The following is a 185947-nucleotide window of genomic DNA, read 5'->3' on the forward strand; positions in this document are numbered from 1 at the left end:
TGCGCGGCTCGGCCGCGACGAGATCGACCTCGCCGCCGCGGTGACGAACGAGGATGCGGCCCGAGCTGGCGGCGTAGTTGCCGTAGAGCATCTTCAGGATCGAGCTCTTGCCGACACCTGAGGGGCCGCCGAGCACGGCGCAGGTACCGGGATGCAGGGCGAAGGCGGCATTGGCTATCACCGGCAGCTCGATGCCGCCGCGCAGGTGCATGGTGAAGGTCTTGGTGAGGCGGGAGACGACGAGGACAGGGGGCATGGCGCGGCCTCAGACCTGCAGGATCGAAGAGACGAGGAGCTGCGTGTACGGCGCCCGCGGATCATCGAGCAGGCGATCGGTCAGGCCGTGCTCGACGACGCGGCCGTCCTTCATCACCATCATGCGGTGCGACAGGAGACGCGCCACGGCAAGGTCGTGGGTGACGATGATGACGGCCAGGCCGAGGTTGTGCACCAACCCGCGCAGCAGATCGAGCAGGCGCGCCTGCACGGAGACGTCGAGGCCGCCGGTCGGCTCGTCCATGAAGACGAGGCGCGGGGCGGTGACCAGGTTGCGCGCGATCTGCAGGCGCTGGCGCATGCCGCCGGAGAATGCGCGGGGCTGGTCGTCGATGCGGTCGGCGCCGATCTCGACGCGACCCAGCCAGTCGGTGGCCGTGTCGCGGATCCTGCCGTAGTGGCGGTCGCCTATCGCCATCAGCCGCTCGCCGACATTGGCGCCGGCCGAGACCGTCATGCGCAGCCCGTCGGCCGGGTTCTGGTGGACGAAACCCCAGTCGGTGCGCAGCAGGAAACGGCGTTCGGCTTCGCCTAGGCGGTAGAGGTCGCGCATCTCGCCATCGCGCATGCGGTAGGAGACGGTGCCCGCCGTCGGCTCCAGCCGCGTCGAGATGCAGTTGAGCAGCGTCGTCTTGCCGGAGCCGGACTCGCCCACGACGGCCAGCACCTCGCCCGGCCAGACGTCGAAGCTGACGTCGGCACAGCCGATGCGCGCGCCATAGGTCTTGGTGACCGAGCGGACAGAGAGAAGCGGGAGTTCGCTCACCGGGATCCCTCCCCCTTGAGGGGAGGGTGGCCGGACGAAGTCCGGCCGGGTGGGGTACCCTCCGCCTGCGCGACGCAGTCGAAAGAGGAGGTCGCGGACGTCTTGGACGACCCCACCCCGGCGACAGGGCGGGACAGGTTCCCCTCCCCCTTGAGGGAAGGGGTTAGGGGTGGGGGTATGTTTGTGCCGTCTTCACCTCCCCTCAAGGGGGAGGTTTGGGCGTCGTGCCATCCCTCCGCCATCTCGCCGAAAAAGCCGTTGGCCCGCCGTGTCTCGCAATGGTCCGTGTCCGAGCAGACGAACATCCGGCCGCCGCGGTCGTCCAGCACCACCTCGTCGAGATAGACCTGCTCGGCGCCGCACAGCGCGCAGGGCTTGTCGAAACGCTGCACCTCGAACGGATGGTCCTCGAAGTCGAGGCTGACGACCTCGGTGTGCGGCGGCAGCGCGTAGATGCGCTTCTCGCGGCCGGCGCCGAAGAGCTGGAGCGCCGCCGACATGTGCATCTTCGGGTTGTCGAATTTCGGCGTCGGCGAGGGATCCATCACATAGCGGCCCTCGACCTTCACCGGGTAGGCATAGGTTGTCGCGATGTGGCCGTTGCGGGCGATGTCCTCGTAGAGCTTGACATGCATCAGCCCGTATTCCTCCAGCGCATGCATCTTGCGCGTCTCGGTCTCGCGCGGCTCGAGGAAGCGCAGCGGCTCGGGGATCGGCACCTGGTAGACCAGCACCTGGCCCTCATGCAGCGGCTGCTCGGGAATGCGGTGGCGGGTCTGGATGATGGTCGCGTTGCTGGTGCTGGTCGTCGTCCCGATGCCCGCGACGCGCTGGAAGAATTTTCGGATCGACACGGCGTTGGTGGTGTCGTCCGCGCCCTGGTCGATGACTTTCAGCACGTCGTCCGGCCCGAGGATCGCGGCCGTGACCTGCACACCGCCGGTGCCCCAGCCATAGGGCATCGGCATCTCTCGGCTGGCGAACGGCACCTGGTAGCCGGGGATGGCGATCGCCTTCAGGATCGCGCGCCGGATCATGCGCTTGGTCTGCTCGTCGAGGTAGGCGAAGTTGTAGGTGGGCGCGTTCACTCTGCCGCCTCCTTCATGTCCGGGAGGCTCTCGTCCCGTGGCTCCGCGTGTTCGGCGCGCATCGAGCGCACGAGGCCGAGCTCGGCCTGGAAGTCGACATAATGCGGCAGCTTCAGGTGCTCGACGAAGCCGGTCGCCTGAACGTTGTCGCAGTGGGAGATGACGAACTCCTGGTCCTGCGGCGGCGCGACGATGTCCTCGCCCAACTCCTCGGCGCGCAGCGCGCGGTCGCACAGGGCCATCGCCATCGCCTTGCGTTCGGACTGGCCGAAGACCAGGCCGTAGCCGCGCGTGAACTGCGGCGGCGCCTTGGCCGATCCCTTGAACTGGTTCACCATCTGGCATTCGGTGAGCTGCACGCGGCCGACCGGCACGGCGAAGCCGAGCTCCGGCGAAAAGACCTCCACCTCCACCTCGCCGATGCGGATTTCGCCGGCAAAGGGGTGGGAACGGGCGTAGCCGCGCTGCGTCGAATAGCCGAGCGCCAGGAGAAAACCTTCGTCGCCGCGCGACAGGCTTTGCAGCCGCATGGCGCGCGACAGCGGAAACTCCATCGGCGTCTGGTTGATGTCGCCCGGCTCTTCGAGCGGCGACGGGTCGAGGTCCTCCTCGATCAGACCCTCGGCGCCCAGGATGTCGGCGATGCGCGATACCGGCTCTTCGGCGCCCATGCGCAGGCGGCCCGGTTCCACTTCGGCATCGCCGTCCAGTTCCTCGTCGAGCAGGCGGTGCGTGTAGTCGAAGGTCGGGCCGAGCAGCTGTCCGCCGGGAAGATCCTTGTAGCAGGCGGAGACCCGCCGCTCGATCAGCATGGCGCCGGTGTCGACCGGCTCGGCGTAGCCGAAGCGGGGAAGGGTCGTGCGATAGGCGCGGACCAGGAAGATCGCCTCGATCAGGTCACCGCGCGCCTGCTTGATCGCCAGCGCCGCCAGCCGGCGATCGTAGAGCGAGCCCTCGCTCATCACGCGATCGACGCCGAGCGCCAGCTGCTCGGCGATCTGGTCCAGCGTCAATGCCGGCACCGAACGGTCGCCGCGGCGGCGGTCGGCCAGCAGGTGATGGGCATTGTCGATGGCGGCTTCCCCGCCCTTGACGGCGACATACATGGCTCAGCCCTCCTGCTCTACGAGGCGCGCCGAGCGCGGCAGACAGGCGAGCGCATCGCCGGCCGTCAGGATCAGGTCGACGCCGCGCGGGAAGCGCCTCGTATTCTCCGCCCATTGCGCGGCGAAATCGGCCGGCAGGCCGCGCGGGGCGATGGTTGCTTCACGCTTGATGCCCGGCCCGCGGAAGGTCAGCGGAGGCCCACTCTCCAGGGATTCGAGCTGAAGGATCAACGTGGTCGAGCGGTCCGGATATTCCTGCGTGCCCTGCGCGAACTGGTCGAGCGGCGGCATGCCGGCCGGATCGCCGAACAGCGCGAAGGTGGCTTCGTCCGGCGCGCTGGCAAAGCGGGTGCCGGTGTGAAAGCCCAGCCAGGCCCGAACCGCTTCGCTTCCGCTTAGCAAAGGGTCCAGCCAGACGGGTGTGTCGGCATCCATCAAGGTGCATGCAATGGCGCCGGCCAGCGGCGTCAGCGGCGCGGGCGGTGTCGCATTCGGCCCGATTCTCACGATGCCGGCCGGTCGCGCCATCGCATCCATGACGGCGCGGAACGTCGCCTGGGCTTCCAGCACCGGTTCGGCGAACCCGCCCTCGAGCATGTGCGCCTCGGCTTGCATCAGTCTTCTCCGCGCACCAGGGTGAAGAAATCGACCCGCGTCGCGGCCGTCTGCTGCCGGCGGGTCTCGTCGGCCCGGTCCAGTTCCTCCTGCATCGGCGCGACCACTTCCGCGTCGATCAGCGCCGCGGTCTCCAGATTCTGGCAGAGCGCGTCGATGATTGCCGAAAGCCGCGCCTTGGTGCCGTCGCGTCCCAGCGCCATGGCATGGCCGACCGATCCGTCCTCCAGCCTGACGCTGGCGCGCGTCACCGTCGCCTCGCCGAGATTGAAGGCTTCGCCGGTGCCGCCGATGCGCCCGCGCAGCATGACCAGGCCGGATTCCGGATCGCGCAGGGTCTTGTGCGCGGGATCGAGGCCCAGCCTGTCCCATAGTTCCTGCAGCCGGCCGGCCTTGCAGCGCGCCAGAACCGACATGCGGTTCTTCCGGGCGGCAATGTGGGCTTCTGCTTCCATCGGCATTCTCAATTTGTATATTGATCTAGACAACACGATAAGTTAACCCATGCCTAGCGCGTCCGCATGACGGGCGGATGACAAACGGGCAGGCGGCCGGAATGGAAAAGAGGTCAGGGCTTCAGCGTGGTGTCGGCGTCGCCTTGTGGCGGCAGATCGCCGACGGCATCCGCCACGGCATCGCGACCGGGCTGGCCGATGCGAACGGCCGGCTGCCGCCCGAATCCCGGCTCGCCGAACGCTTTGGCGTCAATCGGCATACGGTGCGCGCCGCGATCTCGGCGCTGGCGCATGAAGGCGTGCTGCAATCGGAACAGGGACGCGGTACCTATGTCCGCCGCCAGAAGCGGCTGATCTACCCGATCGGCGAGCGCACGCGGTTTTCCGCCGGCCTGCACGACCAGGCGCGCGAGACGCGCAGCGAAATGATGAGCGCGATGATCGAGCCGGCGCGCGAGCCGATCGCCTCGGCGCTCGGCCTCGAGGCCGGGGCTCGATCGATACGCATCGAGAGCCTCGGGACGGCCGACGGCGTGCCGGTGTCGCGCGCCACCTCATGGTTCGACGCGGAACGCTTCCCGGGGATCGCCGACATCTATGCAACGACCGGTTCGATCACCGAGGCGCTGGCGGCCTGCGGCGTCGCCGACTATCGCCGCGCCTCGACCGGAATAGAGGCGCGCCACGCCGACGAGGTCGACAGGCAGGAGCTGCGGCTTGCGCCCGGCGCCATCGTCATCGTCACCCGGGCGCTCAACGCCGACCTGTCCGGCACGCCGATCCAGTATTCGGTGACGCGGTTCCCGGCCGATCGCGTCGAACTGGTCGTCGGAACCGGACGTGCAGCTGTTTGAGCGGCGCCTTGCCTTGCGGCCCCTCCTGCCTTCGCTATCGTATGTTGCCTCGTGCCGCGGGATTTGTGCCATAAGACCGGTCGCCCCACGAAAACGATTCCATGTCGCAGACCCAAAGCCTTTTCGATCCGCTGATTGGCCGTGACGGCGCCGAGCATCCGCTTGCCGTGCTGAAGCGCGTCTACGGCTATGCCGCGTTTCGCGGCAAGCAGGCCGCCGTCGTCGAGCGGGTCGTGGCGGGTGGCGATGCCGTGGTGCTTTTTCCGACCGGCGCCGGCAAGTCGCTCTGCTTCCAGGTTCCGGCGCTTTGCCGCCGCGGCGTGGGCATCGTCGTTTCGCCGCTGATCGCGCTGATGCGCGATCAGGTGGAGGCCCTGAGACAGCTCGGCGTACGCGCCGCCGCGCTGAATTCCTCGCTGACGCGCGAAGAGTTTTCGGAGGTCCGCCGAGCGATCTCCGCCGACGATCTCGACCTTCTCTACGTCACGCCCGAGCGCATCGTAACGCCCGGCTTCCGCGACCTGATCGGCAATGCCAGGATCGCGCTGTTTGCGATCGACGAGGCGCACTGCGTCTCTCAATGGGGGCACGACTTCCGGCCGGAATATCGCGAGCTCGGCCATCTTGCCGCGCATTTTCCGGGCGTGCCCCGCATCGCACTGACGGCGACGGCCGACCCGCATACCCGCATGGACATCATCGAGCGGCTGGGCCTCGAGGACGCCGAGGTGTTCACGACGTCGTTCGACCGCCCCAACATTGCCTATGAGATCGTCGAGCGCGACCAGCCGCGCCAGCAACTCCTGCGCTTCCTGTCGCGCCACAAGGGATCGAGCGGCATCGTCTACTGCCTGTCGCGCGCCAAGGTCGAGGACACGGCCGAATGGCTGAACGGACAGGGCATCCGCGCGCTCGCCTATCATGCCGGCATGGACCGCGGTGTGCGCGACGCCAATCAGGACGCCTTTCTAAGGGAGGAGGGCCTCTGCCTCGTCGCCACGGTCGCCTTCGGCATGGGCATCGACAAGCCGAACGTCCGCTACGTCGCCCATCTCGATCTGCCGGGCTCGGTCGAAGCCTATTACCAGGAAACAGGCCGCGCCGGGCGCGACGGGCTGCCGTCGGATGCCTGGATGGCCTACGGCATGGCCGATGTCATCCAGCGCGGCCGGATGATCGACGGCAGCGACGCGGGCGACGATATCAAGCGCGTCGAGCGCGCCAAGCTCAATGCGCTACTTGCCATCTGCGAAACGCCCGGCTGCCGAAGACAGGCTATCCTTGCCCATTTCGGCGAGGCGCATGCGGGCAATTGCGGCAACTGCGACACCTGCCTCAAGCCGGTGGAAACCTGGGACGGGACGGATGCCGCCATCAAGGCACTGGCGGCGATCTACCGGACCGGCGAGCGCTTCGGCGCCGGTCATCTGATCGACGTGCTCACCGGCGATAGGAACGAGAAGACGCTGCGCTTCGGCCATGCCGACATCCCGGTTTTCGGTGCAGGCAAGGATATCCCGCCGAAAACCTGGCAGTCGGTGTACCGCCAGCTTCTCGCCGCCGGCCTCGTCGCGGTCGATCACGACGCCTTCGGCGCGCTGAAGCTGGAGCCTTCGGCGCGCGCCGTCTTCAGGCGCGAACGCGAGATCCGCTTCCGCAAGGACCGTCCGACGACGGGTAAGGCGGCACGGCGTCAGCCCTCGGGTCCGGCGAACGCCAAATCCGCGCTCGAAGGCTCCGACATGGAGCTCTTCGAGGCACTGCGGGCCGCTCGGCTGGCAATCGCCAGGGAGCTTTCGGTCCCGCCCTATGTGGTTTTCCCCGACACGACGCTGGTTGCATTCGCCACCAGCCGCCCGGCCAGCCGGGATGCGCTCCTTGCAATCTCCGGCGTGGGACAATCCAAGCTGGAGCGCTATGGCGATGCGTTCCTGCGGGTCATCCGAGAATATCAACGATAGACGGTTCGCCCGCTGGCGCTCGGCTTCCGTCTCGGGCGGCGGATACAATCCGGCCTGGGTGGCCGACGCCCTCGTCTTCCGTACGTCGGTCTATGCGCTCACGGCCTAAAGGTTCGCCGTCGCGGCGCCCGCGGCCTGGCTTTCCAGCTCGACGTTCCTGCTCGCCGGCTTCCGCGGTCATTTGATCGCGCCGACAAGTTCCGCCGCGGCCGAGACCGCGGCCTGCTGGTGCGGCTGGATGTCCTGGCCATGACAGGCGCGGAACACTGGCAGGAAGGGATCGTCGATGTGGGTCTTCATGCCGGAGAGTTGCTCCATCACCGCAAGTCCGCAGTAAGGCACGTAGGCTGCTGAATAGCCGCCCTCATGCGACATCATCAGGCGGCCGCCGCAAAGCGCGTCGGCTGCTTCCATCAGCATGCGCGTCATCTCGCGGTAGGTTTCGCTGTGCAGCATCATCCGGCCAAGCGGATCGGCGCCGGAGGCGTCGAAGCCGGACGGCACGACGATCAGGTCCGGCCTGTAGGCCTTGAGCGCCGGCAGCACCACCTGCTCGAAGGCGGCGATGTAGGCGCCGTGCCCGCTTCCGGCCGGCAGCGGCACGTTGATGTTATAGCCGAAGCCGGCATCGGCACCCCGCTCCTCGCGGTCGCCGCTGTCGTGCGGGTAGAGCCGCTCCTGGTGCAGCGAGATGGTCAGCACGCCGGGATCGGCCCAGAAGGCGGCCTGCGTGCCGTTGCCGTGGTGCACGTCCCAGTCGACGGTCGCGACGCGGTCGAACCGGTGCGTCTTGCGGCTCTTCAGGATGGCGACCGGGATGTTGCCGAACAGGCAGAAGCCCATGCCCTTGTCGCTTTCGGCATGGTGTCCCGGCGGCCGCACGAGCGCGTAGCCGTTGTCGATCTCGCCGGACAGGACCTTGTCCATCAGCGCATGGGTGCCGCCGGCCGCAAGGCAGGCGATCTCGTAGCTGCCGCGCCCGAACGGCGTGAGGTAGCTCGCCTCGCCGCCGCGCTCGTCGCTCAACGCCTTGATGCGGCTGATGTAGTCGCGGGTGTGGAACAGGGCGAGGTCGTCCTCGTCCACCGGCGCCGACTTTATGCTGACCAGCCGGTCGGTGAGCCCGGACACTTCCATGAGGTTCCTGAAGCGCCGCTTGGTGGCGGCATTCTCGGCGTGCTCGCCGGGCTCGACCGTCAATCCGGCGGGGAAGAACTGGGCGCCCGTCCCGGTATCGTGCCACAGATAGAGTTCGTGAAAGTTCCAGCCTGTCCTGGCCATCGCCTCCTCCTTCAATGCCGATTCTTCAGTTTGCGAGTATCATCCGGGCAGCGCGCTCTGCGATCATGATCGTCGGCGCGTTGAGATTACCTGAGATCATTTTCGGCATCACCGAGGCGTCGGCGACGCGTATGCCTTCGAGTCCGTGCACCTTGAGCGTTGCCGGGTCGGTGACGGCCATGGCGTCGGTGCCCATCCGGCAGCTCGACGACGGATGGTAGAGCGTCGTCATGTGGCCGCGGATGTAGTTGGCGATCTCCGCGTCGGTCTTGCACTCGGCGCTCGGGCTGACCTCATAGTCGACCAGCTCCCTGACCGGCAACTGCTGCATGATGCGCCGGTTGATCTTGACGCCTTCCACCAGGGTGGCGAGGTCGAGGCCCTCGGGATCGCTGACGAAATATTTTGGATCGATCGAAGGATATTCGATCGGGTTCGCCGAGCGCAGCCTGATCTCGCCGCGGCTGTTCGGCCGCTGCAGGGTGGAGTGCGTGGTGATGCCGGACTGGCCGCCGAGGAAGCGGGCGTAGTCGCGATGCGGGCTGATAGCACCGTAGAGCTGGAGGTCCGGCTCGACACCCGGCCGGCTGCACACATGCCCGCCCGAGGCGACCCATGGCGAGGAGCGGATGCCGGTGCGGTGGTCGCGCCATTCCTCGAAGCTTTGGGCGATGATCTCGTCCGTCCAGGCGCCGATACCCATCGGCTCCCTGGTGTAGAAGGTGATAGGGATGTTGAAGTGGTCCTGCAGGTCCTTGCCGACGCCCGGAAGATCGTGGACCGGCCTGACGCCGACCGCCGCGAGCTCGTCGGCAGGGCCGATGCCGGACAGCATAAGCAGTTGGCAGGAGCCGACGGTCCCCGACGACAGCACCACCTCGCTTTCCGCATAGGCGGTCTCCGGCACGCCGTCGGCCAGGTACTTCACGCCCTTGACCCGCCCGTTCTCGACGATGAGCCCGGTGACGAGCACGCCCGGTTTCAGCGTCAGGTTCGGCCGCTCCAGCGCCGGCCGCAGATAGGCCTTGCCGGTCCCCCAGCGCTCGCCGTTCCTGATGGTGAATTGGAAGAGGCCGACACCCTCCTGCTTCTCGCCATTGTAGTCGGGATTGTATTCGTAGCCGGCCGCTTCCGCCGCCTCGATCCACATGCGCTCGTATCTGTCGACATAGGGCACGTTGCCGATGTGCAGCAGGCCGTCATTGCCGTGGTAGGGGCTGTCCTTGATGTCGGCATTGGCCTCCGACTGGAGGAAGACGGGGAAGACGTCCTTCCAGCCCCAGCCGGGGCAGCCCATCGCCTCCCAACCGTCGTAATCCGACGGCAGGCCGCGGATGTAGATCATGGCGTTGAGCGCGCCCGAGCCGCCGATCATCTTGCCGCGCGGCCAGAAGATGCGGCGGCCGCGACAACCCGCCTGCGGCTCGGTGTGGTAGCCCCAGTCGGCGCCGGTATTGAACATCGTCACCCAGTCGGACGGGATGTCGGAGGCGATCGGCGCCGCCCGTCCCGCCTCGAGCACGAGAACCTTGCGGCCGGGGTCGGCACTCAGCCGGTTGGCGAGAACGCAGCCCGCCGAACCTGCCCCGATGATGATCGTGTCGTACATGGGAGCCTCCTCACTCTCCGGCCGTGGCCGTACTTTCCCGCAGCTTGGACCGGCCTGCTGCGCCCGAGCGGCGACGCAACCAGCGCACGAGATCGCCCAACCGGCCGACCAGTCCCTTCGGCATGAGCACGATGGACAGCGCAATGATGAGGCCGAGGCCGAGCGTGCGGAACTCGCCGGCCTCGCGCATGAGCTCGTCGGCGGCGACCAGCACGATCGTGCCGACGAGCGGTCCCCAGAACGTGCCGACGCCGCCGACCACGGCGATGGCGATGATGAACATGAGCTGCGACATCGACAGGATGCCCGGCCCGATCGCCTGGAAATGCGCTGCGTAGAAGCCGCCGGCCAGGCCGGTGAAGAAGGCCGAGATGCCGAACACCAGAAGCTGTGCCTGGAAGCGGTTGACGCCGCGCGCGACGGCGTAGCCGGGATTGTCCTTGAGCGCCTTGAAGGCAAGGCCGATCGGGCTTTTGACGATGATGTAGGTGGCGATCATCGTCACCGCGAACAGCGTGGCGACGATTGCGTAGTTGCCGACCAGCCATTGCCCCTTCAGGAACTCGCGGGTGCCGAGATCGCCGAAGCGCGCGAAGCCTACCGCGCCGCCGGTGAGCTGCCGGCAGATCGAACCGACCATGACGAAGCATTCGGTATCGGTGACGATCAGCAGGTACATGGTCTGGGCGATCGCCAGCGTCAGCAATGCCACGTAGACGCCGGTCAACCTGAGGCAGGCGAGGCCGACGATCAGCGAGAAGACGACCGCGGCGAGCGCTCCGGGAAAGAGCGCCGCCCAGACGTTCCAGCCGAAATAGAAGCAGATCATCGCGGTCGCGTAGCCGCCGAAGGCGAAGATCGCCATCTGCGCCAGCGAGAAGATGCCGGAGAACCCGAACAGCAGGTTCCACTGCGATGCGATGGTGGCATAGAACAGCGCCAGCACCACCTGGCCGAGCACGTAGCGGCTGTCGACCATGAAGGGCAGCGCCACCGCCGCGGCGACGAGGAGGAGGCTGACGAGCAGATCAAGCCTGGCGGAGCCGGAGACGCTCATCGGTCGGAGAGACGTCGTCATGGCTTCACCTCACATGCGCCGGATCTGGGCGCGGCCGAACAGCCCGGCCGGCCGCCAGATCAGGACCGCGATGACGACGAAGAGAAGCGACGGGAAGCCCCAGCGCGCGCCCGCCGCGTACTGGACGAAGGCCTCCAGCAGCGCCAGCCCGAAGGCGGCGGCCACCGCGCCCGGAAGGTTGCCCAGCCCGGCGACGACGCACATGATGAAGGCTTTCAGCATCGGGTCGTTGCCGAGCGGCGGCGAGAGCTGCGTCATCGAGCTGACCATCACGCCGCAGACGCCGGCGAGCGCTCCGGACAGCACCAGCACCTGGAAATAGACGCGGTTGACGGCAACGCCCATGAGCTGCGCCGCCTCGCGGTTCTGCGCGGTGGCGCGGATCGCCCGCCCGATGCGCGTCCTGGCAAGCAGCAGCGCGACCAGCGCCATCAGGGCGATGACGACGATCACGATCAGCATGTTCTGGTAAGGCAGGTTGACGGGTCCGATGATGAGCGACCCCGTCGCGGAAATGGGCTGCTTCAGCGGCTGGCCGCCAAAGGTGAGCAGGATCGCGTTCTCGAGCGCTATGCCGATGCCGACCGTCGCGATCATGACGTTCGACTCGAACGTCGCCTTGTCGTTGTTCAGCAGGTTGCGGACGATGAAGACGTAGAGCAGTCCGCCGGCGACCGCGCCGGCCAGCACCGCCCCGGCAAAGCCGACGACCGCGGGAAGGCCGAGTGCCGAGGAAAGCGAGAAGGCGGCATAGCCGCCGAGCGTCAGCATGGCGGCGTGCGCCATGTTGAGCATGCCCATCGAACCCCACACCAGCGACAGGCCGACAGTCGCCAGGGCATAGAGAGCGCCTGTCGTGAGGCCGGCTATTATGATCGACGTCAGGATGTCGAGCATGGGTCAGCCTCCGAGATAGGTTGCGAGCAGTTCGTCGCGCGCCAGAAGTTCGGCCGGAGGGCCGGACCAGACGATCTCGCCGTCGTCGAGTAGGTGCAGGTGATCGGCGAGGTCGGCGACGCGCGCCGGGTTCTCCTCGACCAGGAGGATGGTGCGCCCGCTCCTCGATAGTTCGGCGATGACCCCGTAGACCTGCTCGATGACGAGCGGCGCGAGCCCCAGTGAGGGCTCGTCGATCAGCAGGATCTCTCCGCCCATCATCAGGCCGCGCCCGATGCCGGCCATGCGGCGCTCGCCGCCCGAGAGCGACGACGCGATCTGGTGCCGCCGGTCCGCCAGCTTCGGCAGCAGCGTGTAGACCTCGTCCAGCCGGCGGTCGATTTCAATCTTGGAGGGCGCCAGATAGGCGCCCATCAGCAGGTTCTCCACCACGCTCATCTCGGGAAAGAGCATGTCGCCCTGCGGCACATGCGCGACGCCGAGCGCCGCGATGGCGTGCGGCTGGCCGGGCGCCGGGCTGCCATTGATGCCGATCGAGCCCTGCTTCAGCGGCACGAGGCCCGAGATCGTCTTCAGCAGCGTCGACTTGCCGTGGCCGTTTGGCCCGACGACGGTGACGAAGGCTCCGGCGGCGACATCGAAGGAGATGCCCTTGAGCACGGTGAGCTCGCGGTAGCCGGAGACGATGTTGGAAAGGCTGAGGACGGGAGGTTTTTCCGAGAGCGTCATGCGCCCACCTCGCCTTCGGCGAAGAAGCTTTTGAGGCGCTTGCGCGTGGCCTCGCCCAGATAGGTCTCGACGACGACCGGATCTTCCGCCACTTCGGTCGGCAGGCCTTCGAATATCTTCTTGCCGTGATGCATGATCAGCACGCGGCTCGAAAGCGCGAGCAGGAAGCGCATGACGTGCTCGATCAGCACGACGGTAAGCCCGTCGGCCTTGAGCCGCTCGACAAGGCCGATGATGTGGTCGATCTCGGTCGTGTTCAGGCCGCCGACCGGCTCGTCGAGGAAGAGCAGCTTCGGCTTTGTCGCGATCGCCCCGGCGATCATCAGCAGTTTGCGGTCAAGCACCGGCAACTGGCCGACAGCCGCATCGGCCTTGTCCGCAAGGCCGACGAAGGCGAGCGCTTCGTCGGTCTGCTCGCGCACGTCCTTGCCCAGCCGGATGCCGGGTATCGCCCGCCGGCTCCTGCCGAAATAGGCGGCGATGTCGATGTTCTCGCGCACCGTCAAGCTTTCGAAGGCGGCGTTGAGCTGGAAGGTGCGGGCGATGCCCAGCTGGCAGATGCGGTCGGCGCCGAGGCCGGCGATGTCGTGCCCGTCGAAGACGATCCTTCCGTCCGTCGCCGGCGTCACCCCGGTGACGACGTCGAAAAAGGTCGTCTTGCCGGCCCCGTTGGGGCCGCCGATGCCGACCACCTCGCCCTGGCGGACGGTCAGCGACATGCCGTCGACCGCTGCAAGCGAGCCGAAGCGCTTCACGACATTGTCGCATTCGAGCAGCGTTGCGGTGTCGTCCGTCATGATCCCGCTCCTTCCGAGACGACCATCGGCCGGCTGCCCGGCCGACGGTCGGTTCAGCATCGCCCTATTTGATCCACGGCGGCAGCAGGAACGCGTCGGTCGCGTAGAGCGCCGGCGCGATCAGCTTCGGATCGGTGGTGTGGTCCTGGTGCTGCAGGAACTGGTGCGGCATGCCCAGCGACGGATCGGCGACCTGCGTCGGGTAGCAATAGGCCGACTGGCCCGCCGGATCCGCGCGATAGGTGCCGTTGACGCCGCGATAGACGTTGCGGCGCATGACCGCCGCCACCTTGCCGACCTGCTCCTTGTCGAAAGGCTCGCCCGGGCCGCCGGCGATGGCCGCCGCGATCGCCCACATCCACAGGCCGTCATAGGTCTGAGAGCCGGTGATGTAGGCCGAGTTCGGACCGAACTTGGCGCGGTAGGACTCCCGGTAGGCCTTCGAGAACTCGTCCGGCAGGCAGCCGATCACCGTCGAGTAGATGACGCCGTTGATGCTTGCGCCGCCGATCTCGCGGAAGGCCGGCAGCGACGGCCCGTACTGCATGTAGACCAGGCTGTTGATCGGCTGCGTCAGGAACTGCACCATGAACTGCGCGAGGTCCTGCGGGAGGAAGTGGGTGACGATGATGGCGGCCGGCGGGTCCTGCCTGAGCTTGGCGAGCGTCGGTCCCCACTGGTTGGTCGGGAACGGAACCGTCTCGAACAGGCTCACCTCGAAGCCGTACTCCGCCGCCTTGTCGCGGATCGCGTTGGCGATGACGATCGAATACTCGTTGGCCGACGGGATGATCGCGATCTTCTTGTTGGGCGCCGTCCACTTGCCGCCTTCCGCCAGCGTCTTCAGGAAGTTCAGGCAGCCCGGTCCGTACCAGAACTCCGGCGGATCGCCCTGGAACGAGCCGTAGTATCGTTCGGGATCGGTCTTGAACTTCTCGTTGTGCGAGATCAGCGTGTTGTAGTGCATCATGATGATGTCGTTGTCGGCCGCGACATCCATCTCGATCATGTTGGTGCCGAGATTGTAGCCGTTGATGATCGCCGGCGTGTTGTAGCGGTCGACCAGGCGCTGCATGGCCTGCGAGACCAGGTCGGCGCCCTGGTCCTTCGTGTCTTCGATATGAAGCTCGATCGGCCGGCCGAGAATGCCGCCCGCGGCGTTGATCTCCGCGGCGGCCAGCTCGAGCCCGTTCTTGAATTCGATGCCGTCCGCGGCGGCGAAGCCGGACATCGGCAGCGCCGACCCGACATGGACCGGCTCGCCCTCCTGCGCCTTGGCGGTCCTGTTCATGTCGGCGAGCAGGGCGCCGCCGGCGGCGCCCGCTCCCACAAACCCGTGAAGCATTGCACGTCTGTTCAACATATCGGCTTCCCCTTGTGCTTGGTCGTTTTCCTTATGCGGTGTTCGATGCTTATCCGGTGAAGATCGCCTCCAGGCTGGCGGCGGCCGACAGCACGCGGGCGTCCGCCCCCCGCGCTCCGACGATCTGGAATCCGACGGGAAGTCCCGCGGCCGTCAGGCCGCAAGGAATAACGCAGGCCGGCTGCTGGCTGAGATTGATCGGATAGCTGAAGCCCGCCCACTCGGTCCAGCGCTTGAAGCCGCTGTCCTTCGGCAGTTCGAGCCCCGCGTCGAAAGCCGGCAAGGCGGTGGCGGGAGAAACGAGGAAGTCGAATTCCGCGAGCATCCTGTCCATCGCCGCGCCGAACTCGCCACGCCGTATCTGCGCCTGGACGAGCTGGGTGGAGGTGAAGGCCGACCCCGCGCGCGCCGCCTCCAGGAGGCCCGGATCGACCGCCGCCCTTGCCTGCTCGGCAATGCCCGCGACCCTTGCCGCGGCGCCCGTGAACCAGTGATGGTGGAAGAGGTCGAGCAGATTCTCCGCCGGCAGCGTGACCGGCTCGACGATCGCGCCGGCGGCCGCCAGGCGCGCCACCCCGGCATCGACGATCCGTGCGACTTCGGGATCCACGGTGCCCGATGCCGGCTGCGACCAGTAGCCGACGCGCTTGCCCGCGAGGCTGAAGCCAGCTTCGTCGTCAAGCGGCGTCAGGACGCCCGCACCTTGCGCCCAGTCCCGCAGGTCGCGGCCGGACATCGCCTTCAGCATGGCCGCCGCGTCCGCCGTGCTGCGCGTCATCGGGCCGATATGGGCGACCGTGCCGAACGGGCTCGCGGGATATGCGGCCACACGCCCGAAGGTCGGCTTGTGGCCGACGATGCCGGTGAAGGATGCGGGGATGCGGATGGACCCGCCTCCGTCCGTGCCGAGATGGAACACGCCGGCCCCGACCGCGGCCGCGACTGCCGCGCCGCCGGAGGAGCCCCCCGGCGTCTTCTCCGGATTCCAGGGATTGCGGGTCACGCCGAACAGCGCGCTGTCGGTGATCGCCTTCCAGCCGAACTCCGGCGTCGTGGTCTGGCCGATGAACACCGCTCCTGCCTTCCGGAGCAGGGCGACCGAAGGTGCGTCCGCCTGGCAGGGAACGTCGGATGTCGTGGTGCTGCCGTAGCGGACGCTCCAGCCCTCGACCCAGACGATGTCCTTCAGCGTGGTCGGAACGCCCTCGACGTCCGACAGCGGCGCGCCGTCCTTCCAGCGCCTTTCGGAAGCGGCGGCGGCAGCAAGCGCTCCGGCACGATCGATCAGCGTGAACGCATTGAGCTCGGGGTTGATCGCTTCGGCGCGATCGAGCACTGCCTTCGCCACCTCGACGGGTGAAACCGCGCCGCTGCGGAAGGCAGCGGCCAGATCGGCAGCGCCCATGCGGCAAAGTTCCGCCGCCCCGGTGAGCGGGTCGCGTCTTGGCATGCTGATGTTCCCCTTGCGGATTAGGCGGCCCGCATCTGGCGGCGAGCTTGAGGGCAGATTGGACCGGCATCGCCAGTTCACAAAATGTATTCTGTTGCGTAAGTTTTTACATTCCGTGGAGGCGTCAGGGAAAAATGAATCTCAGCATCCGCCAGCTTCGCTACGTCTGCGAGGTCGCGAGCCTCGGCAGCGTTCAGGCCGCGTCGAAGGCGCTCCATATTTCGCAATCCTCCATCCTTGCCGCCATCGCCCTCGCCGAGGGCGAGATGGGCGCACGCATCTTCGAGCGGCGCCCGGCGCGCGGCGTGCAGATAACGCCGTCCGGCGAACGCTTCATCAGCGCCGCGCGGATCATGCTGTCGGCAGCGACCGAGTTCGACCGCGCCATCGGCGACCTCTCGGAACGCGTCCCCAAGGTGCTGCGCATCGGCTGCTTCGAGCCTTTCGGCGCGCTGTTCATGCCGGAGATGTTGCGCCGGTATGTCGACCATGTCGGCGACGTGGAGATCGACCTGCTCGAAGGCGACCAGGTGCAGCTGCAGTCATGGCTGTCCGAGGGCATCATCGATCTCGCCGTCCTTTACGACATCGGCTCGATCACGGCCGGCACGATGACGAAGATCTGCAAGGTGCCGGCGCATGCGCTGCTGCATGCCGACGACCCGTTGGCCGCCAGGGATGCGGTATGGCTCGCCGACATCGCCACGCGCCCGTTCGTCCTGCTCGACATGCCGCAGACCGCGACCTACCTGCTGACGCTCTTCGACATCCTGGCGAAGCGGCCGGAAGTCCGTTTCCACACCCGTTCCTACGAGACGGTCCGCTCGGCGGTCGCCTCCGGCTTCGGCATGTCCATCCTCAACATGCGGCCGATCGGCCGCGCCACGGCCGACGGATCGGCGATCGTACGCCGCCCCATCCTCGACGAACTGCCGCCGCCGTCCGTCATCATCCTCGACCCCTACGGCAATTCGAAGCCGCTCTTCGTCCGGCTGTTCATCGAGATGTTCTCCCGCTTCTTCCGCGAGGTCGGACCGGCGCATTTCTCGGTGACGACGAAGGAGAAGGAGTCGCTGTTGCTGTGGAACTGATCACGTTGTTGCCCGGCGGCTGGCGCAGGCCTGCGCCGAACCTTTGCTCGCCGGGCGCTCCTATAGTGCCAGCGCGATCTTGCGTCCGTCATGGATCGCGAATGCCGCCTGGCGCGCGGCCGTGCAGTCGCCGATCGCGGCGAAGGAGACGCCGCGTTCCTCCAGTCCGCGCGCGAGAGCGTCGTCCGCGACGTTGGTGGCGGCATAGACCAGCGCGTCCGCTTCGCATTGCTGCTCGCGTCCATCAAGCAGCGAAGCAATCGTCGCCAACTCGCCGTTCCAGTTGATCACTGCGCTTTCGGTCAGGAAGCGGACGCCGAGGCGGGCTAGCGCGCGGCGCAGCGGCAGGTCGACGGCCATCCGCTGCAACTCCTTGCCCACCAGGGCATCCGGCGTGACGATCGTGACCCCGTGACCATCCTCGGCAAGCTTCCAGGCCGTGCCGCATCCCTTCCAGTTGCCGCCGTCGTCGAGCACGATGACCCGCTTGCCTGGCCTGGCCTCGCGCGCCATCACCGCTTCCGCGGACAGGGCAGGTCCTCCACCCGGAATGCCGTCGAACTGCGGCAGCGCCCGTTGGAACGCACCGTCGGGCGGCTGGGACCCCGTGGCGATGATGACGTGCTCGGCATTTTCGCGCTCGACGTCCTCGGCTTCCACATAGTGCCCGTAACGCACCTCGACCTGCAACTGGCCGAGCTGCCGTTGATACCAGTCGATGAGGTCGAGGATCTGCGCCCGGCGCGGCTGCAGGCCTGCCAGGCGGAACTGCCCGCCCAGACGATCCGAGGCTTCCGCCAGCACCACATGGTGCCCGCGTTCCGCCGCGACGCGCGCCGCTTCCAGCCCGGCCGGCCCGCCGCCGACGACGAACACGCGCTTGGGCCGTTCGGCCGGCGTGAAGCGGTCGCCACCCCATTCGAATTCGCGTCCGGCCGACGGATTGATGACGCAACTGATCCAGTAGTCGCGCGAGCGGCGGCCCCAGCACATCTGGTTGCAGGACAGGCAGCCGCGGATGTCGTCGGCGCGTCCGGTGGCAGCCTTGTTGGCGAGATGCGGGTCGGCGATCTGCCCGCGTACGATCGAGACCAGGTCGGCGCGGCCCTCGCTCAGCACGCCCTCGGCGTTTTCGGGCGTGCGGATATGGCTTTCGGCCGTGACCAGAGCGTGGCGGACCGTGGACTTCAGCACGGCCGCGAGCTCGGCGCCGAGTTTTTCCGGGTAAACGAAGGTCGGCATGATCTTGTAGAAGTCGAAATAGCTGCCGGAACCGCAGGTGACGTAGTCCATCAGGTGGTCGCGGTCATGCCGCTCGACGATCTCGGACAGCGCCTCCCGCTTCAGCGCCACCTCGACGTCCGGCTCATCATTGACGGCGAGGCCGACGATGAAGTCCTCGCCGCATTCCCGTCGGATACGGCTCATCACCTCGCGGCTCATGCGCGTGCGGTTTTCGAGGCTGCCGCCCCAGCGATCGGCGCGGCGGTTCGACCAGGGCGTCCAGAACTGGTCGAGCATCGAATGATAGGCCGCCCACACTTCGACGCCGTCGAAGCCGGCCGCGCGACAGCGGCGTGCCGCCTGGACGAAGCCGTCGATCGTGTCCTCGATCTCGGTCTCGGTCATGCGGTGCGAGCCGTCGGAGTCGTGGTAGCTCGGCAGGCCGGACGGCGACCAGCCGGCGTGGAAGGAGTTGTCCGCGTCGGCGTGCTGCCCGACATGGTAGAGCTGCTGGATCGCCACCGCGCCGTTGCCGCGGATCGCTTCGGTCACCTTGCGGAAGTGGGGGATGACGCTGTCATCGCCAGGGCGAAAGTTGCCGCGGGTCAGCACGGCGGCCGCGTGCACAGGCATCGGTTCCACCACCACCATGGCCGCCCCGCCGATCGCGCGTTCGGCGTAGTAGCCGACATGCCGTTCCGTAGGCACGCCCTCCACCGCCATGTTCGCCGTGTGAGCGCCGAAGACGATGCGGTTGCGGAGCGTCTTTCCTCGCAATGCGACCGGCTCGAAGAGACGTTTGAAAGCCCGTTGGGACACTGCCCCCTCCCTCGGAGCGCCGCACCTTGGATGCGGACGCGTTTCGGTACCTGCGGCGGATCCATCTCCGCGAGGGAAGACGGCGGTTGCACATCGACCGGCAAACAAGGCTAATAGTCAACATGAACGAAATTCCCCGGCGGTTGAGCCACGGGCAAACGAGGCTGCGGGCGATGTTCTCCAAAATTGAGCCGCGGCACGCGGCCGGGGTGGCATCAGAATGGTTCGCCGATACTATAGCCTTCCGTCGTTGAACGCCCTTGCCGCGTTCGAGGCAGCAGCCAGATACCTCAGCCTCACCAAGGCTGCCGACGAGCTCAACGTGACGCCGGGCGCGATTTCCAAGCAAGTCCGGATGCTGGAGGAGGAGCTCGGCAATCCGCTGTTCGTGCGCCGGCACCGGGCGCTCGAAATGACGCGCGAGGGCGAGACGATAGCCGCGGCGCTGCGCGAAGGCTTCGAGCGGATCTCCTCCACCTTCCTGCAGGTGAAGGCCGCAGGGGGGCAGCCGAACGTCACCATCGGATGCACCATGGCGATGGCTCATCTCTGGCTCATGCCGCGCATGAGCGCATTCTGGAGCAGTCACCAGGACATCGTCGTCGACCACGTCATCTCCGATCAGCCGCGTGGCCTGGATCGTCCCGACATCGATCTCAGGCTTCGCTACGGCAGCGGCGATTGGCCGGACGAGCTGTCGGCAAAGCTTTATGACGACCGCATTTTCCCGGTGGCGAGCCCCGGTTTCGCGCGCACACATCCGGTCGCGACGATCGAGGACCTTTCCAGGCTGCAACTGCTTTCCGTCGAAGGCATAGATTGGGACTGGACGACCTGGGCCGACTTCTTCCGCGAGGTCGGCTGCCCGGACCGGCGCCTCAACGTACGCCGCTTCAACAGCCACGTGATCGCGCTGCAGGCGGCGCGCAGCGGCCATGGCGCCGTGCTGGGCTGGGCCAGCCTGGTCACGCCGCTGCTCGAGTCCGGCGATCTGGTGCAGCTCACCGACGCCGAGATCGCGGCGCCGCGGTCCTACTTCGTCACCTGGAGCGCCCGCCGGCCGCTGAGCCGTCAGGCTACCGTGCTGCGCGACTGGCTGCTCTCCCTTGACGATTGAGCTGAGCTCAAGCGAAGCTGGTCGCTTATTCGCTTGAATCCGAGCTTGCGAGGCGTTCTCCTTACGGGCAAGGGAGTGCGGAACAATGACCGTAGCGGATGCCGTCCGGACCTCGGAACAGCCTGTAGCCCACCGCCGTGGCGGCGGGCGTCTCGGCCGCAAGGCCATGCGCAGCGCGCCGATCCCCTCGTTCCCGACGCTTGTGCGCAAGATACCCGTCTACGACATCGTGCCGGACGAAGCCGTCGAGCTGATCCACGAGGCGTCGCTTGCCATCCTCGAAGAGGTGGGATGCGAGTTCCGTGACGACGAGGCGATCGCCATGTGGAAGCGCGCCGGCGCCGACGTCACCGACACCCGTGTGCGCATCGACCGTGCGTTGCTCATGGAACTGGTCGCCAAGGTGCCGGCCGAATTCACGCTCAACGCCCGTAACCCCGACCGCACGGTCCAGGTCGGCGGCGACAACTCGATTTTCGTGCCGATGTACGGCGCGCCCTATGTGCGCGACCTCGACAACAACCGCCGCTACGGTACGCTCGCGGACCTCAATAACTTCCACAAGCTGGCCTACATGGCGCCGGCGCTGCATTCCTCGAGTTCGATCATCTGCGAGCCCATGGATATTCCGGTGCCGAAGCGGCACCTGCACATCATCCATTCGGCGCTGAAGCACTCCGACAAGCCGTTCATGGGCATCGTCACGTCCCGCGAGCGGGCGGAAGACACGATGGAGATGGCGGGCATCGTGTTCGGCCAGGAGTTCGTGCGCGACAATCCGGTCCTCGTCTCCATCACCAACTGCAACTCGCCCCTGGTGTGGGATGCGACGATGCTGGATGCGATGAAGGTCTATGCGCGCCACAACCAGCCGCTGATCCTGGCGCCCTTCGCCCTTTGCGGCGCCTCGACTTCGGCGTCCGCCGTCGGCGCGGTGGCCCAGGTCAACGCCGAGGCGCTGGCCGGCGTGGCGTTCACGCAACTCCTCCGGCCGGGCTCGCCGCAGATCTACGGGCAGTTCATGGTGACCGTCGACATGAAGACCGGCGCTCCCATGGGAGGCACGCCGGAGGCCGCGCAGATGATGTACCTGATGGGTGCGCTGGCGCGGAAATACCGGCTTCCCTGGCGCACGTCGGGTTTCCATGTCGGGTCGAAGCTGAACGACGCCCAAGCCGGCTACGAGGCCAACATGCTGATGCATGCGGCCATTCTGGCAGGCGCCAACTACATCTGGCATTCGGCGGGATGGCTGGAAGCCGGCCTGACCTGCGGCTATTCGAAATTCGCCACCGACTGCGAGCAGCTGGTCGGATGGTACAAATATGCGGGCGGGCTTTCCTTCGACGACTTCAAGGACGCGCTGGCGGCCATTCGGGAGGTCGGCCCGGCCGGCCATTTCCTCGGCACCCAGCACACGCTCGAGCATTTCGAGTCGGCCTTCTTCATGCCGTCCCTCATGGACTTCAATTCCTTCGAGCAGTGGAACGCCGAAGGAGCCAGGGATCATGACACGCGCGGACGCGAGAAGGCGCGTGCCATGCTTGCCGACTATGAGGAGCCGAAACTGGACGAGGGTATCGCCGAAGGGCTTGCCGACTTCATCGCGCGACGTGAGGAGCGATTGCCGGACACGGTGAACTAGAACGGACGACGAAGGAAGGAATGGATCGGTCCCCTGAAACGCTGGAGCATGGCGCGTGAACGCGGCGGCGAGTGCGTTGGCGGCGAAGGACCCGCTGCTTGAGCCCTTCCAGCTCAGGCACCTGCGGCTCAAGAACCGGGTCATGTCGACCAGTCACGAGCCGGCCTATTCCGAGGACGGCCTGCCGAAGGAGCGCTACCGGCTCTATCATGCCGAGAAGGCAAGGGGCGGCATGGCGCTGACCATGACCGCCGGCTCGGCGATCGTGTCGCGCGACAGCCCGGCCGCCTTCGGCAACCTGCAGGCCTATCGTGACGACATCGTGCCATGGCTCGCGGAGCTGGCCGGCGCCTGCCACGAGCACGACTGCAAGGTGATGATCCAGCTCACCCATCTCGGCCGCCGCACCGGCTGGAACAAGGCCGACTGGCTGCCGGTGCTCTCGGCCTCGCCGGTGCGCGAGCCGGCGCATCGCGCCTTCCCGAAGCAGGCGGAGGACTGGGACATCGAGCGCATCGTCGCGGACTACGCGTCGGCCGCGCAGCGAATGAAGGAGGCCGGCCTCGACGGCATCGAGTTCGAGTCCTACGGCCATCTGATGGACGGTTTCTGGTCGCCCGCCACCAATCGTCGCGACGACGATTTCGGCGGCTCGCTCGACAACCGGCTCCGCTTCACCAACCTCGTGCTCGACGCCGTGCGCAAGGCGGTCGGGCCGGATTTCATCGTCGGCATCCGCATGGTCGCCGACGAGGATTTTTCCGCCGGCCTGTCGAAGGAGGAGGGCGTCGAGATCGCCCGCCGCCTGGCCTCGTCGGGCAAGGTCGATTTCCTCAACATCATCCGCGGCACCATCGAGACCGATGCGGCCCTCACCAAGGTGATCCCGATCACCGGCATGCGCTCGGCGCCGCATCTCGACTTCGCCGGCGAGGTGAGGGCGGCGACGAAGTTCCCGGTCTTCCATGCCGCCCGCATCCAGGACGTGGCGACGGCCCGCCACGCCATCGCCAGCGGAAAGCTCGACATGGTCGGCATGACGCGCGCCCACATCGCCGATCCGCACATCCTGCGCAAGGTGATGGAAGGCCGCGAGCACGAGATAAGGCCCTGCGTCGGCGCCACCTACTGCCTCGACCGCATCTACGAGGGCGGCGAGGCGTTGTGCATCCACAATGCCGCCACCGGCCGCGAGGCGACGATCCCGCATGTGATCGGCAGGGCCGCCGACGCGCCGCGGAAGGTGGTGGTGGTCGGCGCCGGTCCGGCCGGGCTTGAGGCGGCGCGTGTCGCCGCGGCGAGGGGCCACGCCGTCACCGTGCTGGAGGCGGCCGAGAAGGCCGGCGGCCAGGTGCGGCTCGCCGCCCACAATCCGCGCCGCAGGGAGCTGATCGGTATCGTCGACTGGCGGCTTTCCGAGCTGGAACGGCTCGGCGCGGAGGTCCGATACAATGTCTGGGCGGAAGCCGACGACGTGCTGGGCCTGGAGCCCGACGTGGTGGTCGTCGCCACCGGCGGGCTGCCTCAAAATCCGCCGCTGGAGGCGGGCGACGATCTCGTCGTCTCCAGTTGGGACATCGTGTCCGGCGCCGTGAAGCCGGCGGACAACGTGCTGCTCTACGACGACAATGGCGGCCATCAGGGCATGACGGCGGCGGAGATCGTCGCCAATGCCGGTTCGCGGCTCGAGCTCGTCTCGCCGGAACGCTTCTTCGCGCCCGAGATGGGCGGCATGAACCATGTGCCCTATGTCAGGGCCTTCCACGAAAAGGGCGTGCGCGTCACCATCAACACCAGGCTGAGGTCGGTGCGGCGCGACGGCAACCAGCTCGTGGCGGTGTTGTGTTCCGATTTTGCCGACGGCTGGAGCGAGGAGCGGCGTGTCGACCAGGTGGTGGTCGAGCACGGCACGCAGGCCAATGACGATCTCTACCATGCGCTGAAGCCGCTCTCGAAAAACCTCGGCGCCGTCGACTACGAGCGCCTGGTGACGGGCGGCGACATCTTTCCGCCGCGCAACAGGGACGGCGGCTTCGTCCTGTTCCGCATCGGCGACGCGGTCGCCTCGCGCAACATCCACGCCGCTGTCTATGACGGCATCCGTTTCACGCTGAGGGTGTAGGGAACCACTCTCGAAAAAAGAGCAGACAAGAGCAACGTAACGATAACAGGAGGAGTAGATGCTTTTCTTCAAAAGCAACGGCGACCGGGTTTCGCCGGCGATCGAAAGGATGGCCGCGGATGTCCGCGCCGGCGGCATGGACCGGCGCGAATTCCTCGCTTTGGCGAGCGCGATGGGTGCATCGACGGCGCTGGCCTACGGCATGATCGGACTTGCGGCCCCCTCCAGGGCGGTCGCGCAGGAAGGCACGAAAGGCGGCACGCTGCGCGTCGCCATGGCCGTCAAGGGTCAGAAGGACCCGCGAACCTACGACTGGGTCGAACTCGCCAACATATCGCGTACATGGCTGGAGCCGCTCGTCCGCTACACCCGCGAGTTCACCTTCGAGCCGGTCCTGCTCGAAAGCTGGGAAGTCAACGACGACGCGACGGAATACGTCCTGCATGTCCGCAAGGACGTCACCTGGACCAACGGCGATGCCTTCAATGCCGACGACGTGGTCTTCAACCTCGCCCGCTGGTGCGAGAAGGGCGTCTCCGGCAACTCCATGGCCGCGCGCGTCGGCGCGCTGATCGACGAGGCCACCGGCAAGGCGAAGGACGGCGCGATCGCGAAGGTCGACGATCACACGGTCAAGCTGACGCTGAACGCGCCGGATATCTCGCTCATCCCGAACTTCACCGACTATCCGGCCCTGGTGGTGCATCGCAGCTTTGCGGGCGACGACCCTGTCGGCAAGCCGATCGGCACGGGGGCGTTCGAGCTGGTGTCCTACGACACCGGTTCGAAGGCCGTCGTCAAGCGCCGCGAGAACGGCAAGTGGTGGGGCGGCGAGGCGCTGCTCGATTCCGTCGAGTTCATCGACTACGGCACGGACTTTTCGGCGACGGTCAACGCCTTCGAGTCCGGCGAGATCGACATCAACTTCGAAACCCCGGCGGACTTCATCGACATCCTCGACAATATCGGGCTGGCCAAGTCCGAGGTCGCCACGGCAACCACTCTGGTGGCGCGCACGAATGTCACGCACAAGCCCTACGACGACAAGCGGGTCCGCAACGCGCTGCAGATGGCCGTAGACAACGCCGTCGTTCTGCAGTTGGGCTACAACGGTCGCGGCGATGTCGGCGAGAACCATCACGTCAGCCCGATCCACCCCGAATATTATCCTCTGCCCAAGAAGACACGCGACGCGGCGGGCGCCAGGAAGCTCATGGAGGAGGCCGGACAGGCCGATTTCGAGCACGAGCTCATCACCATCGAGGACGACTGGCAGAAGAACACCGGCGACGCCATCGCCGCACAGCTCCGCGACGCCGGCATCAAGGTGAAGCGCACCGTGCTGCCGGGATCGACCTTCTGGAACGACTGGACGAAGTACCCGTACTCGATGACGATCTGGTACATGCGCCCGCTCGGCGTGCAGATATTGGCGCTCGGCTACCGCACCGGCGAGGCATGGAACGAGAGCGCCTATTCCGACGCGACCTTCGATGCCAAGCTGAAGGAGGCGCTGTCCGTCAGCGATCCGGAGAAGCGGCGGGAGGTCATGAAGGATCTGGAGACCATCCTGCAGGACTCGGGGGTGATCATTCAGCCGTTCTGGCAGAAGCTCTTCAGCCACATGAATCCGAAGGTAAAGAACTACGGCGTTCACCAGACCTTCCAGATCGATCTGCCGAAGGTCTGGATCGACCAGGCCTGACCCTTCGTCACGGCTCGTCCAAAGCTGACCGGCGCATCCCGCGGGGTGCCGGTCAGCATGCATATGCGACGACGCCCGGTTCGCCCGGATCGGCTCCGCAACGGTTCCCGTCCCCTTCGCGGATTTCCGCCGCTGCGTCCCTCGCGGCAGGGATAGAGCCTGTCGCGGTGCTGCGTCACCGTGCCAGCTTCGATCGCGTGGACCGCGCTCGTCCGTCGCTGTTTGCTGGAAAGAGAAAGACATGCTGATCACGCTCGGCTTCTACAAACGCAAGCCTGGCCTTTCGCGCGAGGAGTTCTCACGCCACTGGCGCGAGGTGCACGGCCCGCTGATCGCCAACGACCCGATCCTGTCCAAATACATCAAGCGCTACGTCCAGCATCATATGGTGCCGAGCAGCGGCTGGCCGAATGTCGGTCCGCTCGACTATGACGGCTTTTCGGAATCCTGGTTCGAGAGCCTCGAGGCGCGAAAGGAGATGCATGCGCTGCCCTATTTCCAGAACGAGATGATCGAGGATGAGCGCAAGTTCCTCGACATGGAGGCCACCCGCATCCTGATGTTCGACCAGCAGGTCGTGCAGATAGGCAAGGACTATTCGGCCGAGTGGACGGCGGGCAGGGTCTGATGCAGGGTCTGAGCGGCCGCGCGGCCATCGTCACCGGCGCCGGCCAAGGCATCGGCCGCGCCATCGCCGAAAGGCTGCACCGCGAGGGCGCGCTGGTGCTCGCCGTCGACAGGAACGCCGACACGCTGGCGACCTTGTCCGGCGAGCGGATCGCCACGCTGGTCGCCGACGCCACGGCCGACGACGCGCCGGCGGCGATCATCGGCCGTTGCAAGCAGGAGTTCGGCTCGGTCGCCGTGCTTGTCAACAATGTCGGCGTCGGCAATGCGCCGCCGGCGCATGAGACGACGGACGAGATCTACGACTTCCAGCTCAACGTGAATCTGCGCACCACGTTCCGGCTGTCGCGCGACGTCCTGCCCGAACTGCGCCAGACCAGGGGGACCATAGTCAACATCGCTTCCTCGATCGGCCTGTCCGGCTACCGCCGCTGGGCCGCCTATTCGGCAGCCAAGGCCGGCGTGATCGGCCTCACCCGCCACATGGCGGCGGAATACGGACCGCAAGGCATCCGCGTCAACGCCGTGGCGCCGGGCATCATCGCAACGCCGCAGACCGAGGGGCGGCTCGCCACCGCCCGGTTCCAGGCGACGATCGTCGGCACCATGCCGCTCGGTCACGTCGGCCGGCCGGAGGACGTTGCCGCCGCCGTCGCGTTCCTCGCCAGCAACGAGGCGGCCTTCGTCACCGGCCAGGTGCTTGCCGTCGACGGCGGCCAGACCTCGTCCGTCTTCATTGCCGAGCATCTGGTCGAGGCGTGGGAACGGACCGTCGAGCCGCAGGACAGCGCGGCCTGACCGCCTTCGTCCGGGACGGGCGGTGCCGACTGCCGCGAAGATAGAGAGACGGGAATTCAAGGGAGATTTGCATCGATGAGGATCGCACTGGTCACCGGCGGTACGGGCGGACTCGGCCTGGCGACGGCGAATAAATTCGCGGAGGACGGCATGACGGTAATCGTCGCCGACCTCGACGGCGAGGCGTCGCGCAAGGCCGCTACCGGGCTTCCGGGCACCGGACATGCCGGCATTGCACTCGACGTCTCCGACGAACGGGCCGTCATCGCGGCGTTCGACATGGTCGAGGCCGAGTTCGGCCCAATCGCCGTGCTGGCGCATTTCGCCGGCGTGCTCGGGGCCGGTGGCACCGCCACCGGCATCGGCCTGGCCGAATCGACCGTGGACGACTGGGACTGGGTGAACCGGATCAATGCGCGCGGCACCTTCCTGTGCGTGCGTGAGATGGCGCGGCGGCGCCGCGCCCGGCCCGTCGAGCACGGCCGCATCATCACCATCTCGTCATCGGCCGGCCAGATGGGCGGCCTGCAGTCCGGCATCGCCTATTCGGCATCGAAGGCCGCCGTGCTCGGCCTGACTCGTGCCGCCGCGCGCGACCTCGGGCCGATCGGCGTCACCGTCAACGCGATCGCGCCGGGTCCGATCGAGACGCCCATGCTGGCGCAGGCGACCGGCAGGCCGGCCGATGGGCAGAAATACAACAAGCTCGACGCGCTGCCGCTCGGCCGCATCGGTCTGCCGGAGGAGATCGCGGCAGCCGCCTCCTATCTCGCTTCGGCCGGCGCCGCCTTCGTCACCGGGACGACCATCGACGTCAATGGCGGCCTGCATATGCATTGACGGCGGGCTGCCGAACACGGCCAAGCCCGCAATCTTCAATGTGGCCCGCAATTTCGAGGAGCGGACGATGAGTGCAACCATGCAGGCCGGAGTCGCCACGGAGGCGGGGCTGGCCATTCGGGAGGTGCCGCGACCGGCGCCGGGCGACGAGCAGGTGCTGGTCAAGGTCTCGGCCGCCGGAATGAACCGCGCCGACCTCAACGCCGCCAGAGGCGCGGGCGTCGCGACCAAGGAGGCGCTAGGCAAGCCGATCGGCATGGAATGGGCCGGCGAGATCGCGGAACTCGGCAAGGCGGTCAAGAACCTGCGCGTCGGCGACCGCGTGATGTGCTCGGGCGGCGGAGGTTATGCGGAATTCGCAGTCGCCGACATGGGCCGCACCATCAGGCTGGACGGCCTCGACCTCGAGCATGCGGCGGTGCTGCCGCTCGCCTTGATGACGGCGCATGACGCGGTCGTCACGCAAGGGCGCCTTGCCGAGGGCGAAGCGGTTTTCGTCCATGGCGCCAGTTCGGCGGTCGGCCTGATGGCCATGCAGATCGCGCGGCTGCGAGGCGCCTCGGTCATCGCCGCCACATCCGGCGATTCCGCCAAGCGCGAGAAGCTGGAGCCGTTCGGCGCGACGCTTCCGCTCGATCCCGCCGATCCCGCCTGGCCGGACCTCCTGCTCGCCGCGACGGGCGGCAAGGGCGCCAACGTCGTCGTCGACATGGTTTCGGGCCCCGGCATCAATTCGGTGATGAAGGCCGCCGCCGTGCTCGGCCGTATCGTCAATGTCGGCCGGCTGGGCGGCGCGAAGGCCGAGTTCGATTTCGACCTGCATGCGGCGAAGCGGCTCGCCTATGTCGGGGTCACCTTCCGCACGCGCTCGCTGGCCGAGGTTCGCGCTATCGTCGAGCGTATGAAGGCCGATCTGTGGGACGCCGTATCGGCCGGCAAGCTTGGGCTGCCGATCGACCGCAGCTTCCCCCTCGCCGAAGCTGTCGCTGCGCATGAGCACATGCGCGCCAACCGGCATTTCGGCAAGATCGTGCTGCGTCCCTGACGCGGCCCGGCTTTCAATCATTCGAAACGGGACGGAGACTGCGCATGCGTTTGGCCGGCAAGGTTGCGATCGTCACGGGGGCGGCCTCGGGGCTGGGCGCGGCGACCGCGAAGCGGTTCGTCGAGGAGGGCGCGAAGGTATGCGTCGCCGATCTCCTGGAGGAGGAGGGCAAGGCGGTCGGGCGCTCGCTCGGCGACGCCGCCATTTTCCGGACGCTGGACGTCACCGACGAGAGCCAGTGGATGGCCGTCGTCGATGCGGTCGTCGCTGCCTTCGGGCGCCTCGACATCCTCGTCAACAATGCCGGGATCGGTCCCGGAACCACCGAGATATTCGACGACACCGCCTGGGAGCGGCAGGCCGGCATCAACGGCAAGGGACCGTTCCTCGGCATCAAGTCCGTCGTGCCGCCTATGCGCCGGACGGGCGGTGGCGCGATCGTCAACATCTCCTCCATCTCGGCCAAGGTCGGCATGGGGCTGCATCTCGGCTACGGCGCATCGAAGGGCGCGGTGCTTGGCATGTCGAAGACGGCGGCGGTGACGTTCGCCCGCGACAACATCCGCGTGAACGTGGTGATGCCCGGCGTCATGCCGCCGATGCGCAACTCGACGGCCAAGGCCGATCCGGCGACGCGCCAGCGCATGCTCGACGGCATACCGATGGGGCGCACCGGCGAAGTCGAGGACATCGCCAACGCCGTGCTCTTCCTCGCCTCCGATGAGGCAAAATACATCACCGGCGTCGAGATCGCGGTCGACGGCGGTTACCTGGCGAGGTAACGGCGATGCGGGCCTATCATCTCACCGGCAATGCCGGCCGCAAGGAACTGAAACCCGTCGATCTGCCCGAGCCGGCACCGGGGCCGGGCGAGGTGCTGGTGCGCATGCGGGCAGCCTCGCTCAACTATCGCGACCTGCTGGTGTCGGACGGCCTTTACGGATCGGGCGTTCCGGACACGCTCATCCCGCTTTCGGACGGCGCCGGCGAGGTCGCGGCGCTCGGTGAGGGCGTCGGCGGCCTTGCGGTCGGCGACCGCGTGGCTGGCGCCTTCTATCCCGACTGGATCTCCGGGCCGATCACCGCTGCGGCGCGCCGGCGTGCGCTCGGCGGCTCGATCGACGGCGTGCTCGCCGAGCATGTCGTGCTGCCGGCGCATGCGGCGCTTCCTATTCCCGACCATCTGTCCTTCGAGGAAGCGGCGACGCTGCCCTGCGCGGCGCTGACCGCCTGGAACGCGCTTGCCGAAGTCGCCCGCCTGCGGCCTGGCGAGACGGTGGTCCTGCAGGGCAGCGGCGGGGTCTCCGTGATGGCGCTGCAATTCGCCAAAATCATGGGTGCGCGCGTCATCCACACCTCCGGCAGCGCCGAAAAGCGGGAGCGGCTCGCCGCCCTGGGCGCCGACCATGTGCTCGATCACACGGCCGAACCGGGCTGGGACCGTGCCGTGCTCGACCTCACCGACGGTATCGGGGCCGATCTGGTGGTCGAGGTGGGCGGCCCCGGCACGCTGGAGAAATCGTTCCGCGCGGTGCGCGTCGGCGGCGCGATCGTGTCGATCGGCTTCGTCGCCGGCGGTTCCGCGATCGACCCGCGGACCATCATCAGCCGCTGCATCCGCCTGACCGGCATCACCGTCGGCAGTTGCGACATGTTCCGGGCCATGAACCGGGCGATCGGCCAGAACGGCATGCGACCCGTGGTCGACCGGGTCTATGCCTTTGAGGAGGCGGCCGAAGCCTATGAACGCCTGCGCTCCGGCGGGCATTTCGGCAAGCTCGTCGTCGCCATCTGAAGGCCGGTCTGGCCTCGGCGCTATCGCGCCGAAGCCGTCAGCGCGTGGCGGACGCGCCCGCCCGGCAGCCCGCCGGGTATGGCGGCGCCGTCGCAGGCGACCGGCACCAGCGCGTCGAGATCGATGCCGGTCGCGACCCCCATGCGCCGGAACATCCAGGCAAGGTCCTCCGTCGCGACATTGCCGGTCGCTCCCGGCGCGAAGGGGCAGCCGCCGAGCCCGCCGAAGGATGCGTCGAAAACGCGAATACCCTGTTTCCAGGCGGCATAGACATTCGCCAGGCCGAGCCCGTAGGTATCGTGCGCATGCAGCGCCCAGCGCCGCGCCTGCGGGAACCGTGCGTGACACGCCGCGACCAGGCGCTCGACATGGTCGGGCGAGGCGCGCCCCGTCGTGTCGCACAGGCAGATCTCCGCATCGGGCCGGATCGGCACCAGTTTTTCCAGCAGTGCCAGCACGTCGGCTTCTGCGACGCGGCCGTCGAACGGGCAGTCGAAGGAGGTCGCCAGGTTCAGCCGCACGGCGATACCGTCCGGCAGGGCGGCGATCAGGCGGCGGTATTCCTCCACCGATTCCAGCGGATGCCGGCGCACGTTGCTGCGGTTGTGCGCCTCCGAAACCGACAGCACGAAGGCCAGGAAGGTCGACCCCGCGGCGAGCGCGGCCCGGCCGTGTTTCTCGTTAGGCACCAGCACCTGCGGCCGGATGCCGGCGATCCCGGCGCAGGCGCCAAGAACCTCGGCGGTGTCGCTCAGCTGCGGCAAGGCCGTGGCGCTGACGAAGGAGCCGATCTCGATCCGCCAAAGGCCCGTCGCCGCCAAGCGTTCGAGGAAGGCGATCTTGGTCGCGGTCGGAATGAACGGCCCGATCCCCTGATAGCCGTCGCGCGGCCCCACCTCGACGATCTCGACAGATTGCCCGGCCGCTTCAGCCATCAGATCACCCCCTCCTTGCGCAGCATCGCGATCTGCTCGGCCGGCAGGATTTCGCCGAGCACGGCGTCGGTATGCTCGCCGATCGCCGGTCCGGGCCAGCGGATCGCGCCGAGGTCGTCGGGGATGTGCGGCACCACTCCGCCATGCAGGACCTCTCCGAACAGTCTGTCTTCCACCGACCGCACCATGCCGCGGTGAAGGAACTGCGGGTCAGCGGCGCATTCGGCGGCCGTATAGACCTGCGTGCAGGGGATGTCGGCCTCGTTCAGGCGGCGCTCGATGGCGGCGACCGGCAATTGCCGGGTCCAGGTCGCGATGATGGAGTCGAGTTCCTGGACGTTTTGCACCCGCGCGCGGTTGTCGGAGAATTTCGGGTCGCCGGGCAGGTCCGCCCGGCCGATCAGAGCGCAGAGCCGAGAAAACAGCGGCGCCGAATTGGCGGCGATCAGAATCCACCGGCCGTCGGCGCTGGGATAGGCGCTGGAGGGTGCCGCCGTCGGGATGCGCGAGCCGGTCGGCTGCCGTATTTTTCCCAGTGCGCCATATTCGGGCAGCATGCCTTCCATCATGCTCAGCACCGCTTCCGTCAGTGCCACGTCGGCCGTGCGGCCCTTGCGGTCGCCGCCGACCCGGTCGCGCTGCCACACCGCCGAGACGATGCCGAAGGCGGCGTAGAGCCCGGCGAGCGAATCGCCGATGCTGACCCCGACCCGCACCGGCGGCAGGTCGGAGGTGCCCGGCGCATGGTCGCTGAGATGGCGCAGGCCGCCGATCGCCTCGCCGATGACGCCGAAGGCGGCGCGGTCGCGATAAGGTCCGTCCTGGCCGTAGCCGGAGATATGCGCGATCACCAGGTCGGGGCGGGCGCGGCGCAGCACGTCGTCGCCGAGCCCGAGCCGGGCGAGTTGTCCCGGGCGGAAATTCTCCACCACCACGTCCGACTTTTCGACCAGCTTGAGCACGATGTCGGCGGCGCGCGGCTGCTTGAGATTGAGCGTGACGGAACGCTTGTTGCGGCCGTGCATGGACCACCACAGCGAGTTGCCGTCGATCTGCTCGCCCCATTGCCGCACCGGGTCGCCCTCCGGCGGCTCGATCTTGATGACGTCGGCGCCGAGATCGCCCAGGATGCGCGTGCAGAAGGGCGCGGCGACGAAATGGCCGATCTCGACGACGCGCAGGCCGGTCAGCGGTCCGTGCCGGGCGGGTTCGGTCATGGCGGTCCTCGGAAGACGATGCTGCTTCGTCGCGGCGGCTCCCGTCAGGGCCGCAGCCGCTTCGCAGCGAGCCAGGTTTGCACTGCAAAAAACCTATCGGCCCGCGGCTTGGCACTCTGTCCTCCCCGCCGGGGACAGTGCCGGGGGGCAACTACGCGGCGGCGGCATCGGTGAGCGCCGCGCGCCTCTCGGCCCGGCTGAACGACCGGTTGCGCACCGCCAGATAGACCGCCAGCACGCTGAAGCCGATGCTGAGGATGACGATCGCCGGCAGCAGCCCGAGCCGGTCGGCGATCACGCCGGTGACGACGATCGGCACAGCGGCGCCGAAATAGCCGCTGATGTAGAGGCCCGACAGCACCGAGGCGCGGATCTCGGACGGCGTGATGCGGTTTACCAGCTCCGAGCAGCCCATCCAGGAGAGCCCCTGCGCCGCGCCGGCCATGACGGCGCCGGCGATGAGGCCGGCGGCCGACTTCCACATCAGGGTCGCGACGATGAGCAGGAGGCTGGGCGGCACCAGCACCATGCCGATCATGATCGCCCGCCGGTAGGGCATGCCCTTGGTGAAGAGCTGGACGACGCCCGCCGTGGTGAGGAAGGCCACGACGGTGAGGCCGCCGAGCAGCTTGTTGGTGGCGCCGAGCACGTCGAACACCAGTGCCGGGCCGAGCGCCAGCCACAGGCCGGTATTGGCCCAGCTCAGCGCGCCGGTGACCGATGCGAAGACGAAGCCGGACCGGATTTCGGCGGGGACGCGAAGGCCCTGCGGCGCGAAGGAGGTCTGCCGAAAACCGCGGCGGCTGCCGGGCAGGATGGTCTCACGATAGGCGAGGAACAGGCCGAGCGCCGCCGCCAACCCGCATAGCTGCAGCAGGAAGGGCAGCATCACCACCGTGTCGTGGCTGCTGCCGAAATGCACGACCAGCGTCGCCACCAGCAGGCCGACCGCCGGGGAGGCGAGCGTCGCGATGGCGCCGATGCGCGAGGCCTCGGAGCGGTCGCTGCGCGGATGCAGCTCGACGATCGCCGCGACGGCCGGGCCGCTCATCAGGCCGATGGCGATGCCGTTGAGCAGGCGGGCGGCGACCAGATAGGCCATGCCGGTCGCCGCCAGATAGGTCAGGCTCGACAGGGCGGTCACCAGGATGCCGGCCAGGATCAGCGGCTTGCGGCCGAGCTGGTCGCCGAGGCGGCCGCCGAACAGAAGGCCGGCGGTGACGCCGAGCGGGTAGCAGGCGAATATCAGCGTGATCGCCGACGTGCTCAGCCCGAACTCGACCTGCCACAGCGGATAGAGCGGGGTGGCGAGGTGGCTGCCGAGAAGCGTCAGGAAGAGCACCAGCGCCGACGCCGCATATTGCGCCTGCGCCGACAGGCGTGCCGATGCGTCGGCATCCGGACCGTTGGTCAGCATCGCGCGCCTCCCTTTGATGCGGGGCCAGACTAGGCGGTCCCCGTCGAGCATCTGTCCTGCGGGACAGGGACGCCAGGCTGCCGGCGTTTCAGCCGCGGCCCTGGATGCGCTCGCGCGCCGCCGCCAGCGCCTCGGCAAAGCGGGCGATGCGGCGGCCGAGATAGCGGCCCGCTTCCGCCGCTTCGGCCGGGAGCCCGTCCTTCGAGGCGGTGAAGCTCACGCCGTAGGGATTGCCGCCCGCCGGCTTGAGCGAAGGGTCGGTATAGCCCGTCGGCACGATGACCGAACCCCAGTGATAGAACACGGTGGCGAGGGTCAGCAGCGTCGCCTCCTGTCCGCCATGCGGATTGCCGGCGCCGCAGAACATGCTCACCGGCTTGTCCTGCAGCTTGCCCTGCGCCCACAGCCCGCCGGTCTGGTCGAGGAACTGCTTGAGCTGCGCCGAAGGCAGGCCGAAGCGGGTCGGCGTGCCGAAGACGAAGCCGTCGGCCCATTCGAGGTCGGCGAGCGCGGCCTCCGCCACATGGCTGGTCGCCTCCAGGTTCTCGCGCCAGCCGGGGCGGCTGTCTATCGCCGCGTCGGGGGCGAGTTCCCGCACCTTGCGCAGGCGCGTCTCCGCCCCTTCGGCGCGCGCCCCTTCTTCGATGGCTTTGCCCAGCACGTAGTGGTGGCCGGTGCTGCTGTAATAGACGATCGCGATCCTGGCCAAGCGGAAACCCTCCATGTTCGCCGACGAGCCTAACCGCCGTGCCTGCCGCCTATGCACCTTTGGGCAGGGACAGACGTGCCGGCCGGCTGGCGTCGTGATCGGGAACCTCAATAGGGCCGGGATGTCTCGAATGGAACAGCGCCTGCAATCGGAAGTCGAAAAGCTGCTGATCAAGGAGCAACTGCACGAGCTCGAGATGGCCTATTGCCGCGGCATCGACCGCCGCGACTCCGAGCTGATCCGCTCGATCTTCTTTGCGGACGCCATCGAGGACCACGGCGATGCCTGGCAGGGAACCGGCTACGAATGGGTCGACTACATCTTCTCCGGCTATCTCGCGCAGTTCGAGGTGACGGCGCATTACGTGCTCAACGAGTGGTACAAGGTGAAGGGCGACAAGGCGGAGGGCGAGACGCATCGCATCTCCTATCATCGCCGCCCCAATGGCGAGGAGGTCACCGCCGGCTCGCGCACCTTCAACCGCTACGAGTGCCGTGACGGCGTCTGGCGCATCGCCTATCGCGGCGTCACCCGCGATTGGCTGAGGGAGAGCCGCGCCGCGCCGCCGGATCCCTCGCAGCCCAGGCACATGATCCTGCGTCCGAGCCTGTCCGGCCCCGACGATGTCTCCTACCGCGAGCTGCCGATGTTCGGGCGCGGGCCGATCTGGTGAGACCCCATCTGTCACCCGGTGGGGGACAGACAAATTTGTCGCCGCCGCCATTCTCGCCGCCACTGAGGATCGGGAGTCCCATCGGGACTGCGGCCGCCTCGGCGGGCATGCCGGGCTAGCCCACGCCTGTAGGCCGGCAGGGAGGGAGACGCGATGAAAGGGAAACTGATCTCGCTGGCTGGCGCATGCGCCATGCTGCTGTGCGCCGGCTCGGCCTTCGCCGACACGGTGACGATCCGCTACTCCTCCTGGCTGCCGACCAGCCACTGGTACGTCGCCAGCAACATCGTGCCCTATCTCGAGGAGATCGAGACCGTCACCGAGGGCAGGGTGAAGGTCGACATCCTGCCCAAGACGGTCGGCACGCCGCAAAGCCAGTTCGACGTCGTCCATGACGGGCTGGCGGACATGAGCTGGATCGTCGTCGGCTACACGCCCGGCCGTTTCACGCTTGCGGAGATGGGCGAGCTGCCGCTCACCGGCGACACGACCTCGACCGGCCCGGCCTTCCATCGCCTTTATATGCAGCATTTCGCCGGCGCCGGGGAGTTCGACGGCGTGGCGCTGCTGGCTGTCTATACCGGCAGCGCCGGCCATGTCGCGACCCGCGGCAAGAAGGTCCAGGCTGTCGCCGACTTCAAGGGCCTGAAGCTCAGGAGTGCGTCCAACGCCGCCACCGAGGCGCTCAACCTGCTCGGCGCCGTGCCCATCCTCAAATCGGCGGCGGAGACCTTCGAGCTGCTGTCGACGGGTGCCATCGACGGCAGCCTGATGATCCCCGAGACCGTGGTCTCGGCCAATGGGATCGATTTCCTCGACAGCTTCACCGTCGTGCCGGACGGCCTCTTCAACACGGTCCACGCGATCATCGTCAACCAGGGCAAATGGAACGAGATCGCGCCGGAGGACCAGAAGGCGATCCTGGCGATCTCGGGTGAGAGACTCGCCAGGACCGTGGGCGAATCCTATGCGCGCGAGAACGCCGAGGCATTGGAGGCGATGAAGGCTAAGGGCTATGCGATCGACACGCTGAGCCCGGAGGAGGGCGCCAGGCTGAAGACCGTGCTTGCGCCGGTGGAGCAGAAATGGATCGACGCCGCCAGGCAGAAAGGCATCGCCGACCCCGCCGCCGTGCTCGCCGAGCTTCGCGCCGCATCGGCAAAGGCGGGCGACTGACCGACCAGGCCTGCGATGAACCGCTTCCCCAACCACCGGAGTGACAGATGTTCCTGAAGAGACTTGCCGGCTTCGCCATGGCAGCGGCAATCGCATTTTGCGCGGGCGCGGCTGCCGCCCAGGAGGTTACGCTTCGCTATTCCTCCTGGCTTCCGGTCGGCCACTGGCTGGTGCAGGAACAGTTCGTCCCCTGGTTCGCCGAGATCGAGAAGGTCACGGAGGGCCGCGTCAAGGTCGAGGTGCTGCCGAAGACGGTCGGCACCGCGCTCAGCCAATACGACGTGGTGCGCGACGGTCTCGCCGACATGTCCTTCATCATCCCCGCCTATACGCCCGGGCGGTTCCCGCTGATGGAGATGGGCGAGCTGCCGCTGCTCGGCGACGACGCGTCGAAAATGTCGCTCGTCTTCGAACGCATCTACCGCAAGCATTTTCTGGCGCTCAACGAGTTCGACGGCGTCTTCCCGATCACAATGTGGAACATCACCGCGGTGCAGCCCTTCAACAACCGGCGGCCGGTCACGAAGATCGACGACCTCAAGGGCCTCAAGCTGCGCAGCCCCAACGGCATCATCACCGCCATACTCACGACCGTCGGCGGCGTGCCCATCCTGAAGTCGTCGATGGAAGCCTTCGAGATGCTGTCGACCGGCGCCATCGACGGCCAGGTCACCCAGGCCGACACGGTGGTCGTGAACAATGCAACCGGCCTGATGAGATACGCCACCGTGGTGCCCGGCGGCATGGCCAATTCCGCGCACATCATGGCGATCAATCCCGACAAATGGGCCGAGATTTCCGAGCAGGACCAGAAGGCGATCCTCGCCATCACCGTCGAGAAGCTGGGCCATTCCGTCGGCTCGGCGTTCCATCGCCGCGAGGTCGACGGCATGAAGGTGCTAGCCGACAACAACTACGAGATCGTGACCGCCGACAAGGCCTTCGTCGACGGCCTGAAGGAGGTCGTCAGGCCGATCGAGGAGGACTGGATCGAGCGCGCCAAGGCCAAGGGCGTCGCCGATCCGGCGGCCGTGCTCGCCGAGTTCCGCGCCGAGATCGCCAAGGCCGAGCAGGCCGGCAACTAGCGCCGGCAGACCTTTGCCCGGTAGGCCATGCTGCCGGCCGGGCGTCACGACCAGGCAGGAGAGAGCCGATGCAGCCACACAGCGAAGCCCAGGCCACGGTCCCGGCCAGCCCCGTCGCCACGCTGGAGCCTCCCGCATTCGACTGGGACCCGTGGGCGATCGAGAACCTGATCGATCCCTATCCGATGCACGAGGCGCTGCGCGACGCCGCGCCGATCGTCTGGCTGCCGCAATACGACATGTACGCCGTCGGCCGGCATGAGGAGTGCAGGACCGTACTGTCCGATTATTCGCGCTTCATGACCGGCGCCGGCACCAGCATGCAGGACATCCGCAAGCCCGGAAAGTTCCGCATCCCGAGCCGGCTGCAGGAGGTCGACCCGCCGAAGCACACGCAGATCCGCTCGGTGGTGACGCGCGCCATGCCGCCGACGGTGATCCGCCGCATGCGCGACTTCTTCGAGGCGAAAGCCGCCGAGATCGCCGCGCGCGTGCTCGCCATGGGCACGTTCGACGCGGTCGACCAGATCACCGAGCCCTATGTCATATCCGCCTTCCCGGCGGCGGTCGGCGTCCGTCTCGAGCGCAAGGCGGCGCTCACCATCGCCGAGATGCGCTTCAACCAGAGCTGCCCCCACAACGAGCTCTACCACAAGGCAATGAAGGCGGCCGAACCCTATCTCGACTGGTTCGACGAAGCCTGCCAGCGCCCCAATGTCGAGCCGGGATCGATCGCCGACCTTCTGTTCCAGGCCGAGGAGGCAGGCCAGCTCGAGGAAGGGGTCGCCTCCAACATCACGCGCTCCTTCGTCGGCGGCGGCGTCGATTCCACCATCAGCGCCATCGGCCACACGCTCCATCACCTCGCCCGCAATCCCGACCAGTTCGCGCGGGTGAAGGCGGATCCGAAGAAGGTGCGTCCCGCCTTCGAGGAGGGCATCCGCATGGACACGCCCTTCCAGTTCACCTGGCGCACGACGATCCGCGACACCCATCTCGGCGACTACCGGCTGGCCGGCGACACCAAGGTCACCGTGCTGCTCGGCGCCGCCAACCGCGATCCGCGGCGCTGGCAGGACCCGGAGCGTTACGACATCGGCCGCGAGACGGTCGGCAACTATCTCGGCTTCGGCGTCGCCGACCACAATTGCGTGGGCCAGATGATCGCCCGCCTCGAGGCCGACGCGATCCTGACCGCGCTCATCCGCGGCGCCAGGTCGATCGAGCTCGCCGGCGAGCCGGTCTACCGCCCGGTCAACCAGATGCGCATGCTCGGCAAGCTGCCGCTGCGGGTGGTGCCGGAGTGACCATGCGGAAGGCTCATGGCTGTCACCGGTCGAGCTGACATGCCGCACGGCGCTGTCCCCGGTGCGAGTGACAGTGACGGGGCGGCGAGTGGCTAGACTCTGCCACCAGCGACAAGAAACGCCGGGAGGGGAACCGCCGTCCGCGCATGCCGGAACGCATCGCAAGGGAGGATGATCGTGTCCACGATAAAGACCCGGGGCCTCGCGGCCCTGTCCGCACTTTCGTCCGCCGCCGGAAGACCTGCGCCGCAAAGCGGCGGCACGGCAGGCGAACGCGTAGTAGGAGGTCATCGGCCATGCTGAAATGGATGGATCGTCTGACCGGCCTGATCGGCTCGGTCCTGCTCTTCCTGCTGATGATCGTCACCTTCGTCGACGTGTGCGGACGCAATCTGTTCAATCATCCGCTCAGCGGCGCGTCCGAGATCACGGAGATCCTGCTCGCCTGCATCATCTTCCTGATGCTGCCGCAGGTGGCGATGAAGCGGATGCACATCGTCATCGACCTGATCGACATGATTTCCACCCACGCCATGCGCATTGCGCTGGAGATATTCTCCGCCATCGCCAGCTGCGCCATGTTCGGCCTGATCGGCTGGCAGCTCTGGGCGCTGGGCGACAAGGCGGTCGGCTACGGCGACGCGACGCCGTCGCTGCAGCTGCCGCTGGCGCCGGTCTTCTATTTCATCGCGGTGCTCTCCTTCATCAACGCCATCGCCTTCCTGGTCGCGATACCGCGGGCCATCGGCACGCCCGAGGCGGCTCCCGGGAGCGACGGGGTCGAGGAGGTCGAGCCCGCCGAGAAGCTGCACTTCACCGTATAGCGTCCGTGCGCCACCGCCCTGCCACCCATTCGCCCGAGAAGGATTGATCCCATGGTCGCCGCCGGCGCTGGTTTTCTCCTGTCGTTCGTCCTCATCTTCCTGCGCGTGCCGATCGCGGTGGCGCTCGGCATAACCGGCTTCGTCGGCTTCGGCCTGCTGATCGGCTGGAAGCAGTCGTCGATCATGCTGGCGCTGACCACCCGCGACGCGGCGATGTCCTATTCGATGTGCGTCATTCCGCTGTTCATCCTGATGGGCAATTTCATCGCCGGCACCGGCGTGTCGCGCGAGCTCTACAAGGCGGCGCAGGCCTTCCTCGGCGGGCGGCGCGGCGGCCTGGCCAGCGCCACCGTCTGGTCGTGCGGCGGCTTCGCCATGGTGTGCGGGTCGAGCGTCGCCACCGTGGTGACCATGGGCAAGGTGGCGCTGCCGTCGATGCGCTCGTTCCAGTACAAGGACAGCCTGAGCGCGGCGACCATCGCCGCGGGTGCCACGCTCGGCATCATCATTCCGCCGAGCGTGCTGCTGGTCATCTACGGCATCATGACGGAGACCCATATCGGCAAGCTCTACGCCGCGGCGCTCGTCCCCGGCGCCCTCGGCATCCTCGGCTACATCGCTGCGGTCAAGTGGACGGTCTGGCGTGACCCGGCATCGGCGCCGAGCGCCGTGAAATCCTCCCGGCAGGAGCGCTACCAGGCGCTGCTCAGCGTCTGGCCGGTAGTCCTGCTGTTCGCGCTGGTGCTCGGCGGCATCTACAGCGGCATCTTCACGGCGACGGAGGCGGCGGGCATCGGCGCGTTCGGCGCCTTCTGCCTGGCGCTGGCGCGCCGCAGGCTGACCAGGCAGGGGCTCTACGACATCCTGCTCGACAGCGCCCAGTCCACCGCCGTGATCTTCGGCCTGATGATCGGCGCGCTGATCTTCACGGAGTTCCTCAACTACACCGGCGCGCACACCGCGCTTCTGTCCTTCGTGCAGGATTCCGGCTTCTCGCCCTTCATGGTGATCGTCGTCATCTGCGTCATCTATATCATCCTCGGCGCGCTCATGGAGGAGCTGTCGATGATGCTGCTGACGGTGCCGCTGTTCTTCCCGATCGTCACCGGCCTCGGCTACGATCCGGTCTGGTTCGGCGTGCTGGTGATCGTGCTGTGTGAGCTCGGCATGATCGCGCCGCCGGTCGGCGTGAACCTGTTCGTGGTCAGGTCGTTTGCCCCGGATATCCCGATCACCACGGTGGTGCGCGGCATCGGTCCGTTCGTGGCGGCCGACATCGTCCGCGTCTTCGTCATCGCGTCGTTCCCGATCCTGTCGCTCTATCTACCGGCATTGTTCTTCGACTGAGCGGACGGCTGCAGGGAAGGTCGAAAAACGGGCGTTCGCGCCCGTTTTTTGTTTGCCTGCGCCTCGATGCCGACGGTCGCCATGAATTCCGGCTGTTGCTCCTGGTGCCGATGAATTTCGCGGCTTCGCACCCCCACCCCTGACCCCTCCCCACAAGGGGGAGGGGGACTTTGCGGCCGCTTTGCCACACGAAACCGCCACGATTGGTGCTGGGCGGAGACGCCAGCCGGTCCCCCTCCCCCTTGTGGGGAGGGGTTAGGGGTGGGGGTCAATTCATATGCGATAGCCCTGCTGTAAGGACGGGGGAGAAGGTCGCTCTGACGACCGACTTCGCAATCGCCGTGCGGCCACTGCGCGGCGGCACGATTGCCCAAAAAAAGACCCGCATCGAAGCGGGTCAGGAGGTCGAGGGAGGAAGGAGGATTGACGGTTGATTGCGTGGCCGCTTGTCAGTTCAGAGCAGCGGTGGTTTCAGCCTCGCCGCGCGTGGCGCTCCACAGCGCCAGATACCAGATCAGCAGCTCGCGCTGGCTGCCGATGCCGAGCCTGAGATAGGCGCGCTTGCGATAGGTCATCACGCTCTCCTTGCCGATGCCGAGATCGAGCGCGATGCCGTAGGAGGACAGGCCGTAGAGGATGCGCGCGCAGACCTCGCCCTCGCGCCGCGACAGGTCGGTGGCCGACAGCACGCATTCCTCGATCTCCGGCAGCGAGCTGAGGGCGGGCGTGAGGTTAGGCTTGTTGGCGACCAGGTCGTTGTGCTTGGCGATCGCCGAAACGAGTATCCCGGCGGTGCGCCGCAACAGCTCGATTTCCATGTCCTGCGCCGGATCGTGCCGCGCCGGGCGTACGATGCTCAGGCAGTAGGCGGCATCGGCCTTGCGCGTCGCCACGAGGATGCGCTGGCTGCGGCCGGCGGCGAACCCGCAGGCGCGCGCGCTGGCTTCCGGGACGCCTGCGACCTCGATTCGTACCGCGTCGACGGCGACCATGCTGAGCTGGCGCTTGATCTCGTAGGCGGTGAGATCCGGTCTGGTCGAAGCCCCTTCGCCATCGGCCGAGACGAGCAGGGACAACTCGCCGCCACGGAACTGATAGGCCGCGCAGTGGTCCGCTCCCACGACGGCGGCGGCGAAGGACAGGACGCGGTCGGCGAAATCATGGGCACCGATCGACTCCACTACGGCCGAGAGGGCGAAACCATCGTGAAGCAGAGGGCGGTCCATGGGCGCATGCGCGGCATTCAGCGTGGTCGTCATCAATTCCTCCCTGTAACGCAACCAACGGCAGAATAGTTTCATTCTGAAAATATTTCAATACGAAATTAATGTTGCGGCGCACCCTGACTATCCCGTTGAAATTGCTTGATGAACTTGCCTGTCATATATATGATTTTTTTGCTCATGTTTTATATTTTGCTGCGCACCCATTTTTCGGGAACCGAACTATTTCGATCCTCTCGGCAGCCGGAGCCGCGCCCGCGTCTCGGATTCTATTTCTGAATGTTTCTTACCGACGTCGACTGCGCCATCCCGGCAGGGCTCGGACTCCAGGACGTCAAAACCGGTGCAAAGAATCGCCGACTATCGCGCGAGCTGAGCCACGCGCTGTCTGTGAGTTCGATAGACCGGGGGAGGGCAAGGGACTCCGTCAATCGCATGCCGATGGAGCAAGGAGGGCGCCTCTTCCGTTGGCAGGTCGCTTGGCGCCAAGATGCCGGCGGCAGGCATGGGACGCCGGCGATACAGATCGGGGCTGTAGGCATCGTCTCTGATGAGGAATATCCCGAACGAACGGGGTATGGCGGCGGACCGGACTTCGATGCGATCGATGTCCGCCATCGCTCCGGAATGGCCAAGGCTAAAGCTGCGGGTCGGCGATGCGCACGGTCAGCCCGTCCATGTCCTCGGTCACCACGAGCTGGCAGCTCAGCCGACTGCAGGGGGAGCGCCCCATGGCGGTGAAGTCGAGCATCTGGTCCTCGTTCGCCTGGACCGCGGGCATCTTGTCCAGATAGCCGTCCTCCACCAGCACATGGCAGGTGGCGCAGGTGAGCCCGCCGCCGCAGTCGCCGACGATCCCGTCTATGCCATGCGCCGTGGCGGCGCGCATGAGGCTGGTGCCGACGGGGATATCGAGCTCGATCCGCGACTCGTCGGGGTTGATGAAGGTGACTTTCGGCATCGGCAGACCTCGTTTGCTGTCAGGCGGCGCGGACCAGCCGAAGCGGCAGGCGTTCCAGCGTCCGCAATGTGTTGACGAGCCGGTATTCCGGCGCGCCGGCCGGCTCGATCCGCTCGACGCGCCGCACCAGCGCTCCGAGAATGCATTCGGCCTCGAGCCGCGCGATCATCTGGCCGATGCAGATGTGATGTCCGACGCCGAGCGCCAGGTGGATGCCGGCGGTCTCGCGCTCGACGTCGAAACGCTCGGGATCGGCAAACTTGCGCTGGTCGCGGTTGGCGGCGCCGAGGAAGTTGGCGATCTTGGTGTCGTCTTCGAGGCGCAGTCCGGACAGCACCTGCTCCCCCTTCGTCGTCCGGAACATGACCTGCGAGGGCGAATGGAGGCGGATCGCCTCGTCGAAGGCGCCGCGCAGCTTAGCCGGGTCGGCCTTCACCTTCGCCCATTCGCCGGGGTTGCTCGCCAGCAGGTTGAGCGTGTGACCGATGCCGGCGATGGTGGTGTCGACGCCGGCGCGCAGGAACGAGCGCACCTGCACGCCCGCCGTGCCCTTGTCGAAATCGCCGGCATCCTCGGCCTTGTAGATCTTCTCGCCGAAGCCGCCGGGCAGCATGCTCTCGCGCTGAAAACTCTTCTGGTATTGGTCGAGGATCGGCTCGACCCGCTCGAGCGACTTCTGCAAGAGCTCGTTGTTCGGCCCGATCTGGTTGAAGTTCATCTCGCCGATGGCGACGAAGTTCTCGCGCGGCATGTCGACGCCGAGCACGTCGGGGAAGACCTTCAGCACGAAGGCCTCGACCAGTTCGCCCACCGCCTCGATCTCGCCCCTGGCGACGGCGCGTTCCGCCACGGTCTCGGCTTCCGCGGCAAAATGCTCGCGCCATTGCCGGATCACCAGCGGCGACAGCACCTTGGTCATGGCGCCGCGGATCTTGGTATGTCGGGGCGGATCGACCTCGGCGATCGGGCTCGGCGTGCGCCAGGCGCCCGGCTTGCGGATGTCCGACATGCCGATGCCGCCTTCGGAGGTGAAGCGGGCGTAGTCGCTCATCACCGTCCGCACTTCCTCGTAACGGCCGACGGCATAGATGCCGTATTTCGGGATGAAGACGACCGGCGCGGTCTCCCGCAGCCTCTCGTGGAAAGGGTAGGGGTTCTCGATGTTCTCGTCGGAGAAGGGATCGACGTCGAGGACCGGAGGTTCGGGCAATCGGCTGGGTGCTGTGCTTGGGGTCATCCTGGCAAAGATCCTGGTTCGAGATGTCCGGCCCGCAGGTTCGTCCCGCGCTAGCCGAGCCTGGCGCGCAGCGGCAGCTGGTCGAGCGTGCGCATCTGGTTGATCGGCCGGTAGCGCGGCGGGCCTGCCGGCTCCAGCCTGTCGATCCGCGTCACCAGCGCCTTCAGGATCGCCTCGGCCTCGAGCCGCGCGATCATCTGGCCGATGCAGATATGCGCGCCGGTGCCGAAGCCGAGATGGATGCCGGTGGTGTCGCGCGTCACGTCGAACCTGTCAGGCTCCTGCCATTTGCGCGGATCGCGGTTGGCGGCACCCAGGAATACGCCGACCTTGGTGTCAGGCCGAAGCTGCACGCCGGAGAGTTCGGCCTGGCCCGTGGTCGTGCGATAGGTCACCTGGAATGGCGATTCCAGCCGGATCGCCTCCTCGAAGGCGGCCCGCACCTTGTTCGGGTCGGCCTTGACGAGCGCCCACTGGTCGGGATTCTGCGCCAGCTTGTTCAGCGTGTGGCCGATGCCGGTGATGGTGGAATCGGTGCCGCCGCCGACGAAGGAGCGCACCATGTTGGAGGCGATGCCTTCCTCGAACTCGCCGCGGTCCTCGGCGTCGAACAGCATCTCGGCGATCGAGCCCGGCGTCACGCCTTCCCGCCGCACGCTGTTCTCGAACCATTCGAGATAGGGTTTCGCCCGCTCCATGGCGCGGAGGTAGAGCTCGTTGGGCGGGCCGCTCTGGTTGAAGCGCATCTCGCCGATGGCAAGGATCTCCTTGCGCGGCAGCTTCACGCCGACCGCCGCCGGGAACACCTTCAGCACGAACGCTTCCGCCACGTCCTCGACGCCGTCGAACTCGCCCTTGGCGACCAGTTCCTCCACCAGCCCTTTCGCCTCGGTCTCGAAATGCTCGCGCCAGCGCCGGATGACGATCGGCGACAGGTATTTCGTCAGCGTCGCGCGGATCGCCGTGTGCCCGGGCGGATCGTTCTCCAGCAGGCGGTTGGGGATGCGGAAGTCGCCGGGCTTGCGGATGTCCTGGATGCCGATGCCGCCGCATGCGGTGAAGCGGGCATGGTCGTTGAGCACGATCGCCGCCTCGGCGTGGCGGCCGACGGCATAGACGCCGTAGCGGTCGATGAAGGCGGCCGGTCCGGCTTCGCGCAGCCGCTCGTGGAAGGGGTAGGGGTCGCGCAGGACCTCGAGCGAATAGGGATCGACGTCGAGAACCGGCGCATCGATCGTTTTCGTGCTCAGCGCTGCTTCACTCATGCTCGACCATCAGTCTCAAACCACTTGCTCCGGCATCGTCGGTCCCGCCCCGCCAGGCGGGCAGGCCGCCAGCGCAATGCATGGCCGTGGCGGCACGCAAGGTCCGACGATCGGCATCAGAAGACCACCCGGCACGCACCTTAGCTGTCCCCCTTGCTGGGGAAAGCGCCGCGTCCCTTGCCGGAGGGATACGCGTCCTTTCGCCGCAAACCGATCATCGGCGGCATGAGGCGCGCGCCGGACCGACGCCAACGGACGAAGGATGAGATGCTGAACGCGATCGTGATCGTCGGCGCCGGCCAGGCCGGCTTCCAGACCGCGGCCTCGCTGCGCCAGGACGGATTTGCCGGCTCGATCATGCTGGTCGGCGACGAGCCCGGCATGCCCTACCAGCGGCCGCCGCTGTCCAAGGCCTACCTGCTCGGCAAGACCGATGCGCCCGGCCTGTTCTTCCGTCCGGAGAAATTCTTCGCCGACCACCGCATCGATCTCGTCAACAGCGCGGCGGTTGCGCTCGACCGCACCAACCGGCGCGTCAGCCTCGCTGACGGCAGCGCCCTTGCCTATGACCACCTGGTGCTCGCCACCGGGGCCCACAACCGATCGCTGCCGGTGCCGGGGGCGGAACTCGACGGCGTCTTCGGCCTCAAGAATCTTGGCGACGCCGATGCGCTCGCCGCACGCCTGGGAGAGGTCGAGAACGTCGTCGTGGTCGGCGCCGGCTTCATCGGGCTGGAATTCGCGGCGGTGGCGCGCGCCAGCGGCAAGACCGTGCATGTCGTCGAGCTCGCCGACCGGCCGATGGCGCGCGCCGTGTCGAAGGAGACGGCAGAATTCTTCGCCGACGCCCATCGCGGCTGGGGGGTGATGCTCGACTTCGGCCAGGGCCTGTCGCGCATCGACGGCGAGCGGGGCAGGGTGGTCGCCGTCGAACTGACCAACGGCCGCCGGCTTCCCGCCGATCTCGTCGTGTTCGGCATCGGCGTGCTGCCCAATGCGCAGCTCGCCTCCGAGGCCGGGCTCGACATCGAGAACGGCGTCAAGGTCGATTCCTACCTGCTGACGTCGGACCCGGCGATCTCGGCGATCGGCGACTGCGCCATGTTTCCGAGCCAGCATGCCGGCGGCTCCATCCGGTTGGAATCCGTGCAGAACGCCGCCGACCAGGGCCGCGCCGTGGCCGCCAGGCTGGTCGGCAAGGGCGCGCCCTACGCCGCCGTGCCATGGTTCTGGACCGACCAGGGCGATTTGAAGCTGCAGATGGTCGGGCTCTCGGCCGGGCACGACGCCACCGTGCGGCTCGGCGATCCGGCGACGCGCAGCTTCTCGATCCTGCTGTTCCGCCGCGGCCGGCTGATCGCCGTCGAATCGGTCAACCGCCCGGGCGACTTCATGGCGGCGCGCAAGGTTCTCGCCAGCCGCGCCACGCCGCGCTGGGAGGAGGCAGCGGCGGAGGGTTTCGAGCTGCGCGCCTGGGAAGCGGCCAACCGCTGATCGGCGCGGCAGAATTTCACGAGGAGGAAAGAATGACACGCGCCGACCAGATCGCACCGAGGGACGCCAACGAGCGCACCGTGCTTGGGTTCTACACCAACCTGATGAAGAAGGACCTCGACGCCTTCGCCGAGCTATGGGCCGAGGACGCGGTGCAGGACATGCCGTTCGCCGCCGGCGTGGCGGTGCTCGAACCGGCCTGGTACGGCAAGGAGAAGCTGCTGTCCTACTACAGGAAGTCGATCCCCAACCGCCGCGACCACGTCTTCGAGATCGACAAGCTGCACCGCACGACCGATCCGGACGTCATCGTCGTCGAGGCCGCCGGCCGCAGCACGATCGGCGAGACCGGCCGGCTCTACGACCAGCGCTACGTCTTCGTCTTCCATCTGCGTGACGGCAGGATCGTGCTCAACCGCGAGCACTTCAACCCGATCGTCTGGCAACAGGCCTTCGCCGGCACCGACGTCACCGCCAATCCGGATCCGTCGGCGGCGCGCTCGGCCACCGGCCCCGGCACACGCGCCGACGCCTTTCTGCCGCAAACGCCGCAGGAGGCGGTGGCGATCGACTTCTACCGTCTGCTGATGAAACGCGACTTCGACGCCTGGGGCGCGCTGTTCACCGAGGACGCCACGCAGTTCAACCCGTTCATGCCGGCAAAGGAGGGTCTCAAGCAGACCTTCCAGGGCCGCGACTACATCGTCCACCACTACAGGACCGTGCTGGAGAAGCGCCGCGGCCCCGACTTCACCATCTACGGCCTGCACCAGTCCACCGACCCGAACGTGGTCATCGTCGAGGCGGGCGGACGCAGCGAGGTACCGGAGACCGGCCGGGTGTACGACCAGCGCTACGTGATGATCGTCAACCTGCGTGAGGGAAAAATCGCCTCGACCCGCGAATACTTCAACCCGCTGGTCTTCCAGAACGCCTTCGACGGTTTTCTGGTGGGCGAGGGCGCGGTGCCGAATTGACGGCCTGCGGTCAGCGTGACGGTCGATCAGGCAATCGTATATGAGTTTACCCCCACCCCTAACCCCTCCCCACAAGGGGGAGGGGACCGGCTGGCATGTCCGCCAGGCGCTAATTGTCGACGATTTCGTGCGGCATGGCGGACACGAGGTCCCCCTCCCCCTTGTGGGGAGGGGTTAGGGGTGGGGGTACAGAGCCGGGAGCGTTGCCCCATGTTTGAATTCCGCTTCTACTCCGTGGCGCCGGGGCGTATGGCGTCCGAGCTGGCGCTGGTGCACGACATGGGTTTTGCCGGCGCGCCGGACGAGCCGGGCGGACCGCCGGCGCATGCCGGGTCGCTCTGGGACCGCTACGGCGTCCATCGCCCGCTCGGCTCGTGGGCGGTGCTCAGCGGCCGCCAGGCGCCGGGTTTTCTGTACATCATCCGCTGGCCCAGCATGAAGGAGCGTGACGAGCGCTTTCCGCGCTTCTGGACCGACCCGTTCTGGCGCGCCCGCCGCGCCGAGCTCACCGACGGCCAGCCGCTGGTCGACAGCATCGAGACCTGGCTGCTGGAGCCGTCGGCCGCCTGGCGCAAGGCCGGTACCGACCCTGTTCCCGGACCGGTCGGCGGCGTGCATGAGCTGCGCATCGAGAACGTGCTCAACGGCTCGCAGGCGGAAGCCGCGGACAGCCTCGGCAGCGTCGACCTGCCGGCGCTGCGCGAGCTCGGCGCCAGGCTGCTCGGCGTCTTCGAGGTGACGATCGGGCCGGAGCGGCCGCGTTTCGTCACCCTGCTCGCCTGGCCCGACCTCGACACGCAGCAGCGGGCCTGGTTCGCGATGGACCGGCATCCCGTCGTGCGGGCGCAGCGCGAGCGGGAGCGCCGGCGCCACGGGCGCGACCTGTTCGCCTCGGCCGACGCCTATCTGCTGGAGCCGATCTCCTGGAACCTGCCGCATGCCGATCTCGGAGTGGCGCCATGAGCCGGCTCGCCCCGCCGCTGACGATCGACAGCTATTACGAGCTGCGCCTCTACCAGATGATCCCCGGCCGCATGCCGGATTTCCACATGCTGATGAGCGAGGACGTGCCGCCGTTGTTTTCCCGCAACGGCATCCCGGCTCCTCTCGCCTTCTGGGAAGGTTATGCGGGACCGCTTGCGCCGCTCTACGCCTACCTCCTGCACTGGCGCGATCTCGACGACAGGATGAGTGCCTGGAAGCGTTTTTATGCCGATCCGGAATGGATCGCGAGCATGGGCGCCAACTACGGCGGGCAGCAGCGTGTCGAGCGCTCGCACGTCTTCATCCTGCGCCCGTCGCCGGTGTGGGAGCGGTTCCGCGAGGCCGACAGCGGCGAGCCGGTCGGCGGTGTGCATGAATTGCGCTTCCACGACGTGCTCAACCAGGATCCCAATCTCGCGCACCAGTCGCTGGCCGAGCACGATCTCCCCTTCCTGCGGGCGCGGGGCGCCCGCGTGCTCGGTGTCTTCGCGACATGGTTCGGCACGCGCATGAACCAGGCGGTGACAGTGCTCGCCTGGCCCGACGCGGAAAGCTGCCGGCAGGCCAATTTCGCCCACCAGATCGATCCCGGCCTGCTTGAAGTCCGCGACGGGGAGCGGCGGCGCTACGGCCGGCCGCTGCTGCGCGGCACCGACATCCACATCCTGCAGCCGATCGGATACGGGATGGCGCGCGCCAATCTGGCGCCGGCCTGACCGCTCAGGACACGTTCGCCGGCGGCCATGAGGCGGGCACGCGCGTCGCCAGCCAGCGCACGAGATGCGCCGACAGCTCGACAGGCTTCTCCTGCGCCATCCAGTGCCCGGAATCGACGACGCCGATCGTCAGGTCCGCACAGAGGTCCCGCATCGGCTCAGCCAGGCGCGACAGGACTGACTCGCAGGTGATGTCGTACCGCCCGGCGACGAACAGCACCGGCATGTCCAGCCGCCCTTCGTTTTGAGCGCGCAAGGCATAGGCCCGGTTGGCCGCATCGTTCATGTAATAGGAATCCGGGCCGAAGAAGCCGTTCCTGGCGAGGCTTTCGGCATAGGCGCGAAGATCCTGCTCCGACAGCACGGCCTCGTCGCGCGGCCGGTCGGGCGCTATGTCGTCACCGCCAAACCAGCCGTTGTTGGCGAACACCGCCACATGCGGGCTCGGCCGACCCAGCTGCTCCGGCTTGCCGCGCCTGAACAGCGCCTTGATCGTCCGGTATGGTGAAGCCTCGAAGACGCTCCGCGCCCGATCGAAGCGCTCATGATAAAAGCGCATGTAGGCCCACTGCCCGTCGGGATGAACCGCTGCCGGGTAGATGTCGCGATCGACCAGCGAAATCAGGTGCTCGAGGCCAAGTTCGATCGTGCGGTAGGGGACGCAGAGATTGGCGACGCCGTGACACCGCTCGGGATGGTGGCCGGCGATGTTCCAGACGGTGGCGGTTCCCCAGTCATGGCCGACCCACACGGCCTTCTCGACGCCCAGCCCGTCGGCGAGCGCGATCATGTCGGCGACGACGAGTTCCTGCCGGTAGGCGTCATGGGTCGCGTAGACGCTCGACCGGCCATAGCCGCGCATGTCCGGCGCGATCACGCGATAACCCAGCCCGGCTAGCGTCGGCATGACATGGCGCCAGCTCAGCGACAGCTCGGGCCAGCCATGGATCAGGAAGATGACCGGCCCGGAAGCCGGTCCGCATTCGAGGTAGAAGGTGCGATGCTCCGGCGTCGCGAAGGAGTTCTGCAGGATCTCGGTCATTGCCACCCCTGTTTAGAGCATGCGGCGCAGTTTCTGCGATCTTCTGGCTCTATTCCGGCAGAACCCGCACGCTGACGCTTCGGAAGCGCCAGCCGTGCGGCGTGCGGGCGAAGCGGAAGGTATAGGCGCCGCACATCGCGATCTTGCCCGGCCCGTCGCGCCAGTCGGTGATCAGGGCACGGCAGCGGCCGCGTACATCGTCGGGCCCGTCGCCCGGCTCGATCAGCACATCCGTCATCTGGTGGCGGAACTTGCGGTCGAAGCGCTTGACGATCGAATTGTCGATCATCCGCTTGAGCTCGTCATGGCCGGTCACGGTCTCGGCCGGCAGGCCCGAGCCGCCTTGCGCGGCCGGCGGCGCGTTTTCGCGCCTCCAGGTGCCGTCGGCGAGAAAGAGCGCGGCGAAGCCGTCGAGATCGCCGGCGTCTGCAAGATGGACATAGCGCGCCAGCAGATTACGCATCGCAAGCTCGTCGGCGACCGGAACGGCATCGTCCTGCATCTGCATGTTCTCCTGCGTGTTCAGCCTATTCCGTGTAGACGCCGGCTTCGAGCAGCTTCTTCGACGAATAGTCGCCACCCTGCTTCCTGGTGAAGAACCCCGAGGTCAGGCCGCCGTCGATCGGCAGCACGGCACCGGTGACGAAGGAGGCCGCGTCGGATAGAAGCATCAGCGCCACGCTCGCCATTTCCTCCGCCATGCCCATGCGGCCGAGGGGCGTGCGGTCGACGACGGCGTCGATGAAGGCCGGCGGCATGTTGGCGCGCAGCAGCGGCGTGTCGACGAAGCCGGGTGCGATGCAGTTGACGCGCACGCCGTGCCGCCCCCATTCGATGGCAAGATTCTTCGCCAGGCCGCTGACGCCGTGCTTGGATGAGACATAGTGCAGCCGGCCGGCATGGCCGCCCAGCCCGTCGACCGAGCCGATGACGACGATCGAGCCCTTGCCGCGCTCGACCATGCGGCCGCCGAACGCGCGGCAGGTGAGGAACAGCCCCTTCAGGTTGATGTCGAGCACGTCCTCGAAGTCCGCTTCCGGCAGGACTTCGGCGGGCGCCGTGCGGGAGATCCCGGCGCAGGCGAACAGGCCGTCGACCGGTCCGATTTCGCGTTCGAAATGATCCGCCGCCCGCATCGTCGCGTCGGCGTCGCGCACGTCCATGGCAAAGCCGGACGCCTTGACGCCGTGGCTGCGGATTTCGTCGAGCACGGGTGCGATGTCTGCCTCGCGCAGGTCGATGATCGCGACATGCGCGCCATCCCTGGCGAGCGCCATCGCCGCGGCACGGCCTATGCCCGAGGCGCCGCCGGTGATGCAGACGACGCGATCCTTCAGCCCGTAATTCTTCATCGAGGCCTCCCGTCTCGAATGCGCGCCGCCCCGGCAGGCTCCCCGAGCCCCCTAGGGCAGCCCCGGGCTTCAACCTAGCCGCGGCCGCCCGGCCATCTGTCCCCGACATCAGGGACCGTCTTCCCTCGCGATGCAGGCGATGGTGAGCGCACAGACACGGGGAGAAGGCATGGTCGAGATCAGTCTGAAGCCGCTGTTCACGATGCAGGCCGACACCGCCAACGGCGCGACCCATATCGGGCCGGTGCCGGTCGGCTATCTGCGGCGGGTGGTCTTCGTCACCGGCGGCCGCTTCGCCGGCGAGCGGCGGAGCGGCAGGATATTGCCTGGCGGCGGCGACTTCCTGATGATGCGCCCGGACGGCGGCATGCATCTCGACGTGCGACTGGTGCTGGAGACCGATGCCGGCGAGCTGATCTACATGACCTATGTCGGACGCCGCCACGGTCCGCCCGAGGTAATGGAGCGCTACAAAAACTCCGAGGCCGTCGCCTATGGCGAGGACTATTTCCGCACCATCGTCCAGTTCGAGACGGCGGCATCGCGCCTGGCGTGGCTGAACGGCATACTGGCCATCGGCGCCGGCTACCGCACCGCGGAGGGCGCCGTCTACGAGATTTTCGAGATCGAATAGCGGCGCTTGCTAAACTTGGTCTGCCGTTGAACGGCCCGCCGTCCTCATAAGGGATGCTGTATCACGTGGCGATACAATTCTGTTGACGCCCTCACTCGTATCATGGCATGATACGAGTGAGGGGCTGTTGATGATCCGTTCGTACAAGGACAGGATTACGGAAGAAGTGGCACGGACCGCCAAGGCTCCAAAAGGCTTTCCGTCCGACATCGTCAAGCGGGCGGTAAACAAGCTCACCATCCTGAATGCAGCCAACGACATCGACGACCTCAAGTCGCCGCCCGGCAACCATCTGGAGGAACTGCACGGCGACCGCAAGGGACAGCATTCGATCCGCATCAATGATCAATGGCGCATCTGTTTCGTCTGGAACAACGGTGGCGCCGACGATGTCGAGATCGTCGACTATCACCGGTAGCTGGAGGCCGAAATGACCGACATCGTGTTTCCGATCCATCCTGGCGAGATACTGCGAGAGGAGTATCTGGAGCCGCTCGGCATGAGCGCCGGCGCATTGGCCAAAAAGCTCAATGTCCCGCGCACGCGCATCGAGCGGCTTGTCGCCACGCAGACGCCCGTGACCACCGACACCGCTCTTCGCCTCGCCAAATTCTTCAGGACGACGCCGCAGTTCTGGATGAACATGCAGGCCAGCTATGATCTGAAGATCGAGGCCGAGGCCAAGAAGGACGAGATTGCCGCCATCCGGGAACTGGCGGCCAGAAGCCCGCCAGTGCACCGCGAGGGTGCCGTCTTCGACATCGAATAGCGGCAATTTCCGCAAAGACGGCAGCGATTTTCCGCCGGGCGCTGCGAAAAAAACGGGAAACCAGAGCGGTTTTCGTGCCAAAAAAACAGAAAAATTGCCCGCCTACCAAGCGGATTGCAGTATCCCCATCATCTCCGCCTTGCCGGGGATCGGTCGCGCATTGGCTTTCACGCGCGGGTTGGCGAGCGCCGCCTCGGCGACCGCGTCGAGCTGTTTCTCCCGCATGCCGGCATCGCGCAGCCGCGACGGCAGGCCGAGTTCGGCGGCCAGCGCCGCGATCACCTCGGCGAGCGGCATGCCGGGCCGGCCCATCGCTTCGGCGAGCACCGCCTGCCGGTCGGCGTTGACCGCCGCGTTGTAGCGCAGGACGTGCGGCAGCATAATGCAGGAGGTGACGCCGTGGCTCATCCCGGTGACGGCGCTTAGGCCGTGTCCGATGCCATGGCTGGCGCCGTGGCTGATGCCGATCGTCGCCCCCTGGATCGACATCCAGGCGCCGATCTGGCAATCGAGCCGCGCCGCCAGGTCGGCCGGCTCGGCCTTCGTGCGCGGCAGCGCCCGGGCCAGCATGCGTGCCGCATGAAGCGCGGTCGCGTCGGCATAGGGCGCGCGCACCGGCGAGCACCAGGTCTCGACCGCATGGTCCAGCGCCCGCAGCCCGGTGCTGAACCACAGCGCGTCGGGCGTGGCGACGGTCGCCTCCGGGTCGAGGACGACCGCGTCGGCGGCGAGGTCGGGATGATGGAAGGCGTCCTTGACGCCCGTGCGCTCGTCGGTGACGCCGGCATGCTGGGTGTATTCGGCCGCCGACAGCGTCGTCGGGATCGAAATGAGGTAAGGGCGCGGCGATGCCGCCGTCGTCGAGCGCTTCAGCCGGTCGAGATCGGCGGCATCGCCGACATTGTTGGTGAGGCAGATGCGGGCGGCCTTCACCGTCTCCACCACCGATCCGCCGCCCAGCGCGACCACGGCCTCGATGCCGCGGCTGCGCAGCGCGTCGGCGACGCGGATGACATCGGCGCGCGGCGAGTTTGCGGCAACACCGTCGACCCGCCTGACGCAGGTCTCGCCGAGCTCGGCCGCCACCCTGTCCGCCAGCCCGCCGGGCCGGGCGAGGGCCGAGTTGGTGACCAGCACGGCCTGCGTGGCCCAGAAATCCTTGAGGATCTGCGGCAGCGCCGTGCCGGTCGGCTGGCCGTAGACGACGATCTGGCGGGAAGGCGGCTGAAAGCGTCCCATCTGCATCGGGTCCTGTTCCTTTTGTTCGGGCCGACGCGACCGGCAGTGCGGATCAGCCGTTGAGATCGACCCACAGCGATTGCGGTGCCCGGAACGCGAAAGCCGGGGCGTAGCGGACAGGCATGTCGTCGACCCGGCGCATGCCGGGGAAGCGCCTGGTCAGTTCCTCGAGCATCACCCTGATCTCCAGGCGGGCCAGCGGCGCGCCCAGGCACACATGGATGCCGTTGCCGAAGGTGAGGTGCCTGCGGCTGTTCGGCCGCGTCAGGTCGAGGCGGTCTGCGTCGGCGAACTGCTCGCCGTCGCGGTTGGCGGAGGTGAAGGAGATCATGACGTTCGAACCCGCCGGAATGATCGTCCCGCCGATCGTCACGTCGCATTTGGTCCGCCGGCGCCAGTTCACCACCGCGCCGAACAGCCGCAGCCCTTCCTCGACCGCGTTCGGGATGAGACCCGGATCGGCGCAGACCGCTTCCCACTGGCGGCGGTCCGCGAGCAGCGCCTCGATCGTGTTGGTCGCCTGGCTGGTCGTCGTCTCATGGCCGGCGAACAGCAGCCCGAAGGCTGCCGAGTTGATCTCGTTGATCGTCAGCACGGCGTCGTCGCCGCCGCGCAGCCGCAGCAACTCGCTGGCGAAATCGTCGCGCGGCTCGCGGATGCGCCGCGCCATAAGGTCGACGCAATAGTGCCAGAACTTCAGCAGGTTGCGCGCCGCATCGATCTGCTGCGCGCGCGTCGGGCGCGAGAAGCTGAGCAGCAGGCGGTTGGTCGACCACGCCTTGACCTGCTGCGCGTCCTTCTCGGGAATGCCGAGCAGCCTGAAGATCACCTTGGCGGGGAGTTCGTGGGTGAATTCCTGCAGGAGGTCGATGCGCCCGCGTCCCCGCAGGCGCTCGAGATCGGCGACCACCAGCCGGCGGACGTCGTCCTCCATGCCGGCGAAGCGCTTCATGTTCAGCACCTGCGCGGCGAGATTGCGGATGCGCGTATGCCGCGGCGGGTCGCAGTTGACCTGGATGCCTTCCAGCGCATAGCCGCCGTCGCCGAGGATCTTCAGCGCCTCCGGCGGCACGGGCGAGATCGGCGTGTTGGCGTTCGCCGCCGAGAAGCGTTCCGGATCGCGCAGGATGGCGAGCACGTCGGCGTAACGCGTCACCACCCAGTGATCGAGGTCGGGGCTGTAGAAGACCGGCTCCTCGGCGCGCGCCAGAGCCAGCGTGGCATGCATCTCGGCATGGTCGAACGGCTTGTAGCGATGGCCGACGCTGCCCATCGGGCAGGTCGCGGCGGGAATGTCCCAGACTCTGGCGAGATCGCTCATGACTGTGCCTCTCCGCCTGCCGTGCTACGCCCGCGGCCGTCGCGCGTCTGTCACCCTGGGAGGGACCCGGCTCAGTGCGGCCGGTCGAGCGTCGCCAGGAAGCCGAGGATCAGCCGGGACGTCTCCTCCGGCGCTTCCTGCTGCACCCAGTGGCCGACGCCGTCGAGGAAATGCACGCCGCGTACATCGGCGAGCCGCGGCACCGGATCGGCATAGCGGTCGAAGCCGGGGACCATGTAGCGTGTCGGCTCCAGCGTGCCGCCGATGAACAGCGACGGCTGCTCGATGCGGGAATCCGCAAAGGGCCGCATCAGGCTCCAGTCGAGGTCGACGCAGCGGTAGCGGTTGAGCGGGCCGCGCAGGCTGCTGCGCCGAAAACTCTCGGCATAGAAGCGAACGTCCTCGCCGCTGAGCCAGGCCGGCAGCTCGCCCGGGTCAGGCAGCCCGTCGAGCAGCCGGGTGGTTCCGGCCGGGCGGATCAGCACGTTGTCGTCGAGCGATCCCTGCCCGGACAGGCTGCGGAAGAAGATGCGGATGAACCGCTCGAGGTCGGGCTCAAACTCGGCCTCGGCGACGCCTTCCGGTTGGAAATAGGCCTGGTAGAAGACGCGCTCGCCATAGAGGCGCGGCCAGGTCTCCGACGGCTTCTGCGGCGGATGGGCGACCGCCGGAACGGAGACCGTGACCATGCCGCGCACTTTTGCGGGATGCAGCAGCGCCGCCGCTTGCACCTGCACCGCGCCCTAGTCATGGCCGACCAGCACGGCTCCCTCGGGCGCGAGCGCATCGATGACGGCCGCGATGTCGCCGGCGAGTTCGACGATGGAATAAGCCTCCACCGGCCGCGGCTTGTCGGAAGCCCCGTAGCCACGCACCTCCAGCGCCGCGGCGCGGAAGCCAGCCGCCACGACGGCGCCGATCTGGTGCCGCCACGAATACCAGGATTCCGGAAAGCCGTGCACGAACAGCACCAGCGGCCCGGCCCCGGCAAGCGCGACGTTCAGCCGGATGCCGTCCTTGCCGGGAATGGTGCGGAATTCGACCGGTGCGTTCATGCCACCTCCTCGCGATCGCCATCGTTGCCTGTTGCGGCGATCACCGTCGCCGCAAACGCGGTCAGCGCAGCACGACCGGCAGCGACCGCGGCGCGCGGAAGACGTAGGTGTAGGCGTGGTCGATCTTCGCATCCTCGGCCAGCCGTACATCCGGAAAGCGCCTGGTGAATTCCTCCAGCACGATCTTCATCTCCAGCCGGGCGAGTGGCGCGCCGAGGCAGACATGCTTGCCGTTGCCCATGGTGAGGTGCTTGCGGGCGTTCTTGCGGCGCACGTCGAAGCGCTCGGGCTCCTCGAAATGCTTCTCGTCGCGATTGGCCGAGCCGAAGGACAGCATGATGTTGCCGCCGGCCGGTATGGTGACGCCGCCGATCTCGATCTCGGTCTTGGCTCGGCGGCGCCAGCCGATCACCGCGCCGCAATAGCGGAACGCCTCTTCGACCGCGAACGGGATCAGCGAGGGCTCGGCGCAGATCGCCTCCCAGTTCTCCCGATAGGTCAGCAGCGCGCGGAAGGCGTTGGTAAGCTGGCTGGTGGTCGTCTCGTGGCCGGCGAAGACCAGGCCGTAGACGACCGTCGTCAGCTCGTTGAGCGTCAGCACCGAGTCGTCGCCGTCCCGCACCTTGAGCAGGCCGCTGACGGCGTCGTCGCCGGACTCTTCCATGCGCTTGCGCACCAGGTCGACGCAATATTGCCAGTAGGCGACCATGTCCCTGGCGCCGGCGATCTGCTGGTCGTAGGTCGACGGGCTGAAGTTTAGGATGGTGCGGGTGCCCGACCACGCCTTGACCTTCTCCATGTCCTCCTGCGGTATGCCCAAGAGCAGGAACAGCACCTGCGCCGGCAGTTCGTAGGTGAGGTCCGCCAGCAGGTCGGCACTTTGCCGCCCCTCCAGCCGGTCGAGCGCCTTCGTCACCAGATCGCGGATGCCCGGCTCCATCAGGGAGAAGGTCCTGACGTTCAGCAGCTGCGCCGAGGCGTTGCGCACGCGGGTGTGCCGTTCGCCGTCGCAGTTCGACTGTACCTTCTCGGCGGCGAAGTTGCCGGCCTTCATGATGTCGATGGCGTCCTGGTGGACGGGCGAGACCGAGTCGCTGGTGTTTTCCGAGGAGATGCGATCGTGGTCGTGCAGGATCGCCATGGCGTCGTCGTAGCGGGTGACGATCCAGTAGCCGGTCTTGGGCGAATAGAAGACCGGCTCGTCCCGGCGCGCCTCGGCGAGGCCGGCATACATGGTCTCGTGATAGTAGGGGCTCGGACGGCTTCCCGTGCCGTGCACGGGGCAGCCACTGCGCGAGGTGATGCCGGCGACGTCGTTCATTGCCTACCTCCCAGATCAGGTCGCCCATTCTCCGAGACGCGGCTTTGCCGGGATGTCACCCCCGGCGGGTACCCTCAGTTCGGCGAGGATCCGGAATAGAGCGCCATCTGGCCGCCGTCGTTGTTCATGATCAGGCCGGTGACGTAGGAGGCCTGTTCGGAGGCGAGGAACAGCATGGCGTCGGCCTGCTCCTCCGGCTTGCCGATGCGGCCCATCGGGATGCGGCGGCGGCGCTCGACGAACCGGTTCGCGTCGATCGCCTCCATCTCTCTGATCATGTTGGTCTCGGTCAGCCCGGGGCAGAGGCAGTTGACGCGGATATTGTACTGCGCCCACTCGACCGCCAGCGCCTTGGTCAGCCCGGTGACCCCATGCTTGGAGGCGATGTAGCCGACGTCTCCCGGAAAGGCGGCGAAGCCGGCGTTGGAGGAGACGTTGACGATCGCCCCGCCGCGGTTCGAGATCATGCTCTGCGTCGCGGCGGCGCGCGACCAGTAGAACGGCGCGTCGAGATTGATCGCCATGGTCCGCCGCCAGGCGGTGTAATCGCTCGCCGGCTGGATGGTCGACACGCCGGCATTGTTGACGAGGATGTCGACGCGCCCGAACCGCTCGACCACCTCGCGGATGCTGGCCTGCGCCACGGCTTCGTCGGCGACGTCGCCGGCGATCGCCATGGCAGTTCCGCCCGCGTCGCGGATCGAGCCGACGGCTCCGTCGAGGCTTTCCGGCTTGAGATCGTTGAGGGCGACGGTCGCCCCCTCGGCGGCGAACTTGCGTGCCGCGGCGAGCCCCATGCCCGAGGCGGCACCCGTGACGACGACGATCTTGCCCTTGAAGCGCATGTTTCCCTCCTTCAGCCCGGCGACCAGCCGGAGGACAGCGCGATCTGCCCGCCGTCGACGTTGAGCGTCGCGCCGGTGATGTAGGAGGCGTCGTCGGAGGCGAGGAAGGCCATGGCCTTCGCCATCTCCTCAGGCTGCGCCGCCCGCTGCATCGGGATGCGCCGGCGCCGCTCGGCGAAGCGGTTCGGGTCGATCGCCTCCATGTCCTTGATGATCTGCGTGTCGGTGAAGCCCGGGCAGACGCAGTTCACGCGGATGTTGTACTTCGCCCATTCGACCGCCAGCGAGCGGGTGAGCCCGAGCACCCCGGCCTTGGCGGCGATGTAGCCGACGTCGCCGGGATAGGCGACCAGCCCGGCCAGCGAGGAGATGTTGACGATGGCGCCGGCCTTGTTGGCGATCATGCTCTGCGCGGCCGCCGCCTGCGACCAGTAGAAGGGGGCGTTGAGGTCGACGCCGATGATCCTGTCCCACTCGGTATAAGCCTCGGCCGGCTGGATGGTGGCGATCCCGGCATTGTTGACGAGCACGTCGATGCGGCCGTGCCGCTCGATGGTCTCCGCCACGCAGGCCTGCGCCACCTCCTTGCTGGCGACGTCGCCGGGGATCGCCAGGGCCCTGCCTCCCGCCGCCTTGATCACCGCGACGGTCCGCTCTGCGGTCTCGGCCTTGACGTCGTTGACGGCGACGATGGCGCCTTCGGCGGCGAACAGTTTCGACGCGGCCAGCCCCATGCCGGAGCCGCCGCCGGTGATCACGACCACTTTGTTCTTGAAGCGCATGCCGCCGAAATCCTCCCGTGGAAACCGGCACGAGACTTACCGGCGGGACGGTCTGCGTCTGTAACCAGCAGAGGGACAAGGGGGGCGATGCCTCGACCTCGGCTAGGTTGGCCTCGCGAACCAGGTATCGGTCGATTGGCGTTATCGGGTTAACCGGCTTTTGGTCGCGGTTCTGCAATGTCCTGGAGCAGCCGATTCTATACCGACTTTGACGTCCCCATCGTTCCGGCATGGATCCTATGGTCTCCGCGACGGCCTTCGGCCTGCTTCGCCATAGGATGACGAAGTGAAGGGCGTTTCCGCCAAACTCCAACGTTGGCGATTGGCTGCGAACCCCATCGCCTTCGTCAACCTATGGCGAAGCAGGCCGAAGGCCGTCGCGGAGACCATAGGATCCATGCCGGAACGGTAGCGATGTCAAAGTCGGTGAAGAAAGTCCCGCCACCGGGCGCGGGCTCAAATCCGGTAGCTGCCATTCACGGCGACAAGGTCCGGCACTGGATGATGGGCGAGGCCCCACCGTCCAGACGGCGGGTCCTCGCCCACTCCCCGCTCAGGGCGCCAGCTCGAACTTGCCGTCCTTGACCGTGATGACGGCCGCGCCGTAGTTCGGGTTGCGCTTGTCGTCCATCGTCCAGACATGGGTGCCGAGCACCGTCGGCTGGTCGCGCAGCTTGCCGAGCGCGTCCTTCACCTTGTCGCGGTCCGGGCTCGGTCCCGCATCCTTGATCGCCTGCACCGCCAGCGACGCCAGCGCATAGCCCATCGCCGCCCAGTTGTCGGGGCTGGCGCCATAGGCTTCCGTATAGGCCTTGACGAAGTCCTGGTTGATAGGCGTGGGATCGCCGACGAAATAATCGGCGACGACATAGGCGCCTTCCGACGCGGTGCCGGCGGTGGTGATGAAGGATTCCGAGCCGAAGGTCGACGGCCCGAGGAACAGCACCTCCGGCGGCACGCCGCCCTGGCGCGCCTGCAGCAGCACGTTGGACCCGACCTCCGCCGGCGCGGCGACGAAGAAGGCGTTGATATCCTGGCTGGCGAGTTTCGTCGCCAGCGCAAGGAAGTCGGTGTCGGACGACAAAATGCCTTCTTCCGATACGATCTCGACGCCCTGTTCGATCAGCAGCTTCTTGAAGGCGTCCTTCTGGCCAACGAAGCCGTCATTGGCGCGGTCGAACACCAGGCTGACCTTCTTCACGCCGAGCTTGCCGGCCGCGTATTTGCTGAGATGCCCCATGATGTCCATGCCGACCTGCTGGACCTTGTAGGAGTAGGGGCCCGCGTCGAGGATCGCCGTGGACGAGCCGATGGCGAACAGCGGCACCTTCTGGTCGTTGGCGACAGGCGCGCCGCCGGTCGCCTCGAGGCTGGTGGTCGGGCCGAGGATCATCAGCACGTTGTCGCTCTGCGCGAACTTGCTGACCAGCGTGATGGTCTGCGCCTTGTCGCCGGCCGAGTCGGCCTCGACAACCTCGAGCTTGAGATCGCCCAGCGCGCCGGAGCTGTTCGCCTGCTCGATGGCGAGCTTCATGCCGTTCTGGATGGGCACGCCGCCGAAGGCGTAGGGCCCGGTCAGGGCGTTCATCACGCCGATCCTGGCGGTCTCGGCCAGGCTTGGCGCTGCCATCGACGCGGTTGCCAGCAGGAGAGCGCTGCCGGCCATCAGGAGCCTGCGGGTGAGTTTCATCGTGTTCCTCCCTGTCCATGAGGCGCGCGCGGGCGGGTGTCTCCCTGCTCCGGCGCCGCTCGTTGCGTTCGAGTTCATCCCTCCACCCCGGCGACGTTTCTGGGCTCGCCGGACTGTAGTGCATCTATCCGCCGGTCGGAATTTTCCGTCTGTCCCTTCGGCCGGGGGCGGATCCGACGCGTGCCTCAGGCGAAACGCATGCTCGCCACGCCGAGCGGTCCGAAGTCGGCCGTCACCTCGTCTCCCGGCTGCACCGGAAGCGGCGGCAGGCAGGTGCCGGTGGTGACCATCTGGCCCTCCCGCAGCACCAGCCCGAGCCCAGACAACTCGTTGGCCAGCCAGGTCAGCGCGACGCGCGGATCGCCGAGCACGTTGCGGCCGAGGCCTTCGCGCTCGAGCCTGCCGGCGACGCGGCCGACCGGCCGGTAGGCGGCAAGGTCGAGCGAGCGCCAATCCGCGCCGGTGGCCTCGGCCGCGACGAAATAGTGGGCGCAGGCATTGTCGGCGATGAGTTGCGGCGCGCCGACGCGGACATAGTCCTGATAGCGCGAGTCCGGGATCTCGATCGCCGCATGCAGGCTGGCGACGGCGTCCAGGACCTCCTCTACGGAATAGAGCTGCGGCCGCGGCGCAAGGTCACGGCCCATGCGGAAGGCGAATTCGATCTCGGCGACCGCCATGTGGTTCGGACCGGCCGGAATCTCGCCGCCCGAGGGCAGCACGCGCTCGGCCAGGATGCGGCCGGCAAGCGGCCCGTCCACGCCGATATGAGCTTGGCCGGCTGCGCTCGTCGCCGCGATCTTCCAGCCGTAGAGCGGCGTCGCCGGATCCTCGAGCAGGGCCTGCACCGCATAGCCTTCGGCGCGGCTTCGCGGCCGGATGTCGGCAGGCAGTCCCTCGATGAGGGTGCCGGCGCGCCAATGGGCGCGCAGCATGTCCGATGCCGCGCGCAGCGCGTTCTTGTCGAGTGCCGCGTTCACGCGTCGGCCTTCGCTCGGCCGAAATAGTGGTCGGCCACGACGGGGTCGCCGGCGAGCGCGGCGGCCGCGCCCTTGTGGACGATGCGGCCCTGCTCGAGGATTGCCGCGTTGTGCGCGGTCTCCAGCGCCAGCTTGGCGTTCTGCTCGACCAGCAGGATGGTGAGGCCATCCCTGTTCAGCCGCACCAGCGCGTCGAACACCTCGCGGATGATGACCGGGGCGAGGCCCAGGCTCGGCTCGTCGAGCAGCAGTACGCGCGGGCGACCCATCAGCGCGCGGCCGATCGCCAGCATCTGCTGCTGTCCGCCCGACAGCAGGCCCGCCGGCTGGTCGCGCCGCTCGGCGAGGATGGGAAACAGCGCATGCACCTGGTCGAGATCGGCGGACGACGTGCCGCGCATGCCGGCGGCCTGCCGCCCGAGTTCGAGGTTCTCCGCCACCGTCAGCGGCGCGATGACGCGGCGGCCTTCCGGTACCTGGATGAGGCCGGCGCGCGCCACCTTGTGCGCCGGGCGACCGGAGATCGTCTCGCCCTCGAGCCTGATCTCGCCCTCGGCGAGCGGGACGATGCCGCTGGCGGCGTTGAGCAGCGTCGACTTGCCGGCGCCGTTGGGCCCGATCAGCGCGAAGATCTCGCCTTGCGCCACCGAGAGCGTGACGCCGCGCAGCGCCCGGATGCCGTTGTAGGAGACGGAAGCGTTCTGGATCGTCAGCACGGCTCAGCTTCCCAGATAGGCTTCGATGACACGCGGATTGCCGGCGACCTCGTCCGGCGTTCCTTCCGCGATGAGGCGGCCGAAGGCGAGCACGTAGATGTGCTCGCACAGCGACATGACGAAGCGCATGTTGTGCTCGATGAGCAGGATCGCCACGCCCTGCCGCGCCACGTCGCGGAAGATGTCGGCGAGGCTGTAGGCCTCCGCGTCGTTCATGCCGGCGACCGGCTCGTCGAGCAAGAGCACCGACGGCTCCATGGCGAGCGCCCGCATCATCTCGATGCGGCGCTGATGGCCGTAGGACAGGCTGCCGGCCGGGTGGCGCGCCAGCGCCGTCATGCCGAAGCGGTCGAGCAGCGCATGCGCCTTGCGCTCGAACTCCCGGCGCTCGTGATGGGCGGAGGGCAAGCCGAGCATGTTGGCAAGCGTGCCCGCTTTCTCGTGCCGGTGGAAGCCGGCGACGACATTGTCGAGCACGGTGGCGTCGCCGATCAGCCGGATGTTCTGGAAGGTGCGGGCCACGCCGGCCCGCGCCAGCGTCGGCGCGTCGGCCTCGGTCATGTCGTCGTCGCCGACCAGGATGCGGCCGCCGCCGACCTTGAGCAGGCCGGTGATCAGGTTGACGACGGTGGTCTTGCCGGCGCCGTTGGGGCCGATCAGGCCGGTGATCCGGCCGGGCGGCGCCTGCAGGCTGACGCCGTCGACGGCCGGCAGGCCGCCGAAGCTGCGCGCGATGTTGTCGAGCGTGAGCGCCTTCATGCCGTCACCGTACCGGTTTTCGCCTTGGCCGTCGCGATCCGGCGCCGGCGCAGCGCCGCGAGCGCCGTGTCGGCGACGCCGCGCGGCAGGAACACGATCGAGACCATCAGCAGGGCGCCCTGGACCACCATGCGGTATTCCTGGAAGCCGCGCAGCAGCTCGGGCAGCACCGTCAGGATCACCGCCCCCACCAGCGGGCCCCAGATCGATACCCGGCCGCCCAGCACCACCATGGCCAGCACGATGACCAGCATGTTGAAGCCGTATTCGTTGGGCGTGATCGAATAGCTGTTGTAGGCGTGCAGACCGCCCGCCAGGCCGGCGATTGCGCCGGACAGGATGAAGGCGATCATGTGGTGCTTCGGCACCGAAATGCCGAGCGAGACGGCGACCGTCTCGTCCTCGCGGATGATGTCGAAGGCCCGGCCGATGCTGGACGAGCCGATGACGGCCAGGAAGTACCCGACCACGACCACGGCGACGAGCATGCCGACCAGGCCGACCGTCTTGGGAATGCTGTTGATGCCGAGCGCCCCCTCGGTGAGATCGACCCAGTTGAGCGTGATCGACAGCACGATCTGCACCAGCGCCAGCGTCGCCAGCGCCTGGAAGACGCCGCGCAGCCGGGCGAGCGGGATCGCCACCAGCGCCCCGGCCAGCGTGCCGATGCCGAATGCTGCGACCAGTCCCAGCCAGGTGGGCATGGCGAGCTTGGTCGCCAGGATGGCGGCGGCATAGGCGCCGAGCGCGGCGAACGCCGCCGTGCCCAGCGAGAAGACGCCGGCGCGCAGCACCACATATTGCGAGAAGGCGAGCAGCGCGTTGAACAGCGCAAGCTCCAGCAGCGGCGCGTAGGAGTTGAGGAAGCCGATCATCGGCGGGTCACCCGGGCGACGGCCGCCGTCCCGCCGAAGAGGCCTGTCGGGCGGACGAGCAGCACGAGAAACAGAGCGGAGAAGACGATGGCGTCGGCCAGGCCGGCGGACAGATAGGCGACCGTCAGCGTCTGGATGATGCCGATCAGCAGCCCGGCGATCAGCGCGCCGGGAATGCTGCCCAGTCCGCCCAGGATTATGACGACGAAGGCGCGCAGCAGGAGCGGCTCGCCCATCATGAAATGCACGGAGTTGAAGACGATGCCGATCAGCACGCCGGCGATGCCGGCCAGCGCGCCCGATATGAAGAACACCTGGAAGTTGATGGCGAACGGATTGATGCCGAGCAGCTTCGAGGTGCTTTCGGAGAAGGCGACGGAGCGGATCTGCCGGCCGAAGCTGGTCCGGTAGAGGTAGTAGAGCAGGCCGATTACCATCAGCACGACGATGCCTATTATGACGAGCTGCAGAAGCTGGATGCGCAGCCCGAAGAAGCTGAACACGACGATCGGGAAGATGTCGAAGGGGAAGCGCATCACCCGCGTGGCGGTGAGCTGCTGGGCGAGCGACAGCAGGATGAGGCTTGCCCCGATCGACGACACGATCGAGGAGAATTCGGGCGCCCCACGCTTGCGCAGCGGCCGGAAGGCGACCCAGTCGAGCACCACCGAGACGGTGCCGCCGCCGAGCGCTCCGATCAGCACCGCCACCGGGAACGGCACGTCGAACAGCATGACGGCGTAGAGCCCGGCGAAGGCGCCCCACATGAACACTGTGCCGTGCGCCATGTTCATGATGTGGTTGACGCCGAAGATGAGCGTAAAGCCGAGCGCGAACAGGCCGTAGACGCTGCCCACGACCACCCCGTTGAGCAATTGCTGCATCAGCATGGCGGGACGCGTCCTCCCGCGCCGAATGACAGCGGGCATCCGGGCGATGACCGCCCATCCTCGTGCTTCACCAGTTGATCCTCCCGTCAGCCGCCGGCTTTCGCCGCAAGCTGGTGTCCTCGATCGCCACGTTGCCCTCTCAAAACGTGACCGCGCAACCATTTTGCAGTCGCTGTCGCCAATTTCTGTCACTGCGGCGAGGGACGGCGGGCGCGCCATTTAATCGCCGGCGCCGCACCGCTCCGGCGGCAGCGACGCCAGGCGTGCCGGCAGGGCTTCGACGACGCCGGCACGCGCCTCCTCGGTCATGTCGAACCACAGGAACACCTCGCGCACCGTGCGGCCGCAGCCGACGCAGAAGCCGGCATCAGGATCCTGCCGGCAGATACGCCGGCACGGTGTTGCGATACGGTTCATGTGTCCCGTCACAGGCGCGGAAACATCACTTCCTTGACCAGCAGCCGGTGCGAGGGCGGGCTGCCGACGAAATTCTTCTCGTCGGCCCGCAGTTCGGCCATGTAGGAGGGTGCCGCCCACGCCGCCCGCGCATGGTCGAGGCTGTCGAACCAGAACTCCGAGATGCCGTCATAGGGCACGAAACCCTCGGTCGTCTTTACGGTGTCGGCGCGGGCGTGGTGCTGCACGTAGCGGTTGGCGTATTTCTTGAACGCCTCGTTGCGCGCCACCAGCGCGCCGTGCACCTCGCGGTAATGGCGGCTGAACTCGGCCGGGCTGAGGCCGGCCCTGCGACGCGGCAGGCTCAGTATCTTGACGCCGCGGGCTGGTCCGTCGAGCACCACCTTCGCCTCGGCCACGAACTGCACCATCTGCCCGGGGTCGACGAAGTCCTCCGCGCCGATGCTCTTGCCGAGCGGGCCGTCATGGACGGCGTCGGCGTCGTCCTTCAGCTCGATCTGCACGAGGCCGTCCCACAGCGGCTCCGGCGTGACCTCGGGAATCGCCGGCAGGACGCGGTTCTGGCGATAGCTGGCGACGCTCGACCAGAAGGTGTCGCCAGACAGCAGCCGGGACGCATGCCCGTTGCTCCAGGCTGCGGTGAAGTCCTCGACCGTCAGGCCGGGCTTGCGTTTCAGGAAGGTGAAGTGTCGGAACGTCGCCACGGGGTGAGCTCTCCAGGTTCGGGCTGTGCCGCCGGTCAGGCCGGCAGGGCTATCGCATACGGGGCTACCCCCACCCCTAACCCCTCCCCTCAAGGGGGAGGGGGATATTGCCGCTGTTGTGCCAGACATGAATCGGTGACGATTTCGCTCGGCATGGCGGCCGCAAAGTTCCCCTCCCCCCTGAGGGGAGGGGTCAGGGGTGGGGGTAGCCGGCCGGCCGACGCCTCCAGAGCTTCCATATGCGATAACCCCAGTCAGGCCGGCGTGACGCGGAGCGGCAGCCGCTCAAGGATGCGCAGCTGGTTGTGGATGAGGTATTGCGGCTCGCCGGCCGGCTCGATCGTGCCGACGCGGCGGACGAGCTCGCCCAGCATGCACTCGGCCTCCATGCGCGCCACGTTCTGGCCGATGCAATTGTGGTCGGCGGCGCCAAACGACATGTGGACGTTGGCGGTGTCGCGCATCACGTCGAAGTCGTCCGGCCGCTCCCATTTGCGCGGGTCGCGGTTGGCGGCGGTCGGGAAGGTCGCGATCTTGGTGTCGCCGCGCAGGAAATGGCCGCTGAGCTCGGTATCCCCGGCCGTGCAGCGGTAGACGAGATGGTTCGGCGCCTGCAGCCGGATCGCCTCGTCGAAGACGAAGCGCGCCCGTCCGGGGTTCTGCTTCAGCACCGACCACTGGTCGGGATGGCCGGCGAGCAGCAGCAGCGCCGCCGACATGCCGCTGATGGTGGTGTCCATGCCGCCGCGCACCAGCGAGCGCGTGATGTTGGAGGCGATGCCCGGCAGCAGCTCGCCGGCCTCCTCGGCCTTGAAGAACGCGTCGGCGATCGAGCCGGGAGCGACCGCGTCGCGCTGGCAGGCCGCCATGAACCAGTCGAGATAAGGCTCGCCCGCCTTCAATCCCTTGTAATAAAGCTCGTTCTCGGGACCCGTCTGGTTGAACGACATGTAACCGATGGCGCGGATGGCGTCGGCGTCGAAGCGGATGCCCATCGCCACCGGAAAGCCGCCGAACACGACCGCCTCGACGAGGTCGCGCACGCCGTCGAACGTGCCCTTTTCAAGGATCGCGTCGACCGCGAGCCTGGCCTTCTCCTCGAACAGCGAGCGCCACTTGCGGATCACCAGCGGCGACATGATGCGGTTGGCGACGCGGCGCGTCTCCGTGTGCTGCGGGGGGTCGACCTCCACCAGCGCGCTTGGTGGGCGGCCGCGGAACTCCGGCTTGCGCGCGTCGGTGATGCCGACGCCGCTCGACGCGGTGAAACGGCCGTAGTCGGTCACCACCTGTCGCAGTTCGTCATAGCGGCCGACGCCGTAGACGCCGTATTTCTCGAACCAGACCACCGGCCCGGCATCGAGCAGCGCGCGGTAGAAGGGCAGGGGGTCCTCCAGCACCGCCATTGCATAAGGGTCGAGCGTCATCGACGGCGGTTCGAGCAGATCGGATTTTTGGGCCGGCGCGGCCATGCGTCTTCCTCCCCTGTCGGAACAGGGAAGATGTAGGCGCCCTGCAACGGTCCCTCCGTCCCCCGCGTGTGGGACTGCCGTCCCGCCCCCGTCACCCCGCAAGGGACATACGCTCTTGCCGCCCGCTCGCATGCTGCGAGGGAAACCACAGCTCTGGGAGGAGACCATGCTGTTGAAGATGCTGGCCGGCGTGGCGCTGGCGGCCGGATTGTCGCTGTCGGCGACGGCGGCCTTCGCCGAGACGGTGACCATCCGCTATTCGAACTGGCTGCCCGCCAATTTCTTCCTGTGGGACGATGTCGTCCATCCCTGGCTGAAGGAGATCGAGCAGGTCACCGAAGGCCGGGTGAAGGTCGAGGTGTCGCCGAAGGTCGTGGGTACGGTTTCGGCGCAGTACGATGTCGTGCGCGACGGCCTGGCCGACCTGTCGTGGATGGTGGCCGGCTACACGCCCGGGCGCTTTCCGATGATCGAGCTCGGCGACCTGCCGCTGATCGGCCCGGATGCGGCGGTGCTGGCGCCGGCCTTCGACCGGACTTACCGCGCCCGCATCGCGCGGCACGGCGTTTTCGAGGGCGTCGAGCCACTGTCGCTGCTGGTGATCACGCCGCTGCAGGTCGTGACCAAGGGCAAGCCGGTCGCCTCCGTCGATGGCCTTGCCGGACTGAAGCTGCGCAGCAGCTCCGTGACCTTGACTGAGGTGCTGAAGCTGGTCGGCGCGGTGCCGATCCTGAAATCCGCCGCCGAGGCTTATGAGATGCTGGCCACCGGAACGATCGACGGCCAGGTCACCAACCTCAACACCATTCCCGGCTTCAACCAGCTCGACCTGATGGACGGCGTCTACCATGTGCCGGGCGGCCTGGCGAATTCGGTCATCGTCATGGGCCTGAACGCTGACAAATGGGCCGAGATCTCCGAGCAGGACCGCGAGGCGATCATGGCGATCTCGGGCGAGGTCTTCGCCAGGAAGGTGGGAGAGGCCTACGACAAGGCGGACAAGCTCGCCCTGGAGAAGATGCGCGCCGCCAACTACCGCATTGCCGAAGCGTCCGACGAACAGATCGCAGAGCTCAAGGTCAGGCTGAAGCCGCTCGAGGACGCCTGGATCGCACGCGCCAGGGCGGCGGGTCTCGCCGATGCCCAGGAGGTTCTCGACGCCTACAAGGCGGAGGTCGCCAAGTCCTACTAGCTGAGCACTGGCCGCCGCTCCCAGCGCGCGGCGAAGCCGTTGCGGCAGCGCCGCTATAAGCAAAAAAGGGGGACAGTATATTTTCTTCGGCAGAAAGGCGGCGGCAGTCCAGAAGTCGCGCGGGCCGAAAAAAGCAAACTGTCGACAGCACTTACCTGCTTTCGCCGCGATCCCGGCGGCAGGCAAGAGACGCGTTTCAGCCGATTTCTATCCCCTCCCTTTCCGTCTCGCCGATAATCCCGGCAGTTCCTCCCGCGGGAACACCGGTCGCGACGGTGGTTTGGTGGGGAGGGACCGGCGCCTCCGGTGCGGGAAGACGTAGCCCGCGCCCGGGGAGGCCCGTCCGAAGGTTCCTCCTCCGCAACTATGTGCGGGGCGCACTGGACGAGTGCTGCGGCATGGCCAGCCGAGGCGACGCAAGAAGCCGGAGCCGGAGCTATAGCGAAGCGGAACGGGATGGTGCCCGAAATCGCCGGCGGGGCGCGAAGGCCGCGCCATGTTTTTACTAAAGAGGCTCGGCCCAGCGCCCCGCTTCCCGACTTCTCCCTCCGCGGCAGGGAGCGCTCTTCGAACAATGGCCAGACTGCGAAGGCAGGGCGTGGCGAGGATGGAGCGTGGCTGCGGCTTCCGGCGGCAGGCCCGTCAGCGATGTTGGGCCCGCGCCAGCCGGTCGCGGTGCATCAGGTAAAGCCCGCCCGCGATGATGATGGCGCTGCCCAGCATCGTCCAGCCGTCGGGGATGTTGCCGAACAGGAAGTAGCCGAATAAAGCCGTCCACAGCATCTGGACATAGGCATAGGGCGCCAGCACCGAGGCCTCCGTCGTCCGGTAGGCGCGCAGGAACAGCCAGTGTCCCATGGCGGCGAAGGCGCCGAGCGACAGCAGCACCGCCCATTGCAGTCCGTTCGCCGGCAGCGAGCCGGTCAGCGGAACGGCCGGCAGCATGAACACCGTCGCCACCACCGCCGGCAGGATGAGCAGGCTCTCCTGCGTCTCCATGGCGCTCATGCGCCGCGTCATGATGACGAACAGGCTGTGCGTCAGCATGGCGAGCAGGGCCGAGGCGTGGCCGGCCTTGAACGTGCCGAAGCCCGGCCTGGTGATGACCAGCACCCCGATCAGGCCGACGCCGACGGCGATCCAGCGCTGCCATTCCACCTTCTCACCGAGCAGCGGCTGGGCAAGCGCGGTGATGACCAGCGGTCCCATAAAGATGATGGCGATGAACTCGACGAGCTGCAGCGTGATCAGCGACCAGAAGCTGAACAGGCCGGAGAGGAACAGCAGGATGCCGCGCAGAACGTGCGCGCCGGGATTGGCCGGGGCGAAGCGCTGCGGCCTGACCCAGAGCCTCAGCAGCAGCGACACCAGCACTGCGTGAACGAGGAAGCGCGTCCAGCTCAGGAAGGGCGGCTGCATGCCGGCAAGCACCAGGTATTTCGCGCCGGCGTCGGTGCAGGAGAACAGGAAGAAGGCGCCGAAGAAGCAGAAGATCGACGAGAGCGGCGCGGGACCGTTGGCGGTCATCGAGGTGTTCGACTTCTGCCGCGATGAAGGCGCGGCGTGCGAGCCTGGAGGGGCGGCACCGGTCGGCCGGCGCCGCGAATGGCGCCTATTTGTTGGCGTAGAACTTCTGCACCATCAGGCTCTGCGACAGGCCGCCGTCGCAATTGACGTTCTGGGCGGTGACGAAGGAGGCGGCGGGCGACGCCAGGAAGACCACCGTGTCGGCCAGTTCGCTGGCGACGCCGAGCCGGCCGAGCGGGATCTTCGCCTCACGCTGCGCGATGATGTCGGGGCGCATGTTGGCGCGCGTCAGCGGCGTGTCGATCGTGCCCGGGCTCACCACGTTGACGCGGATGCCGTCTTCCGCCCATTCCAGCGCCATCTGGCGGGTCAGCGAGATCAGCGCCGCCTTGCTCGGTCCATAGGCGCCGCCGTTCGGATAGGCGCTCTGGCCGGCAAGCGACGAGACATTGACGATCGAGGCGTTGCCACTCTTGCGCAGATGCGGCAGGCAGGCGCGGGCGAGCAGCAGTGCGGCATCGACATTCACCAGGAACGAGGTGCGCCAGTCATCGAGCGAGCAGTCCTCCAGCGAGGCCGGGAAGATCACTCCGGCCGAGTTGACGAGGATGTCGAGCTTGCCGAACCGGTCGACCGTCGCCTTGACCGCGGCGTCGATGTCTGCCTGGACGGAGACGTCCATGACCGCGGCGATCGCCTCGCCTCCCGCCTCGACGATCTCGGCGGCGACCCGCACCGCCGGCTCCTTGCGGCGGTCGGCGACCACCACCTTCGCGCCGTTCACGGCCAGCGTCTTGGCCGTGGCCTCGCCGATCCCGCTGCCGCCGCCGGCGACGAAGGAGACGAGATCCTTGACGAGCGCCCCGCCCAGCCAGTCGCGGGGGCGGGCATTGAGGTCGACGGTCTTGGCCATGGCGTTTTCCCGATTGTTGCTGATGGGTCTTCCGCCGCTCACGTGATCGCCGGAAGATGCTGAAGAAGGCTGCGTTCGGGCATAGCCGGCGCGGGATGGCGCATCTGTACCCGCCGGCTGGGACCGGTGTTCATCGGCTCGCACGCTCAGGCTTGGACGGCAGCTTCCGGCGAAGCGGACTGCGTCGTCGCGGATATACCGGCCATGTCGCGGGCGGCGATATAGCCGAAGGTGAGCGCCGGGCCGAGGCTGGAGCCGCCGGCCGGATAGAGGCCGCGGGTCATCGAATTCATGTCGAGGCCGACGGCGTAGAGGCCGCCGATCGGTGCTCCCTGCCTGTCCAGCACCCGCGCCCGCTCGTCGGTCCGCAGCCCCGCGACGGAGCTGAGGTCGCCGGGAACCAGCGCGATCGCATAGAAGGGCGGCTTGACGATCGGTGCGAGGCTCGGATTGGGCTTGTTCTCCTGGTCGCCGCGATAAAGCGAATGCGCGTCGGCACCGCGCCTGAATTCTGGATCCTCTCCCTGCACGGCACCGAGGTTGAAGGTTGCGACAGTCGTCTCCAGTGTCGTCGGATCGACGCCGATCTTCCGCGCCAGCTCGGCCAAAGACGCCGCCTCCACCAGGTAGCCGTTGTCGACCCATTTGCGGACGGGGTAGGGGAACGGCCGCGCCAGGCCCATGCCGTAGCGGCGCAGGAACGCGCGGTCGGCGATCATGTGCACCTTGCCAAGCCCGCGCTGCTGCATCGTCATGACGAAGGTCTGGTAGGAATCGGCTTCGTTGACGAACCGCTTGCCGGTCGCGTCGACGGCGATGGAGCCCGGCATGTAGCGGTCGATCATGATGTGCGGAAAGCGCTTCATCGCGCCGTCGCGGTCCCTGACCATGGAGACCGGCGTGAAGATGCCGTTGGCGGGATTGGTTCGGACCAACTCGCCGCCCGCCTCGACCCCGAGCCGGACGCCGTCGCCGACATTACCTTCGGGCTGCATCGAAACGTGGTGCTCGGGAAGCGGCATGAACTCCTTGCGCATCTCGGCATTGGCGCCGAAGCCGCCGCTGGCCAGCACCACGCCGCGGCGGGCGGTGACCGTGACCTCCTTGCCCTCCCGGGTCACGACGAGGCCCGCCGCGCGGCCGTGCTCCATTACGATGCGCTTCGCCGCCGTTTCACGCCAGAGCGTCACGCCGGCATCGAGCGCGGACTTGAGCAGGCGCCCGGCCAGCGCGTTGCCGCTGGCCAGCCGCGTGCCCCTGCCGTGGCGGGCCTTCTGCAGGGCATAGTTGGCAACCATGCGGGTCGTGTGGAAGAAACCCCCGACGCTGCGGAACGCCTTGCGCAGCGGAATGATGTCGACGCCCGCGACCTGCATGCTGTCGAAGACGGTGAATTCCCTGAGCGGCCGCCGCAGCTGGTGGAGATGCTCGCCGAGCCGGCTGCCGTCATACTCTCTGGCAAGCACGCCGCGATGGCTCGAGGCACCGGGATTCCAGGGCAGGTAGTCGGGCGTGCCCACGGCGACGAACTCCAGCTCGGTGTTGTCTTCCATGTAGCGCAGCATGGCCGGGGCGTTGTCGAGATAGGCCTCGATCTTGGCGGCCTCGTAGTGGTTGCCGAGGGTGGCCCGCAAATATTCGACCGCCTGCGCGCGGCTGTCGTCCTTTCCGATCGCCTTCATGTGGTGGTTGTTGGGGATCCAGGCGACGCCGCCCGAATAGGCTGTCGTGCCGCCGAAGAACTCGGTCTTCTCGACCACCAGCGTCCTCAGGCCATGCCTGGCGGCGACGATCGCGGCACTCATGCCGCTCGCGCCGGAGCCGACCACCACCACGTCGAATTCCGTCACCTCGTTCTCCCGTCGTGCAAAGCCAGTCGTCTCATTGTCCGCCGGGCGTCTCTAGGCCGATCATCAGGCTTCGGCTGTCCCGCCAAATGGGGGCAGATCGATCGTGCCTTCGCAAGGGGATGCACGCCAACATCGCCGTGGGCAATATGCCGAACGCCTTCCCTTGTGGATCGCGGCCAATCGCCCAGGCCACTCAACCCGCAGTCAGGATACGGAGAAAACTGCAATGCCCAAGGGACAGATCGTCGGGTGGGCGCATTCGCCCTTCGGCAAGCTCGACGCCACCGGCGCCGAGGAGTTGATGGCGTCCGTCGTGGCGTCAGCCCTCGGCCATGCCGGCATCGGCCCGCAGGACGTCGACGGCATCTTCGTCGGTGTGATGAACAACGGCTTCTCCAGGCAGGATTTCCAGGGCGGCCTGGTCGCCATGGGCAACGAGGCGCTGGCGCATGTGCCGGCGGTGCGGCTGGAAAATGCCTGTGCCACCGGCTCGGCGGCGATCCATGCCGCCCTCGACTTCATCGAGGCCGGCCGCGGCCGCATCGCGGTCGTCGTCGGCGTCGAGAAGATGACCGCGACGCCGACGGCCGAGGTCGGCGACATCCTGCTCGGCGCCAGCTACCGCAAAGAGGAGGCCGACATCGACGGCGGCTTCGCCGGGCTGTTCGGGCGCATCGCCCAAGCCTATTTCCAGCGCTACGGCGACCGCTCGGAAGAGCTCGCCATGATCGCCGCCAAGAACCACGCCAACGGCATGGCCAATCCCTATGCGCATATGCGCAAGGATTTCGGCTTCGACTTCTGCAACACCGTTTCGGACAGGAACCCCTATGTGGCCGCGCCGCTGCGGCGCACGGACTGCTCGCTGATCTCGGACGGCGCGGCGGCGGCTGGTGCTGGCCGACGAGGAGACCGCGGCCGCCATGTCGCGCGCCATCGCTTTCCGGGCGCGCAGCCATGTCAACGACATCATGGCGATGAGCCGGCGCGACGTGCTCGCTTTCGAAGGCGCGCGGCGCGCCTGGGCGGGCGCGCTCGACACGGCCGGGATTACCCTGGACGATCTCTCCTTCGTCGAGACGCATGATTGCTTCACCATCGCCGAGCTGATCGAATATGAGGCGATGGGGCTGGCCAGGCCCGGTGAAGGTCACAAGGTCGTTCGCGAGGGCACTGCGCTGAAAGACGGTAAGCTGCCCGTAAATCCGTCAGGCGGCCTGAAGGCAAAGGGCCACCCGATCGGCGCCACCGGCGTCTCCATGCACGCCATCGCCGCCATGCAACTGGCCGGCGAGGCCGGCGACATGCAGGTGCCCGGTGCCTCGCTCGCCGGCGTCTTCAACATGGGCGGGGTCGCCGTCGCCAACTACGTTTCGGTGCTGGAGCGGGTGAGATAGCGCCAAGCGCTTGCCGCGTCAGCGGTTCCGCAGCTCCTGCGGCATGGCGCGCAGCAGCAGGAAGCCGAGCACGAGCAGCAGCGCCGCCGCCGCGAGGAAGACCGGCGATGTGCCGTGCCGGTCGATGACGAGGCCGGCGAGATAGACGCCGACGGCCTGTGCGAGGAAGTAGAAAGTGGCAAACAGCGCCACGGCCGAGCCGCGTGCGTCCGGCGCCATCTGCGTGGCCAGCGTCTGCAACGTGTTGTGCAGCATGTAGAAGCCGAGGCCCATGACGGCGATTGCCGGAAGATAGGCTTCCGCAACCGGCGTGATCGCGATCGCCACATAGGTCGCCGCAACCAGCACCGTGCCCCAGAATGACAGCCGGGAAGGGCCGAGCCAGCCGATCAGCCGCCGCGAGAACAGGACGTAGACCAATCCCCCGGCGCAGTAGACGGCAAGGTAGAGGCCGACCGACGCATAGTCGAAGCCGAAGCGGTAGCGCAGGCTGGCGCCGACATAGGTGAAGGCGCCGAACATGGCGAAGGATTCGATCGCGACCATGGCCAGCACGAAACGCACGACCGGCCGGCGGACCAGGCCTGCGAAGGTGGCGAAGCTCTTGCGCAGGCTGGCATCCGCAGCCGGTTTCGCGCGCGTGAGCGCCGGATTGCGAACGATCTCGAACAGCATGCCGGCGATGGCGAGCACATAGACCGCCGCGATCAACAGGAAGGCCGAGCGCCAGCCGAAATATTCGCCGAGCACGCCGCCGCCGATCTGGCCCGCCAGCAGGCCCATGATCTGCGCCGACATGAAGCGGGCGAGCACCTGCTGCCGCTCATCGCCGGGCACCACGTCGCCGACCCAGGCGATGGAGAGCGGCACGATGGCCGCGGCCATCATGCCTGACAGCAGGCGGGCGGCCGCGAGCCCGGGGAGCGTGCCGGAGAAGGCGCAGGCAAGGGTGGTGAGGGCCGAGCCGGCGCAGGCGAGCAGGATAATGCGGTATTTGCCGTAGCGATCGCCGAGCGGCCCGAAGACGAGCTGGAACAGGCCGTAGGCGAAGGCGTAGGCGGTCGCGACGAAGGCGGCCGCGCCGATCGTGACGGCGAACTCATGCGCGATCTGCGGCAGGATCGCATCCATGATGCGCGTCGTGGCGGCGCCGGAGAAGGAGGCGACGGCCAGGAAGAACAGCGCGCGCGTGACCCCTGCGGTCGCAGGCGCCGCTTCGCCGAGGTCGAGCGGGCGTGACGGTTCCGACGTTGTGGCCAATGATCCGCTCCCGGGCGCAGCCGGCGGGTAAGGTTATCGGGCTGCGCGCCGCAGCTTAACGTTGCCTTCCGGCTAAAAAGTCCCTCGCATCGGTGACCGGCGCCGTGTACCGGCCGAAGGGACAGACATCGGCGTGCCGTTGCCGCCGATGATCGCTTCGATCCAGCGGCCCGAGAGGAGAAGGTTTCGGATGATCTACGAGATGCGGCAATACCTGATCGAGCGTGGGCGCATGGACGACAACCACGACCGCATGCAGAATCACACGCCGCGACTTTTGGAGAAGCACGGCGTGCACGTCGTCGGCCGCTGGTCGGCCGTCGCCGGGCCGCGCATGCCGCTGTTCTGCTACGTCATGGAATGGAAGGATTTCGCCGAACGCGAAGCCTGCTGGGGTGCCTTCTACGCCGATCCCGAATGGGCAAGAATCCGCGCCGCCACCAATGCCGGGTCGGAAATGGTGGAGGAGAACCACCTCATATTCATGCGCCCCAACCCATCCTTCGAGCAGGACGACAGGGAGCGCGACCAGCGGATCGGGGGACTGCACCAGCTAGTCACCCAGAAGATCCTGCCCGGCCAGAATACGGCCGTGTCGGAGTTCCTGTCCTCGACCTACCTGCCGCGCATCCAGGCCGCTGGCGCGAAGGTCATGGCGGTCTGCGACATGGTCAGCGGCCCGGCCATGCCGGCGCTGGTCATGCTGTTCTCCTGGCCGGACGAGACGGTCTGGCGGCGCGGCTGGCGGGCCTTCGACAGCGATCCCGTCATGGCGGATGCCTATCGGTCGCAGCGCGCCGCGCTCGGGACGACGCTGCTGGGCAGCTACGACTGCATGCTGATGGAACCGACGCCCTACGCGCTGCCCTTCGCCTCCTTCCGCACGACGCCACGTTGAGTGAGGAGCGGGGATGATCGAGCTGTTCTACTCGTCGAGCCCGAACGTCTACAAGGTCATGATCGGCCTTGAGGAACTTGGCCTGCCCTACGAACTCGTCTTCGTCGATCTCGGCAAGGGCGAGCAGTTCGATCCGGCCAGGCTGGGCGGGGCGCCGACGGCCAAGGTGCCGGTCATCCGCGATCACGCGCCGGACGACGGCGGAGAGCCGGTGACGGTGTTCGAATCCGGAGCGATCCTGCAGTATTTGGCGGAAAAGACCGGGCGGCTGCTGCCTGAAGACATGCGCGGCCGCGGCGAGACCATGCAGTGGCTGTTCTGGCAGATGGCCAATCTCGGCCCGATCGGCGGCCAGTTCTGGCACTTCCGCATGTTCGCGCAACGGCTCGAGCCGGATACGGACTTCGCCTATCCGCAACGCCGCTATGCCCGCATGTTCGATGCCCTGCGCGACGTCATGGAGCGCCGGCTCGCCGGCAGCGAGTATCTGGCCGGCGCCTACTCGATCGCCGATATCGCCTGCTTTCCGTGGACAAAATATCTCGGCGTAGGCGACGGCAGGCCGAGCCTCGCACGCTGGCACGACGCCATCGCCGCGCGTCCGGCGGTCGCGGCAGCGTACCGGCGCAATGCCGACTTCAAGACCGGCTACGAGCGCAACGAGCGCGGCGGGGTCGCCTATCCGTTCGAGGAACTGGCGAAGCACACGCTGGTGGGACGGGCAGGATGATGCGGCCGATCATTCGGCCGCGAGCTTCGCCGCCGCCGGACCTTCTTTGACCCGGGCGAGCAGCGCCTGGGCCCGCGGGTTCTCCTGGAGCAGCTCGTTGGTGCGCCGCACCACGACCCAACCCTGGGCCCGGCGCTCGAATTCCCAGCGCGAGGCGATCAGGCGGATCACCGGGAATTTTCCGTCGATCTGCTTGTAGAGCGTGCCGTGATGCGTCGCCGCCGCGCGGTCGCCGTCGATGACGAGATGCGGCATGGACGAGACGTGGCCGGATCCCGATTGCATCAGCCCCTGATGGAATTCGCCGTAGAAGGCCTGCTTCAGCCCCTCATGGCCTTCATAGACGCCGAGTCCGCCGATCTCGTAGACGCTGTCCTCTGCCCAGATCTCCTTGATCAGCTCCCAGTGGGTGGCGTCCGCCGCCGGCCCGTAGGCGCAGATGAGCTGCATGATCTCGATATAGTCCTCGGCATGGTCGAGGCGCTCCTCCAGCGATTTCGTGGATTTCGGGCGCGGCATCGGCTCCTCCGGCTCTGCGTCAGGTCTTTTTCGGCTGGTCGAATCCCGGCCGCGGCACGGTCGCCAGCAGCGCGGCGCTCCAGCCGCCGTCGACAAGGATCTCCTGGCCGCTGACATAGCTCGCCCGGTCGCTGGTGAGGAAGCAGACCGCGTCGGCGATGTCCTGCGGCAGGCCGATGCGACCCACCGGTACGACCGCCTCGCGCTTCGCCTTCACGACCGGGTCCTTGTAGATCACCTCGGACATCGGCGTCAGCACCATGGCCGGGCTGACGACATTGCTGCGGATGCCTTTCTCGCCCCACTCCAGCGCGAGGTTCTTCGACAGCATCAGCACGCCAGCCTTGCTGACGCTGTAGGCGCCGCTGGTCGGCTGCGGATAGGTGCCGGACAGCGATGCGACATGCACGATGCTGCCGCCGCCATCCGCCATCATGCGGCGGCCGAAGACCTGCGAGCAGACGAAGAAGCCGGTGAGATTTACGCCGAGCACCGCGTTCCAGTCGGCGAGCGAAAGCTCGGCCAGCGGCCCGTTGCGGATAAGGGCGGCATTGTTCACGAGCAGCTTGCACGGCCCGTAGGCCGACGCAGCCGTCTCGGCGGCCGCCTCGACGCTCGACGGATTGGCGATGTCGGCCCGCACCGCGAGCACCTCGCCGCCCTCCTGCCGGATGAGGGCAGCGCTTTCCTCGGCCTTGCCGGCATCGAGATCGAGGATGGCCACCTTGGCGCCCGCCTGCGCAAGGCTGGCGGCGATCGTCCGTCCTATGCCGCTGCCCGCGCCGGTGACGACGCAGGCGGTGCCGGTCAGGCCGAGCCAGTCCTTGTTCATGCGGTATCCCAAGAGATTAATTTGTCAGTTGGCAAGGCGTCGGTAGCCAAATGCGTACTGCGCATCCAATCGCTACGCCAGGCAGACGGTTCGGCGCATCCGGGATGGTGCCCCGAATGCCGAACGCGTGCGTCTCAAAGTCCCATCAATCGCCGTAGCGCTTGCGGAGGTCCTCGGCGAGCTTGACCAGTTCTCCGGCCACATCCTTGCCCTCGCGCTTGGCCCGCTCCTTGGTGCCGACCCACAGTGCGAAGTCCTCCTTCGCATTCTCGGTGTGGTTGTTCCAGTCCTTGTCGAGCGGCGTCGTGATCTCCAGGCGAACGCCGTTGGGATCATGGAAATAGATGCTGAGGATCAGGCCCTTGTGATCGGTCGGGCCGACGACGTCGAGGCCGTTGAGCTTCAGCCAGTCGTACCACTTCATGATGTCCTCGCGCGAGGGAACCTCCAGCGCGATGTGGTTGAAGATGTCGTAGGCCGGGTGCGTGGACTTGGCCGGCGCCGGCAGCCCGGGGGCCTCGAAGAAGGCGAAGGTCGAGCCGTCCTTCATCTTGAAGAAGATGTGGAAATAAGGAAAGGCGTCGCCGGTCGAGGGGACCTTGTCGTCGATTACCGTGCTGGCGATCTCCATGCCCATGATACGGGTGTAGAAGTCGTGGGTGGCCGCGACGTCATGCGTGACCCAGGCGGCGTGATTGAGCATCGTCGGGGTCAGCCCGGGATTGCGCGGAGCCACGCGCGGCGCTTCCAACTGTTGGTCCATAATCGTATTCTCCTCGCAATTCTCTGCGCCCGAGGGCAAGCGGCCGCCCGAGACCGACCCGCGGAAACCATGCAATGGTTCCCGACCGTGGATTCGATCATCGGTTGCAGGGCCGGTCGGGTATGTCCCCCCTTGTTGGGACCGGTGTTCAATCGGTTTATTCGCCGGCAGCGGTTGGCTGGTCCGTCGCCGCATCGCCGACGTCCACCGGCGCCTGGCCGCCACCCTCGGTGTAGCCGTAGTCGCGCAGGACCGTCTGCCAGTCGCCGTCTTCCGGCAGGACATCCGCCGAACGGTCGATGAGCTTGCGCATGATGCGGTGGATCGTGCGGGCGTCATCCTCCGACAGGCCGGACACCAGCGCGTTCTCGGCGGCGAACAGCACCGGCACGACCTGGCCGTAGACAACCTCGCCCTTCTTGCTCAGGCGCAGCACGACGCGCCGGCGGTCACTCGGGTCGACACGGCGCGAGACCATCCGCTTGCTCACCAACTGCTCCAGCGCCCGGCTGATGCTGACCTGGTCCATGGCGGTCAGTTCCGCCAGCGCCTTGGCCGACAGCGGCGAATGGGTGCCGAGTATGGCCATCAGCCGCCATCCGACGACGGACAGACCGAAGCGCTCGCTGTACATCTTCTGCAGCGTCAGGCTGACTCTGTTGGCGACCACCGTGAAGGCGTGCGGCAGCGATGCCTCCGGGGCAAAGAAGCCGTCGGGCAGACGATGACGGCTGATCTCCTCGGCGACCGCCGGGTCCTCCATCTTTTGCGCCTTGGCCATCCTGTCTCCTCACGCGCCTTGCGGGCTTCGCCGCAGGGCTCCTTTCCACATCGGTAGTTGTAGCCGCGCGCGCAACGCCGGCAAGCGCGCGCCGAATACGGCACGAGCTCAAATTGCGTCGGCGACCCCGTGTCCGGCTGTAACAGCGGCGGGGGACAGCGCCGCTCGATGCCCGCTCCTACTCGTTCATCGGGCGCGGCAAGTCCGGCCCGGATCGAAGCCGAGGAGAGCGCATGATATCCGCCGGGCGGGATCTGCTGGAAGTGGACTATCGCTGGGTTCACCTCCAATACGAGGAAAAGGCTGCTTTCGTCGAGACCTACGGCTTCGCCGGCAACCAGGGCGCGGTGAACCTGGAGGGCATCCTGATGGTGCCGAGAGGCCGACCGTCCTCGACGCTGATGATCTTCATGCATCCGACCTCGACCCTGCAGCTGCTGCCGGTGCCGCGCGCCGCGGTGCAGCATGGCGCGCATGTGCTGTGCGCGGCGAGCCGCTATGCCAAGAACGACGCGGCGCTGATCATGGAGAAGGTCCTGCTGGACCTCGGCGCCTATGTCCGGCATGCCAAGGAGGTCCTCGGCTACGAGAAGGTGGTCATCGTCGGGTGGAGCGGCGGGGGCTCGCTGGCGCTGTTCTATCAGTCGCAAGCGGAGAACCCGACGATCACCGAGACGCCTTCCGGCGATCCGGTGAACGTCAAGGGCGCGGGACTCATCCCCGCTGACGCGCTGATCTTCCAGGCCGCGCACATCTCGCGCGCCCAGCTGCTGGCGGACAGCATCGATCCGTCGGTGCGCACCGAGCACGATCCCGACGACCGCATCCGTGAGCTCGACATCTACGATCCCGCCAATCCAAACCAGCCAGCTTATTCCGCCGATTTCCTGGCGCATTACCGGGCGGCACAACTGGCGCGCATCGACCGGATCCGGGGCTGGGTGCTGGAGACGCTCGAGACGCTGCGCCGCCGCAACTCGGGCGAGATGGAGCGCGGCTTCGTCACTCACCGCACCTTCGCCGATCCGCGCTTCGTCGATCCGTCGGTCGATCCCAACGACCGGCGGCCGCGCTGGTCCTATCTCGGCAATCCGGAGACGGTGAACACCGGGCCGGTGGCGCTCGGCCGGTTTTCGACCCTGCGCTCATGGCTGTCGCAATGGTCGATCCGGGATTCGCGCGCCGACGGCGTCGCCTGCGCGGCGCATATCCGCGTACCGTTTCTCGCCATCGAGAACAGCGCCGACGACGCCGCGCCGCAGCCGCATACCGGCATGATCTACAAGGCTGCGGCGAGCGCGGACAAAACCTTCCATGTCATCAAGGGCGCGACGCATTATTACGCCGGGCAGCCAGCGCAACTCGCCGAGGCCATCGATCTGCAGCGCAACTGGCTGGCGGCGCGCGGACTTCTGGAATCGTAACCGGGGATATCATCATGAGCGAACGTCGCGTACCGGTGCTGATCGTGGGCGGCGGCGGATGCGGCCTGTCGTCGTCGATCGCCTTGTCGGAGCTGGGCATCGAATCGCTGCTCGTGGAGCGGCATCCGTCTCCCGGGCGGCTGCCCAAGGCACGCTATCTCAACCAGCGCACCATGGAGGTGTTCCGCCAGCTAGGCATCGCCGACGCGGTCTACAGCCGCTCGATGCCCCTCAGATACATCTCCAGGATCCGCTGGTGCACCAGCCTTGCTGGCGACGGGCCGCTCGACCGGCGCACCTTCTATGCCATCGATTCATTCGGCGGCGGGCCGCTCACCGCCTATGCGGCCGACAGCCCTTGTGAAAGCACGCTTTATCCGCAGGTCAGGCTGGAGCCGCTGCTGCGGACCGAAGCAGAGGTGCGCAACCCGGAAGGCCTGCTTTACAATCATGAACTGGTGACGCTGGAGCAGGACGGCAGCGTCGTGCGCGCCCAAATCCGCAACCGCGCCAGCGGCGACGAGCAGACGGTCGTCGCCGACTACGTCATTGCCGCGGATGGGGGCCGTACCATCGGCCCGATCGTCGGCAGCCGGCTCACCGGCGCGGCCAACCTTGCCGAGATGGTCACCGTCTATTTCCGCGCCGACCTGTCGCAATGGTGGGACGACGACCATGCGATGACGACCTGGTTCGTCAACCCGGAAGGCGGTTCCTGGAGCAGCGGCGTGCTCGGCAAGCTCGGGCCGACGAAGTTCGACCGCCATTCGGAAGAGTGGATGTTCCATTTCAGCTTCCGGCCGGACGATCCCGCCCGCTTCGACGAAGCCTCGCTGCTACCGCGGATGCGCGAACTGCTGAAATTGCCGGACCTGCAGCCGGACATCATCGGCATCGGCCACTGGACCGTCGAGGGCGTGCTGGCCGACCGCTACCGCTTCGGCCGCGTCTTCCTGGCGGGCGACGCCGCGCACCGGCATCCGCCGACCACGGGGCTCGGCCTCAACTCGGCGGTGCAGGACGCGCACAACCTTGCCTGGAAGCTCAGCGCCGTGCTGAAGGGGCAGGCTTGCGATGGTCTGCTCGACAGCTACGAGGCCGAGCGACGGCCGGTCGCCGACCGCAACGTCAAATGGGCGCTGCTCACCTTCCAGAACCATCAACTCACCGATGTCGGCATCGGCCTCGTCCGCGGCGATGGCGAGGCCAGCCGGCGCAATTTCGCGGCCTTCTTCGCCGACGACGACGAGGGGCGCACCCGGCGCGCCCGGCTCCACCAGGTGATAGGGGTGCAGCGCATGGAATGGCAGGCGCACGATCTCGAGATCGGTTTCCGCTACGACCAGGGCGCGATGGTTGCCGACGGCACGTTCCCGCCGCAGCGCGACCCGATGGGCGGGCGCTACGTTCCCACCACGCGACCTGGACATCGCCTGCCGCATGCATGGCTGGAGCGTGACGGGAAGCGACTTTCCACGCTCGATCTCGCCGGCGCCGGCGAATTCGTGCTGATCACTGGCGCCGACGCCGCAGGCTGGCGCGATGCGGCGATGGCGGTTGCGGCGCGCAGCGGGGTGGCGCTGAAAGTGGTTTCGGTCGGCGACGGCGGCGACTGCATCGACGCCGAGCGCGCCTGGCTGCGGTTGCGCGAGGTCAACGAGGACGGCGCCATCCTGGTGCGGCCGGACAACCATGTCGGCTGGCGATCGTTTTCGGCGCAGGCCGATCCGGTCGCGGTGCTGGACGATGCCTTGGGCAAGATCCTGTCGCGGCCGGCGGCCGACCGTAGCGCTGCGGCGCGGGCCGGCAGGCTGGCGGCGGCCTGAGCCGATGAACAGCTATTTCCTGCTCGACCAGGCGGCGAGACGCTTTCCCGACCACGGTGCCGTTTTCCGGGGAACGGGCCAGTTGCTGACATTCGCCGAGCTGCGCTCGCGGGCACTTAGGCTGGCGGCAGGACTGCGCGCCACGGGCCGGCCCGGCGACCGCGTTGCGCTGGTGAGCGAGAACTGCCCGGAATATGTCGAGCTGTTCTTCGGCACCTGGGCGGCGAACATGGCGGTGGCGCCGGTGAACGCCAAGCTGCATCCCAAGGAGATGGTGCAGATCCTGGAGGATTCCGGCGCCAGCATCGCCTTCGTGTCGGCGAAGATCGTCGACGCGCTGGCCGATGCGCTGAAGGGCTCGCCGGCCGAGGGCTGCCGGCTGGTGCGGATCGGCGGCGCCGACTACGCCGCCATGCTGGGGGATGAGTGGCAGGGCCGCATCGAATCGGATCCCGCGGCGCTGGCCTGGCTGTTCTTCACCTCCGGTACGACCGGCCGATCCAAGGGCGCGATGCTGTCGCATCGCAACCTCAACGCCTGCAGCTTCGCGCATCTCGCCGACATGGAGGCGCTCGACGAGAACTGCACATTGCTGCACGCCGCGCCGATGTCGCACGGCTCCGGCCTCTACATCCCCGCCTACATCGCCCGCGCGGCGCGCCAGGTGGTGCCGGACAGCGGCGCCTTCGATCCGGCGGAGTTCCTGGCGCTTTGCGAAAGCCACCCCGGCGTCGGCGCCTTCCTGGCACCGACCATGGTGCAGCGGCTGCGGCTCGAAGCCGAGCGCAGCGGTGTCCGGCCGCGCAACCTGCGCTCCATCGTCTATGGCGGCGGGCCGATGTATGTCGAGGAACTGCGCAAGGCGCTCGCCGTCTTCGGCCAGGTGTTCATCCAGATCTACGGCCAGGGCGAAGCGCCGATGACTATCACCGGGCTGCGCCGCGCCGACCACGCCGCCGACGACTCCGACGTGCTGGGCTCCGCGGGTTATCCCCGCCTCGGCGTCGAGGTGGCGGTAGTCGGCGAGGACGGCACTCCGCTGCCGGCCGGTGAGGTCGGCGAGATCGTCTGCCGCGGCGACATCGTCATGTCGGGCTACTGGAACAACCCCAAGGCGACGGCTGATGCCCTCAGGGACGGCTGGCTGTTCACCGGCGACATGGGCTCGTTCGACGCAAGGGGTCTTCTGACGTTGCGCGACCGCTCCAAGGATGTGATCATCAGCGGCGGTTCCAATATCTATCCGCGCGAGGTCGAGGAGGTTCTGCTGCGGCATGCCGATGTCGCCGAGGTCTGCGTCGTCGGTCAGTCCCATCCCGAATGGGGCGAAATCGTCGTGGCGGTGATCGTGCCGTGCGGCGGCAGGCAGCCGTCCCCGGCCGAGCTCGATGCCTTCTGCAACGACAACATCGCCCGCTTCAAGCGGCCGAAGCGCTACCTGTTCGTCGACGCGCTGCCCAAGAGCAACTACGGCAAGGTGCTGAAGCGGGAATTGCGGCAACAACTCCAGTCACCGGGAGATTGAGGCTGGCGGCTGGCCGCACTCGGCCGGATTGCCTCTCAGGGCCGTCGAGCAGATCGACCGGCAGGGCAAGGCTGCGATGCATCACCGACGGCCCCACGCCGGCGGTTCTTGATCTTGACCACTCTCAGCCGTTTCGCTTCGCTCGGCACACTCCCCGCGGACGCGGCGAGCATCGCCGGATTCCGCATCGCCCCGCTGAAATCGGGGACTTCGTCCGTCAGATTGCCTGCAGATGGCGGATCGGCCGTCCGGCCGTGACCGCCTGGGCAGCCGCCACGATGCCTTGCGTGTCGATGCCGTAGTGCCGGTAGAGGTCGGCGATGGTGCCGGTCTGGCCGAAATGCTCGACGCCAAGCGCCCGGGTCCGGTGGCCGTGCACGCCGCCGAGCCAGGACAGCGTCGCCGGATGGCCGTCGACCACCGTCACCAGTACGCAATTGCCAGGCACTGCCGCCAGCAGCCGCTCGACATGGCTGCGGGCGTGGACGAGGCCGCGCTCGCGGGCGCGCTGAGCGGCGGTCCATCCCGCTTGCAGCCGGTCGGCCGAGGTTACGGCGAGCAGCCCGACATCGCGGCGATCCTCCGCCATCAGTCCGACCGCCTCCACCGCCTCCGGCGCGACGGCACCCATATAGGCGATGACGACCTGCGCATTCGGCCCCGGCCTGCGCATCCAGTAGGCGCCGTTGATCATTTCGGCGGCCAGGTGGTCGTCGATGTCGCGCTTCGGCTGCTCGATCGAGCGCGTCGACAGGCGCAGATAGACGGCGCCGCCGAGCGCGTCGCGCAGCCAGTTGACCTCGTCGGGTTCCGCCGCCCCGTCGCGCTGGATGTAGTCAAAGGCGAAGCGCAGGATGACGGCGAGCTCGTCGGCGAAGGCCGGCTCGAAGCTCGCGAGGCCGTCCTGCGCCATGCCGATCAGCGGCGTCGCGATCGACTGGTGCGCGCCGCCTTCCGGCGCCAGCGTCACGCCGGACGGGGTGGCCGCGAGGATGAAGCGCGCATCCTGGTAGCAGGCGTAGTTCAAGGCATCGAGGCCGCGCTCGATGAAGGGATCGTAGAGGGTTCCGACTGGCAGCAGCCGCTCGCCGAAGATGGAATGCGACAGACCGAGCGCCGAGAGCATGATGAACAGGTTCATCTCGGCGATGCCGAGCTCCACGTGCTGGCCCTTCGGCGAGAATTGCCAGTTGAATGTCGAGGGTATGCGCTCGCGCCGGAACAGGTCGGCCATCTCCTGGCGCGCGAACAGTCCCCGCCGGTTGACCCAGGGACCGAGGTTCGTCGACACCGTCACATCCGGGGAGGTGGTAACGATCCGACTCGGGAAGTCGCTGTCCAGCTTGGCGATCTCGTGCATGAGCAGGCCGAAACCCTGCTGCGTCGACATCGATGCCTGCGGGGTGAAGTCCAGTCGCTGCGGCACTGCGATCGCAGGTGCGTCGTAACGGCGGCGGCCCTGGGCGGCGAACGGTACGTCAGCAAGGAAGGCCGCAATTTCTCCATCGTCCAGGCCAAACCCTTCGAACGGCTCCCATTCCTGTCCTGCGCGCACGTTCATCCGCTCGCGCAGGCTGTCGACCTGGGCCGGTGTCATCAGGCCGGCATGGTTGTCCTTGTGGCCGGCCAGCGGCAGGCCGAAGCCCTTGATCGTGTAGGCGATGAAGCAGACCGGCCGGTCGTGCCGGCGCGCCGACTCGAAAGCCTCCAGCAGGGCCGGCAGATCGTGGCCGCCGAGGTTGGTCATCAGCCGTGCGAGTTCATCGTCCGACCGCTTCTCGAGGAGTCGTGAAAGGGCGCCCTGGTCGCCCAGATCGTCGAGCAGGCGCTTGCGCCAGGCGGCGCCGCCCTGGAAGGTCAGTGCGGAGTAGAGCTGGTTGGGGCAGCTGTCGATCCAGTCGCGCAGCCGCTCGCCGGACGGCTCGGCGAAGGCCTCCTGCAGCAGCGAGCCGTATTTCAGGATGACGACGTCCCAGCCGAAATTGCGAAACATCGTCTCGAAGCGCTCCCACAGGCCTTCGCGCACGACGGCGTCGAGGCTCTGCCGGTTGTAGTCGACCACCCACCAGGTATTGCGCAGGCCGTGCTTCCAACCCTCGAGCAGCGCCTCGAAGATGTTGCCCTCGTCCATCTCGGCATCGCCGATCAGGGCGACCATGCGGCCTTCGGGGCGTTCACGGGCCAGATCCTTGGCGTGGAGATAGTCCTGGACCAGCGAGGCAAACAGCGTCTGCGCGACCCCGAGCCCGACCGATCCGGTGGAGAAGTCGACGTCGTCCACGTCCTTGGTGCGCGAGGGATAGGATTGGGCACCCTTGTAGCCGCGAAAAGCCTCGAGCTTGTCGCGCGTCTGGTTGCCGAGCAGATACTGGATGGCGTGGAAGATCGGACTGGCATGCGGCTTGACCGCCACCCGGTCCTCCGGCCTCAGCACGGCGAAGTAGAGGGCTGTCATGATGGTGGCGAGCGAGGCCGAGGACGCCTGATGGCCGCCGACCTTCAGGCCGTCCTCGTTCGGGCGGAGGTGATTGGCGTTGTGGATCATCCAAGTCGACAGCCACAGCACCTTCCTTTCGAGTTCGGCGAGATAGGCAAGCCGCTTGTCCATGAGTCTCCCATTCCCCCTGCGTCATGATCAGAAATCATAGTGGCCGCCACGCGCTCCATGTGGCTATTCTTGATCTAGAACAGCGCCTATGTTGGCTCTGTCAGCCAACATCGATGCTTGTGCAGGGTATCCATGCCAAAATCGGAAATCGACGAAATCGACCGGAAGCTGCTCGTCGCCTTGCAGGAGGATGCCCGGCTCACGACCGAGCAGCTCGGCAGCAGGGCCGGCCTGTCGGCGTCGCCCTGCGCCCGCCGCGTGCGGATGCTGGAGGCCGCCGGCGTAATCAAGGGCTATGTCGCAGTGGTCGACCAGGCGAAGGTGGGCCTGCCGATCAGCGTCTTCGCCTCGATCAAGCTGGAACGCCAGCGCGAGGAGGAACTCGACCGCTTCGCCGCGGCAGTAGCTCGCTGGCCCGAGATCGTCGACTGCTATCTGATGACGGGGCAGCGCGACTATCTGCTGCGCATCGTGGTGAAGGACCTGCCGGCCTACGAAGCCTTCCTCAAGCAGAAGCTTACCCGGCTGGAAGGCGTCGCCTCGATCGAATCGAGTTTTGCGCTCGGCCAGGTCAAGCAGTCCACCGTCCTGCCGATGCTGGAGCCCTGATTGGTTGGAAACCGGTCCGCGACAAGTCGAAGTCTATAATCCGGACATCGCTCGAACGCCGGTCGCCAGCGCTGGCGACAGATCGCCGACCCGGGGTCACTTTCCGAACCGCCTTTCGGCCGCCTCGGTTTGGGGCCTGGCCTTCGTTCCCGGGGGAACGACCGAGACCTTTTCGAGAACGGACCTGGGAGTATCGAAACGGTTATCGGTCGGGAAACCGGTTCGACCACTGTCCCTTGAGAATGGAACCTCCGGGTTCGTCTCAGCCGTGCCGCCCACGAAAACCCAATCGCCGGCCGGGTCCCCTGACGAAGGGACATTGGCCTGCAACCCTGCCAGTTCAGATTTTCCGCGAAAGTGCCGCTCGAAAAATGAAGCAAGCGACAGCTTGCAGGGCGCTTCCTGGGAGGGACACATGACATCGACGAATCTGCTCGGACGCATAACCGCGACCGTTCTTCTTGGACTTGCGCTCGGCGCGAGCCAGGCGGCGGCAAAGGATCTGCGCTACGCAACGGGCTTCGCGCCCAACTCGACGGGTGCGAAGGCGCAGGAGGCATCGGCCGCCTACGCCAAGGAGATCTCCAAGGGCGATCTCGACATCCGCGTCTATCCGCAGTCGTTGCTCAGCTTCACCGAGATGTTGGGCGGCGTGCGCGACAACATCGCCGACATGGGCATGGTGCTGTTCCCGTACTTCCCGGCGGAGTTTCCGAACTCGACCATGGTGTCGGAAATGACCATGCTGTTCTCCCAGCATGATACGGGCGATCGCGGCGGCCTCGCGTGGACGGGCGCGCTGATCGAATACATCACGCTCAACTGCCCCGCCTGCATCGACGAGATGACGGCGCAGAACCAGGTGTTCACGTCCAGCTCGTCGACCGAATACATGATGATGTGCATGAAGAAGGTCGAAACGGCCGCCGACATGCGGGGCGTTCGCATCCGCGCGCCGGGCGCCCACTGGACCCGCTGGGCGAATTCGGTCGGCGCGACCTCGGTGTCGGTGCCGCAGAACGAGATCTTCGAGGGGCTGAGCCAGGGCATTCTCGACTGCTCGCTTTCCGGCGCGGCGGAACTGCTGGACCTCAGCCTCGTCGATGCCGTGAAGTACATCATCCGTGACGTGCCGGGAGGCGGCTTCGGCGGCACCGGCCTGATGAACGTCAATCTCGACGTCTGGACCAGCCTGACGCCCGAGCAGCGCACCGAACTCCTGCGCGTCGGTGCGCATGGTTCCGCCTACGGCTCCTGGAACTACCGCGTCAACAACCTGGCCGCCCTGGAGGCCGCTGAGAAGAAGGGCATCGAGATCGTCGCGCCTGCGCAGGACTTCCTCAAGGCGACGCGCGACTTCACGAATGCCGACCTGAAGTCGATCGCCAAAACCTACGCCGAGAAATACGGCCTCAAGGACACTGACCAGGCAGTCCAGAAGATGTCCGAGCTGTTCGAGAAATGGGTCGACCTCGTCGCCAGCATCGACAGTGCGGAAGCCTATCAGGATCTGCTCTGGAACGAGGCGTATTCGAAGATCAACGTCGAGACCTACGGAATGTAGGCCGTTCCTTCCAGGACCGGGACGGCGACAGGCTGCCCCCGGTCCACCCACGAACAATTCCACGGCGGGCAGGCCGCTGGGCGCGGCAATGTCCGCGCTTCGTCGCGGCGAAATGCGGAGGAGCGCATGTCCGGTCTCGGTAGATTCATCTCGAGATTGATCGATCTGTTCACGAATCTCGGCGGCATATTCATCATCGTCATGATGATCCACATCACGGTGGACGTCATACTCCGCTATTTCTTCCATTCGGCGGTGGAGGGGACGATCGAGATCGTCTCCAACTACTACATGATCATCATCGGCTTCCTGTCGCTCTGCTTCACGGAGGAGAAGAACAGGAACATCTCCGTCGAGCTGGTGACGGACATGATGCCGAAATGGCTGCAGCGCCATCTCGAGGGCTTCTCCTACCTGTTCGCGCTGGTGATCTTCGGCTTTCTCGCGGTGCGAACCTTCATCGAGGCGGGCAAGAAGCAGGCCGTTGGCGCGTTCGTCACGCAAGGCACGTCCGACGTGATCATCTGGCCGGCCTACTACATCATTCCGCTGGGCTGCGTGCTCGTCCTGATCGTCGTCGCCTACAAGCTCGCCTGCTACGTCACGGGATCGGAATCCGGGCTGAACGAGAAGCTGGAAGACGCTGATCCTTCCGCCGAATACGGGGTTCCGCAATGACCGAGGTCCAGATCGGCTTCGCCGGCCTAACGATCCTGCTCGTGCTGCTGGCGATCCGCATTCCCATCGGACTGGCGCTGATCGGCGTCTCGTATTGCGGCATCTGGGCGCTCGTCGGCTGGAACGTCGCGTGGGGCGCGATCGGCATCATTCCCTACCAGTTCTCGGCCAACTGGGTGCTGAGCTCCGTTCCAATGTTCCTGCTGCTTGGATTCGTGAGCTATCACGCCCAGCTCACGAAGGGCCTGTTCGACGCGGCAAAGGTCTGGCTCTCCGGCCTTCCCGGCGGGCTGGCCATTTCCGCCGTGCTCGGCTCGTCGGCCTTCGCGGCGGTGTGCGGGTCTTCCGTCGCATGCTCGGCGGCGATGGGGCGTATCGCCGTGCCGGAAATGATGCGGGCACGCTACCATCCCGAGCTCGCAACCGGGACGGTCGCGGTCGCCGGAACGATCGGCGCGCTCATTCCGCCGTCGATCCTGATGATCCTCTACGGCGTCATCGCGCGCCAGCCGGTTCCTCAACTCTTCCTCGGCGGCTTGGCGATCGGCATCCTGTCCGCGGTCGCCTACATCACGGTCATCTGGGTTCGGGTGAAGCTCGATCCGGCTCTCGCCCCGCGCGTCGTCCGCCATGTTCCGCTTTCCGAGAAGATGGCCGCGCTGGCGGATACCTGGCCGATCCTGCTGGTGATGATCGGCATCTTCGCCGGCCTGTTCGGCGGCGTCTTCACGGCGACGGAGGCCGGCGCCGTCGGGGCGTTCCTCGCCTGCGTCGTCGGCCTCGCCAAGCGCACGCTGACCTGGCGCCGGTTCAAGGCCGCGGCGATCGAGTGCCTGCTGACCACCAGCGCGCTGATCATCATCGGCGTCGGGGCCAGCCTGTTCACCCGGTTCCTCGCCATTTCCGGCGTCGGCGGTGTCATCTCGGACGCCGTGCTCGGCGTGAGCGACAACCAGATGGTCATCATGCTGATGATCGTCGCCGTCTACCTCGTCCTCGGCTGCTTCCTCGAGCCGATCGGCGCGATGCTGCTGACGCTGCCGATCGTCCTGCCGATCGTCTCGGAAGGCGGCCACAGCCTGATCTGGTTCGGCGTGCTGCTGACCAAGCTGCTCGAGATCGGCATGATCACCCCGCCGATCGGCATGAACGTGTTCGTCATCAAGGGGGTGGTCGGCAATCTCGTCTCGCTGACGGCGATATTCCGAGGCGTGATGTGGTTCCTCGCCGTGGACCTCTTCCTGGTTCTGATCATGGTGCTGTTCCCGCAGCTCACGCTCGCCGTGCCGCAGTACTTCCTGAACTGAGGTTTTCTCGACGATCCGGCGCGTCCATCCGGCCGAGGCCGGCCGACGCTCCCATGGAGAAAGAGATGGATGGAAGCCTTTCCGAACGTGATCGGGCCTTTCAGGCCGAGGTCCGCTCGTTCCTTACTGAAAAGCTGACACCCGACATCCGCGCCCGGGCCGCCCGCCAGACGGGTGTGGCGGCGGAGCGCGAGCTGGGAATCTGGTGGCACAGGACGCTGTTCGAGCGCGGCTGGATCGCTCCCGCCTGGCCCGTCGAGCATGGCGGCACCGGATGGAACGCCATGCAGCGGCACATATTCGAGGAGGAGTGCGCCAGCGCGAATGCTCCGCAGCTCTTCCTCGGCGGGCTGCAACTATGCGGCCCGGTGATCATGCGGTTCGGTGCGCCGGAGCAGAAGGCGTTCTTCCTGCCGAAAATCCTGTCGGGAGAACACTACTGGTGCCAGGGTTTTTCCGAGCCCGGCTCCGGGTCCGATCTTGCATCGCTGACGACACGCGCCGTGCAGGACGGCGACGACTATGTCGTCACCGGATCGAAGATCTGGACGACGCAAGCGCACAACGCGAACTGGATCTTCATGCTGGTCCGCACCTCGACCGAGGGCCGGCAGCAGGCCGGCATCAGCTTCCTGCTCTCGCCCATGGACGCGCCGGGCATCGAGGTGCGCCCGATCATCTCGATGTCGGGCGAGCACGAGGTCAACCAGGTCTTCTTCGACGGCCTGCGCGTGCCCGTAGCCAACCGGGTCGGCGAGGAGAACCAGGGCTGGGCAATCGCCAAGTACCTGCTCGAATTCGAGCGCGGCGGCAGCTATGCCGCCGTCGCCCGAGCGCTTCTGCGCGACACGCGCGTCGCGGCGCAGACATCGGATCCGGTCGACGGCACCCGACTGTGGGACGACCAGTCGTTCCGCCGCCGCTATGCCGAGCTGGACATCGAGATCACTGCCCAGAGCTGGACCGAGAAACGGGTGATATCGAGCCTGTCCGCCGGCGAAAATGTCGGCGACATGATGGCGTCCATCCTCAAGGTCCGCGGCTCGGAGGTGCAGCAGGCCGCCGGCGAGCTGGCCATGCGCGCCCTTGGCGAACTCGCCATTCCCGACCAGCGCCGCGCTCTCTCGCCCGGCAGCGACGCCCAGCCGATTGGGCCGGACTTCGCGCTCCGGCACACGGCGCGCTTCCTCAACGACCGGGCGCGTTCGATCTACGGCGGCTCCAACGAGATCCAGCGCAACATCATTGCGCGGTCCGTCGCCGGCGGCTGAGCCGGCACGCGGATCGGAGCAATCCAGAGAAAGGACATGCCATGACACGGGTTTTCGAAAGTCCCGGTGAACTGAACGCGGCCGTCGGCCAGGCAATCGGCCCCGGCGAGTGGCTGACCGTCACGCAGAAGATGATCGACGACTTCGCTGAGGCGACCGGCGACAAGCAGTGGATCCATGTCGATGTCGAGCGGGCCGGGAGGGAAGCCCCGGGCGGCAAGACCATCGCCCACGGCTATCTGACGCTCGCGTTGCTCGGCGTTCTCCAGCCGCCGCTCTATACGGTGAAGGCCTCGCGCATCCTCAACTACGGCGTGGACAAGCTGCGTTTCCTGAACGCCGTTCCCGCCGGGTCGCGCGTTCGTCTGGTCACGTCGATCAAGTCGGTTGAGGAGGCCTCCGGCGGCCTGCGGGCGACGGCCGAGCTCACCATAGAGATCGAGGGCGAGAAGCGTCCCGCGCTCGTGGCCGACATCATCTTTCTCTACTTCGCGTGAACCCGCGCGGCACGTGCGTGGCCGCTTGGGATCGCGCCTTCCTGGAGGGCAAAAATGAGCATTGTGGACGACAGTCCGGAGGAAGCGGCGGCGCGGGCCGGGATCGCCAGCGTCGCCGACATCGTGCGCTGCCATGCGGCGCGGCGCGGGGCAAAGACCGCGCTCTATTACGAAGACCAGTTCCTTACCTACGCGGATTGGGACGAGCGCAGCAGCCGGGTGGCCAACGGCCTGATCGCCGCCGGGTGTAAACCCGGAACCCGTATCGCCTATCTCGGCAAGAACGATCCGCGTTACTTCGAAGTGCTGATGGGCTGCGCCAAGTCCAACACCGTGCTGACGGCCATCAGCTGGCGTCTGGCGCTTCCAGAAATCCATTACCTGCTCGAGAATTTCGATACCGAATTCCTCTTCATCGACATGGATTTCGCGGCAAAGCTCGAGGAAATCAGGGCGGCTCGGCCGGATTTTCGCGGTATCGTCGTGATCGGCGGCCATGTCGAAGGCGCGGAGAGCTTCGACGCCTGGCGCCACCGGCAGTCGGCCGTCGACCCGAAGCTGCCCGTGTCGCCGGACGACGTCGTGCTGCAACTCCACACATCCGGCACGACCGGGCGTCCCAAGGGCGCCATGCTCACCAACGCCAACGTGCTGAATTCGGTCCGGCACACCGAAAGCGGTGAACTGGGCGAATGGAGCACAGAGGACATCGTCTTGACGCCGCTGCCGCTCTTCCACAGCGGCGGCACCTGCTGGGCGATGTACGCGCCCTATGTCGGCGCGGCGAACTACATCACCCGCGAGGCCGGCAGCCCTTTCATCCTCCAGGCGCTGGCCTCCGCGCCCATCACCAAGGCGGGCTTCGTGCCTGCCGTCATCCAGCAGATCATCAACGATCCCGCCTTCGACCGCAGCCATGCCAAATCCCTCCAGGTCGTCGGCTATGGCGGCTCGCCGATTACGGTCGATTTGCTGCGGCGGGCGGTCAAGGAACTGGGGTGCGGCTTCGTCCAGATGTTCGGCATGACCGAGACGACGACCATGGGGACGACGCTGCTTCCGCAGGACCACGATCTCGATCGTCCGGAACTGCTGGCCTCCTGCGGCCGACCGCTGCACGACATGGAAATCCGCATCGTAGATGCTCAGGGCAACGACCTTCCCGCCGGCGAGAGCGGCGAGATTCTGCTGCGCGGTGGCGCCGTGATGCAGGGTTATTACGGCCGGCCCGAGGCGACGGCCGAGGCGCTGCGCGACGGCTGGTACCATTCGGGCGACGCCGGCTATTTCGATGCCAATGGCTATCTCTATATCCGCGACCGCATCAAGGACATGATCATCTCGGGCGGCGAGAACATCTATCCCGCTGAGGTCGAGCAGGCGGTGGCGGAGCATCCGGCCGTGCTCGAGGTGGGCGTCGTCGGCGTGCCGTCGGAGAAATGGGGCGAGGAGGTGAAGGCCTTCGTCGCGCTACATCCCGGCCAGCAGGTTTCGGAAGCCGAGCTGATCGCGCATTGCCGATGTCGCATCGCCTCCTTCAAATGTCCCAAGTCCGTCGCGTTCGTCGATGCGCTGCCGCGCAATCCATCGGGCAAGATTCTGAAACGCGAGTTGCGCGCACCCTACTGGGCGCAGCGCGAGCAGGCGATCTGAGCGATGGATCTATCCTTCACGGCCGAGCAGACGATGCTGCGGGACACGCTTTCCGGCTATCTCGCCGGACGACGCACGGACCTGACCACGGGACCACGGCGCGGCGATGCCGTCCTCTGGCGTGGCCTCGTCGACGACATCGCCCTGCAGTCCTCCCTCGTGTCCGAAGAGTTCGGCGGTTTTGGCGGCGGTCCGGTCGAGGTCATGCTGATCATGGAGGAGCTCGGCAGGGCGCTTGCCGCCGCGCCTTTCCCCCAGACGGTGCTGACGACGACCGCGCTGGCGGCTGCCGGAGGCGAGCCGGCCGGCAGCCATCTGCGAGCCATAGCGGCCGGGCGGGCGCTCACGGTCCTTGCCCACTCCGAATACGCGACCCGCTTTCGACTGGCGAATGTCGGCGCCGGCGCGACGCGCGACGGCTCGGTCCACCGCATCTCCGGCAGGAAATCCGTGGTCTCCTGCGCGCCTCTGGCCACACACTATCTGGTGACCGCAAGGGTCGGATCCGGCACGCCGTCGCTCTTCCTCGTCGATGCCGCGGCGGCCGGCTTAACACGCGAGGATTTTGACGCGATCGACGGCGAGGCTACGTCAAACATCGGGTTCGCCGGTGCGGTCGGGCAGATGATCGGACGCGAAGGCGACGCCGTCGGGCTGCTGGAGCCGGCCATCGACTCCGCCATCGTCGCGCTCGGCGCGGAAGCGGTCGGCATCATGCGCGAAATGACAAGCCAGACGTCGGCATATCTGCGCGACCGCAGGCAGTTCGGGCAACCGCTCATCTCGTTCCAGGTGCTCCGGCACCGGCTGGCGGACATGGCGATCGCGATCGAGCAGGCCGTATCGATGGTCTACATGGCGACGCTTGCCCTCCAGGACGGCGATGCCCGCGAACGGGCGGCCGCAGCTTCGTCCATGAAGATCGCTGTCGACCGCCAGCTCCGCTTCGTGAGCCAGCAGGCGGTGCAACTCCACGGCGGCATGGGCATCACCGACGAACTGGCGATCGGGCGCTACTTCAAGCGGGCGCTGGTCATCGCCGCCAGCTTCGGCAGCGAGGACGACCACTTCCGCCGCTACGACGCGCTTGCCGTCTAAAATCGGACAGGAGCCGACCGGCCGTGAGCTTCCAAAACATTCTCTATTCGGTCGACGACGGGATCGCGACGATCACGCTGAACCGGCCCGACAAGCTTAATGCCGTCAGCGAAGCGATGATCGACGAGATCATCGCCGCGCTCGATTGCGCCGATGCCGACGACGATGTCCGGGTGGTGGTCGTCCGCGCGAACGGCAGGCTGTTCTGCGCGGGTGCCGACCTGTCGCAAGGGGCGGGCACGTTCGACTATGGCAGCCATGCGCCGGCCGGACCGAGCTCGCCGGTCCGCCCAGACGGCAGCATAGATTATTCGCATGAGAAGGTCCGCGACGGCGCGGGCCGCCTTACGCTCCGGCTCTATCGCAGCCTGAAGCCCGTCATCGGCGCCATCCACGGCGCGGCGGTCGGCGTCGGCATCACCATGACGCTCGCCATGGATGCCCGGTTCGCGGCCGACGATAGCCGCTTCGGCCTAGTGTTCACGCGGCGGGGCATCGTGCCGGAAGGCGCCTCGACCTGGTTCCTGCAGCGCATCGTCGGCCTGGATCGCGCGCTGGACTGGTGCCTGACGGGGCGCATGGTCTCGGCAGGCGAGGCGCTGGAGGCCGGCCTGGTGCGTTCCCTCCACCCTGCCGCCGAGCTTCTTCCGGCCGCCTACGCCTACGCCCGCGAGATCGCCGACAACACCGCGCCGGTTTCCGTCGCGCTCACGCGGCAGATGCTCTGGCAAATGGCGGGCGCCCGGCATCCGATGGAAGCGCATAGGCTCGACAGCCGCGGCGTCTATGCCCGCGGCCGTTCGGACGATGCACGGGAGGGCGTCGCGAGCTTCCTGGAGAAGCGTCCGCCGGCCTTTACCGACCGCGTCTCCCGTGACATGCCGGACTATTTCCCCTGGCGGGAGGATCCCGACTATTCGTGAACCGGGTCGGCTCACGCCAGCTCGGACGGCAGGCTGGCGAAGCGCCTCTGGTGGAAATCGATATCGCCGAGCAGGGTCTCGACCATCAGCAGCCGCTTGAAATAGTGTCCGACCGCCAGCTCGTCCGTCATGCCGATGCCGCCATGCAGTTGCACCGCGGCGCGGCCGACGAAGCGCGCGGAGCGCCCGACCTGTACCTTTGCGGCCGACGCGGCCCGGGCCCGTTCGAGCGGCTCTCCATCCGCGACGCTGGCGGCGTAGAGCGTCAGCGCGCGGGCGCATTCCAGCTGGACCCGCATGTCGACGACGCGGTGCTGGATGACCTGGAAGTCGCCGATCGGCTGGCCGAACTGCTGTCTTATCCTGACATAGGCCAGAGTTTGTTCACAAAGCGCGCTCATAGCGCCGACGCCTTCCGCGCAGAGATAGACGAGCGCGCGGTCGGTTGCGGCAACCACCGCCGGATAAGCTGCCTCCGGATCGCCGAGCACCTCCTCGGCGACCGCCCCATCCAGCACGAGATCGGCGGCCTGCCGGTCGTCGACGGTCGTGTAGGAGCGCAGCGAAACGCCCTGGCTTTTGGGGTCGAGGATGAAGAGCCCGAGCCCCGCCTCCGCGGCGATATCGCCGGCGGTGCGTGCCAGCACCATGATCCTGTCGGCGCCCGGAGCATCGAGAACCAGGATCTTGCGCCCGCTGAGCACATGGCCGGCTTCGGTGCGCGCCGCGCGCGTCCCGATCCTGCTGAGTTCGAAGCGTGACTCCGCCTCGGCATGGGCGAAAGCGATGCGCAGCCGGCCGTCGCCGATGGCTGGCAGCATCGCCGATTGCTGTGCCGCCGTGCCAGCCAATGCGATGAGGCCGGCCGACAGGACGATCGATGAAAGATAGGGCTCGACGACGAGATGCGATCCGAAGGCCTCGCCGACCCCGGCTTCCTCGATCGCGCCGAGACCCATACCGCCGGTGTCCTCGGGCATGGCGAGGCGCAGCCAGCCCATGGCGGCAAAGCTGTCCCAGTTCTCCAGGGAGTAGGGCGGCCGCCGCGCGGTGAGCCTGCGCCACTGCTCGAAGCCGTAGTTGCGCGCCAGCCAGCCCGACAGGCTTTCCCCGAGCATCGCCTGCTCGTCGTTGAGACGAAAATCCATGACCCGTCTCCTCAGGCTCCGGCGTAGATCATCTTGGCGAGGATGTTCTGCTGCGTCTCGGTCGAGCCGCCATAGATGGTCGCGGCGCGCAGGAACAGGAACTCCTCCATTTTGCCCTGGGCGATCTCGGGCGCCGACGGCGAGTGGATGCGACCGTCCTCCAGGCTGTCATAGGCGAGGCCGGCGTAACCCATGGCCTCTACGGACAGCTCCGTCACCGCCTGGATGATCTGCGATCCGCGCAGCTTCAGGAGGCTGGCCGACAGCATGTTGTCGATGCCCTGGTCCATCTCCCAGGCGACGCGCAGCCCCATACGTTCGAGCGCCAGGAGATCGATCTCGATCGCGGTCGTCTTGTCGCGAAAGACGGGATCGTCGGCGAGCGTGGCATCGCCCACGGCCGTCTCGCGCGCCATCTGGCGCAGCCGTTGCAGGCGGCGCTTCGACCGCGCGATCTCGGCGATGGTGAAGCGCTCGTGGCCGAGCAGGAATTTGGCATAGGTCCAGCCCTTGCCCTCCTCGCCGATCAGGCTGGAGCGCGGCACCCGGACGTTCTCGAAGAAGGTTTCGTTGAGGCTGTGCCCGCGGTCGATCGAGATGATGGGACGCACCGTGATGCCGGGCGTATCCATAGGAAAGACCAGCATGGATATGCCCCGCTGGGGCTTCACCGCGGGATCGGTGCGCACCAGGCAGTAGATCATGTTGGAGTTGTGGGCGAGGCTGGTCCAGATCTTCTGGCCATTGATGATGTAGTCGTCGCCGTCGGCGATGGCGCGGGTCTTCAGCGAGGCGAGATCGGAGCCCGAGCCAGGCTCGGAGAACCCCTGGCACCAGTAGTCCTCGCCCGACAGGATGCGCGGGAGGTAGTGCGCCTTCTGCTCCTCGCTGCCGAAGGTGTAGATGACGGGGCCGACCATGTTCACGCCCTGCCCGGCCAGCAGGGGGAGGGGGGCGTCGGCCATGCACAGCTCTTCGTCGAAGATATAGCGTTGCAGCGCCGTCCAGCCCGGCCCGCCATACCGCTTCGGCCAAGCGGGGGCGGCCCAGCCCTTTTCGTGAAGGATGCGCTGCCAGCGCAGCATATCCTCCGGGTGCAGGTGAAAGGACCGCCGCGTCTTTTCCGCTATGTCGACGGGCAGGTGCTCGCGGAAGAAGGCGCGGACCTCTTCGCGAAATGCCCTGTCTTCGGCGTTCAGGGAAAGATCCACAGCCTGTCCTCCGTATCGCCCGGTGTTCAGGCGGCCGGCTTCGCCAACGTGTCGAGCCGCTCCTGCATCCTGCCCTCAGTACCCGGCGTCGTCGGGTCGGCGGTCGACAGGTCGTTGATCCGGTCGAAGGCCCGGTCGAAAAGCTCGACTGTTATCGGCTGCGAGGGATCGAACTGGACGCCCTTGGTCTCAAAGAAATGCAGGCGGCCGAAGCCGCCGGCGGCGGCGGTGATGATGGTGGCGGTCACGTCGCAGCGCTCGCTGGCGAGCCAGGCGACGGCCGGCGAGACGAAGGCCGGGTCGAGCTTCTTCATGAAGCTCTCGTCGAGCCCGAGATTGTCGGTCATGCGCGTCAGCGCGCCGGGCGAGATGGCGTTGACGAGCACGTTGTTCTTGCGCCCCTCGATCGCCAGGCAGTTCATGAGGCCGAGCATGCCCGCCTTCGCCGAGCCGTAGTTCGACTGGCCGAAATTACCGCTGGTCCCCGCTACCGACGTGGTGAAGACGACGCGCCCGTATTTCTGCTCGCTCATCGGGCCCCAGGCGGCCTTGGTGCAGAAGACGGTGCCCCAGTAGTGGACCTGGAACACCTCGGCGAAATCCTTCAGGTCCGATTTGCCGAAGGATTTGTCGCGAAGGATGCCGGCATTGTTGACGAGGATGTCGATCTTGCCGAACGCGTCGACGGCGGTCTTGATGATTCTTTCGGCGCTCTCCTGCGTGGACACGCTCTCATAATTGGGGACCGCCGTGCCGCCCTCCGCCTTGATTTCGGCCACGACCTTGTCGGCCGCCGCGGAATCGCTGCCGACGCCGGAGGTGCTCCCGCCAAGGTCGTTGACCACCACCTTTGCGCCCTGCCTGGCGAGCAGCAGCGCGTGCTGGCGCCCCAGTCCGGCGCCCGCCCCGGTGACCACCGCCACCCTTCCGTCAAGTCTCAACGTCATGTCTCGTAGCCTCCGGATTTCGCTTCGATGATTGTCGGCTCAGGCCTCGAGCGGCCGGAACATGGGCGCGGCTATTCCGTCCACGTCGCGGAAGGTGACCTGCACCTTCTGCTCGACCTCGATCGCGTCGAGATCGCAGTCGATGATGTTGGTCATCAGGCGCGGGCCCTCGTCGAGTTCGACGAAGGCGATGGCGTAGGGATCGCCGCGGCGCATGACGCTGAAGGAGTAGATGCGCCCCGTCCCCGCGCATTCGACCCAGGCGAGCCTGTCGCTCAGGCAATAGGGGCAGACGACGCGGGGATAGTGGAACGCATCGCCGCATTCCTCGCATCGCTGGATCAGCAGCTTTCCGCCGGTCGAGCGCCACTGCGGCGCGGTATCGCGTTCGGGCGTGATCGTGTCGACGGCCGCATCCATGATCAGACCCTCTCCAGGATAAGCGTGGCGCTGCCGTGCCGCGTGGGCAGATAGCCGCCGGTTCCGTGCGCGAGCGCCAGATCGCAATTCTTCACCTGCACGGCGGGATGCGTCTCGCCGCGCAACTGGCGGACGGCTTCGATGACCTTCGTCATGCCGCCGCGATTGGCCGGGTGATTGCTGCAAAGACCGCCGCCATCCGTGTTGAAAGGCAACTTGCCGACGCCGGATATGAGGTTGCCGTCCGCGACGAAGCGGCCGCCTTCGCCCTTCTCGCAGAAGCCGAGATCCTCGAGCGTGATCGCTACGGTGATTGTGAAGGAATCGTAGATCGAGACGTATTTGATGTCGGATGGCTTCACCCCCGCCTCGGCGAAGGCGGCCGGTCCTGACCAGACTCCGCCCGAGAAGGTGATGTCGTTGCGGCCGCCATTGGGATGCTTGATCGCCTCGGCGGCTCCGCGCACCTTTATGAGCGGCCGCTTCAGGCTTCTGGCGATCTCCGGCGAGACCACGATCAGCGCACCGCCGCCATCGCTGATCACGCAGCAGTCGAGCCGGCGCAGCGGGTCGGAAACCATCGGAGAGTTGACGACGTCGTCGACCGTGACGACGTCGCGCAGCATGGCGTGCGGATTGTGCTGTGCATGGTGGGAGGCTGCCACCTTCACCCAGGCGAGCTGCTCGCTGGTGGTGCCGTACTGATACATGTGGCGCTTGGCCGACATGCCGTAGAGATTGGCGATCGTATGCCTGAACGGCAGTTCGTAAGGCACGTCCGGGCAGATCGGATCGTCGAAGAACGCGCCTTCTCCCTTGGGTCCCCGCCCCGTGCGCGGCATGCCGGCAAGCGTTATCAGCGCGACCGAGCATTTGCCGGTCGCGATCGCCTGCGCGGCATGTCCGACGGCGAGGATATAGGAGGAGCCGCCCGTGTCGGTGTTGTCGACGTAGCGGGGGCGCAGGCCGAGATACTCGGCCATGTTGAGGCCGCCCATGCCCGGCGCGTCGCTGGCGCAGAAGAAGCCGTCCACGTCCCGGCTGGTGAGGCCCGCGTCGGCTAGCGCTCCGGCCGCCATCTCGGCGTGGAGCTGCGGTATCGTCTTGCCGGTCGCCTTGCGTATTGGATGCTCGAAGGCGCCTGCGATGTATGCCTTGCCGTTGATCGTCAAGAACAGGTCTCCTCAGGAAAGCCGGCGATCATATCGCCCTGAAATCCGCGGCCCGCTTCTCGCGGAACGCGGCGACGCCCTCGGCGAACTCGGCGCCGGTGCTGGCGACCTGCTGGAGATGATCCTCCAACTCCAGCTGCTCCTCGAAGGAATTGCCGCTCGTCTCCCAGTAGAGCCGGCGGATCATGCCGAGCGCCGAGACAGGTCCGTCGGCAAGCTGCCGTGCCAGCGACAGCGCCTCCGGCATCAGCTGGGCATCGTCGAAGACGCGATTGACGAGACCCCATTCCAGTGCCTGTTCGGCGGTGATCCTGTTGCCGAGCAGCGACATCTCGCGTGCTCGCGCGGCTCCGACGAGGCGCGGCAGCAGCCAGCTCGACCCGCAATCGGGCACCAGCCCGATGCGCCGGAAGGCTTGCAGGAAATAGGCCGAGCGCGCGCAGGCGATGATGTCGCCCATCATCGCGAGACTCATGCCCGCGCCGACGGCGGCGCCGTTCACCGCGGTCACGATCGGCAGCTCGCAGTCGCGCAGCAGTCGGAGCAGCGGATGGTAGACCCGTTGCAGCACCGACGCCGCGCCGTCGGACGCGACCGCGTTGCCGCTGGCCTCCGACAGGTCGGCACCCGAGGAAAATCCGCGTCCGGCACCCGTGATGACGAGGCAGCGAACGCCGCTGCCCGGCCTGGTCAGCTCGAGGAAAGCCTCCTCGATGACCGCCACGACGCCGGGCGAGACCGCGTTCATCACCTCCGGGCGGTTGAGCGTAAGCACGCCGATCCCATCGTGGATCTCGCGGCCTACCCAATCCTTGCTCATGCATCTCCTCCTGTCGATCGCACCGAGTAAGCTGGCGGCCCGCGGCACCTCACATCCCCTCTCACAGGGACCGTCAGCCGGCTTTTTTCCTGCTCTCATGCGGCGAGCGGGAGAGGAGGTCGCGAAAACGGCCTATGCGACAGGGAGGGAGGACCATTTGCTCAAGGATGTGATCGTCATCGGCGACAGGATGGTCACGCGGGCCCAGCTGTTCGAGCAGGGTCTGCGCGCCGCCAGCGGCTTCCATTCGCTCGGGCTTGGCGAGAACGACGCCGTCGCGATACTCATGCGCAACGACTTCTCCTTCTTCGAGGCGAGCCGGGGAGCGTCCACGATCGGCGTCTATGCCGTCCCGCTGAACTGGCATAACAAGAGTGACGAGATCGCCTATGTGCTGGCCGACGCCAGGCCGCGCGTCCTCGTGGCCCATTCCGACGTTTTGCTCGGCGTGGACGACGCGATCCCCGAGACCATGGAGTTGTTCCTCGTGCCGACCGAAGGCAATTCGGCGGAGGAGTGCGAAGCGACCGTCAAGGCGCGGCAACTGTTTCCAGCGGCACGTATCTGGAAGGAATGGCTGCAGGAGTTCGACCCCTGGACGGAGGCCCCGAAGCCACCGCGCGGCGCCATCCTCTATACGTCCGGGACCACCGGCCGCCCGAAAGCCGTGCGCAAGCCGTGCATGACGCCGGAACAGATGGCGCAGTTCACCAAGTTCCAGCGGCTGACCTTCGGCATCGGCCCCGGGACGCGGACTCTGGTGCTCGGCCCGCTCTATCACGCGATGCCGGACGCGAGCGGAAGGGCGGCGGTCGCCGAGGCGGAAATCGCCGTTCTCCAGCCGAAATTTGATGCCGAAGCCGTGCTCAGGATCATCGACGAACACAGGATCACGCATGTCGCCCTTGTGCCGACGGCCTTCGTCCGCTTGCTGAAGCTGCCGCGAGAGGTGCGCCGCCGTTACGACCTGTCCTCGCTGAAATCCGTGACGCACACCGGAGGCCCGTGCCCACCCGAGGTCAAGCGCGAGATGATCGACTGGTGGGGACCCGTCATCAACGAGGTCTACGGCGGTACCGAACAGGGTGTGACGTTCTTCTGCCGGTCGCCGGACTGGCTGCGCTATCCCGGCACGGTCGGCAGGCCGCTTGAGGGAACGCGGTTCGCCATACTCGGAGACGCAGGCGTTCCGCTGCCTTCAGGACAGATCGGCGAGATCTATGCGCGCAATCCCGCCTATGGCGACTTCACCTATGTCGGCCGCGATCAGCAGCGGCGCGAGGTGGAGTATGACGGGCTCATCACGCTTGGCGACGTCGGCTACGTCAACGAGGAAGGTTTTCTGTTCCTCTGCGACCGCAAGAACGACATGGTCATATCAGGTGGGGTGAACATCTATCCGGCGGAGATCGAGGCGGTTCTTCTGATGCATCCGGACGTCCGCGACTGCGCCGTCTACGGCGTGCCCGACGACGATCTCGGCGAAAGCCTGGTCGCGGCCGTCCAGCTGCGCGACTGCGCCGCCGGCGACCCCGAAGGTATCCGGGCCTATCTCAAGGAGCGGCTGACCAACTACAAGGTGCCGCGCAGGATCGAGTTCCATGGTTCGCTGCCGCGCGAGGACAGCGGAAAGCTCCTGAAGCGCAAGCTGCGCGATCCTCACTGGAAGGGTCGTCAGCGTGCGATCTGAACCGGAGAGGCTGCGCTCGACCTGCTGGACACCACACGGCAAGCCGCTGGCGCTCCCCATGGTCTGTGCGCCGATGTTCATCGTGTCGGGGCCGGAATTGCTTCTGGCGCAGTGCAAGGCAGGTGTCGTCGGCTCCATGCCGGCGCTAAACGCGCGTACGCCGGAAGTCTTTGACGCGTATCTGTCCCGCATCGGCAGCGAGCTTGCCGCCTACGACGCTGACCATCCCGACAAGCCGTCCGCGCCCTATGCGATCAATCTCATCGTGCATGGCTCGAACAAGCTGCTCGACGAGCAGGTCAGACTCTGCGTGAGGCATGAGGTTCCCGTCGTCATCACCTCGCTCGGGGCGAAAACCGAGGTGAACGACGCGATCCGTTCCTATGGCGGCATCGTGCTGCACGACGTCGTCAATCTGGTCCACGCGCGCAAGGCCATCGAACGCGGCGCCGACGGTCTGATCGCGGTGGCGGCGGGCGCCGGCGGCCATGCGGGCGCGCTGTCGCCTTTCGCGCTCGTCCAGGAAATCCGCGAATGGTGGGACGGTCCTCTGCTTCTTTCGGGCGCGATCTCGACCGGCCACGCGCTGCTCGCCGCACAGGTGATGGGAGCCGACCTCGGCTACTGCGGCTCGTGCTTCATCCCGGCGACGGAAGCCAATGCCGACGCAGCCTACAAGCAGATGGTGATAGACGGCTCGGCCGCCGACATCGTCTACACCGACAGGGTTTCCGGAACGCCGGCCAACTTCCTCAGGACGTCGCTGGAGCGGGCAGGTGTCAGGTTCGACGGGGCTCGGCCGCAAGCCGACTATGGCGACCTCCTCGACGGTTCCAAGGCCTGGCGCGACATCTGGAGCGCCGGTCACGGCATCGGCGTGCTGCATGACCAACGAACCGTCGCCGAGATCGTCGCGGCCCTCACCACGCAATACCGAGCCGGCCTCGACAGGACCCAGGGGCTGCATAGTGCCGGCGATCGAGAAGACTATGCGCCAGGCCATGCGGGAGGGAGAGAACGAGCTTGCGTTTGATCGAACTGCGTCAGGTGTTGTCCAGCAACAACGCCTTGCCCACGGAACTCGAATTGCGGCGGCTCTGCCGCCGCGCAACGATCGCGATTCCTGACGAGCAGAAGTCGGACGACCTCTACCGTGCTCTCTGTTCCGTCCTTCATGCTGCCGAACTCCTCGAGCGACAGGGCGCGCCCACATACTACCTGCGCAACACGGCACTGCACGTCGTCAAGATCATCGAGGAGGAACGACGATATCCGGTCGTTCCGGCCGGTCGAAATCATCATCGCGATCACGGGCTGATGCGCTATCCTTCACAGTCGCCGAACTAAGGTCGGCTCGCCGCGCCTGGAGCATTTCCAGGACCGCGTGTGTCTGGTGGACGTTTCGCTGACGGCCAATGCGTCGGCTCGGCCATCTCCCTTCGGCATCTCCGATAAGGTGAAGACGCTGACAAAAATCGCACGGTCCGTTTCGGTTTCTACAGGAAGCTCGGCATCTCTTCGCAGACCCAACTGCTGTCGCTCTACTTGAAGAACATGTAGCCGGGACCGCTGCCGGATTCGGCGGTATGCGGATAGACCGGAGCTGCAAGAAAAATGGCCGAATCCAAGGATTCGGCCAAGGTGTGAAGGTCAAAACCTCCAGAGGGGAACGCGTCGGGCGTAATGGGAGGAGAACGCCCGACGCATGTCGAAAATAGGAGCCGGCAGAGAAGGTTTCAATGGCGACACTGCATCTCCATCGAACCATCGGCGCCGAATCATTGTGCCAGGCGGATACTTTCAGCATCTTTGAGGCGCCGAGTTCCGCCGCGGCGATACGCGGATCGCCCATCTGCCGCCAAAGCGGGGCGCATGGTGTCGACGCCTAAGGTGCAGGGGATCGACTTCCGATGGCCTCGATGCGCCCGATGAGAGTGATTGCCCGACGGGTCGAGGCGCCAGCCGACATGAGCATCTGCGGCAGGATCATCCATTCGAGCGTCCAGGCGGCACCCGAGCGCTCCTGCTCGTGCACGAGGGCGTGGTGCATTCCCGATAGCTGGACGGCATTGTAGCGGGCAAGCGTCACCAGCATCTCGGCGTCGACCGGATTGCGCTTGTGCGCCATCGCGGAGGAAGAGCCGCCACCGGCGAGTTCGACTTCGCCGGCCTGCGCCATCAGCGCCACGTCCTGCCCGAACTTGCCGAGCGTGCCGGTCACCAGGGACAGCCAGCCGGCCAGGTCGGCGAGGCGGTCGCGCTGGCTTTGCCACTGCGGTGCGTCGGCAAGTCCGAGCCGCGCGGCCAGAGCGGAACGCAAGGCGGGCCCTTTGTCGCCGAAGCCGTCCAGCGTGCCCGCGGCCCCGCCGAATTGAACGACCGCAAGGGAACTGCGCACCGCTTGCAGTCGCTCGAGGTGCCGCAGGATGGGCGCGCGCCAGCTTTCGATGCGGTCGCCGGCGCGGATCGGTATCGCCGCCTGCATGCGTGTCCGGCCCGTCAGCGGCCTGTCGCCTAGGCGCCGGGCGAGATCGGCGAAGGCCGATACGAGCGTCGCCAGCCGCGCTTCCAGTAGGTCGAGGCATGCGCCAGCGCGCAGCACCATGGCCGTGTCGATCACGTCCTGGCTGGTCGCGCCGAAATGCACATGGTTGGAATGCGGCTCTCCAACTGCCTGCCTGATCTGGCGCACCAGTTCCGGCACGACGACACCGTCGCGCGCGGTTCCTTCCCCGAGCGCTTCGATGTCCGACCGGAAACCGGCCAGCGTACCCGCGATGGCCGATCCGGACTCGGCCGGTACGAGGCCAAGCCCGGCCTCGGCTTCGGCGAGCGCCGCCTCGAAGCGGAGCATCGCCGCCAGCTCCGCCTCGATGCCGAGCAGGGCCGCCATCTCCGCGTCGCCGAGCAGGCCTGCCAGAAGCGGGTGATCGAAGGGTGAAATCATATGTCGAAGAAAACGGTTTCGTTCTCGCCCTGGAGATGGATGTCGAAACTGTAGGTGTCGCCGTCCCGTGGCGCAATCAGAGAGGCTGTGCGCGGCTGCTCGATGCGCGCCAGCACCGGATCCTCTGCGTTGGCTTGCGCCTCGTCTCCGAAATACATGCGTGTATGAAGGCCGATATTGATGCCGCGCGCGGCGATCCACACGGTGATGTGCGGCGCCATGGGACGGCCATCGAAGAACGGCACGCGGCCCGGCTTGATCGTCTCGAACACGCATTCGCCGCTCGTCATGTCCGTCGCCTGCCTGCCCCAGCCGAAAAAATGCGGATCGGCCGCGCCGCGCTGATCCGACGGGGAATTGTAGATGCCCGCCGCGTCGGCCTGCCAGACCTCGACCAGCGCGTCCTTCAGCGGAACGCCGGCGCCGTCGATCACTCGGATCTTCACCTTGATGCGCTCGCCTCTGGCCTTCTCCCCGACCATCGCCGCGCCGAGGTCTGCGGCATAGACACCTTCGATGCCGCAGAAATTGGGGGTCAGGCCGATATGCACATAGGGTCCCGCGGTCTGCGAGGCGCTTTCCCTGAGCCGTTCGAGGCTTTGGGCCATCAATTGCCCTCCCTGCGGTTCTCGAAAAGCGTGGAGCGGCGGCCACGCAGGACGATGTCGAACTTGTAGGCGCGTGCGTCCATCGGGATCGTCGCCTGCATGTCGAGCGCGGCGGTGAGGGCCTCGACGGCTTTGGGATCGCCGATCGTGCGCACGATCGGGCATTTCCAGATCATCGGATCACCCTCGAAATACATCTGGGTGATCAGCCGCTGCGCGAAGCCATGGCCCATCACCGAGAAATGGATGTGGGCCGGTCGCCAGTCGTTCGGCCCGTTCGGCCAGGGATATGGCCCGGGCTGGACCGTGCGGAAACAATAACTGCCGTCTTCAGCCGTGATGGTGCGGCCGCAGCCGCCGAAATTCGGATCGAGCGGCGCGAGATAGGTCTCCCTTCTGTGCCGGTAGCGGCCGCCGGCGTTCGCCTGCCAGACTTCCAGCAGCGCACCGCCGACGCCGACGCCCCGCTCGTCGAGGACGCGGCCGTGCACGATGATGCGGGGGCCGATCGCCGCTTCGCCTGGTGCCGCGAAATTGTGGATGAGGTCGTCATCGAGTTCGCCCAGAATGTCGTGGCCGAAAACCGGTCCGGTGATCTCCGACAGCGTGTTGTCGAGCGACAGCAGCGGCCGCCGCGGCGAGCGCAGAACGGATGACTTGTAGCCGGGCGTGAAGGCTGGCGGGTGCCAGGCGCGGTCACGCTGGAAGAACGCGCCGGTCTCCGGCCTGTGGTTGGAAGGCGGATTCTTGCCTGTCATGTCTGGGCGGCCTGCGCGTCCATTTCGGCGAATGTCTTCTTGGCGATTCTGATGGCGCGATTGGCGGCCGGCACGCCGGCATAGATCGCCACATGCAGCAGCGCCTCGCGGATATCCTGGCGCGTCGCGCCTGTGTTGGCGGTGGCGCGCACATGCATGGCCACCTCCTCGTCATGGCCGAGTGCGGCAAGCAGCGCGATCGTGATCATCGAGCGCTCTCGTGCGGTGATGTCCGGCCGCGACCAGACGTGGCTCCAGGCGGCTTCGGTAATGAGATCCTGAAAGGGCTCGTCGAACTCGGTTCTGGCCGCCTCGGCACGATCGACATGGGCGTCGCCGAGCACCGCGCGACGCGTCGCCATGCCTTGCGCATGCCGCGCGCCCTGCGGTGGCTTGCTCATGCACGCCTCCGTTGCATGTCGTCGGTCATGAACCCGCGAATGAGAGCCGCCAGTCGGTCGGGCTGCTCGACGCAGGGGATGTGTCCGGCGCCGGCGATGATCTCGAAGCGCGCTCCGGGGATCGAGCGCGCCAGCCCCTCCACCAGCTCGGGCGGCGTCGAGCCGTCCTGATCGCCGACGACGCAGAGCGTCGGCACCCGGATCGTCGTGGCGGTCGTTCTGAAGTCGGCATCCCGGATCGCCGCACACGCGGCCGCGTAGCCAGCCGGCTCCTGGCGGGTCAGCATGGTTCTGTATCCGGCGAGCTCGTCGCCGCGCTTCTCGTGGAAGTCGGGCGTGAACCATTTTTCCATCACGCCGTCGGCGAAGCTGGCGATGCCATCGGAGAGCGCCGCCCGGATGCGGCCGTTCCACATCTCGGCGGTGCCGATCCTGGAGGCCGTGTCGCAAAGCACGAGCCCTTCGATCACGTGCGGGTGCGTGCCGTAGAGGCATTGTGCGATGACGCCGCCGATCGACAGGCCGCAGATGACGGCGCCGGCGACGCCGAGATGGTCGAGCAGCCCGGCGAGGTCGGTCGCATGGGTCTCGATGCGATGCGGCGCCTCGCCGAGTTCGCTGAGACCGTGGCCGCGCTTGTCGTAAAAGACACAGGCGTAGTCGTCCGAGAGCTGGCGCGCGACCGCGTTCCAGATGCGCAGGTCGGTGCCGAGCGAGTTGACGAACACGATGGCCGGCCTGCCGGCGTGGGGCCGGTAGCGATAGTGGAGGCTGACTCCGTTGATGCGGGCGAATTGCATTGCGGCTAGATCCTCGGCATTCCCTTTGGCCGCATCATGCGCTTCTGCGCGGCAATGCGGAACGGGGCATTCGGCGCGCCGTAGCCCGCATAGGCGCCTCGTCGCTCGACGATCTCCAGGATAAAACCCTCGCCGAAGGTCGGCGCATAGAGCTGGAAGAACTCGCCATGCTCGTCGCGGTCGTAGAGGATGTTTTCGGCGCGCAGCCGGTCCGCCAGGTCGGGATCGAGCCCGAATCGCGCCTCGACGTCGTCGTAATAGTTCGGCGACATGTGCAGCGGCTCGAAGCCGCTCGCCCTGAGCCGGACCGCGGTCGTGAAAATGTCGTCCGTCGCCATCGCCAGGTGCTGCAGGCCCGAGCCGAAGGTCTCGGCGATGAAGTGGCCGGCGAGCGTGCGATGGCTCTCGGCGCCGTTCAGCGTCAGCCGGAACCGCTTGTCCAAGCCTTCCACCACCTGGCTGCGCACCAGCCCGGCCGGGTCGACCACGTCGACCAGCGGCGTCTTGGCGGTGCGGAAGATCGAGACGTAGAACAGGAGCCAGCTCGGCATCTCCTCGTGGCTCATCGTCTGGCCGACATGGTCGATGCGGGTCAGTCCGGCGTCCTCGCCGCGTTCCGGCTGGTCGGCCGGCCGGAACTCGATGTCCCAGACCTTGCCGAGGTCGGTCTTGCCGTCGACGAAATAGACGAGGCCGCCGCCGACGCCGCGTATGGCGGGAATGGTCAGTTCCCCTGGGCCGACCGGCTGCTCGAACGGTTCCGCGCCCAGCGCGCGGGCTCGCGCCACGGTCGCCGCGGCATCCTCGACCTTGAGGCCGATCGCATAGGCGGACGTTCCGTGCACGACGAAGGACGAGTGCGCGAAACCTTTGCGGTCGGTATTGACGACGATGTTGATGCCGCCCTGCCGGTACAGAACGACGTCCTTCGAGACATGGCGGGCCACCTCGCGGAAGCCAAGCGTCCGGAGCAGCCCGGCGATGGCCTTGGCTCCCTGGTCGTCGGCTGCGAACTCGATGAACTCGATCGCCTCGACGCCGACGCGGTCGGGCATGGGCGGCATGTCGATGTGCAGCTCAGGCTCTTCCCGGCGCACGCGGTCCATCAGCCAGATGAGCGAGCGCTTGCCGTCGGCCGAAATGGATTTGGCGGAGCCGCCCCGGAACTGGTCGTTGAAAATCTCCAGCGAAAGGTAGCCGTCATAACCGGTCGCGGCGACGGCCTGCATGAATTCGCGCACCGGCAGGTCGCCTTCGCCCGGCATGTTGCGGAAGTGGCGGCTCCAGTAGAGGAGGTCCATGTCGATCTGCGGGGCGTCGGCGAGCTGAACGATGAATATCTTGTCGGCCGGTATCGAGCGGATCGATGCGAGGTCGATCCGGCGCGCCAGCGTGTGAAAGGAATCGAGGATCAGCCCGATGTTCGGATGGTCCGCGCGGCGCACCACTTCCCACGCGTCGCGGTGGTCGTTGATGTGCCTGCCCCAGGCGAGCGCCTCGTAGCCGACGCGCAATCCGCGCCGGGCAGCGCGCTCGCCGAGCGCATGAAAGTCGGCGGCGGCACGGTCGACGCCGCCGAGCGAAACCGGCGACACCGAGGAGCAGACCAGCATCAGCTCGGTGCCGAGTTCCTGCATCACGTCGAACTTGCGCTCGGCGCGGTCGAAGGCGCGGCTCCGCTGCGGCTCGGGCAATCCCTCGAAATCTCGGAACGGCTGGTAGAGCGTGATCGCCAGGCCGGTGTCGCGCGCCATGCGGCCGACGTCGCGCGGCGAACCGTCGAAGGCGAGGAAATCGTTCTCGAAGATCTCCACGCCGTCGAAGCCGGCCGCGGAGATGGCCGCGAACTTCTCCTCCAGGTCGCCGGCGATCGACACCGTGGCGATCGAGGTCTTCACCGCGACTCCTCCCTGAAGTCAAATGAACGAACCAGTTCGTACATTATTAGTGCAAGGCTCGTTGACCGACAAGAGGGGAGGGCTACTCCTGGTCTATTCGGCGGGCGCCCCGTCTTTCGCAACGAAACGCAGCAGCATTTCGACTGTGTTGCGCTTCAGCCGTTCGAGCTGGGCCGGCGCGCCGAAATCCCGGCCGAAGATCATAGAGAAGGTGGCGCGGTTGGAGACGTTGAAGAAGCACAGCGCGCTGATCTGCCAGTGCAGCTCGACCGGGTCCAGTCCGGGCCGGAACACGCCTTCCTCGACGCCGTGCGAATAGATGCGTGCGATGTGGTCGATGGCCGTGACATTGAGTTCGCGGATCGCCTTCGACTGTTCGAGATACTGGCCGTGATGGATGTTCTCGATCATCACCATGCGGATGAATTCCTCATGCCGATGGTGGTGGTCGAAGGTGAACTCGACCAGCCTGGTCAGCGCCGCCACCGGCGAAAGGCCTTCGATGTCGAGCTGCGCCTCGCCCTCGCGCACCTGCCGGTAGGCGTTCTCCAGCGCGTGCAGATAGAGCCCCTCCTTGTCGCCGAAATAATAGTAGATCATGCGCTTGCTGAAGCGTGTGCGCGCCGCGATCTCGTCGATGCGCGCTCCCGACAGGCCGTTCAGGGCGAATTCCTTGGAGGCGATCTCCAGGATGTTGCGGCGTGTTCCCTCGGGGTCCTGCGCGCGCGTCGCGCCCGTTTCCTGCTTCGGCTTCCGCTGCTTGCTGTCTAAGGCCATGCATTTTCCGATCCACCGGCGGCGGCCGGCAATTGACTATACTAACTAGTTCGTACAATATCCACGGAACGGGATCGCCTTTCTTATCGGCGGTGCCCGCGAGAACACAAGGGCACTTGGGCAGCGTGCCCCGAAGTGACCCGCCTGGGAGGATTGCCTGGAATGGCCGACAGCCTTGTCGACCTGCTGGGTCGGCTCGTCGCCGATCATCATGGAGCCGGGCCTGATGGCGACAGGGTCGTCATCGGCCTGGTGGGGCGCGGCATCCAGGCCTCGCGCACGCCCGGCATGCATGAGCGCGAGGCCCGGCGTCTCGGCATCGACTATTCCTATCTCCTGCTCGATTTCGACCGGCTGGGGCTGCCGGACGAGACTTTGGGCGAGGTCGTGCGGGCCGCACGGGCCGCCGGATTCCAGGGCCTCAACGTCACCCATCCCTTCAAGCAGGCGGTCATCCCTGCGCTGGATGCCCTGTCGCCCGAGGCGCGAGCTGTCGGCGCGGTGAACACGGTTGTGTTCGGCGATGGGGGCGGGACGGGCCACAACACCGACAGCTGGGGTTTTGCCGAAAGTTTCCGCGAAGCTATGCCCGGCGCCGCCATGGACCGCGTCGCCATGTTCGGTGCCGGTGGCGCCGGTGCCGCGGTGGCGCATGCCCTGCTGGAGTTGGGCACCGCGCGGCTGTCGGTGGTCGACAGCGACGCTGGCCGCGCCCGCGAGCTCGTGGCGCGGATGGGGGTCCTGTTCGGCGACCGCGTCCAGGCGAGCCAGGATGCTGCCGCAGCGGTGCGCGAAGCAACAGGCATCGTCAACACGACGCCCGTCGGCATGGCGAAGTATCCGGGAACGCCCTTCGACACGGCTCTGCTCACGCCAGACAAATGGGTTGCCGACATCATCTATTTTCCCGCCGAAACGGAATTGCTGCGGGCGGCCCGGGCGATCGGCTGCCGTACGCTGCCGGGCATCGGCATGGCGATCTATCAAGCAGTCCGCGCCTTCGAGCTTTTCACCGGCCGGCCGGCCGACCGCCACGCCATGGCCGACCATTTCGAGGCGGCAGCATGAACGTGATGGCGCCGATCTCCCGAATCGAATGCGTCGTCCACGGCGGCGACCGCCTCGGCGAAACGCCGCTGTGGTGCGATCGGACCGACACGCTCTCGTGGATCGACATTGAAGACCCGCGACTGCATACCTTCGACTCCGCCACCGGAGCACATGCGACAGTGGCGCTGCCCGGCACCTTCGCCGGCACGCAGGCACTGACCAAGGCAGGCGACAGGCTGCTGGCGGAGGACCTGACGCTCTACGCCCGCGATCCCGACACCGGCTACCGCTGCGACCTGATCACCTTCGAGCAGGGGCTCGACAACAGGCTCAACGATGGGCGGGTGGACGCGCGCGGGCGCTTCTGGGTCGGCACCATGGACAACGGCCTGACCCGCCCCATCGGCGCGCTCTACCGCGTCGATCCGGACGGCACGGCGACTTGCATGGAGCGCGACGTCGTCGTCTCGAACGGCATCGCCTTCTCGCCGGACGGGCGCACGCTCTACTTCACCGACACGCGCCGCTACACGAGCTATGCCTACGATCTCGACATCGATGACGGCGTGATCACCAACCGCCGCATCTTCGCCGACTACTCCGCGACGCGCGATCGCCCCGATGGCGCCTGCGTGGACGCCGACGGATGTGTCTGGGCCGCCTTTTTTGCCGGAGGCCGCATCGTGCGATACCGCCCCGACGGGCGCATCGACCGGACGATCCCCCTGCCGGTCACCAATCCCACCTGCCTGGCTTTCGGCGGACCGGATCTCAGGACACTCTACGTGACGACAGCTCGAAAATTCCTCACGTCCGGGCAACTCGCCGCCGAGCCGCTGGCGGGCTCGCTGCTGGCGATTGAAGAGGCAGGGCAGGGACTGCCGGAGCATCGCTTCGGCTCGTGAAGACAGGAGGAGACGGATGATTTCCATGACGAGACGGCTGCTGCTGGCGGGCGCCGCCGCGCTCGGCCTGATGGGTAGCGCGGGCGAGGCACTGGCGGAGCCGGTCAAGCTGCGCTTCGCCGATTCCACCACGGCCGACGCCCCGCGCTCGCAGGCCCTCATCAACATCTTCGCCAAGGAACTCGGCCCGGATTTCGTCTTCGAACCCTATTTCGGCTCGACCCTGTACAAGCAGGGTACCGAGATCGTCGCGGTGCAACGCGGAAACCTCGAGATGGCGCTGATGCCGCCGTCCGATTTCGCCAAGCAGGTGCCGGCATTCTCGATCCTCACCGCCGCCTATCTGGTGCGCGACCCGGCGCACCTCAAGGCGATCTTCGACGGCGAGGTCGGCGCCGAGTTCAGGAAGCTGGCGCGCGACGAGATTGGCGTGGTGGTCCTGGCTCCGGCCTATTACGGCGCCCGCCACGTCAACCTGAAAGGCGACAGGAAAATCATGAAGCCGGAGGACCTGGCCGGCGTGAAACTGCGCATGCCGGGTGGCGAGGCCTGGCAGTTTCTCGGCGAATCGATCGGCGCCAATCCGGTCGCGATGGACTATGCCGAGGTCTACACCGGCTTGCAGACGGGCGCGATCGACGCGCAGGACAACCCGCTGCCGAACAACAAGCTGATGAAGTTCCACGAGGTAACCGACCAGATCGTGCTCACTGGCCACAATGTCGGCTTCGGCCTGCTGATGGTCAGCGCCAAAGTGTTCGATGCGCTGACCCCCGACCAGCAGAAGAAGATGCAGGACGCCGCTAACGCCGCCTTCGCCTGGAGCGATGCGGAGTACATCAAGCAGGAGGCCGAGCTCGTCGAGTTCTTCAAGGCGCAGGGACTGGACGTCTACACGCCGGACGTCTCCGCGTTCCGCGCCTATTCCAACAGGAAATACCTGGAATCGCCGCTGTCGAAGGATTGGCCGGCCGGCATGGTCGACCGCATCAACGCGCTCTGAGGGGAGCGCGAACCGCAACACCAAGATGGGAGGAAATGACATGAGACTGCAATCGACCCGCCGCCAGTTCCTGGCGGCAACCGGACTTCTCACCGCGGCGGCCGCTTTCCCTGCCTTGGCGCAGGACAAGCCGAAGCTGCGCTTCTCGGCCGTGTTTTCCGACCAAGACATCCGCGCCGAAATGATGAAGACGTTCGCCGAGGCCGTCGCTGACGACTTCGCCTTCGAAGGCTACTATGGCGGCAACCTGTTCAAGCAGGGCACCGAGCTGGTCGCCATCCAGCGCGGCAATCTGGAGATGGGCAACATCGCGCCGCAGGACATCTCAAAGCAGATTCCGGCCTGGTCGATCGTGACGGCGGGTTACCTGTTCCGCGATGCCGCGCATCTCAAGGCCTTCTTCGCCAGCGATGCCGGAGCCGAGCTGAAGAAGATGACCGAGGACCAGCTCGGCGTGAAGATTCTCGGCCCTACCTATTTCGGCGTGCGTCAGGTCGGGCTGAAGCCGGACAAGGAGATCAAGACCCCCGCCGATCTCGCCGGCGTCAAGCTGCGCATGCCGGGCGGCGACGCCTGGCAGTTCCTGGGGACGGCTCTGGGTGCCAATCCCACGCCCATGGCCTATGCGGAGGTCTATACCGGTCTGCAGACGGGCGCCATCGACGGGCAGGACAATCCGCTGCCCAATGTCGAGAACATGAAGTTCTACGAGGTGATGAGCCAGATCGTGCTGACCGCGCATCTCGTCGGCTTCGACCTGCTTAGCATATCGAAGAAGGTCTGGGACGAGATGGGCGCCGACAAGCAGGCGAAGGTCCAGGCGGCGGCGGACAAGGCGATCGACTTCTCGACCGAAAAACATCTCGCCCGCGAGAAGGAGCTGGTCGAGACCTTCAAGGCGAAGGGCCTGAAGATCTACGAGCCGGACGTCACCGCGTTCCGCAAGCACGTGCAGGAGCAGTATCTCGTCTCCGACCTCGCCAAGGACTGGCCGGCAGGAATGGTCGACAAGATCAATGCCATGTGAGCTGATCGTGCGGGGCCGGCGCCTGCCGCCCCGCATTCCTGCCATCGCGGCCAGGCGCCGCGCCACTGGATTGGACGCATGAACCCGGGACTGAGCCGACTGGGCGGCTGGCTTTACCGCCGCGCGGAGAACGTGCTGGCCGCGATGCTGGCGGTCATGTTCTTCGCATTTCTTCTGCAGATTTTCTTTCGCTACGTGATGAACTGGCCGACCGGCTGGACCAACGAGCTTTCCGCCATCCTCTGGATCTGGATGGTGCTCTGGGGGGCGGCCTTCGTCCTCACCGAGCAGGAGGAGATGCGTTTCGACCTGATCTACGCGTCGGTCGGGCCAAGGGTGCGCAGCGCCATGTTCCTGATATCGGCTTGCGCCCTTGTCACCCTCTACGCCGTCTCCTTTCCGGCGGTGTTCGACTACGTCTCCTTCATGAAGGTCGAGAAGAGCGCCTATCTGAAACTGCGCTTCGACTGGCTGTTTTCCATCTACGTCATTTTCGTCATCGCCATCATCGTTCGCTACCTGTGGCTTTCCTGGCAGGTGCTGCGCGGGTCTGCGCCCGACGAGTTCGACCCGACCAAGGCGGGATCCGGCGTATGACGATCGCCAGTCCCTTTTCCATCGCCATCGTCGCGATCACGGCGCTGGCGCTGCTCGGACTGCCGGTCGGGCACGCGATGATCGCCGGCTCGATCCTCTATCTGCTGCTGGCCGGCCTCGACATGGGCACTGTCGCCGAGCAGTTCCTCAACGGCATGTACTCCAATTACATCATCCTGGCCGTGCCGCTGTTCATCCTGGCCGCCGAGCTGATGAACATCGGCTCGATGACCGAACGGCTGATGACCTTCTGCAACGCCATCGTCGGCCGCTTCCGCGGTGGCCTGGCGCAGGTCAACGTGCTGCAGTCGATCATCTTCGCCGGCATGTCGGGCTCGGCCATCGCCGATGCCGCCGGCTCAGGCAAGATCATGCAGAACATGATGACGGCGGACGGCAAATATCCCGCCAGCTACGCCGCGGCGCTGACGGCGGCGACCTCGGTCATCGGGCCCATCATCCCCCCCTCCATACCGATGATCATCTACGCGCTCGTCTCGGACGCATCGATCGGTTACCTGTTCCTCGGCGGCGTCGTCCCCGGCCTGCTGATGGCGCTGTCGCAAATGATCCTGGTCGGCATCCATGCGCGCGCCCGCAACTTCCCGGTCGAGCCGCCGACGCCGCTGCGCAAGATTCCGGGCATCACCTGGCGGGCCCTGCCGGCGCTTCTGATGCCGGTCGTGCTGCTCGGCGGCATCTATTCCGGAATCACGACGCCGACCGAGGCGGCAGCCGTCGCCGCCGCCTACGCGCTGCTGATCTCGGTGGTGCTCTACCGGAGCGTCAGCTTCGCCGAGTTCTACCGTTCGATCCTCGCCAGCGCCCGCACCACCGCCTCGATCGGCATGCTGATCGCGGGGGCGCTGGTGTTCAACTATGTGGTGACCGTCGAGAACATCCCGCATGCGTTGAGCGCCGTCCTTACCAACTGGGACCTGTCGCCGACCGGATTCCTCATCCTCGTCAACGTCGTCCTGCTGCTGCTGGGCTGCGTCCTCGAGGGAACGACGATCATCCTCGTTATCCTGCCGGTGTTCATACCGACGGCGAATGCACTGGGTATCGACCTCGTCCATTTCGGCGTCATGTGCGTGGTCAACATCATGCTCGGCCTGGTGACGCCACCTTACGGCCTGCTGCTGTTCATCATGACCCGCATCGCCAAGGTGCCGCTCCGGGATATCGTACGCGACGTGCTGCCGTTCCTCTATGCCATGATCGGCGCGCTCGTTCTCATCACCTTCTTTCCGTCGCTGGTGCTGTGGCTGCCGCGACTGCTCGGCTATCAGGGGTAAGTCATGAGCAAGACGCCGATCTTCGTCCTCAATGGACCCAACCTCAATCGCCTCGGCATGCGCGAGCCGGAGATCTACGGAACGACGACGCTGGCCGAGATCGAGCAGATGTGCCGGGAGGCTGCGGATGGTTGGACGGTTCGCTTCCACCAGTCGAATTTCGAGGGTGAAATCGTGAACTGGATCCATGAGGCAGTCGATGCCGGCTCAGGCATCGTGATCAATCCCGCGGGCCTGAGCTTTACCTCGATCCCGATACTCGACGCGCTGAAGATGTCCGCCCATCCCATCGTCGAGCTGCACATCTCGAACATCCACCGTCGCGAGGAAATCTACCACAGATCCCTCGTGTCGAAGGTCGCCACCGCGGTGATCGCGGGCCTCGGCCCGCGCGGTTACGCCGTGGCGGTGAGATCTCTCAAACAGCTCATGGAAGGGTGAATGCTCCTCGCAAAGGGGCGTTAGCACGCATGGATAAACTAAATAGTTAGTATAGAATCGACAATGGGGTGGAGAAACCAATGTGTCCTCCGGGATGTCTACATTCGATCTGTGAACAAGCTACACGAAGAGGCCTTCTGAAAACCGGCTTCACGCTGGGTCTGGGCGCTGCCGCTGCCGCAGCCCTTCCGGCCGTGCCCCCGGCGCAGGCGGCTGCGACGAGTTTCACCGAGACGGTCGATCTCTCGCACACGCTCTACGAGGGATTTCCGACATTCAGCGGCGAGAAGTGGTTCACGGTGGAACAGCTCGTCACTTTCGCCAAGGACAGGGTGAACCTCAATCGCTGGACGATCGTCGAGCATAGTGGAACGCACATGGATGCGCCGATACACTTCTCGGCGGATGGGATGACTGCGGATCTGATCCCGATCAGGGATCTCATCGTGCCGATCGCGGTCATAAACATCTCGGCGCGCGCGGCCGAGGACGCGGATACCGCGCTCACGCCCGACGACATCAAAGGCTGGGAGTCGAAAAACGGTCCGCTTCCCGAGGGTTGTTGCGTCGTCATGAATTCCGGCTGGCACAAGCTCGTCGGCGACCCAAAATTCACCGGGAACGACAACGAAAAAAAGAACCACACACCTGGCTTCCATATCGAAGCAGCGCAATTCCTGATGAGCGAGCGTAACGTCAAGGGCATAGGTGTCGATACGCTGTCCCTGGACACAGGATTGAATTCCGGCGGGCAATTTCCCGTCCATTACGAATGGCTGGGCAGCGGCCGTTGGGGCGTCGAATGCCTGGCGAATCTGGACGCCATCCCCGAGACAGGGGCACGTCTGTTCCTGGGAATTCCCAAGGTCAAGGGAGCTACGGGCGGACCGACCCGGGCGATAGCCCTTATCTAGGAAGCCGTCCTGAAACCCGGCCGTCGGGTGAATGGCCGGGTTCGGGCGTGGTTCCGAGCGGTCGTCGACGCCTCGGACCGAAACGGACTTCCCGGGCACGGCTGCCGGCGTGCCCGACCGCTGAAAGACGCGATTGATCCTCTGGATCGATAAATGCGACTTGCGCCGGGCCGGGCGGCACCGTTTCGATCCGGCTGGACGGTTCGCTCGGTCCAGTCGCAAGAAGACCAAGGCCAGCCGGCTCTCGAGCGGCGGCGTCGCGATGGCCGACGTCGCCCGGCCGGCCGGCACGTCGATTGGCCCCCCGGCAAGCAACAACGCTCTTGACTGCCGCCCGGGCAGGAATAGGGTAGGTGGGAAATACCGGCCCCGGATGCCGGACGGCACACATGCCTCGCTAGCCCCGCCTCATCCTGGCGACGGCTGCGGGGCATTTTCGTTTTCAGGCGGCCCGTGAAGAAGCAAATCGAGATAGGCATCCTTTATGCGCGCTCCGGCACCTACCGGCTGATCTCGGAGGCGTGCAGGACGGGCGCCCTGAGCGCCATCGCCGATGTGAACGCCGATCCCGCCGGCGCCTTCGAACTGGTGCCGGTCGAGCGCGACCCGAAAGGCAATATCGACCAATACGCGCCGCTCTGCGACGACATCCTGCGCAGCAGCGGCGCCCGGCATGTCGTCGGCTGCGTCACTTCGTGGAGCCGCAAGGAGACGATCCCGGTCCTCGAAAAGGCCGGCGCGACGCTCTGGTACGCCTGCCCCTATGAGGGGTTCGAGGCGAACGAGCACGTCGTCTACATGCACGCCTGCCCGAACCAGCATCTCGTGCCGCTGCTGGCCCACGTCGTTCCCCGGCACGGCGCCGACGGATTTCTGCTCGGCTCGAACTACATCTGGGGCTGGGAGACGAACCGCGTTGCCCGCGACCTGATCGCCGACGCCGGCGGGAAAGTCCTCGGCGAGCGCTACCTCCCGATCGGCGAGGCCGACGTGCAGCGGCTGGTCGACGAGATCCGGGCGACGCGGCCGGACTTCATCCTCAACAACCTGATCGGCACCTCGTCCTATGCCTTCTTCGAGGCCTATGCCCGGCTCGCCCTCGAGGACCCGCATTTCGCACCGGAGCGGTGCCCGCTGCTGTCCTGCAACCTGTCCGAATGCGAGCTGCCGGCCATCGGCGAGGCCGGCCGCGGGCATCTGTCGGCGGGTCCGTATTTCCACAAGCCCGCCGGCGGCCCTTCCGTCTACGGCGCGTTGTTCTCCGGCCGGCCCGCTCCGGCCTCCTCCTTCGAAGCCGCGGTCTACGCCTCCGTGCAGGTCCTGGCGCAGGTGCTCGCGGCGAAGCCGGACGCCGGCTTTGCCGATCTGCCGGAGATATTCCGCAGCCGCGTCTTCGAGACTCCTTTCGGCCGGACAAGCATCGATCCGCAGACGCAGCACGCCACCCTGCCGGTCGAGATCGGCCGCATCGCCGGTCAGGCCTTCGAGACGGTGAGCCGCATCGATGCCGTGGCGCCCGATCCGTATCTCTCGCGCTACGACCGCACCGGTACCTTCCGGCGGCCGCGACTGAAGGTGGTGTGATGAGCCGGGTCTCCCGCATCCCCAACCTGGGCGGCGCCAAGGCATTCGTCCTGCACCGGCCGCACCCCACCGTGGCGGCGATCATGCGCCAGTTGACGGCGATCGGGCTCGAGGCGACCGAGTGCTGGCCCGAGCTGCCGCCGGAGGCCCTGGCGGCCGACTTCGTGTTCTTCGACGTCGATTTCGGCTTCGACGAGCAGTTTCCCTGGCGTCCCGGGGAGGCGCCGATGCCGCTGATCGCGCTGATCGGCTCGGAGGCGCCGGGCCGTATCGAATGGGCGCTATCGCACAAGGCCGACGCGCAACTGCTGAAGCCGATCGGCAATGCCGGTGTCTACAGCGCCCTGCTGATCGCGCGCCAGTCCTTCGGCGCGCGCCGGCGGCTGGCCGACGAGATCGCAGCGCTGCAGGCGCGCGTGGCGGAACGGCAGACGATCGTGCGCGCCGTCGCCGCGCTCACGACGCAGGGCGTGGACGACGACAGGGCCTATGCGCAGCTGCGTTCGCTCGCCATGAGCTGGCAGATCAGCATGGAGGAAGCGGCACGCCGCGTCGTCGCCATGACGCGGCCGGACGAGAGGGAGGGCGATGACCATTCCCATCTCGCCTGACGTCGGCGCTGCTGCGACCGCGATCCGGCCCCGGACCGGCGTTTGGCGCGCCCTGCTGCGGCGCAGGCTGGCATTGCTCGGCCTGCTGGTCATCGTCGCCACGATCGGCGCGGCTATCCTCGCGCCCTGGCTCACGCCCTACGATCCCAATGAGCAGATGTTCGACGGATTGACGCTGGAAGGCGCGCCGCTGCCGCCGAGCGCGCAATTCTGGCTCGGCACCGATCTGCTCGGCCGCGACCTCGCCACCCGCATCCTTTATGGCGCGCGCACCTCCCTCATCATCGGCATCGTCGCCAACGGCGCCGCGCTGCTGATCGGCACGCTGGTCGGCGTGACGGCCGGGTTCTTTCGCGGCTGGATCGGCGGCGTCCTCATGCGCTTCACCGATCTGATGATGGCGTTCCCCGCCTTGCTGCTCGCCATCTGCCTGGCCGCCATCCTGCAGCCCAGCCTGTGGATCGTGGCGCTGGTGATCGCGCTGGTGAACTGGGTGCAGACGGCACGCGTCCTCTACACGGAGACGAGCTCGCTCGCCGAACGCGAATTCATCGACGCCGAGCGGACGCTGGGCGCCGGCACGCCGCGCATCCTGTTCCGTCATATTCTGCCGCATCTCCTGCCGACGATCATCGTGTGGGGAACGCTCGGCATCTCGACCACGGTGCTGCTCGAGGCGACGCTCTCCTATCTCGGCATCGGGGTGCAGCCGCCGACAGCGTCGTGGGGCAACATCATCTTCGAGAACCAGACCTATTTCCAGGCGGCACCCTGGTTGGTCTTTTTCCCGGGCGCGGCAATCCTGGCGCTGGCGCTCGCCTTCAATCTCGTCGGCGACGCCTTGCGCGACGTGCTCGATCCGACGCAGCGGGGCCAGGCATGATCGCCTATCTCAGCCGCCGTCTCGTCCAGTCCGCGCTCATTCTGCTCGGCGTGTCGATCATCACCTTCGCGCTGCTCTATCTCCTGCCTGCCGACCCGGTGCGCCAGATCGCCGGCCGCAGCGCCACCCCGGAGACGGTGGAGAACATCCGCCGCCAGCTCGGCCTCGACCAGCCCTTCTTCGTCCAGTACTGGCGCCATCTGCTGAATCTGCTCAGCGGCGATCTCGGCCGCTCTTATATCCAGCGCTCGCAGGTCAGCGAACTGATCGTGTCGCGGCTGCCGGCGAGCCTGCTGCTGATGCTCGGCGCCATCCTATGCGAGCTGGCGATCGGCTTGACGATGGGCATCGTCGCGGCGGTCAAGCGCGGCAGCGCCACCGACCAGGCCCTGATGGTAGGCTCCTTCGTCGGCGTGTCGGCGCCGCAATTCGTCGTCGGGCTGCTGCTGCTCTACGTCTTCGCGGTGCGGTTCGGCTGGTTTCCGATCGGCGGTTACGGGACCTGGCGCCATCTCGTGCTGCCGTCGCTGACGCTGGGCGTGCTCGGCGCCGGCTGGTATTCGCGCATGATGCGCTCGTCGATGATCGACGTGCTGCGCCAGGACTACATGCGCACCGCCCGCGCCAAGGGGCTCGCCCGCGGCACCATCCTTTTCCGCCATGCCCTGCCCAACGCCATCCTGCCGGTGATCGCCATGATCGGCATCGACGTCGGCATCTTCATGGGCGGCATCGTCGTGGTGGAAAGCGTGTTCGGCTGGCCGGGCATCGGCCAGCTCGCCTGGCAGGCGATCCAGCGCGTCGACATTCCGATCATCATGGGCGTCACGCTGGTTTCGGCCTGCGCCATCGTGCTCGGCAACCTGCTGGCCGACATCGTCGCGCCGTTCATCGATCCGCGCATAAAGCTGCGTTGAGTAAGAGAACCACAATGAAGAAGGGAACACTGGCATGAAAACCTATCTGGCTTCCACCGTGGCCGCATCGGCGCTTGCGCTGATGCTCGCGCTCTCTCCGGCCAAGGCGCAGGAGGAAAATCTCGATCCCAGCGCCAAGGCGGGCGGCGAGGTCGTGATCACCTACAAGGACGACGTGGCAACCCTCGACCCGGCCATCGGCTACGACTGGCAGAACTGGTCGATGATCAAGAGCCTTTACGACGGGTTGATGGACTACGAACCCGGAACCACCAACCTGCGGCCCGACCTGGCGGAGAGCTACGAGATTTCGCCGGACGGCAAGACCTTCACCTTCAAGCTGCGCAAGGGGGTGAAATTCCACAACGGCCGCGAGATGACGGCGGACGACGTCAAGTACTCGCTCGACCGCGTCACCAACCCGAAGACGCAGAGCCCCGGCGCCGGCTTCTTCGCCTCGATCGTAGGCTTCGAGGACGTCGCCGCCGGCAAGTCCGAGAGCCTGTCCGGCGTCACCGTCGTCGATCCGTCGACGGTGAAGATCGAGCTGTCACGCCCCGACGCCACCTTCCTGCACGTCATGGCGATCAATTTTTCACACGTTGTGCCGAAGGAGGCGGTCGAGCAGCACGGCGCCGATTTCGGCAAGAACCCGGTCGGCACCGGCGCCTACAGGATGGCGGAGTGGACGCTCGGCCAGCGGCTCGTCTTCGAGCGCAACCCGGATCATTGGCGCAAGGGCCTGCCCTATCTCGACAAGATCACCTTCGAGATCGGCCAGGAGCCTATCGTCGCGCTGCTGCGCCTGCAGAAGGGCGAGGTCGACATTCCGGGCGACGGCATCCCGCCGGCGAAATTCCAGGAGGTGATGAACGATCCCGAGCAGAAGGCGCGCGTCGTGGTCGGCGGCCAGCTCCACACCGGCTACGTCACCATGAACACCACCATGGCGCCGTTCGACAACGTCAAGGTTCGCCAGGCCGTCAACATGGCGATCAACAAGGACCGCATCGTCCAGCTTATCAACAACCGCGCCGTGCCGGCCAACCAGCCGCTGCCGCCGTCCATGCCGGGCTACGACAAGGCCTTCAAGGGTTATGCCTATGAGCCGGAGAAGGCCAAGGCCCTGCTCGCCGAAGCCGGCCATCCCGACGGCTTCGAGACGGAGCTGTTCGTCATGAACACCGATCCCAACCCGCGCATCGCCCAGGCGATCCAGCAGGATCTCGCGGCCATCGGCATCAAGGCAAGCCTGCAGTCGCTGGCGCAGGCCAATGTCATCGCCGCCGGCGGCGACAAAGCCGGCGCCCCGATGATCTGGTCCGGCGGCATGGCCTGGATCGCCGACTTCCCCGATCCGTCCAACTTCTACGGCCCGATCCTGGGCTGCGGCGGCGCGGTGCCGGGCGGCTGGAACTGGGCCTGGTACTGCAACGAGGATCTCGACAAGAAGGCTGCGGAAGCAGACTCCATCGTCGATCCGGCCAAGGCCGAGGAGCGCTACAAGCTGTGGAGCGAGATCTACGGCAAGGTCATGGAGGACGCGCCCTGGGCGCCGGTGTTCAACGAGCAGCGCTTCACCATGAAGTCGCCGCGCATGGGCGGTGCCGACAACCTCTATGTCGACCCGGTCCACATCCCGATCAACTACGACTACGTGTATGTGAACGATGTGCAATAACTGCGACTACACCATCCACGGGCGCAATCATCATTTCGGCTGGGACAACTCGTTTGTCCCAGCCGAGCGGGTGGCACCGGGCTCGACCATCGAATTCGAGTGCCTGGACTCGTCCGGCGGCCAGTTCGATGCCGACAGCACCGTCGTCGACGTGCCGAAGCTCGACTTCGCCAGGGTCAACCCGGTCACCGGCCCGATCTTCGTCGAGGGGGCGGAGCCGGGCGACGCGCTCAAGATCACCATCGAGCAGTTCAAACCGTCCGGCTTCGGCTGGACGGCGAACATTCCGGGCTTCGGCCTGCTTGCCGACGATTTCACGGAACCGGCGCTGAACATCTGGAAATACGATGCGTCTTCACTGGAGCCCGCCCTGTTCGGCAAAAACGCGCGGGTCCCCCTGAAGCCGTTCGCCGGCACCATCGGCAACGCGCCGGCGGAGGCGGGCCTCCATTCCGTCGTGCCGCCGCGCCGCATGGGCGGCAATCTCGATATCCGCGATCTCGCGGCCGGCACCGTGCTCTACCTGCCGGTCGAGGTCGCCGGAGCCCTGTTCTCGGTCGGCGACACGCACGCCGCGCAGGGCGACGGCGAGGTCTGCGGCACGGCGATCGAAAGCCCGATGAACGCGGTGCTCACCATCGACCTGGTCAAGGACGCGCGGCTGCGGTTCCCGCGCTTCACCACGCCGGGTCCGGTGACGCGCCATCTGGACGCGAAGGGCTACCAAGTGACGACAGGCGTCGGGCCGGACCTGATGAGCGGCGCGAAAGCCGCGGTTTCGCAGATGGTCGATCTGCTCGCCGGCCGCTACGGCCTCGACCCGGTCGAGGCCTACATGCTCGGCTCGGTCTGCGGCGATCTCAGGATCAGCGAGATCGTCGACATGCCCAACTGGGTGGTGTCGTTCTATTTCCCGCGTGTCGTGTTCGAATGATGACGGTTGCGTGTCCAGACACCTTGGGGGATTGCAGGTTAATCGTTGATCGCCCGCATCCCTTCGCACCCCCCTCTGTCCTGCCGGATATCTTCCCCGCAAGGGGGGAGATTGGCAGCTTCGATTTTGCCGCTCGTCCTGCAAGATTGGAGATTGGCGAAAGCGGAGTTGACAGCCAATCTCCCCCCTTGCGGGGGAGATGTCCGGCAGGACAGAGGGGGGTGCGAAGGAATACCGACTTCGGCGGGTGGCCGTCCTGATGACAGCCGCCCCCATCCTCACCGTATCCAACCTCACCGTCTCCGTCCGCGGCGAGGAGGGCGAGCGCGAGGTCGTGTCCGACCTCTCCTTCGCCTTGCAAAAAGGCGAGACGCTCTGCATCGTCGGCGAATCCGGGTCCGGCAAGTCGATGACCTCGCTCGCCATCATGGGGCTGCTGCCGCGGCCGGCGGCCCGGATAAAATCAGGGACGATCCGGCTCGGCGACACCGAGCTGACCGCGCTTGACGAAGGCCGCATGCGCCGCATACGCGGCGACCGCATCGCCATGATCTTCCAGGAGCCGATGACCTCGCTGAACCCGGTGCTGACGATCGGCCGGCAGCTCATGGAGGCGATCGAGGCGCACACCGCGCTGCCGCGCAACGAAGCGCGCCGAAAGGCGATCGAGGCGCTGAACGCGGTGCGCATCCCCGCGGCCGAAAGCCGGCTGAAGCAATATCCGCATGAGCTCTCGGGCGGCATGCGCCAGCGCGTCATGATCGCCATGGCGCTCGCCTTGCAGCCGGACGTGCTGATCGCCGACGAGCCGACCACGGCGCTCGACGTCACCGTACAGGGCGAGGTGCTCGAGCTGCTGCGCGACCTGCAGCGCGAGAACGGCACCAGCGTCATCCTGATCACCCACGACATGGGCGTCGTCGCGGAGATGGCGGATCGCGTCATCATCATGCGGCACGGCCGCATGGTCGAAACGGGCAGGGCGCTCGACATCTTCGCCCGCCCCCGGGCAGACTACACGCGCGAGTTGCTGGCGGCGGTGCCGCGCATCGGCAAGGGCCGCGAAGGCGGTGCGGCGGGCGGCGCGACAGGCTTCAGCTCCCAACCCGAAACCTCCCGCAACGTGGCCGAAGTGCGCGACCTGCATGTCCGCTTCGATCTGCATGGCGGCTTTTTCGGCCGCGTCGACCGGCGGGTGCATGCGGTGGAGGGGGTCAGCTTTTCCATCGCTCCGGGTGAGACGCTGTCGCTGGTGGGCGAATCCGGCTGCGGCAAGTCTACCACCGCCAAGGCGATAGCCGGGCTCGTGCCGTACACCGGCGGCATCGCGATCAACGGCCGTGACCTTGCCTCGCTCGGCGCCGCCGGGCGCAAGGCGGCGCGGCGCGACGTCCAGATGATCTTTCAGGATCCCTACGCCTCCCTCGATCCGCGCATGCGCGTGGGCGACCTCGTCGCCGAGCCGCTGGTCATCCATAGGATCGGCGACAGCGACGAGCGGCAGGCAAGGGTTGCCGCCCTGTTCGAGCGCGTCGGCCTTTCGCCCGAGCACATGGACCGCTATCCCCACGAATTCTCCGGCGGGCAGAGGCAGCGCATCTGCATCGCGCGGGCGCTGGCGCTGCGGCCGAAGCTGATCGTCGCCGACGAAAGCGTATCGGCCCTCGACGTATCGGTTCAGGCGCGTGTGCTGCGGCTGCTGAAGGATCTCCAGCGCGAGTTCGGCGTGGCCTATCTGTTCATCTCGCATGACATGGCGGTCGTGGAAAACATCTCGGATCGCGTGGCGGTGATGTATCTCGGCCAGATCGTCGAGATGGGCACGCGCGATCAGGTTTTCTCCAGTCCGGGCCATCCCTACACCAAGCGGCTGATCGAGGCCGTGCCGGTCCCTGAGCCGGCGCTGCGCCGCGTCCGCTTCGCCCGGCTCGACAGCGAAATCCCGAGCGCCGTCAGGCGCGTCGGCGACGCGCCACCGAAGCTGCGCCTGCAGGACATCGGCGGCGGCCATCTGGTGGCGGCGTGAAACGGCAGGTATTGCCGGTCAGGGCTGCGGGGGATGGTCGGCCATCCGGTAGAGCGCGGCGGCGTTGTCGTGAAAGATCGCCCGCTGCTCGGCCGCCGAAAAGCGCGCCGCCACCCGCCTGAAGACGTCGATCCATTCGGCGAAGCCGATATGCAGGCCGGCGACGGGGTAGTCGCTAGCGAACATGCTGCGTGCCGGGCCGAACAGGTCGATCGCCGTCAGCATCACGTCGGCAAGGCTGTCGAAGCTCCAGTGCGGGTCATAGGCGACCGGGTCGGAGATCTTGATCGACACGTTGCCGGCCTTGGCCGCGGAAGCCAACCCGGCGCGCCAGCGTCGCATGCCGCCGGCATCCCGGTCCATCGGACTGCCGCAGTGATTGAGGATGAAGGAGATGTCCGGAAAGGTCTCGGCCAGCCTGCGCACGTCGTCGAGCTGCCAGGGCGAGACGAGCAGGTCGAAGCTGAAGCCGTAGCGGCTGAGAAAGCCGAGGTTCTGCCGCCAGACCGGGCTGGTCAAGCGATCGTTGTCGGGCAGACGCCGCTTGGCGGGATCGGGATGCCAGCTCAGGATCTCGCGGATTCCGGCCACGCGCTCGTGCGCGGCGTGCCTTTCCAGGATCCCGGCGGCGCGGGGTTCGAGCAGCGGGGCGTAGGCGACGTAGCGCGCCGCGATGCCCGCCGGCCGCTCGAGCCCGTCGAGCCATTCGGTCTCGCCCATCGGATCGGCCGGATCCCAGTTGCCCTCGACATGGACGCTGCCGACGATGCCGCAGCCAGCCGCCATCCGCGCATAATCGTCGGGGAGGAAATCGCGCCGCAGCGGCGCGATTTCGTCACCGGCCTCGCCGCTCATCAGCCACGGATGCCTGCCGAGACCGAAATCCCAGAAATGGTGGTGGGCATCGACGATCGGGCCGTCATACATGGCGGCTCAGCCGGCGAGGCCTTCGGGGCCGGCGCCGCACACCAGCGCGCAGGCGTTGCTGCCGGCTTCCAGCCTCAGCCGGCCCGTGCGCAGCGCCGCCACCGCGGCGGCGCCGCTGAGGTCGGCCGCGAGGCCGAGCTCGAACCAAAGCCAGCGCGCCGCCTCCACCATCTCCTCGTCCTCGACCAGCACGACCTCATCGATCGCGTCCTTCGACAGCGCGAACACCGCCGGCTCGGTCTTCGCGCAGGCCATGGTGGCGACCCGGGTCGTCACCTTGTCCAGCGCCACCACCGCACCGGCGGCCAGCGAGGCGTGGAAGGTCGGCGAGCCGGTCGGCTCGATGCCGACGATGCGGATGGACGGCTTCAGCGCCTTCAGCGCCACCGCCATGCCGGTGATCAGGCCGCCGCCGCCGATCGCCACGAGGACGGTGTCGAGGTCCGGCTTGTCCTCCAGCAGCTCCAGCGCCACGGTTCCCTGGCCCGCCAGCACCAGCGGATCGGCGAACGGGTGGAAATAGGCTGCGCCATGACGCTCGGCGAACGCCAGCGCATGCATATTGGTCTCGTTCCAGATCGATCCGACCACCTCGACCGTCGCGCCGAGTTTCCGCAGCTTGTCGATCTTGGCGGGGGAGGCGTTCGTCGGCACGAAAATGGTGGCGGGCACGCCGGCGATGCGCGCGGCACGCGCTACCGCGAGGCCGTGATTGCCGCCGGAAGCCGTCACGACGCCGCCGGCCAGCTCGGCCGCGGGCGTCGCCAGCAGGCGGTTCGTGGCGCCGCGCGCCTTGAACGAGCCCGTCGCCTGAAGGCATTCCAGCTTGAGCCACAGCGAGGCCTCGGTCGGCGGCCGGTCGAGCGCTGTCGCACGCAGCAACGGCGTGCGCCTGACATACGGCGCGATGCGCAGGGCTGCGGCATGGATGTCGTCGAGCGTGATCACGGTCGGTCCTCGCATTTCGACGCGACAACCATGCAGCAGTTGCCGGGCTTGACCCGGCCCGGGTGCCGGCGGCCGTAGACGATGCCGTCCGCGCCATGCACCAGTTCCTCCGGCGTCCGCTGCGGATCGGTGAGGAAGTGGATGCGCCCGGCCGGCTGCCCGGCGCTCACCGCCGCGCCGAGGTCTTGATAGGGCTCGAACACGCCGGCTTGCGTGGCCATGACATAGGAGCGCGGACCGGCAATGGCGTAGAGCGTGTCGCCTGCCGCGCTCGAAGCCGGCGCGACCTCACCTTCCAGCACACCGAGATGGGTAAGCACGTTGCGCACCCCGTCGCGGCAGATGCGCACGGCCTCCGGCGACACCGTGCCGGTGCCGGCCATCTCGGTGCCCACCGTCACCAGCCCTGCCCGGACGGCCGACGCGGTCGAGGTGCGCGGATCGCCGAAATTGGAGATCACCACGGTCATCGGCGCGCCGAAGGCCCGCACCGCCGCGCGGATCCTGCCGGCCAGCTCGGCATCCTCGGCCGGCTCGACGATGGCGCTCGGGATGATCGACAGCGACGAGCCGCCCGAATGCAGGTCGACGAAGGCGTCGGCCAGCGGAAACAGCACGTCGTTGACATAGGCGGAGAGTTGCTGGGTGATCGAGCCCAGCGGGTCGCCGGGAAAGGTGCGGTTGAAGTTCAGCCCGTCGAGCGGTGAGACCCGGCGCGCCGCCTCGACCGCCGGCGTATTGATGGCGGGCACGATGATCAGCCGGCCATTGATGTGTTCGGGCGCCAGATCCCGGATCAGTTCGCCGAGCACGATCGGCCCTTCATACTCGTCGCCGTGGTTGCCGCCCTGCAGGATCACGGTCGGTCCCGTGCCGTTGCGGATCACCGCCAGCGGCACCCGCACCACGCCCCAGGCGTCGTCATGGACCGACGACGGCAGGTTCAGGAAGCCGACCTGCTTTCCCGTCCGCTCGAAGTCGATGTCGGTGAAGCCGATGGATTGGGTCATGGCGGCCTGTCGTGGTCGGAGGCGGAGAGGCCGAACGGCCATGTTTTCCAAATATGAAAAAGCTATTTGACATAAGATACAACGGCCCCGATGCTGTCAATGACCTCATCCTGTATGGATGGGCGGACGAATCGGGACGGGTTGAAGATGGCGAAGCGGCCGACGGCGCCGGAGCGCAGCGAGGAGGTCGCCACCTACCGGGCGCCGGCGCTGGAGAAGGGCCTCGACATCCTGGAGCTTCTGGCCGGCCAGCCCGGCGGGCTAATCCTGTCGCAGATCGCCCACAGCCTCGACCGCTCCGTGCAGGAGGTCTACCGCGTCGTTGTCTCGCTGGAGCGGCGCGGCTACGTGGCGAGACGGCCGCCCTCGGACGCGTTCTTCCTGTCGATGAAGCTGTTCGACCTCGCCTGCAACCACCCGCCGACACGCATCCTGCTCGACGCGGCGCAGCCGATCCTGCAGATGCTCGCCACCCGCATCAACGAGTCGGTCATCCTGTCCGTGCTCGACGGGCTCAAGGTGCGGGTGATCGCCGTCGCCGACAACCCGGCGCCGATCGGCTTTCGCGTGCGCCTAGGCACGCAGAGCCGGTTGCTCGGCACGGCCTCCGGCCGGACCCTGCTGGCCTTCCAGAACGACAGGCAGCGCGCCGGCCTGCTCGAGGCGCTGGTCGAGGAGCATCGCGCCGCCGGCGGCGATCCCGCTCCCCTGCTGGCGCGCATCGAGCGCATCGCCGAGCGCGGCTACGAGGTCGTCGCCGACGAGACGCTCAAGGGCATCACCGACGTCAGCTTCCCCATCCTCGACGGCAGCGGCAGCGCGCAGGCCGCGCTCACCATGCCCTTCGTGCTGTGGGTGACCAACCAGGTTCGCCTCGCCGACGCCTCCCGGCATCTCTACGAAGCCGCCGTCATGCTGAACGAACAGATGGGCGGCCGGCTGCCGGTCGGCGACTTCACGCTGGACGAGGGGTGACGCTTCGCCGTTCGGCAACGAGCTTGTCTCTCTACAAGACGCCAATCGTTGATGGCTCGGCACAAGGTAAAGCCCTCCTCCCTTGAGGAGAGAGGTTAGGGGTGGGGGGTAACTGATGCGATGGCCCTTCTCCTTGAACGACCCGCCGAGAGCGATGGGCGACACCAGCGTCAGATCGTCGTCCGCACATGCGGGTCACGCCCGTAGAACGACACCAGCAGGACGATGACTGCGCCGAGAACGGCCTGCACGACCGAAGGCTGCAGCCCCAGCCCGATCAGCAACGTGTTGATCTCGGTCAATACCAGCGCGCCGGCGACAGTGCCGACATAGGAGCCGCGGCCGCCGACCAGGGCGGTGCCGCCGATGACCACGGCGGCGATCGTCTGGAAGAGGTAGGGCTGCCCGACCTCGCCATAGGCTGACCCGGTGAAGCCGAGCAGCAGGATGCCGGTGACGGCGGCGAAGCCGGCGCTGACGGCGAAGGTGATCGTCCACATGGCGATCGGATTGATCAGCGCCAGCGGCGCCGCGCGCGGATTGCTGCCGAGGGCGAAGACGCGCCGGCCATAGGGCGTGCGCGCCAGAACGACGACGATGAGAGCGGCCAGCACGACGAAGCACGGCACCAGCCACGGCACCGGCAGCACGCCCGCCGAGCCGCCGATCGAGACGAACTCCGACAGGGCGGGAGGAGCAGAGCCCGACGGAAAGCCGCCGGTCCATAGCAGCACGGTACCCTGCACGATCGTGCCGATGCCCAGCGTGACGATCAGCGGATGAAGCTTGAGGGAGGATGAGATCAGCCCGTTCACCGCCCCGACGAGGCAGGCAAGTGCGACGACCACGACGCAGACCAGCGCGAAGTTCATGCCCTGGCCGTAGAGCTGCGCGGTGACGACATTGGCGAAGCCGATCAGGAACGGGATCGACAGGTCGATGCCGCCGATGATGACCACCAGCGTCTGCCCGATCGAGGCGATGGCCAGCAGCGAGGCGAGCACCAGCATCGCCCGGATCGAGAATTCGGAGCTGTAGCCGGGGATGAGCACGGTGCCGAGCACGTGCAGGCCGACCGCCACCGCCAGCGACCCCGCGACCCGCCACTGGTCGCTCGTCCAGCGCGACATCATGCCGTCTCCTTCGCCCGGCCGAGCAATCGCTCGTGCAGCGCGGTGAGCACGATCGCCAGCACCAGCACCACGCCATAGGCGATCTGCAGCACGAAGGTCGACAGGTTGAAATAGGTGAGGGCGCTCTGTAGCAGGAAGATGTCGATCGCCCCGATCGCCGCGCCGAGTAGGCCGCCCCTGCCTCCGGCCAGGCTGACGCCGCCCAGCGCCACGGCCGAAATCGCCATGAGGGTGTAGGTCGGCCCGATCGACGGGTCGGCCGAGCCGATCAGCGCCGTCATCATCAGCGCCGCGACGCCGGCGAAGGCGCCGGTGATGACGTAGGACAGGAAACGGACCAAGGTGACCGGAATGCCCGCGGTATAGGCCGCGCGGTCGTCGCTGCCGACGGCCATCAGGTGGTCGTAGTAGGGCAGCCGCCGGATGGCGATCCAGGCCAGGAAGACGGCCGTCAGCGGCAGGATCGACAGCGGCCCGCCGAGCGCTCGCAGCCAGGCAGGCACCGTGCCGGTGGGCGCGGGCAGGATGGTCAGCGTGATGCCGATCAGGATCAGATAGGTGCCCAGCGTCGCGACGATCGGCTGGATGCGCAGCACCGTCGCCAGCACGCCGTTGCCCGCGCCCACCGCCGCCCCGATGAGGACGGCGGCCGGCACGATGATCCACGGCGTCTCGATGCCGAGGCGCTGCACCAGCACCAGCACGATCAGCGCATTGATGAAGCCCATCAGCGGCCCGACCGAGATGTCGATGCCGCCGCGTCCGCCGAGAATCGCCGGCGTCGAGGCGAGCGCCGCGCCGATCAGCGGCGCGGCAAGGCCGATCAGCGTTCCCCAGGCGCCGGGCGCAAAGCGGGCCGGGTTGACGGCGATGTTGACGGCGAGCAGCAGCACCAGCAGCACCGGGCCGAAGCCGGCCTGCTGCCATGCCGCCCGCGCCCAGCCGAAGCCGCTACCCTTGCGATCCGATCGCACAACCGCGCTCATTGCGCGCGCCCGAACATGATGGAGATGATGCGCTCGGCCGCGAGGTCGTCCCCGGTCACTGTCGACGCCACCTGCTGCTCGCGGAAGACGAGGATCCGGCGGCAGAGCAGCAGCATTTCCTCGATCTCCGTGGAGAGGATGACGAGCCCGACCCCTTCCGCTGCCAGTTCCCTGAACACCGCGTAGAGCGTCTGGCGGGTGGCGATGTCGACGCCGCGCGTCGGGTCGTTGAGCAGCAGCACATCGGGCTTGTGGGCGAGCGCGCGGGCGAGCAGCACCTTCTGCTGGTTGCCGCCCGACAGCGTCGTGATGGCGTTGCGCGGTTGTTGCGCCACGATGGAGAGCCGTTCTCGGTAGTAGTCGTAGCGCCTGCGCCGCTCGCGCCGGCTGATCAGGCCGAAACGGCGGTCCTGCCCGAGGGTCGCAATGGCGAAATTGTCCACGATCGACATCGTCGGAAAGATGCCGGTGGCGCGGCGGTCGCGCGGCAGGTAGGCGACGCCGCCGGCGATCGCCCTGCGCAGGCTGGTTACGGCATGATCGGCGCCGTGGCGTCGGGACACGACGCTGCCGGCGGCGGGCGCGTGAAGGCCGGCCAGCACTTCGATGAACCGCTCCTGCCCGTGTCCGTCCAGCCCGGCCAGGCCGACGATCTCGCCGGCGCCGACGTCGAGGTCGAAGGGCTCGGCGCCGGCCTTCAGGGCGATGCCGCGCGCCGACAGCCGCGGTTCGGCGTCAGCCATGCCGCAGCCCCCGGGCTGTCTCGGGAGCCATCAGCGCCAGCAGCTCGTCCGGCTTCAGAGCCTCGCGCGTCAGCGTGCGCACCACCCGCCCGCTGCGCAGCACGGTGACCTGGTCCGACAGCGACATCACCTCGTCCATCCTGTGCGTGATGAAGATCACCAGCCGGCCCTCGGCCGCCTGGCCGCGCATAAGCGCGAAGACCGCCTCGCGGTCGGCGAAATCCAGCGCCGCGGTCACCTCGTCGAGGATGAGCACGCGCGGCTCGCGCAGCAGCGCGCGGGCAAGCACCACCAGCTGCTGCGCGGCAAGCGGCAGGTCGGCGGCGAGCGCATCCAGCGGCACAGGCGACACGGCGAAGCGGCCAAGCACGCGTGAGGCGGTCTGGCGCCGCTGGCTCCGCGGTATCAGCCGGCTGAACAGGCCGTCATAGCCGAGCAGCACGTTGTCGACGACGGTGCGGTCCGGCGCGATCAGCACCTCCTGGAACACCGTGGCGAAACCGGCGGCCCTGAAACCGCGCGGATCGCGGGCGGCGATGTCGCGTCCCTCCAGCCGGACCGCGCCGCGGTCCGTCGACACGATGCCGCTCAGCAGCTTGACCAGCGTGCTCTTGCCGGAGCCGTTCTCGCCGAGGATCGTATGGATCGTGCCCGGCCTGAACGAGATCGACGCGCCGTCGAGGGCGACGGTCTCGCCGTAGCGCTTGGAGAGATCGACGATGTCAAGCATTCACACCCCATGGCGGGAACGACCACGCTACGATACCGCACCATTCGCGGTCCGCACCCACCCCGCGCCGTTTCCCACAAGAGAACAAATGCCCGCCCATCGAGGGCGGGCATTTGCCGGGATGTCGAGGTCGGGCCCGCGACCCCGACAATCCAGGCTGGCGCTAATTCGCGGCGCAGGGATCCGGCGTCTGGCCGTAGTCGAAGAGGGGAACGGCGGCCGGCTTGGCGAAATAGGCGTCCATCATCGGGTCGGGCAACGGATCCTGCGGCGCGACCGGGAACACCGAAACCGCGTCCTTTGTCATGCAGGAGGCGTACCATTTGTCGAGTTCGGCCTGCTTCACTTCCGGCACCGGCACCATGATGATGTTGAGCTTCGGCTGCTGGCCCTCCAGTACCCGCACCCCGACGCGGAACAGCGTCTGCGCGGTCCAGGACGGCATCAGCGCGCCGCCGGTGAACTTGAACTTGTCCGGGTTGTCCTTCCAGTAGCCGAGCGCGTCGCCGGAAATGCTGCCCGAGACCAGCGGAACAGGCCTCCCGGCCTGCTCAAATGCTTCGTCGACGATGCGTGCCTCGCTGCCCGAGGTCCAGACCGCGTCGATCGGCTGCGGATTGGTGGCGAGCACCTGCAGCACCACCGTTTTTGTGACGTTGGGCGACCAGTTGCCGTTGACGTCGCGCACCACCTTGACATCCGGGGCCTCGGCGAAGGCCTTGTCGGCGCCGACGCGCTGCTGCGCCACCAGCGGGCTGCCGGCGATGCCCTCGACACGCAGCACGTTGCCCTTGCCGCCGAGCCCGTCGACGATGCCCTTGGCAAGGTCGTAGCCGAACTTCACGTAGTTGGAATCGACATTGACCGCATAGGGGCTGGTGACCGCGCCGGCACCGGTGACGAACGGTATTCCCGCCTTGTGGGCGGCCTCGATCGCCTCGTTCAGCGCCGTCGAAGAACCGGCGAAGGAGGTGATGATGCTGCACTTCTTGTCGATGAAGGCCCGGACCTGCGCGATCTGCTGGCTGGTGTCGCCGTTGGAATCCGACATCTCGAAATCGGACACCCAGCCTTCCTTCTGGTAGAGGCCGACCAGGCGCTTCAGCTCGTTGGTGACCGAAACGCGCCAGGGATTGCCCTGGTACGATTCCGAATGGCACCATTTCCACGGTTTCGGCGGTGCCTTGAAGTCGTCGAAGGCGGCGGGCTGCACGGTGTCCTCGACGCCGGTATAGAGCGCCTTGATGTCGTCGGGCAGCGTGGCGAAGGAAGGCGGCAGTTCGGCCGCCCCGGCGCTGCTCGCCGCTGCCAGCATTCCGCCGGCCAATGCCATCGCGACCACGCCTGCGGCCGACCTTGCCTGCCTCTTCATTCCCTTTGCCTCCTCTTCCCGGGAAAGAATATGTGCCCGCTGCGGGCCGCTCATACCGGACATCTCGCTTCTTTTTCGTATTTGAGAAATCCTGTTCATATGAGATAGATTGCCTGCGGGACTGTCAACTGGAATATTGGAACGGTTCTGGCCGTTCCGGGAACGTTTCGTGGGATTTCGTATGCTGCATGTGTTCGTCGGTTGCCTCAATCGGACCGCACCCTATTTCTCGCGGGCGCACGGCGTGGGGCTCGCCGTCTACGCCTTCGACGAAGACAGCCTGGCTTTCGAGAAGCGGGCGGAAACGGGCGATGTCGATAATCCGACCTTCCTCTCGGTCGATCCTGAGAAGCGCTGCGTCTATGCCACGTCCGAAGTGTACGAGTGGAAGGAGGGGACGGTCAGCGCCTACCGCTTCGATCCCGACGGCGGCGTCCTCACCTACCTGAACAAGCAGGTCACGCTCGGCAGCATCGCCGCGCACAGCAGCCTCTCCCGCGACGGCCGCTTCCTGATGGTCGCGAACTACGCCATGGGCGAGGGCGGACCCGACCGCTCGGTTTCGGTGTTCGGCCGCAATCCGGACGGAAGCCTGACGCCGGCGGTGTCCGGCGTGGTCCATAGCGGGTCCGGGCCGAACCGGGAGCGCCAGGAGCGCAGCCATGCGCATTGCGTGCTGCAGCTTGCCGATGACGGGCTGGTGCTGGTGGCCGACCTCGGCCTCGACCGCGTGTTCGGCTACCGCCTCGGCTCGGACGGGACGCTGGCGCGGCAGACGGAAGTCGCGGCTGCGCCCGGCGCCGGGCCGCGCCACATCGCGCTCCATCCCGACGGGCGCACCGTCTTCGTCTTCAACGAGCTGGATTCGACGGTCGCCTCCATGCGCCTGCAGGCGGACGGCTCGTTTGCTGTCCTCGACGTGGTCGCGGCGCTGCCGGCCGGGGTCTCGCATTCGCACGCCGCCGACATCCACATCTCGCCGGACGGGCGCTTCCTCTACGGCTCCAATCGCGGTCACGATTCCATCGCCGTCTTCGGGGTCGAGCAGGGCAGCGGCAAGCTCACGCCGCGCGGCCATGTCTCAAGCGGCGGCAGGACCCCGCGCAACTTCACCCCGACGCCTTCCGGCCGCCATCTGCTGGTGGCCAATCAGGACAGCGACGTAATCGTGCTTCTGGCGCGCGATGCCGAGACAGGCGATCTTACCGACACCGGCCGCCGGCTGGAGATCGGCACGCCGATGTGCGTGCGCGTCGCAGCCCTGTAGCGCTGTTCTGCCGCTTGCGCGCGTCTGCCGCGCGGGCGTCAGCGCCAGCCCAGACCCGGTGGGACGTGGGTCAGGATCGCCTCGATCACATGCGCGTTGTAGTCGACGCCGAGCTGGTTGGGCACGGTGAGCAGCAGCGTGTCGGCTTCGGCGATGGCCTCGTCGCCCTTCAGCTGCTCGATGAGGGCGTCCGGCTCGGCGGCATAGCTACGGCCGAACACCGCGCGCGTATCCGCCTCGATGTAGCCGAACTGATCCTTGCTGTCGCTTCCGCCGAAATAGGCGCGGTCGCGGTCGTCCACCAGCGCGAAGATGCTGCGGCTGACCGACACCCGTGCCTCGCGTTCGTGGCCGGCCGCTTTCCAGGCCGCGCGAAACACCCGGATCTGCTCGGCCTGCTGGATGTGAAAGGGTTTTCCGCCCTCGTCGAACTTGAGCGTCGAGCTCTGCAGGTTCATGCCCAGTTTCGCCGCCCATTCGGCGGTCGCGTTGGTGGCCGCGCCCCACCAGATGCGCTCGCGCAGGCCTTCCGAATGCGGCTCGACGCGCAGAAGACCGGGCGGATTGGGGAACATCGGTCGAGGGTTGGGCTGGGCGAACCCCTTGCCGCGCAGCACTTCGAGCAGCACTTCCGTATGCCGCCGTGCCATGTCGGCATCGGTCTGTCCGTCTTGGGGGACGTGGCCGAAGTAGCGCCAACCGTCGATCACCTGCTCCGGCGAGCCGCGGCTGATGCCGAGTTGCAGCCGCCCGCCGGCGATCAGGTCGGCGGCGCCCGCGTCCTCGGCCATGTAGAGCGGGTTCTCGTAGCGCATGTCGATCACCGCCGTGCCGATCTCGATGCGCTTCGTCCTGGCGCCGACCGCCGCCAGCAGCGGGAACGGCGATGCCAGTTGGCGGGCGAAGTGATGGACGCGGAAATACGCCCCGTCCGCTCCCAGTTCCTCGGCTGCGACGGCGAGGTCGATGGATTGCAGCAGCGCGTCGGCCGCCGTCCGCGTCTGCGATTGCGGCGAGGGCGACCAATGGCCGAACGACAGGAAGCCGATTTTTTTCATGCTGCTGTTTAGCGCGCCCGCCCATGGCGCGCCACGTTGAAATTCGGGCAAACGGCCATGGGCTCTCAGCCGTTCTCCAGGCGCTGCTTGAGCTCGACCGCGGGGCAGCCGAGCTTGACCCGGCCGCGCTCGACGACCACCGCGCGATCCACCGCCCCGGCCTTCGACCGAGGCGTCGGTAGCGGATTGTCAGACCACGCCGGTCACGAGGCCGAGCCCGACGACCGCCACGACCGCGCCGGCCACGCGCACCAGCGTCTGCCCGATCTTGCCGGACTCGCTGCCGATCGCCACGCCGAGGCCGATGCCCGCCGCGTGCAGCAGCGCCGTGGCCGCCACGAAGCCGGCTCCATAGGCGAGGCCGCCCGCGTCTTCCGGCATCTCGGCGCCGTGCGCGTAGCCGTGGAATACAGCGAAGAAGCCGACCAGTGCCATTGCGATCGGCACCGCCGCCCGCAGGCGGAAGGCCACCGCGGCGCCGAGCACGACCACCGACAGACCGATGCCGAGTTCGACGAAGGGCACGGCAACGCCGGCAAGGCCGAGCGCGCCGCCGAGCGCCATCACGGCGACGAAGCTGGCTGGCACCAGCCATACGGCGCGCGCGCCGAGCTGGGCAGCGAACACGCCGACCATCACCATGGCGAGGATGTGGTCGAGCCCGCCGATCGGATGCATGAAGCCGTGGGCGAAGCCGCTGGTATCGCCAACGCCGGTATGCGCCTGGGCCACGCCCGCGGTGAGCGTGAGAAGCGGTGCCGCAAGCAGCGCGGCCAACGGTCTGGTGGTCATGGTCTTTCCTTTCATCGATGGAACGGGCTCCGCGCGGCGGACATGGAAGCCTCACTTGCGCCGAGGCGCCGGCGCGCTGCCGAAGGCCGCGCGCACGCTGATGGAGAACAGCAGTTCGGCGACGCGACGGGCGGCAACCGCATCGGCGGCGAGGCAGCGCACGCCCCAGCCGGCGCCGTTGGGCAGCGCGCTGACGCCCACGACCGCGCGGCCGTCCGGCGCCGGGGCGGCCAGGTCTTCCCTGACCGGCAGACGCGCCGGGTCGCCGAGCAGCAGGAAACTGGAGACGACGCGCCAGCCGCCGACCGGCGAGGAGGGCCCGACCAGGGCCTCGCCGGTGACGCGAAAACAGTCGCGCAGCAGCAGGCGGCCGGCGGCGTCGCGAACGACGACCTCCGACGCGAGCCGGTCGAACGGCCGCGCCGCGCCCAGCGGATCGTGCAGGGCGAAGGCATCGGCGAGCAGCAGCACCGCCCCCGGCGCCATTTTCGCCTCCAGCCGGTTGACGCAGGAGGCGCCGGGAAACAGCACGAGCGGGTCGGGCGTCAGCGCCAGGAACGCGTCCTCCTCCAGCGCGATCTCGACCGTCTGGCGGGCCGGCTGGCCGTGGCAGTCGTGCACGACGGTCGCCGCCTGGGTAGTGACGTGCGCGGCCGCCCGCGCTCCGATATCGTAGCGGCAGGCGAGGCGCTCGGCGCGATACAGCCCGCCCGAAGAGGATTGGTGGTAGACGGTGAGCAGCGACGGGATGGCGGAATCCAGCGCGAACGGCCGGGTCAGGTGAAACGGGTAGGATACGAACTGGCGGCCGATCGCGGTGCGGCCGCCGTGGCGCAGGAAGGCGAGCTCGAAGCGGCCGGCGGGCACGCCCGTAGTGGCCGCCGGCACGCTCGCTTCGCCCGGCGGCGGCGGCTGCCAGTGGCTGGTCATCGGAACAGCACGGCGGACAGGATCTTGTCGGCGATCGCCTCGATCCCCTCCGCCTTGCGGCAGTTGGTCAGCACGATCGGCCGCCCGCCGCGGGCCGCCGTCGCCTCCGCTTCCATGCGGGGCAGATCGACGCCGACATAAGGCGCCAGATCGGTCTTGTTGACGACCAGCAGGTCGCATTTCAGCACCCCCGGCCCGTTCTTGCGCGGGATGTCGTCGCCGCCGGCGACGTCGATGACGAACATCCACCAGTCGACGAGGTCGAGCGAGAAGGTCGAGGCGAGATTGTCGCCGCCGCTCTCGATTAGGATCAGTTCCGCGTCGGGAAAGCGCGCCTCAAGCTCGTCGGCGGCGGCGATGTTGAGGGTCGGGTCCTCGCGGATCACCGTGTGTGGGCACGCGCCGGCCTCGACCGCGGCGACGCGCGCCGGGTCGATCAGCCCGGAGCGGCGGATGCGCTCGGCGTCCTCCGCCGTCACCAGGTCGTTGGTGACGATCGCCAGCGACACGCCGCGCGCCGCAAACGCCGGGATCAGCCGCTCTATCAGCGCCGTCTTGCCGGAGCCGACCGGGCCGCCGATGCCGACGCGCGCCGCGCCGACGCGCGAGGCCGTTTTGCCGTGGGGGGAAAGCCGTGCGTCCATCGTCTCACCTCAGCATGTAGCGCTGCGCCAGCGGCAGTTCGTGCGCCGGCTCGCAGGTCGCCAGCTCGCCGTCGACGAACACGTCGAAGGTCTGCGGGTCGACGCGGATGTTCGGGCAGGCGTCGTTGCGCAGCATGTCCTTCTTCGACAGCGCCCGGCTGCCGCGCGACGGCAGCAGCGCCTTCTTCAGGTCGAGCGTGTCCGCCAGCCCGCGCTCGATCGCCAGTGGGTTGACGAAGCAGGCCGACAGCGCCTGCTTGGCGCGGCCGAACGCGCCCCATTGCGGCCGCAGCAGCAGCGGCTCGCAGGTCATCAGCGAGGCGGCGCTGTCGCCCATCGCGCCCCAGGCGATGAAGCCGCCCTTGATGATCAGCTCCGGTTTGATGCCGAAGAAGGCCGGCCGCCACACCACGATGTCGGCCAGCTTGCCGTCCTCCAGCGAGCCGATGTGCTCGGCGATGCCGAAGGTGCGGGCGGCGTTGATGGTGTATTTGGCGACGTAGCGCTTGATGCGCTCGTTGTCGCCGAAGCCGGTCCTCTCCTCGGGCAGGCGGCCGCGCTGCTTCTTCATTTTGTCGGCGAGCTGCCAGGTGCGGCAGATCACCTCGTTGATGCGGCCCATGCCCTGGCTGTCGGAGCCGAGCATCGAGATGGCGCCGATGTCGTGCAAAATGTCCTCGGCGGCGATCGTCTGGGCGCGGATGCGGCTTTCGGCGAAGGCCACGTCCTCGGGAATCGCCGGGTTGAGGTGGTGGCACACCATCGTCATGTCGAGGTGCTCGTCGAAGGTGTTGACCGTGTAGGGGTTGGTCGGATTGGTCGACGAGGGCAGGCACCACGGCACGCCGGCGACGCGGATAATGTCCGGCGCGTGGCCGCCGCCGGCGCCCTCGGTGTGGTACATGTGGATGGTGCGGCCCTTGATGGCGGCCAGCGTGTCCTCAAGGAAACCCGACTCGTTCAGCGTGTCGGTGTGGATCTGGACCGGGAAATCGAGCTGGTCGGCCACCGTCAGGCAGGTGTCGATCGAGGCCGGCATGGTGCCCCAGTCCTCGTGCAGCTTGAGGCCGAGGCAGCCCGTCTCGATCTGCTCGACCAGCGAGGCCGGCCGGTGCGAATTGCCGCGGCCGAGGAAGCCGAAATTGATCGGCCAGTGCTCGGCCGCCTGCAGCATCTTGCCGACGTTGAACGGCCCGCCGCAGTCGATGCCGACGGTGATCGGCCCGAGCGAGCCGCCGAGCATGGTGGTGATGCCGGAGGCAATGGCGTGCTCGCAGAGCTGGGCGCTGTCGAAATGCACATGCACGTCGATGGCTCCGGCGGTGGCGATCAGGCCCTCGCAGTCGCGCACCGTGGTGGCGGCCGAGACGATCAGGCGCGGGTCGACGCCGTCCATGACCGCCGGGTTGCCGGCCTTGCCGATGCCTACGATCCTGCCGTCCCTGATGCCGAGATCACCCTTGACGATGCCGACGACCGCGTCGATCACCGTTACGTTGCAGAGCAGGAAGTCGAGCGCGCCCTCGGCGCTGGTGACGCCGGCGGCCAGCCCGGCGCCGTCGCGCAGGGTCTTGCCGCCGCCATGCAGGCACTCGTCGCCGTAGACGCCGAAATCCTTCTCGACGATGGCGACGAGTTCGGTGTCGCCGAGGCGAAAGCCGTCGCCGGTGGTCGGGCCGTACATGGCGGCATAGTCGCGGCGGGACAGGGTTGCCATGGAAACTTCTCCTCTCAGGCGCCGCGGAAGCCGCCGGCGCGGGCGCGTTCCAGCGCCGCCGCCTTGGCCGCGGGGTCGTCGGCGTTGCCGTCGGACAGGCCGTTCAGGCCGGAAAGCCGCTGCTCGCCGCCGAAGGTGGTGAGCGTCACCTCCTTCTCCTGTCCCGGCTCGAAGCGCACGGCCGTACCGGCGGCGATGTCGAGACGCATGCCGTAGGCGGCGGCGCGGTCGAAATCGAGCGCCCGGTTGACCTCGAAGAAATGGTAGTGCGAGCCGATCTGCACCGGCCGGTCGCCGCCGTTGACGACACGCAGCGTCAGCTTGCGGCGGCCGGCATTGAGCTCGATGTCGCCGTCGCCGGTGACCAGCCCGCCCGGTTCGACCGTGTCCACCTCGGCACCCGCCACCGGGCGCAGCGGCTCGTGCACGGTCACCAGCTTGGTGCCGTCGCGAAACGTCGCCTCTACCTGCAGCATCGGCAGCATCGCCGCAACGCCGGGCATCACCTCGGCCTGCGTCAGGATCCGCGAGCCCGCCGACATCATCTCGGCGACCGAGCGGCCCTCGCGCGCGCCCTCCAGAATCTCGTCGGAGATGATGGCGACCGCCTCGGGATAGTTGAGCAGCAGCCCCTTGGCGCGGCGTTTGCGGGCAAGTTCCGCCGCCGTGTAGATGGTGAGGCGTTCGAGCTCGGTCGGCGTCAGAAGCATCGGGGCCTCCTCAGTTGGAAAACAGCCGTTGGCCGGCGGCGCCGTGCAGGGCAACCGCGATCTCGGCCAGCGGAATGAAGGAACGGATCGGCTCGTCGTCGGCGACGGGTGCTGCGCTGCCGGTCTCGATCAGCGGCAGCATACGGGCGAGTTCGGCCTGCGCCTCGATGGCGCCGACCAGGCCGAGCCGCACCGCCGCGGTGGCGAGCGAGGCGGCCGCCTGGTAGCCGGAGATCGCCACCGCGGTCGCCTCGTCGAGGCCGAGCGCCTGCCACAGCAGCCCCTGCACCACCGCGAGATGGCCGGGGGCGGCGCCGTCGCGCAGCATGGCGCGGTAGGCGGCGGCCCCCGGCGTGCCGATGCGGGCGTGGGTGGTCAGCAGCGCAGCGCCGTTGCGCCGCGAGCCGGCGCGCAGACCTTCGATGAGGGTGGAGGCCTCGACCTCGTGGTCGAGCGCCGCCAGCCTGGCGAGGTCTCCGCGCAGCCGGTGCGCGCGCACCATGGCGACGCGGTCGGCCTCCGCCCAGCGATGCCTGATCTGCGCCTGCACGAAGCCGGCGAAGTCGAAGGCGCCGAGCCGCTCCGCCAGTTGCGACGACGCCTCCAGTCCCTGCGAGAAGGCGAAGCCGCCGGACGGAAACTGGCTGTCGCCGTGTTGCAGCGCCACCAGCAGGCCGAGGTCGCCGGCCGCGCTCATTCGCTCTCCTCGGAGACGGTGACCCGCCCGCCTTCGATCATCGGCTCGATGCGCGCCGCATAGATCGCGGCAGGCCCGTCGAGCGACACCAGCAGGTCGTCGCCGTCGAAGCGCACCCGCCAGTGCAGATTGCCGGCATGGTAGCCGAGCTCCAGCGCGTCGCTCGCCGAATGAGGCGACAGCCTGAGCCAGCGCTGCTCGCCGGCGCGCACGACGATGGCGCGGGATTCGTCGAGCAGCAGCACCGCGCCGTCGAACAGCTTCTGGTCGCGCGGCAGCGTGATCGCCACCTCCTCGCCCCTCTCGGTGCGCGCCAGCAGGCGGCGCCGGTCGAGATCGGCCACGGCGATCTTGACCACCTCGACTGCGCCGCGATGTTCCATATGGTGCAGCCGGTCGTGCAGGCTGTGATCGGTGCTGGCTCCGAGGAGGCTGTCGACGCGAAGCATTTTCTCCACCCTTTCTGCGGTCTGCGGCGCCGTTGCTTCGACGCCGATCGTTGCGGCGCTACAGGCCCATGTGCCTGTGGATGAGGTCGTTGCTGAGATCGGCCGCGGTGCCGGCCGCGGCGACCCGACCCTTCTCCAGGATGGCGAAGCGGTGGGCGGCGGTGCGCGCGAAGCGGATTTTCTGCTCGACCAGGATGATGGTCAGGCCGTGGTCGCGGTTGAGCGAGACGATCGCCTTCTCGATGTCCTCGACGATATTGGGCTGGATGCCTTCCGTCGGCTCGTCGAGCACGAGGACGGACGGATCGGTCGCCAGCGCGCGGGCGATGGCGAGTTGCTGCTGCTGGCCGCCCGACAGATTGGTGCCGCGCCGCCCGAGATGGTCCTTCAGGAACGGGAACAGCGACCAGACGAGCTGCGGCACCGTCATCTGCCCGTCGGTGCGCGCGTTGCAGCCGAGCAGGATGTTGTCGAGCACGCTGAGGCCGGGAACGATCTCGCGTCCCTGCGGCACATAGCCGACGCCGCGTCGCGCCCGCTCGTGCGTCGGCGTCGCGCTGATGTCGGCGCCGTCGAACTCGATGGTGCCGGTGGTGCGCACGTCGATGCCGAGCAGGCTGCGCAGCAGCGTCGTCTTGCCGACGCCGTTGCGGCCGAGCAGGCAGAAGGTCTCGCCCTTGCGGATGTCGAGATCGAGATCGTGGATGATGTGGCTGGTTCCGTAGAACGCGTTGAGCTTCCTGAATTTAAGCATGGCTGAGACCCGCCGATCCGAGGTAGGCCTCGATCACCGCCGGATTGTACTCGATCTCGGCGGCAGTGCCCTCGGCCAACACCGCGCCCTGGTGCATGACGGTGATGGTGCGGCAGATGCGGCGCACGAAGGCCATGTCGTGCTCGATGACCAGCACCGTATGGCTGCCGGCGAGGTCGAGCAGCAGTTCGGCCGTCTTGTCGGTCTCGGCGGCCGTCATGCCGGCGGCCGGCTCGTCGAGCAGGACGATCTTCGGATCCTGGCTGAGCACCATGGCGAGTTCCAGCCACTGCAACTGCCCATGCGACAGCTCGGAGGCCCTGCGGTTGATGGCACCGAGCAGGCCGGTGCGCTCCGCCACCGCCGCTTCCTTGTCGCTGGGGCGCGACGGCAGCCAGTCGAACAGGTTTTCGAACACGCGCACGCGCCGGTTGCTGGCGACCTGCAGGTTCTCCAGCACCGTCATCTCCTTGAACACGGTCGGCGTCTGGAATTTCCGGCCGAGGCCGCTGCGTGCGATCGCCGCCTCGCCGATGCCGGTGATGTTGCGTTCGCGCAGCCAGATTTCGCCTTCCGACGGCAGGATCTTGCCGCACAACAGGTCGAGCAGCGTCGACTTGCCGGCGCCGTTCGCCCCGATGATGACGCGCAGCTCGCCGTCGGCGATGGCGAGATCGACGTCGCGAACCGCCGGGAAGCCGTCGAAGCGTACGGTCAGGTTCTTCGCCTGCAGGATGGGCATCGCCGCCATCGGCACGGCTGCCGGGCGGCTGACGTTCGCGACGGCGTTCAAGGGTATACCTCCCGTCCGACGGCGCGGGCCTTGCCGGAGCGCCCGATCAGGTCCTTGACGATGCCGGCGATGCCGTTCGGCATGACCAGCACGACGAACACGAACAGACCGCCGAGAACGATCGGCCAGACCGGCTGGAAGGCGGGGCTCTCGCTGGCGACCGAGCCGACGAAATTGACGAGCAGCGCGCCTATGCAGGCACCCAGCAGCGACGCCCGCCCGCCGGTCGCGGCCCAGATCACCATCGAGATGCTGAACGACGTCGCCATCAGCGATGGCGAGGCGAACTCGGCGGTGAGCGTGAACAGCATGCCGGCCAGCCCGGCGACGCCGGCCGAGAAGCAGAAGATGAAGAGCTTGTAGTTCTCGACGTCGTAGCCGAGGTAACGCGCCCGTGCCTCGTCCTCGCGGACGGCCTTCAGCACCTGGCCGATGCGCGCCGACAGCATGGCGCGAGACACCAGCACCACCGCCAGCAGCGTGCCGGCGACGAGGTAGTAGATGCTCGGCCCGTAGGGGTCGAACTCGAAGCCGCCGATCTCGAGCCAGGCGAGGTTGGCCAGCCCGTTGAAGCCGCCGGTGAGCGGCTGGTTGTTGATGATCAGCAGCTGGCCGATCAGCGCGAAGGCGAGCGTGATGATGCTGACGTAGACGCCGGTGGTGCGCCGCTTGAACATGACGTAGCCGAGGCCGGCGGCAAGTACGCACGGCACCACGATGGCCGCGATCATGCCGAACGCTACCGAGCGAAACGGAATCCACAGGAACGAGCCCGGCGTCACGCAGCACAGGTCGCGCACCGCGTCCGGCTGCATGTTGAGCAGCATCAGCTCCGGCACCGGGTTGTTCTCCGGCACGGCGAGCGTCAGCGACATCGCCAGCATGTAGGCGCCGATGCCGAAGAAGAGACCCTGGCCGAGGCTGAGGATGCCGGCATAGCCCCACGACAGGCTGATGCCGACTGCGCAGATCGAATAGACGAGGTAGGTGGCGACGCGGTTGGTCCAGAAGCTGTTGAGAAAGAAGGGAAGGGCGAAGATCACGGCGAAGAACAGCAGGTAGGCGGCGATCGTGGCGGTGCGGTGTTTCATGCGCTCGTCCATGGTCAGCGGCTCCTGCTCACGAACAGGCCCTGCGGCTTGAAGAGGAGGATGAGGATGACCACGGCGAACAGCACGGTGCGGCCGTAGACGTCGTTCAGCCACATGGCGACGAAGCTCTGCACCTCGCCGAGGATGCCGGCGGAGAGGAAGGTGCCGGCGAGATGGCCGACGCCGCCGGCCACCACCACCAGGAAGGCGTCGACGACATAGGGCGTGCCCATGTCCGGCGAGACGGTCTTGAAGCCGGAGACGAGCACGCCGGCGATGCCGGCGAGGCCCGAGCCGTAGGCGAAGGCGAGCATGTTGACGCGCTTGTCGTTGACGCCGCAGGCCGCCGCCGTGTTGCGCGCCACCGAGACGGCGCGAAGCTGGCTGCCGAAGCGCGTCCTATAGATCAGCCACCAGGTGACGGCGCCGAGCAGCAGGGCGACGACGAAGATGAACGCCCGGTAGACGGGGATGTTGGCGCCGAGGAAATGCAGGGTCTGCTGGAGTTCCCCCGGCACCGGCACGTTCTGCAGGTCGGAGCCGAGGCCGTCGATATGGATGCCGAACAGCCCGAGCCCGAAATGGATGCGGATGAGCTGCTGCAGGATCAGCGCGATGCCCCAGGTGGCCAGCAGCGTGTCGAGCAGCCGCCCGTAGAGCCGGCGCACCACGGTGCGCTCGATCACCAGGCCGAAGCCGGCAGTGACCAGGAACGCCAGCGGCAGGCAGAGATAAAGGTTGAAGCCGAGATGCTTGGTCGCCAGCACGGTGACGTAGGCGCCGATCATCACCATCTCGCCATGGGCGAGATTGATGACCTTCATCGTCCCGTAGATGATCGCCAGGCCCAGCGCGACCATGAACAGGATCGAGGCGATGCTCAGTCCGATGACGAATGTTTCCATGCCGCTTCCACCTGACCCGAAATTCGGGCCGGCGCGGTCGACCGCGCCGGCCCGGTGTCCTGCCGAAAGGCGTTACAGCACGGCGCCGCCGGCGGTGCAGATGCGCTTTTCAGCGGTCTCGCCGACGCTCGAATAGGGCAGCGGCAGCAGCGGCTCCGGATACTGGTCGACGATGTCGAGCAGGCCGTCGGCACGGGTCTTGCCGATGCGCGGGGTCAGGTAGCTGTGCAGGTTCTCGGGGTCGATCGTCACCTTGCCCTGCGGCGCGTCGAACGACAGGCCGCCGGCATTCGCCACCACCGCCTCGGGCGACACGTCGCCGGCCTTTTCGGCGGCCATCGCCCACATGTTGACGCCGATATAGACGGCTTCCATGGCGGCGTGGGTGACGGCATCGGCGCCGGCATAGGCCTTGAACGCCTCGACGAACACCTTGTTCTGCGGCGTGTCGACGGTCTGGAAATAGGGCAGCGAGACGTAGCTGCCCTGGGCGTATTCAGGACCCATCGCCTTGATCTCGACCTCGGTGGTGGTCGAGGAGCAGAGCGGCAGCTTCTCGAAGTCGTAGCCCTGGTTGCGCAGCTCGCGATAGAAGGCCACGATCGAATCCCCGACGACGTTGGAGAAGATCACGTCGGCGCCGCTGGAGCCGATCTTCGACACCATCGAGGCCCATTCGGTATGGCCGAGCGGCAGGTATTCGTCGCCGACCACCTCCATGCCGATGCCCTGGCAGATCGTCTTCGAGGTCTTGGCCATGCCGCGCGGGAAGGCGTAGTCGGAGCCGACGATGAACAGCTTGCTCTTGCCAAGGTTCTTCAGCCAGGGCAGCGAGTTCTCGAGCTGCTGGTTGGGCACCGCCGAGCCGGCGTAGAGCACGTTCTTCGAGCACTCCTCGCCCTCGTACCAGGTCGGCCAAACCAGCAGGCCCTTGCGCCGCTCGACCACCGGCAGCACCGCCTTGCGGCTGGCCGTGGTGTAGCAGCCGAAGATCACCGGCACCTGGTCCTCGATGGCGAGCTTGCGGGCCTTCTCGCTGTAGATGCGCGGCTCCGACGCCGGGTCCTCGATGATGGGCTTCAACTGCTTGCCCAGCACGCCGCCTTTCGCGTTGATCTCGGCGATCGCCATCTGCGCGCACTGGTTCATCGACTTCTCGACGATGGCGGTGGTCCCCGTCAGGGAATACATGATTCCCACCGGTATCTCGTCCGCCGCCCAGGCCCTGCCGTCGAGGCGCAGGATCGCCGGCGCAGCCAGGCCCATTGCCGCCAGTCCGCTCGCCTTGATGAATGTCCGTCTGTTCTGCATCGTAGTACCCCTCGTTTTGCGCCGTCTTTGACGCTTCGTTCTTGTGGATTGTCCGGTCGCGGTTTGCTGGCGAGGCGACCGGCTCAGGAAACCTTCCGGCTCTTCGCGCGTCCGTGCTCCTAAAAAAACCGCCGAATTCGGCTGCTTTCCCGCGAAAATCGCCTGCTTTTTCTCCGAAAAACCTCCTGGAATTTTTCCAAAACGCCCCGGAATTCTCCCAAAAACCCCGGATATTTCGGCGTTCGGCCATCCGCACACTCGTCCGAAGGCGCATTTGCGCAGCACCTGCGCAGGCAAGCACAAGGTCATGCGCGACCGGCCAGCGGACGCGGTTCGGCAGATCGGTTCAGCATGACGGCCGCCAACGACACTGTCGGACAGGCCGAAAAACAAAAAGCCCGCCAACTCCTGTCCGGAGCTTGCGGGCTACCCAGCCTCACGGTGCCGACGACGCTGTCGGGCACCACAATCGACGTTCAAACTTCACTGAACGTCAATTATTTTTCACTGTAGGCACGGTGTCCCTGAACGTCAAGAGTTCATGTGCATTTATGATGGCGCTCGCCAGATCGTCCATCGGGACACGCTTGGCCATCGCCTGCCGGCGGATGCTCTCATAGGCGGCCTGCTCGCTCAGCCCCTGCGTCTCCATCAGGATGCTCTTCGCCTTGAGGATGCGGTTGTTGCCGGCGAGCTTGCGCTCGAGCTTGCGGATGCGCTTGGCCGCGCCCTGCCGTTCCAGCCACAGCGCGCGGGCGATCGTCAAATTGGTCAGCAGCCCGAACGGGCGGATCGGCCGCTCGATCACCGCCAGCGCGCCGCATTCCAGCACGACCTGCAGCGTGCCGGGATCCTCGAACGACACGACCGCCAGCAGCGCCGGGTCCGACGGCTCGATCGGGCGGAACAGCTTGAGGATTTTTTCGCGGTTCTCCTGCTCGATGGCGACGAGCACCACGGCGGCGGCCGGGCTGATGGCGTCCGGCAGCGGCCAGGTGGTCTCGCAAGTGCAGCCGATGCGCCGGAGATGTTCGACCAGCGCCACGCCTTCCGGGTCCGGCGGGTGGATGACCTGGACCCGCAGCCCCTTCAGATCGCGAAGAATGTTCACCGCCACCGGAGCAATCCGTCACGCCATGCTTCTGGATTGCACGGCGCCCATCCAGTCGTCGTAGGACGCCGTGACGAAATACGGGTCCGGCTTCACCCTGGCCTCGGACTGCCAGAGTATGTCGAACTTGCCTTCCGCGTTGATGCGGCCGATGCGCGACCAAAGCTCGGTATGGTGGTTGTCCGGGTCGATGCGGACCCGTCCCTGCGGCGCGTCGAATTCCAGCCCGGCAAGGTGGCGCGCGACGGCCTCTGGCTCGTTGCCGCCGGCCATCTCCAGCGCCTTCGCATAGAGATGCACCTGGAAATAGGCGGCCTCGGCGCTCGCCGTGACCGGCGCGGCCTCGCCGAAGCGGCGCTTGAAGGCGGAAACGAAGCGCCGCGCCTCCGGCGTGTCGAGCGTCTCGAAGAACGAGGCGGCGGTGAGGTGCCCGGCGGCGATCTCCGGATGCATCTCCGCCACCTCGGCCTCGGTGGTGGACAGGCTGGCGATCGGCATCGTCAGGGGATCGAAGCCGGCTTCCCGGTAGGCCTCGTAGAGCAGCGCCGCCCCGGTGCCGACGACGTTGGAGACGACGACGTCCGGCTTCAGCTTGCGGATCTGCCGGACGACCTTCTCGAAATCCCTGCGGGTGGCTTCGACCGGAACGTAGATCTCGTCGGCCACGCTGCCGCGCGCCCGCGTCACCAGGTCGGTGACCACCCGGTTGTATTCGTAGGGGAATACGTAGTTCGACCCGACCAGCAGGAAGCGTTTGCCGAAGGTCTCGATCAGATAGCGCGCCAGCTGCACGGCGTTCTGGTTGGAGGACGAGCCGGTGTAGAAGCAGCGGGTCGAGTATTCGAAACCTTCGTAGAAGGTCGGGTAGAACAGCAGCCCGCGATAGGCCTCGATTTCCGGCAGCACGGCCTTGCGCGCCGTCGACATGTAGCAGCCGAAGATGAATTTTATGCCGTCCTCGGTGAGCAGGCGCACCGCCAGCTCGCGATATTTCTTCGGCGAGCATTGCGGATCGTAGAAGACCGGCTGGATGGCCCGGCCGAGCACGCCGCCGGCGGCGTTGATCTCCTCGGTCGCCAGCAGCGTCGCGTTCGCCTCGGCGATCTCAGCGGCGGCGGTCACGCCGCTGCGCGAGAACAGAACGCCAATTCGCCAGTCACCATTCGTCACGGTCTGCTCACCTGCCCAAAACGCGAGTCAACGATAGGCGCCCGTCAGCAGCGTTGCCGGAAGAATCTGAGCGGGCGGGGAGAAAGGGAAACGGCACTGTTTCCTGAGGCGAGCGTATAGCGGCGGCATCGAAAACGCAACGCGCTGTCGAGACCCTAAACCATCGAATAGGGCAGCGACGTCCGCACATTGTGGTCGATGCTCAGCCGCCGCTTGAGCGGCGGGACGGCGCGCTGCGGGCAGTTCTGGCGCTCGCAGATGCGGCAGGAGATGCCGATCGGGTCGAAGGCGGCGCGGCTGTCCCTGTCCAGTCCGTCCGCATAGACGAAATCGCCGGCATAGGAGATCTCGCAGCCCAGCGCGATCACATAGGACCGGTGGAGCGCGCGGTAGCCGCCGCCGCTCTTGGTTATTTCGGTGGCGACGCTGAGATAGCGCACGCCGTCCGGCGTCTCGGCGAGCTGCCGCACGATGCGGCCGGGCGCCTCGAAGGCCTGATGGGCGTTCCACAGCGGGCAGGCGGCGCCGAAGCGGGCGAACTGCAGCTTCGCCGCGCTATGCCGCTTGGTGATGTTGCCGGCGCGGTCGATGGTGGCGAAGAAGACCGGCACGCCCTTCAGGCCCGGGCGCTGCAAGGTCGACAGACGGTGCGCGATCTGCTCGAGGCTGGCGCCGAAGCGGGCGGCGAGCAGTTCGAGATCGTGACGCAGCTCCCTGGCCGCGCTCATGAAGGACTGGTAGGGCAGCACCAGCGCGCCGGCGAAATAGTTCTTGAGGCCGATCTTGCAGACCTCCGCCGCCTCGGCCGAGCGGAAGCCGGCCTTTCCCACGATCCCGGCGATCGGCGGCTCCATCTCCAGCGCCGCGATCTGGAACGCCGTCTGGAAGGTGCGCGTCGCTGCAGGCGAATAGGGGTTCAGGAACAGGGTCCGCGACGCCGGGTCGTAGCGGCGCAAAAAATCCTCGCCCGGACCGGAGCGGACAACGCGCACGCCATGCCGCGTCTCCAGATGGTCGGCAAGCGCGGCGCCGGCCTCGCGATCGGGCAGGCCGAGGTCCATAGCGAGCTTTTCGGCGGCAACGTCGAGGTCGTGCACATAGTTGTCGACGAAGTGGAAGAAGTCGCGCACCTCCTCATACGGCGTCGGCTCGGCCGCCGAAACGCCGCGGCCGAGCGTGTCGTCGAGGCTGACCAGCTGCTCGCTGGCGCGGCGATAGGCCTGGTGGCTTGAGATCAGCGCGCGCGCCAGGGACGGCGCGTTCTGCGTGATCAGCTTCAGCTCCTGCAAGGTCGGCCTGTGGCTGTCGAACAGCGGGTCGGTGAGCGCCTCCGACAAGGCCGACAGCATGCGGTCGCTGTCGGTCTGCGCAATGTCGGACAGGTCGATCTGGAACTTTTCCGCAAGCTCCAGCAGCACCGCGGCCGAGACTGGCCGCTGATTGTTCTCGATCTGATTGAGATAGCTCGTCGAAATGCCGAGACGCTCGGCGAACTGCACCTGGGTGAGGCCGGCGGCCTGGCGCAGCTCGCGGATCTTGCGGCCGATATAGAGTTTCGGAGGCGCCATGTCGCAAATTCGCAAAGTGGAGTTTGCAACTTTATACAGCACACTTTTGCACCTGTTCAAGCGTTCTGACGCGAGCGATTTGGCGATAGGGGCAACCGTAACCGGGAGTTACGGAGGGCCGCCAGTGAGCTTGTATGACGCATTCGCCATCGGGGGTGCGGTGGTGCCGCTCGCAGTGGTCGTTCCGGCCGGGCAGGCGCCCGGGCCGAGGGCCGGCCGCTGATGCGCGCCGTCATCGAGCAGCTCGATCAGCGGCGGGCCGAGGCCCGCCTCGGCGGCGGGCAGAAGCGCATCGACGCCCAGCATGCCAAGGGCAAGCTCACCGCCCGCGAACGTATCGACGTGCTGCTCGACGAGGACTCGTTCGAGGAATACGACATGTACGTCACGCACCGGGCGACCGAGTTCGGCATGGCCGGGCAGAAGATCGCCGGCGACGGCGTGGTGACCGGCTGGGGCACCATCAACGGCCGCCTCGTCTACGTGTTCTCGCAGGATTTCACCGTGCTCGGCGGCTCGCTGTCGGAGACGCACGCGAAGAAGATCTGCAAGATCATGGACATGGCCGTGCGCAACGGCGCGCCGGTGATCGGCCTCAACGATTCCGGCGGAGCGCGCATCCAGGAGGGCGTGGATTCGCTGGCCGGCTACGCCGAGGTGTTCAGGCGCAACGTCGACGCCTCTGGCGTCGTCCCGCAGATCTCGGTGATCATGGGGCCCTGCGCCGGCGGCGCCGTCTATTCGCCCGCCATGACCGACTTCATCTTCATGGTGCGCGGCACCTCCTACATGTTCGTCACCGGTCCCGACGTGGTGAAGACCGTCACCAACGAGATCGTGACGGCGGAGGAACTCGGCGGCGCGCGCACGCACACGCAGAAATCCTCCGTCGCCGACGGCGCCTTCGAAAACGACGTCGAGGCACTGGAGGCGATCCGCAAGCTGTTCGACTTCCTGCCGCTCAACAACCGCGAGAAGCCGCCGGTGCGGCCGTTCTTCGACGATCCGTCGCGGCTGGAGATGCGGCTGGACACGCTGGTCCCCGACAGCGCCAACAAGCCCTACGACATGAAGGAGCTGATCCTGGCGATCGCCGACGAGGGCGACTTCTTCGAGATCCAGGAAGCCTATGCCAAAAACATCGTCACCGGCTTCCTGCGCATCGAGGGCCAGACCGTCGGCGTCGTCGCCAACCAGCCGATGGTGCTGGCCGGCTGCCTCGACATCGATTCCTCGCGCAAGGCGGCGCGCTTCGTGCGCTTCTGCGACGCCTTCTCGATCCCGATCCTGACGCTGGTCGACGTGCCCGGCTTCCTGCCCGGCACCGCCCAGGAATATGGCGGCGTCATCAGGCACGGCGCAAAACTGCTGTTCGCCTACAGCCAGGCGACCGTGCCGATGGTGACGCTGATTACCCGAAAGGCCTATGGCGGCGCCTATGACGTGATGGCGTCGAAACACATCGGCGCCGACGTCAACTATGCCTGGCCCAGCGCCGAGATCGCGGTGATGGGCGCCAAGGGCGCGACCGAGATCCTCTACCGCTCGGAACTCGGCGATGCGGAGAAGATCGCGCGGCGCACGCAGGACTACGAGGAGCGTTTCGCCAATCCGTTCGTGGCGGCCGAGCGCGGCTTCATCGACGAGGTGATCATGCCGCATTCCTCGCGCCGGCGCATCGCCCGGGCCTTCGCAGCGCTGCGCGGCAAGACGGCCGAGCAGCGCTGGAAGAAGCACGACACCATGCCGCTGTGAGGGCCTGACATGTTCAAGAAGATCCTCATCGCCAATCGCGGCGAGATCGCCTGCCGGGTCATCAGGACGGCACGAAAGCTCGGCATCGCCACCGTCGCCGTCTATTCCGACGCCGACCGCGAGGCGCTGCACGTGAAGATGGCTGATGAAGCCGTGCATATCGGCCCGTCCCCGTCCTCAAAATCCTACATCGTCATCGACAGGATTCTGGACGCCGTCCGCAAGAGCGGCGCCGATGCGGTGCATCCGGGCTACGGCTTCCTGTCGGAGAATCCGCATTTCGCCGACGCGCTGAAGGAGGCTGGGGTGACCTTCATCGGTCCGCCGGTCGGCGCCATCGAGGCGATGGGCGACAAGATCACCTCCAAGCGGATAGCCGCCGGCGCCGGCGTCAGCACGGTGCCCGGCCATATGGGGCTGATCGACGACGCGGAGGCGGCGGTGCGCATCGCGCGCGACATCGGCTATCCCGTTATGATCAAGGCGTCGGCCGGCGGCGGCGGCAAGGGCATGCGCATCGCCTGGAACGACGCCGAAGCGCGCGAGGGCTTTCAGTCGTCGCGCAACGAGGCGAAGTCTTCCTTCGGCGACGACCGCATCTTCATCGAAAAATTCGTCACCGATCCGCGCCACATCGAGATCCAGGTGCTCGGCGACCGGCACGGCAACCTGATCTATCTCGGCGAGCGCGAATGCTCGATCCAGCGTCGCAACCAGAAGGTCATCGAGGAGGCGCCGTCGCCCTTCCTGGATGCGGCGACCCGCAGAGCGATGGGCGAGCAGGCGGTGGCGCTCGCCAGGGCCGTCGGCTATTTTTCGGCCGGCACGGTCGAGTTCATCGTCGACGGCGCCCGCAACTTCTATTTCCTCGAGATGAACACCCGCCTGCAGGTCGAGCATCCGGTGACGGAGCTGGTCACCGGCCTCGACCTGGTCGAGCAGATGATCCGGGTTGCGGCCGGCGAAAGGCTGGCCATCCGCCAGGAGGACGTGGCGCTGTCGGGCTGGGCGATCGAGAGCCGCCTTTATGCCGAAGACCCTTACCGCAGCTTCCTGCCCTCGATCGGCCGGCTGACGCGCTATCGCCCGCCTGCCGAAGGACGGCGCGACGACGGCACGGTCGTGCGCAACGACACCGGCGTGTTCGAGGGCGGCGAGATCTCGATGTATTACGACCCGATGATCGCAAAGCTGTGCACCTGGGCCCCCGACCGGCCGGCGGCGATCGAGGCGATGGGCGCCGCGCTCGACGACTTCGAGGTGGAGGGCATCGGCCACAATCTTCCTTTCCTGTCGGCGGTGATGCAGCAGGAGCGTTTCCGTGAGGGGCGGCTCACCACCGCCTACATCGCCGAGGAGTTTCCCGACGGGTTCGGCGGCGTGACGCCGGAGGACGAGGAGGCGCGCAAGCTGGCGGCGGTGGCGGCGTTCGTCCACGTGCGCGCCGAGCGGCGCGCCGTGCAGATATCCGGCGCGCTGGCCAACCACCGCCGCGCCGTGGCCGGGGACTGGTCTGTGACGATTGCCGGCCGCGCCTTCGATGTCGCCGTGCATGACGACGATGCAGGCATGCTTGTGCCGGTCGGCGACGGCGCCCCGCTTGCGGTGGCGAGCGACTGGCTGCCCGGCCGCAGCCACGCCCGCTTCGTCGTCGGCGGCGAGCCGATGGGCGTCAAGGTCGCAGCCGCCGGCAGCGGCTGGCGGCTGCGCTGGCGCGGCATCGACGCGGTCGCCCGCGTGCGCTCGCCGCGCGTGGCAGCACTCGCCGTGCTGATGCCCGAAAAGGCGCCGCCGGACACGTCCAAAATGCTGCTCTGCCCGATGCCGGGCGTCGTCACCTCGATCATGGTCGCCGAAGGCGACGCGGTGGAGGCCGGCCAGGCGCTCGCCACGGTCGAGGCCATGAAGATGGAGAACGTGCTGCGCGCCGAGCGCCGCGGCACGGTCAAGCGCATCGCCGCCGCGGCCGGCACGAGCCTCGCCGTCGACGAGCTGATCATGGAGTTCGCGTGATGGCCGCAGCGATTGGCGTTCCCTCCCCCTTGAGGGGAGGGTGGCCGGACGAAGTCCGGCCGGGTGGGGTCCTCTCCTCCCGCTCGGCGTCACTGAACGAATTGGGTCGAGCACTGCCGAAGCGACCCCACCCGGCTCGCTGCGCGAGCCACCCTCCCCTCAAGGGGGAGGGATCGGCGCCCGGCCGGAGGCGCTCCGCATGACCGATCTCGAAAAGTGGCGCGCCCTCGCCGAGAAGGAGATCAGGGCAGACCCGCAAAAGCTCGTCTGGCAGACGCCGGAGGGCATCGCCGTCAAGCCGCTCTACACCGCCGAGGATCTTGCCGGCATCGACCATCTCGGCAGCATGCCGGGCGAAAAACCCTTCGTGCGCGGGCCGCGTGCCACCATGTATGCCGGCCGGCCGTGGACGATCCGGCAATATGCGGGGTTCTCGACGGCGGAGGCCTCCAACGCCTTCTACCGCAAGGCGCTTGCCGCCGGCCAGCAGGGCGTGTCGGTCGCCTTCGACCTCGCCACCCACCGCGGCTACGACAGCGATCATCCGCGCGTCGAGGGCGACGTCGGCAAGGCCGGCGTGGCGATCGATTCGGTCGAGGACATGAAGATCCTGTTCGACGGCATCCCGCTCGACCAGGTGTCGGTGTCGATGACCATGAATGGCGCGGTGATCCCGATCCTGGCGAATTTCATCGTCGCCGGCGAGGAGCAGGGCGTCTCGCGCGAAAAGCTTTCCGGGACCATCCAGAACGACGTGCTCAAGGAGTTCATGGTCCGCAACACCTACATCTACCCGCCGGAACCGTCGATGCGCATCGTCGCCGACATCATCGCCTATACGGCGAAGGAGATGCCGAAGTTCAACTCCATCTCGATCTCCGGCTATCACATGCAGGAGGCCGGGGCGACGCTGGTGCAGGAGCTGGCCTTCACGCTGGCCGACGGGCGCGAATATGTGCGGGCGGCGCTGAAAAAGGGCCTCGATGTCGACGATTTCGCCGGGCGGCTGTCGTTTTTCTTCGCCATCGGCATGAACTTCTTCATGGAGGCGGCGAAACTGCGCGCGGCGCGGCTGTTGTGGACGCGCATCATGGAGGAGTTTTCGCCGAAGAAGGCGTCGTCGCTGATGCTGCGCACGCACTGCCAGACTTCTGGCGTGTCCTTGCAGGAGCAGGATCCTTACAACAACATCGTGCGCACCGCCTTCGAGGCGATGAGCGCCGCACTCGGCGGCACGCAGAGCCTGCACACCAATTCCTTCGACGAGGCGATCGCGCTGCCGACGGAATTTTCGGCGCGCATCGCCCGCAACACGCAGCTCATCCTGCAGCACGAGACCGGGGTGACCCGGGTGGTCGACCCGCTGGCGGGTTCCTACTACGTCGAGAGCCTGACCGGCGAGCTCGCCGAAAAGGCGTGGGCGCTGATCGAGGAGATCGAGGCGATGGGCGGCATGACCAAGGCCGTCAACGACGGCCTGCCGAAGCGCCTGATCGAGGAGGCGGCGACCCGCCGCCAGGCGGCCGTCGACCGCGGCGACGAGGTGATCGTCGGCGTCAACAGGTACCGGCTGGAGCAGGAAGACCACATCGACATCCTCGACATCGACAACAGGGCGGTGCGCGAGGCGCAGGTAGCCCGCATCGAGCAGACGAAGCGCCGGCGCGACTCCGCGCGGGTCGACGCCGCACTTGCCGTGCTCGGCGATGTAGCGGCCGGCGGCGCGGGCAACCTGCTGGAGGCCGCGGTCGAGGCCGCCCGGGCGCGCGCCACGCTCGGCGAGATATCGGATGCCATGCGAACAGTCTTCGGCGATCATTCGGCCGTGCCGAAGGTGGTGCGCAACGTTTACGGCCAGTCCTATGCAGGCGAGCCGGAATACGAGACGCTGGTGTCGCGGCTGCGGCATGTCGCGTCCGTGCTCGGCGAGACGCCGCGGCTGCTCGTCGCCAAGCTCGGCCAGGACGGCCACGACCGTGGCGCCAAGGTCATCGCGTCTGCCTTCGGCGACATCGGCTTCGAGGTGATCGCCGGCCCGCTTTTCCAGACGCCGCAGGAGGCGGCCGACCTGGCGATCGGCGCGAAGGTGCATGTGGTCGGCATGTCGTCGCTGGCGGCTGGCCACAAGACGCTGGCGCCGCAGCTTGTCGAGGCGCTGAAGGCGCGCGGCGCGAAGGACGTCGTCGTGGTGGTCGGCGGCGTTGTCCCGCGCCAGGACTACCATTATCTGCTCGATCACGGCGTTGCCGCGGTGTTCGGACCGGGCACCAATGTGCTCGACGCGGCGCGCGGCGTGCTCGACCTTCTGGAGGGCAGGCGCCGCAACATGTGACGCGCGTCCGGAGCCGTTCCGGCGGCCAAGGGGAAGCAAGCGCGGGTCACTTCTGGGCCATGGATAATCCAAGGCCGAAACCTTCACATTCGCAAGCGCTTGTCTTATTTCGGGCGATGTCAGGCGTTCGGACGGCTCTCCGCGGCCGTCCGGAATACAACCCAAGAGTAGCTCCCCATGTCCGTTTCCTCCTTCGATTGGCATTCACCCGACGCTCCGGCGGAGCTTGCCGGACTGGCAAGGACCGAGCAGGAGCGGGCAGGGCGGGTCACCAACATGAAGGGTGTGCTGCTGCATTCGGCGCCGGCGTTCCGCCTGTTCGGCGCGGTGCTGCCGCTCAAGGAGAGCCTGCGCTCGCGCCTCGGCGCGCGCGCCGTCGACGTGTTCTCGCTGGCGATCTCGGAGGATTCGCACTGCCTGCTGTGCTCGCTCTATTTCCGCCGCGCGCTCAAGGCGCACGGCGTAGATCCCGACGGCTACGTGCCGACCGACGACGAGGCGGCGCTGATCGAGATCGCCCATCGCATCGCAGGCGAGCCGGTCGCGCACAAGGCCACGCCGCCGGCCGCGCTGAAGTTGCTGGAAGCCAGATACGGTGCGGAAACCGTCGTGGAGGTCGTCGCCTACGGCTCGGCGATGCTTGCGACCAACCGGCTGAACACCACGCTCGGCATTCCGATCGACGACGACCTGCTGCCGGCGGCCGATATTGCCGGAGCCAAGGCGAACGCTGCCTGATGGTGGCGAAGCGCCGCGCTGGTTTGGCTTCGGTTCGGCAGACGAGGGGAGCCTTTCAACTCAAGCTCTGACGAGTGAAGCGCCCCCCTCTCCGTCTCGCCCTTCGGGCTCGACACCTCTCCCCCACATTCGTGGGGGCGAGGAACCGCTACCGCGATGCCGGCGCCTCTCCAGCCTGGGTTCCTCGCCCCACGAATGTGGGGAGAGGTGTCGAGCCCGAAGGGCGAGACGGAGAGGGGGCTCGCGAGAAACTTCAAAGGTCGGAGTTCAGGGCTTTCGAGCTAGCTTTCCGGCAGGTTCCACACACCCGGCAGCGATAGCGCCGCCCGGTCGAAGCGGAAGGCGGAGATGTCGGCGGGGGTTTGCCCGTCGATCAAAAGCTCCGACAGGGTGCGGCCGATGACGGACGCGAACTTGAAGGCGTGCGTGGCGCCGACGACGCAGACGCAGTTCGGATGGCCGGGGATGCGGTCGAGCACGAAGTCAGCGTCCGGCGTGTGGGTGAGCAGGCAGGTCTTGGTGTAGAGCACCGGGCCGGCCGCCGTCGGTATGTGGTCTTCGAGGAAGCGCAGCACGTCCCGCTCGTTGCCGGCGTCCGGATCGAAGCCGCGGCTGTCCGGATCGGTAGGGGAAAAGCGGTCCTTCGCGATCTTGACCCCCGCGGCGCCATAGACCGGAAAACCGTAATAATTGTCGTGGATCATCCATATCCATACCGGGAAACGGTCGGGCGAAAATTCCTCCAGATGCGGGCTGTCGACATAGGTCACCTGCTCGTGCGTGACCTTCAGCGGCAGTTCCAGGCCGAAATGGGCGAGCAGCCGGTTCGTCCACGGGCCGCCGGCGACGACGATCTTCTCCGCCGAAAAGGTTCGTCCGCCCGCCGATATCTCGTAGCCGCCGTTGACCGGGCGGATATGCTTCACCGGCATGTTGTCCAGAAGGGTGGCGCCGTTGCGCAGCGCAAGGCGGCGATGCGCCTCGTTCGCCTTGATGGCGCCGACGAGCCCGCCGTCGGGCTGGTAGACGGCATGTATGTCCCCGTCGAAGCGGAATTGCGGAAAGCGTCGCCGCAGCTCCGCCGCGTCGAGGATGTCATAGGGCACGCCGCATGCCGCCATGCTCTCGTTGTAGGCGGCTTCGTCGAGCGTCGTCTTCGGCGGCCAGAAATTCAGCTCCCCGGTCTTCAGCACGAGCTGCTCGCCGCTGTCCTCCTCGACGGTTCCCCACGCCTCGTAGGCGTGCTCGGCGAACCGCACATAGGGGACGGTATGGTAGGTCTTGCGGATGATGCGCGAATGGTCCTGCGACTCGCCGCGCCCATGGCCGAGTTCGAACTGCTCGATGCCCAGCACGTCGGTGCCGGCGCGGCGCGACAGCCAGTAGCAGGCGGCGCTGCCAAGCCCGCCAAGCCCGAGGACCACATGGGTATAGCTGTCTTTCATGGCCTAGCTCCCGGATCCCGTCATAGCCGGCGTCGTCGATGCGTCGAAGTTCCAAATATCACAACAATGATCCGAAATACGATACAATTTGCCTTTCATTCTGCGCTCGCGCGGGTAAAGTCTGCTGCAACGAGGCGTGCCCGAGCTGGATACCGGCTGCCCTGTGGGCCGGGCCCCGCGGCGGCCGCGACCCTTCCGCCGGCCGCGCATTGCAGTTTGAAGGAGCGTTTCCGGCCATGAGCCAGAAGTCCATGCGTTACCGCCTCGGCGTAGACATCGGCGGCACGTTCACCGATGTGCTGCTGATGGAGGAGGATAGCGGCAGGCTCGTTGCCCTGAAGGTGCCGTCGAACCGCCAGAACCCGGAAGACGCGATCATCGCCGGTCTCGACCAGCTTGATGCCCGCCACGGCATTGCTGCGTCCGAGATCGCCTACTTCTCGCACGGCACGACGCTCGGCGTGAACACGCTCCTGGAGCGCGACGGCGCCGAGGTCGGGCTGCTGACCACCAGAGGCTTTCGCGACATCCTCGAGCTGCGGCGGCTGCGGCTTCCCAAGGCCAACGACCTGTTCTTTCCGCGTCCGCGCGCGCTGGCGCCGCGCCGCCGCGTCGCCGAAGTGGACGAACGTCTCGCGCAGGACGGCGAGGTGGTCGTGCCGATCCGGCGCGACGACGTGCTCGCCGCCGCTCGTCACCTCGTCGCGCAGGGCGCCTCGAACATCGCCATCTGCTTCCTGCATTCCTACCGCTTTCCGGCACACGAGCAGCAGGCGAAAACCTGGATCCTGGAGGAGTTCCCCGACCTCTACGTCATCGCGTCGTCCGACCTCTGGCCGCAGCAGCGCGAATACGAGCGCTGCCTGGTCAGCGTCATCAACGGGTATATCGGCGCCCGCATGCGCACCTATTTCGACACGCTGGAGGACAAGACCAAGCGCGCCGGCCTGGCGACCCGCATCTTCTCGACCAAGTCGAACGGCGGGGTGATGAGCGTCGAGGCCGCCGGCGAGCGGCCGGTCGAGACGCTGCTGTCCGGTCCGGCCTCGGGCGTCATCGGCGCCGCCTTCATCGGCAGGATGATCGGCGACGAGCGCCTGATCACGCTGGACATGGGCGGCACCAGCGTCGACATTGCCGTCGTCGACGGCGAGATACCCTATTCCACCGAGAACACCATCGGCGACTTCCCGGTGCTGCTGCCGGCGGTCGACGTGTCGGCGATCGGCGCCGGCGGCGGCTCCGTCGCCTGGCTCGACGCGGAGGGCGTGCTGAAGGTCGGGCCGCGCAGCGCCGGCGCGCGGCCGGGGCCTGCCTGCTACGGGCGCGGCGGCACCGAGCCGACCGTCACCGATGCCTATGCGGTGCTCGGCATCATGGCGCCGGGCGGCCTGCTCGGCGGCGAGATGAAGCTCGACATCGACAAGGCGCGCGCCGCGCTGGCGACGCTGGGCGAGCGTCTCGGCAAGACTCCGGAGGAGACCGCCGACGCCATCCTGCAGGTGGCGACCGCCAACATCTATGCCGAGCTGGTGCCGCAGCTCGCCCGGCGCGGCGTCGACGCCGGCGACTTCTCGCTGCTCGCCTACGGCGCAGCCGGGCCGACGCATGTCTTCATGCTCGCCCGCGAGCTCAACATGCGGCGTGTGCTGGTGCCGCCGACGCCGGGCCTGCTCTGCGCGCTAGGCTGCCTGGTCGCCGATCTGCGCGCCGACTTCGTGCGCAGCCTGTGGCAGGAGGCGCGGGAACTCTCCGACGAGACGCTGGCCGGCTGCTACGCGACGCTGGAGGGCGAGGCCCGCGACTGGCTGGACAAGCAGCAGGTCGATGTCACCGAGACCTACCTGATCCGCTCGGCCGACATCTGCTATGTCGGCCAGTCCTTCGAGCTGAACGTCGTCTTCCCGGACGAGCCGTTGTCGGTGGAAGCGCTGCAGCGCTGGTTCCACGACCGCTACGAGCTGGTCTACGGCTTCGCCGACCGCAGCAACCCGATCCGTATCCTCGAGGCGCGGGTGCAGATCGTCGGCGTCACCCGAAAGCCCGGTTTCGACGACCTGCGCCCCTTTGCGACGGCCGGCGACAAGCCGGCCTCGTCGCGCCCGATCTACGAGCAGGGCAGGGCCGTCACCGGCGCCGTCCTGCAGCGCTCGGCGCTTCGCCCGGGCGACCGCTTCCGCGGGCCTGCCGTGGTCGAGCAGTACGACACGACGGTCTACGTGCCCGAAGGTTTCGAGGTGACGGTGGACGACTGGTTCAATCTCGTCGGGGAGCGGCTGAAATGATCGAGGACAAGATCGGTCTGGAGATCCTGAGCAACCGCTTCCAGGCGATCGTCGACGAGATGGCGCAGGCGCTGTTCCGCACCGCGCACACCGTCTTCATCAAGGAAACGCAGGACTATGGCGCGGTGCTGGTGAGCCCCGGCGGCGAGGTGTTCGCCGCGTCGCGCCGCTACGGCGTGCTGATGATGGTCGGCATGCCGATGGACGACGCCGTCAAGGCGATGGGCGACGACGTGCGCGAGGGCGACATCTTCATGACCAACGACCCGGAGGCGACCGGGGGGATGTGCACCCATCTCAACGATATCTTCCTGTGGAAGCCGATTTTCCACGGCGGCAGGCTGATCTGCTACGCCTGGACCTTCGTCCACATGTCGGATGTCGGCGGCCGCGTGCCGGGCAGCATCGCGCCGTCGAGCCACGAGATCTACCAGGAAGGCGTCCGCGTTCCGCCGCAGAAACTGTTCCACCAGGGCAGGCTCGACGAAACCTTCCTGAAGATGTTCCTGGTCAACACCCGGACCGCCGACCAGAACTGGGGCGACATGAAGGCCTGCATCGCCGGGCTGTCGACGGCGGAGCGGCGGGTCAAGGAATTGCTGGGACGCTTCGGACCCGAGAAGATCAGCCAGGGCATCGTCGACGTGATGGACTACGCCGAGACGCAGGCCCGGCGGGTCATTTCGACCGTGCCCGACGGCGTCTACCGCTTCAGCGACTTCATCGAGGCCGACATGGTCGGGCAGGGGCTGCTGCGCGTCAACCTGAAGCTGACCATCGGCGGCGGCGAGATGCATATGGACTTCACCGGGACGGCGCCGCAGGTGCGCGCCGCGCTCAACCTGCCGAGCTTCAGCAAGGACGGCCACTGGATGCTGATCACCGGCGTGGTCAACTGGCTGTGCACGCGCGAGCCCGGCATCGCCTACAATGCCGGGCTGGTGCGGCCGATGAAGGTCCACATCCCCAGGGGCACAATCATCAATCCTGAGGCCGGCGCCGCCTATGGCGGGCGCTATTCGACCTCGCACAAGGTCTGCGACGTCATCATCGGCGCGCTGTCGCAGGCGGTGCCCGACCAGCTTCCGGCAACCGACTCGGGCCAGGGCTCGATCCTGCTGGTATCGGTGCCGGACATGGCGACCGGCGAGACCAGGGTCAGCGTCATCCAGCCGCTGGTCGGCGGCTCCGGCGGCCGGCCGGTCGACGACGGCGTCGACGGCACCATGGTCATCCTCAACTTCCTCAAGAACGTGCCGACCGAGCTGCTCGAGCACGAGATGCCGAACCTCCTGATCCGCCGCTATTCGCTGCGCGACGATTCGGGCGGCGCCGGCCGCTACCGCGGCGGCACCGGCTCGATCGTCGAGTTCGAGACCAACGTGCCGTTCACCACCATCACCGCGCGCAACATGGAGCGTTATTTGTTCCCGCCGGCCGGCCGCAAGGGCGGCACGCCGGGCACGACCGGCTACACCCTCCTCAACCCGGACGGCGACGACCCGCGCGACATCGGCAAGATCGACATTCTGGAGATGGATGCCGGTGATGTGCTGCGCCTCGGCACGCAGGGCGGCGGCGGTTATGGCGATCCGCTCGAGCGGCCGGCGGCGACGGTGTGGGAGGATGTGCTCGACGAATATGTGTCGCTTGATACCGCCCGTGAAAAATACGGCGTAGTCGGCACGCTGAAGGACGGGCTCGATCGCGCGGCGACGGAGGCGCTGCGCGGGAAGATGCGCGCCGCCCGCGACGGCGCGCCGCTCAAGGAGTTCGACTTCGGCCCGGCGCGCGACGCCTATCACGCGCGCTGGCCGGCCGCGCTGCATGACGCCGTCAGCGAGATCACCCAGGACATGCCGCGCGTGCAGCGGCAGACCTCCTACCGCGCGCTCTACGCCGAGATCGACCGCAGGCTCGATGCCGGCGAGACCGTGAGCGCGGCCGACGTGCCCGGCCTGCTGGCGGCGCTGCGCTCGCCCGGCCGGCGCGGGGCTTCGGCGCGGCGCTGAGGCCGCGGGCCGGACGGCTCCGTTTTTCCGTCCCTTGCTGGAGAACGACGATGAGCGAATGGCTTGTGACTACCGACTGGCTCTCGGAACATCTGGGCGAGCCGGGGCTCGTCGTGCTCGACTGCTCCTGGTACCTGCCGGAGGCCGGCAAGCATGCCGTCGACGATTTCCGTCGCGGCCACATCCTTGGCGCCCGCTTCATCGACCTCGGCGCGGTGTCGGATCCCGGCTCCCCCTACGTCAACATGCTGCCCTCGGCGGAACTCTGGGCGAGGGAGGTCAGCGCCCTCGGCATCGGCAACGACACCACCGTGGTCGTCTACGATTCCGGCTACGTGTCGGCGCGGCTGTGGTGGATGTTCCGCGTCTTCGGCCACAGCAGGGTGCGCATCCTCGACGGCGGCTTCCGCAAATGGCTGGCTGAAGGCAGGCCGGTCGAGGCAGGCGGCGCGCCCGACGTCGCTCCGGTGGTGTTCGAGGCGAAGCTCAAGCCGGGCCATGTCGCCGGCACCGACGATGTGCGGGCCGCGCTCGATGGCGGCACGACCGTGGTCGACGCGCGCACCGCCGCCCGCTTCGACGGGACGGAAGGCTCCGGCTATCCCGGCGTCGCCAGCGGCCACATGCCCAACGCGATCAATACGCCTTGGCAGAAATTCTTCGATCCGGCGAACAATTTTGCCTTCGTCGATGCGCAAACCGCCGCGAAAGTCTTCGCCGATGCCGGCGCCGATGTCGGCGGCCCGGTGATCGCCACCTGCGGCTCCGGCGTGACCGCCGCTATCCTCGGCTTCATGATCGAGCGTGCCGGCAACAAGGACTGGAAGCTCTACGACGGCTCGTGGCATGAATGGGGGCAGCGCGACGATACCCCGAAGCTGACCGCCGGCGCGGCGAAAAAGGCCTGACGCGGGCCGGCATGGGCGACCTCGACGCCTCGCGCTACGCCCTGCAACTGCGCCAGGTCGCGCCGGACGCCGTCCTGCCGAAGTCGGTCGACGTCGTCATCATCGGCGGCGGCATCGTCGGCGTGTCGGCGGCGTGGCATCTGGCGCGGCGCGGGCTGTCGGTAGCGCTCTGCGAGAAGGGCGCCATCGCCGGCGAGCAGTCGGGGCGCAACTGGGGCTGGTGCCGCAACACGCTGCGCCATCCCGCCGAAATCCCGCTGATGCGGCAGAGCATGCGCGACTGGCGCGACCCGGCCGTGTTCGGGGCGCTCGACACCGGCTTCCGCACCACCGGCATCCTCTATCTCGGCGGCCGCAGCCGCAACGACGAGGCGGGCTACGAGGCATGGCTCGCTTCGGTCCGGCCGCATGCGCTGGACAGCAGGATGGTCACCGCCGCGGAAGCCGCGCAACTGGTGCCGGGCGGCGCGCAGCCGGGGCGGGGCGGTCTCTACACCGCGTCCGACGGCGGCGCCGAGCCGGACACGGCGGCGGCCGCGATCGCTAGGACGGCAAAGGCCGCGGGCGCGAGCATCCATTCCGGATGCGCGGTCAGGAGCATCGAAACGCAGGGCGGACGGCTTTCCAGGGTCGTGACCGAAAGAGGGCCGATCGCCTGCGGCGCCGTGCTTCTGGCCGCCGGCATCTGGTCGCGCCTGTTCGCCGGCAATCTCGGCATCGACCTGCCGCAGCTCAAGGTGATGGGCTCGGTGATGCGCACGCATCCCCTGCCGGGCGGGCCGGAAGTCTCGGTCGCCGGCCGGCGCTTCGGCTGGCGCAAGCGGCGCGACGGCGGCTACATCGTCTCGCAGGCCGACGCGACGATCTTCGACATCGTTCCCGACAGTTTCCGCCTGCTCTCCGACTTCCGCCCGGCCTTCGCAGCCGGCCTGCGCAGCCTGCGGCTGCGCATCGGCCGCCGCTTCGTCGAGGAGGCGCGCCTTGCCCGGCATTGGCAGCCGGACGAGATCACGCCGTTCGAGCAGGTTCGCATCGCCGATCCCGAGCCGGCCGGCTGGGTGCTGAGGGAGGCGGCGCAAAAAATCGCCGAGGCCTATCCGGTGTTCGCCGGCATGCGCATTGCCGGCCGGTGGGGCGGCCTGATCGACGTCATGCCGGACGCGCTGCCGGTGATCGGTCCGGTCACCGCCGTCTCCGGCCTGTTCATGGCGACCGGCTTTTCCGGCCACGGTTTCGGCATCGGGCCGGGGGCGGGACGGCTCGCGGCGGAGATGATCTGCGGCGAGCCGCCCTGCGTCGACCCAGCGGCGTTTCGCCTCGACCGGTTTTCGCGCACCGCGAGCATGTCCCGACAGCCGAAGGAGGACGAAAAATGATCCTGGCTTCGATCATGCCACCGGTCGCCGACCCTGGAGACGGCGGCTGAGCGCTTCGTGTCGATGGGTTTCACCGTCACCGGCCGCGACGCCCTTGCCGTCGCCGGCGATGGCTGACGGCCGTTCCGGTTCAGAGCGCGTTCAGCGCCTGGTCGAGATCGTCGAGGATGTCGTCGACGTTTTCCAGCCCAACGGAAAGCCGCAGCAGGCCGTCGCCGATGCCGTGCCTGGCGCGCTCCTCGGGGCCGTAGGTCGCGTGGGTCATCGAGGCAGGATGTTGGATGAGCGTTTCCGTGTCGCCGAGGCTGACCGCCCGGGTGACGAGGGACAGCTTGTTCATGAACGCCATGCCCATGTCCATGCCGCCGTCGAGCTCGAAGGCGATCAGCCCGCCCGGCGCCGACATCTGGCGCCTGGCGAGGTCGAACTGCGGGAAGGATTCCAGCCCCGGATAGGAAATGCTGGCGACCTTGCCATGGTCTTCCAGCAGCCGGGCGACCGCCATGGCCGAGGCCGAATGCCGTTCCAGACGAAGCTCCAGGGTCTTCAGCCCGCGCAGCAGCAGGAAGCAGTTGAAGGGCGACAGCGTCGCGCCCGTCATCCAGCGCAGGCCGGTGGTCCGCACCTGCTTGATCATGTCGGCCGTGCCGACCACGATGCCGCCGAGCAGGTCTCCATGGCCGCCCAGATATTTCGTGGCCGAATGCACGACGACGTCGGCGCCGAATTCCAGCGGCCGCTGCAGCGCCGGCGTCGCGAAGGTGTTGTCGACGATCACGACCGCGCCGGCGCGGCCGGCGATGCGCGCGATCTCTGCGATGTCGATGACGCGCAGGTTCGGGTTGGCGGGCGTCTCGAAGAAGACCGCCCTGGTCTTCTCGCCGACGTGTTCCGCCACCGTCTCGGGTCGGGTGAAGTCGGCGAGATGGACGATCACGCCGAAGCGGGTGAGCGCCTGGGTGAAATAGGCGAAGGTGTTGCCGTAGATCGTGTGGTCGACGATCACCTCGTCGCCCGGATTGAGGATGGTGAGCATGACGCTCGATATGGCGGCCATGCCGGAGCCCGCCGTCATCGCCGCTTCGCCACCCTCCAGGCTCGCCATGCGCTCTTCGAGGATGGTCTGGGTGGGGTTGCGGGTGCGCCCGTAGATGTAGCCGGCGCGCTCGCCGCGGAACATTTCCGACCCTGCCTCGGCCGTCTCAAAGGCGAAGGTCGAGGTCATGTAGATGGGTGGCGTCAGCGCCCCGTCATGCTCCGCGGGATCGTAGCCGAGATGGATCGCCCGGGTGGAGAAGCCCTGCGGCCGGTTGCGTCTCGCAGTCATGGCGATGTCCTTCCTTCGGCCGACGGCGGCAGCGTTGCAAGTCCCGTGGCGCGTCGCCATCCGCGGATGGGTCGCCCGCCGCATGCCGGGTTCAAGTGCTCACGGAAGACGCCGAAGACAAGGGCGCCACGGGAGAAAGAGCTAGCACCTGGTCGCCAAAAATGTCAACATACACGACAGTATATCATTATTCGGAACAAATCCCATCCGTTGAAGTGATGCCCAGCGCGGGCTTCACGGCGGCGCGATGTGGCACCGTCACGCCGGACCAGCCGCGAGCGAGAGCAAGAAACCAGCATGAAGCATGACGTCGTCATCGTAGGGGCCGGACATAACGGCCTCGTCTGCGGCGCCTACCTGGCCAAGGCCGGGCTGAAGGTCTGCGTGGTCGAAAAGCGCGGGCTGCTCGGCGGCGCCTGCGTGACGGAGGAGGTCTGGCCGGGCTACAAGGTCAGCACCGCCGCGCATATGCTGGGATTGCTGCAGCCGCGGGTGATCCTCGACCTCGAATTGCAGAAGTTCGGCTACGAGGTTTTGGCGACGCCGCCGATCGTCCAGCCGATCGAGGGCGCCGGCCCCATAGTGCTCTGGCGCGAGACCGACCGCCTGGCCAAGCAGTTCGCACGGTTCTCCGGCAAGGACGCATCGGCCTATCCGGACTATCTCGACCATCTGGCGCGGCTCGGGCCGATCTTCCGGCAACTCATGTGGGAGATCCCGTTCGATCCGAGTGTGCTCGGGCCGCGCAATCTGCGCGACATGGCCATGTTCGCGTGGCGCAACCGCGGCATGGTCGGCCGCTTCCACGACGTGGCCGACCTGTTGACCATGAGTGCCTACGACTATCTGAGCCGCTGGTTCGAGTCCGACGCGGTCAAGGCGATCCTCGGCTACTACCCCGCCGGCGGCTCGGGCCAGAGCGTCGGCTTCCATACCGAAGGCACCGCCTATTTCCTGCTGCGCGGCTATCTGCGCGACAACACCACGCCCGCCGGCGGCACCGGCCTGGTGCGCGGCGGCATGGGCGCCGTCACCGAGGCGATCGCCCGCTCCGGCGCGCGCTTCGGCATGGAGACGCGGGTGGATGTGGAGGTGGCCCGCATCCTCGTCGCCGACGGCAGGGCCGAGGGCGTGGTGCTGGCGAACGGCGACGAGATCCGCGCCCGGCTGGTCATCTCCAACGCGTCGGCCAGGCACACTTTCCTGAACCTCGTCGACGAGAAGGCGCTGCCCACGGAATTCCTGCGCGGCATCCGCGGCTTCGGCGGTCAGGCGACGGCCTTCAAGGTGCATCTCGCCGTGGAGGAGTTGCCGAAATGGGAAGGCATCGAGGCCTCCGGATACGGCCAGGGCGATCCGTCCCAGGTGACGATCGCGCCGAGCGTCGCCTATCTCGAACAGGCCTTTGCCGATCTTCAGGCGGGGCAGCCGTCGCGGCGGCCCTATCTCACCGTCCAGGCACCGTCCGTCGTCGATCCATCGCTCGCCCCGAAAGGTCATCACCTGCTCAGCATCTATGGCGGCCACATCCCCTCAGGTCCGGGCGCCGACCACGGCGAGGCGACGAAGCAGGCGGTCGTGGGGCGCGTGCTGGAGACGATCGCGGCGTTCGCGCCGACTTGGCCGGGCACCTACCTGCACAAGCACGTCATGCTCGCCGCCGACTACGAGGAGCAGTTCGGCCTGCCTGGTGGCAATCCGCACCATGCCGACCTGAGGCTCAGCCAGCTCTTCTTCCGGCGCCCCGTGCCACGCTTCGCCGATCACTCCACCCCGGTGCGCGACCTGTTCCTGTGCAGCGCCTCCAACCATCCGGGCGGCGGCGTCACTGGCGTGCCCGGCTACAATGCGGCGCGGGTCGTCCTTGGAAGGCTCGGGCGAAGGGGCAGGTGAAGGGGCCGGCGAGACGCGGCGAACTGGTCTGCCGCGTCGATTCGCTGCGTGCGGAAACTGAAGGTTCGTTTCAAATATTGGAATTTTTCGCGGGCCGCGCTACAGCCTTTCGACAGGAAGCGGATGAGCGGCCGTGCCGGTTGAAGAACCGGGCACGGTTTGCCGAAGCCGAGGTCGGGAGAACGGGATGGAAACCACGGTCGTCAAAGGCCTCAAGGTGCTCGAGGCGCTGGCGCGCAGCCCGGGGAGCCGCACGCTGACCGATCTTGCCGCCGAATGCGGAATGAGCAAGAGCAACGTCCACCGGCTGCTGCGCACCCTCGAGGAATGCGGCTACGTGGCGCGCGACGCGGATGCTCGCACCTACAAGGCGACGCTGCGGCTGTGGGAGCTCGGCGTGCGCGTCTATTCCCGGCTCGATCTCAGGGCCTATGCCGCCCGTCACCTGCGCGAGCTGGCCGAAGTCACCGAGGAGACCACGCATCTCTCGGTGTTCGACGGGGAGGGGGTTCTTTACCTCGACAAGGCCGACGGCATCCATGCCGTGCGCACCTATGTCAATGTCGGCGACCGTGCCCCCGCCTATTGCTCCTCGACCGGCAAGGCCATGCTCGCCTACCTGCCGGAGGAGACGATCCGCCGCGTCAGCGGCAATCTCAAGCGCTTCACCGAGAACACCGTGCGCACCCCGGCTGAGCTTCGCGCCGACCTCGAGCTGATCCGCCAGCGCGGCTACTCCGAGACGTGCGGCGAGTACCGTGCCGGCGTGCTCGGCTTCTCCACGGCGATCCGCAGCCCGTCGGGCGAGGTCATCGGCGCCATCGGCGTCGCCGGCCCGGAGGAGCGCATGCGCCAGCGCGACATCGACGCCACCATCCGCGCCGTCCTCACCGCAGGTCGGCGGATCGAGGCCGATCTCGGCTTCGGCGTGGTGGAGCCGACGGCCGTCGCTGCGACGGCCGCGCCGAGGAAGACGGCCGCCCGGGCACGCAAGGCGGCCACCGTCGAATAGCCCGGATGCCGGCTTTGCCTCGCTCTGACACCAAGAGCCCGCTTCCAGCGCCCTCGTTCCCGCATCACACCTTGGAAAGCCTGCGCTCCGGGTCGAAGAACGGCATCGGCACGACCGTCGCGGCGAGCTTGCGATCACCCGCCACTACCCGCAGGGCGGTGCCGTGGCTGGTGGCCGGCGTCTCCAGGAAGGCGATGGCGATGGGATGGCCGAGTTGCGGCGACAGCGTCGCCGAGGTGACGAAGCCGACGTCGCGGCCGTCCAGCGTCACGCGGTCGCCGTCGATCGGGACCTCCGGGCCGGCGAGGCTGAGGCCCGCGAGCTGCGTCGCCGGCCCTTCCTGCTTGACTCTGACCAGCAGGTCCCTGGCGCGGTAGCCGCCCTTGCTCTCGTTGATCATCCAGCCGAGCCCCACCTGGGTCGGATTGTGCTGCCAGTCGAAGTCGTGGCCGAAATTGAGGATCGACGCCTCCATGCGCCGCAGGTTGAGCGCGCGGCTCCCGGCCAGCTTGACACCGGCGGAGCGGCAATGGTCCCACAGCTCGGCGAACATTTTTGCGCCGTGCCCGACCGGCACGTAGATGTCGTAGCCGAGCTCCGCCGTGTAGCCGGTGCGCGAGATGACGACCGGTGCGCCGCAGACCTCGGTCTCCACCGACCAGTAGAACGGCACGCGCGACAGGTCGGCAGCGCAGACCTTCTGCAGGATGTCGCGCGATTGCGGGCCCTGGATGCTGGCGACATGGATGGTGTCGAGGTGGCTTGTCACCGTCACGCGCTTGCCCTGCGCGTGGGCGTAGATCCACAGCTCGGAGTTCCCCGGTCCGCCGATCCACCAGAATTTTTCGGCGGAGAAGCGCACCAGCACGGCGTCCTCGACGATGCCGCCGAAGTCGTAGCACATGATGGCATAGTAGCACTGCCCGTCCTTCATACGCGTCAGGTCGCGCGGAACCAGGCTGTCGAGCAGCGGCAGAGCGTCCGGGCCGGCGATCTCGATGATCTCCTCGCCGGTGACGTCCCACAGGCCGGCGACCTTGCGGCAGGCCCAGTATTCCTCGACCGCGTCGGTGAACTGGTCGGGCTTGAGATAGGTGTTGTGCAGCTTGAAGTCGGTCGCGATGGCGCCGATCGTCGGATAGAAGGCCGTGCGCTTCAGGCCGGCGCGCGAGCGCATGCCGGTGCGTGCATAGGGCGGCACGCCGGTCAGGCTGGCGAATTCGGTGCGGGCGTAGGGCACGCTTCTCTTGGCTTCCATCAGGGTCTCCGTTCGGGCTCGGACGCCGCTGCTGCCGGGCTTGCGCCGATCCGCGGCACGGCGTCGAGCAATTGTATGGTGTAGGGGCTGGAGGGCGCGCTCAGCGTCGTCTCGGTGTCGCCGATCTCGCAGAAGGCGCCCTGGCTGAGCACGCCGATCTGCTGCGCGAACCAGCGCACGACAGCCAGGTCGTGCGAGATGAACAGGTAGGTCAGGCCGCGCTCGCGCTGCAGCGTCTCGAGCAGTTGCAGGATGCTCGCCTGCACCGACACGTCGAGCGCCGAAAGAATCTCGTCGCAGATGATCAGCTCGGGATCGGCGGCGAGCGCCCGGGCAATCGCCACGCGCTGCCGTTCGCCTCCCGAGAGCTGGTGCGGGCGGCGGTCCGCATAGGCCGGGTCGAGGCGCACCGCCTGCAGCAGCTCGGCGACCCTCGCCTCGCGCCCGGCGGCGTCCAGCCGGCCGAACATGGCGAGCGGCCGCGACAGGATGCTGCGCACCGTCTTGCGCGGGTTGAGCGAACTGTCCGGGTTCTGGAAGATGATCTGGATCTTCTGGCGCAGCTGCAAGGGCCGCTGCCGCGCCAGCGCCGCCAGCGGCGTGCCGGCGAAGCGGATGGTGCCGAGGCGCGGCCGCGCCAGGCCGGCCACGGCGCGAGCGATGCTCGATTTGCCGCTGCCGCTCTCGCCGATTAGCGCGAACGTCTGGCCGCGCTGGACGCTGAAGCTGACGCCCTTCACCGTGTCGGCGCCGGCGGGCAACTTGCCGAAGCCGAGCAGGCCGCGGCGGGCATAGCTGACCGTCAGGTTTTCCACCTCGAGCAGGTTCGGCGCTTCGTCCTCACCGGCCGGGGTCGTGCCAGGGTGGCCGGCGGGCGGCCGGTCGATGCGCGGGATCGCGGCGATCAGCTTGCGCGTGTAGTCGTGCTGCGGCCGCTCGAACAGGCTTGCCGTGTCGGCCACCTCGACCAGCCTGCCCTTCTGCATGACAGCGACCCGCTCGCACAGTTGCGCGAGCGAGGCGAGGTCGTGGCTGACATAGAGCATCGACACGCCGGTCTCGCGCTTGAGCTCGGCGAGCAGTTGCAGGATGCGCTTCTGCGTCGTCACGTCGAGGCCGGTCGTCGGCTCGTCGAGGACGACGAGGTCGGGGCGGCAGGCGAGCGCCATGGCGATGGCGACGCGCTGCTGCTGGCCGCCCGACAGCTCGTGCGGGTAGCGCCGCGCCGCCTTGGCCGGCTGTTGGATGCCGACGGAATCCAGTAGCTCGACGACGCGTGCGCCGACGCCTTGCGGGACCGGCACGGAATGGAACGTCAGCATCTCGCCGATCTGGTGACCGACCTTCATCGACGGCGTCAGGCTGGCCATCGGGTTCTGCGGCACGAAGCCGATCGAGCGGCCGCGGATCGCGGTCAGCTCGCGCTCCGGCATCGCGAAGATGTCGCGGCCGCGAAACAGCACCTGCCCGCCGCCGACGCGGCTCGCGCCGCGTTGCTCGCCCATCAGGCTGTAGGCGACGGTGGTCTTGCCGCTGCCCGACTCGCCGGCGAGCCCGAGTGCCTCGCCGTTGGCGATCTCGAAGGAGACGCCGTCGACGGCGCGCGACCAGCCGCGGTCGCCGTGATAGTCGACCGACAGGCTTTTCACTTGCGCGACGAATGGCTGCGAGGCGGTCACTTCGCCTCCGCGCTGCTTTGGCCGGGACGGTCGATCAGCCGGGAGAGATCGTCGGCGAACAGGTTGATGCCGATCACCAGCACCGCCATGGCGGTGGCGGGCGCAAGCACCGGCCACAGCGAGTTGGTGGCGTTGGCCCGCGCCTCGTTGATCATCAGGCCCCATTCTGGCGTCGGCGGCGGCGCGCCGAAGCCGAGGAAGCCGAGCGAGCCGATGAAGATGATGGCGAAGGCGCAGCGGATGGCGAACTCGACCAGCATGACGCCGGTGATGTTGGGCAGGATCTCGCGCAGGCAGATGCTGAGCGTGGATTCGCCGCGCGCTAGCGCCGCCGCGACATAGTCGTTGGTGACGACGGTGAGCGTCGCCGCCCGCGCCACGCGCGCCACGCGAGGTGCGAACAGGAACGCGACGGTGAGCACGACCAGCCACAGACTGTTGCCGACCGCGCTGATGATGAGCAGTGCCAGCACCAGGGTCGGAATGCTGATCAGGATGTCGATGATGCGCATGCCGATCTCGTCGACCCAGTTGCGCAGGTAGCCGAACACGATGCCGATCAGGCCGCCGACCGCCACCGCGAGCAAGGTCGCGGCGAAGGTCATGGTCAGAACGGAGCGGGTGCCGAGCACGACGCGGCTGAACACGTCTCGGCCGAGATTGTCCGTGCCGAAGGGATGCTGCAGCGAGGCGCCCTCGAACGGGCTGCCCGTCAGGATCGCGGTCGCGCCATAGGGCGCCCAGGCAGCCCCGGTCAGCGCCACCACGACATAGACGAGGATGATGGCGGCGCCGACCCAGCCGCTTGCCGACAGGCCGGGACGGGCCAGCCTCAAGCTCGCCCGCGGCGCCCCGGCATCCTGTTGCTGCACGCTCATCCTAGCGGAGCTTCGGATTGAGCAGGATGACGAGCACATCGGCGATCAGGTTGGTCGCGATGTAGGCGCCGGTCATCACCATGCTGATGGCGAGGATGACGGGCACGTCCTTGTGGCTGATCGAATCCACCATCAGCCGGCCGATGCCGGGGAATTCGAACACCGCCTCGACGACCACCACGCCGCCGATCATCCAGGCGACGTTGAGGGCGGTGATGTTGATCGCCGGCCCGAGCGCGTTGGGCAGGGCGTGGAACAGGAGCACGCGCCAGGTGGGCAGCCCCTTCAGCCGCGCCATCAGCACGTAGCTGGAGTCCAGCACCTCGATCAGGCTCTCGCGCATCATGCGCACCGCATAGGCAGACATGGCCGCCACGATGGTGATGGTCGGCAGGGCGATCAGCCGCAGCAGGTCGCCGAAGCCGTTCGCTTGGCCGATCAGGGCGAGCGGCGGCAGCCAGGCCAGCTTGATCGCGAAGATCGAGATCAGCAGGATGCCGATGACGAATTCCGGCAGGCACATGAAGATGAGCACGACGACCGAGATCGCATGGTCGGCCATCCTGCCGCGGTTGATGGCGGTGATCACGCCGAGCGCGATCGAGATCGGGATGTAGAGGATGAGCGCGAAGCCCGACAGCAGCGCGGTGTTGGCGATGCGCGAGGCGATGTAGTCCAGCACCGGCCGGTCGGCGACCAGCGAGGTGCCGAAATCGCCCGACAGCAGGTTCGACAGCCATGTCAGGTATCGCTCGGGCGCGGACAGGTGCAGGTTCAGCGTCTCGCGCAGCAGCGCGAGCGACTCGGGCGTGGCGTTGCGGCCGAGGATGCGCTCGGCGGCATCGCCCGGCAGCAGCTCGACGCACCAGAAGATGATCGCCGACACGGCGAGAAGGCTGATCAAAGCCATCCCGATCCGTGTCAGCACCAGTCTCGACATGGGCGACGGTCAGCCGATCTCGACTTCGGAAAAATCCTTGGTCGACTGCTGCGGATGCAGCTTCCAGCCGGAGATGTTGGCGCGGGTCGCCGACAGCGCGTCCGGGAAGATCGAGATGATGGCGCCGCCGTCGTCGCGCAGCAGGCGCTGGGCGTTCTGGTAGAGCTCGGTGCGCTTGGCGACGTCCGTCGAGGCACGCGCCTCGTTGATGAAGGCGTCGAACTCGGGGCGCTTCCAGTGCGTCTCGTTCCAGTCCGACGTCGACAGATAGGGCGCGGCGAGCGCGTCGTCGGCGCCGCGGCCCGACCAGGACGAGCAGACGAAGGGCTGCTTCAGCCACACCGCGCTCCAGTAGTCGTTGGCGGGGGCCTTGTTGAGCGTGACGCGGATGCCGGCTTCCGAAGCCATGGCCTGGTAGAGCGTCGCCATCTCGATGAAGCCGGGCGTCGTCTCGGAGGTGAAGAGCTCGACGTCGATGCCGTCGGGATGGCCGGCCTCGGCCAGCAGCGCCTTTGCCTTCTCGATGTCGCGCGCCCGCGTCTCTGCCTGCAGCGCGTACTCGATCCACGGCGCCACCGGATTGTCGTCGCCGATGTTGCCGTAGCCGCGCAGCACCAGCTGCAGCATCTGCTCGCGGTCGACGACGTATTTCATCGCCTGGCGCACGCGGACGTCGTCGAAGGGCGGCGTGTCGGCCCAGCAGCTCAGCGTCAGCACGAAGGGCGAGCGCGTGGTCACCACCTTGATGTCGGGGTTCTTCTGCAGGCCGGCGACGCCGGCGCGGCCGAGATCCCAGACGAGGTCGATCTGCCCGGATTCGATCGCCGCGATACGCGCCGATTCCTCCGGAATGGCGCGCAGCTCGACAGCGTCCACCTTGGGCAGGCCCGGACGCCAGTAATTCTCGTTCTTGACGAACGTGCTGACGTCCTCGCCCGGCACGAACTGCTTGACCTTGAACGGCCCGGTGCCGATGCCCGCCGTCCGCAACTCCGACTCGGGCTGGCCTTCGCGCAGGATGTAGGTGAAGCGATTGGCGATCAGCGCCGGGAACTCGACGGTGGCCGTCTTCAGCTTGAAGCGGACCGTGTGGTCGTCGAGCGCCGCGATGGCGTCGGGATCGATCGCCGCCATCGAGGAGGCGCCGGGCGACGCCGTCTTCGGATCGAGCAGCCGCTTGTAGGTGTGGACGACGTGCTTGGCCGTGAACGCCTCGCCGTCGTGGAATTTCACGCCTTCCTGCAGCTTGAACGTCCACTCGTCGCCGGTGGCGTTGGATTCCCACGACTTCGCAAGCTGCGGCGCGGCCGCGAACGCGTCGTCGAGCACGGTCAGGCGCTCGAACACAAGGTTGATGCGGGCGGCATCCGGATCGGCCGTGCTCTGCGCCGGATCCATGGTGCCGGTGGCGCCGTCGGCCTCTCCCGCCGCGATCCGCAGCGTCTTGGCCTGCGCCCAGCTCTTCGGCACATGCAGGGCCACCGAAAGCGGGCCGGCCGCCAGAGCCGCCCCCGTGCCAGCCAGAACCTTGCGGCGCGACAGCCGAAGAATGTCTTTCCCGTACATGCAACCCCCTTGAACTCGGCGGCTCCGTGCCGCGCGCCTCACGTGATCTCTGAGTGCTCCAATCGAGGCGTGATCACCTGCGCCGACGATGGCGGCTGCGTCTGTTCCCTGGCTGGGGACGCTAGCCCAGAATCTCAGTATTTGGAATACGGTTTTTTATTTTGATACAATTGCAAGCCCTGGACTGTTAAGCCAAACCGTCCTCAACGGCATGCCATGCCACAATGGAATTGCTCTTGTTGGCGGCAAACATGGCAAAACCGACCAAATGCGGTTTCGACGGAAGGATTACAGTCGCGACGGCGGGCCGCCCGGCTAAGACGCCGGACATGCGGAGAGGTGAGGGAGACGAGAGCATGACGGTCGAACCATTCGCGGATCTGCTTGGCGCCTCCCCCTCCGGCAACGGCCGGCTGGCCGTCCCCTTCGACGGCAACTCCCTCGACGTCGAGATCGAGCCCGATCCGCTGACCGGCGCGTATCAGTGGTTTCATTTCCGCGTCCGCGCCGACGGTGCTGTGCCCATCCGCATCGTCAATGCGGGCGCGTCGAGCTATCCGCGTGGCTGGGAGGACTGCATCGTCTGGGTCCAGCCCGCCGGCGGACGGTGGAGGCCGCTTCGTGCCGCTCATGCGGACGGCATCGTCACCTTTTCGCATGCCGTTCCAGGTTCGGTCGTGTCCTATGCCCTGTTTCCGCCCTATCGGCAGGCGCGGCTTGCCAGGCTTGCGCAGCGGGTCGCCGCCAGTCCCGCCGGCCAGGTCGTGCCGGGGGTCACGAAGGCGGGGCGGGCGGCGAGGTTCGCTCTCGGTAGCGACGCATCGGCACGGCAGATATGGATCGTTTGCGGCCAGCACGGCAGCGAGCACCCGGCGCTCTGGTTCGCCGAAGGATTCGTCGATGCGCTGTTGAAAGGCGGGCCGGCAACGCCCGGGAAACGATTTCACGTCGTCCCCGTCGCCAATCCGGGCGGCATGCGCCGCGGATTTCTCCGCACCAACCCGCTGGGCCAGGACCCCAACCGCCATTGGGGCGAAGGTCACGCCGCGTGCCCGGAGGTCGCGACTTTGCTCGACGCGATGGAGGGCAGGGGCGTCGACGTGCTGCTCGACGTCCATACCGATTTCGAGATGGGCACTGTCTATCTCGACGTGCTCGACGAATGGATGGAAACGCCCGAGCGGCTCTCCCGCCTGCGCGAAGACTTCGAGCATGGCTTGGCCGAGTTCTCCTCCGACGTGGCTTTCGGCCGGCGCTATCCCTGGAGCGAGCCGCCGTCGCCCGACCTGCTTGCGGGCATGTGCGCGCCGGCGGTGGAGCGCCGCTTCGGCGCCGCCGCCATCACGCTGGAACTGCCGATCGGCCGCTACCGGGGGGCGCGGGACGCACCGGACATATGGAGCCCACGACATTCGCTCGCCCTCGGACGGGCGACCGCGGCCGCTCTCGTCGAGCGGACGTGAAGGCGGCCGCGACTTGCGGCCGACGCTCCCCGCCGTCCTTCCCGGGGGAAGTGTAGCATTCCTTGGAAGACTGTTGCGGTATTCGGAATAATCTGCATTGCTCGCATGAGCCGTCCGGGCGGTTCCCGGGAGACGAATCCGGCGCGTTGTGGCGCCGCCATAGAGGAGCGGATCATGGCTCGGTTCCAGGACAAGGTCGCCATCGTTTCGGGCGGCGCCGACGGCATGGGTGCTGCCTGCGTGCGCCAGCTCGCGGCGGAAGGCGCGGCCGTCTACGCGCTGGACGTCAAGGCGGACGTCGCGCGGGCGCTGGCCGAGGAACTGTCCGCCTCCGGTGCAAAAGTGTCCGCACTCGAGGCCGACGTGCTGGACGAGGAAAGGCTCCGCGCCGCCCTCCAGGCCGCGATGGCGGCGGCCGGCCGCGTCGACGTGCTGATCAACATCGCCGGCGGCAGCGCGCCAGGCCTCGTCGCCGACATCGATCTGTCCGTATGGGACCGCCTCTACCGGCTGAACGTGCGCAGCACGCTGGTCGCCTGCCAGGAGGTACTGCCGGCGATGCGCCGGCAGGGCAGGGGCAGCATCGTCACCATGGCCTCCATCTCGGGCCTGCGCGGCGATCCCGGCTGGGCCGCCTACAACTCGGCAAAGGCCGGCATCATCTCGCTGACGCAGTCGCTGGCATGGGAGGAGGGACTGAACGGCATCCGCGTCAACGCCATCTGCCCCGGCCCCGTCGCCTCCGAGCGCATGCTGGCGACGCTGCCGCCGGAAGCTTTTACGCAATACGACCAGGCCTGCGCGCTCGGCCGTATGGGCCGGGCGGAGGAGCTTGCCGAGGCTATCCTGTTCCTGGCCTCCGACCAGGCCTCCTTCGTCACCGGCGCGGCACTGGTTGCTGACGGCGGGCTGACGGCCCGCACCGGCCAGCCGACGGATTTCGACCGGGTGCGTAGCGAAGAGTTCGCGCGCCGGCGCGGCGGAAAATAGGCTGGTGCAGGCGGGACGATCGGCGGTGCACGGGCTGGAATTCGATTATGTCGTGGTCGGCGGCGGCGGTGCGGGCGCGGTGCTCGCCAGGACGCTGGCCGACAGGACGAGCGCCAGCGTGGCGCTGCTGGAGATCGGTCCGAGCGACGCGGACAAGGACGAGGTGCTGGATTTCCGGCGCTACCGCGAGGTTCCCACCGGCCCGCTCGGAACGCGCATCCCGATCGTGCCGCCGACGCGGGGAAACGGGGGCTTCGGCTATCCGGTGAGCCGGGTGCTGGGCGGCTCGACCTCGCAGAACACCTGCATCTGGTTCCGGCCGCCTGCCAGCGATTTCGACGACTGGGCCGCCGCCGGCGCGCTGGGATGGGGACCCGACGCGATCCTTCCGCATTTCGAGGCGCTCGAGGCGAGCATCAAGGTCGAGATCCAGGCGGCCGACCTCGATTCGCACCGCGTGCTGTTCGACGCGGCGCGCCAGTCCGGCTTTGAACGCATCGACTTCAGCACCCCCTTCGATATCGGCATGGGCGACTACCGGATGAGCAAGTCCGGAGCGTACCGGCAGTCGACGTCGGTCGTCTTCCTGCGGCCGCCGTCCTCCCTTCCGGCCAATCTCTTCGTGCTGACGGAGACCGTGGTGGAGCGGCTGCTGTTCGGGCCCGGCAACGAAGTGACCGGCGTCGAGACCAGCCGCGGACCGATCCGCGCCCGCCGCGAGGTCGTGCTGTCAGCCGGCGCGCTGGAGACGCCGAAGCTGCTGATGCTGTCGGGCATCGGCTCGGCCGATCATCTGCGCGAGTTCGGACTTGAGGTGCGCAGGCACCTTCCCGGCGTCGGGCGCCATCTGCTCGACCACCCCGCCGCCTGCGTGAATATCGCGGCGACGCGGCCCTTGGCGCGCGACGAGGTCTGGAACTATGCCGGCGTCCTGTTCGAGCGCGTCGAGCCGGATGCGCCCTGGCCCGATATCGAGATCCAGCTCGGACCGGAGCTGTTCGAGCAGCAGACGGCACCGGCCGGCTATCCATCCGCCCCTTTCGGTTTCGCCGCCTATTTCACGGTCAACCGGGCGAGAAGCGAGGGCAGCGTGCGCCTCTCGTCGCCCGGCCCTTACGATCATCCCGCCGTCGATCCGGCCTATTTCAGCGATCCCGAGGGTTACGACATGCGCATCATGGTGGGCGGCGTCAAAGCCGCGCGCCGGCTGTTCGCGGCGCCGGCGATGCAGGGCTGGGCCGGCGCCGAGCTTGCTCCCGGCGCGGACTGCCGGGACGACGAGGAAATCGCCGATTTCGTGCGCGAAACGGTGACGACCGGCTATCACCCCGCCGGTACCTGCCGGATGGGCGATCCGGCCGACCCGCGGAATGTGGTCGATCCCGAGCTGCGCGTCATCGGCGTGCCGGGCCTGCGCGTCGCCGACGCCTCGATCATGCCGACCATAGTCAGCGTCAACATCGCCCCGACCTGCATGATGATCGGCCGCCGCGCCGCCGAGCTGATCGCCCGCTGGCCGGCTTGAGCCGGCGATCGCGCATACAAACTTACCCCCACCCCTAACCCCTCCCCACAAGGGCAGGGCTGTCCGGGGAAAGTTATTGGTGAAT

170 protein-coding genes and 1 pseudogene (1 of these 171 only partly in view) are annotated in these 185947 nt (G+C 67.2%); 76 read left to right on the top strand and 95 right to left on the bottom strand.

Translation table 11 applies throughout. From position 1 onward, the window contains the following. The 6 genes in view from phnL to phnG are tightly spaced (at most 47 nt apart) and all read right to left on the bottom strand, a layout consistent with a single transcriptional unit that may run on beyond the window. On the bottom strand, window positions 1-256 hold the 5' end (the start) of the coding sequence (phnL, locus tag AC5JDC_RS28015) for a phosphonate C-P lyase system protein PhnL (protein ID WP_495846643.1). Its footprint begins 452 nt before the window's first position; only the first 256 of its 708 coding nucleotides appear in the window; the start codon lies at window positions 254-256; its stop codon lies beyond the left edge, outside the window. Window positions 257-265: 9 nt separating this feature from the next. Beyond that, on the bottom strand, window positions 266-1042 hold the full coding sequence (gene phnK / locus AC5JDC_RS28020; protein ID WP_495846645.1) for a phosphonate C-P lyase system protein PhnK: 777 nt from the start codon (window positions 1040-1042) through the stop codon (window positions 266-268). Continuing rightward, on the bottom strand, window positions 1039-2079 hold the full coding sequence (locus tag AC5JDC_RS28025; RefSeq protein ID WP_495846943.1) for an alpha-D-ribose 1-methylphosphonate 5-phosphate C-P-lyase PhnJ: 1041 nt from the start codon (window positions 2077-2079) through the stop codon (window positions 1039-1041). The genes phnK and AC5JDC_RS28025 overlap by 4 nt, the downstream gene beginning before the upstream one ends. A gap of 47 nt (window positions 2080-2126) precedes the next feature. Then, entirely contained in the window at window positions 2127-3236 is a 1110-nt protein-coding gene (locus AC5JDC_RS28030) for a carbon-phosphorus lyase complex subunit (protein ID WP_495846647.1), read from the bottom strand. 3 nt (window positions 3237-3239) lie between these two features. After that, window positions 3240-3851, bottom strand: a complete 612-nt coding sequence (gene phnH, locus AC5JDC_RS28035; protein WP_495846649.1) for a phosphonate C-P lyase system protein PhnH — start codon at window positions 3849-3851, stop codon at window positions 3240-3242. Then, on the bottom strand, window positions 3851-4306 hold the full coding sequence (gene phnG / locus AC5JDC_RS28040; protein ID WP_495846651.1) for a phosphonate C-P lyase system protein PhnG: 456 nt from the start codon (window positions 4304-4306) through the stop codon (window positions 3851-3853). Before phnG ends, phnH begins: the two co-directional genes overlap by 1 nt. Window positions 4307-4407: 101 nt before the next feature. Between phnG and phnF the strand changes: the two genes are divergently transcribed. Together phnF and recQ are read left to right on the top strand one after the other, a co-directional pair. Beyond that, on the top strand, window positions 4408-5160 hold the full coding sequence (gene phnF, locus AC5JDC_RS28045) for a phosphonate metabolism transcriptional regulator PhnF (protein ID WP_495846653.1): 753 nt from the start codon (window positions 4408-4410) through the stop codon (window positions 5158-5160). Between the two features lie 101 nt (window positions 5161-5261). Beyond that, the gene (gene recQ, locus AC5JDC_RS28050) at window positions 5262-7121 is read left to right on the top strand and encodes a DNA helicase RecQ (protein WP_495846655.1); all 1860 of its coding nucleotides are present in this window, start codon (window positions 5262-5264) and stop codon (window positions 7119-7121) included. Window positions 7122-7298: 177 nt separating this feature from the next. On the opposite strand, the gene AC5JDC_RS28055 is transcribed toward recQ, so the two are convergent. From AC5JDC_RS28055 to AC5JDC_RS28090, 8 genes are all read right to left on the bottom strand, one after another. Further along, window positions 7299-8402: a class II histone deacetylase gene (locus AC5JDC_RS28055; RefSeq protein WP_495846657.1), complete on the bottom strand. Its 1104-nt coding sequence runs from the start codon at window positions 8400-8402 to the stop codon at window positions 7299-7301. 25 nt (window positions 8403-8427) lie between these two features. Then, window positions 8428-10011: a GMC family oxidoreductase gene (locus AC5JDC_RS28060; RefSeq protein ID WP_495846659.1), complete on the bottom strand. Its 1584-nt coding sequence runs from the start codon at window positions 10009-10011 to the stop codon at window positions 8428-8430. 10 nt (window positions 10012-10021) lie between these two features. Further along, entirely contained in the window at window positions 10022-11089 is a 1068-nt protein-coding gene (locus tag AC5JDC_RS28065) for a branched-chain amino acid ABC transporter permease (protein WP_495846661.1), read from the bottom strand. Window positions 11090-11098: 9 nt separating this feature from the next. After that, entirely contained in the window at window positions 11099-11986 is an 888-nt protein-coding gene (locus AC5JDC_RS28070; protein ID WP_495846663.1) for a branched-chain amino acid ABC transporter permease, read from the bottom strand. A gap of 3 nt (window positions 11987-11989) precedes the next feature. Beyond that, window positions 11990-12715 carry an ABC transporter ATP-binding protein gene (locus AC5JDC_RS28075; RefSeq protein ID WP_495846665.1) on the bottom strand — a complete coding sequence of 242 codons (726 nt, stop codon included), beginning with the start codon at window positions 12713-12715 and terminating at the stop codon, window positions 11990-11992. Next, a complete protein-coding gene (locus AC5JDC_RS28080) occupies window positions 12712-13512 on the bottom strand; it encodes an ABC transporter ATP-binding protein (protein ID WP_495846667.1) in 801 nt (266 codons plus the stop codon). The genes AC5JDC_RS28075 and AC5JDC_RS28080 overlap by 4 nt, the downstream gene beginning before the upstream one ends. Before the next feature lie 64 nt (window positions 13513-13576). Continuing rightward, on the bottom strand, window positions 13577-14857 hold the full coding sequence (locus AC5JDC_RS28085) for an ABC transporter substrate-binding protein (RefSeq protein ID WP_495846669.1): 1281 nt from the start codon (window positions 14855-14857) through the stop codon (window positions 13577-13579). Window positions 14858-14924: 67 nt separating this feature from the next. Next, window positions 14925-16325, bottom strand: coding sequence for an amidase (locus AC5JDC_RS28090; RefSeq protein WP_495846671.1), 1401 nt, complete (start codon window positions 16323-16325; stop codon window positions 14925-14927). A 134-nt stretch (window positions 16326-16459) separates the two neighbouring features. On the opposite strand from AC5JDC_RS28090, the gene AC5JDC_RS28095 reads away from it, so the two are divergent. Continuing rightward, complete coding sequence (locus AC5JDC_RS28095; protein ID WP_495846673.1) at window positions 16460-17416, top strand: LysR family transcriptional regulator; 957 nt, start codon at window positions 16460-16462, stop codon at window positions 17414-17416. Window positions 17417-17476: 60 nt separating this feature from the next. Here AC5JDC_RS28095 and AC5JDC_RS28100 read toward each other — a convergent pair whose 3' ends face one another. Then, window positions 17477-19459: an oxidoreductase gene (locus AC5JDC_RS28100; RefSeq protein ID WP_495846675.1), complete on the bottom strand. Its 1983-nt coding sequence runs from the start codon at window positions 19457-19459 to the stop codon at window positions 17477-17479. A 220-nt stretch (window positions 19460-19679) separates the two neighbouring features. On the opposite strand from AC5JDC_RS28100, the gene AC5JDC_RS28105 reads away from it, so the two are divergent. The 10 genes from AC5JDC_RS28105 to AC5JDC_RS28150 all read left to right on the top strand — a co-directional run bounded on the left by AC5JDC_RS28105 (window position 19680) and on the right by AC5JDC_RS28150 (window position 31153). After that, window positions 19680-20576, top strand: coding sequence for a LysR substrate-binding domain-containing protein (locus tag AC5JDC_RS28105; RefSeq protein WP_495846677.1), 897 nt, complete (start codon window positions 19680-19682; stop codon window positions 20574-20576). Between the two features lie 85 nt (window positions 20577-20661). Beyond that, complete coding sequence (locus AC5JDC_RS28110; protein WP_495846679.1) at window positions 20662-22221, top strand: trimethylamine methyltransferase family protein; 1560 nt, start codon at window positions 20662-20664, stop codon at window positions 22219-22221. A 76-nt stretch (window positions 22222-22297) separates the two neighbouring features. Beyond that, window positions 22298-24343, top strand: coding sequence for an oxidoreductase (locus tag AC5JDC_RS28115; protein ID WP_495846945.1), 2046 nt, complete (start codon window positions 22298-22300; stop codon window positions 24341-24343). A 58-nt stretch (window positions 24344-24401) separates the two neighbouring features. After that, the gene (locus tag AC5JDC_RS28120) at window positions 24402-26048 is read left to right on the top strand and encodes an ABC transporter substrate-binding protein (protein ID WP_495846681.1); all 1647 of its coding nucleotides are present in this window, start codon (window positions 24402-24404) and stop codon (window positions 26046-26048) included. A gap of 241 nt (window positions 26049-26289) precedes the next feature. Beyond that, window positions 26290-26676: an EthD domain-containing protein gene (locus AC5JDC_RS28125; protein ID WP_106770632.1), complete on the top strand. Its 387-nt coding sequence runs from the start codon at window positions 26290-26292 to the stop codon at window positions 26674-26676. After that, a complete protein-coding gene (locus AC5JDC_RS28130) occupies window positions 26676-27473 on the top strand; it encodes an SDR family NAD(P)-dependent oxidoreductase (RefSeq protein ID WP_495846684.1) in 798 nt (265 codons plus the stop codon). Before AC5JDC_RS28125 ends, AC5JDC_RS28130 begins: the two co-directional genes overlap by 1 nt. Before the next feature lie 75 nt (window positions 27474-27548). Next, a complete protein-coding gene (locus tag AC5JDC_RS28135) occupies window positions 27549-28313 on the top strand; it encodes an SDR family NAD(P)-dependent oxidoreductase (RefSeq protein ID WP_495846686.1) in 765 nt (254 codons plus the stop codon). 79 nt (window positions 28314-28392) lie between these two features. Next, window positions 28393-29358, top strand: a complete 966-nt coding sequence (locus AC5JDC_RS28140; RefSeq protein ID WP_495846947.1) for a zinc-binding dehydrogenase — start codon at window positions 28393-28395, stop codon at window positions 29356-29358. A 44-nt stretch (window positions 29359-29402) separates the two neighbouring features. Further along, a complete protein-coding gene (locus AC5JDC_RS28145) occupies window positions 29403-30140 on the top strand; it encodes an SDR family NAD(P)-dependent oxidoreductase (protein ID WP_495846688.1) in 738 nt (245 codons plus the stop codon). Window positions 30141-30145: 5 nt separating this feature from the next. After that, entirely contained in the window at window positions 30146-31153 is a 1008-nt protein-coding gene (locus tag AC5JDC_RS28150) for a zinc-dependent alcohol dehydrogenase family protein (RefSeq protein WP_495846690.1), read from the top strand. 20 nt (window positions 31154-31173) lie between these two features. Here AC5JDC_RS28150 and AC5JDC_RS28155 read toward each other — a convergent pair whose 3' ends face one another. From AC5JDC_RS28155 to AC5JDC_RS28170, 4 genes are all read right to left on the bottom strand, one after another. Further along, window positions 31174-32088: a hydroxymethylglutaryl-CoA lyase gene (locus tag AC5JDC_RS28155; protein ID WP_495846692.1), complete on the bottom strand. Its 915-nt coding sequence runs from the start codon at window positions 32086-32088 to the stop codon at window positions 31174-31176. Beyond that, complete coding sequence (locus tag AC5JDC_RS28160; RefSeq protein ID WP_495846694.1) at window positions 32088-33305, bottom strand: CaiB/BaiF CoA transferase family protein; 1218 nt, start codon at window positions 33303-33305, stop codon at window positions 32088-32090. Before AC5JDC_RS28160 ends, AC5JDC_RS28155 begins: the two co-directional genes overlap by 1 nt. A gap of 151 nt (window positions 33306-33456) precedes the next feature. Next, window positions 33457-34722, bottom strand: coding sequence for an MFS transporter (locus AC5JDC_RS28165; RefSeq protein WP_495846696.1), 1266 nt, complete (start codon window positions 34720-34722; stop codon window positions 33457-33459). 88 nt (window positions 34723-34810) lie between these two features. Continuing rightward, complete coding sequence (locus AC5JDC_RS28170) at window positions 34811-35368, bottom strand: NAD(P)H-dependent oxidoreductase (protein WP_495846949.1); 558 nt, start codon at window positions 35366-35368, stop codon at window positions 34811-34813. Between the two features lie 193 nt (window positions 35369-35561). Here AC5JDC_RS28170 and AC5JDC_RS28175 point away from each other — a divergent pair, with 193 nt between their 5' ends. From AC5JDC_RS28175 to AC5JDC_RS28200, 6 genes are all read left to right on the top strand, one after another. Further along, entirely contained in the window at window positions 35562-36104 is a 543-nt protein-coding gene (locus AC5JDC_RS28175; RefSeq protein ID WP_495846698.1) for a nuclear transport factor 2 family protein, read from the top strand. 153 nt (window positions 36105-36257) lie between these two features. Then, a complete protein-coding gene (locus AC5JDC_RS28180; RefSeq protein ID WP_495846700.1) occupies window positions 36258-37280 on the top strand; it encodes a TRAP transporter substrate-binding protein in 1023 nt (340 codons plus the stop codon). 47 nt (window positions 37281-37327) lie between these two features. Next, window positions 37328-38365 (top strand): TRAP transporter substrate-binding protein, encoded by a 1038-nt coding sequence (locus AC5JDC_RS28185; protein ID WP_495846702.1) that lies wholly within the window; start codon window positions 37328-37330, stop codon window positions 38363-38365. Window positions 38366-38433: 68 nt separating this feature from the next. Continuing rightward, window positions 38434-39672 carry a cytochrome P450 gene (locus AC5JDC_RS28190; protein WP_495846704.1) on the top strand — a complete coding sequence of 413 codons (1239 nt, stop codon included), beginning with the start codon at window positions 38434-38436 and terminating at the stop codon, window positions 39670-39672. A gap of 296 nt (window positions 39673-39968) precedes the next feature. Next, window positions 39969-40496, top strand: coding sequence for a TRAP transporter small permease (locus tag AC5JDC_RS28195; protein WP_495846706.1), 528 nt, complete (start codon window positions 39969-39971; stop codon window positions 40494-40496). 51 nt (window positions 40497-40547) lie between these two features. Beyond that, complete coding sequence (locus AC5JDC_RS28200; protein ID WP_495846708.1) at window positions 40548-41843, top strand: TRAP transporter large permease; 1296 nt, start codon at window positions 40548-40550, stop codon at window positions 41841-41843. 449 nt (window positions 41844-42292) lie between these two features. Here the strand turns inward: AC5JDC_RS28200 and AC5JDC_RS28205 are convergent, their stop codons facing one another. The 4 genes from AC5JDC_RS28205 to AC5JDC_RS28220 all read right to left on the bottom strand — a co-directional run bounded on the left by AC5JDC_RS28205 (window position 42293) and on the right by AC5JDC_RS28220 (window position 46529). Next, window positions 42293-43102 (bottom strand): helix-turn-helix transcriptional regulator, encoded by an 810-nt coding sequence (locus AC5JDC_RS28205; protein WP_495846710.1) that lies wholly within the window; start codon window positions 43100-43102, stop codon window positions 42293-42295. Between the two features lie 601 nt (window positions 43103-43703). Continuing rightward, window positions 43704-44027: a 2Fe-2S iron-sulfur cluster-binding protein gene (locus AC5JDC_RS28210; RefSeq protein WP_106770617.1), complete on the bottom strand. Its 324-nt coding sequence runs from the start codon at window positions 44025-44027 to the stop codon at window positions 43704-43706. A gap of 19 nt (window positions 44028-44046) precedes the next feature. Further along, entirely contained in the window at window positions 44047-45264 is a 1218-nt protein-coding gene (locus AC5JDC_RS28215) for a cytochrome P450 (protein WP_495846713.1), read from the bottom strand. Between the two features lie 50 nt (window positions 45265-45314). After that, the gene (locus AC5JDC_RS28220) at window positions 45315-46529 is read right to left on the bottom strand and encodes a cytochrome P450 (RefSeq protein WP_495846715.1); all 1215 of its coding nucleotides are present in this window, start codon (window positions 46527-46529) and stop codon (window positions 45315-45317) included. A gap of 267 nt (window positions 46530-46796) precedes the next feature. On the opposite strand from AC5JDC_RS28220, the gene AC5JDC_RS28225 reads away from it, so the two are divergent. From AC5JDC_RS28225 to AC5JDC_RS28240, 4 genes are all read left to right on the top strand, one after another. Continuing rightward, window positions 46797-48023: an NAD(P)/FAD-dependent oxidoreductase gene (locus tag AC5JDC_RS28225; RefSeq protein ID WP_495846717.1), complete on the top strand. Its 1227-nt coding sequence runs from the start codon at window positions 46797-46799 to the stop codon at window positions 48021-48023. A 32-nt stretch (window positions 48024-48055) separates the two neighbouring features. Next, window positions 48056-49000, top strand: coding sequence for a nuclear transport factor 2 family protein (locus AC5JDC_RS28230; protein WP_495846719.1), 945 nt, complete (start codon window positions 48056-48058; stop codon window positions 48998-49000). A 210-nt stretch (window positions 49001-49210) separates the two neighbouring features. Beyond that, window positions 49211-49963 carry an NIPSNAP family protein gene (locus AC5JDC_RS28235; protein WP_495846721.1) on the top strand — a complete coding sequence of 251 codons (753 nt, stop codon included), beginning with the start codon at window positions 49211-49213 and terminating at the stop codon, window positions 49961-49963. After that, window positions 49960-50700, top strand: a complete 741-nt coding sequence (locus AC5JDC_RS28240) for an NIPSNAP family protein (RefSeq protein ID WP_495846723.1) — start codon at window positions 49960-49962, stop codon at window positions 50698-50700. Before AC5JDC_RS28235 ends, AC5JDC_RS28240 begins: the two co-directional genes overlap by 4 nt. A gap of 4 nt (window positions 50701-50704) precedes the next feature. Here AC5JDC_RS28240 and AC5JDC_RS28245 read toward each other — a convergent pair whose 3' ends face one another. Genes AC5JDC_RS28245 through AC5JDC_RS28255 form a run of 3 tightly spaced genes read right to left on the bottom strand, consistent with a single transcriptional unit; the run spans window position 50705 to window position 53094 of the window. Beyond that, a complete protein-coding gene (locus AC5JDC_RS28245; RefSeq protein WP_495846725.1) occupies window positions 50705-51742 on the bottom strand; it encodes an alpha/beta fold hydrolase in 1038 nt (345 codons plus the stop codon). A gap of 49 nt (window positions 51743-51791) precedes the next feature. Next, complete coding sequence (locus tag AC5JDC_RS28250) at window positions 51792-52244, bottom strand: nuclear transport factor 2 family protein (protein WP_495846727.1); 453 nt, start codon at window positions 52242-52244, stop codon at window positions 51792-51794. 25 nt (window positions 52245-52269) lie between these two features. Then, window positions 52270-53094 (bottom strand): SDR family NAD(P)-dependent oxidoreductase, encoded by an 825-nt coding sequence (locus AC5JDC_RS28255; protein WP_495846729.1) that lies wholly within the window; start codon window positions 53092-53094, stop codon window positions 52270-52272. A gap of 169 nt (window positions 53095-53263) precedes the next feature. Here AC5JDC_RS28255 and AC5JDC_RS28260 point away from each other — a divergent pair, with 169 nt between their 5' ends. The 3 genes from AC5JDC_RS28260 to AC5JDC_RS28270 all read left to right on the top strand — a co-directional run bounded on the left by AC5JDC_RS28260 (window position 53264) and on the right by AC5JDC_RS28270 (window position 54497). Next, entirely contained in the window at window positions 53264-53728 is a 465-nt protein-coding gene (locus AC5JDC_RS28260; RefSeq protein WP_495846731.1) for a DUF3237 domain-containing protein, read from the top strand. Between the two features lie 130 nt (window positions 53729-53858). Next, window positions 53859-54146 carry a type II toxin-antitoxin system RelE/ParE family toxin gene (locus tag AC5JDC_RS28265; RefSeq protein ID WP_495846733.1) on the top strand — a complete coding sequence of 96 codons (288 nt, stop codon included), beginning with the start codon at window positions 53859-53861 and terminating at the stop codon, window positions 54144-54146. Window positions 54147-54158: 12 nt separating this feature from the next. After that, window positions 54159-54497 carry a HigA family addiction module antitoxin gene (locus AC5JDC_RS28270; protein WP_106770605.1) on the top strand — a complete coding sequence of 113 codons (339 nt, stop codon included), beginning with the start codon at window positions 54159-54161 and terminating at the stop codon, window positions 54495-54497. Window positions 54498-54599: 102 nt separating this feature from the next. On the opposite strand, the gene AC5JDC_RS28275 is transcribed toward AC5JDC_RS28270, so the two are convergent. The 16 genes from AC5JDC_RS28275 to AC5JDC_RS28350 form a co-directional block, all read right to left on the bottom strand. Then, window positions 54600-55736, bottom strand: a complete 1137-nt coding sequence (locus tag AC5JDC_RS28275; protein WP_495846735.1) for an iron-containing alcohol dehydrogenase — start codon at window positions 55734-55736, stop codon at window positions 54600-54602. Between the two features lie 52 nt (window positions 55737-55788). Continuing rightward, a complete protein-coding gene (locus tag AC5JDC_RS28280; protein ID WP_495846737.1) occupies window positions 55789-57057 on the bottom strand; it encodes a cytochrome P450 in 1269 nt (422 codons plus the stop codon). 71 nt (window positions 57058-57128) lie between these two features. Continuing rightward, on the bottom strand, window positions 57129-57794 hold the full coding sequence (locus AC5JDC_RS28285) for an alpha/beta fold hydrolase (RefSeq protein WP_495846739.1): 666 nt from the start codon (window positions 57792-57794) through the stop codon (window positions 57129-57131). A 6-nt stretch (window positions 57795-57800) separates the two neighbouring features. Beyond that, a complete protein-coding gene (locus tag AC5JDC_RS28290; protein WP_495846741.1) occupies window positions 57801-58112 on the bottom strand; it encodes an alpha/beta fold hydrolase in 312 nt (103 codons plus the stop codon). Between the two features lie 61 nt (window positions 58113-58173). Next, window positions 58174-59433, bottom strand: a complete 1260-nt coding sequence (locus tag AC5JDC_RS28295) for a cytochrome P450 (RefSeq protein ID WP_495846743.1) — start codon at window positions 59431-59433, stop codon at window positions 58174-58176. A 74-nt stretch (window positions 59434-59507) separates the two neighbouring features. After that, window positions 59508-60278 carry an SDR family NAD(P)-dependent oxidoreductase gene (locus tag AC5JDC_RS28300; RefSeq protein WP_495846745.1) on the bottom strand — a complete coding sequence of 257 codons (771 nt, stop codon included), beginning with the start codon at window positions 60276-60278 and terminating at the stop codon, window positions 59508-59510. 11 nt (window positions 60279-60289) lie between these two features. Next, window positions 60290-61060 carry an SDR family NAD(P)-dependent oxidoreductase gene (locus AC5JDC_RS28305; RefSeq protein WP_495846747.1) on the bottom strand — a complete coding sequence of 257 codons (771 nt, stop codon included), beginning with the start codon at window positions 61058-61060 and terminating at the stop codon, window positions 60290-60292. Between the two features lie 553 nt (window positions 61061-61613). Beyond that, window positions 61614-62750, bottom strand: a complete 1137-nt coding sequence (locus tag AC5JDC_RS28310) for an ABC transporter substrate-binding protein (RefSeq protein WP_495846749.1) — start codon at window positions 62748-62750, stop codon at window positions 61614-61616. 185 nt (window positions 62751-62935) lie between these two features. After that, the gene (locus AC5JDC_RS28315; protein ID WP_495846951.1) at window positions 62936-63685 is read right to left on the bottom strand and encodes a 2-keto-4-pentenoate hydratase; all 750 of its coding nucleotides are present in this window, start codon (window positions 63683-63685) and stop codon (window positions 62936-62938) included. Between the two features lie 41 nt (window positions 63686-63726). Beyond that, window positions 63727-64446, bottom strand: coding sequence for an ABC transporter ATP-binding protein (locus tag AC5JDC_RS28320; RefSeq protein WP_495846751.1), 720 nt, complete (start codon window positions 64444-64446; stop codon window positions 63727-63729). Between the two features lie 3 nt (window positions 64447-64449). Beyond that, window positions 64450-65205: an ABC transporter ATP-binding protein gene (locus AC5JDC_RS28325; RefSeq protein ID WP_106770596.1), complete on the bottom strand. Its 756-nt coding sequence runs from the start codon at window positions 65203-65205 to the stop codon at window positions 64450-64452. Then, window positions 65202-66080: a branched-chain amino acid ABC transporter permease gene (locus AC5JDC_RS28330; protein ID WP_106770595.1), complete on the bottom strand. Its 879-nt coding sequence runs from the start codon at window positions 66078-66080 to the stop codon at window positions 65202-65204. Before AC5JDC_RS28330 ends, AC5JDC_RS28325 begins: the two co-directional genes overlap by 4 nt. Next, entirely contained in the window at window positions 66077-66970 is an 894-nt protein-coding gene (locus tag AC5JDC_RS28335) for a branched-chain amino acid ABC transporter permease (RefSeq protein ID WP_106770594.1), read from the bottom strand. The genes AC5JDC_RS28330 and AC5JDC_RS28335 overlap by 4 nt, the downstream gene beginning before the upstream one ends. A gap of 219 nt (window positions 66971-67189) precedes the next feature. After that, window positions 67190-67387 (bottom strand): DUF1289 domain-containing protein, encoded by a 198-nt coding sequence (locus AC5JDC_RS28340; protein WP_106770593.1) that lies wholly within the window; start codon window positions 67385-67387, stop codon window positions 67190-67192. A gap of 8 nt (window positions 67388-67395) precedes the next feature. Next, complete coding sequence (locus AC5JDC_RS28345; protein WP_495846755.1) at window positions 67396-68091, bottom strand: EthD domain-containing protein; 696 nt, start codon at window positions 68089-68091, stop codon at window positions 67396-67398. Window positions 68092-68345: 254 nt separating this feature from the next. Beyond that, on the bottom strand, window positions 68346-69563 hold the full coding sequence (locus tag AC5JDC_RS28350; RefSeq protein ID WP_495846757.1) for a cytochrome P450: 1218 nt from the start codon (window positions 69561-69563) through the stop codon (window positions 68346-68348). Between the two features lie 166 nt (window positions 69564-69729). On the opposite strand from AC5JDC_RS28350, the gene AC5JDC_RS28355 reads away from it, so the two are divergent. Further along, window positions 69730-70755: a TRAP transporter substrate-binding protein gene (locus AC5JDC_RS28355; RefSeq protein WP_495846759.1), complete on the top strand. Its 1026-nt coding sequence runs from the start codon at window positions 69730-69732 to the stop codon at window positions 70753-70755. A 642-nt stretch (window positions 70756-71397) separates the two neighbouring features. Here AC5JDC_RS28355 and AC5JDC_RS28360 read toward each other — a convergent pair. The 3 genes from AC5JDC_RS28360 to AC5JDC_RS28370 all read right to left on the bottom strand — a co-directional run bounded on the left by AC5JDC_RS28360 (window position 71398) and on the right by AC5JDC_RS28370 (window position 75045). After that, window positions 71398-72282, bottom strand: coding sequence for a DMT family transporter (locus tag AC5JDC_RS28360; protein WP_495846761.1), 885 nt, complete (start codon window positions 72280-72282; stop codon window positions 71398-71400). Between the two features lie 85 nt (window positions 72283-72367). Then, window positions 72368-73195, bottom strand: coding sequence for an SDR family NAD(P)-dependent oxidoreductase (locus AC5JDC_RS28365; protein ID WP_495846763.1), 828 nt, complete (start codon window positions 73193-73195; stop codon window positions 72368-72370). A 146-nt stretch (window positions 73196-73341) separates the two neighbouring features. Continuing rightward, window positions 73342-75045 (bottom strand): FAD-dependent oxidoreductase, encoded by a 1704-nt coding sequence (locus AC5JDC_RS28370; protein WP_495846765.1) that lies wholly within the window; start codon window positions 75043-75045, stop codon window positions 73342-73344. A gap of 226 nt (window positions 75046-75271) precedes the next feature. Here AC5JDC_RS28370 and AC5JDC_RS28375 point away from each other — a divergent pair. After that, a pseudogene (locus AC5JDC_RS28375) lies at window positions 75272-76442 on the top strand (acetyl-CoA acetyltransferase). An 18-nt stretch (window positions 76443-76460) separates the two neighbouring features. Here the strand turns inward: AC5JDC_RS28375 and AC5JDC_RS28380 are convergent. Next, window positions 76461-77702 carry an MFS transporter gene (locus tag AC5JDC_RS28380; protein WP_495846767.1) on the bottom strand — a complete coding sequence of 414 codons (1242 nt, stop codon included), beginning with the start codon at window positions 77700-77702 and terminating at the stop codon, window positions 76461-76463. A gap of 190 nt (window positions 77703-77892) precedes the next feature. Between AC5JDC_RS28380 and AC5JDC_RS28385 the strand changes: the two genes are divergently transcribed. Beyond that, window positions 77893-78600 (top strand): NIPSNAP family protein, encoded by a 708-nt coding sequence (locus AC5JDC_RS28385; protein WP_495846769.1) that lies wholly within the window; start codon window positions 77893-77895, stop codon window positions 78598-78600. 13 nt (window positions 78601-78613) lie between these two features. Further along, complete coding sequence (locus AC5JDC_RS28390; protein WP_495846771.1) at window positions 78614-79330, top strand: glutathione S-transferase N-terminal domain-containing protein; 717 nt, start codon at window positions 78614-78616, stop codon at window positions 79328-79330. A gap of 9 nt (window positions 79331-79339) precedes the next feature. On the opposite strand, the gene AC5JDC_RS28395 is transcribed toward AC5JDC_RS28390, so the two are convergent. The 4 genes from AC5JDC_RS28395 to AC5JDC_RS28410 form a co-directional block, all read right to left on the bottom strand. Then, the gene (locus AC5JDC_RS28395; RefSeq protein ID WP_495846773.1) at window positions 79340-79849 is read right to left on the bottom strand and encodes a nuclear transport factor 2 family protein; all 510 of its coding nucleotides are present in this window, start codon (window positions 79847-79849) and stop codon (window positions 79340-79342) included. A gap of 19 nt (window positions 79850-79868) precedes the next feature. Next, the gene (locus AC5JDC_RS28400; protein ID WP_495846775.1) at window positions 79869-80681 is read right to left on the bottom strand and encodes an SDR family NAD(P)-dependent oxidoreductase; all 813 of its coding nucleotides are present in this window, start codon (window positions 80679-80681) and stop codon (window positions 79869-79871) included. Between the two features lie 145 nt (window positions 80682-80826). Continuing rightward, window positions 80827-81444: a VOC family protein gene (locus tag AC5JDC_RS28405; RefSeq protein WP_495846777.1), complete on the bottom strand. Its 618-nt coding sequence runs from the start codon at window positions 81442-81444 to the stop codon at window positions 80827-80829. A gap of 157 nt (window positions 81445-81601) precedes the next feature. After that, the gene (locus AC5JDC_RS28410) at window positions 81602-82225 is read right to left on the bottom strand and encodes a MarR family winged helix-turn-helix transcriptional regulator (RefSeq protein ID WP_106770580.1); all 624 of its coding nucleotides are present in this window, start codon (window positions 82223-82225) and stop codon (window positions 81602-81604) included. 233 nt (window positions 82226-82458) lie between these two features. On the opposite strand from AC5JDC_RS28410, the gene AC5JDC_RS28415 reads away from it, so the two are divergent. The 3 genes from AC5JDC_RS28415 to AC5JDC_RS28425 are packed head-to-tail and all read left to right on the top strand — an operon-like array spanning window position 82459 to window position 87000. Continuing rightward, entirely contained in the window at window positions 82459-83649 is a 1191-nt protein-coding gene (locus AC5JDC_RS28415; RefSeq protein WP_495846779.1) for an alpha/beta hydrolase, read from the top strand. Between the two features lie 14 nt (window positions 83650-83663). Continuing rightward, window positions 83664-85475, top strand: coding sequence for an FAD-dependent monooxygenase (locus tag AC5JDC_RS28420; RefSeq protein ID WP_495846781.1), 1812 nt, complete (start codon window positions 83664-83666; stop codon window positions 85473-85475). Window positions 85476-85479: 4 nt separating this feature from the next. Further along, window positions 85480-87000: an AMP-binding protein gene (locus AC5JDC_RS28425; RefSeq protein WP_495846783.1), complete on the top strand. Its 1521-nt coding sequence runs from the start codon at window positions 85480-85482 to the stop codon at window positions 86998-87000. A gap of 217 nt (window positions 87001-87217) precedes the next feature. Here AC5JDC_RS28425 and AC5JDC_RS28430 read toward each other — a convergent pair whose 3' ends face one another. Then, a complete protein-coding gene (locus AC5JDC_RS28430) occupies window positions 87218-89608 on the bottom strand; it encodes a thiamine pyrophosphate-binding protein (RefSeq protein ID WP_495846785.1) in 2391 nt (796 codons plus the stop codon). 132 nt (window positions 89609-89740) lie between these two features. On the opposite strand from AC5JDC_RS28430, the gene AC5JDC_RS28435 reads away from it, so the two are divergent. The 9 genes from AC5JDC_RS28435 (at window position 89741) to AC5JDC_RS28475 (ending at window position 99208) form a co-directional block, all read left to right on the top strand. Continuing rightward, window positions 89741-90217, top strand: a complete 477-nt coding sequence (locus AC5JDC_RS28435) for an Lrp/AsnC family transcriptional regulator (RefSeq protein WP_495846787.1) — start codon at window positions 89741-89743, stop codon at window positions 90215-90217. 415 nt (window positions 90218-90632) lie between these two features. After that, entirely contained in the window at window positions 90633-91781 is a 1149-nt protein-coding gene (locus tag AC5JDC_RS28440; RefSeq protein WP_495846789.1) for a C4-dicarboxylate TRAP transporter substrate-binding protein, read from the top strand. Between the two features lie 126 nt (window positions 91782-91907). Further along, window positions 91908-92459, top strand: coding sequence for a TRAP transporter small permease (locus tag AC5JDC_RS28445; protein WP_106770573.1), 552 nt, complete (start codon window positions 91908-91910; stop codon window positions 92457-92459). Beyond that, window positions 92456-93766 carry a TRAP transporter large permease gene (locus AC5JDC_RS28450; protein ID WP_495846792.1) on the top strand — a complete coding sequence of 437 codons (1311 nt, stop codon included), beginning with the start codon at window positions 92456-92458 and terminating at the stop codon, window positions 93764-93766. Before AC5JDC_RS28445 ends, AC5JDC_RS28450 begins: the two co-directional genes overlap by 4 nt. Window positions 93767-93831: 65 nt before the next feature. After that, complete coding sequence (locus tag AC5JDC_RS28455; protein ID WP_495846794.1) at window positions 93832-95037, top strand: acyl-CoA dehydrogenase family protein; 1206 nt, start codon at window positions 93832-93834, stop codon at window positions 95035-95037. Window positions 95038-95078: 41 nt separating this feature from the next. Continuing rightward, window positions 95079-95534, top strand: a complete 456-nt coding sequence (locus AC5JDC_RS28460; protein ID WP_495846796.1) for a MaoC family dehydratase — start codon at window positions 95079-95081, stop codon at window positions 95532-95534. A gap of 54 nt (window positions 95535-95588) precedes the next feature. Continuing rightward, entirely contained in the window at window positions 95589-97187 is a 1599-nt protein-coding gene (locus tag AC5JDC_RS28465) for a long-chain-fatty-acid--CoA ligase (protein WP_495846798.1), read from the top strand. 3 nt (window positions 97188-97190) lie between these two features. Beyond that, window positions 97191-98285 (top strand): acyl-CoA dehydrogenase family protein, encoded by a 1095-nt coding sequence (locus tag AC5JDC_RS28470; RefSeq protein ID WP_495846800.1) that lies wholly within the window; start codon window positions 97191-97193, stop codon window positions 98283-98285. 23 nt (window positions 98286-98308) lie between these two features. Further along, complete coding sequence (locus tag AC5JDC_RS28475; RefSeq protein WP_495846802.1) at window positions 98309-99208, top strand: crotonase/enoyl-CoA hydratase family protein; 900 nt, start codon at window positions 98309-98311, stop codon at window positions 99206-99208. 11 nt (window positions 99209-99219) lie between these two features. On the opposite strand, the gene AC5JDC_RS28480 is transcribed toward AC5JDC_RS28475, so the two are convergent. From AC5JDC_RS28480 to AC5JDC_RS28505, 6 genes are read right to left on the bottom strand one after another with little or no spacing between them, the layout of a single operon-like run. Continuing rightward, window positions 99220-100356, bottom strand: a complete 1137-nt coding sequence (locus AC5JDC_RS28480; protein WP_495846804.1) for an acyl-CoA dehydrogenase family protein — start codon at window positions 100354-100356, stop codon at window positions 99220-99222. A gap of 11 nt (window positions 100357-100367) precedes the next feature. Continuing rightward, the gene (locus AC5JDC_RS28485) at window positions 100368-101567 is read right to left on the bottom strand and encodes an acyl-CoA dehydrogenase family protein (protein WP_495846806.1); all 1200 of its coding nucleotides are present in this window, start codon (window positions 101565-101567) and stop codon (window positions 100368-100370) included. 26 nt (window positions 101568-101593) lie between these two features. Next, on the bottom strand, window positions 101594-102514 hold the full coding sequence (locus tag AC5JDC_RS28490) for an SDR family NAD(P)-dependent oxidoreductase (RefSeq protein WP_495846808.1): 921 nt from the start codon (window positions 102512-102514) through the stop codon (window positions 101594-101596). Window positions 102515-102553: 39 nt separating this feature from the next. Further along, window positions 102554-102934, bottom strand: coding sequence for a Zn-ribbon domain-containing OB-fold protein (locus tag AC5JDC_RS28495; RefSeq protein WP_495846810.1), 381 nt, complete (start codon window positions 102932-102934; stop codon window positions 102554-102556). 2 nt (window positions 102935-102936) lie between these two features. Beyond that, window positions 102937-104106 carry a thiolase family protein gene (locus AC5JDC_RS28500; protein ID WP_495846812.1) on the bottom strand — a complete coding sequence of 390 codons (1170 nt, stop codon included), beginning with the start codon at window positions 104104-104106 and terminating at the stop codon, window positions 102937-102939. Window positions 104107-104134: 28 nt separating this feature from the next. Beyond that, window positions 104135-104926 carry an enoyl-CoA hydratase/isomerase gene (locus AC5JDC_RS28505; RefSeq protein ID WP_495846814.1) on the bottom strand — a complete coding sequence of 264 codons (792 nt, stop codon included), beginning with the start codon at window positions 104924-104926 and terminating at the stop codon, window positions 104135-104137. Between the two features lie 157 nt (window positions 104927-105083). Between AC5JDC_RS28505 and AC5JDC_RS28510 the strand changes: the two genes are divergently transcribed. The 3 genes from AC5JDC_RS28510 to AC5JDC_RS28520 are packed head-to-tail and all read left to right on the top strand — an operon-like array spanning window position 105084 to window position 107963. Next, entirely contained in the window at window positions 105084-106616 is a 1533-nt protein-coding gene (locus tag AC5JDC_RS28510; RefSeq protein WP_495846816.1) for an AMP-binding protein, read from the top strand. 58 nt (window positions 106617-106674) lie between these two features. Then, complete coding sequence (locus tag AC5JDC_RS28515) at window positions 106675-107649, top strand: NAD(P)H-dependent flavin oxidoreductase (protein WP_495846953.1); 975 nt, start codon at window positions 106675-106677, stop codon at window positions 107647-107649. Further along, entirely contained in the window at window positions 107640-107963 is a 324-nt protein-coding gene (locus AC5JDC_RS28520) for a hypothetical protein (RefSeq protein WP_495846818.1), read from the top strand. Before AC5JDC_RS28515 ends, AC5JDC_RS28520 begins: the two co-directional genes overlap by 10 nt. Before the next feature lie 538 nt (window positions 107964-108501). Here the strand turns inward: AC5JDC_RS28520 and AC5JDC_RS28525 are convergent. The 7 genes from AC5JDC_RS28525 to AC5JDC_RS28555 all read right to left on the bottom strand — a co-directional run bounded on the left by AC5JDC_RS28525 (window position 108502) and on the right by AC5JDC_RS28555 (window position 114805). Beyond that, a complete protein-coding gene (locus AC5JDC_RS28525; protein ID WP_495846820.1) occupies window positions 108502-109563 on the bottom strand; it encodes a 3-carboxy-cis,cis-muconate cycloisomerase in 1062 nt (353 codons plus the stop codon). Then, window positions 109560-110171, bottom strand: coding sequence for a protocatechuate 3,4-dioxygenase subunit alpha (gene pcaG / locus AC5JDC_RS28530; RefSeq protein ID WP_495846822.1), 612 nt, complete (start codon window positions 110169-110171; stop codon window positions 109560-109562). The genes AC5JDC_RS28525 and pcaG overlap by 4 nt, the downstream gene beginning before the upstream one ends. Further along, a complete protein-coding gene (pcaH, locus tag AC5JDC_RS28535) occupies window positions 110171-110929 on the bottom strand; it encodes a protocatechuate 3,4-dioxygenase subunit beta (protein WP_495846824.1) in 759 nt (252 codons plus the stop codon). The genes pcaG and pcaH overlap by 1 nt, the downstream gene beginning before the upstream one ends. Continuing rightward, window positions 110926-111330: a 4-carboxymuconolactone decarboxylase gene (gene pcaC / locus AC5JDC_RS28540; protein ID WP_495846826.1), complete on the bottom strand. Its 405-nt coding sequence runs from the start codon at window positions 111328-111330 to the stop codon at window positions 110926-110928. Before pcaC ends, pcaH begins: the two co-directional genes overlap by 4 nt. After that, entirely contained in the window at window positions 111327-112130 is an 804-nt protein-coding gene (pcaD, locus tag AC5JDC_RS28545; protein ID WP_495846828.1) for a 3-oxoadipate enol-lactonase, read from the bottom strand. Before pcaD ends, pcaC begins: the two co-directional genes overlap by 4 nt. A 5-nt stretch (window positions 112131-112135) precedes the next feature. Then, the gene (locus tag AC5JDC_RS28550; RefSeq protein ID WP_495846830.1) at window positions 112136-114028 is read right to left on the bottom strand and encodes a bifunctional sugar phosphate isomerase/epimerase/4-hydroxyphenylpyruvate dioxygenase family protein; all 1893 of its coding nucleotides are present in this window, start codon (window positions 114026-114028) and stop codon (window positions 112136-112138) included. Window positions 114029-114121: 93 nt separating this feature from the next. Continuing rightward, the gene (locus AC5JDC_RS28555) at window positions 114122-114805 is read right to left on the bottom strand and encodes a TetR/AcrR family transcriptional regulator (RefSeq protein ID WP_495846832.1); all 684 of its coding nucleotides are present in this window, start codon (window positions 114803-114805) and stop codon (window positions 114122-114124) included. 162 nt (window positions 114806-114967) lie between these two features. Between AC5JDC_RS28555 and AC5JDC_RS28560 the strand changes: the two genes are divergently transcribed. The 15 genes from AC5JDC_RS28560 (at window position 114968) to AC5JDC_RS28630 (ending at window position 130676) form a co-directional block, all read left to right on the top strand. Next, window positions 114968-115873 (top strand): shikimate dehydrogenase, encoded by a 906-nt coding sequence (locus tag AC5JDC_RS28560; RefSeq protein WP_495846834.1) that lies wholly within the window; start codon window positions 114968-114970, stop codon window positions 115871-115873. Further along, complete coding sequence (locus AC5JDC_RS28565) at window positions 115870-116760, top strand: SMP-30/gluconolactonase/LRE family protein (RefSeq protein WP_495846836.1); 891 nt, start codon at window positions 115870-115872, stop codon at window positions 116758-116760. Before AC5JDC_RS28560 ends, AC5JDC_RS28565 begins: the two co-directional genes overlap by 4 nt. Before the next feature lie 16 nt (window positions 116761-116776). Further along, window positions 116777-117763 carry a TRAP transporter substrate-binding protein DctP gene (dctP, locus tag AC5JDC_RS28570; RefSeq protein ID WP_495846838.1) on the top strand — a complete coding sequence of 329 codons (987 nt, stop codon included), beginning with the start codon at window positions 116777-116779 and terminating at the stop codon, window positions 117761-117763. A gap of 40 nt (window positions 117764-117803) precedes the next feature. Further along, window positions 117804-118790, top strand: a complete 987-nt coding sequence (gene dctP, locus AC5JDC_RS28575) for a TRAP transporter substrate-binding protein DctP (protein WP_495846840.1) — start codon at window positions 117804-117806, stop codon at window positions 118788-118790. 78 nt (window positions 118791-118868) lie between these two features. Continuing rightward, window positions 118869-119387, top strand: a complete 519-nt coding sequence (locus tag AC5JDC_RS28580; RefSeq protein ID WP_495846842.1) for a TRAP transporter small permease — start codon at window positions 118869-118871, stop codon at window positions 119385-119387. Beyond that, window positions 119384-120685 (top strand): TRAP transporter large permease, encoded by a 1302-nt coding sequence (locus AC5JDC_RS28585; protein WP_106770548.1) that lies wholly within the window; start codon window positions 119384-119386, stop codon window positions 120683-120685. The genes AC5JDC_RS28580 and AC5JDC_RS28585 overlap by 4 nt, the downstream gene beginning before the upstream one ends. 3 nt (window positions 120686-120688) lie before the next feature. Beyond that, window positions 120689-121126, top strand: coding sequence for a type II 3-dehydroquinate dehydratase (locus AC5JDC_RS28590; protein ID WP_106770547.1), 438 nt, complete (start codon window positions 120689-120691; stop codon window positions 121124-121126). Window positions 121127-121206: 80 nt separating this feature from the next. Next, window positions 121207-122040, top strand: coding sequence for a cyclase family protein (locus tag AC5JDC_RS28595; protein WP_106770546.1), 834 nt, complete (start codon window positions 121207-121209; stop codon window positions 122038-122040). Between the two features lie 453 nt (window positions 122041-122493). After that, on the top strand, window positions 122494-123624 hold the full coding sequence (locus AC5JDC_RS28600; protein ID WP_495846845.1) for a transporter substrate-binding protein: 1131 nt from the start codon (window positions 122494-122496) through the stop codon (window positions 123622-123624). Continuing rightward, the gene (locus AC5JDC_RS28605; protein WP_106770544.1) at window positions 123624-124235 is read left to right on the top strand and encodes an ANTAR domain-containing response regulator; all 612 of its coding nucleotides are present in this window, start codon (window positions 123624-123626) and stop codon (window positions 124233-124235) included. Before AC5JDC_RS28600 ends, AC5JDC_RS28605 begins: the two co-directional genes overlap by 1 nt. After that, complete coding sequence (locus AC5JDC_RS28610; RefSeq protein ID WP_106770543.1) at window positions 124213-125118, top strand: ABC transporter permease; 906 nt, start codon at window positions 124213-124215, stop codon at window positions 125116-125118. Before AC5JDC_RS28605 ends, AC5JDC_RS28610 begins: the two co-directional genes overlap by 23 nt. Next, window positions 125115-126035 (top strand): ABC transporter permease, encoded by a 921-nt coding sequence (locus AC5JDC_RS28615; RefSeq protein WP_495846848.1) that lies wholly within the window; start codon window positions 125115-125117, stop codon window positions 126033-126035. The genes AC5JDC_RS28610 and AC5JDC_RS28615 overlap by 4 nt, the downstream gene beginning before the upstream one ends. Window positions 126036-126069: 34 nt before the next feature. Continuing rightward, window positions 126070-127716, top strand: coding sequence for an ABC transporter substrate-binding protein (locus tag AC5JDC_RS28620; protein WP_495846850.1), 1647 nt, complete (start codon window positions 126070-126072; stop codon window positions 127714-127716). After that, window positions 127706-128650, top strand: a complete 945-nt coding sequence (locus AC5JDC_RS28625; protein WP_495846852.1) for an acetamidase/formamidase family protein — start codon at window positions 127706-127708, stop codon at window positions 128648-128650. The genes AC5JDC_RS28620 and AC5JDC_RS28625 overlap by 11 nt, the downstream gene beginning before the upstream one ends. A 259-nt stretch (window positions 128651-128909) precedes the next feature. Beyond that, on the top strand, window positions 128910-130676 hold the full coding sequence (locus AC5JDC_RS28630; protein ID WP_495846854.1) for an ABC transporter ATP-binding protein: 1767 nt from the start codon (window positions 128910-128912) through the stop codon (window positions 130674-130676). A gap of 18 nt (window positions 130677-130694) precedes the next feature. On the opposite strand, the gene AC5JDC_RS28635 is transcribed toward AC5JDC_RS28630, so the two are convergent. From AC5JDC_RS28635 to AC5JDC_RS28645, 3 genes are read right to left on the bottom strand one after another with little or no spacing between them, the layout of a single operon-like run. Continuing rightward, window positions 130695-131603: an amidohydrolase family protein gene (locus AC5JDC_RS28635; RefSeq protein ID WP_495846856.1), complete on the bottom strand. Its 909-nt coding sequence runs from the start codon at window positions 131601-131603 to the stop codon at window positions 130695-130697. A 6-nt stretch (window positions 131604-131609) separates the two neighbouring features. Then, on the bottom strand, window positions 131610-132551 hold the full coding sequence (locus tag AC5JDC_RS28640; RefSeq protein ID WP_495846858.1) for a threonine ammonia-lyase: 942 nt from the start codon (window positions 132549-132551) through the stop codon (window positions 131610-131612). After that, window positions 132548-133561, bottom strand: coding sequence for a succinylglutamate desuccinylase/aspartoacylase family protein (locus tag AC5JDC_RS28645; RefSeq protein WP_495846860.1), 1014 nt, complete (start codon window positions 133559-133561; stop codon window positions 132548-132550). The genes AC5JDC_RS28640 and AC5JDC_RS28645 overlap by 4 nt, the downstream gene beginning before the upstream one ends. A gap of 147 nt (window positions 133562-133708) precedes the next feature. Here AC5JDC_RS28645 and AC5JDC_RS28650 point away from each other — a divergent pair, with 147 nt between their 5' ends. After that, entirely contained in the window at window positions 133709-134536 is an 828-nt protein-coding gene (locus tag AC5JDC_RS28650) for an IclR family transcriptional regulator (protein ID WP_495846862.1), read from the top strand. Between the two features lie 170 nt (window positions 134537-134706). Here the strand turns inward: AC5JDC_RS28650 and AC5JDC_RS28655 are convergent, their stop codons facing one another. From AC5JDC_RS28655 to AC5JDC_RS28675, 5 genes are all read right to left on the bottom strand, one after another. Then, complete coding sequence (locus AC5JDC_RS28655) at window positions 134707-135666, bottom strand: ABC transporter permease (protein WP_495846864.1); 960 nt, start codon at window positions 135664-135666, stop codon at window positions 134707-134709. Next, complete coding sequence (locus tag AC5JDC_RS28660) at window positions 135666-136655, bottom strand: ABC transporter permease (RefSeq protein WP_495846866.1); 990 nt, start codon at window positions 136653-136655, stop codon at window positions 135666-135668. The genes AC5JDC_RS28655 and AC5JDC_RS28660 overlap by 1 nt, the downstream gene beginning before the upstream one ends. Next, the gene (locus AC5JDC_RS28665) at window positions 136652-137398 is read right to left on the bottom strand and encodes an ATP-binding cassette domain-containing protein (protein WP_495846868.1); all 747 of its coding nucleotides are present in this window, start codon (window positions 137396-137398) and stop codon (window positions 136652-136654) included. The genes AC5JDC_RS28660 and AC5JDC_RS28665 overlap by 4 nt, the downstream gene beginning before the upstream one ends. Further along, window positions 137391-138128, bottom strand: a complete 738-nt coding sequence (locus tag AC5JDC_RS28670; protein WP_495846870.1) for an ATP-binding cassette domain-containing protein — start codon at window positions 138126-138128, stop codon at window positions 137391-137393. The genes AC5JDC_RS28665 and AC5JDC_RS28670 overlap by 8 nt, the downstream gene beginning before the upstream one ends. Window positions 138129-138291: 163 nt before the next feature. Beyond that, window positions 138292-139500: a substrate-binding domain-containing protein gene (locus tag AC5JDC_RS28675; protein WP_495846872.1), complete on the bottom strand. Its 1209-nt coding sequence runs from the start codon at window positions 139498-139500 to the stop codon at window positions 138292-138294. Between the two features lie 169 nt (window positions 139501-139669). Here AC5JDC_RS28675 and AC5JDC_RS28680 point away from each other — a divergent pair, with 169 nt between their 5' ends. Beyond that, complete coding sequence (locus AC5JDC_RS28680; protein WP_495846874.1) at window positions 139670-140767, top strand: lactonase family protein; 1098 nt, start codon at window positions 139670-139672, stop codon at window positions 140765-140767. Between the two features lie 38 nt (window positions 140768-140805). Here AC5JDC_RS28680 and AC5JDC_RS28685 read toward each other — a convergent pair whose 3' ends face one another. From AC5JDC_RS28685 to AC5JDC_RS28745, 13 genes are all read right to left on the bottom strand, one after another. Further along, window positions 140806-141825 (bottom strand): LLM class flavin-dependent oxidoreductase, encoded by a 1020-nt coding sequence (locus AC5JDC_RS28685; RefSeq protein WP_495846876.1) that lies wholly within the window; start codon window positions 141823-141825, stop codon window positions 140806-140808. A gap of 189 nt (window positions 141826-142014) precedes the next feature. Next, window positions 142015-142617 carry a HupE/UreJ family protein gene (locus tag AC5JDC_RS28690; RefSeq protein ID WP_495846878.1) on the bottom strand — a complete coding sequence of 201 codons (603 nt, stop codon included), beginning with the start codon at window positions 142615-142617 and terminating at the stop codon, window positions 142015-142017. A gap of 51 nt (window positions 142618-142668) precedes the next feature. Next, window positions 142669-143547, bottom strand: coding sequence for an urease accessory protein UreD (locus AC5JDC_RS28695; RefSeq protein ID WP_495846880.1), 879 nt, complete (start codon window positions 143545-143547; stop codon window positions 142669-142671). Further along, window positions 143544-144191: an urease accessory protein UreG gene (gene ureG, locus AC5JDC_RS28700; RefSeq protein ID WP_106770526.1), complete on the bottom strand. Its 648-nt coding sequence runs from the start codon at window positions 144189-144191 to the stop codon at window positions 143544-143546. The genes AC5JDC_RS28695 and ureG overlap by 4 nt, the downstream gene beginning before the upstream one ends. Window positions 144192-144195: 4 nt before the next feature. Continuing rightward, complete coding sequence (gene ureC, locus AC5JDC_RS28705) at window positions 144196-145908, bottom strand: urease subunit alpha (protein ID WP_495846883.1); 1713 nt, start codon at window positions 145906-145908, stop codon at window positions 144196-144198. A gap of 14 nt (window positions 145909-145922) precedes the next feature. Continuing rightward, on the bottom strand, window positions 145923-146618 hold the full coding sequence (locus AC5JDC_RS28710) for an urease subunit beta (RefSeq protein ID WP_495846885.1): 696 nt from the start codon (window positions 146616-146618) through the stop codon (window positions 145923-145925). Between the two features lie 10 nt (window positions 146619-146628). Further along, entirely contained in the window at window positions 146629-147315 is a 687-nt protein-coding gene (locus AC5JDC_RS28715) for an urease accessory protein UreF (protein WP_495846887.1), read from the bottom strand. Continuing rightward, window positions 147312-147764 carry an urease accessory protein UreE gene (ureE, locus tag AC5JDC_RS28720; protein ID WP_495846889.1) on the bottom strand — a complete coding sequence of 151 codons (453 nt, stop codon included), beginning with the start codon at window positions 147762-147764 and terminating at the stop codon, window positions 147312-147314. The genes AC5JDC_RS28715 and ureE overlap by 4 nt, the downstream gene beginning before the upstream one ends. A 58-nt stretch (window positions 147765-147822) precedes the next feature. Next, entirely contained in the window at window positions 147823-148518 is a 696-nt protein-coding gene (gene urtE, locus AC5JDC_RS28725) for an urea ABC transporter ATP-binding subunit UrtE (RefSeq protein WP_495846891.1), read from the bottom strand. Then, a complete protein-coding gene (gene urtD, locus AC5JDC_RS28730; protein ID WP_495846955.1) occupies window positions 148511-149260 on the bottom strand; it encodes an urea ABC transporter ATP-binding protein UrtD in 750 nt (249 codons plus the stop codon). Before urtD ends, urtE begins: the two co-directional genes overlap by 8 nt. Before the next feature lie 47 nt (window positions 149261-149307). After that, on the bottom strand, window positions 149308-150414 hold the full coding sequence (gene urtC, locus AC5JDC_RS28735) for an urea ABC transporter permease subunit UrtC (protein WP_495846893.1): 1107 nt from the start codon (window positions 150412-150414) through the stop codon (window positions 149308-149310). A 2-nt stretch (window positions 150415-150416) separates the two neighbouring features. Next, window positions 150417-151307, bottom strand: a complete 891-nt coding sequence (urtB, locus tag AC5JDC_RS28740) for an urea ABC transporter permease subunit UrtB (RefSeq protein WP_106770519.1) — start codon at window positions 151305-151307, stop codon at window positions 150417-150419. A 72-nt stretch (window positions 151308-151379) separates the two neighbouring features. Continuing rightward, a complete protein-coding gene (locus tag AC5JDC_RS28745) occupies window positions 151380-152618 on the bottom strand; it encodes a transporter substrate-binding domain-containing protein (protein WP_495846895.1) in 1239 nt (412 codons plus the stop codon). A gap of 351 nt (window positions 152619-152969) precedes the next feature. Between AC5JDC_RS28745 and AC5JDC_RS28750 the strand changes: the two genes are divergently transcribed. Then, complete coding sequence (locus AC5JDC_RS28750) at window positions 152970-153131, top strand: hypothetical protein (RefSeq protein WP_495846897.1); 162 nt, start codon at window positions 152970-152972, stop codon at window positions 153129-153131. Here the strand turns inward: AC5JDC_RS28750 and AC5JDC_RS28755 are convergent. The 3 genes from AC5JDC_RS28755 to AC5JDC_RS28765 form a co-directional block, all read right to left on the bottom strand. Beyond that, on the bottom strand, window positions 153112-153735 hold the full coding sequence (locus AC5JDC_RS28755; protein ID WP_106770517.1) for an ANTAR domain-containing response regulator: 624 nt from the start codon (window positions 153733-153735) through the stop codon (window positions 153112-153114). The two genes, AC5JDC_RS28750 and AC5JDC_RS28755, sit on opposite strands and share 20 nt — an antisense overlap. 12 nt (window positions 153736-153747) lie before the next feature. Then, window positions 153748-154899, bottom strand: coding sequence for a transporter substrate-binding domain-containing protein (locus tag AC5JDC_RS28760; protein WP_495846900.1), 1152 nt, complete (start codon window positions 154897-154899; stop codon window positions 153748-153750). A gap of 155 nt (window positions 154900-155054) precedes the next feature. Continuing rightward, window positions 155055-156467, bottom strand: a complete 1413-nt coding sequence (locus AC5JDC_RS28765; protein ID WP_495846902.1) for a helix-turn-helix domain-containing protein — start codon at window positions 156465-156467, stop codon at window positions 155055-155057. A 222-nt stretch (window positions 156468-156689) separates the two neighbouring features. Here AC5JDC_RS28765 and AC5JDC_RS28770 point away from each other — a divergent pair, with 222 nt between their 5' ends. From AC5JDC_RS28770 to AC5JDC_RS28785, 4 genes are all read left to right on the top strand, one after another. After that, the gene (locus tag AC5JDC_RS28770) at window positions 156690-158222 is read left to right on the top strand and encodes an acyl-CoA carboxylase subunit beta (RefSeq protein WP_495846904.1); all 1533 of its coding nucleotides are present in this window, start codon (window positions 156690-156692) and stop codon (window positions 158220-158222) included. Between the two features lie 9 nt (window positions 158223-158231). Further along, entirely contained in the window at window positions 158232-160235 is a 2004-nt protein-coding gene (locus AC5JDC_RS28775) for an acetyl-CoA carboxylase biotin carboxylase subunit (protein WP_495846906.1), read from the top strand. A 199-nt stretch (window positions 160236-160434) separates the two neighbouring features. Beyond that, the gene (scpA, locus tag AC5JDC_RS28780) at window positions 160435-162567 is read left to right on the top strand and encodes a methylmalonyl-CoA mutase (RefSeq protein ID WP_495846908.1); all 2133 of its coding nucleotides are present in this window, start codon (window positions 160435-160437) and stop codon (window positions 162565-162567) included. A 177-nt stretch (window positions 162568-162744) separates the two neighbouring features. Next, window positions 162745-163305: a carboxymuconolactone decarboxylase family protein gene (locus tag AC5JDC_RS28785; protein ID WP_495846910.1), complete on the top strand. Its 561-nt coding sequence runs from the start codon at window positions 162745-162747 to the stop codon at window positions 163303-163305. A gap of 281 nt (window positions 163306-163586) precedes the next feature. On the opposite strand, the gene solA is transcribed toward AC5JDC_RS28785, so the two are convergent. Beyond that, window positions 163587-164750: an N-methyl-L-tryptophan oxidase gene (gene solA, locus AC5JDC_RS28790; RefSeq protein ID WP_495846912.1), complete on the bottom strand. Its 1164-nt coding sequence runs from the start codon at window positions 164748-164750 to the stop codon at window positions 163587-163589. A gap of 236 nt (window positions 164751-164986) precedes the next feature. On the opposite strand from solA, the gene AC5JDC_RS28795 reads away from it, so the two are divergent. The 4 genes from AC5JDC_RS28795 to AC5JDC_RS28810 are packed head-to-tail and all read left to right on the top strand — an operon-like array spanning window position 164987 to window position 171331. After that, window positions 164987-167035 carry a hydantoinase/oxoprolinase family protein gene (locus tag AC5JDC_RS28795; RefSeq protein WP_495846914.1) on the top strand — a complete coding sequence of 683 codons (2049 nt, stop codon included), beginning with the start codon at window positions 164987-164989 and terminating at the stop codon, window positions 167033-167035. Continuing rightward, a complete protein-coding gene (locus tag AC5JDC_RS28800) occupies window positions 167032-169047 on the top strand; it encodes a hydantoinase B/oxoprolinase family protein (RefSeq protein WP_495846916.1) in 2016 nt (671 codons plus the stop codon). Before AC5JDC_RS28795 ends, AC5JDC_RS28800 begins: the two co-directional genes overlap by 4 nt. Before the next feature lie 50 nt (window positions 169048-169097). Further along, window positions 169098-169955 (top strand): sulfurtransferase, encoded by an 858-nt coding sequence (locus tag AC5JDC_RS28805; protein WP_495846918.1) that lies wholly within the window; start codon window positions 169098-169100, stop codon window positions 169953-169955. A gap of 11 nt (window positions 169956-169966) precedes the next feature. Continuing rightward, the gene (locus AC5JDC_RS28810; protein WP_495846920.1) at window positions 169967-171331 is read left to right on the top strand and encodes an NAD(P)/FAD-dependent oxidoreductase; all 1365 of its coding nucleotides are present in this window, start codon (window positions 169967-169969) and stop codon (window positions 171329-171331) included. Between the two features lie 130 nt (window positions 171332-171461). On the opposite strand, the gene megL is transcribed toward AC5JDC_RS28810, so the two are convergent. Further along, a complete protein-coding gene (gene megL / locus AC5JDC_RS28815) occupies window positions 171462-172658 on the bottom strand; it encodes a methionine gamma-lyase (RefSeq protein WP_495846922.1) in 1197 nt (398 codons plus the stop codon). Between the two features lie 297 nt (window positions 172659-172955). Between megL and AC5JDC_RS28820 the strand changes: the two genes are divergently transcribed. Continuing rightward, on the top strand, window positions 172956-174551 hold the full coding sequence (locus tag AC5JDC_RS28820; protein WP_495846924.1) for a phytoene desaturase family protein: 1596 nt from the start codon (window positions 172956-172958) through the stop codon (window positions 174549-174551). A gap of 187 nt (window positions 174552-174738) precedes the next feature. Next, entirely contained in the window at window positions 174739-175563 is an 825-nt protein-coding gene (locus AC5JDC_RS28825) for an IclR family transcriptional regulator (RefSeq protein WP_495846926.1), read from the top strand. A gap of 64 nt (window positions 175564-175627) precedes the next feature. Here AC5JDC_RS28825 and AC5JDC_RS28830 read toward each other — a convergent pair whose 3' ends face one another. From AC5JDC_RS28830 to AC5JDC_RS28850, 5 genes are read right to left on the bottom strand one after another with little or no spacing between them, the layout of a single operon-like run. Further along, the gene (locus AC5JDC_RS28830; protein ID WP_495846928.1) at window positions 175628-176821 is read right to left on the bottom strand and encodes an aminomethyl transferase family protein; all 1194 of its coding nucleotides are present in this window, start codon (window positions 176819-176821) and stop codon (window positions 175628-175630) included. After that, window positions 176821-178500 (bottom strand): dipeptide ABC transporter ATP-binding protein, encoded by a 1680-nt coding sequence (locus AC5JDC_RS28835; protein ID WP_495846930.1) that lies wholly within the window; start codon window positions 178498-178500, stop codon window positions 176821-176823. The genes AC5JDC_RS28830 and AC5JDC_RS28835 overlap by 1 nt, the downstream gene beginning before the upstream one ends. After that, complete coding sequence (locus AC5JDC_RS28840) at window positions 178497-179378, bottom strand: ABC transporter permease (RefSeq protein ID WP_495846932.1); 882 nt, start codon at window positions 179376-179378, stop codon at window positions 178497-178499. The genes AC5JDC_RS28835 and AC5JDC_RS28840 overlap by 4 nt, the downstream gene beginning before the upstream one ends. A gap of 1 nt (window position 179379) precedes the next feature. Beyond that, on the bottom strand, window positions 179380-180318 hold the full coding sequence (locus tag AC5JDC_RS28845) for an ABC transporter permease (protein WP_106770497.1): 939 nt from the start codon (window positions 180316-180318) through the stop codon (window positions 179380-179382). Window positions 180319-180327: 9 nt separating this feature from the next. Further along, window positions 180328-181884, bottom strand: coding sequence for an ABC transporter substrate-binding protein (locus AC5JDC_RS28850; protein WP_495846935.1), 1557 nt, complete (start codon window positions 181882-181884; stop codon window positions 180328-180330). A 356-nt stretch (window positions 181885-182240) separates the two neighbouring features. Here AC5JDC_RS28850 and AC5JDC_RS28855 point away from each other — a divergent pair, with 356 nt between their 5' ends. The 3 genes from AC5JDC_RS28855 (at window position 182241) to AC5JDC_RS28865 (ending at window position 185862) form a co-directional block, all read left to right on the top strand. Next, window positions 182241-183347, top strand: coding sequence for a M14-type cytosolic carboxypeptidase (locus tag AC5JDC_RS28855; RefSeq protein ID WP_495846937.1), 1107 nt, complete (start codon window positions 182241-182243; stop codon window positions 183345-183347). A 174-nt stretch (window positions 183348-183521) separates the two neighbouring features. Further along, on the top strand, window positions 183522-184337 hold the full coding sequence (locus AC5JDC_RS28860) for an SDR family NAD(P)-dependent oxidoreductase (RefSeq protein WP_495846939.1): 816 nt from the start codon (window positions 183522-183524) through the stop codon (window positions 184335-184337). A 4-nt stretch (window positions 184338-184341) separates the two neighbouring features. Beyond that, window positions 184342-185862, top strand: a complete 1521-nt coding sequence (locus tag AC5JDC_RS28865) for a GMC family oxidoreductase (protein WP_495846941.1) — start codon at window positions 184342-184344, stop codon at window positions 185860-185862. The last annotated feature ends 85 nt before the right edge of the window (window positions 185863-185947 follow it).

The organism is Kumtagia sp. (assembly GCF_059502445.1).

Bases quoted from the DNA above. Each gene is read 5' to 3' on its own strand.
- AC5JDC_RS28490 (WP_495846808.1), bottom strand. From the start codon at position 102,514: ATGACGTTGAGACTTGACGGAAGGGTGGCGGTGGTCACCGGGGCGGGC.
- AC5JDC_RS28585 (WP_106770548.1), top strand. From the start codon at position 119,384: ATGACGATCGCCAGTCCCTTTTCCATCGCCATCGTCGCGATCACGGCG.
- AC5JDC_RS28195 (WP_495846706.1), top strand. From the start codon at position 39,969: ATGCTGAAATGGATGGATCGTCTGACCGGCCTGATCGGCTCGGTCCTG.
- AC5JDC_RS28310 (WP_495846749.1), bottom strand. From the start codon at position 62,750: ATGAAACTCACCCGCAGGCTCCTGATGGCCGGCAGCGCTCTCCTGCTG.
- AC5JDC_RS28255 (WP_495846729.1), bottom strand. From the start codon at position 53,094: ATGAAGAATTACGGGCTGAAGGATCGCGTCGTCTGCATCACCGGCGGC.
- AC5JDC_RS28800 (WP_495846916.1), top strand. From the start codon at position 167,032: ATGATCGAGGACAAGATCGGTCTGGAGATCCTGAGCAACCGCTTCCAG.
- AC5JDC_RS28335 (WP_106770594.1), bottom strand. From the start codon at position 66,970: ATGCTGATGCAGCAATTGCTCAACGGGGTGGTCGTGGGCAGCGTCTAC.
- AC5JDC_RS28365 (WP_495846763.1), bottom strand. From the start codon at position 73,195: ATGGCCAAGACCGTCGACCTCAATGCCCGCCCCCGCGACTGGCTGGGC.
- AC5JDC_RS28455 (WP_495846794.1), top strand. From the start codon at position 93,832: ATGGATGGAAGCCTTTCCGAACGTGATCGGGCCTTTCAGGCCGAGGTC.
- AC5JDC_RS28150 (WP_495846690.1), top strand. From the start codon at position 30,146: ATGCGGGCCTATCATCTCACCGGCAATGCCGGCCGCAAGGAACTGAAA.
- AC5JDC_RS28610 (WP_106770543.1), top strand. From the start codon at position 124,213: ATGACCATTCCCATCTCGCCTGACGTCGGCGCTGCTGCGACCGCGATC.
- solA (WP_495846912.1), bottom strand. From the start codon at position 164,750: ATGAAAGACAGCTATACCCATGTGGTCCTCGGGCTTGGCGGGCTTGGC.
- AC5JDC_RS28060 (WP_495846659.1), bottom strand. From the start codon at position 10,011: ATGTACGACACGATCATCATCGGGGCAGGTTCGGCGGGCTGCGTTCTC.
- AC5JDC_RS28130 (WP_495846684.1), top strand. From the start codon at position 26,676: ATGCAGGGTCTGAGCGGCCGCGCGGCCATCGTCACCGGCGCCGGCCAA.
- AC5JDC_RS28230 (WP_495846719.1), top strand. From the start codon at position 48,056: ATGACACGCGCCGACCAGATCGCACCGAGGGACGCCAACGAGCGCACC.
- AC5JDC_RS28390 (WP_495846771.1), top strand. From the start codon at position 78,614: ATGATCGAGCTGTTCTACTCGTCGAGCCCGAACGTCTACAAGGTCATG.
- AC5JDC_RS28660 (WP_495846866.1), bottom strand. From the start codon at position 136,655: ATGAGCGCGGTTGTGCGATCGGATCGCAAGGGTAGCGGCTTCGGCTGG.
- AC5JDC_RS28400 (WP_495846775.1), bottom strand. From the start codon at position 80,681: ATGAACAAGGACTGGCTCGGCCTGACCGGCACCGCCTGCGTCGTCACC.
- AC5JDC_RS28105 (WP_495846677.1), top strand. From the start codon at position 19,680: ATGGTTCGCCGATACTATAGCCTTCCGTCGTTGAACGCCCTTGCCGCG.
- AC5JDC_RS28685 (WP_495846876.1), bottom strand. From the start codon at position 141,825: ATGAAAAAAATCGGCTTCCTGTCGTTCGGCCATTGGTCGCCCTCGCCG.
- AC5JDC_RS28250 (WP_495846727.1), bottom strand. From the start codon at position 52,244: ATGCAGGACGATGCCGTTCCGGTCGCCGACGAGCTTGCGATGCGTAAT.
- AC5JDC_RS28715 (WP_495846887.1), bottom strand. From the start codon at position 147,315: ATGAGCGCGGCCGGCGACCTCGGCCTGCTGGTGGCGCTGCAACACGGC.
- AC5JDC_RS28525 (WP_495846820.1), bottom strand. From the start codon at position 109,563: ATGATTTCACCCTTCGATCACCCGCTTCTGGCAGGCCTGCTCGGCGAC.
- AC5JDC_RS28090 (WP_495846671.1), bottom strand. From the start codon at position 16,325: ATGCCAAGACGCGACCCGCTCACCGGGGCGGCGGAACTTTGCCGCATG.
- AC5JDC_RS28110 (WP_495846679.1), top strand. From the start codon at position 20,662: ATGACCGTAGCGGATGCCGTCCGGACCTCGGAACAGCCTGTAGCCCAC.
- AC5JDC_RS28770 (WP_495846904.1), top strand. From the start codon at position 156,690: ATGCGCGCCGTCATCGAGCAGCTCGATCAGCGGCGGGCCGAGGCCCGC.
- AC5JDC_RS28305 (WP_495846747.1), bottom strand. From the start codon at position 61,060: ATGCGCTTCAAGAACAAAGTGGTCGTGATCACCGGCGGCGGCTCCGGC.
- dctP (WP_495846840.1), top strand. From the start codon at position 117,804: ATGAGACTGCAATCGACCCGCCGCCAGTTCCTGGCGGCAACCGGACTT.
- AC5JDC_RS28440 (WP_495846789.1), top strand. From the start codon at position 90,633: ATGACATCGACGAATCTGCTCGGACGCATAACCGCGACCGTTCTTCTT.
- AC5JDC_RS28580 (WP_495846842.1), top strand. From the start codon at position 118,869: ATGAACCCGGGACTGAGCCGACTGGGCGGCTGGCTTTACCGCCGCGCG.
- AC5JDC_RS28830 (WP_495846928.1), bottom strand. From the start codon at position 176,821: ATGGAAGCCAAGAGAAGCGTGCCCTACGCCCGCACCGAATTCGCCAGC.
- AC5JDC_RS28265 (WP_495846733.1), top strand. From the start codon at position 53,859: ATGATCCGTTCGTACAAGGACAGGATTACGGAAGAAGTGGCACGGACC.
- AC5JDC_RS28165 (WP_495846696.1), bottom strand. From the start codon at position 34,722: ATGCTGACCAACGGTCCGGATGCCGACGCATCGGCACGCCTGTCGGCG.
- AC5JDC_RS28810 (WP_495846920.1), top strand. From the start codon at position 169,967: ATGGGCGACCTCGACGCCTCGCGCTACGCCCTGCAACTGCGCCAGGTC.
- pcaH (WP_495846824.1), bottom strand. From the start codon at position 110,929: ATGACAGGCAAGAATCCGCCTTCCAACCACAGGCCGGAGACCGGCGCG.
- AC5JDC_RS28260 (WP_495846731.1), top strand. From the start codon at position 53,264: ATGGTCGAGATCAGTCTGAAGCCGCTGTTCACGATGCAGGCCGACACC.
- AC5JDC_RS28355 (WP_495846759.1), top strand. From the start codon at position 69,730: ATGCTGTTGAAGATGCTGGCCGGCGTGGCGCTGGCGGCCGGATTGTCG.
- AC5JDC_RS28495 (WP_495846810.1), bottom strand. From the start codon at position 102,934: ATGGATGCGGCCGTCGACACGATCACGCCCGAACGCGATACCGCGCCG.
- AC5JDC_RS28065 (WP_495846661.1), bottom strand. From the start codon at position 11,089: ATGACGACGTCTCTCCGACCGATGAGCGTCTCCGGCTCCGCCAGGCTT.
- AC5JDC_RS28820 (WP_495846924.1), top strand. From the start codon at position 172,956: ATGAAGCATGACGTCGTCATCGTAGGGGCCGGACATAACGGCCTCGTC.
- AC5JDC_RS28750 (WP_495846897.1), top strand. From the start codon at position 152,970: ATGACGGCCGCCAACGACACTGTCGGACAGGCCGAAAAACAAAAAGCC.
- AC5JDC_RS28245 (WP_495846725.1), bottom strand. From the start codon at position 51,742: ATGACCGAGATCCTGCAGAACTCCTTCGCGACGCCGGAGCATCGCACC.
- AC5JDC_RS28825 (WP_495846926.1), top strand. From the start codon at position 174,739: ATGGAAACCACGGTCGTCAAAGGCCTCAAGGTGCTCGAGGCGCTGGCG.
- AC5JDC_RS28220 (WP_495846715.1), bottom strand. From the start codon at position 46,529: ATGAGTGAAGCAGCGCTGAGCACGAAAACGATCGATGCGCCGGTTCTC.
- AC5JDC_RS28160 (WP_495846694.1), bottom strand. From the start codon at position 33,305: ATGACCGAACCCGCCCGGCACGGACCGCTGACCGGCCTGCGCGTCGTC.
- AC5JDC_RS28325 (WP_106770596.1), bottom strand. From the start codon at position 65,205: ATGAAGGCGCTCACGCTCGACAACATCGCGCGCAGCTTCGGCGGCCTG.
- AC5JDC_RS28295 (WP_495846743.1), bottom strand. From the start codon at position 59,433: ATGAACGACGTCGCCGGCATCACCTCGCGCAGTGGCTGCCCCGTGCAC.
- AC5JDC_RS28515 (WP_495846953.1), top strand. From the start codon at position 106,675: ATGGTCTGTGCGCCGATGTTCATCGTGTCGGGGCCGGAATTGCTTCTG.
- AC5JDC_RS28615 (WP_495846848.1), top strand. From the start codon at position 125,115: ATGATCGCCTATCTCAGCCGCCGTCTCGTCCAGTCCGCGCTCATTCTG.
- urtD (WP_495846955.1), bottom strand. From the start codon at position 149,260: ATGCCCATCCTGCAGGCGAAGAACCTGACCGTACGCTTCGACGGCTTC.
- AC5JDC_RS28300 (WP_495846745.1), bottom strand. From the start codon at position 60,278: ATGCGCTTCAAGGGCAAGATCGTCGTCGTCACGGGTGCCGCCTCGGGC.
- AC5JDC_RS28630 (WP_495846854.1), top strand. From the start codon at position 128,910: ATGACAGCCGCCCCCATCCTCACCGTATCCAACCTCACCGTCTCCGTC.
- AC5JDC_RS28850 (WP_495846935.1), bottom strand. From the start codon at position 181,884: ATGTACGGGAAAGACATTCTTCGGCTGTCGCGCCGCAAGGTTCTGGCT.
- phnG (WP_495846651.1), bottom strand. From the start codon at position 4,306: ATGGAAGCAGAAGCCCACATTGCCGCCCGGAAGAACCGCATGTCGGTT.
- AC5JDC_RS28845 (WP_106770497.1), bottom strand. From the start codon at position 180,318: ATGTCGAGACTGGTGCTGACACGGATCGGGATGGCTTTGATCAGCCTT.
- AC5JDC_RS28200 (WP_495846708.1), top strand. From the start codon at position 40,548: ATGGTCGCCGCCGGCGCTGGTTTTCTCCTGTCGTTCGTCCTCATCTTC.
- urtC (WP_495846893.1), bottom strand. From the start codon at position 150,414: ATGGACGAGCGCATGAAACACCGCACCGCCACGATCGCCGCCTACCTG.
- AC5JDC_RS28350 (WP_495846757.1), bottom strand. From the start codon at position 69,563: ATGGCCGCGCCGGCCCAAAAATCCGATCTGCTCGAACCGCCGTCGATG.
- AC5JDC_RS28240 (WP_495846723.1), top strand. From the start codon at position 49,960: ATGAGCCGGCTCGCCCCGCCGCTGACGATCGACAGCTATTACGAGCTG.
- AC5JDC_RS28155 (WP_495846692.1), bottom strand. From the start codon at position 32,088: ATGGCTGAAGCGGCCGGGCAATCTGTCGAGATCGTCGAGGTGGGGCCG.
- AC5JDC_RS28620 (WP_495846850.1), top strand. From the start codon at position 126,070: ATGAAAACCTATCTGGCTTCCACCGTGGCCGCATCGGCGCTTGCGCTG.
- megL (WP_495846922.1), bottom strand. From the start codon at position 172,658: ATGACTGCGAGACGCAACCGGCCGCAGGGCTTCTCCACCCGGGCGATC.
- AC5JDC_RS28625 (WP_495846852.1), top strand. From the start codon at position 127,706: ATGTGCAATAACTGCGACTACACCATCCACGGGCGCAATCATCATTTC.
- AC5JDC_RS28275 (WP_495846735.1), bottom strand. From the start codon at position 55,736: ATGGGACGCTTTCAGCCGCCTTCCCGCCAGATCGTCGTCTACGGCCAG.
- AC5JDC_RS28450 (WP_495846792.1), top strand. From the start codon at position 92,456: ATGACCGAGGTCCAGATCGGCTTCGCCGGCCTAACGATCCTGCTCGTG.
- phnH (WP_495846649.1), bottom strand. From the start codon at position 3,851: ATGCAAGCCGAGGCGCACATGCTCGAGGGCGGGTTCGCCGAACCGGTG.
- AC5JDC_RS28590 (WP_106770547.1), top strand. From the start codon at position 120,689: ATGAGCAAGACGCCGATCTTCGTCCTCAATGGACCCAACCTCAATCGC.
- AC5JDC_RS28415 (WP_495846779.1), top strand. From the start codon at position 82,459: ATGATATCCGCCGGGCGGGATCTGCTGGAAGTGGACTATCGCTGGGTT.
- AC5JDC_RS28385 (WP_495846769.1), top strand. From the start codon at position 77,893: ATGATCTACGAGATGCGGCAATACCTGATCGAGCGTGGGCGCATGGAC.
- AC5JDC_RS28505 (WP_495846814.1), bottom strand. From the start codon at position 104,926: ATGAGCAAGGATTGGGTAGGCCGCGAGATCCACGATGGGATCGGCGTG.
- AC5JDC_RS28465 (WP_495846798.1), top strand. From the start codon at position 95,589: ATGAGCATTGTGGACGACAGTCCGGAGGAAGCGGCGGCGCGGGCCGGG.
- AC5JDC_RS28025 (WP_495846943.1), bottom strand. From the start codon at position 2,079: ATGATCCGGCGCGCGATCCTGAAGGCGATCGCCATCCCCGGCTACCAG.
- AC5JDC_RS28290 (WP_495846741.1), bottom strand. From the start codon at position 58,112: ATGAACGCACCGGTCGAATTCCGCACCATTCCCGGCAAGGACGGCATC.
- AC5JDC_RS28665 (WP_495846868.1), bottom strand. From the start codon at position 137,398: ATGGCTGACGCCGAACCGCGGCTGTCGGCGCGCGGCATCGCCCTGAAG.
- AC5JDC_RS28855 (WP_495846937.1), top strand. From the start codon at position 182,241: ATGACGGTCGAACCATTCGCGGATCTGCTTGGCGCCTCCCCCTCCGGC.
- AC5JDC_RS28425 (WP_495846783.1), top strand. From the start codon at position 85,480: ATGAACAGCTATTTCCTGCTCGACCAGGCGGCGAGACGCTTTCCCGAC.
- AC5JDC_RS28315 (WP_495846951.1), bottom strand. From the start codon at position 63,685: ATGCTGCGCGCCCATTGGCGCGCCGGCACCCTCATCGAGGGACTGCCT.
- AC5JDC_RS28410 (WP_106770580.1), bottom strand. From the start codon at position 82,225: ATGGCCAAGGCGCAAAAGATGGAGGACCCGGCGGTCGCCGAGGAGATC.
- AC5JDC_RS28180 (WP_495846700.1), top strand. From the start codon at position 36,258: ATGAAAGGGAAACTGATCTCGCTGGCTGGCGCATGCGCCATGCTGCTG.
- AC5JDC_RS28765 (WP_495846902.1), bottom strand. From the start codon at position 156,467: ATGGCGCCTCCGAAACTCTATATCGGCCGCAAGATCCGCGAGCTGCGC.
- AC5JDC_RS28710 (WP_495846885.1), bottom strand. From the start codon at position 146,618: ATGCTTCTGACGCCGACCGAGCTCGAACGCCTCACCATCTACACGGCG.
- AC5JDC_RS28280 (WP_495846737.1), bottom strand. From the start codon at position 57,057: ATGAGCGATCTCGCCAGAGTCTGGGACATTCCCGCCGCGACCTGCCCG.
- AC5JDC_RS28555 (WP_495846832.1), bottom strand. From the start codon at position 114,805: ATGGCCTTAGACAGCAAGCAGCGGAAGCCGAAGCAGGAAACGGGCGCG.
- pcaC (WP_495846826.1), bottom strand. From the start codon at position 111,330: ATGAGCAAGCCACCGCAGGGCGCGCGGCATGCGCAAGGCATGGCGACG.
- AC5JDC_RS28080 (WP_495846667.1), bottom strand. From the start codon at position 13,512: ATGACGGACGACACCGCAACGCTGCTCGAATGCGACAATGTCGTGAAG.
- AC5JDC_RS28565 (WP_495846836.1), top strand. From the start codon at position 115,870: ATGAACGTGATGGCGCCGATCTCCCGAATCGAATGCGTCGTCCACGGC.
- AC5JDC_RS28785 (WP_495846910.1), top strand. From the start codon at position 162,745: ATGTCCGTTTCCTCCTTCGATTGGCATTCACCCGACGCTCCGGCGGAG.
- AC5JDC_RS28655 (WP_495846864.1), bottom strand. From the start codon at position 135,666: ATGTCGCGCTGGACGAGCGACCAGTGGCGGGTCGCGGGGTCGCTGGCG.
- AC5JDC_RS28775 (WP_495846906.1), top strand. From the start codon at position 158,232: ATGTTCAAGAAGATCCTCATCGCCAATCGCGGCGAGATCGCCTGCCGG.
- scpA (WP_495846908.1), top strand. From the start codon at position 160,435: ATGACCGATCTCGAAAAGTGGCGCGCCCTCGCCGAGAAGGAGATCAGG.
- AC5JDC_RS28480 (WP_495846804.1), bottom strand. From the start codon at position 100,356: ATGGATTTTCGTCTCAACGACGAGCAGGCGATGCTCGGGGAAAGCCTG.
- AC5JDC_RS28605 (WP_106770544.1), top strand. From the start codon at position 123,624: ATGAGCCGGGTCTCCCGCATCCCCAACCTGGGCGGCGCCAAGGCATTC.
- AC5JDC_RS28030 (WP_495846647.1), bottom strand. From the start codon at position 3,236: ATGTATGTCGCCGTCAAGGGCGGGGAAGCCGCCATCGACAATGCCCAT.
- AC5JDC_RS28560 (WP_495846834.1), top strand. From the start codon at position 114,968: ATGGCCGACAGCCTTGTCGACCTGCTGGGTCGGCTCGTCGCCGATCAT.
- ureG (WP_106770526.1), bottom strand. From the start codon at position 144,191: ATGGACGCACGGCTTTCCCCCCACGGCAAAACGGCCTCGCGCGTCGGC.
- AC5JDC_RS28215 (WP_495846713.1), bottom strand. From the start codon at position 45,264: ATGACCCCAAGCACAGCACCCAGCCGATTGCCCGAACCTCCGGTCCTC.
- AC5JDC_RS28330 (WP_106770595.1), bottom strand. From the start codon at position 66,080: ATGATCGGCTTCCTCAACTCCTACGCGCCGCTGCTGGAGCTTGCGCTG.
- AC5JDC_RS28210 (WP_106770617.1), bottom strand. From the start codon at position 44,027: ATGCCGAAAGTCACCTTCATCAACCCCGACGAGTCGCGGATCGAGCTC.
- AC5JDC_RS28395 (WP_495846773.1), bottom strand. From the start codon at position 79,849: ATGCCGCGCCCGAAATCCACGAAATCGCTGGAGGAGCGCCTCGACCAT.
- AC5JDC_RS28805 (WP_495846918.1), top strand. From the start codon at position 169,098: ATGAGCGAATGGCTTGTGACTACCGACTGGCTCTCGGAACATCTGGGC.
- recQ (WP_495846655.1), top strand. From the start codon at position 5,262: ATGTCGCAGACCCAAAGCCTTTTCGATCCGCTGATTGGCCGTGACGGC.
- AC5JDC_RS28460 (WP_495846796.1), top strand. From the start codon at position 95,079: ATGACACGGGTTTTCGAAAGTCCCGGTGAACTGAACGCGGCCGTCGGC.
- AC5JDC_RS28795 (WP_495846914.1), top strand. From the start codon at position 164,987: ATGAGCCAGAAGTCCATGCGTTACCGCCTCGGCGTAGACATCGGCGGC.
- ureC (WP_495846883.1), bottom strand. From the start codon at position 145,908: ATGGCAACCCTGTCCCGCCGCGACTATGCCGCCATGTACGGCCCGACC.
- AC5JDC_RS28675 (WP_495846872.1), bottom strand. From the start codon at position 139,500: ATGAAGAGGCAGGCAAGGTCGGCCGCAGGCGTGGTCGCGATGGCATTG.
- AC5JDC_RS28120 (WP_495846681.1), top strand. From the start codon at position 24,402: ATGCTTTTCTTCAAAAGCAACGGCGACCGGGTTTCGCCGGCGATCGAA.
- AC5JDC_RS28235 (WP_495846721.1), top strand. From the start codon at position 49,211: ATGTTTGAATTCCGCTTCTACTCCGTGGCGCCGGGGCGTATGGCGTCC.
- AC5JDC_RS28085 (WP_495846669.1), bottom strand. From the start codon at position 14,857: ATGCTTCACGGGTTTGTGGGAGCGGGCGCCGCCGGCGGCGCCCTGCTC.
- AC5JDC_RS28145 (WP_495846688.1), top strand. From the start codon at position 29,403: ATGCGTTTGGCCGGCAAGGTTGCGATCGTCACGGGGGCGGCCTCGGGG.
- AC5JDC_RS28175 (WP_495846698.1), top strand. From the start codon at position 35,562: ATGGAACAGCGCCTGCAATCGGAAGTCGAAAAGCTGCTGATCAAGGAG.
- ureE (WP_495846889.1), bottom strand. From the start codon at position 147,764: ATGCTTCGCGTCGACAGCCTCCTCGGAGCCAGCACCGATCACAGCCTG.
- AC5JDC_RS28340 (WP_106770593.1), bottom strand. From the start codon at position 67,387: ATGAACCGTATCGCAACACCGTGCCGGCGTATCTGCCGGCAGGATCCT.
- AC5JDC_RS28270 (WP_106770605.1), top strand. From the start codon at position 54,159: ATGACCGACATCGTGTTTCCGATCCATCCTGGCGAGATACTGCGAGAG.
- AC5JDC_RS28420 (WP_495846781.1), top strand. From the start codon at position 83,664: ATGAGCGAACGTCGCGTACCGGTGCTGATCGTGGGCGGCGGCGGATGC.
- AC5JDC_RS28470 (WP_495846800.1), top strand. From the start codon at position 97,191: ATGGATCTATCCTTCACGGCCGAGCAGACGATGCTGCGGGACACGCTT.
- AC5JDC_RS28745 (WP_495846895.1), bottom strand. From the start codon at position 152,618: ATGCAGAACAGACGGACATTCATCAAGGCGAGCGGACTGGCGGCAATG.
- urtB (WP_106770519.1), bottom strand. From the start codon at position 151,307: ATGGAAACATTCGTCATCGGACTGAGCATCGCCTCGATCCTGTTCATG.
- AC5JDC_RS28185 (WP_495846702.1), top strand. From the start codon at position 37,328: ATGTTCCTGAAGAGACTTGCCGGCTTCGCCATGGCAGCGGCAATCGCA.
- AC5JDC_RS28840 (WP_495846932.1), bottom strand. From the start codon at position 179,378: ATGAGCGTGCAGCAACAGGATGCCGGGGCGCCGCGGGCGAGCTTGAGG.
- AC5JDC_RS28125 (WP_106770632.1), top strand. From the start codon at position 26,290: ATGCTGATCACGCTCGGCTTCTACAAACGCAAGCCTGGCCTTTCGCGC.
- AC5JDC_RS28645 (WP_495846860.1), bottom strand. From the start codon at position 133,561: ATGACCCAATCCATCGGCTTCACCGACATCGACTTCGAGCGGACGGGA.
- AC5JDC_RS28140 (WP_495846947.1), top strand. From the start codon at position 28,393: ATGCAGGCCGGAGTCGCCACGGAGGCGGGGCTGGCCATTCGGGAGGTG.
- AC5JDC_RS28075 (WP_495846665.1), bottom strand. From the start codon at position 12,715: ATGACGCTCTCGGAAAAACCTCCCGTCCTCAGCCTTTCCAACATCGTC.
- urtE (WP_495846891.1), bottom strand. From the start codon at position 148,518: ATGCTTAAATTCAGGAAGCTCAACGCGTTCTACGGAACCAGCCACATC.
- AC5JDC_RS28190 (WP_495846704.1), top strand. From the start codon at position 38,434: ATGCAGCCACACAGCGAAGCCCAGGCCACGGTCCCGGCCAGCCCCGTC.
- AC5JDC_RS28695 (WP_495846880.1), bottom strand. From the start codon at position 143,547: ATGACCAGCCACTGGCAGCCGCCGCCGCCGGGCGAAGCGAGCGTGCCG.
- dctP (WP_495846838.1), top strand. From the start codon at position 116,777: ATGATTTCCATGACGAGACGGCTGCTGCTGGCGGGCGCCGCCGCGCTC.
- AC5JDC_RS28070 (WP_495846663.1), bottom strand. From the start codon at position 11,986: ATGCTCGACATCCTGACGTCGATCATAATAGCCGGCCTCACGACAGGC.
- AC5JDC_RS28360 (WP_495846761.1), bottom strand. From the start codon at position 72,282: ATGACCGCCAACGGTCCCGCGCCGCTCTCGTCGATCTTCTGCTTCTTC.
- pcaG (WP_495846822.1), bottom strand. From the start codon at position 110,171: ATGGCCCAAAGCCTCGAACGGCTCAGGGAAAGCGCCTCGCAGACCGCG.
- AC5JDC_RS28095 (WP_495846673.1), top strand. From the start codon at position 16,460: ATGAATCTCAGCATCCGCCAGCTTCGCTACGTCTGCGAGGTCGCGAGC.
- AC5JDC_RS28205 (WP_495846710.1), bottom strand. From the start codon at position 43,102: ATGACGACCACGCTGAATGCCGCGCATGCGCCCATGGACCGCCCTCTG.
- pcaD (WP_495846828.1), bottom strand. From the start codon at position 112,130: ATGCAATTCGCCCGCATCAACGGAGTCAGCCTCCACTATCGCTACCGG.
- AC5JDC_RS28690 (WP_495846878.1), bottom strand. From the start codon at position 142,617: ATGACCACCAGACCGTTGGCCGCGCTGCTTGCGGCACCGCTTCTCACG.
- AC5JDC_RS28430 (WP_495846785.1), bottom strand. From the start codon at position 89,608: ATGGACAAGCGGCTTGCCTATCTCGCCGAACTCGAAAGGAAGGTGCTG.
- AC5JDC_RS28435 (WP_495846787.1), top strand. From the start codon at position 89,741: ATGCCAAAATCGGAAATCGACGAAATCGACCGGAAGCTGCTCGTCGCC.
- AC5JDC_RS28405 (WP_495846777.1), bottom strand. From the start codon at position 81,444: ATGGACCAACAGTTGGAAGCGCCGCGCGTGGCTCCGCGCAATCCCGGG.
- AC5JDC_RS28860 (WP_495846939.1), top strand. From the start codon at position 183,522: ATGGCTCGGTTCCAGGACAAGGTCGCCATCGTTTCGGGCGGCGCCGAC.
- AC5JDC_RS28055 (WP_495846657.1), bottom strand. From the start codon at position 8,402: ATGGCCAGGACAGGCTGGAACTTTCACGAACTCTATCTGTGGCACGAT.
- AC5JDC_RS28635 (WP_495846856.1), bottom strand. From the start codon at position 131,603: ATGTATGACGGCCCGATCGTCGATGCCCACCACCATTTCTGGGATTTC.
- AC5JDC_RS28670 (WP_495846870.1), bottom strand. From the start codon at position 138,128: ATGCTTGACATCGTCGATCTCTCCAAGCGCTACGGCGAGACCGTCGCC.
- AC5JDC_RS28225 (WP_495846717.1), top strand. From the start codon at position 46,797: ATGCTGAACGCGATCGTGATCGTCGGCGCCGGCCAGGCCGGCTTCCAG.
- AC5JDC_RS28650 (WP_495846862.1), top strand. From the start codon at position 133,709: ATGGCGAAGCGGCCGACGGCGCCGGAGCGCAGCGAGGAGGTCGCCACC.
- AC5JDC_RS28595 (WP_106770546.1), top strand. From the start codon at position 121,207: ATGTGTCCTCCGGGATGTCTACATTCGATCTGTGAACAAGCTACACGA.
- AC5JDC_RS28135 (WP_495846686.1), top strand. From the start codon at position 27,549: ATGAGGATCGCACTGGTCACCGGCGGTACGGGCGGACTCGGCCTGGCG.
- phnF (WP_495846653.1), top strand. From the start codon at position 4,408: ATGGAAAAGAGGTCAGGGCTTCAGCGTGGTGTCGGCGTCGCCTTGTGG.
- AC5JDC_RS28445 (WP_106770573.1), top strand. From the start codon at position 91,908: ATGTCCGGTCTCGGTAGATTCATCTCGAGATTGATCGATCTGTTCACG.